Below are 185,539 nucleotides of genomic sequence, written 5' to 3'. Positions count from 1 at the left end.
CTTCCTCGGTCTGGGAGCGCAACCGCCGCAGGCCGACCTCGGCTCCATGCTTGGCGAGGGACGAAAAATACTGTTCACCGCACCACATGTCTCCATCATTCCCGGACTGATGATCTTCGTACTTGTAATGAGCATCAACCTTCTGGGCGATGGAGTACGCGACGTACTGGATCCGAGGTTGAAGTCAGGGGCGCTGACGCGGCCCGTGGCGCGCACGACTGTCGAGCGGAAGGAAATTCCAGAGGAACGCAAGCATCCAGACAGTACTCTGGAGGTCTCCGATCTCAAGACCGAGTTCCACATTGGCAGCGACATCTATCGCGCCGTGGGCGGCATCGATCTCCACCTCAATCCGGGAGAATGCCTGGGCATCGTGGGGGAATCGGGTTCCGGCAAATCGGTAACGGCCATGTCGTTGATGGGATTGGTGCCGACACCGCCAGGACGCATCTCCGGCGGTGCTGCGTGGCTTGAGGACGAAGACCTTTTTGCCGCCAGTGACGAGCGCATTCGACAATTGCGCGGCGCCGATGTCGCGCATGTCTTCCAAGACCCGCTCTCCACCCTGCATCCGCTCTTTACGATTGGCGATCAGCTCATCGAGGCCTTGATGGCACACCGGCCAATGAAGCGAGCGGAAGCGAATGCGCGTGCCGCGGAACTGTTGCGACTGGTACGTATCACCAATCCCGCCGAGCGGCTGAAGTCCTATCCGCACGAATTGTCGGGCGGCATGCGTCAGCGGGTATGCATCGCAATGGCGCTCGCCAATGACGCGAAGGTGATTATCGCCGACGAACCAACCACCGCCCTCGATGTGACGGTGCAGGCGCAGATTCTATCGCTGATGGATGCGCTGCGACGCGAAAGCAGTGCGGCAATCCTCTTCATCACCCATGATTTCGGCGTCGTTTCCGCCATCTGCGATCGGGTAGCGGTGATGTATGCGGGACGCATCGTGGAGACGGGCACAACGCGGGAGGTCCTGGAAGCACCTGCTCATCCATATACGCGCAAGCTGATCGATTGCGTCCCGGTTCTGGGAGCGCCTGACCGGCGCCTCGACGCCATCGAAGGGCGCCCGCCGGTGGTCAACAATTTGCCCGACGGCTGCGCCTTCGCCGCACGTTGCCCCCGCGTAAGATCTGATTGCGGCACTGGAACGATCCCGCTCTCTCCGCTTGGCGGCGGGCATGGCGTGCGGTGCCTTTATCCCTTGAACCCGGATACAAGATCATGACCGAACCGGCACTACTGAAAATCGAAAATGCGGAGCGGGTGTTTGGCGGCGGGCATACGCTGTTCGGCAGACAACTGCCGGCTGTTCATGCGGTTCAGGGCATCTCGCTCAATGTACGCAAAGGTGAGACGCTAGGCATTGTAGGGGAGTCCGGCTGCGGGAAATCGACTCTGGCGCGGCTGATCGTCGGCCTCGACACGCCAACTGGCGGATCGATCACCTTTGACGGCATCGACCTTGTCGCCGAGGCGAAGCGCGATCCGCGGAAGCTCGCTCGACGGGTGCAATATGTCTTCCAGGATCCGGTGGCTTCACTCAATCCACGCAAGACCATCCGTACCATTCTTGAGACGCCATTGCGGCATCTCCTCGGTCTCGACAGAGAGACCCGAGAAGAGCGCCTGAAGGAATTGATGGACGCGGTCAATCTCGCACCCGAATTCCTCGACCGCTTTCCGCATGAGTTTTCTGGCGGACAGGCACAGCGTATCGGCATCGCTCGAGCCCTTGCTGCCGATCCGGAAGTGATTGTGCTCGATGAGCCTGTATCAGCACTCGATGTATCCGTGCAGGCGCAGGTGCTCAACATTCTTGATGATCTGAGGCAGAGATTCGGTCTTACCTACGTGTTCATCAGCCACGACCTCTCGGTTGTCGAAAGTGTCAGTGACCGGGTGGCCGTGTTGTATTTCGGTCGTCTAGCCGAACTGGGCACCGCGCAGCGCATCTTCGCCGCACCACGCCATCCATATACGCATCTTCTGTTGAAATCGGCTCCGGTCCCCGGAAAGCGCTCGCTCATTCCCGAGGATGCAAATACTGAACTGCCGGATCCTTATAATCCACCACCGGGTTGCGCGTTCTTCGCGCGTTGCCCGCGCGGAACCGATATCTGCACGAATGCACAACCGCCGCTCAGTGCGGCGGCAGGCCACCCTGAGCATCAGGCAGCCTGCTACCACCCCGTGGAAGAAAACGAGGATGCCTGAAACAGCGAGACCATCCCCCGCATCCGGCTTCTCCCAGCTTTGCATGGAATTGAAGAGGCGCAAGAGGCCAGACATCATCGCTGATCGGATTCGGGAGCAGATCATCGATAACGATCTTATGCCCGGCGACCGCATCCCACAGGCTTGGCTTTTGCCTGAAACCCACAATGCCTCGCGCGGGACATTGCGCGAGGCGCTGAAGATCCTTGAATTTCAGGGCCTGACCACCAGCAAGACGGGACCAGGCGGAGGCGTGTTCGTTGCCGGCGTCGACACTGAACAGGCGATCAAGATGGTCGATAATCTGTTCCTGTTCCACCCGCCATCGATCCCTGACATCTACGCCATGCGCAAGGTCCTTGAGCCTCAACTGGCAGCCAGCGTTGCGGGAAGGCTGTCACCGGAAGCCTTCGCGACCCTGCAGGACAAGATCAGGCTCTATGAGGAGGAGCCAAAGACCGCAGAAGCCGAATACGGACAGCGCCTCGCGGAGCTGGATTTTCATATCGCTTTGGCACGCCATGCGGAGAACATGCTGCTCGGTTTCACATGCATATTCCTGGTCAGCCTCCTGCGAGACATGACTGCCTGCCGGGCCATCTACAAGGAGCCCAACCCTGCACTAAGGGAAGCCGGACTGCACTATCAGATTGCGTTACTGAGAGCGATCAGGACGGGAGACAGCGAACGCGCCGCGACCATCATGCGCGAACACATGGAAGCCGCTGAGCGCTACATGTTGGAGCGTGCGGAAATTCGCCGTCGGCGATCAGGTGATGCATACACCTAAGAGCTATACTTCACCGAGCGTTCGCAGAACGCAAAGTGTAGTCGCAACCTTTATATCTAAGAAGTATTTGTGGTGCAGCCTGAGCGCTGCTTGGTACCAGCGGACTGCGCCGTGAAGGGGGGGGGCAGCCTGCTCCTGAATGAGCGAAACCGCTTTTCGCATCCGACCATGTTGTTTTGCCGTTGTTTCCGGGTCACAAGGGTGGTACACAAGACGAGTTTTAACGGTTGATAAGTCCTTGTTTTTCAGGCTCTTTTGGCGCAGACATGGGGAATCCCTTCCTCTCCGCCAGGAAGAACGACACGGCTTTCTCCTTGCTACGCGTGCATGACAGGGGCCTCGGTTTCCTTCACCGGGAAACCGCACCTGCAGGAAACACTGCCGCTCGCCGACAGATGTTTGTCTCTCAGGGCCTTGTCGATGGCGGTGAGAACCGCATCCTTGCAATCCACGTCTTCAGCAAAGCTTGGAACCCAGAAGCGCACCGTGTAGCGGATGCCTTCGGGATCATAGGCGGAGACCTTCACATCCGGCTCGGGCGAGGTGAGCACGTTGGGCGGCACGGCGGCTGCGCTTGCAAGCACTTCCTTTGCCACCGCGACCGGGTGATGCATATCCAGGCGAAATCTGGCCCGCGTTGGCAAAACTGGTCTCTCGTGCGGGGCCTTCTCAATCTCATATGGATTACCCCCCCGTTGCTGAAGGCGGGCGGAATGTCTCGGCAGGTTTTAGAATAGGGCTCGATTTATACGCGAATGTGCGTCCGGCCCGTAGTCGAGAGTTCATTCCGAACAAGGCACCCGGAATGGACTTGGTAATTATGCGCGAAGCCACCGAGGGCTTCTATCCGGATCGGAACATGCACAAGGGCGTGGGCGAAATGATGCCTGACCCTGATATGGCGCTTTCCGTGCGCAAGATTACGCGAACTGGCAGCACTCGCATTTGCAGGGAGGCTTTCAAGCTTGCCATGCAGCGGCGCAAGAAAGTCGCGGCGATACATAAAGCTAACTCCCTTCCTCATGACCGATGGACTCTTTCTGGAATGCTTCAGGCAAGTTGCCAAGGACTTCCCAGTGGTAGAAACCGAAGAGATCATCGTGGATGCCTTCGCGGCCCTGCTGGTGCGAAAGCCCGAAGCTTATGACGTTGTAGTCGCTACAAATTTCTATGGTGACATCCTCTCGGATCTCGCCTCGGAACTTTCCGGTTCGCTCGGATTGGCAGGATCGATCAATGCCAACGCTGAAACGGGTCTGTGCTGCGCTCAGGCTCAACATGGTTCAGCGCCTGACATAGCGGGCAAGAACATCGCTAATCCGACATCTCTCATTCTCTCTGCGGCAATGATGCTAAGCTGGCTAGGTGAGCATCGCCGTGATGAGAAACTGAACCGCGCGGGCGCGTGCATCGCGAAGACCATCGACGATGTTCTTGACGACCCCGCCAACCGCACCCGCGACCTTGGAGGCCGGATGAACACGGACGCGTTCGGGCATCTCGTAGCGCAGACAATAGCAAATGAGACGGTGACAGCGTGAATTGCGGCTACCTCACAATCCGCCTGCTCTCCTCGCAGATCAACAGGCACCGCCATGGATAGACAACCGCGAATAGCTCTGATCCATCAACCCGGGTCGCGATAGAACCGATCGAGACCGCTGCAGCCAGGCTGTGGCCGGCTGCGGAGGTTGTATCAATCCTAGAAGAAGGGCTGTCCCTAGATCGCGCGAAGACCCGAGACCTCACGCCCTTATTGTTCCAGCGAATTGCCGACCTAACTCGCTATGCAGTCGCAACACAGGCAGATGGCGTGCTTTATACCTGCTCTGCCTTCGGAGAAGCCATCCAACGCGCTGCCCGAGAACAGGAAGTGCCAGTCATGCGCCCGAACGAGGCTATGTTCGATGCGGCACTCGAACATGGCACAGACGTTGCAATGCTGTACACCTTCCCTCCTGCAATTGCCGGGATGGAACTGGAACTCACGGAACAGGCCAAATTACATGGGGTGGATGTGCGCATTTCGTCCATATTCTGCGCTGGTGCACTTGAAGCAAAACGTGCCGGAGACACAGCAACGCATGATGCGATTGTGGCTGACTGCGCTAGCCGCGTAAAAGGCGCAGATGTAGTCATTTTGGCTCAGTTCTCGATGGCATCCGCTGCACCTGCTGCGCGACAGCGTTGCGATATGCCCGTGCTTACGAGTCCCGAGTCGGCGATAATCGAGATGCGACGGCGCGTGTCGACTCCGATTGCCAACAAGTGAAGCGCTCCAACTAGAACCTATGTAAGGATCCCATGAAAACTGCTGACCTCATCGACAGCCACGCGAAAGATCTGTCACTCGTTCATCTTCCATGGCGAAGCTTCGGGAAACGCCAATCTTTCGCTGCTCCAATTCAAACCGTGAAGTGCTTCGAAGACAATTCTGAAGTCAGGGCCCAGCTCGAAACTCCAGGAAAAGGTCGTGTCCTTGCAATCGACGGCGGCGGCTCAACGCGTATCGCGCTACTGGGTGACATTCTAGTGAACTTGGCGATGCAAAATGACTGGCGAGGTATCGTTCTTAACGGGGCGCTCCGCGACAGCGCCGAGATAGAAGACATGGACATCCTGGTTTTTGCGCTGGGAACTTCGCCAGTCAAAAGCGCAAAAGAAGGGTGGGGCAAATCCGGATGCGAAATGTCTTTTGGCGATGTAAACTTTTCGCCGGGCGACTGGCTCTACGCGGACGGAGACGGTGTACTGCACAGCTCGAAGAAGCTGATCTGACATTGAAGCTATCGCGGGAGCAGAAAAGCTTAGCCATAGACTCAGTGCAGGCGTTCGCGACTACGTTCGCCCAAAATTCCCGTCTCTTGCTTCCTCATCATATCCTGACCAACAAACTGAGTTGATCGAGCGTCGCCAGCCATACCGATCAGGTCCGGCTGGTTCGCCGGCGCATAGAAACTGCTGAAGGCATCGCACTTGATCCGGGAGTGCAACGGCCGTACAAGCCTACATGTCTCGTCCGCGAGGGTATCGAGATATCGCTTTGAAACAGCGACTGAAACCACGGTCTGAGGTTAAAATCCCTCCTTCGCTCTCCCGTCGATGGCATCGTCAACAAGCGCTACATCAACACGCGCGGCGGAGTATTGGCGCCCGGCGAAAAGATCATGGAGATCGTGCCAATTGGCGACCGCCAGACCATCGAGGCCGAAATCGACCCGAAGGATGTCGCCTTTCTTTCCACCGGCCAGCCCGCAAGCGTCAAGCTGACCGCTTATGACTACACGATCTACGGGATGCTCGAAGGGGAGCTTGTCCATATCAGCCCGGACACGATCCTCGACCAGACGCGCCCGGACGCACAACCATTCTATGCAGTGCGCATCCGCACCGACGGCAAGGGCCTTGAGGACGCAAACGGAGAGCCCCTGCCGATCATCCCCGGCATGATCGCGGAGGTTAATATCCAGACCGGCAATCGCCGCGTCATCACCTCGCTGCTCAAACCCCTCCTGCGCGGCACGGAGGCCTTCAGCCAGCGCTAGACGCTGTCCAGTATCGATGAAGTCTCTGGAGCAATCCGCGTCCGGGAATCCGGTGGTCTTGTCCGGGCCGCGCTGCTAAGCCAGCGGGCACGATCAGACCATCTCTTCTGGAGTCCTTGATGTCGCAGAATTCCGACACCCGCCTTGAAGCCCTGCGCGCCCGCATGGGTGAGACCGGAACCGACCTCGTTGCCATCGGTCCGTCCAGCCACATGATGTGGCTTGCTGGCCTTGACCCGCATGGCGACGAGCGCCCGGTCATGCTTTTGGTCAGCGCCAACTATGCGGGTTTCCTGATGCCTGCACTCAATGCCGACAGCGCGCGACAGAAAACCGACCTGCCCTTCCATCCCTGGGCCGACGACAACGGACCTGATGCAGCACTGGGTGAACTTCTCGAGATGCTGAAGCTGCCCGCAGACGGCATTTCAATCGCAATCGACGAGACGATGCGCGCCGATTTCGCGCTCATGCTCCTCGACCGTCTGGACGTGAAGAACCGCGCCTTCACGCTTGATACGCTGGGCCATTTGCGCGCGCGCAAGGACGATGCGGAATACAAGCTCCTGAAGGCAAGCGCGGTTCTGAATGACCGCGCCATGCAGGCCGGCTTCGACGCATTGCGCGAGGGCATCACCGAACGCGAGATCGCAACCGTCATTCGCGATGTCTACAAGGCCGAAGGGGCCACACCCGAATTCACCAGTGTTTGCTTTGCCGGCAATGGCGCATTCCCGCATCACCACACAGGCGCGACGCAGTTGAGACAGGGCGACGCTGTTCTCATCGATACCGGTGGGAGGCTCAACGGCTACCCGTCCGACATGACACGAGTGGGCTATTTCGGCGAGCCAGACGAGGACTTCCGCAAGATCCACGAAATCGTCAACCGCGCCGTGGAGGCGGCCCTTGCCGCATGCCGCCCGGGCGTTGTCGCACGCGACATCGACCGCGCCGCCCGCTCGGTCATCGAGGAAGCAGGTTACGGCGACCGTTTCCTGCACCGCACCGGCCACGGCCTCGGCGTCGACATCCACGAACCGCCCTATATAACCGCCACTTCCGACGCCGTTCTGGACGAAGGCATGGTCTTCTCCATCGAACCGGGCATCTATCTGCCCGGCAAGTTCGGCCTGCGTCTGGAAGAAATCGTCATCATGCGCGCTGACGGCGCGGAAATTTTGTCCGACATGCCGCGTGATGCGGTGGTGAGGTAGGCGCCCGTCTCAGCCTGCGCCCGTCACACCCCCCTCTGTCCTGCCGGACATCTCCCCCTCAAGGGGGGAGATTAGTCGTTGAAGCCTTGCCACTTCCTGCGGAAGGTTAGGCGAGGCTGTGATGAAGGCTAATCTCCCCCCTTGAGGGGGAGATGCCTGGCAAGGCAGAGGGGGGTGCGAAGGGGCGCAAACATTTCCACAGCCGAACCTGAAAGAAACTGGAAAGATATAGCCGACCTATTTCGCTTTCGATCCACTCAGGACGTGGGCTCTTGAATCGGGAGTGCTTTACGGTCCGTCCGCTTGGGGTTGCCACGCACCACCGCCCCTCGCGCCTCAAACGCCTAAAAACCGCTCCTGCACATCCGCATCGAGCGCCTGCGGTTCACCGCTCCACACCGTGCGCCCTTTCTCCAGAACAACACAGCGATCAGCAATCGGCAGCAGCTCGCTCAGTGTCTTGTCGACGATCAGGATCGACTGCCCCTCGTCCTTCAGCGTCTTCACCGCCGCCCAGATATCTTGCCGGATCACGGGCGCGAGACCTTCGGTGGCTTCGTCGAGAATGATGAGTTTGGGATTGGTCGCAAGCGCGCGTGCAATCGCGAGCATTTGCTGTTCGCCACCCGACAGTGTTGCCGCCATCTGGTTGCGGCGGTCGGCAAGGCGGGGAAAAAGCGTGTTGACGGTGGCAAGCGTCCAGTGGCCGGGCCGGGCCGCGGCCTTGATGTTTTCTTCCACCGTCAGATTGGGAAAGCACCGCCGCCCTTCGGGCACCAGCCCGATCCCGAGCCTTGCGACCTGATGTGGACGCATCCGACCTGTATCGCGTCCGGCAAAGGCAATCTCCCCTGCCCGCGGTGGGGTGAGCCGACAAATGGCGCGAATGGTCGTGGTCTTGCCCATGCCGTTGCGCCCCATCAGCGCCACGACCTCCCCCTCGCGCACGTCAAGACTGACATCGAACAGCGCCTGCGACGCGCCATAGAAGCTGGTGATGTTCTTCACGGAAAGAAGCGTCATGCGCCCTCCCCCAGATAGGCTTCGCGCACGGCGGAATCGCGGCGGATTTCCTCAACGGTACCGCTCGCGATGATGCGGCCATAGACCAGCACCGACACGCGGTCGGCAAGAGCGAAGACGGCATCCATGTCATGCTCGACAAGCAGGATCGGCGCTTCATGCCGCAATCCGTCGAGAAAGCGTGTCAGCGCCTTGCTGCCTTCAGGTCCCATGCCCGCCATGGGTTCGTCCAGCAGAAAGGCCTTCGCACCGAGCGCGAGCGCGATGGCAATTTCAAGCTGGCGCCGTTCGCCATGGGAAAGTTCGGCCGCCGGCACATCGGCACGGTGTTCAAGCCCCACGCGCGCAAGCGCATCCATCGCCGGATCGACAAGGCTGCGGTCGGACATAACAGGCTTGAAGAAGCGGAAGCTCGATCCTTGCCGCGACTGCACGGCGAGCATGACATTGCGCAGGGCGGAGAACTCACCCGCAAGCGAGGAGACCTGGAATGTTCGCCCCATGCCAAGCCGCGCACGGGCGGCCATTCCCAGTTCGCTCACATCTTCGCCGGCAAAGTATACGCGCCCGCTGTCCGGCTGCAACGCGCCGCTGATCTGGTTGATGAGCGTTGACTTGCCCGCACCATTGGGTCCGATAAGCGCGTGAATCTCGCCCGGGTAAAGCTCAAGGCTGACATTGTCACTCGCCTTCAGCGCTCCAAAGCTCTTGTTCAGTCCTTCCAGGCGCAGGATCGGCTCAGCCATGATGCGCCCTCCCCGCCAGCAATCCGATCACGCCGCCACGTGCGAAGAGCACGACGCCAAGCAGAACAAGACCGAGAAAGAGCTGCCAGTGCTCCGTCATGCCGCCGAGGAGAAATTCGAAGAGCACATAGACACATGCGCCCGCAAGCGGACCGGCAAGCCTTCCCGTGCCACCCAGAATGATGAGCACGATCAGTTCACCCGACATGTGCCAGGACAGCATCGCCGGGCTGACAAAGCGGTTGAGGTCGGCAAACAGCGCGCCGGCGATTGCCGTCATCATCGCCGAGATGACGAATGCGGCGAGCCGAATGCGGAATGGCGCAATGCCGACCGCGGCAAGTCGCGTCTCGTTCTGGCGGCCCGCCTGCAATGCCGCACCGAAACGCGAATTCTTCAGAACAGCAAAGAAGACAAGGCCCACAATAAGCACGGCGAAACAGAGTAGAAAGAAGCTCAGCGGCTGGAGCGTGTTCACGCCGGGAAAACCGTTGCGCACGAAGATCGAGAGCCCGTCCTCGCCGCCATAAGCAGGCCAGGAGATGGCGAAATAATAGATCATCTGCGCGAAGGCGAGTGTGATCATGATGAAATAGACGCCCGAGGTGCGCAGCGCGATCAGGCCGGTTGCGGCTGCGACAACTGCCGCCGAGACGGCCCCGACCAGCCAGATGATGAGCATGTTTTTCGTGCCCGAAAGCCCGAAGATCAGTGGCTCCCCATTGAAGGCGTGTGTGGCAAGAATGCCTGCAGCATAGCCGCCAATGCCAAAGAATGCGGCATGGCCGAAGGAGACCAATCCTCCAAGGCCGAGCGCCAGATTGAGCCCCGTCGCAGCAAGCGCGAGAATGGCAATCCGCGTTGCGAGCGTCACATAGAAGGTTTCATCAAGCGCCACCGCCACAAGCGGTCCCACAAGCAGAGCGGCCAGCAGGACCAGCGTAATGAGGTTTTCGCGGGTGATGAGGTTGCGCGTCATCGCTTCACCCATTTGCCGCGAAAAGGCCCTGCGGCCGGAAGGCAAGGATCAGCGCCATGAGAATGTAGATCAGCATGGAAGCGATCGCCGCACCGATGGATGCGGCAGCCGATGGCTCCATGAAGAGGCCCAATCCGTGCGGCAGGAGCACACGACCGAGCGTCTCCGTCAGCCCGACAAGAATTGAACCGAACAGCGCGCCACGGATGGAGCCGATGCCGCCGATGACGATCACGACAAAGGCCAGGATCAGAACCGGCTCACCCATCCCAACCTGCACCGATTGCAGCGCCCCCACCATGGCACCGGCAAGACCTGCCAATGCCGCCCCGAGCGCGAAGACAAGCGTGTAGAGCGTGGTGATGTCGACGCCGAGCGCTGCGATCATCTCGCGGTCGGATTCGCCGGCGCGAATGCGCATGCCAAGCCGCGTGCGCGAGATGAGCAGGGACAGGCCGACAGCGACGGCAATGCCAACCCCGATCACGGCCAGACGATAGACCGGATAGGGCGCCCCGCCCGGCAGGCTGACTGCTCCCGACAGAAGCGGCGGAATATCGAGATAAAGTGGAAAGGACCCGAAGAGCCAGCGTGTGCCTTCCGAAAAGATCAGGATCAGCGCGAATGTCGCCAGCACCTGGTCAAGATGATCCCGGTCATAGAGCCTGCGGATGACCAGAAGCTCGATCACCGCACCTGCTGCAGCCGCAGCAGCCAGACTTGCGGCAAGCCCCGCCCAGAAGGAGCCTGTCCACGCCGCCACTGAAGCGCAGGCGAAGGCGCCCACCATGAAAAGCGCGCCATGGGCCAGATTGATGAGCCCCATCACCCCAAAAATCAGCGTCAGCCCGGCCGCCATCAAAAACAGCATCACGCCGAACTGAAGCCCGTTCAGGATCTGCTCTATGAGAAGGGTCAGGGACACGGGAATATTATTTCAGGAAACCGGGTTTCAGGGGATGGCGCATCAGGTGCCCGCTTATGTCATCCCGGAAGAAGGTCAGGCTTGTCCGGGACCCATTAGACCATCGTGGAGCAATGCCCCGCTCCGATCCACACACGAAAGCACGCGCAATGCGGCCGCGTCTCTCAACGGGTCCCGGCTCTCCCTGATGGTCGGCCGGGATGGCGTTGCGTGTCGTTACATCTTGCACTCGGCGGCATAGGCATCGCCGTGATCGGTGAAGGCCGTGCTGACAATAGTGTTGGTGAGTACGCCATCCTTTTCCACGACCTCACGCACATAGAAGTCCTGGATCGGGTGGTTGTTGGTGTTGAATTTGAACTTTCCGCGCACCGACTGGAAGTCGGCTTCCTTCAATGCCGCGCGGAAGGCTTCGCGATCGGAAACATCCGCCTTTTCGGCAGCCGAGAGGATCAGGTTTGCGGTGTCGAAGGCCTGCGCGGCATAGACCGATGGCAGGCGGTCATACTTCTCCTTGAAGGCCGAAACGAAAGCCTTGTTGGTCTCATTGTCGAGATCGGGCGCCCAGGAGGCGGTGTTCTTCACGCCAAGTGCGGCTTCACCGATAGCCGGCAGCACGTCCTGGCTGAAGGAGAAGGCCGGGCCCATGAGCGGAATGTCCACGCCGGACTGTGCGAACTGCTTGGTGAAGGCCACGCCCATGCCGCCGGGCAGGAAGATGAAGACCGAATCCGCACCTGAAGCACGGATTTGCGCGATCTCGGCTGCATAATCCGTCTGGCCGAGCTTGGTGTAGACCTCACCGGCAAGCTCGCCCTTGTAGAAGCGCTTGAAGCCGGTCAGCGAATCCTTACCCGCCGGATAGTTCGGCGCCATGATGAAGGTCTTGGAGAAGTCCTCATTGGCCGCCTCGCCCATGGCCTCGTGGAAATTGTCGTTCTGATAGGCGACATTGAAATAGTTCGGGTGGCAATTGGCACCGGCAAGGGCGGAAGGTCCGGCATTGGGTGACAGATAGATTACGTCCTGCGCAGTGACCGAGGGTACGACCGCCATGGCAAGGTTCGACCAGATGATGCCGGTCATGAGATCGACCTTGTCGCTCTGCACCATCTTGTCTGCGATCTGAACGGCAAGCTCGGGCTTGCGTGCATCATCCTCGATGACAACTTCAATCTCGTCATTGCCGGCCTGCTCGATCGCCAGCATGAAGCCGTCGCGCGCATCAACGCCAAGGCTTGCACCACCGCCCGAAAGGGTCGTGATAAGGCCGATTTTCACCGGCTCGGCCTGCGCCATGCCGCCCATGGCGAAACTGAGTGCCAGTAGGCTGGCTGCGAGTGCTTTCTTCATGAAACTGTCCCCCGAGGTCCTGTTCTTCTTCCAGGCATTGAGCGCGCCCGATTCCGCGCGAAGTCTTTCATATCCAAGGATCAGTGCAAATAGCAATCTGGCCATTGGCAGTACGCGCCGGGTACCGGGCCATTTCCGCCGGGCCAAAAGCGCTGTAGAAAAGGCTCACATATCGGAGGGGCCATGTTTTACCGCGAAATCACCGATTGGGATGATGCCTACGCCAATCCGCCCAATATTCCGCGCGCCGAGCGGTGGCCGGGAGCATGGGTCGAGGCGGCACAGAGTTATCGCCAGCAGATGCTGGATGAGGGCCGTGCAAAGCTCGATGAAGCCTATGGACCGGGCGAGCGCAACCGCCACGACCTCTTCCTGCCGAAGACGAAGCCGCGCGGGCTCGTCATATTCGTGCATGGCGGCTATTGGCGGCGCTTCGACAAGAACTACTGGTCTCATCTGGCAAAAGGGGCGAATGAAAGGGGCTTCGCCGTTGCCATTCCCTCCTACACGCTTTGCCCGCAAATCCGCATCGGCGGGATCGTCGAGGAAATGGCCAACGCCGTCACGCATCTGGGCGGCACTATGGAAGGCCCCATCCATCTGGCTGGCCACTCCGCCGGCGGACATCTGGTCACGCGGCTGGTCTCGCACCCCTCCCCTCTCCCAGAGGCCGTGCGCGAACGCATCGCCCATGTGCTTTCCATATCCGGCGTGCATGATCTGCGCCCGCTCATGGGTCTGGAGCTCAATGGCGAGTTGCAGATCGATGAGGCAGAGGCCCAGGCGCATTCGCCAGCACTTCTGCCTCCCCTCCCCCGGCAGAAGCTGACCTGCTGGGTCGGTGCGGCCGAACGTGCTGAATTTGTTCGCCAGAATGCCCTGCTGGCGAATATCTGGACCGGCCTTGGCGCACGCACGGCTGTGGTGGAGGAACCCGACCGCCACCATTTCGATGTAGTGGACGGGCTTTGCACCCCCGACAGCGCCATGATGGACTGCCTGCTCGCCCCCTGAAGCGTCGCGTCAGGGAGCAGGTGTTAACCTTCTGTTAACCAAAAACTTCTTGACGACTCAGCTCCTCCCTGTCTGAGTTGGATACGGATTTCAGGCGTTATTTCCCCTTTCGGCGTAACAGCGCGATCTGGCCGAAACAGCGCTTGGAACATGTCTTTGTATGCGGCTTCGCGCAGGGCGTCTGTCCCGCGCATATCGAGCCGTTGGCGTAGGTGCATGGTGTTTCACCGGCGAATCGGCTTAGGCTGAGGTCGGGAAGAAGATGCCGACTTGATTGTCGGCGGAGCTGTTGATGCTTGTCAGCGGCTGGTCATGCGCATGTGCAATTTGAATTCGAGCGGGGGCTCACCAGAGGAGAATATGTTGGACAGCGCCACCCAGACGGCAGAAGCCAGTGCAGCAGACGAGCGCATTGCTGCCGATGCCGCCCTTCTTTCCGACCAGCTTCGCGTGCTGCGCGAACGGCTCTTTGCACCTGCCGAAAGCAAGGTCCTGCGTACCTTCTCCTCGGGCGAAGCCGCCAAGCTTATCGGCGTGTCGGATGGCTATCTGCGCCAGCTTTCAATCGCCGGCGAAGGTCCCCAGCCCGAAACGGGCGCGGGGGGCCGCCGCTACTATTCCCTTCAGGACATCAATGCGCTGCGCCAGCATCTGGCCAATCAGGCGCTCGTCAAGGGCAATATTGCCAAGGCCCGCTCTTATGTGAAATGGCGCGACCCGGAGCATGAACATCTGCAGGTCATTGCCGTCACCAATTTCAAGGGTGGCTCCGGCAAGACGACGACCAGCACCCATCTCGCCCAGCATCTGGCGCTTGAAGGCTACCGGGTTCTGGCGGTCGATCTCGATCCGCAGGCCTCCATGTCGGCCCTGCTCGGCTATCAGCCGGAAGTGGATCTGACCGGCAATGACACACTTTATGGCGCGATCCGCTATGACGAGGAGCGCCGTCCGCTCTCCGAGATCATCCGCAAGACCTATTTCGACGGGCTGGACTTCGTGCCGGGCAATCTGGAACTTCACGAATTCGAGCACACGACGCCGCGCATGCTGGCGACCCGGCAGGATGACACGGAGGGCTTTTTCTTCGCCCGTATCCAGGCCGCGCTCCAGTCGGTGGCCGATGATTACGACATTGTCGTCATCGACTGTCCGCCGCAGCTCGGCTTTCTGACGCTCTCGGCACTTTGTGCGGCGACTTCGGTCATCGTGACCGTTCATCCCCAGATGCTCGATGTCGCATCGATGAGCCAGTTTCTCTACATGACCGCCGATCTTCTGTCGGTGGTACGCTCGGCGGGCGGCACGCTCAATTTCGATTTCCTGCGCTATCTCATCACGCGCTACGAGCCGAATGACGGGCCGCAAACGCAGATCGTCGGCTTCCTGCGCTCCCAGTTCGGCGAGCGGGTTCTGACCGCGCCCATGGTGAAGTCGACCGCGATTTCCGATGCGGGTCTCACCAAGCAGACGCTCTACGAGGTTGGCCGGGACAATTTCACCCGCTCGACCTATGACCGCGCGATGGAAGCGTTGACAGCTGTCAACCAGGAGATCGAGCAGCTTGTCCGCGAAGCCTGGGGACGGGGGGAATAAAGCATGAGCAAGCGCAAGGACCACCTGAAAGCCTTGTTCGGCAGCGGACCGCTTCCCGGTGAAGCCCCCTCGCCTGCCCGTGCGCCCGAAACCAAGTCGATGCCGCAGGACAAGGCGGATCATGCGCCGGCTGCAAAATCGGCGGCACCTTCTGCTCCCGCACCCGGCCGCACCTCCTCCGGCGCCATCAAGGCCATAGGCCTGTCGCTCAACTCGGTCAATCAGGAACTGCAGGAAGCCCGCGCCTTGAAGGAAAGCCTGGCGCGCGGTGAGCAGGTGGTGGAGATCGACCCGGCAAGGATTGATCCCTCGCTCGTCCGCGACCGGCTGTCCCATGAAGATCAGGGCGACGAGGCTTTCATTGCCCTTGTCGAAAGCATGCGCGAGAGCGGGCAACAGGTGCCGGTTCTCCTGCGCCCTCACCCGACCGCGCAAGGGCGCTACCAGGTTGCCTATGGCCATCGCCGCGTACGCGCCTGCATGCGGCTGGAGCGGCCCGTGCGTGCCATTGTCCGCGAGCTTTCCGACGACGAACTCGTGTTGGCGCAGGGCAAGGAGAACACAGAGCGACGCAATCTCTCATTCATCGAGAAGGCGTTTTTTGCTCATGGGCTGATTGCGCATGGTTTCGACCGCGGCATCGTCCAGAATGCGCTGTCGCTTCACAAGGCTGAGATGACGCGCCTTCTGGCCGTGGCCGGTGCTGTTCCCGCGGATATAGCCCGCGCCATCGGGCCAGCGCCGAAAGCAGGTCGTCCACGCTGGTTGAGCCTTGCGGAGAAGCTGAAAAGCGAGGCGGCACTGGAAGCGGCAGAACGGATCATCGCGAGCGAAGCCTTTCAGGCGGCAGGCTCGGACGAGCGTTTCAAGCTGCTCTTTGCGCAACTGTCCAAGAAACCGCCGCAGCCGCGTCATGGACGACCACGCGACGTGACAGACGGGCAGGGCAAAGTGATTGCCCGCTACATTCCCGGCCCCAAGCCGCGGCTTGAGATCAATGAAGAAGCCGAACCCGGCTTTGCGGAATTTCTGCTGAAGCGCATGCCAGGGCTGATCGCTCAGGCGCAGCAGGCAAAGCGGGAAGGCAGATGAGTTTCCGGGGAAGGTGAGGCGGATTTATCCCCGCCCTTCATCCCCGCGGTAGAGTGTAACCCACGCGTAGAAAATGAACTGAGAACGAGGAAAATCGGACAAGAAAAAAGGCCCCCAGAACGTCGCCATTCCGGAAGCCCCTTTTCGATGTAGCAATCTGAAAGAATCACTTCCGACCGCTAAAGTCAAGCATCGGTGCGATCCGGTGGCCGTATTTTTCTTGCCTGAAGAAGGGTGAGAGGATGACGGAGACATTTGCCGTCTCGCCATTTGGCGGGCGGGGGATGGCCCATGCGCAGATTTCTGCTCAAAGAGCCATTGCAAGAGCCGCTTCAGGCGCGAAACCCCGTAGCGAAAGCGGGGATAAAAAAACTGTCGACAAGTGGAAACTCATCCGCGCGGTAACGGAAGCCAAGCAGCATCTTGGTCTGTCTGATCGCACCATCTGTGTTCTCGAAGCGCTGTTGAGTTTTCTGCCAGAGCGTGAGCTGAAGGCTTCCACGCGCCTGATTGTCTTTCCGTCCAATGCAGAGCTGTCCGTGCGTGCCCGCGGCATGGCATCGGCAACACTGCGTCGCCACCTGGCGTCGCTGGTGAGTGCCGGGCTCGTCATGCGCCGCGATAGTGCCAATGGCAAACGCTATGCGCGCCGCAACGAAGACGGCGAGGTGGAGCAGGCCTTCGGCTTCGACCTTTCGCAGCTTGTTCTGCGTTCCGACGAGATCTTCGCCGAGGCCAGCCGCGTGCGCCGTGTCGCTACGGAGATGAAGGCGCTGCGCTCGGAGGTCACGATCCATATGCGCGACATACGCGCCATGCTGAACGCTCTTGGCGAAGAGGGGCATAAGGCCGTGAGGGAAATGGAAGATGTCTTTGCGGCGGTGAGCGGACGTCTTGGCCGTCGCACGTCACGCGAGGAGCTGGAGGCCCGCTTTGCAAAGCTCGTCGCCCTGAGGCTGCGGCTCGAAGTCTGTCTTGGTCTTGGGCATCAAGACGCGGGTGAGGGTGTCGAGGCGGATATGGCTCCCGTATCAGTCACGCCACAAACAGATTACGAAACCGAAGCTGATGACCAGGAGAACCGGGTTCAGGAGAAGGTCGAAGCGCGGACCGCTGAGGCCTTCAAATCACGAAAAGTGAGCGCCAATGTCCGCCAAAATGAGCGCCACATAAAGAAGCCCGAGTCAGAATCCCTTCTTGAAGAAAAACAAGAAGAATTGGGTGTGAGAGATGCGCCCCATCAACTGAGACCGCCCAAGGTTGACAGCTGTCAACGCGGGGAACGGGCCGCAGTTTCATCAGCACAAAATCTGACGCTTACCCGTATCCTGAAATCCTGTCCGTCGATCAGCGATTACGCTTCGGCGGGCATCCAGTCCTGGCAGGATATGTTCAAGGCGAGTGATGTGGTGCGGCGGATGTTGGGGGTGAGTGATCACGGCTGGTTCACGGCCTGTACCGCTCTGGGGCAGGCAGGCGCTGCCATTGCCATGGCCGTCATACTGCAGCGGGCAGAACGGATTGCCTCACCGGGTGGCTATCTGCGCTCGCTCGTTGCCAAGGCTCAACGCGGTGCGCTGGATCTGCGAGTGCTGGTCGACCAGGAATTGCGCAATCAGGCCGGAGCGGTGACGCCGGGCATGGGCCATGCGTGAGGCATCGCTGCTATTCCGCGCGATAGCCGCGGGCAAGCTTCGAGCGGCCAAGACGGGCCTGAGCTTCCAAAGCCTGTTCGGTGGACGAGTAGAGGTCAATGCGCACACGGCCGACTTTCCCGATACGGCCCCATTGGCGCACAAGGGCAGCGCCGCCGAAGAGATCAGGCTCCACGGAAAGCGCGTAGAAACGCGCCATGTTGCGGCTGCGGTCGATGCGACGGAGGAACTGGGACAGCGGTGGTTTCTTCATGCAGGGCAGAATGAGTCTGCGCGGTTGCGCCGTCCAACGCATTTCATGAATCTTTTCGAGCGGATCGATTCAGGAAACTGATGGATCAGCTCCTATGGTGAAGGAGAAGTTAAATCCCGACTGGCGGAAGCTAAGCAAAGAATAGGTTCCGTTATTGAACTGGCCGTTCGGCTGGAAAGTAGCGTGAGGGCGGCAGCTGCGCGGCACCAGAGCGCTCGAGCATTCCCGCCATAGGCGGCACCTGATTTCAGTAGAACCGGCCCATCCGGCTAGCTGGCCTCACAAGACAAACAAGCAGGAGGCCAAGCATGAACATTCAACCCAATCCCGCAGAAAACAAAGCTTCACCCGCGCCAGCAGGCGCAAGGGAGGCGGAAGATACCGCGGCCGAAATCGCGCGCTTGCATGATGCCCTGGGCAAGGCCGTGCTGCTGATGTTCGGACAGCAACGCTACCGCTGGCTGGGCATGGGAGAGCTGGAACGGGTGCTTATCAATCCGCTGGCTCGAAACCGCGTGGCCATTGTCGCGCAAGGGGCAGGGGAGGGGCGCCCGCCGCGTCTTGCCGGAATGGCGATATGGGCGAATGTTTCGGAGAAGGTGGACGCGGCGATCTGTGACCAGATCAACGCCAATGTCTTTCCGCTGAACCTGAAACCGGGTGACTGGGACAGCGGCAATGTGAACTGGATACTCGACATCATCGCGCCCGACCATGCCGCAGCCAAGCAGGTGGCATTCGCCGTGCGCGACATGATGCCCGCCGGCGACATTCGCATTCACCCGGCTGCGGCCCGCGCGATCGGAGAAGAAGGCCTCAAGGAAATCACGCAAGCACCTCAGACCGAGGCTGCTGAGTGACGAACTTCGGGGCCAGTTGACAGCTGTCAAAAGCCTGCCCGTGGAAAATGTCTGTTCCTGATTTTTTGATACAGCTTGGGCTTTGGATCAAATACCGCTTGTCCGGCTCAGACTGTAAGGTCGCAAAAGCATCAGGAGAGACCACATGTATGATTGGGCTGTGCTTTGGGACTGGATAGGCTTTGCCGTCAGATGGCTTCACGTCATCACGGCCATCGCCTGGATCGGCTCGAGCTTTTATTTCGTCGCACTTGATCTTGGCTTGAGAAAAGCACCCGATCTGCCTGTCGGGGCCCATGGCGAGGAGTGGCAGGTTCACGGCGGCGGGTTCTACCACATCCGCAAATATCTCGTGGCGCCCGAGCAGATGCCCGAGCATCTGACCTGGTTCAAATGGGAAAGCTATTCCACCTGGCTTTCCGGTGCAGCCCTCCTGATGATCGTCTATTGGGTCGGGGCGGAGCTTTACCTGATCGATCCCGCCAAGGCCGATCTTTCCGTCTGGCAGGCAATCCTGATTTCCGCCGCTTCGCTCAGCATCGGCTGGATCATCTATGACCTGTTGTGCAAGTCGGGGCTGGGCGAGAAGCCCACGCTTCTGATGCTCCTGCTCTTCGCGCTGCTCGTCGCCATGTCCTGGGGTTACAACCAGATATTCACCGGCCGCGCGGCACTTTTACATCTGGGTGCCTTCACCGCGACGGTGATGACGGCCAATGTGTTCTTCATCATCATTCCCAATCAGCGTATCGTGGTCGCGGACCTCAAGGCCGGGCGCAAGCCGGACCCGAAATATGGCAAGATTGCCAAGCTGCGCTCGACCCATAACAACTATCTGACGCTGCCCGTCGTCTTCCTGATGCTGTCGAACCATTATCCGCTGGCTTTCGCCACGGAACATAGCTGGCTTATCGCAAGCCTCGTCTTCCTGATGGGCGTCACCATTCGCCACTGGTTCAACACCCGCCATGCGCGTGCGGGCAGCCCGACATGGACCTGGCTCGCAACCGCCCTCATCTTCCTTGCTATCGCGTGGCTTTCCACCGCGCCCATGTGGCAGGCTGCAGAAGGGGAGGGGACGCGTCCGGCAACAGCCTATGAGCAACGCTTCATGAAGGCAGAGGGTTTTGAGGAAGCGCGCGACATCGTCTCCGCGCGCTGCTCCATGTGCCATGCGGCAGAACCGGCCTGGCCTGGCATCAACTGGGCGCCCAAGGGGGTGGTCCTGGAAAGCGAAGCGGAGATCGCCCGCCATGCCCGCGCGATCTATCTCCAGTCAGGCGTGACCCACGCCATGCCACCGGCCAACCGGACGGGCATGAGCGATGAGGACCGGCAGACGCTTGTGCGCTGGTATCGTGCGGCGACGGAAAAAAGCGGCAGCTAGGAACAGCGGCCATCAACGCCCCGGAACCAGGGCGACGCCTTTCACCTGCGCATAGACATGCATGCCCGGCTTGAGCCGCAACCGCTCGCAGGAATGGCGCGAGATGCGCGCAAGCAGTCGGGCAGAGGGCAAGTCTGCAATCTCCTCCCCCGCAAGGCGCAGCACGATGATTTCCTCCGAGTCAGAAACCGCGCGCCGGCTTTCGATATAAGCCGGCAAAATGTTGAGTATGGTGGTGTCGGCCGCGCTGTGCAGCGCTATCGACACGTCACCGGCGGCAATCCGCAGACGCACCTGACCCATGGGCGGCTCGCTTTCCGCGGGGAGATGAAAGACACCGCCTGCAACGCTGAAAGCCTGCAGATTGCCCGTATGGTCAAAGCCTGACGGGGTGGCATCCAGCGTCACGGCTGCATCACGCGCAGCGGCAAGCGGCAGGCTTGCGTCACCCTGCAGGTGTTGAAGCGGGCCGGACGCAGTCACGCGACCTTCGTCCACCAGCACCAGATGGTCTGCCAGCCGCTCCACCTCACGCATGTCGTGGCTGACATAGAAGATCGGCAGTTCAAGTTCGCCATGCAGGCGTTCGAGAAAGGGCAGGATCTCGTCGCGGGCTGCCGGATCGAGCGCCGACAGCGGCTCGTCCATCAGGAGAAGGCGCGGCTGCGAAAAGAGTGCACGGCCAATGGCAACGCGCTGGCGTTCACCGCCCGACAATGTCGCCGGATCGCGGGAGAGAAGCGGCATGAGCCCCAGCAGACGCAGGATCTCGTCTTCATTGTCCGGCCGCTGACCACGCTTCAGGGAAAAGCGCAGATTGTCTTCCACGTCCAGATGAGGAAACAGACTCGGCTCCTGAAACACATATCCGACGGCGCGTCGGTGCGGGGCGAGAAAATGTCCCTCGTCCTGCCAGCTTTCTCCACCGACATGGCAGTGGCCCTGCAGTCTGACCAGACCGGCGATGGCGCGCAGCAATGTCGTCTTGCCGCATCCCGACGGGCCGTAGAGGGCAGTCACGCCATGGGCGGGCGCCTCGAAGGTGAAACCGAGCGGGAGCGTGCCCACCTTGCCGCGAAGTGCGATGCTGATCCGGTCAGGTGAAGCCATCATCCGCGCATCCGCCGCATGCGCTTTTCCGCAAGGATCATGGCCAGGATCACGAGGAAGGAGAAAACGACCAGCCCGGCACTCAACAGGTTCGCCTCGCGCCAGCGCATGGTCTCGACAAGATCGAAAATGGCAACGGAAAGCACGCGGGTTTCGCCGGGGATATTGCCGCCGATCATCAGGACGACGCCGAACTCGCCGATCGTATGGGCAAAGCCGAGTACGGCACCGGCGAGAAAGCCGGGCCGCGCGAGCGGTAAGGCCACCCGCCAGAAAGCGGTGGCGGGCGAGGCGCGCAAGGTTGCGGCCACCTCCATCGGGCGATCACCCATGGCCTGAAACGCATTGCGGATTGGCTGCACGACAAAGGGCAGGGAATAGATGACCGAGCCGATCACCAGCCCTTCGAAGGAGAAGGCAAGGGTGCGTGCATCCCATAGACCGGCCAGTGCGCCGCCCGGCCCCTGCGGACCGAGCGCGATGAGAAGGTAGAAACCGAGCACCGTGGGCGGCAGCACCAGCGGCAGGGCCACAAGCGCTGCAACGGCCTCCTTCCATCTCCTTTGAGAGCGGGCAAGCCACCAGGCAAGCGGCGTTGCCACCACCAGAAGAATGAGCGTTGTAATGAGGGCTAGCGCAAGGGTTAGCCGGACAGCTATCCAGATATCCGGACCAAGCCCGCCCATCAGACCCCGCCTCCGATGTCGTAGCCGAAGCCGGTGATGATGGCCCGTGCCTCGGCCGATTTCAGGAAGGTGAGGAAGGCGAGGGCTGCGGCATTGTCGGCCGCACGCGCGAGCAGAACGGCATCCTGTATGATCGGATCATGCAACGCCGCGGGAACGGGCCAATAGGAGGCGCGAGGCTGGTCATGAAGTTGCGCAAGGGCGACGATCCCAGCACCCGCATTGCCGCTTGCGATGAACTGGAAGGTCTGCGCCACGGAATTGCCCTTCACGAGTCTCGAGCTCAGCAGGTCGGCAAGCTTCAGCTTTTCCAGGCTTTGCAGGGCCGCGCGGCCGTAAGGCGCTGTTTCGGGATTGGCGATTGCAAAACTCTGAGGTGGATTGGCACGGAGCATCTCCGGCGAGATCGGGGTGCCGCCGGCCCACAAGGCTAGCCGACCACGTGCATAGGTGAAGCGCGTTGCCTTCAGGGCAAGTTCCTGCCCGATCAGCTTGGCGGGATGCTCGTCATCAGCCGCGAGCAGCACGTCATAGGGTGCGCCCTGCATGATCTGGGCAGTAAGCTGTCCGGTGGATGCAAAGCTGATCGTGTAGCGATGCTCGCTGGACGCTTCCAGCCGCTTCACGAGATTTCGCGCAGGCTCGATGAAGTTTGCAGCAACGGCGATATGTGCCTTTTCCGCTGCGGCTGCCTGTAAGCCAAGAGCCGTCATGATCGGCAGCGAGAAAAGAATGGAGAGGAGAAGACTGAGGCGCGGCTGCATCCACTGTTCCTGAAGGAAAATGCACTGTCGAGTTAGGCGCTTGTTTGCCCATGCGTCAAGCGGTTGGCCTTACGGAACGAAAAAGCCTGTTCGCTTCTGCAATGGCCTTCGCCTATAGTTTGCCGAAACCGAGCAAGGGGACGGGATTGGGCGGCATCGGCCACGACATGCTGACGCGGATCATGCGTGCTGAGGATGCGCTTGCGCGTCTGGACGAGCGGATCGCCGCCTGTTCCTTTGCTGACGGTTTCCGCGCGCGACAGCATTTTCATGAGGCGGCAGCCACCCTGTGGCTGGAAGGCGAGCTGGTGCATGAGGAAGAACTCGTGCTGCACGATGCGCGCATGGATATCCGCCCGCCGAGCCACGAGCTGACGCGCGCCCATGAGGTGCTGCGCACGCGCAGGCGCATTGCGAGCGCTCCGGCGGGTTGGGCCGCGAGCCGCGAAGGCGTGAACCATCTGGCCAGGCGCGAAGCAGCGACCGGGGTGAAGGTGGAAGCGGCAACCGCGATATCTGAACAGGATGCGCTTGCGCGCGAATTGGCAGAAATGGACGCGCTTCTGGAGCGAACCGAGCAGGTTCTTCAGGGGGAAGTGCCTCCAGGTGGGACGCTTCGAAGATCTTCTCCAGACCCGGCATTGCATGATCCGCAATGGGGGGAGGGGGAACGCGTTGCGCGATGGCTGGAGGTGGTGGAGCGGGCAGCAGACGAAGCCGGTGCTCCGGTACTGGCGGCGGCCTTGGTTTGGGACGCATGGGAAGTGGCGACGCCGCTGCAAAACCAGCACTGGCTCGGGCTCCAGCTTGCTGCGTCCTATCTGCGCCGCGCGAAAAAGGCGCGCGCCCATCTCCCTGCCCTTGCGCTGGGGCTGAAAACTATATCCCGCGAACGCCGGCGCTCAAGTGACCGGGACATGCGGCTTACAGCCCTCATCGAGGCGGTGGAGCTTTACGCCGAGCGCGGCATGAAGGAGTTGCAGCGCCTGACCCTTGCGCATGCCCGCATCATGCGCAAGCTCGAAGGGCGCAGGACAAGCTCCAGCCTGCCCGCACTCGTGGATCTGGTGATGGCGCGCCCGGTCGTATCGGCGGCCTTGATCGCGGGCGAACTGAACGTGACCCAACGCGCAGCCCTCAACCTCGTTGCCGAACTGGGCCTGCGCGAAGTTACCGGCCGCGGTCGTTTCAGGGCCTGGGGTGTGCTGTAGCATTGGCACGGTTCGCCCGCATTTGTGCAAGAGTTGTCACCGCCACGCCGACGCCCAGGATCGCAGCGCCGGTCCAGGTGAGCAGCACGTAATTTTCCCCGAGCCACAGGATGCCGATAACAAGGCCGACAGCAGAGCCGACATATCCGATCTGGCTGAGATAGACGGGCCCGCCAACGGATTGTAGCCGGAAGAAAAGTGCGAACATGGCCGACGCTGCTGCAATCTGCAGGAACACGATCATGGGGATCGAGGGGAGCAGGGTGAAAGCTGACATCTGCCCCGCAATGACAATGCCGATCAAAAGCTGGATGGCTGCAGCCAGATGACTGCCTGCGGCAAGTTCAAGTGGCCCCGCTTCGTCTGGCCAGCGGGCGGTGCGATAGATGTTTCCGGCCGCGAGCGATACGGGAATGGCAAGTCCGAGCAAGACCCAGATCATCTCGGCCGGTGCTCCCGCCTCGCCCCGCGTCAGGGCAACGGTCACGGCGCCGACGAAGCCGATCAGAATGCCTGCCAGGCCGAGGCCACTTGGTCGTCTGACGCCAAGGACAATGGATAGCGCGAGGGTGAATACCGGCGACAGCGTGAACATGATGCCCGTATAGCCTGCGCCCAGATGCGGCACGACCGAGAAGATGAGGATATTCGGAATCGCGTAGGAGATCGCGGCCGTCACCGACAGATAGGTGAGCGTAGCGCGGTCGAGCCTGATCTGTGCGCCGCGTGCGAGCACAACAGCGAGCAGGACCAGGCCAGCCCCAGCCGATATGACAAAGGCCCAGACCATTGGTGGCAAGCCTGCCGCACTCGCCAGTTTCCCAAGCGGAGGGGTGAGGCCCAGAAGGGCCCCATTGGCTACAAGCAGCGCGAGTGCGGAATTCCAGAGCGTTTTCACCTTCGGTCTCCGAAAATTGCAGGCTGGCGTCATCCCGTGATGGTGCGTGACGACGCAGGATCTCAGGCGGCCATGGCCCGTGCCTTCTCTCCGATGAACTGGCTGAAGCGGTGAATGAAAGATTTCAGGAACTCAGCCGTGTTCTCGTTGGAAAGACGTCCACCCTCATCGAAGAGAGTGGCGGAATTTCCGATATAGGCTTCAGGCTGACCGAGTGTCGGCATGTCGAGGGAGGCCAATGACTGGCGCAGGTGATGATTTGCACCAAAGCCGCCAATGGCACCAAGTGAGGTGGAAATGATGGCGGCAGGCTTGCCGATCAACGCACCTTTTCCATATGGGCGCGAGCCGATGTCGATTGCGTTCTTCAGGACGCCGGGAACGGAACGCACATATTCCGGGGTGATGAACAGAACGGCCTCGCTCGCGGTGATGCGCTTGCGAAATGCCGTCCAGCTCTCCGGCGGCGATGCTTCCAGATCTTCGGAGAAGAATGACAGTTCGTCGATCGGGACAATGTCGAACTGATGTTCGGGGGCCAGCTCCGGCAAAGCCTCCGCGATCTTGCGGCTGTAGGAACCTTCACGGATGCTGCCAATGATAACGGCGATCTTGCTCATCTCAATTTCCTTCGATGTGTGATTACCCATCTTTCAAGGAGGTGGGTTCGCGGCTAAAATAGTGGTAAGAATCTTAACGTCAAGATACTTTAGGGGGAGAAATATGGGTCGCGCATTATTTGCGGTCGAGCAATGGAGGAAGGAAAAGCCTGATCTCGATCTTCTGCCGATGGAGGTGATCGGGCTTCTTTCGGAAGCATCATCAATGGTGACGCGGAACGGCCTTGCTCCCTTTTTCAAGCGCTGTTGCCTGCAGCCGGGCGAATTTGACGTGCTGGCGACATTGCGCCGCGCGGGCAAACCCCATGCCTTGACGCCCACGGAGCTTTACGAGGCGACAATGGTCACGTCGGGGGCGATGACCAATCGCATCGACCGGTTGGAACAGGCGGGGCTCGTCGCGCGCAAGGCCAATCCCCAGGACAGGCGGGGGGTGGTGGTCGAGCTCACGCAGAAAGGCTTCGAACTCATCGACAAGGCAATCGTGGATCACGTGGAGAACGAACGACGGCTGCTTTCCGGTCTCACCGAGACGGAGCAAAGGCAGTTGGCCGGCCTTCTTTGCAAGCTTGTGAGAAGCGAGGCTCTTCAGGACGGCGAGTGATGCCCCCGTCTCAGGCTCGCGCAGCCGCTGCCGTCTTGCTGCCCATGCGCCGCGCCAGTCGCGCTTCAAGCTGCACCAATGCGTCATAGATGAGGACGGCGAAGAGCCCGACGATCAGGCCGCCTTGCAAGACATAGGCGGTGTTGTTGGTGAGCAGGCCTGCGATGATGACTTCGCCGAGCGTGCGCGCGGCAACGGTAGAGCCTATCGTGGCGGTGCCGAGCGCGATGACGACCGACAGGCGGATGCCCGTGAGGATGACGGGGAGCGCAAGCGGCAGTTCCACCTGGATGAGGCGCTGGCGGCGGTTGAGGCCTATGCCGCGTGCGGCCTCCATCGTGGCGGGGGGAAGGGTTGCAAGACCGGTCACCGCGTTTTCGAAGATGGGCAGCATGCCGTAGAGAAAGAGCGCGATGAGCGTCGGCCCGGCACCAAAGCCGAGCATGGGCACTGCAAGCGCCAGAACGGCGACCGGCGGAAAGGTCTGGCCGAGATTGGCAAGCGTGCGCGAGAGCGGGAGAAAGGCGGCACCTGCAGGCCGCGTGACCAGTATTGCAAGCGTGACGGCCACGAGCGTTGCAGCACCGGATGCAAGCGCGACAAGCCCCAGATGGCTGAGCGACAGATAGAGGAAGGAGGCCCGGTCATAGATCACCGGACCGTTTTCCGGTGCGAAGGGCGCAAAGAGCGGCGTGAACCATTCCGGCCAGAAGACAAGCGCCAGAAGCAGGACGATCAGAGCCAGGCGAAGAAGCGCTGCGACATTCATTGCAGGCTTTCCGCACGCGCGCGGATGGCATCAAGCGTCACCCGGCCGATCACCTGACCGTCGCGACTGACAGGGACGGCCTCGCGCCCCGACCACAGACAGGCTGAAAGCGCGTCGCGAAGGCTGGTCTTTTCCGGCAGCGCCTCTCCTGATGCGGGGCCATCCTCAACAAGCTCCGAAAGGGGAAAGAGCGACAGAAGGCGCAAGGGACGGTCAACGCCGCCGACCATTTCGGCAACAAAGTCCGTCGCCGGGCGGGCGATGATCTCCGCTGGCGTGGCATATTGCACAAGCCGCCCGGCATCCATCACCGCCACGCGGTCGCCCAGATGAATGGCCTCTTCCATGTCGTGGGTCACGAGCAGGATCGTGGAGCCAAGGGTGCGCTGGATGCGCTTCAGGTCCGCCTGTGCACGGGTGCGGATGATGGGGTCGAGCGCACCGAACGGCTCGTCCATCAGAAGCAGGTCGGGACGTGAGGCAAGCGCGCGCGCCACGCCCACACGCTGTTGCTGACCGCCTGAAAGTTCTGCGGGAAAGCGGTTGCGAAATTCGTCCGGCGGCATGGAGAAGAGGTCGAGCAATTCGTCCACCCGATTGCGTATCTTTTCCTTCGACCAGCCGAGAAGGCGCGGCACCGCGCCGATATTGCACGCGACCGTGTGGTGGGGAAAAAGCCCATGTCCCTGGATCGCATAACCGATGCGTCGGCGCAAAATATGCTTGGCAAGGCCGGTTGTCGGCTCGCCATTGATGCTCACGCTGCCGGAACTCGGCTCCACCAGCCGGTTGATCATGCGCAACAGCGTGCTCTTGCCCGAACCGGAAGTGCCGACAATGGCCGTAATGGTGCCGGTCTCGACCGTCATCGACACGGCATCCACGGCAGCCCGTCCGTCATACAGCTTGGTGATCTTGTCGATCTCGATCATCTTTGGCTCCCGGATTGCGGGCTCGACAGCTCGACGAGAATGTCCATCACGATGGCCGAGACGAGGGCCAGCAGCACCGTGGGCAATGCGCCGAGCAGGATGAGGTCGGTGGCGGTCTGGTTGAGACCCTGGAAAACGAAGGTGCCAAAGCCGCCGCCGCCGATAAGGCCCGCAATGACAGCAAGGCCGATATTCTGCACCAGAACGATGCGCAGCCCGGCGAGGATGACAGGCAGGCCGAGCGGCAGTTCCACGCGCAGGAGGCGCTGCAATTCCGTCATGCCCATGCCGCGCGCAGCCTCGAAGGCGGCTGGTGGCGTCGCATCAAGCCCCGCCACCGTGTTGGCAACGACCGGCAGCAGCGAATAGAGAACGAGTGCGAGAAAGGCGGGCATGAAGCCGATGCCCGCAACACCCATTTCGCGCGCGCCGGGCACGGTGGCCGCGACCCAGGCGAGAATGGGGATCATGATGCCGAACATGGCAAGCGACGGGATCGTCTGCAGAAAGCTCAAGACCGGCAAAAGCGAGCGGCGCAGACGGTCGCTGCGATGGCTCAATATGCCGAGGGGAAAGCCGATCAGTGCTGCCGCACCCAGTGAGCCGAAGGCGAGCCACAGATGTCGCACGCCCGCATTCCAGAAGGAAGCGGCCCGGCTTTCATATTCCTGCATGATGGAAAGATCGGCGAGTGCGCCCGAGGTCAGGATCGCGGCAAGTGCGGCGAGTGCGGTAAGCAGAACGCCAAGCCGGGTGAGGGGTCCCGGCGAAAGATTGGTCAGCGCATCGGCCAGCAACAGCGAGAGCACGACGAGCAGGCACCAGAAGCCCGCCCCGGGCGAGACGCGTGCGAATTCGCCTGCTTCGCCAAGCAGGGAGGATGTGCCGGCAACAAGCAGCCAGATGAGCCCTGCAAAACCGATGAAGGCACCGCCAAGGCGCAAGGCGGGCCGCCCTGCGGGAAGCCCGAGAGCAAGCCCCCCGATCAATGCCGCAAGCCCACCCAGGGTCGTGCCGGGCGAACCGAGAGACCAGGCGGGCACACCTTCACCCGCGACAATGCGATTTGCCGCGAGCGTCATGTAAGGGGCCAGCAGACTGGCCAGCCCCAGAACGGCAAACAGGACGCCCGGTGGCGAGAGGGCGGGCTGGCTGCGCTGCGACATGGGTGGAAAGATCAGTCCAGAACGCCGGTCTGGGTGAGATATTCACGCGCAACGGCTTCCGCCGGCTCGCCACCCACCTGGATGCGGCCATTGAGCTTCTGCAGCGTCGCCATGTCGAGGCCGGAGAAGATGGGGTTCAGCACCTCTGCGATGGCCGGATATTCGTCGAGCACTTCCTTGCGGACCACCGGTGCGGGCTCATAGACCGGCTGCACGCCCTTGTCGTCCTCCATCACCACAAGACCTGCCGCGCCGACGCCGCCATCCGTGCCATAGGCCATGGCCGCGTTGACACCGGAGGTGCCGCGCGCGGCTGCCTGGATGGTCGCCGCCGTGTCGCCGCCCGAAAGCACGACAGTCTGATCGGATGAGAGTTCGAAACCGTAAGCCTCCTGCATGGCAGGCAGGACGGCAGGGGAGGAGACAAATTCGGTCGAGGCGGCAAGCTTCACCTCACCACCTTCCGACACCCATTTGCCGAAATCCGACATGGTCTTCAGCCCATGTTCCTCGGCGAGCGCACCGGTGACCGCGATGGCCCAGGTGTTGTTGGCGGGGGCGGATTCAAGCCAGATGACGTTATTGGCCTCGGCATCCAGTTCAGCGGCGCGCTTGTAGGCGGCTTCGGCGTCCTTCCAGATCTCGCTGTCCGCCTCGTTGAAGAAGAAAGCCGCATTGCCGGTATATTCCGGATAGATGTCGATCTGTCCGGCCAGAATGGCCTCGCGCACCACCTGCGTTCCGCCAAGCTGCAGTCGGCGCTCAACGGGTAGGCCTGCATCTTCCAGCGCCAGCGCGATCATGTTGCCGAGCAGGCCGCCTTCCGTGTCGATCTTTGAGGAAACAACAATGTCGGCCTGGGCGGTGGTTGCAAATGCTGCCGAGAGCCCCAGTGCGGCGAGTGCGATACGCAGTTTCATGGAAGTGTGCTCCTAAACGAGATCAGTGAACGCTGTCTGGAAGATGATCTAGGGCTGCACTGGCAGCTTGGCGACGGGATGGGCGAAAATTTGCTGACAATGGTGTCAGGAACCGGGCAGTCCGGCAAATAAGTGTTTTGTGATTGGCCGCATTTGGCAGTTGTCAGTTCATCGCAGCAACGGGGCGGCTGCGCAGCGCGGCAAACCAGAAACCGGCGCAAAAGATGAGCGAGCCGATAAAGATGGCAATAAGCACGGGCGCGTAGCTGCCCGATGCCTGCCACAAGAGGGCAGCACCCAGTGGCGCCAAGGCCTGCATCACGGTCATGGGGGCGACGATGGAACCGTTGACCGCGCCATAGGCATTGCGGGTGACCATCTCGGGAATGGCCGCGCCGCGCACGATGGTGGTCATGCCATTGGCAGCACCATAGCCCGCCGCGATGCAGGCGATCAGAAACATGTCGGGTGGCGCATAGGCAAAGCCGATTACTGTCAGCGGAAAGACAATGACGATGGCTGAGCCAAGCTGGCGCACGGAAAGATCGTGTGCGAGCGCGCGCACGGCGATGCGTCCGGCAACTTGTGCGGGGCCTATTACTGTCAGCACCATCACGGTTGCAGCAGCATCAAGACCCCGTTCCAGAAGCAGCGGATAGAAGTGATAGGTGAGGGCAGAGAAGGTGCCGACATAGGAAATCCAAGCAACCATGAGGCCCCAATAGGCAGGCAGGCGCATGGCCGCGCGCACCGCTGCACGTCCGGCAAGAGGTGCTTCATCACTTGTGTCGGGAATCGTGGCCGCGTCGCGACGCGGGTCGATCGCCAGGATGTAGAGGCCACCGCAGATGAAAATGTTCACGCCAGCCATGGCGAGCAGCGCGCCGCGCCAGCCCTGGGCGTCGATGAGATATTGGATGAGCGGTATGAAAACGGTACTGGCAAAGCCGCCCCAGAGCGTGAGTGCGGTGATCGCTCCGCGCGCCCTTGTCGGGCCGACCCTGCGGGTGACAACTGCAAAAGCCGGCTCATAGAGCACCGCGGCCTGCGTACAGCCGAGAAGGGCAAGCACGGGGTAGTAGAGCCAAAGCGTGTCCACTTGTGACCAGAGCGCCAGAAGCAGGCCGGCAGCAATGGATGCCCCTGCCATGACCTTTCGGCCTTGGCCACGGTCAATGGCAGCACCTACCGGATAGGCGGCAAGACTGGCAAGGAGCATGCCGAGAGTGGCTGCGGCATAGATCTCGGTCTTGGTCCAGCCGAGATCACTACGCATGGCTTCTGCAATGAGCGGGAAGCCGTACCAGATTGTGCCCCATGAGCAGATCTGCGCTGCGCCAAGCATGTTGATGAAGCGGCGTTCGCCGCGCGGGGCAGAGGAGGCGGTCATGATGCCGATCAGCCGCAGCCGGGGAGTGGGGCGGTGACTGATCGCGGAAGAGACCCTTCCGTGCAGCACTCGTCCACCAGGAAGCCGAGCAGCGCGTTCATCGTCTTGTAGTTGGCGCGGCAGATCAGTGTGGTCGCGCGGCGTTCACGCGTGATCAGCCTGGTCTCGTCCAGCCGCTTTATGTGATGGGAAAGCGTGGAGGCGGGAATGTCCAGCTTCTCCTGGATCGTGCCGACGGCCAGACCCTCGTCACCGGCGCGAACAAGGGCGCGGTAAAGCTTGAGGCGGATCGGATTTCCCAGTGCCTCAAGCTGCATGGCTGCGGTGTCGAGTTCCATGGCCGTTCTCTCAGATCGAGCGCTGATTGACGCGTCGGGAGACTTCCTCCGCTGTTTCCACGCGCTCGGAATAGCGGTCGACAAGGTAGTCGGAACGCTCGCGAAGCAGAAGCGTGAACTTCACCAGTTCCTCCATCACATCCACGATGCGGTTGTAATAGGGCGACGGCTTCATCCGGCCGTTTGCGTCAAATTCGTTGAAGGCCTTGGCGACGGAAGACTGGTTGGGAATGGTGAACATGCGCATCCAGCGGCCGAGTATGCGAAGCTGGTTCACCGCATTGAAGGATTGGGAGCCGCCGCAGACCTGCATGACAGCAAGCGTGCGGCCCTGGGTCGGGCGCACTCCGCCAAGCGACAGCGGCAGCCAGTCGATCTGCGCCTTCATGATGCCGGTCATGGAACCGTGGCGCTCCGGCGAGCACCAGACCTGTCCCTCCGACCACATGGAAAGTTCGCGCAGCTCCTTCACCTTCGGATGATCGGGTGTCTCGGCATCGGGAAGCGGCAGTCCGCTCGGATTGAAGATGCGCACCTCCGCACCTAGCCGGCGAAGAATGCGCGCCGCCTCTTCCGTAGCGAAGCGCGAATAGGAGCGTTCGCGAAGCGACCCATAGAGTATGAGGATGCGCGGTGCATGGCGCATGCGCGGCGGGTTGAACAGCCGGTCCTCGTCAACGGGCGGGAAAAGCTCGCTTTCCAGATTGGGAAGGTCGGAAAGGGACGAGGGGCTGTTGGACATTCGGCATGCTCTGATTATTTCGAATGTAATCGAAATACAGACGAAAGGCCTCACGGTCAACCGCTTGTTCCAAGAAAGTCGAAATACGTTCTACGGAGGTGGTGCGCGACAAGGGAAATCGCGCTTGGATTGCATTTGCGACAGTTCGCAGTCGTTTTCGCATGTCGGCGCGCAGAAAAATGTTCCGAATGATCTGTCGCTCAAGTCTTTGATATTGCAGGCTGCTGCCGATTGGATTCGCTGACGCGGACCCGGCCGAACCTATCTCGCCGAAAATTTGGTATTCCAAAATTCCAAAATGCCGATTAGGGTCCTCTCGAAGTCGGGGGGACGAGCGTGAATTACGAATTGCGATACAAGGGCGCGGCACCAGTTTTGGTCTGCCTTGCGGGAGCAGGGGGCTTTGGCCGCAGCTTTCTGGTGCAGAGCCGTTCCATGCCGTTGATCTCGGTTCGCATCGTGGTGGAGCGCGATGCTTCCGTCGCTGTGGCCACGCTCAAGGCTGTCGGTTTTGAGGAAAGCGAAATCGCACTTTGCGCCTCTCCTGCCGAGGCCGAGGCGGCATGGACGCGGGGTGCCATTGTCGTTGTGGACGACATGGCCCATGCGGCTGAACTCCCCTATCAGGTGCTGGTTGAAGCCACGGGCCATCCGGAAGCCGGAGCGCGCCACGCAGATATGGCGGTGTCCGCAGGAAGACACGTGGCCGTGGTATCGAAGGAAGTCGACAGTGTTGTCGGTCCGGGCCTTGCCGCGATGGCAGAGGCAAAGGGATGCGTGGCAACCCCCGTGGACGGCGACCAGCCGAGTCTGCTGATCAGCCTCATCACCTGGGCACGCGTCCTGGGACTTGAGATCATCGGCGCGGGCAAATCCAGCGAATATGACTTTGTCTATGATCCCGATGCAAAAGAGCTGACTTGCAATGGCCGCGTGATTTCACTGCCCGGTATGGCAGAGCTGATGAGCGGTCCGGATGAGACGCTGCTCGACCGCGTTGCCCGCCGCGCGCAAGTCGCTTCCATGATCAATCAGCGTGCGGTGCCGGATCTTTGCGAGTTGTCGGTGGTCGCCAATGCGACGGGCCTCACACCCGACCGTGCCGATCTTCATGCACCCATCGCCCGCATTCAGGAAGTGCCGTCGCTGTTCCGCCCCGCGGAAGAAGGTGGACTGTTTGCAAATGGCGGTGTGCTGGACGTCTTCCACTGCCTGCGGCTGCCAAGAGAGTTGAGCCTTGCCGGTGGTGTCTTCATCGTCGTGCGCTGCAATGACGCCGAGACATGGCAGATGCTGGGCGAGAAGGGGCACATTCTCGCGCCCGACGGCAGGACGGCGATGATCGCCACGCCCCGCCATCTGCTGGGGGTGGAGGCAGCGACCACCATTCTCGATGCCGCAATTCTGAACGAGACCAATGGCGGCGTGAAGCCGGCTCATCATGTGGATCTGGTGGCTTGTGCCACTGCAGATCTGCCCGCGGGGACCGTGCTTTCCATGGGCGGTCATCACCACACGATCGACAATGTCGCCGCGCGTATTCTGCCAGCCCGTGCGCTCGATGAGGATGCGCCGGCACCCTTTTATCTCGCGGCCAACCGCCGGCTGAGACACGCCGTTCGCGCCGGCACGCATATCACCATGCAGGATCTGGAAATTCCCGAGGAGGACGAACTGCTGAAGCTCCGGCGCTGGCAGGACGCTCACTTCTTCGGGTTGAGCGATGCCCCCGCTGTGAAAGAGGGCGTGGAAGTTCGAAATCCAAGGGAGGAGAAGGTTTGATGAAACAGATGTTCAAGGCAGCGGTTGCTGTCGCAGCAGTCGCTGCAGCCATGCCGGCCATGGCGCAGGACGAATATCCCAACAAGACGGTCGAAGTGATCACCCATGCGGGTGCCGGTGGCGGTACGGATGTCACGACGCGCATGATGATGATCCGTGGGCGTCGCCTGCTTGGCCAGGACATGGTCGTGGTCAACAAGAGCGGCGGTGCCGGTGTCGTTGCCATGAATTATTTCAAGGACAATATCGACAACGACCACATGCTCATGACCTTTACCAGCGGTCATGCCATTCAGATGGCTGCGGGCAAGACCGGCCTGACCCTGGACGATATGCGCCCCATCGCCCGCGGCACCGACGATCCGCAGATCTTCATGACGCGCTGCGACAGCGAGTTCAACTCGCCGCAGAAGCTCGTCGACGCGATGAAGGACAATGCCATCAAGTTCGGCACCGCCAATCTCGGCGATATCGACCAGATTTCCACTTATGTCTTTGCCAAGGAAGCAGGCCTGACCCAGCCGACCATCGTGCCGTTCTCCGGCGGTGGCGAAGTGGCAACGCAGCTTGTTGCAGGTTCGGTGGATGTTGGCGTGCTCAACCTTGCCGAAGCCGCAGCCCAGATCGAGGCAGGCGACATCTGCCCGCAGATCATCCTTGCCGAAGAAGGCATGTCGGTGATCCCCGATGCGGTAACGTCCTACTCGCTGGAAATCCCCGTTTCATTCTCGACCATCCGCGGTTTCGTGGCACCTGCCACCATCACGGACGAACAGGCCGCGATCCTCGAAGAGAAGCTGGTCGAAGCGATGAATCACTCCGTCTACCAGGGCTACCTGACCTCGGTCGGTCTTGATGGAAAATCCGTGGTCGGTTCGGAAGCCTGGGGCAAGCAGATGTCCAACATGGTGAAAGCCATGGGACCTGCGCTCGAAGAACTCGGCCTGAAATAAGCGGAGCGGTCCGGCATGTCACACCTGGAAGAACTGCAGTCAGACCTGCCGGACCGCGAGACCGGCACGAGGGAGAAACCGGCGCTTGCCGATCTCCTGGTGCCGGTCTTCATCTTCGTCTTTGCCGCTGTCGTGGTGGGTCTCGCACTCACCTTCGACCGAGCACCGGCGGCATTTGTTGGTTTCGGCATGCAGCCGCGTGCCTTTCCAATCTTTCTGATGGGTGCGGTGATCATTCTCAACCTCTTCCTCATTCGGGAAACCATCAAGAACCCGCCGGAGAGGCGCGAGCCCCTGGACGGCATGGTCTGGATCACCATCGCACTGATGGGCGTGTTCGCGCTCGTCACCACGTTCGCGGACATGATGCTGGCGCTGGCGATCACGATCTTTGCCAAGTCGCTTCTGTGGGGCGAGAGGCGCGTCTGGGTGGCGCTGGCACTGGCGATCCTGACGCCGCTGACGATCCTTCTGTTTTTCGACCTCGTGCTTGAAGTCCGCTTTCCCCGCGGCTTGCTGACCAACATCTATTACGGCTGAGGAGAAGCAGGATGTATGACGCGATTGCCGCCATGGGATCGGTGTTTCTCGATCCCTATCTGATCTTCCTCGTGGCCGTAACGACCGTGGGCGGCGTGATCATCGGAGCGCTGCCCGGCCTGGGTGCGACGACGGGTGCGGCCCTGCTGCTCTCCTTCACGCTGACCATGGAGCCGATCCACGCGATCACGGTCCTGACGACGATCTATGTCTCCGCGACCTTTGCGGGGTCGATTACAGCAATCCTGATCAACACCCCGGGAACGTCCTCTTCCGCCGTGACCTGTCTGGACGGCTATCCGCTGGCGCAGCGCGGGGAGGCGGGGCGTGCGCTCGGCGTGGCGGTGGTTTCCTCGACCATAGGCGGCATCTTCTCGGTCTTCGCCCTTGCGATTGCGGCGCCCATGATGGCAAGCGTTGCCTATGAATTCCGACCGCCGGAATATTTCGCCCTGACACTGTTCGGCCTCTCCATGCTCGCAACCATCTCGGGCGGCGGCGCGGTCAAGAACCTGATCGGTGGCGTCTTTGGCGTCTGGCTGGCAACCATCGGTGCCGACAAGTCCACCTCCATCGAACGCTTCATGTTTGGCCAGTACGAGCTTTATGAAGGGCTCGATTTCATCTCCGTCATGATCGGCCTCTTCGCCATGTCGGAACTGCTGGTGCAGGCGGGGGCACTGAAGAATTCGGCCGCCGTGGTCCGCATGAAGGCCATCACGCTGCCTTCAATGGCAGACTACCGCAAGATCTGGCGGGCGGTCCTGCGCTCCTGCGGCATCGGCACCTTTGTGGGCATCCTGCCGGCGGAAGGCGCCACCGTCGCCTCCATGATCGGTTATTCGGAAGCGCGCCGCTGGTCGAAGAACCCGGAAGAGTTCGGCAAGGGCTCGATAGAGGGGATTGCCGGTGCGGAGGCCGCAAACAATGCGGCAACCGGTGGTGCGATGGTGCCGACAATGGTGCTGGGCATTCCCGGCTCCGGCACGGCCGCCGTCATCCTGGTCGGGCTCCTGGTACACGGACTGCGCCCCGGTCCCTATCTCTTCACCGAGCAGGTGGACACGGTCTACGCGATCTTCGGTGCGATGCTGCTTGCCAATCTGATGTTCCTGGTGATCGGCCTGTTCTTTGCAAAGCAGTTTGCCCGCGTCTCGCTCATCCCCATCCCGATCCTGTGGCCGATCGTCTTTGCGCTTTCGATCATCGGTGCCTATGCGCTCAACCAGTCCATGCTGGATGTGTGGCTCGTGCTCATCTTCGGCGTCATCGGCTTCTTCATGCGCCGCTTCGGCTTCGATGTGGCACCGGTCGCTATCGGCCTGATCCTCGGCCACATGGTGGAAACCAATCTGCAGAACTCGCTGAAGATCTTCGATGGCGCGTGGTGGATGATCCTCACCCAGCCTTTGGCCCTCATTTTCATCGTGCTTTCCGCAATCACGCTTTTCGGTCCGGCTTTGCTTGCGCGCTTCAGGCGCCGGGCAGCCTGACCGCAGTTACGAGGAGTATTTCATGACCAAGATAAAATCCGTTCGCACCCGTGTCTGGACCTGGAAGGGTCCGACCGTTCCGCCGACCGGCAATTTCTGCACAAATGCATCGGATGCGCTGCGCATCGAAGGCGATGCCATGGCATCCTTCCGCTTTCACCAGTGGTTGACCTGCGAGGTCGAGGCCGAGGACGGGACGATCGGCATCGGCAATGCGGCGCTGGCGCCGACCGTGGTCAAGCAGGCCATTGATGAATGGTATGCACCGCTGGTCATCGGCGAGGACCCGTTCGACTATGCCTATATCTGGGAGAAGATGTATCGGCGCAGCCATGCCTGGGGCCGCAAGGGCATCGGCATGACAGCAATCTCCGCAGTAGATATCGCCATCTGGGACCTGATGGGCAAGCTGGTCGGTAAGCCGGTCTTCAAGCTTCTGGGCGGACGGACCAAGGACAAGATCCCGGTCTACTACTCCAAGCTCTATGCAGGGCCGATCGAAAGCATGCAGCGCGAGGCCGAGGAAGCCATGAAGAATGGCTACAAGGGCTACAAGTCCCGCTTCGGCTTTGGTCCCAAGGACGGCATGCCCGGCATGCGCGAGAATTTGAAGCGTGTCGAGGCCGTGCGTGAGGTCATTGGTTACGACAACGACCTGATGCTTGAATGCTATATGGGCTGGAACCTCGACTACGCAAAGCGCATGCTGCCCAAGCTGGAAAAATACGAGCCGCGCTGGGTCGAGGAGCCGGTCATTGCCGACGACGTGGAAGGCTATGCAGAGCTCAACGCAATGGGCAGTGTCCCGATCTCCGGCGGCGAGCACGAATTTTCCGTCATTGGCTGTGCCGAGCTGATCCGCCGCAAGGCCGTCAGCGTCTTGCAATATGACACCAATCGCGTCGGCGGCATCACTGCGGCGCAGAAGATCAACGCCATTGCCGAAGCTGCGCAGATACCGGTCATTCCCCATGCCGGTCAGGCCCACAACTACCACCTGACCATGTCGAACGTGAATTGTCCGATCGCCGAGTATTTCCCGGTGCATGATGTCGAAGTCGGCAACGAGCTGTTCTATTATATCTTCGAGGGCGACCCGGAGGCCGTGGACGGTTTCCTTCAGCTCGACGATGACAAGCCGGGTCTTGGCATCACCATCACCGACAAGCATCTGAGCAATTTCGAGATCATTGAATGACAAGCTATAGCGGTATCTGGCCGGTTGCGCCGACCCCCTTCAACGAGGATGGCAGCGTCGACTACGAGGGCATGAAGCGGGTGATCGACTGCATGGTCGATCAGGGCAATGACGGCATCTGCATCCTCGCCAATTTCTCCGAGCAGTTCCTGATTTCGGACGAGGAGAGGCGCAAGCTGACGGAGCTGTCGCTCAAGCATCTGGCGGGGCGCTTGCCGTGTATCGTCACGATCAGCCACTACGCCACGGATATTGCCGTGGAGCGCGCGGCACATGCCAAGGCAAATGGCGCTGATATCGTGATGATGATGCCGCCTTATCACGGCGCGCTTTTGAAGGGCACGCCCGAGCAGACCTTCGAGCAGTTTGCCCGCGTCGGCGAGGTGGGCATCCCGATCATGGTACAGGATGCACCGCTATCGGGCGTCGAACTCTCCGTGCCGCTTCTGGTGAGGATGGCGCGCGAGATCGAAATGGTGAAGCTCTTCAAGATCGAATGCCCGCAGGCCGCAGCCAAGCTGCGCTCGCTCATTGCCGAGGGTGGCGAGGCCATTGAAGGACCGTTCGACGGCGAGGAAGCAATCACGCTTCTGGCAGACCTGGAGGCTGGTGCCACGGGAACCATGACATCGGCCATGATCCCCGATCAGATCAAGCCGGTTCTAGAACGCCACGTCGCCGGGGACCGGGACGGAATGATCGCGGCCTATGAACGGGTGGCTCTCGCAATCAATCACGAGAACCGCCAATGCGGTTTCCGTTCGGCCAAGGCCGCGATGGTGGAAGGCGGCGTGATCCGCTCGGACTTCTGCCGCCATCCGATACCGCCGCTGCACCCGCAGACGCGGGACCTTCTGCTGCGGCTCATCCGGCCACTGGATCCGGTGGTTCTGAACTGGGGGAAATGATCGTGGTCACGAATTCCGCATTGTCCGATCTTCAGGAAAGCGATCTCGAATTGCAGCGCCCGCGCGCGACACTGGTCGAGATCGCCGCTGACAAGCTGCGCGAATTCATTCTCCTGGAAAAGCTTCCGCCCGGCGCCACGATTTCCGAACGTGACGTGGCTGCTGCACTGGGGATCAGCCGAACCCCGCTGCGTGGTGCGCTGACACTTCTGGAGCAGGATGGGCTGGTGGAATACTCGGTCACGCGCCGCCCACGCGTGGCGGACCCCTCACTTGAGGAGGTCGCGGAAAATCTTGTCGTCATGGGGGCTCTGGAAGCGCTTGGCGGCGAGTTGGCCTGTGTGAATGCAACGGATTCGGAAGTGAAGAACATCGTCAGTCTTCAGCAGAAAATGGCTGCCGGTGCCGACACGCTGGAGCCGCTCGACTTTTTCCGCACCGATATGACCATGCACCAGTCGATCATCAAGGCGAGCGGCAACCGGGCGCTGATCGAAACGCATGCCCGCTACAATGCACGTCTGTGGCGTGCACGCTTCGTCTCATCGCGCCGCAGCGACGGGCGCGAGCAGACACTCGCCGAACATGCAGCCATCGTCGATGCGCTGAGCCGCCGCGATGCGAAGGCCACCGCAGGTGCCTTGCGTGAACATCTCAGATCAGCCGTGACGAATATCTCCGTAGCGCTCGAAGAACGGCGCGCGGCACAGCAAAAGGAATAGAACATGCGTCCCAAGATTGGCCTCATCCCCGGCGATCCGAGCGGTATCGGGCCTGAACTCTGCGCAAGGCTGCTCGCCGAAGATGTGGTCTCGGATGCGGATATTCTCCTGATTGGCGACCGCCACGTTTTCGAACTCGGGCAAAAGCAGGCCGGTCTCACCCACCTGATGGTGGAAGTGGATGCGGCGAACGAGGACTGGACGAAAACGCCTCACTTTGCCTTCCATCCGATGCAGACCATTGTGCCGGACGAGGTCGAGATCGCGAAGAACACGGAAGCGTCCGGTCGTTCCACCCTCAAGGTTCTCGATCAGGCGCTAAAATTCGTGCAGGCGGGCGTGATCGATGCCATATGCTTTGCGCCCTTCAACAAGGCGTCCATGCACCTGGCCGGGATAGGCCATGCGGACGAGCTGCATTACATGGCGGAGAAGCTTGGAGCCACCGGCTATATCTCGGAGCTCAACACGCTTGACGGCATGTGGACGAGCCGCGTGACGAGCCATATCGCGCTGCGCGAGGTTGCCGATGTAATCGACGGCGAGCGCATCAAGGAAGCCACGCATCTCATTCATGATGTCTTGCGCCGCGCGGGCTATGACCGCCCGCGTATCGCGGTCGCAGCGCTCAATCCCCATGCAGGCGACAATGGGAATTTCGGCCGCGAGGAAATCGACGTGATCGAGCCTGCGGTGCGCGAGCTGGCCGAAAGCCAGATGGCGGTCGAAGGGCCGACGCCATCCGACACGGTCTTCCTGAAGGTCACGCGAGGCGAGCTGGACGCGGTGGTGACCATGTATCACGACCAGGGCCAGATCGCGCTGAAGCTGCTCGGCTTTGACCGCGGCGTGACGGTGCAGGGTGGGCTGCCGGTTCCTGTCACTACGCCGGCCCACGGTACCGCTTTCGACATTGCCGGCGAGGGCAAGGCGGATGTCGGAGCCATGAAGGCAGCGTTCCAGATTGCCTGCAACATGGTGGTCAACTGGGACCGCGCATCGGCGGAAGAGTTGAGGGCTGCCGCAGCCGAATAATCCCTGAAGCGCGAGTGTTCCGTTCTCCCACGGCAGAAACAGCGCCAACTCGAAGCCCCGCCGACTTATCCGTCCGCGGGGCCTTTTTTCTTCTGTGATCTGGTGGCTAGAGCGCCAGATATTCGTTACGCAGTTCGGCGTTTTCCAGAACCGAGGCTGCCGTGCCGTCATAGACGATCTGACCCATGTCGAGGATCAGCGCGCGGTTGGCGAGTTCGAGGGCGGCGACGGCGTTCTGCTCGACGATGATCGTGGTAATGCCGAGATCCTTGATCTGGCGCACGATCTTCTCGATCTCCTGCACGATGACAGGCGCGAGGCCCTCATAGGGTTCGTCGAGGAGAAGAAGCTTGATGTCGCGGGCGAGTGCCCGGGCAACCGCCAGCATCTGCTGCTCGCCACCTGAAAGCGTGACGCCTTCCTGCTTGCGCCGCTCGGCCAGACGCGGGAAGTGGTCATAGATCTTTTCGAGCGACCAGCCCTTCGGCTCGGCGATCTGCGCAAGCTGCAGATTTTCCTCCACGGTGAGGCCGGGGATGATGCGCCGGTCTTCCTGCACGAACTGGATGCCGGCATTGGAAGCCTGGAAGTCCTTGAGCTTGTGGATCGCCGTGTCGCCCAGCCAGATTTCGCCGCCCTTCAGTTCCGGGTCGGTCGCGCGGGCAAGGGTGCGCAGCGTCGAGGTCTTGCCGGCACCGTTTCGGCCCAGAAGCGCGACGATATCGCCTTCGTTTATCTCGAAGCTCACGCCCTGGACGATATAGCTTTCGCCGTAATAGGCATGGATGTCGCGCACCGAGAAAAAGGGCGTGCGTGTGGCCGTTTCAGTGTCAGGCATTGTCATTGCGTTCATCAATGCGCTCCTCCCAGATAGGCTTCCTGCACGACCGGGTTCCCACGCACCTCCTCCGGTTTCCCATCGGCGATGATACGCCCTTGGGCCAGAACCGTCACGCGGTCGGCGAGCGAAAAGACGACATGCATGTCGTGTTCGATGATGACCTTGGTCATGCCGCGCTCCTTGAACTTCTTCAGAAGATCGACGGTCGAGTTGGTGTCGTGGCGTGACATGCCTGCCGTCGGCTCATCGAGTAGCAACAGGCGCGGATGCTGGACGAGGCCCATTGCAAGCTCGAGCCGGCGCTTGTCGCCGCGCGACAGGCTTGCCGCGATAGTGTCGCGCTGGGCATCCAGGCCCACATCGGCAAGCCAGTGTTCGGCCTCCTCGCGGATTTCAGCCTGGTTGTTGGCGCTCTGGAAGGCGTTGATGGTGAAGGCACCGTCGCGCTTGGCGAAGGCCGGGACCATCACATTCTGCAGCAGGGTCAGGTCGGGGAAGATTTCCGGTGTCTGGAAGACACGCACGATTCCCATCTGGTTGATCTCGTGCGGTTTCTTGCCGGTGATGACCTTGCCGTCAAAGACGACCGCGCCGGAACTTGGCGGAATGCGCCCGATACACACATTGAGAAGGGTCGATTTTCCGGCCCCGTTGGGGCCGATAATCGCGTGGGTGGTGCCTTCCTCGACCTGCAGATCGATATCGGAGAGGGCATGAAGGCCGCCGAAATTCTTGTGCACATCGGCAACGTGAAGCACTGCGTTTGCTGGCATGGACCTGTTCCTATTCCGCAGGTGCGAGCTGTTCGGAGCGGGCCGCAGTGGGCGGCTTTCCTCCGGAGAATTTCGCCTTGATGCGACGTGCACCTTCCATCAGCCCGCCGGGCAGGAAGATCACGATCGCCATGAAGATGAGACCAAGCGTCAGATGCCATCCTTCGCCGACAAAGGGTGCGGTGATGGTGACGACGAAGTCTCTCAGGCCGTCGGGCAGGAAGGAGAAGATGGCGTTCAGCTTCATTTCGTGGAAGGCGGAGAAGATGTTCTCGAAATATTTGATGACGACCGCACCGATGAAGGGACCGACAAGCGTGCCCACCCCGCCGAGAATGGTCATCAGAACCACCTCGCCCGAAGCCGTCCACTGCATGCGTTCCGCACCGGCAAGCGGGTCTGTGACCGCAAGCAGGCCCCCGGCAAGACCGGCATACATGCCCGAAATGACAAACGCAGTCAGCGCATAGGGCCGCGTGTTGAAGCCCGTATACATCATGCGCGTCTGGTTCGACTTGATGGCGCGCAGCATCAACCCGAAGGGCGAGCGGTCGATGCGAAGCGCGATGAAGAAGCAGACGATGAGAATGATGGCGCAGAAATAGAAGCCTTCCATGCCGGTGAAGCCGTCACCGAAGAGACCCGGTGAGGGGATGCCCGGACCTTGTGCGGCAAGTGCACGGTCGATCACGCGCGGATCACTGATGGCAAGCTGCAAGCCCGTCTCGCCATTGGTGATCGGGGTGAGCACCGAATAGGCCAGATTGTAGGACATCTGCGCGAAGGCAAGCGTGAGGATCGAGAAATAGATGCCCGAGCGGCGCAGGCTGATGAAGCCGATGGCCGCGGCGAAAAGGCCCGAGACCAGCACCGCCAGAAAGAGCGCGGGGATCGCGTTCATGGTCAGAAGCTTGAAGGACCAGACGGCGGCATAGGAGCCGACGCCGAGGAATGCGGCATGGCCGAAGGACAGATAGCCGGTCATGCCGAACAGGATGTTGAAGCCGATGGCGAAGATGCCGTAGATCGCGAATTTCTGCATCAGGTCCGGATAGCTGGCGCCAAAAGGCGCAAGCCAGAGCGGCATGGTGAGAACAACGAGCGCGAAAAGGGCGACGAAGACGTAGTCGTTGCGGATTGCGGCCATGTCAGTTCTCCATGACGCCTTTGCGTCCCATCAGACCGCGCGGCAGAACCAGCAGCACGACGACGGCGACGAGATAGATGATGACCTGGTCGATGCCGGGCAGGATGCTCTTCACCTCGTTCATGGAGGCGAAAGACTGCAGTATGCCAAGCAGGAAGCCGGCGAAGACGGCACCGGGCACCGAGCCCATGCCCCCGACCACGACGACGACGAAGGAGAGCACCAGGAAGTCCATGCCGATATGGTAGTTCGGCGGGACGATTGGCGTGTACATGACACCCGCAAGACCCGCCACGACAGCGGCGATGCCGAAGACAACCGTGAAGCGCTTCTGGATGTCGATGCCAAGGAAGCCGACGGTCTGACGGTCTTCCATGCCGGCGCGCACGACCATGCCGTAGGTGGTGAAGCGCAGAAAGGCCATGACACCTCCGACAAGCACGAAGGCAAAAGCGAGATAAACGAGCCGCCACCAGGGATAATAGATGCCGGGGAAGCCGAGCCAGGCACCCACATCGGCACTGCCGGCAAGGGCGGAAGGCGCACTCATGGGAATGGGATTGGCACCAAAATTGGCCTTGACGAGTTCCTGCAGGACGATGGCCAGGCCGAAGGTCACAAGGATCTGTTCGGCATGGGGCCTGCGGTAGAAGAAGCGGATAAGACCGCGCTCCATCGCGATGCCGATCAGAAGCATCACGGGAATGGCGATCAGGATGGACAGCGGCACCGACCACTGCACCAGAAAGGCACCGAAGTCGCCGAGCCAGGCCTGCACCAGCGGGGTGCGGATTTCCATGGGCGATCCCCATGGCGTCAGCTTTTCGGGGTCGATGGTCACGGTCTCGAGCTGGATGAGACGGCTGAAAACCACCGCGCAGAAAGCGCCGATCATGAAGAGTGCGCCATGGGCGAAATTGACGACGCCAAGCGTGCCGAAAACGAGGGTGAGGCCGAGCGCGATCAGCGCATAGGCACCGCCCTTGTCGAGGCCGTTGAGCAATTGCAGGACGAGCTGGTCCATCTTCTTCTACATGTCCATTTGCAGGGGGAGCGGCGGGCGGATCTTCTCCGCCCGACCGCCCGTTTCACTATCGGCGGTTCAGCACTGGGAGGAGACAGGGCCCAGTTCGCCACCGAAGATGGACGGGTCGTAGGTCACGACATCCGTGTCGACCTGCTTGACCACCTGCAGGAGATCATATTTGTCGCGCGGGTTCTCCTTGCCCTGCACCACAAGCACCGGCTTGAAGCACTGATGGTCTTCCGCACGGTAGGTCGTTGGACCATTGCCGAGGCCGTCAAACTCCAGACCTTCAAGCGCCTGAATGACGCCTTCGGGATGGAAGGTGCCGGCAGTTTCGCAGGCATGGGCATAAAGCAGCGCCTGCACATAGCCGGTATGGGCGGCCTGTGAGGGCGGAGTGCCATATTCCTCGCCGAACGACTTGGTGAAGGCCTTGGTGCCTTCATTGTCGAGCTGCCAGTCCCAGTTGGCCGTGCCGAAAATGCCCTTGATTGCATCGCCTGCACCCTGCGCCATGAGCTCGGAGAAGAGCGGGACGACGATCTCGAAATTCTTGCCGTTGACTTGCTTTTCGCGAAGTCCGAACTGCACGGCCTGACGCAGCGAGTTCACCATGTCATTGCCGTAGTGGTTGAGGATGAGAACATCCGCACCGGAATTGAGCACCGGTGTCAGATATTGCGAGAAGTCGGCTGCACCAAGCGGGGTGCGAACGGCCTCGACGGTCTCCCAGCCAAGAGCCTCGGTCGCCTGCTTGATCGATTCTTCCTGCGTCCAGCCCCAGTTGTAGTCGGCCGTCAGGTGATAGGCGCGGCGGTCCTTGCCGTAGTTTTCGGCCAGCACCGGCGCAATGGCCTGACCGGACATATAGGCGTTGAAGAAATGGCGGAAGCCGTTCTTCTTCTTGTCCTTGCCGGTCGTGTCGTTGGAGTGGGTGAGGCCTGCCATGAAGATGACGCCCATATCCTGGCAAAGCGACTGCACGGCCACGGCCACGCCCGAGGACGAACCGCCGGAAATCATGATCGCGCCGTCGCGCTCGATCATGCGGTTGGCCGATGCACGTGCGGCGTCGGACTTGGTCTGGGTGTCGCCGGTCACATATTCGACCTTCTTGCCCAGAATGCCGTTGCCTTTGAGCGCGGAGCCCTTGAAGGTGTTGAGCATGCCGCCGTCACCTTCGCCATTCAGATGCTTCACGGCAAGCTGATATGCCTTCAACTGGTCCTTGCCCTCCTCTGCATAAGGACCGGTCTGTGGGCAGTTGAAGCCGAGAACCACGCTGGAACCCGTCGGATTGTTACAGAAATCCTGCGCCTTGGACTGGCTGGTGAAAATCGTCGGCATGGCCAGGCCAGCACCGATAATGCCGGTGCTTCTCAAGAAGACGCGCCGGTTGATCCTGTCGAATTTCATATCTCTCCTCCCATTGAGACCTTCTGGCATGAGGCCAGCACGGTTCATGGCATTGCTGCCGGGATGAGATGTTCGCGGATTCTGGGCTTCACGCAATAAGACCATGGTTTAATGCGTGTGAGGGGGGGGATGTAGGCGCCAAGGCGCACCCCCCTCTGCCTTGCCAGGCATCTCCCCCACAAGGGGGGAGATTAGTCGTGGAGAGGTTCACGGCTTCATTGGAAGAGTGGCAGCTACATTAAACGCAGCTAATCTCCCCCCTTGTGGGGGAGATGTCCGGCAGGACAGAGGGGGGCGCGAAAGGGCGCCATGCCCCACAAATTCCCCCACAACTACCCCCGCAACTCCCGCATCACCTCTGCCGCGATCTCGAAGCTGCGCAGTCTTGCGGCGTGGTCGTGGATCTGGCCGGTGATGATGACTTCGTCCGGCGCGTAAAGGTCGATCAGCTTCTGGATTTCACCGCGCACCGTTTCTTTCTCACCCGTGGCCGAAACACTCAGCGCCTCTTCCACGGCGGCGAGAATGGACGCGTCGTAATGGGCGTTGATGTCGTCAAGCGGCGCGGGGAAGGGCCCTGGGCGGCCGGAGCGCAGATTGATGAAGGCCTGCTGCATGGAGCTTTTGAGACGCACGGCCTCCTCATCGCTGTCGGCGGCAAAGACGTTCATGGCCATCATGAAACGCGGCTTGTCGAGGAACTTCGATGGCTGGAAGCTCTGGCGATAAACAGAGGCTGCCTGTTCGAGTGCTGCTGGCGCGAAGTGGGAGGCGAAGGCGTAGGGCAGGCCGAGATGTGCGGCAAGCTGGGCGCCGTAGAGGCTGGAACCAAGGATCCACAGCGGCACATTCGTGCCTTCGCCGGGAATGGCGCGCACCTGCGGCGTCGGCTCCACGCGTTCGAAATACTGCAGAAGCTCGACCACATCGCCGGGGAAGCCGTCGGCATGGTCGCGCCCGCGCCGCAGCGCGCGCATGGTCGCCATATCGGTGCCGGGCGCACGGCCAAGGCCGAGATCAATGCGATCCGGATAGAGTGTTGCGAGCGTGCCGAATTGCTCCGCGATGACGAGCGGCGCATGGTTGGGCAGCATGATGCCGCCTGCGCCCACCCGCATATGTTTGGTGACGGCTGCCACCTGGCCAATCAGCACGGCAGTCGCGGCGCTTGCGATACCCGGCATGTTGTGGTGTTCGGCCAGCCAATAGCGGTGATAGCCCCAGTCTTCCGCATGACGCGCCAGATCGAGTGTGTTGTTGAGCGCATCGGCAACGGTAAAGCCGGCGGGCACGGGTGCGAGGTCGAGCAGGGAATAGGGGATCATGCGGTGGGCCTTCAGTCTTCGTTGACGGCCATATGGGAATTGTTCAGGACCATCCCAACCCCTTCGCGCTCAAATGCGGTGCCGCGACGTTCTCACGGCTTCGGACGGCGACTGATCTCGGAAAACAGCTCCACCACCTGATCCTGGGCTTCGACGATGTGAAAACGCACGGCTGCGGCCAGCTTGTCGGCATCGCGCTCGCGCAAGGCGTCGAGTACCGGTTCGTGCGTTTCGGCAAGGCGGTGGGCGCTGTCGAACAGACGGCCGATGAGCGCTATTCCGCATCGCATCTCTGTAGCCAGTTCGTCATAGACCTTGAGCAGCCGGCGATTTCCGCTGGCCGCGCACAAGAGCCGGTGGAATGTGAAATCCTCCATGATCTGCTGTTCAAGCGAGCCCTCGTCGGCAAGCGCATACATCTTTTCGATCTGGCGCTGCAGACGGTCGATTTCATGTTCGGTGATGCGATCGACGGCGAGAAGGGCTGCATGCACTTCCAGACCGATGCGCAATTCGTAGATGTCGTGCAGATCCTGCGGTTCTAGCGTGCGCACAAAGAAACCGCGGCGTGGGCTGGAGACCACAAGCCCCTGGCTTTCAAGCAAACGGGCGGCCTCCCGCACGGGCGCCCGGCTGGTGCCGAATTCCCGCGAAAGCTGAAGCTCGGTGAGGCGTGAACCGGGGCGCAAGTTCCCGGACACGATGGCTTCCGTGATCTGGCGGGCGATCTGGGTGACGAGATCGGTCGAGGAAATAGTGTGGAAGACACCGGTCGCGGGTTCATCATCCCCATTGGCCGCGGCCATCTCCGGGTGATCTGCCTGCTTGTCCATTCGCTCATTCCCCTTTGCACGTCGCGAAGGTTGGCGCCCCTGCAGTCTTGCCTTTCGACTTGAGGTGGCAGGGGCAACGTCCTGCGCGCGTTTTTCACGATGCTCGCATCATTTTTGCAAATTGTCGACAATTGACACTGCTGTCAGCCTGTGTTTGCCTGACGCACGAAACAACAAGCCGCGGCTGAACAAAAAGAAGAAAAAAGCCGCGGTCATCTCAGGAAGAGGGGTTCCATGAGCACGCACCGGCTCGAATCGGCGAATGAATCCGTTGCACCCGGCTCCACACAGCCGCGCGAGCGGATCGAACTGGCGGCAGCGTATCGGCTGATCGCGCATTACCAGCTCGACGACAGCATCTTCACGCATATCTCCAGCCGCGCACCCGCAGAGGAGGGCGAGCATGCCTTTCTCATCAATCCCTTCGGCCTGCGTTTCGACGAGGTGACGGCGTCAAGCCTCGTGACCGTCGATGTCAATGGAGACATCCTGCGCGACGAATATGGCGCGGGCATCAACAAGGCAGGCTTCACGATCCACTCCGCTGTCCATGCCGCACGGCCGGACGTCCATTGCGTTCTCCACACGCACACGGTCGCCGGTGTCGCGATTTCCTCGATGGAAGAGGGCATCCTGCCGTTGAACCAGTGGTCGCTGCAATTCTACAACCGCATGGCCTATCACGACTATGAGGGTATTGCCCTTGATCTGGGCGAACGCGAGAGGCTGGTTGCCGATCTTGGCGACCGCAATGTCATGATCCTGCGCAATCACGGCCTTCTCACCTGCGGGCGTACCGTTGGCGAGGCTTTTGCGCTCATGTTCAACATGGAGCGCGCATGCCGCGCGCAACTCGCCATCATGTCTTCCGGCGGTACGCAGCGGCGAATTGATCCCGAACTCGCCGAGAAGACAGCCAAGCAATACGAAGGTTGGGACAGCCATCACACGGGCAACAAGCCCGATCCGCAATGGGATGCATTCCAGCGCCTTGCCATCAAGCACTATCCTGATCTTGTGAACTGAAAATCCGCGTCGAACCGAAAGCCATCAGCCGGGTGACAGAGGCAAAAAAAGCCCGCACCGGCCAAAACCCAGGGGAACGAACAACCATGCTGAAACGACTGACAACTCTCGCCGCCGCCCTTCTGGTGTCGACGGCGCTGCACGCCGAGCCCGTCTCTGGGGGACGCGCCAATGTGGTGATCCAGCCTGAGCCGCCAAGCCTGATGGTCGGTCTCGTGCAAAACGGCCCGACCCAGATGGTCGCCGGCAATATCTATGAGGGCCTGCTTCGCTACGACACCGAACTCAACCCCATGCCCCAGCTTGCGAAGGAATGGGAAGTTTCCGAAGACGGCCTGACCTATACGTTCAAGCTGCATGAGAATGTGAAATGGCATGACGGTGAGCCCTTCACCTCTGCAGATGTGGTCTTTTCCGCCGACCAGTTCCTGCGCGAAACCCATGCCCGACTGCGCACCTCGCTCGAGCATGTGGAATCGATCACCGCACCCGATGATTACACCGTCGTCTTCAAGCTGAAGCAGCCCTTCGGGCCGTTCCTCGGCATCTTCGAGGTCGGCACCATGCCGATGATCCCGAAACACATTTATGAAGGCACCGACTACAAGACAAACGAGGCGAACAACACGCCGATCGGCACCGGCCCCTTCAAGTTCAAGGAATGGGTAAAGGGCTCGCACATTCTTCTGACGAAGAACGAGGACTACTATGAGGAAGGCAAGCCCTATCTCGACGAGATCTACTGGCATGTGATCCCCGATGCCGCGTCACGTGCGGTCGCCTATGAGACGGGCGTGGTCGACATTCTTCCCGGTGGCTCCATCGAGAATTTCGATGTGCCGCGCATCACGGCGATGGACAATACCTGCGTCACCGACAAGGGTTGGGAATATTTCGGTCCGCTGTCCTGGATGTGGCTGAACAACCGTGAAGGTCCGACGGCCGACAAGCGTTTCCGCCAGGCGGTGATGTATGCGATGGACCGCGAATTCGCCAAGTCCGCGCTCTGGAACGATCTGGGCAAGGTTGCGACCGGTCCGGTCTCCTCCTCCACGCGCTTCTACACCGATGACGTGAACACCTACGAGTACAATCCGGACAAGGCGAAGGAGCTGCTCGAGGAAATGGGCTATGACGGCGAGACCGTCCGCCTGCTGCCGCTTCCCTATGGCGAGACCTGGCAGCGCTGGGCGGAAGCCGTGAAGCAGAATCTCGGTGAAGTCGGCATCAATGTCGAGATCGTTTCCACCGATGTCGCCGGCTGGAACCAGAAGCTGGCCGAGTGGGACTACGACATGGCCTTCACCTATCTCTACCAGTATGGTGATCCCGCACTTGGCGTGGCGCGTACCTATATCTCGTCCAACATTGCCAAGGGTTCCCAGTGGAACAATGTCGAAGGCTATGAGAACGAGAAGGTGGACGAGCTCTTCGCCAAGGCCGCTGTCGCGGTAACGGCGGAGGAACGTCAGGAAATCTACACCGAGCTGCAGAAGATCCTGACCGATGACGTGCCGGTCGCATGGCTCCTCGAACTCGGCTTCCCGACGATCTATCGCTGCAACGTCAAGGACCTCGTCACCACCGCCATCGGTGTGAACGACGGCTTCAAGGACGCGTATATCGAGAAGTGAGTGGGAGCCAAACGCCGGAGTTCGCTTTCTTCACGCCCCCCTCTGGCCTGCCGGCCATCTCCCCCACAAGGGGGGAGAATAGCCTTCAGACAGGTGAGGCGCGACAATGATGAAGCGATAATCTCCCCCCTTGTGGGGGAGATGCCTGGCAAGGCAGAGGGGGGTGACTGCGCGCATCCCCCGATCATTAGACGACCAGCCAGTTCCGAGACCCGATGCTACGCTTTATCCTGATGCGACTGGGAAAGGCGGTGATCATATTGATCGCCATCCTGATCCTGAATTTCTTCCTCATCCATGCAGCACCCGGTGACCCGGCTGCGGTGATGGCAGGTGAGGCCGGTGCGGCGGATGAGAAATTCATCGCCGATCTGCGTGAGCAGTTCGGGCTCGATAAGCCGCTTCTGACGCAGCTGGGCATCTATCTCGGCGGCGTGCTGCAGCTTGACCTGGGCTTTTCCTACCGCCAGCAGATGCCGGTGGCGGACCTGATCTTCGACCGGTTGCCCGCAACGCTCATCCTGACTTTGACCGCATTCGTCATCGCATTGACGCTCGGCACGATCGCAGGTGTTCTGGCCTCTGCCCGTGTCGGCAAATGGTCCGACACCTTCATCTCCACGCTGGCGCTCCTGTTTTACGCCACGCCGCTATATTGGGCCGCGCTGATGGCGGTGCTGGTGTTCTCCGTCTATCTCAACTGGCTGCCGGGCTTCGGATACGAGACGGTCGGTGCCAATCATGAGGGTTTCGCGCGGCTCCTCGACATTGCCAAACATCTGATCCTGCCGGCAACCACGCTCGGCCTCTTCTTCATGGCGGTCTATATGCGCATGACGCGTGCTTCCATGCTGGAGGTGAGCCAGCTTGATTTCGTCAAGACCGCGCGTGCCAAAGGCCTGAAGCCCGGCATCATCCAGCGCAGGCACATCTTCCGCAACGCCATGTTGCCGGTCGTCACCCTTGCGGGCCTGCAGGCGGGCCAGCTCGTGGGTGGTGCGGTGCTGACCGAGACGGTCTTTGCCTGGCCGGGCATCGGACGGCTGATGTTCGAGGCGCTCGCGCAGCGCGATTACAACGTGCTTTTGGGCGTCTTCTTCGTTTCCGCCGCCATGGTGCTTCTGTTCAACCTGATCACGGACATTCTCTATCGGTTCGTCGATCCGCGCATCCGGGTGGGCTGAGCCATGAAGGATTTCTGGAAACGCTACTCCCGCAATCGCGGCGCCGTTATCGGCCTCGTCATCCTCGCCATCGTGGTGGTGGTCGCAATCCTCGCGCCACTCGTCTTTCCGCAGTCGCCATGGCGCATGGTGCAGCGGCCATTCCTGCCGCCGCTTTCCATGGACCAGTATCCGCTGGGCACCGACGCGCTTGGCCGCGACGTGATGGCGGGGCTTGCCTATGGCGCACAGGTTTCGCTGCTTGTCGGCCTGGTCTCGACCGTCGCGGCCCTTCTGATCGGCATACCGATCGGCGCGCTTGCCGGCTATTTCGGCGGCTGGGCCGATGATGCGCTGATGCGCTTCACCGAGTTCTTCCAGACCGTGCCGAGTTTCGCGCTGGCCATCGTGCTTGTCGCGATCTTCCAGCCGAGCATCTATTCCATCATTGCGGCCATCGCCATTGTCAGCTGGCCGCCCGTGGCGCGTCTGGTGCGCGGCGAGGTTCTGTCGCTGCGCTCGCGCGAATATGTCGAGGCGGCGATCCTTTCGGGCCAGAAAAGCGGCACCATCATCATGCGGCAGGTGCTGCCCAACACGATCTCGCCGATCATCGTTCTGGCCTCGCTGATGGTGGCAACCGCGATCCTGCTGGAATCGTCACTGTCCTTTCTGGGTCTGGGCGATCCCAACATGATGTCCTGGGGCTACATGATCGGTGCGGCGCGCACCGTTATCCGGCAGGCCTGGTGGCTGTCCTTCTTCCCCGGCGTGGCAATCCTGCTCACAGTTCTGGCGCTCAATCTCATCGGCGAAGGCCTGAATGACGCGCTCAATCCGCGCCTTGCACGGAAAGGAAAGTGATGATGAGCAATCCCGTCCTTTCCATCCGCAATCTGCGCATCGCGCTGCCTGAAGGTGCCGATCGCGAATTTGCCGTCGACGATGTGAGCTATGATCTCAACAAGGGCGAGATCCTGTGCATCGTGGGCGAATCCGGCTCCGGCAAATCCATGTCCGCCAATGCGATGATGGGGCTTTTGCCCGATCTGGTGCGGCCGGTGGGCGGCGAAATCATGTTTGACGGGATCGACCTCCTGACGCTTTCGGAAAACCAGCTCATGGATCTGCGCGGACGGCGCATCGCCATGATCTTCCAGGAGCCGATGTCCGCGCTCAATCCGCTGATGCGGATCGAGGACCAGATCGCCGAGGTCTTCGAGGCGCATAATCTGCTTTCACCGAAGGAGCGGTCCGCCCGGGCGCTGGAGCTTTTGAAGGAAGTCGGAATTCCCGATCCCGAAAAGGCCATGCGGGCCTATCCGTTCCAGCTTTCCGGCGGTCAGCGCCAGCGCGTGATGATCGCCATGGCCCTGGCGCTCGAACCGGAAATTCTGATCGCCGACGAGCCAACCACGGCGCTCGACGTGACGACCCAGGCGCAGATCCTCGAACTCATTCGGGAGCTGCAGAAGAAGCACGGCATGGCGGTGATGTTCATCACCCATGATTTCGGTGTCGTGGCGGAAATCGCCGACCGTGTGGCGGTCATGCAATATGGCCGCATCGTCGAAGCCGGAACGGCGGACGAGGTGCTCGACAATCCCAGCCACGACTACACGAAGAAGCTTATTGCCGCGATCCCGACGCTGGCAACCGACCAGGCAGTGGCAGGCATCGACAAGGCGCCGGTGCTGGAGGTGGAAGGCCTTTGCAAGACCTATGTGACGGGCGGCGGTTTTCTCGGTCGCAATCCGCGGGTGGTGAAGGCGGTGCAGAACGTTTCCTTCACGCTCGCCGAAGGCGAAACGCTTGGCATTGTGGGTGAATCCGGTTCCGGCAAGTCAAGCGTCGGGCGCTGCCTCGTCCGCCTGATGGAGCCGGACGAGGGCATGGTGCGCCTTGGCGGCCACGACATGGCTAAGCTGAAGGGCGAGGCGCTGCGCGAGGCGCGCAAATCGATCCAGATGATCTTCCAGGACCCTTATGCCTCGCTCAATCCGCGCTCAAAGATCGGTCGCATCATTGCCGAAGGGCCGATGGCCCATGGTGTTTCGAAGGGGGAAGCCTATGCCAATGCCGAGCGGCTTCTCGAACTCGTCGGCCTCGACGCCTCAGCAATTGATCGCTACCCGCACGAGTTTTCCGGCGGTCAGCGCCAGCGCATCGGCATCGCCCGCGCACTTGCTCTGGAGCCGCGGGTGATCATCGCGGACGAGGCGGTCTCCGCGCTCGACGTTTCCATTCAGGCGCAGGTGCTTGATCTGCTTGCCGAGCTGAAGGAGCGGCTGAACCTCGCCCTCATCTTCATCACCCACGACCTGCGCGTCGCTGCCCAGATCTGCGACCGCATCGCGGTGATGCAGAAGGGCGAGGTGGTGGAGCTTGGGCCGGCATATGACATCTTCAACAACCCCAAGAGTGGCTATACCCGGTCCTTGATCGAGGCCATTCCCGGCCGCGAGAAGGATCTGGCGGCCGTGACTGTGGGGTGAGGGAAAGTGTTTTTGCGTTTGCGCGTGGGAGCCCCCCCTCTGCCCTGCCGGCCATCTCCCCCCCAAGGGGGGAGATCAATCGCTGAAATCTCACCACCCTATGCGGATGGGGAATTGCACTCAAAGCAACCAATCTCCCCCCTTGTGGGGGAGATGGCCGGCAGGCCAGAGGGGGGTGCTGCGACGCGCCCAACATCAACCACGGACAAGCCGCAATGAACCAGGAACTCGCCCAACAGATCCTCGCATCCGTCGAGGAAGGTTTTGAAGAGCAGATCAGCTTCACCGAAGACCTGATCCGCTTCCCCTCGCTGCGGGGCAAGGAGAAGCCGGCGCAGGATTTCGTGCACAAGGCGCTGGAAACGCGCGGCTATGACGTGACGACGTTCCGGATCGATGAAGAAAAGATCAAGGATCATCCGGGGTTCTCGCCTGTCGCAGTCGATTACTCCGAAGCGGTGAATGTCGTAGCCACGCATGAGCCGCGCGAGGCGAAGGGGCGCTCGCTGATCCTCAACGGGCATATGGATGTGGTGCCGGAAGGCCCGCATGACATGTGGGAGGTGTCACCACCCTATGAGCCCAAACGCGTCGGCGACTGGCTCTATGGCCGCGGCGGCGGTGACATGAAGGCTGGCATTGCCGCCAACATCTTCGCGCTGGACGCATTGCGGCGCCTGGGCCTGCAGCCGGCGGCAAAGGTGCATGTTCAGTCCGTCGTCGAAGAGGAGTGCACCGGCAATGGCGCCCTTGCCTGCCTGGTGGAGGGCTATACGGCCGATGCCGCGATCATTCCCGAGCCGGAAGACGAAATGCTGGTGCGCGCCAATTGCGGCGTGCTCTGGTTTGATGTGGAAGTGTCCGGCCATCCCGTTCATGTGCGTGAGGCAGGCAGCGGCGCGAATGCCATTGAGGCGACCTATCGCGTGATCGAAAGCCTGAAGCGGCTCACCGAGGAGTGGAACGCGCAGAAGGCGAATTATCCCCACTTCGAGGATCTGGAACACCCGATCAATTTCAATGTCGGCAAGATCGAGGGCGGCGACTGGGCGTCGAGCGTCCCGGCCTGGTGCCGCATCTCCTGCCGCATCGCGATCTATCCCGGCGACGAGCCGAAGGAGCGTGCGGCAGAGATCGAGGCGCATCTGGCGCGCGAACTAGCAAGCGACGCATTCCTGGGCAACCGCCCGCCCAAGATTACCTGGAACGGCTTCTTCGCACGCGGCTATGTGCTGGACGAGGGATCGGATGCGGAGGCTGCCCTTGCTGAAGCGCACCGCCGCGCAACCTCGTCCGAACTGCAGAGCTTTGTCACGCCCGGCTATCTCGACGCCCGCGTCTTCGTGATCTATGCGGACATGCCCTGCCTCGTCTACGGGCCCATCACCGAGAATATTCACGGCTTTGACGAGCGGGTAAGCCTTTCGTCCATCAAACGCGTCACCGGCGCAATTGCGCTTTTCATCGCCGACTGGTGCGGCGTGGAACCGATCGAGGCGGAGGGCGCGAATGGGTGAGGTGATCGAAGGCGTCTATCTGTCCACGACGCTGGATCTTGAAGCAATGTATGCGCCTTATTTTGCAGCTCATGCGGACAAGGTGCGGCTGCGCAAGCCCGAGGACATTGACGATCCGGAAGAGGTGCGTTTCGCGCTCGCCTGGTTGCCAGCTGCCAACGCCTTTGCGCCCTATCCCAATCTCAGGCTCGCATCTTCGATCGCGGCAGGCGTGGACTCCATCGTCAACTGTCCAAGCCTGCCGAAAGACGCTGTCGTGGCGCGTATTCGCGACGAGAACCAGGCGGATTTCATGGCCGGGTTCGCCGCGTGGCATGTGGTCTGGCACCATCGCAACATGGCGCATCACATCAGGCACGAAGCCCGGCAGGAATGGTCGCGGCTGGGCATCGACGCTTTCATCCCGCCGCGCGAATGCACGGTCGGCATCCTGGGCTTCGGGATGATGGGTCAGGCCATTGCACGCGCGGTCATGGGCATGGGCTTCCAGGTCGCGGCAGGCGTGCGCTCGATGCCGGACCATCCGGTTGCCGGTGTTGAATATCACGCAGGCGAACACTCGGCCTACGATGTCGCTGCGGTGTCCGACATTCTCATCAATGTGCTGCCGCTCACCCGCCAGACACGCGGCCTGCTCGACGCGCGATTCTTTGCGGCGATGAAGAAGGGGGCGGCGCTGATCCAGCTTGGGCGGGGCGAACATCTGGTGGAACGTGATCTGGTGGCGGCTCTCGATGCCGGTCATATCCGCAGTGCCTCGCTGGACGTGTTCGAGCGCGAACCACTGCCGCCCGAACACCGGTTCTGGCGCGATGAACGCGTGCTCGTCACGCCGCATCAGGCTTGCGAATGCTCACCCACAAAAACGGCCGAACAGGTGAGCGAGGCTGCACTTGCTGTGGTCAGAGGCGAAACCCCGCGCACGGCTGTCGACCGCGCAAGCGGCTATTGAATTTTCGAGGAGGCACAAGGTCCATGAAGGCCATTTTTGACGAGCGTCAGCTCAAGCACAATCCGGAGCGCTATTTCCGGCGCGGGGCCTATATTCCCCATCCCGAACAGCCACAGCGCGCCATCCTGATCCGCGACATGCTGAAGAAGAACGGCTTCCCGATCGAGACACCGCGCGATTTCGGCGAAGCTCCGATCAAGGCGGTGCATGATGGTGCTTACGTCGATTTCTGGAAGGATGCCTATCAGCGCTGGAGGGCGGAAGCCGGCGACCAGGAGCCAATCCCGAACTGCCATCCGGGCAGACGGGTAGGCCGTCCTTCCGCCTCCATCTTCGGTCAGCTTGGCTGGTATGCGACCGACACCTCCGTGCCGCTGACGGAAGGCACCTGGGAAGCCATCTACTGGTCAGCCCAAACGGCCATCGAGACGGCGGAACGGGTGAAGGCTGGCGAGCGCGCCGTCTATGGTCTCTGCCGCCCTCCCGGTCACCATGCGCTGTCGGATGCTTCCAACGGTTTCTGCGCCTTCAACAATGCAGCCATTGCCGCGCAGGTGCTGCGCGGGAAATTCTCCAAGGTCGCGGTGCTCGATATCGACACCCATACCGGCAATGGCACGCTCGACATCTTCTACGAGCGCGGCGACGTGTTTGTCTGTTCGCTGCACACCGACCCGACCAACTACCCGACATACTATCTGGGCTATGAGGATGAGCGTGGTGAGGGGGAAGGCAAGGGCGCAACGCTCAATCTCTGCCTGCAACCCGGCGCCGATGTGGAGACCATTCTTGGCCGTTTCCGCGAGGGGCTGCAGGCGATCCGTGTCTTCGGCGCCGAGGCGATCGTCATATCGCTGGGCTTCGACATGGCGGATGATGATCCGCTTTCCGAAGTGAAGATGACGGGTCAGGGCTTTGCCACAATGGCGCGGGAAATCGTGGCTCTTGGCCTGCCCACCGCACTCATTCAGGAAGGTGGCTATCTGGGGCCGTCGCTGACGGACAATGCGGAAATTTACCTGACGGCCACGCGCGAAGCGTTGGCTGCAACGCCCGAAGAGGTGTAATGCCATGAACAAGCCACTGCCCAATTCCATCGAGGCACGTGACGTCGCCTATCACCTGCATTCCTACACCGATGCCCGCAAGCATGAGGAGGCTGGTCCGCTTATCGTCGAGAAGGGCGAGGGCATCTATGTCGAGGACAATAACGGAAAGCGCTATATCGAAGGCATGGCGGGCCTGTGGAGCGTGGCGCTCGGCTTTGGCGAGCAGCGCCTGATCGATGCGGCAACGCGCCAGATGCAGAAGCTGCCCTATTATCACACCTTCACCCACAAGGGGCACGGACCCTCTGCCGAGCTGGCCGAAAAGCTCGTCAACATGGCTCCGGTGCCGATGTCCAAGGCCTATTTCACCAATTCCGGTTCCGAGGCCAACGACACGGCGATCAAGCTGATCTGGTACCGCTCCAATGCGCTCGGCCAGCCGGAGCGCAAGAAGATCATCTCGCGGGTGAAAGGCTATCATGGCGTCACGCTGGCTGCCGCCAGCCTTACGGGCCTTCCCAACAATCACCGCTCCTTCGATCTGCCAATCGAGGGCGTGCTGCACACCACCTGCCCGCATTACCGCACCATGAAGAAGGAGGGCGAGAGCGAGCAGGATTTCGCAAAGCGCTGTGCGGTCGACCTGGAAGAGCTGATCCTGAAGGAGGGGCCGGAAACCATCGCCGCCTTCTTCGCCGAGCCCGTTATGGGTGCCGGCGGCGTGATCGTGCCGCCCGACGGCTATTGGGAAGCGGTGCAGCCGGTCCTGAAGAAATACGACATTCTTTTCGTGGCCGATGAGGTGATTTGCGGATTCGGGCGCACAGGCAACATGTTTGGCACCGAAACCTACAATCTGCAGCCAGACATCATGACGCTGTCGAAGCAGCTTTCCTCGTCCTACATGCCGGTCTCCGCCCTTCTGGTGAACGAGAAGGTTTATGGCCCGGTTGCCGACGAGTCCCACAAGATCGGGGTCTGGGGCCACGGCTACACGGGCAGCGGCCATCCGGTCGGCGCAGCGGTGGCGCTCGAAAATCTCAAGATCATCGAGGAGCGTGATCTGATCTCCCATGTGAAGGAGATCAGCCCGCAATTCATGAAGCGCCTGAAGCAGCTTGGCGAGCAGGACATGGCCGTGGAAGCGCGCGGCATTGGCCTGATCGGCGCGGTGGAATTCGCCCATGAGAAGGCGCCGGATGTCGGTGCTGTCGGCGGACGCATCAACCGCGCCATGCAGGAGCGTGGTCTCATCTCGCGTAATATGGGCGACGCGCTCGCCTTCTGCCCGCCGCTCATCATTTCCGAAGCCCAGGTCAACGAGATGTTCGACATTGCGGAAGCCGCGGTGGCTGACGTTGCCAAAGATCTTGGCTGAACAGCAGCACGACTGACTTTTGACCCCGGCAGCCTGTCTGCCGGGTTCTTTTTTACCCGGGGAGGAAGCCATGAAGGACGCGATCGAGACTGATATCCTCGTCATTGGCGGCGGCATGGCCGGTATCGGCTTTGCGGCAGCCCTTGGTGAAGGGCGTAAGGTGCTTGTGCTCGAACAGGAGCGCGACCTTGCTTATCACTCGACGGGGCGCTCCGCAGCCATCTATATCCGCAATTATGGCAATGGCCCGATCCGCGCGCTCAACGAGGCGAGCGGGCCCATGTTCAAGGCTGAGAGCGAATATTTCCCGCATCCGCTGCTCACCCCGCGCGGCATTCTCTATATCGCTGACGGCGCACGTGCGCATGAGATCGGCAAGCTGGCGGCGACCTCCGTTGGCGTCGAGGAGATCTCGGCGGATGCGGCGATTGCCAAGGTGCCGCTTCTTTCGCCCGATTACGTGAAGGCTGCGGCATTCGAGGCAGATGCGCAGGACATCGATGTCCACGCGCTGCATCAGGGTTGGCTGAAAAAGGCGAAGGGGCAGGGCGCCTCCGTTCTGACCGGACAGGAGGTACTGCGGGCCGAACATGCGAATGGCTGCTGGAAGGTTGAGACGAAGGATCACCAGATCACCGCGAATCTCATCGTCAATGCAGCCGGTGCATGGGCGGACGAAATCGCGCGGCGGTGCAACGTCGCGCCTGTCGGCCTGCAGCCACTGCGTCGGTCCATGGCTGTTCTGCCCGTGCCGGAAGGTTACGACGCGGCGCACTGGCCGCTGGTCGACGAGGTGACCGAAGATTTCTACTTCAAGCCCGATGGCGGGCGGCTTTTCGTGTCGCCCTGCGATGAAGACCCCGTGAACCCGCATGATGCCTTTGCCGATGACATGGTGCTGGCCGAAGGTCTTCATCGTTTCGAGCAGGCGATGAACATGGAAGTTACCCGCGTCGAGCGGAGTTGGGCGGGCCTGCGCACCTTCGCGCCAGACCGCTCGCCCGTGGTCGGGTTCGACGGAGGGACGGAAGGTTTCTTCTGGCTTGCCGGTCAGGGTGGCTATGGCATCCAGACAGCGCCTGCCCTTTCGAAATTTGCAGCCGAACTTGCCGAAAATCGCACACCCGAGCTCCACCATCTGGTAGAGCCGCTTTCACCAACACGCTTCAACGAGGGAAAATGACCATGAGCGTAGAACGTCATCACAAGGGCCCGCGCATGAGCCAGATCGTCATTCATGGCGATACGGTCTATCTGGCCGGCCAGGTCGGCGAAGGCAAGACGGTGAAGGAGCAGACGGAAGACATGCTTGCCTCCGTCGACAAGCTGCTTGCCGAGGCCGGAACGTCGAAGTCCAAGATCCTTCAGGCGATCATCTGGCTTGCCGACATGAAGGACTTTGCCGAGATGAATGCGGTCTGGGATGCCTGGGTCGATCCGGACAACACGCCCGCACGGGCCTGCGGCGAAGCAAAGCTTGCAACGCCGGACTACAAGGTGGAAGTCATCATCACGGCCGCGAAGTAACGCCAAGCCAGCTGGCAGGGAAATTCGATTTTCTTGCCAACTGGCATTCGATGTTCTATATTCCTCTGTACCGCACAGGAGGTGCAGATGGTTCTGCTACAGCCGATAGACACGAAAGCTGCCGAATTCGTTCCCGCCCCCATCACGGATGCGGAAGGGGCGGCGATGTTTCGTGCCGTGGTGAATCTCTTCGCCCGCTGGAAACTGACCGAGGAGCAGGCCGCCACGCTACTCGACATGACGCAGCGCAGCTATGCGCGCTGGAAGACTGATGGGCCGGGCCGCATGGACCGGGACATGAAGGCGCGGCTGTCCAACCTGATCGGCATTCACAAGGCATTGCGTATCATCTTCCGCGAGCCGCAACGCGCCTATGAGTGGGTGAGCCGCGCGAACGAGGCCTTTGGCGGACGTACCGCACTTGATGTCATGCTGGGCGGTGAGCTGACCGACCTCATGCGCGTGCGCCGTTATCTCGATGCCGAGCGGGGCGGCTGGTGACGCCGGAAGCCTCCGACATTCCCGAAAGCCAAATTGTCTGGAAAGGCGCGGTGCGCATCATCCGCAGCCTTTATCCGCCGATCGATCTGTTCGAGGATATCGCGGACCCCTCCGACTGGCCGCTTCTGATTTCGGCGGAGCAGAAGACCAATCCGCGCCTGATGGAGACCATCGGCAATCTCGATCTCGTGCCGCCTGATCGCCGTGTGTCCGGTCCCGGTGCGACATGGCTGATGGCGCCTTTCACCCATGTCAGCCCCGACCGCCGGAGCCGTTTCAGCGCAGGCCAGTTCGGCGTGCTTTATGTCGGCGACCGCTTTGAGGTCGCGCTGTTTGAAACCATCCACCACCATGCCCGCTTCATGGCGGCAACCAGGGAGCCTGCTGGCTGGACCTCGCAATTCCGCGAGATCGTGCTCGATGTGGATGCCATGCTGCATGATCTGCGCGGTGAAGAGGGTACGGCGTGTTTGCACGAAAGTGATTACGCTGCGCCTCAGAGGCTCGGTCTCGAACTCTACAAGTCAGGCTCGAACGGCGTTGTCTATCCAAGCGTACGCTGCCCGGAAGGCACCTGCGCTGGCCTGTTCTATCCCGATTGCGCGGCCAACCCCGTGCAGGGGCGTCATCTCGACTATCATTGGGACGGCAGCCGCGTGGACCTTGTGCGCGAGATTCGCGGCGATGGGCCGGAGGGGCAGGTGTTTCGAGTGGCAGACAGCGACTAGCCGCTCATCCGCTGAAGCCAGTTTCGCAAATCGCGCTCGGCACTTTCCAGACTTTCCGCATTGATTGCGCGCAAGCTGAGCGCACGGGTGAAGGCGCGCGTGCGCTTGTTGATCGGCAGGTCGTCCGGCGCTTCCTCCAGATCATCCACGCCAAGCTTGTCATAGAGCGAGAGCAGCCGGTTCTGCACCGTGCGCAGCGACATGTTCTGCCGCTTGGCGATCCATTTGTCCGGCAGACCGAGCGACATGTCGATCAGCACCGCATATTCACTGTCGGTGAGTGTGGCATGGGTGCGGGTCTGGCGTTGCTGCACGGAATGGATTTCGCGATCCACGACGATCTGGCTTTCCACCAGCACCGAACGCAGCGCCAGATGCAGCCGCTCGCGCGAGGCGGTTTTCAGCACATATCCATAGGAGGTCTCGGCAGGCACGATGCGGGCGATCCCGCGCATATAGGCTTCGTCCGAATAGTTGGACCAGAAGAGAATGCGCGTCGCGGGCCGCTCTGACCAGATGGTGCGCGCGGCGTCAATGCCGTTGCGCTCCTTCATCTGCAGGTCCATGACGATGGCTTCGACCTGATGCTCCCGCGCTTCTTCCTCCCCCTCGCGACCGTTGAGCGCGTGCAGAATTTCTTCGGCTTCGGGAATCGCCTGGCTGACGGCCTCACGCAAATAACTCAGGTGGAACTTGTCGTCTTCGACGAGCAATATCTTCATGCGTCTTGCCTTGCCGGGCGGGGGTGGGGCGATGCCGGGTTGCCCAGCACAACCTCAACCACCGTGCCCTTGTCGGTGTGGATGTGGAATGCTGCGTCGATGAGGCGGGCGCGCGTGCGCATATGTGAAAGGCCGCCTGCGGCCTTGGTGTCCTCGAAGCGCGGTACCCCGTTGTCGCGGATGGAAAGTTTCAGGCCCTTTCCGTGGGGTGCGACCAGAACCTCGATCCGGTCTCCGCCGGAATGCCTTGCGGCATTGTTGATGGCCTCTTGCGCGATGCGGAAAAGCGCGATGCGCGTTGTTGCATCCAGCCGGTCAATCAGCCCGTGTGTTTCGTCATGAACCGCGATTTCCACCTCGCCCTCGTCACCAACCGCACGCTCCAGATGAATGCGCAATGCATGAACGAAGCCGAACATCTGCAACAGGGTCGGCACGGCGGTGTCGATGATCTGGCGCAGATCCTGAATGCAGTCCTGCAAGCGGTTGGAGATCGCCGCGCGCTCCTGCACGGTCTCCGCCCGCTCAAGGTCGCGCATGATGCGGGTGAGATCGGCAAGCGTCTGGTCGTGAAGATCCATCCCGATGCGCTGGCGTTCCTGCTCCAGCGCGCGCGTGAGTTCGAGCGCACCCTGGCGCAGACCTTCCTCGCGCGCCTGCGCCTCAGCCCGGGTGATCGCCGCCTGTTTCGCCTGCTCGTTTGCGCGCAGCGAATAGAAATAGGGTGCCAGCACATCGGCCACATGGCGCATGCGCTCCACATCCGCCTCGCTGTAATGATCGGGTTTGTTGGAGGAACAGTTGAGTGCGCCGATTGTGCGGCCGAGCACCTTCATCGCCACATTGATGCGGCTTCTAAGCTGGTGGCGCAGGATCGGCTCGGAGATTGCGCCGGGAAACATGTAGCGCGGGTCTTCCATTGCATTGCCGGTCAGCATGTAGTCCGTCTCGCCATAGAGGATCGAGCGCACCGGCGAGATGTGCACCGAGGTTCGCCGCAGGCTCCAGCGCGTGTGAAGGCCGACCTCATAGCTCGTGTTCCACCGCACCTCGTCATCGATCAGGCAGACATCCAGATGGTCGATCGGCAGCAGGTTCTCGATCTCCGCCTTTACCGCGCGCAGGGCCGATTTGATCTCCACCTGCCCGGCGAGATGGCTTGATATGCGCAGGAGCGAGAGAAGCGGGTTCGGCTCCTCCTCGCGCGCAAGCGCAGGTTCCTGTGCCATGTGACAAGCTCCTCCCGCTTATCCCGTTGTTTGCAGATTTTGCGGCAGCGTGCCTCACGCGGCAAGCAAACTGTGGGATCAGGTCCGCATCTCAGTTGCGGGTTCCCGCAATCAAGCTGCGCATGAAGCACTATTCCACATGGTCCGCCCTGCATAGGCTTCATCCCGGCGCATGGGAGAAAAGGATGCGTCGGGAAAAAGGCGCGCTGCGCCAGGGAGGAATTATGACCTTGAGGAACAAGCTCATGGGCGCGGTTGCGCTCGTGGCCATTTGCGTGCCTGCTTTGGCGCAGGCCGACACATCCGACAAGCGCATTGCGCTTTCCAACAATTATGCCGGCAATTCCTGGCGCCAGGCCATGCTTGAGAGCTGGAAGAAGGTCGGCGACCAGGCCGTCTCCGATGGCGTGATCGCTGCCGCCGACGCATTCACCACATCGGAAAACCAGGCGACCGAACAGGCCGCGCAGATCCAGAACATGATCCTGCAGGGCTATGACGCGATCGTCGTTAATGCCGCTTCGCCGACGGCGCTCAACGGTGCGGTCAAGGAAGCATGCGACGCCGGTATCACCGTTGTCTCCTTCGATGGTATCGTGACCGAGCCCTGCGCATGGCGCATCGCGGTCGATTTCCAGGAAATGGGCCGTCAGCAGGTGGAATATCTTGCCGGTCGTCTGCCGGATGGCGGCAACCTTTTGGAGATCCGCGGCCTTGCCGGTGTCTTCGTCGATGACGAGATTCATGCGGGCATCGAGGCTGGCGTCGAGGAACATGACAAGTTCAAGATCGTCGGCGCGGTGCATGGCGACTGGGCGCAGGACGTGGCGCAGAAGGCCGTAGCCGGCATCCTGCCAAGTCTTCCCGACATTCAAGGCGTGGTTACCCAGGGTGGTGACGGCTATGGCGCTGCACAGGCCATTGCGGCTGCCGGCCGCGACACGCCGATCATCGTCATGGGCAACCGCCAGGACGAGATGAAGTGGTGGGCCGAGCAGCGCGATGCCAATGGCTATGAGACGCTGTCGCTATCCATCGCGCCAGGTGTTTCCACGCTCGCTTTGTGGGTCGCACAGCAGGTTCTGGACGGTGCGGAAGTGCCCAAGGACCTGACCGTGCCATTCCTGAAGGTGACGCAGGACACGCTCGACGAAGCGCTAGAGACAACACCTGAAGGCTCCGTGGCCAATGTCGAATACAGCCTTGAAGACGCCAAGGCCGTGATCGCCGACGCCAACTGAAAAGGGAGCACAGCTTGAAGCCGGATAGCCCAAGCGGCAGTCCGGCTCCTGCCCCACTGGTTTCACTCTCCGACGTGCGCATGCAGTTTGGTGCGGTGCGCGCGCTGGATGGGGTGAGCCTGACCATCAGCCCCGGCGAATGTGTCGGGCTGATCGGGCATAACGGAGCCGGCAAGTCGACCGCAGTCAATGTCATCAATGGCGGCCTCACACCGACCGGAGGCACGGTCGAATATCGCCTTGCCGATGGCAGCAGCGCCACCGGCGCGGCAGGAGCAAGGGCAGCCGGCATCAGAAGCGTTTTCCAGGAGCTTTCGCTCTGCCCGAACCTGACTGTCGCGGAAAATCTGCGCATTCCCCAGCATGACCTGAAAGGCTGGGGCTGGCGCAAGCGGGCGGCCAGGCGCATTGCACAGGCGCTCGACCAGATATTTCCCGGCCACCGCATCGAGCCGGGCATGGTGGTGGGCGATCTGACACTGGCCGAACGGCAGATGGTGGAGATCGCCACCGGTTTTGCCGAGGCAAGCGCGCCTGCAAAACTCGTCATTCTTGACGAGCCGACATCCTCGCTCGACGCCTCCATCGCCCGTCAGCTACTCGACCATGTGCGCGGTTTCTGCGCGAGCGGCGGCGCGGTTATCTTCATTTCGCACATGCTTGGCGAGGTGTTCGAGGTCGCAACCCGCATCGACGTGATGAAGGATGGCCGCATCATTGATTCACGGCCCACATCAGGCTTTACCCAGCAAAGCCTCATCGACGCCATGGGCCATGTTGCTTCGCAGGAAGCGGTGACGGCTGTGCGCGAGAATGCTGATGAACGTATGGGCGAACAGGTACTGAGCACTCCGGAAGGCCTCTCCGCGCGCCAAGGCGAAATCGTCGGGCTCGCCGGCCTTGCAGGCCATGGACAGGCGGAAGCACTGTCGCGCTTCTTCATGTCGCGCTCTGGAACCATGCGCCAGGCCTCCACGCCGGAAGTGGTTTTCGTGGCTGGCGACCGTGGCCGCGACGGCGTCATGCCGCTCTGGTCCATCCTGAAGAACCTGACGCTGACGCATCTGCCGTCCCTTACGCAAAAGTCGCTGGTCGACAGTATCGCGGAAAAGACACTTGGCGCGGACTGGAAGGCGCGGATCGGCATTCGAACCGGTGACATGAACAATCCAATCCTTTCGCTCTCGGGCGGCAATCAGCAGAAAGTGCTCTTCGCCCGCGCGCTTGCCTCCACCGCACCAATCGTCGTCATGGACGACCCGATGCGCGGCGTGGATGTCGGTACCAAGCGCGAAGCCTATGAAATGATCCGCCGCGAGGCGGCCTCGGGCCGCACGTTCCTGTGGTATTCGACCGAGACGGAAGAGGTCTGCCAGTGCGACCGGGTCTTCGTCTATCGCAATGGTGAGATCTCGGCCGAACTAACCGGCGACCAGATCAATGAGGAGAACATCCTCGCAGCCTCCTTCGAAATGCAGGAGCACGCTGCATGAACGGAAAATTCCGCATTCTTCTGCCCGTGATCTCGCTGGGCGTGCTTCTGGCTGCGGTGTTTTACCTGCAGCCGCGCGCCATGAGCTATTTCGGGCTCAATCTCCTGTTCAATCTGGCCGTGCCGATCGCGCTGGCAACGATTGCGCAGATGATGATCATCATGGTCAACGACATCGATCTGTCGGTCGGCACATTTGTCAGCTTCGTGGCCTGCGTGACGGCGACCTTCCTGAATGATGCACCGTTGATCGGGGTCCTCATCCTCGGTGCTTCTATCCTTGCCTATGCAGCACTTGGTGCGCTGATCCATCTGCGCCAGTTGCCGGCCATAGTTGTCACGCTCGGCATGTCTTTCGTCTGGGGCGGACTTGCGGTGCTCATCCTGCCCTCGCCGGGCGGAGCCGCACCGGGCTGGATACGCACGCTCATGACGGTCAAACCGCCTCTCGTTCCCATGGCCATCGTGGCAAGCGTGCTGATTGCAGCACTTACGCATCTGCTCATCATGCGCTCGGCGACCGGCACGCTGCTGCGCGGCGTGGGCGGCAACACCAAGGCCGTCGCACGCTCGGGCTGGGAAATCGCCAAGCTGAAGGCGGGGGCATACGGGCTTGCCGGCTTCTTCGGCGTGCTTTCGGGCGTTTGCCTCGTGGGACTGACAACCTCGGCAGACGCCAATATCGCGCTGCGCTATACGCTCTTGTCCATTGCAGGTGTCATTCTGGGCGGCGGTGAGTTTACCGGCGGGCGCGTGTCTCCGGTCGGTGCCGTGCTTGGTGCGCTGACACTGGCGCTTGCGGGCAGCTTCCTCTCCTTCATGCGGCTGTCGCCGGATTGGCAGATCGGTGCGCAAGGCGCGATCCTGATCCTCGTTCTGGCGGTTCGCCTCATCTTTTCGCGCAAGACAAGCGGACAGGGAGGCGCGGCATGAACACGCTTTCGCAAAGCCTCTCCACCACATGGCGCAGGCCCTGGTTCTGGGCCTATGTGGCAAGCACGGCTGCCTTTGCCGCAACCCTGCTGCTCACCGAAGGGCGGGGCGGGGGCGAGCTGCTTTCCGCGGCCTTCACCTTTGCGGCCTTCTCCGCGATTGTCGGTATCGGGCAGATGTTCATCATCACGCTCGGACCCGGCAATGTGGACCTGTCGATTCCCGCGACCATGACCCTTGCTGGAACCTTATCGCTGAAATTCATGGGCGGGGACGCAAGCCTCATCCTGCCAGGGCTGGCGGTGGCGCTTGGCGTCGGTTTCGGTGCGGGCGTCTTCAACTATCTGCTGATCCGCCTATTGCGGATTCCGCCGATCATCGCGACGCTTTCGGCCTCCTTCATCTACCAGTCTATCGCAATCTGGTCGAACCGGGGCTTGCGCATCAAGCCGCCGCAGGCGCTTAGCGATTTCGCGACCGGCGCGACGCTCGGCGTGCCCAATGTCGCGCTTGTCGGCATCGCGATTGCGATTGTCGCCTGGTTCATCCTTGAACGCTCGCTCTATGGCCGCTGGATTTCGGCCATCGGCCAGAACATGCGCGCCGCGCGCCTGAGCGGAATACCGGTGCAGCTCATGTTCGCTTCCACTTTCATCGGTGCAGCCGTTCTTGCGGGGCTGACGGGCTATCTGCTCGCCAGCTTCTCCGGTGGGGCAGCACTGAACATGGGTGCGGAATATCTTCTGATCTCGATTGCGGTCGTCGTTATTGGCGGCTCCTCCATCGCGGGCGGCAATTCCAATGTGCCGGGCATCTGGGGCGGCGCGCTCCTGATGTTCCTGATCGTCTCCATGCTCAACTCCTACGGATTGGGTGCGGGCGTCAGGCTCATCATGACAGGCGTCATCATCATCACCATCGTGGCCGCAGCGGCCGGAAAGGAGGGCTCGCGATGAGCCAGGCAAATCCGTATCAGATCATCGATCCGCGTTTCCGCCCGCTGATCCAGCCCAATGCGCATCTGCACCAGGTGGCGAGCGGCTTCGAGTGGACGGAAGGGCCGGTCTGGTTTGCCGACATGCAGGTGCTTCTGTTTTCCGACATTCCCGCCGAACGCATGATGCGGCTGACGCCTGACGGCCAGGTGTCGGTCTTCCGCCAGCCGTCCAACTATTCCAACGGCAATACGCGCGACCGGCAGGGCAGGCTCGTGACATGCGAGCATGGCAGCCGTTCAGTAACCCGCACCGAACACGATGGCAGCCGCACGGTGCTGGCGGACAGTTTCGAAGGCAAGCGGCTGAATTCCCCGAATGATGTCGTCGTGCAGTCCAATGGCGCGATCTGGTTCACCGATCCCACTTACGGCATCCTTTCGGACTACGAGGGTTATGAGGCCGAGCCGGAACAGGCGAGCCACAATGTCTACCGCATCGACCCGCAAAGCGGGCAAATGAGCGCCGTCATCACGGATTTCGTGCAGCCGAACGGCCTTGCCTTCTCGGTGGATGAAAGCGTGCTCTACGTGGCCGAGTCTGGTGCGAGCCATGATGACACGGTGCCAACCATCATCCGCTCCTTCGATGTCGGTGCGGATGGGACGGTCTCTGGCGGCAGTGTCTTTGCCGAAATCGACTGCGGCATACCCGACGGCCTGCGTGTCGATCATCTTGGCAATGTCTGGACCTCTGCCGGTGACGGTGTGCATTGTTTCGCACCTGACGGCACGCTTCTGGGCAAGATACTGGTGCCGGAAGTTGTCGCCAATCTGTGCTTTGGCGGACCGAGGGGCAACCGCATGTTCATTACCGCCACGACATCAGTCTACAGCGTCGGGCTTAATGTGCGCTCGGCGGTTTAGCCGCTAGTCGCCCGTCTTGCCGCGCCGCCAATAGGCGGTGATCTGGTGGCGTTCGCGGGGAAGCTTCAGGGTGGTTTTGGCAAATTTGCGCAAGGCGGAGGCCGCCTTGTGCTCGCAGCCGACCCAGAGAAAAGCGCCGTCCCGCAGGCCGGTCAGAATGCACTCGCCGCGCACCCCACTTTCCAGAAGATTGGTCGTGCCTGCCGGACGTTCATTGCGCGACAGCCAGTGGATGAGGAAATTGCCGCGCGAGACGAGCTGCTGACGCTCGCGATCATTTGCGATCTCGATATAGACGGTGCCGGAAGCACCCTCCGACATCTCCTCAAGCATACGGGAAATCGCGGGAATGGCGGTTTCGTCACCGGCGAGAAGGAAGCGATCACCAGCAGGAAGACCGCCGCCGCCCGGGCCCATCATGCCGACAATGTCGCCGGGACGTGCCGATGCAGCGAAACCTGCACCAGGCACGTCGTCGCCTTCGTGCAGCACGAAATCCACATCGATCAGACCGGCTTCCACATCTATGCGGCGGATCGTGTAGACGCGAAGAAGCGGGCGTTCGCCTTCGGGCCATGCCTGTCGCCCGTCACTTCCCATGACCGGCCATACCGGGATCACGCCGGGGCGCGGAGAAAACAGCAGGCGTATGTGATGGCCGCCGACCGCGAAGCGGGCGAGGTCTTCACCCCGCAGCGTGATGCGTCGCATTTTCGGGCTGATCTGGCGCGTGGCATGAACCACCATTTCGCGGAAATAGGGCAGCGGACTGCCTGCTTCGATGCCGCCCAGCCAGTGGATCGCGGGGCATTCGCCGACGGAAAGTTCCTGCAGATGCTCCGCCACGCTCCATTGCAGGAAGGAAAGCGATGTGGCGTCTCCCGCTTCCACGGTAAAGGCGAGGCCATCGGGCTCGAGCCGCGCTTCGGCGATGCCAAGCTCCAGCATAACCCGCCAGCAGCCTTCATTGCCGGTGACCACGCCGTGCTCACCCATATGCTCGCGCAGGCGGGCGAGAAGGCCCCGCGGATCGGCAAGCGTAACGCGTGTTTCGGCTTTGAAACCTGTCATCGCATTCACTGGCCTTCTCCGGCGGTGGTGATGATGACCAGAAGCGGGATGGCGATGACGGCCACGCTGCCTGCCAGCGCAAAGAAGACGCCATAACCGAAATGAGCAGACAGGAAGCCGGAGGCGAGACCGCCCACCATGCTGAGCGCTGCATCCGTCGACTGGAACAGCGTGAAGTCCACACCACCCTGGCGCGGGTCGGACCAGGCCATGAATTGCGCATAGAGCGCGACGAAGCCGAAGGCCATGATCGCGGAACCGGAGAGCACGGCAACGCCTGCCAGTGCCCATGTCGGCAGTGTGCCGAGGAGATCGAAGGCAGAGAAGAAAAAGAGGGCGGCCGCCTGCATCACCAATGCGGTGAGCATGACCATGCGGGCGCCCCAAAGACGTACCGATGCGCCACCGGCGAGCGCGGCAGCACTGCCGATGAAAAGGCTGCTGACGCCGTTGATTATGCCGATTGTCGAGATCGAAAGTCCGGCATCGACCAGGAATGGCCCGAGCAACAGCATGCCGCCTTTCTGTGCGATGACGAAAATGGCAGCGACCAGAAGACCACGTCGTATTTCAGGTCGGGCAAGTGCGAATTTCAGCGATGGCGTGTGGCTGCGTTCGGCTGCGGGGAAGGAGAGGCGGGTGACGAAGGGCAGACCGAGAAGCAGGATAAGCCCTACCATCAACCATACGCCAACCTGCCAGCCGAGCCACGACACGAAGACGAGGAAAAGACCGCCGCCGATGGCCGAACCAAGATAGGCTCCGCCCACCTGCGCGGCATTGCCCCAGCCATGTTGCGTGCGCGGCAGGGTCTCGACGGCATAGCCGTCGGTTGCGATATCCACGGTGGCCGCCGCGCAGGCGATGACCGTCAGGATGGCGAGAACGGCGGGCAGGTGGCCAAGCCCGAGCAGGCCCACCAGAGCCAAGCCGAGAGCGGAAACTCCCCCGCCGATCAGCACCACGCGGCGCGAACGGTTGCGACCGCTTGCCGGAAGGCGGTAGCGGTCGATGGCGGGCGCCCAGAGGAATTTCAACGCCCAGGGAAGCGCGATGAGTGAAAGAAGGCCGAGTTGATCCAAAGGCAGCCCGCGCTCGCGCATGACGGCGGGTAGACCCGTCCAGGTGATGCCACCCACCACGCTTTGCGCCACATAGAGCCCGCCAATGGCGAGCACTATGAGTGGTGTGGAAGGCGTGCCTTCTCTCGACCGGTACATGTTCAGAACCTGTAACGCAGGCTGCCGAAGATCGAGCGGCCCTCATCGACATAGCAATTGCCCGCCGTGCAGGTGCTCTTGCGCGTATCGAGCAGGTTCTTGGCATTCACCTGAAGGCTCACGCCGTCCCAATCCGGGTGCTGCGCCCCAAAATCATAGGACAGCGAAGCGTCGAGAAAGGCGCGGTCATCGTTCTTGATCGAGTTCTGGTCGTCGCCAAAGCTTTCGCCCACATAACGAACACCTGCGCCCAGGCTAAGCCCCGCGAGAGTGCCGTCAGAGAAAGTGTAGTGTCCCCAGAGCGAGGCCATGTGGTTGGGCGTGTTGGACAACTCGTTGCCGACGGTGCCGGTGAGGCCCTTTTCAATCTCCATGCGCATATAGGTGTAGGAGGCGAGAAGGCTGAAGCCATTGCCGAGAGAAGCCTGTGCTTCCAGCTCGATACCGCGCGAGTTGAAATCGAGCTGACGCTGGCGTTGATTGCCAGCACTGTCGAATGTGCCGTCATAGATGACACCATCGGTCTGATCGATGTTGAAGAAGGCGGCGCTGACCACGGCATCGTAGCCGGGGATCTCGTATTTCACGCCCGCCTCGATCTGGCGCGCGGTGGTCGGTTTGGCGACCGAGCGGCTGTTGGTCGCATAGTCATAGACAAAGCCGAGATTGGGCGAGAACGAGGTGGAATAATTCGCATAGGGGATCAGACCCCAATCCGTGCGGTAGGATAGCCCGATGCGGCCGGAAAAGGCGCTGTCGGTCTGTCCATGCTCGACATGGCTCGACGACAGGCTGTCGGATTTTACCCAGTCATGACGACCACTGGCAAACAGCGTCCAGTTGTTCCACTCCATCTGGTCATGGAGATAGACACCCGTCTGATGCTGCTCCTGGCTTCCCGAAAATGTGAAGGGCAAGGCTTCCACATCGGAGATGCCGACATAGGAGATGCGGTTGGCCGCCGAGTAGTCCGACCAGCTGTAATCGATGCCCGCGACGGCGGTGTGCTCGATCTCGCCCGTCGCGAATTCGAACTGCGCCATGTTGTCGACGACAAAGTTCTTCGCCTGCTCCTGATAGTGCCCCCAGTAGCGATAGAGCGGTGGTGCGTAGCCATCCGGCGCGATGGAATAGAGGCCGCTATATTTCAGATCAGCGTCTACTGCATGGAAGCGCAGATTCTGGCGCAACGTGACACTGTCGTTGAGACTGTGCTCGAACTCGTAGCCGATGCGTCCCTGTTTCTGGGTGAAGTCGTTCCAGTCCGGATCACCATTGTAGATGTCGGAGGACTGGCCATAGGCGGAATTGTAGTTCCACGCCGTGGCACCCGTCACCGCCTGCGAAAGCTCGCCCAGAATGGTCAGCTTCGTGTCCGCGTGCGGCTGGATGGTGAAGGCCGGTGCGATATAGAATTTGTCGTCGGAATAGCCAGGCAGATGCGTGTTCGACACGCGGCCAAGGCCGGTCAGGCGGAAGAGCAGGGTGCCTGCGTCATTGGCAGGGCCCGACATGTCGACACCGACCTGCGCGCGGTCGTTCGAACCGCCGGAAATCTCGACCTCGCGGAAGAACTCGTCCTTCGGGCGCTTGGTTATGATGTTGACGATACCGCCCGGGCCGCTGACACCGTAGAGTGAGGAAGCCGGGCCCTTCAGAACAGTAACACCCTCGATGCCATAGGGCTCGGTGCGCAGCCATGCCGAGGGTCCGTTATACTGGCGCAACCCGTCGCGGAAGGTACCGGTCGAATAGGCGGGGAAACCGCGCAGCGTGAAGGCGTCGTATCGGCTGTCGAAGCCAAACTGGTTCGGATTGGCGCTTGCCGTGTAACCCAGCGTTTCGTTGAGCGTGCGCGGCTTCTGATCCTCGATCTGGTCCTGCGTTATGACCGAGATCGACTGCGGGATCTGAACGATGGGAGTGTCGGTCTTGGTGCCGGTGCGGCTTTCCTGAGCGATATAGCCGTCCTGCAGCAGGATGTCGTCGCTTTCCGCCTCGACGGTCAGGCGATCGAGCGTGGTGGCTTCCTGTGCATGGGCGAGCGGCGAGGCAACAAGCACCCCGGATGCGATCATCAATGCCAGATGGCTGATGGGACTGTGGTGATTCAAGCGCATGGCGGCCCCCTGTCGTGAATGGGAGGTGGCTCGTCCAATGACTGGCTTCCTCTGTTGGAGGCTCTGCTATTTTAACATGAGTATAAGAGTCAAGAATAAAATGTGGCGGATAGGTCGCTATTTCACCCAAAAAAGCACACAATTCCGCAAGTAGGGGTCTCGACTCGTTATGCAACCTGTATAATAGTGCTTAAACGCTTAACCTAGCTTCGAGCTCTTCGTTCATGCCAACACGGCCCAACCTCTCCGACATTGCACGGCAACTAGGAGTATCAGTCGCCACAGTCTCAAACGCGCTATCCGGCAAGGGGCGCGTGTCGCGGGAGCTTGGCGAGGCCATCCGCAACAAGGCAGAGGAGCTGGGCTATATCCCAAGCGTTGCCGGGCGGGCGCTGAGTACCGGGCGCAGCAATGTGCTGGGGCTTGTGCTGGCGGATATCAACCAGCCGCTCTTTCCCCAGTTCGCACTCAATATCGAAGAGGCGGCAGGCGAGCTCGGCTTGGGCGTACTCATCGGCAACAGCCGCGGCGATCCGGAAGAGCAGGAGCGCGCGATCCGTCGCCTGATCGAGCGTGGAGCGGACGGGATCATCGTCGTGCCCCGCTACGGGACGAGGGTGACAGGTCATCGCTGGCCCATTGCCGTGATCGATTCGCCATCCTCGCCTGACAACACGATCTCCGCCGATCATTTTGGGGGCGGGGTCGCGATCGGTCGCCATCTGCGCGAACTCGGTCACGACCGGGTTGTCGTCGTGGGCCTCTATTCCGGATCGCATGTGCAGACGGATCGACTGGCAGGCATCAAGGCGGCATTCGATGGTCAGGAGTTGCCGACGATCTGGATTCAGGATCTGGAGCGTGAGCGGGGACCGAACTGTCCGCTCGGACTTGTCGACTTCGTCAAGGAGGGTGCAACGGCTTTCGCCTGTGTTTCCGACCTTCATGCATTGCGTGCGGTGACGGAATTGCAGCATGCGGGCCTTGCGGTGCCGGGCGATGTCAGCGTCACGGGTTTCGATGATCTGGGATGGGCGAGCGTCGTGGCACCGGCCATCACCACCATGCGCATGGACATGAAACGCATCGCGCGGCTGGCCATCAAGCATATCCTGTCGCAACTCGACGACAGCAAATTTGAGGCGCCCGATCTGGCTGAGCTGGCCGATGGCGTGCCCATGGAACTCATTATTCGCCAGTCCAGTGGTCCAGCACCGCGGACAAGAAGCAGCACGGATCAGGCGGCGGTCCCCGTCCGGTCCGAATGACACAACAAACAGGGCCCCGCTTGGAAGACCTCCCAGAGAAGGAAAGATCGAAATGTTGAAAACATTCCTCGCTTCAACCGTCGCCTTGGCGGCGCTGACCGGCGCTGCCGCCGCGCAGGACAAGAAGCTTGTCATCTCCGTCTATGGCTTTGCCCAGGACGAGTTCAAGGAGATCGTCTACGACCCGTTCGAGGCGCAGTGTGGCTGCGATCTCGTCGTCGAGACCGGCAATTCCGTCGAGCGTCTGGCCAAGCTGGAAGCGCGCAAGGACGACCCGGAAATCGACATGGCCGTCATGTCCACCCATGACGCGCTTGCCGCGGCACGTGCCGGCATCACGCAGAAGATCGATGTCAGCCGCCTTTCCAACTATGACAAGCTTTATGACATCGCCAAGGACCCGGTCGGCGACAATATGGGCGTGGGCTACACCTTCTATGCCACCTCCATCGCCTATCGCGCTGACGAAGTGACGATCGAAAGCTGGGAAGACCTTTTCCAGGACAAGCTGAAAGGCCGCGTGGCGTTCCCGAATGTCACCACCAATCAGGGCCCGCCCGCGCTTTACATGCTCGGTCAGGCCATTGGCGACGACGCGGCGAGCCTTGAGGCGCCGATCAACAAGGTTGCTGAAAACAAGGACGACATCGTCACCTTCTATGTGCGCTCCTCCCAGGTCGCGCAGCTCATGCAGCAGGAAGAAATCCTGGCTGCCCCGATCGGCCGCTTTGCCTGGGGCGCCTATTCCAAGATGGGTCTCGACATGGCCTGGGCCGAGCCCAAGGAAGGGCAGACCGGTGGCATGAATGTCATGATTCTGACCAAGGGGGCGAAGAACGAAGACCTCGCCTACGACTTCATGGATTTCTGGCTCTCCACCGAGATCCAGACCAAGCTTGCCGAAGCACTGGTGGACAGCCCCGCCAATGCGGAAGTGGAAGTTGCAGACGAGATCGCCGAGAACCTTACCTATGGTGCGGAGACGGTGAAGAACCTCAAGCTTCTGCCGCCGGATGTCATTCTCGACAATCGCGACCAGTGGCTTGACCTCTGGAACGAAAAGGTCGGCCAGTAAGCCGATACAGTCACGGGGGCCGCAAGGAGCGGCCCCCGCATTTCAAGCAAGGTTTTCGACCTCATGTTTCAAAACCGGATGGAAGCGCTGGCGCTGGCATTGCCTGCAGCCCTTTTTGCGGCCTTCGTCTTTCTCGTGCCCGTCTTCATCCTGCTGTCGGAAGGTTTCCGCGCTGAAGGAGCATGGACGCTGGCGCCTTACGTGGATTTTTTCGACAGCGAGCTTAACCGCACCGTCTTCTGGCGCACATTGAAGCTTGGCGCCATCGTGACCGCGGTGTCGGCCGTGATCGGCTACGCGACCGCCTGGTCCATCGTCACGCTGCCGCCCACCGCGCGCGGACGCATGATCGGCCTCGTTGTCATGCCGCTGATGATCTCGCCCGTGGCGCGCACCTATGCCTGGATCGTGATCCTGGGCCGCACCGGCTTCGTCAACCAGACGCTTGTGGGGCTTGGCATTGCCGACAGCCCGATCCGGTTTCTCTTCACCGAGACGGCCGTGTTCATCGGCCTGTTGCAGCTTTTCCTGCCGCTGATGATCCTGTCGCTTATCTCCGCACTCGAGAATATGCCGAAGGACGCCGTACCGGCAGCCCGCGTGCTCGGCGCGAACTGGCTGCAGGTCTTCTTCAAGGTCATCCTGCCTTTGACCAAGGAAGGGCTCGTCATCGGTGGCACGCTGGTCTTCACCGGTTCGCTGACGGCCTATATTACGCCGGCCATTCTCGGCGGCTCGAAGGTCTTGATGCTGGAGACCCTGCTCTATCAGCGTGTGACAGTCGCCAATGACTTCGCGTCGGCCTCCATCATCGCCATGATCCTGATGGTCATGAGCTTCTCCGCCAATCTGCTGCTCAAGCGGCTTGCAACCGCGAGGAACAAGCGATGAGCTCGCGCATCTTCTCCTATGCGACGCTGAGCGTCGTCCTGCTCTTCCTGCTCGGACCCTTCGTCATCATCGTGGCGGCGGCATTGTCGGCGGGCGAGACACTGGCTTTCCCGCCACAGGGGCTGTCGCTCAAATGGGTGATCAAGGTCTTCGAGGTGGAAAGCTTCCGGGCAAGCTTCGCGCTTTCCATGTTCCTGGCGATCTTCGGCACGCTAGCAGCACTGGTGCTGGGTGTACCGGTGGCCTATGCGGCCTCGCGCTACAAACTGCCCTTCGGCGAAACGATCCGCACCATCGTTTCGGCACCCATCATTGTGCCCGGCATTATCGTCGGTTTGGCGCTTCTGCGCTATCTCGTGCTGCCGCTTGATGTGAGCGTGGGTCTGGCACTCTTCATTGCCCACACGGCGCTTATTCTGCCCTATGCGGTGCGCGTGGTTTCGGCTTCGCTCGACAATCTGCGCTCGGATATCGAGGAGGCGGCGGTGCTTTTGGGCTCGTCGCGGATTGCCACCTTCTTCCGCATTGTTCTGCCGAACATCCAGAACGGCATTCTTGCCGCCTTCATCTTAGGCTTCGTCACCAGCTTCAACCAGGTGCCGGTCTCGCTGTTTCTGTCGGGGCCGGGCGTGCGCACGCTGCCGATCGACATGATCTGGTACATGGAGATCACCTACGATCCTTCCGTTGCCGCACTCGCCGCGCTGCTTGCCTTCCTGTCCATTTCAATCGTGTTCCTTGCCGAACGTTTCCTCGGATTCTCCCGCTATGTCTGATGCAAATTACCTCGAACTGAGCGACCTCACCCTTGCCTATGGCAAGACGGTGGCCGTGGACCGGCTGAACCTGACAATCCGGCGCGGCGAGCTGATCGCGCTGCTCGGCCCGTCGGGCTGCGGCAAGACGACGACCATGCGCGCAATCACCGGGCTTCTGCGGCCTGCGGGCGGCAGGATCACGCTCGATGGTCGCGACATCACCTATCTGCCCGCCAACAAGCGCCAGCTTGGTCTGGTTTTCCAGTCCTATGCGCTGTTCCCGCATCTCAATGTGTGGGAGAATGTGGCCTTCGGGCTCAAGCTGAAAAAGCTTTCTTCGAGCGAGATCGAGAAGAAGGTGAAGGCAGGGCTTTCCATGGTCGGCCTCGACCAGTTCCATACGCGCAAACCGGCCGAGCTTTCGGGCGGCCAGCAGCAGCGCGTGGCGCTTGCCCGTTCGCTCGTCATGGAGCCGAAGGTGCTGCTGCTCGACGAGCCGCTCTCCAATCTCGACGCAAGATTGCGTCTGGAGATGCGCACCGAATTGCAGCGCGTGCAGCGCGAAAGCGGTGTGACCATGGTCTTCGTCACTCATGATCAGGACGAGGCGCTGGCTCTGGCCGACCGTATTGTTGTCATGAAGGATGGCGTGATCGAGCAGCTTGGTACGCCGGAGGAAGTTTACAACACCCCGTCTTCGCGTTTCGTGGCAGACTTCGTGGGCTTCGAGAACATCTTCGCGCTCGAACAGGGCAAGCTCAAAACCGATGACGGGCTGAAACCCCTTTCCGGCACCGCTTCGCCGGAAGCTGCCGGCCTTGCATGGCGGCCCAATGCGGTTTCACTCGGGGCAGGGCAGTTCAAGGGCGAGGTCCGCGGCGTCGCATTTGCGGGCGGCACGCGCGAATATCTTATCCAGTCGCCGCTCGGAGCCATCAAGGCGGAAATGGATGCATCTGCGCCCATTTTCCAGGCGGGAAGCGAAATCGCCTTTGACCTGCCGCCCGAGCGCGCAGCCATTCTCCAGCGCATGTGAGGTGAACATGGTCTGGATTGACACCGATATGGGCTTTGACGACATTCAGGCGATCCTGATGGTCGATCACTCGCGCTTCGACATTGCCGGTGTCTCGCTGGTTTTCGGCAATGCGCCCATGGCACAGGTGCGCCGCAATGCTGCGCGTGCCAAAGCCTGTTTTGGGTGGAATTTCCCTATATTCGCCGGAGCGCATCAATCGATACTTGGCACGGTGGAAACGCCCATCCATGTACTGGGCCCGACGGGCATGCCGACGCGCGGCCGCCATCTGCCTGAAGCGCCGGAGCTTGACCTTGGCCCGGCCTTGCCTGCTCTGGCCGAATGGCTTGAGGGGTTGGATGAGCCGGGGCGCATTCTGGCTCTCGGACCGCTGACCAATCTGGCCATCCTCGTCCTTTCGCGGCCGGACCTGATCGGCAAGATTGGCGAAATCACCTGGATGGGCGGCGGGGCCACGCGCGGCAACCACACACCGTCTGCCGAATTCAACGCCTTTGCCGATCCGGAGGCACTGGCGATCCTTCTGGCAAACAATCTGCCGCTTCGCGTCGCTGATCTCGATCTGTGCCGGCAGGTGCAGGTTACACCGCAGGATGTTGAGGATCTGGCAGCAGCGGATACCGAGCGCGCGCGTCTTCTTTCCGATCTTCTCGGCGGCTTCCTCGATATTGCCTTGTCACGCGGGCGGCCTTCCATGTCGCTCTACGATCCAACGGCTGCGGCAGCCTTCATCGCGCCGAACGCCTTCGAGTTCAAAACCGCTTTCGTAACGGTGGAACTTGCCGGCGACCAGACAAGGGGACGCACGGTTGTCGATCAGCGGCCGGGCGTGGAGCCGAACGCCCATTGGGGCATGCGGGCGGATGCCGAGCGCGTGCGCGCGCTTGCGCTCGAAGCCCTCGCAGAGGCCTGCTTCGAATGAAACCGGGCGATGATCTGAACGATTGCCGCCTGCGCGACCGGGCGGTGGCCGCAGCACGCGGTGATGAAGCCTTCGACCTTCTCGTAAAGGGCGCAACGCTTCTCGATGCGGTGACGGGCGAGCAGCGCAAGGCTGATATCGGCATCACCGGACCGATGATTGCAAGCGTACACGAAAGCGGCAAACGCGACGATGCGGGCGCGGTGATCGAAGCTGAGGGGCTATTTGCGACACCCGGCCTGATCGACATGCACATGCATGTGGAAAGCTCGATGGTGACGCCCGCGACTTATGCGCAGGCCGTCGTGCCGCGCGGTGTGACCACCGTCGTCTGGGACCCCCATGAATTTGCAAATGTCCACGGGCTTGAGGGGGTGAGATGGGCGCTAGAGGCGGTCCGCGATCTGCCGCTTCGCGTCATTATGCTCGCGCCCTCCTGCGTACCGGCAGCACCGGGGCTGGAACTGTCGGGAGCGGATTTCAGCAGCGATGACCTGGCCGAGCTTCTGGCCATGCCCGGGATCGGCGGCATTGCCGAAGTCATGAACATGCAGGGCGTGATCGACCGTGATCCACGCATGTCCGGCATTTTGCAGGCGGGGCTGGCAAGCGGAAAGCTTATCTGCGGGCATGCACGTGGGCTGACCGGTGCGGACCTCAATGCATTTGCCACCGCCGGTATCGGCTCCGACCACGAACTGACTTGCGCTGACGATCTGATGGAGAAGCTGCGCGCGGGCTTCACGATTGAGCTGCGCGGTTCGCATGATCATCTCCTGCCGGAAATCGTCGAGCGGCTGAACAAGCTTGGTCATCTGCCTTCCACGCTGACGCTCTGCACTGACGATGTCTTCCCCGACGATCTCCATAATGCTGGGGGCCTTGATGATGTGGTGCGCCGCCTGGTGCGCTATGGCATGCCGCCAGAATGGGCGGTGCGTGCGGCTACACTCAATGCCAGCCACCGTTTGCAGCGGCCTGATCTGGGCCTGGTTGCACCGGGACGGCGTGCCGACATCGTTCTGTTCTCCGACCTCAGCGCCTTTGAGGCCGAGGTGGTCATTGCAGATGGCACATGCGTGTCGCGTGCGGGCAAGTTGCTGTCGCCACCGGCTTCGCATGACGTATCGCCTTTGCGCGGCTCGGTTAAGGCGGCTCCGCTTGTTGCGGATGACTTTCGTGTGGCCTCCGGCGGCAACAAGGTGCGCGTGGCAACGATTGACCGACCGCGCTTTACCCGGTGGGGTGAGGCTGAAACTTCCGTCGAAAACGGCTTCATCGTGCCGCCTGAAGGATCGACACTTGTCAGCGTTATTCACCGCCACGGAAAGGCGCCTCCCAAACCGCGCACCGGCTATCTGCGCGAATGGGGTGAATGGCGCGGCGCCTTCTGCACCACCGTTTCCCATGACAGCCACAATGTGACGGTCTTCGGCGGGAATGAGGAAGACATGGCGCTGACGGCAAACTGGGTCATCGACGCCGGTGGAGGCATGGCCGTTGCGAGCCGGGGCGAACTACTCGCCACGCTCGCGCTGCCGCTGTCAGGCCTCGTCTCTGATGCTTCACTCGCAGAAGTGGCCGGAGAGTTTCAGGCCATCCGCAAGGCGATGGAAAAGGTTGTCGATTGGCAACCGCCCTATCTCGTTTTCAAGGCTTGCTTTGGCGCAACACTTGCCTGCAATGCAGGCCCGCACCAAACCGATATGGGCATCGCCGATACGGCGAGACCTCAGGTGCTTGAGACGCCGGTACTGGACATTCTCGAGTAGAAAAACCCGGCGGCTTTGGCCGCCGGGTTCCTGTTTGACGCATCAGATCCTCGGCTTGCCGAGATCCTGCTGCCTGGCTTCAGACTTTGCCTTGTCGGAGATACGCTTGGCAGCGTCTTCAAGACTGTCCTTGGCAGCACTGGCAGCGGATTTATCGCCTGGTGCGGCACTGTCTGCCTTGGCTTTTTCTTCCTTCGCGATGTCACGTGCCTCGGAAGCGGCGGCCTTGGCGACGCTTTTTGCCTTCTCGGCCTCCTCACGGAAGATGCGTTCGGCGTCTTCGAAAAGCTGATCGCTATAGCTGCCCATGGCGTCATCTTCGGCGCGTGTGCGCGGCAGGGCGGCGCCCACTGCGGCACCAACTGCGACAGCCAATGCGCCGGCGACGAGAGGCTGATCATTGAAGAAATCGACGATCTCCTTCTTGCCGCGCGAGGCGGCCTCTTCCGCACGTCGCTGTGCCTGGTAGGCTGCTTCACGAGCCTTGACCACACGGTCGCGGGCAGCGGCACTCATGTTCTCCGTGCCCTCATGCAGACGGCGACGCATGTCTTCGGCGGAAGCGCGCGTGCGGCGACCAAGATGATCGACCTGGTCACTCATGCGGTCCCAGCGGTCCGATGCGGCAGAACCCATGCTGCTCATCGCGCTCGAGGCTGAACTGGTGGCGCTGCTTGCACCGCCCTTGATCGTGCCTGAAGCATGTTTGAGGCTGTCGGTCGCGGAGGATGTGGAGCCGGTATGAGAGACCGTGCCATTTGATGAATTGCGACGGGAATCGCCATACATCATCCATGCCAGTCCGATGCCGGTCAGCGCTAGAGCGATGGGATTTTCCTTCGCCGAACGGCCGACCGACTGCGCCACGTCGCCGCCATGGCGGCTGACCTGATCGACGAACTGACGTGCGATGCCTTCGACAGAAAACTTCTCCTGCAAGGCGTTGAGCGACTGGCTCAGGGCAGCGCGTTCCTGCTCGATGTCGCGTTCGATTTCTGCAGCGCTGCGGGTATCATGACTCATTGTAGCTCTCCTTGACTGCAGCGGCATCGCGGCGGACATTGCGGCTGGTGCGGGTTGGGGCGAGGCTCGACAGCTTCAGATCGCCCATGCCCTTGCGCGCCAGGATGTAGGCAATCAGCGCCAGCACGACGCCCACGATGAGCGCGGACCATCCGGCGGGGATGCCCGCCTCGGTCAAGGCCGTCACGAGGGCGGCGGCAAGGATGTTGAGGGCGGTGAGAGCAATCACGACGCCGCCAATGATCATGCCAATGGCCGCGACAGCGTGCTTCAGATTGTCGTTGATCTCGGTGCGTGCGAGATCAAACTCGCCGCGGATGAGATTGGTCGCATGGGTCAGCACATCGCCGAAAACGCTGCGAGTGCTGGTCTTGTGGGTATGTTCGCTCATAGCTTGCTCCCCGACATTGTTGTTCCGGTTGTGCTGGACACGGCTGGACTTGCAGGTGCTGCAGGGGTCACCGTCGATGCCGGTGCAGGTGTTGATGCCTGCGTTGGAGTTGTGCTCTGAGCGTCATTCTTCTGCGAGGCGACTGCAAAGCGGCTTGCAACAAAGCCGAGGGCGGCGGCACCACCAAGGAAGGCGGCCGGATTGTTTCGCGCAAAGCTGTTCAGATTGTTCAGCATCTCGCCAAAACTTTTGCCGCGCAGCGAATCCGATGTGCCTGAAAGACCGTCGGCAATCTGCTGAAAGGTCTTGGCCTGCATGGAATCCGAACCAAACTCGTTGGAAGCGTTCTTGAGTGCGGAAGCGATGCCCGCGATCTCGTCGGCGAGCGAAGATTTCGCACCTTCCGCGCGCTTCTCGACTTCGGCTTGAGCAGCGCCGACCGTCTGCGACGCTTTCGTTTTCAGTTCTTCTGTAGTTCTGGTTGAATCGACCATCGGGAACCTCCTTTAGGCGATGAGGCTGAGGACGAAGAGCACCACAACCACGAGCCCGATCGTGTAGAAAATACTGTGCATGACTCTCTCCTGTTGTCGTTCTCACAATCTGCGGAGAGGGCTTTTGTTCCTTGCACGATCCGGGAAGCGGGAAGGCGGGTCGTGGCTGTCGGCAAATGCGCACTGCTCGCGGCATGAAAGCCGACGGCAGCCGCAAGCGCGCAGCAAGCGGTCACTTGCCACGCATTGTGCAGCTGATTGTCGGTCTGGAAAAAAAGCCGAAAGCGGAAGCAGTCGCTCAGGCAGCCAGTTCCTGCTCCACCAGAGTGGTCCAGAAATTTACGCCCGTCGGGATGGCGTTGTCGTTGAAGTCGTAGCCCGTATTGTGGTGCAGTGCGCCATCGACTGCCGGGCCGTTGCCAAGCCACACATAGCAGCCCGGTACCTCGCCTGCGAAATAGGCGAAGTCGTCGCCCGCCGTTGAGGGTGGGAAGCTGGTGCGCACCTTCTCGCCGCAGACCGTTTGTGCCGCACGAAGGGCGCGCGTGGTCGTGTCGGCATCATTGACCACCGGCGGAATGCGACGGATGAATTCATAACTGGCCTTGATGCCGAACATGTTGGCCACACCGTGGGCCAGGCGGCCGATCTCTTCTTCCAACTGGTCGCGAACTTCGGGCGTATAGGCGCGCGCCGTGCCTGCAATGTCGATGAAATCGGGAATGACGTTCAGCGCCTTCGGGTCGCCTGCCTGCACCGAACAGGCGCTGACGACGGCGGGTTGCAGCGGGTCGACCACGCGTCCAACGATCGATTGCAGGCTGGAGATGAACTGGCCTGCCGCGGTGATCGGATCCCGGCCCAGATGCGGCTTTGCGCCATGGGTGCCGACACCGGTCAGCCGCACTTTCCAGCTGTCGGAGGAGGCGAGCTGCGGTCCTTCCACCACCGCCATCTCGTCGATCGCAAGCCCCGGCATATTGTGCAGGCCATAGACCGCATCGCAGGGAAAAAGCTCGAACAACCCGTCCTCGACCATGCGCTTCGCACCGCCGCGGCCTTCTTCCGCAGGCTGGAAAATGAAATGGACAGTGCCGTTGAAGCTGCGGCGTTTGGCAAGCAAGCGTGCCGCGCCGAGCAGCAAGGTGGTGTGCCCGTCATGGCCGCAGGCATGCATCTTGCCAGGCACGGTGGACTTGTAGGGACGCTCGGCCGTCTCCGGCATGGCGAGCGCATCCATGTCGGCGCGCAGGCCGATCGAGTGCGGGCCATTGCCAACTGTCAACGTGCCGACAACGCCCGTGCCGCCCAGCCCGCGATGCACTTTCAGGCCGGCCTCCTCCAGATGCCTTGCAACAATGGCGCTTGTGCGCTTTTCCTCGAATCCGAGTTCGGGATGGGCGTGAAGATCACGGCGCAGCGCGACCAGAAATTCCAGATCCTGTTCAAGATCAGACTTATTCATCCCGCGCCCTTTTCATTGCCGCTTGCCTCTGGGTAAAAGAACAGAACGCATGGTCACGATGGCTATGCCACCTGTTCTTTTCGAACCATAAATCCATTGGAAACAGCTGCTTTTAACGCGGGGCGTGACTTCTCACAATGATGCAGAGTGACCTTGAGGCCCGTCCACAGGACTTTTGGCAGGAACTTCACGCGCCGGATCGCTTCGAGACCGAACCGGTAGGGGGACATCGCACGGCCTATCCGGCGACACTGCCCGATGGGCGCCAGCTTCTGCTTCCGATCCGCGTGCGTGACGAAGGCCGCAGTGCACTTGCCTCGCTGATCCTGAACCAGGCGAGCTTCGAAGTGGTGGACGCGCTTTCGCAAGCCTTGGCCGAAAAGGTGAGGGCGCATGCGCCGGATGTCGTGGTGGGGCTGCCAACTCTCGGCCTTACACTTGCTGCAGGTCTTGCACGCGCGCTCGGCCACAGTCGCTACGTGCCGCTCGGAACATCCCGCAAGTTCTGGTATGACGAGAGCCGCTCGGTGCCGATGCGCTCGGTCACGAGCCCCGACCAGCAGAAGCGCCTTTATGTCGATCCGCGCATGATGCCGCTGATCGAAGGCCGCCGCGTGCTGCTCGTCGATGACGTCATCAGCTCCGGCACGTCCATTGTGGCGGGCCTGCGCCTGATGAAACTCTGCGGCATCAAACCCGTCGCAATCGCCGCCGCCATGCTCCAGACGGACCGCTGGAAGCCTGCGCTTGAGGAAGAAGAGACGGGCGCGACGGACAAAGTTGTCGGCGTGTTCAAGACGCCACTGCTGCGCCCCAACGCGGCGGGGGGCTGGGTCGAAGAGGCCGCATAGCCGAGCCCAGGCCCGCCATGCACTGAAAACAAAAGCACCAACGGCCTGCTCCTGCAGCTTGGTACTTGTCAAAGCCATTCTCTGCAAATATACCATAGGGGAGTATAGTAGGACGTCCAACAATGCCCAACCGCCCCGAAGACAAGAAGCGCATCCTGACACGTGTTCGCCGCATCAAGGGCCAGTGCGAAGCTCTGGAACGGGCGCTGGAGGAGGGCGCGCCATGCGGGGGCATTCTTCAGCAGATCGCGGCGGTGCGCGGGGGCATGAACGGACTGATGGCGGAAGTGCTCGAAGCACATATCCGCGACGAGTTCGGTGGCGAGAGCGCTGACGCGCACGAAAAGATCCAGGACCTGATGGCGTTGGTTCGCAGCTACCTGAAATGAAAGCGTTCCGCTCCGTTGGGAGTGGTGGCCTGTTGAACAGCAAGGAATTTTAGAGATGAAGTCACGCGCCGCAGTCGCATTCGCGCCGGGGAAGCCACTCGAGATCGTCGAGATTGACGTCGCGCCGCCGAAGAAGGGCGAGGTCCTCGTCAAGATCACCGATACCGGTGTATGTCACACGGATGCCTTCACGCTCTCCGGGGAAGATCCCGAGGGGCTTTTCCCGGTGGTTCTGGGCCATGAGGGAGCCGGTGTCGTGGTCGAGGTGGGTGAGGGTGTGACCTCGGTGAAGCCCGGCGACCACGTTATCCCGCTCTACACTGCCGAATGCGGAGAATGCGAATTCTGCACCTCCGGCAAGACCAATCTGTGCATCTCGGTGCGTGCGACGCAGGGCAAGGGCGTGATGCCCGACGGCACGTCGCGCTTCTCCTATCAGGGTCAGCCGCTCTATCACTATATGGGCTGCTCGACCTTCTCCGAATATACGGTGGTCGCGGAGGTCTCGCTCGCCAAGATCAATCCGGAAGCCAATCACGAGCATGTCTGCCTGCTTGGCTGCGGTGTGACGACCGGCATCGGCGCGGTTCACAATACAGCGAAGGTGCAGGAAGGCGATTCCGTGGCCGTGTTCGGTCTGGGCGGTATCGGCCTGGCGGTCATTCAGGGCGCACGTCAGGCCGAGGCCGGGCGCATCATTGCCGTCGACACCAATCCCGCCAAATTCGACCTGGCGCGGGAATTCGGCGCGACCGATTTCGTCAATCCGAAGGATCACGACAAGCCGATCCAGCAGGTCATCATCGAGATGACGGGTTGGGGCGTTGACCACTCATTCGAGTGTATCGGCAACGTGAACGTAATGCGCGCCGCGCTCGAATGCGCCCATCGCGGATGGGGCCAGTCGGTGGTGATCGGCGTTGCCGGTGCGGGGCAGGAGATATCCACCCGTCCGTTCCAGCTTGTGACCGGGCGCAAGTGGATGGGCACCGCCTTTGGCGGCGTGAAAGGCCGCACGCAGCTTCCCGGAATGGTGGAGGACGCAATGCGCGGCGACATCGATCTGGCACCTTTCGTCACCCACACAATGCCACTGGAGGAGATCAACAGCGCCTTCGATCTCATGCATGAGGGCAAGTCGATCCGCTCGGTCATCAAATACTGATCGCGCCCGAGGGAGATATCGTCGATGAAACAGATCGAGAGCCACAGGATTTCAGGCGGCAATCAGGGCGTCTGGCGCCACCAGTCGAACGTTCTTGGCTGCGAAATGAATGTCGCCGTTTTCGTGCCGGAGCATGAGGAGGGAGTCAGACTGCCGGTCATCTACTGGCTTTCCGGTCTGACCTGCAGCGAGCAGAACTTCATCACCAAGGCCGGCGCCCAACGTTACGCGGCTGAACATGGCGTGATCCTTGTTGCGCCCGACACAAGCCCGCGCGGTGAGGATGTTGCCGATGATCCGGCCTATGATCTGGGGCAGGGCGCAGGCTTCTACCTCAACGCCACCCAGGCGCCATGGGCGAAACATTTTCGCATGTATGACTATGTGCTCGAGGAACTGCCCGCACTTATCGAGGCGCATTTTCCTGCAAGTGACAGGCGTTCGATCATGGGCCATTCCATGGGCGGACACGGTGCATTGATCATGGCACTGAAAAATCCAGGCCGCTTTGCAGCCGTATCGGCTTTCTCGCCAATCGTTGCACCTTCGCAGGTGCCCTGGGGCCGGAAGGCATTCTCCACCTATCTGGGAGAAGACGAGGCGGAATGGCGCGACTGGGATGCAACCGCTCTCCTGTCAAAGGCGCAGGAGCGTCTGCCTATCCTGATCGACCAAGGCGAAGCGGACGACTTTCTGGAGCCGCAACTGAAACCGTGGGTCTTCGCGCAAGAAGCAGACCGCCTCGGCCACCCGCTCACCCTGCGCCGACATCAAGGCTACGACCACAGCTACTACTTCATCGCGAGTTTCATCGGTGAGCATGTCGCCTGGCATGCAAAAGCCCTGATGGCGTGAAACCTCCCTGCGCGAAATGGCAGGGCGATGGTGAAAATACTCCTTGCTCCTGTAGCATCCATCGGACCTAATCCTTCCTGATTTCTCGCGAAAGGACATGAAGTGAGGATTCCTCCACTTGCCTTGCTGGCGCTATGCGCAGCCCTGGCCGCTGCTCTTGCCGGCTTTCTTCCCGTCATGCATCTTGATGTGCCGGGCTGGGTGGTGCTCCTGGTGGCGGGGGCGGGAGCGCTTTTCCTTCTGCCTGCCGTGACCAGCTTCGTAAGGCACAAGACAACGGTCTCTCCGCTGACGCCGAGTGCTGCCACGACCCTAGTTCGATCCGGAGTTTTCGCCGTAACGCGCAATCCGATGTATTTGGGCATGCTGATCGTGTTGCTGGCAGTGGTTCTGTATCTGGGCGCACTCAGTGGCTTCGCCGCGCTCGTGCTGTTCTTCGTCCTCATCGATCGATTTCAGATCAGGTTCGAGGAAAAGCAACTTCTGGAGACCTTCGGGGCCGCCTATCGTGACTACGCCCGGGATATCCCGCGTTGGCTGTTCTTCGGTCGCGGGCTCGGGGAAGAGTGATCGGTGCAAGTGCGGGCTTTCAAGATCACGTCTCTCACGCGCTCTCGGTACCGCATCAAACAGTTCCATAATGCAGATTATCTGACTGGATGTTCTCCTACACTGGGCGTCCGTCCGCCGCTAATCTTCACAACGGCTCGAGTTGCGCCATTCTCTGCTCCAGAAATCGTCGGCTCGCCTCGTGTGGTGCGCTTCTCAGCGCAGCCTCATAGGCGCAGCGCGCCTCCTGCCTGCGGTTGAGCCGCGCCAGAAATTCGGCGCGGGCGGCATGAAAGGGCTGGAACGCGGCGAGCGGTTCGTGCAGCATTTCGAGCCGTTGCAGCGCTTCCTCAACCCGTCCGCACTCGGCCACCGCGACGCACCAGTTGAGCATGATGACCGGTGTCGGTTCATGCTGCCAAAGCTGGTGATAGAGTAGCGCGATCTGTTTCCAGTCCGCACCACCTTCCTGCATCTGGGCCGCTGCGATTGCGGCCTTGAGCTGGAAAGGGCCAGGCGTGTTGGCTTCGAGTGCACCAGTGAGCAGACGTTCTCCCTCCTCGATCTCGGCGATCTGCCACAGCTTCCTGTCCTGTTCGCCAATCGGGACCGAAGCGCCTGCCTTGTTGATGCGGGCTTTTCTGCGCGCGTGGGTGAAGAGCATCAGTGCGAGTGCGCCTTCGATCTCCGCATCAGCCGGATGCAACTCCTGCACAAGGCGCATCAGGAACAGCGCCTCGAGGCATAGGTCGCGGGTCGAACAATCCTCGTTCACATAGCCAGCGGTGAAGATCAGATAGATGCTGGAAAGAACGGCTGGAAGCCGGTCGGGCCATGCCTGCCGGTCAGGCACGTCAAAGGTGATGCCCTTGGCCTTTATCTTTTGCTTGGTGCGGGAAATGCGCTGACCGACTGCTGCTTCCGGATCAAGAAAGACGGCCGCAATTTCGCGGGTGGTCAGTCCACAGACCACGCGCAGTGTCAGAGCGATGCGCGATTTCTCTTCCAACGCCGGATGACAGCAGGCGAAAATGAGGCGCAGGCGCTCGTCGGGAATTTCCGCTGCCTCGTCAAAGATGTCCTGATCCTCGCGCAGCTGTGCGAAGGCATCGGTCTTATAGCCCTCGCGCGCGCGTGCCCTGAAGCGGTCTATGCTCTTGTTGATTGCAGCACGCATCAACCAGGCCTCGGGTGAGGCCGGTATGCCGCTGCGACCCCAGTGAGCGAGCGCGGAGACGCTCGCCTCCTGCAGCACATCCTCGGCAAACGCGAGATCGCCAAGTCTGGTCGAAAGGCTAGCCAGAAGTTTGGCCTGCGAGCGGCGAAGCACCGCATCCAATGCGTTGGAGACGGCAATGGTACGCGGTGCAATGCCGGTCACTTTCAGCCGCCCGGATTGTAGTCCATGAGCGGGCGCAGTTCGACCGTGCCGAAATGCGCCGAGGGCACAAGCTCGGCATATTTCAGCGCCTCATCAAGTCCCGGCACGTCGATGACATAGTAGCCGCCAAGATGCTCTCGCGTTTCGGCGAAGGGTCCATCCATGGTTTCCACCTTGCCGCCGCGAACGCGCAGTGACGTGGCAGTCTCGACCCCCTTCAGGCCCTCGCCATCCAGCAGAACGCCTTCCGCCTTCATCTGCTCGTTTGCATCCATGAAGCCTTTCATCATCTCGTCGAAGGCTGCAGTGCCAAATTCCGGTTCCCTGGCGGGATCGTTGTAGATCAGAAGCATGTATTTCATTGTTCTTGTTCCCCTCAGAAGCCGGCGAGATTGGCGGCAATGCAGATCATTGCAGTGAGTGCTGCCAGAATGTTCGTGCCATTGCCCACATAACGCAGGACATGGCCGGCATTGTCGGCCTTGAGGCCGAACGGATGAGTTATGCGCCCAACCAGGAGCAGCGCGCCCGTCAGGTGCAGGTAGAGATCAGGTGCATCCATGCCCTCGGCAAGCAGCATCAGGATGAGGATGAAGGTCGACCACTCCGCGCAGTTGCCGTGCTGACGGATACGCAGAAGCAGGTCCCGGTTCTCCCCGTCACCGATGGAGATACCCCCCCCGCCCCGCATGGCGGTGACGCGAAACCAGAGGATGAGATAGATCACGCTGACGCCCAGCGCATAAATGGGTGTGACTGTAAAAATCATGGTTGCATGCCCTACAAGTGTGAGTTGACACTTGCATGACGTCTGCCGCCAGCGTTTTTTCGCTTAGGTGCCGAAAAAAATGTCAGCCCAGCACATGCATCGCCTTCACCGCGGCAGAGGCGCGGTTTTCGACGGCGAGCTTGATGTAGATCTGCTCCAGATGCTTGTTCACCGTGCGCGGGCTCAGTTCCAGGAGTTCGGCGATGTCACGATTGGCCTTGCCGCGCGCGATCCAGAACAGGACTTCCGCCTCCCGCGGTGTCAGATCGAAATGCTGGCGCAATGTCTCCTGCTGGCCGCTGCTGGTTTCGAAGATCAGGCGGAAGAGATATTCACCCTCGGCAACATGGCCCAGATAGATGAGCTGGAATTCCGGCAGTCTTTCGGGCAGCGGCAGGATTGTCGCGCCTGCGGCCAGTGTGGCGCGCTCGATGCGGGTGCGGATGGTTTCGGTAATCGCCGCTTCGAGTGTTTGGCGGTTGGGAGCATTGGCGAGCAATTTTTCCGCCTGCGGTGTCATCCAGCGCCTTTCACCGGCGGTATCGAGCGCAAGCAGATGCCGGCCTGCCGCGTCGAGCGCCACCTGTGCGCTCTGCGCGCGCCGTGCGTTGGCCAGATGCACCCGCATTCTTGCGCGCAGTTCTTCAAGATCGATGGGCTTGGTAAGAAAATCCACGCCACCGCTTTCCAGCGCATGCACCACGTGCTCGGTCTCGCTGAGTGCGGTCATGAAGATCACTGGCACATGAGCCAGATGCGAAAGCGCCTTTAGTCTTTTGCAGGTCTCAAAACCGTCGAGACCGGGCATGACGCCGTCCATCAGGATGACGTCCGGCGTAACCTCCTTCACGACATTGAGCGCGGCATCGCCGCTGGTTGCCACGAGAACGGTGACGCCTGCCTCTTCCAGCGCGCGGGTGAGAAAGCCCAGTGCTTCCGGCGAGTCGTCGACGACAAGAACGATATCGCCTGTCGGTGCTGCTTCACTCATCACCACGGACACTCTCCAGAAGTTTCGCATAGCCCTCGAAGTCGTAGACATCCATATGCGCGCGCAACCGCTCGACCAGAACCTGGTTGTCCGGCTCCTGGCTGAGCTCGGTCAGCTTGCGGTCTATGCCGCGCACATGGCCAATGCGTCCAAGCCGCAGAAGCTCGGCAACATGGTTGGAGCCGGGTGAGGAGAGCAAGGTTGTGGCTTGCGCGGCGGCAGATGACCTTTCCGCGCCCTCCCCTTCTTCCGTCCATTCCAGTTTCAGCTGTGCCCCCATCACCTGCAGAAGCTGGCGCAGGTCGAAAGGCTTGGCCATCACGGCGTCATGGCCCGCATCGCGCGCGGGCTTGCCCACACCGTCGCCGATATTGGCGGAAAGCATGACGATGGGCGCGGCAAGTCCGCGTTCGCGCAGGCGCTCGACCAGCGTCCAACCACTCATGCCGGGCATCTGGATGTCCACGAAAAACAGATCCGGCTTTGCCGTGGTGGTGAGCGCGAGACATTCCGCACCGTCCGCGGCGGTCAGCATCGTGAAGCCCAGCGGCTGCAGCATCTGGCGCATCATATCGCGGTGGTCGGCATTGTCATCCACCACCATCACCACGCGCCGTTCGCCGCGATAGCCTGTGACATGTCTGTTGGCCGTGCCAAGCGCTGCCGGCCGGTCGATCTTTGCAAGCATTAGCCGGACAGTGAACAGAGCGCCCTCGCCGGGTTTGGACTCGACACGAATTTCCCCGCCCAGGGTCTCGGTGAGAAGCCGGGTGATGGTGAGACCTAGGCCCAGACCCGGGGTCAGTCGCTCGCGCTCTGCCGCTCCCCGCGCAAAGGGCTCGAATATGCGTTCAAGATCGTCGGGGGCGATGCCGGGTCCGGTATCGCGTATGCTGAAAGTCGCAACTTCCGACCGGTAGCTGACGGTGAAGCTTATGCCGCCCTCGCCCGTATATTTGATGGCGTTGGAAAGCAGATTGACGAGGATCTGGCGCAGGCGCTTTTCATCCGTGCGAACATAGTTCGGCAGTGCCGGGTCACGCGCGTGGTGAAAGGTAAGCCCCTTCGCCTCTGCCTGCAGCCGGAACATGTCGACAAGCTGGTCGAGAAAATCCGGCAGGCTGATCTCGTTGGAATAGACCTGCAGGCGCCCGGCCTCGATCTTCGAGATGTCCAGCAGACCGTCGATGAGGCCGGACAGGTGATCGGCGCTGCGGCGGATGACACTGACAGCACTTTTCTGGTCCTTCGGCAGCTCGCGGTCGCGCTCCAGTATCTGCGCATAGCCCAGCACGGCATTGAGCGGGGTGCGAAGCTCGTGGCTGAGGCCGACGACATAGCGGCTTTTCGCCTGGTTCGCCGCCTCGGCCTTCTCCTTGGCTTCCTGCAGCGCGGCGTCGGTTTTACGGTGGGCCGCGATCTCGCGCATCAGGGCCCGGTTCTGGCGCGCGCTTTCCTCTTCCGCCATGTGACGGCTGTCATTGGCCAGAACCAGGAACCAGCAGACGACCCCGGCCACGACGCAAAGCACGAAGAAGACGACGAGAATGGTACCGCCCACCACATCCGCCGTCTGCGGTGCGGCGGCAATGGCAAAGACATGGACTAGCGCTAGAATTGCGGCAAGCAGCAGCACTGCAAAGCTCATCGTCAGGCCGAAGCGTCCAAGCCTTGTTTGAAGTTGAACCACGAACCGCTTGGGCAGGAGGCGGGTTGCAAGCGCAAATGTCTGCGCCCGCGCGCTTGCCTTCGGCTTGCACAGATCATGGCAACGCGCATCCAGAGAACAGCAAAGCGAGCAGATCGGTGCGGCATAGGCCGGGCACCATGCCATGTCCTCCGGCTCGAAGGGGTTTTCGCAGATGGAGCAGGTAATGGAATGCTCATGCGCCCAGTCGGCGCGCTGCCGACGCGCGATATAGTAGCGGCCGCCCGTCTTCCACGCGATGAGTGGAGCGAAGACGAAGGCGCATATGAGGGCGACAAAAGGGGCAAGGGCTGCGGCCTGCGGCCCGAAGGCACCGAAGTGAGCGGCAAGCGCAATCACGGTAGACAAGACCATCGACCCCGTGCCGACCGGGTTCACGTCGAACAGATGCGCGCGCTTGAACTCGATACCGGGCGGAGCGAGGCCGAGCGGTTTGTTGACGAACAGATCCGCCGAGATGGTGCAGAGCCACGCCATCGCGATGATGGAGAAGATCGCCAGCGTCTGTTCAAGCAGCTGATAGATGCCAAGCTCCATCAGGAGCAGCGCGATGGCGACATTGAAGACGAGCCACACCACCCGGCCGGGATGGCTGTGCGTCAGGCGCGAGAAGAAATTTGACCAGGCGAGCGAACCCGCATAGGCGTTCATCACATTGATCTTGAGCTGGCTCACCACCACGAAGACCGCCATCAGGAGGAGCGCAAGCTGCTCATCGGGGATCATGTAGCCGAAGGCGGCTGCATACATTTCGGCAGGCTCCGCGGCATGTTCCGGTATCACGCCGAGCGACAATACGAGCACGGCAAGAAACGAGCCCGCGGCAAGCTTCGGCGCGCCGAGCAGCACCCAGCCGGGACCTGCCAGAAAGACGCCAAGGCGATGGCGTCGTCCGCCTTTCTTTTCGGGCGGCAGAAAGCGCAGGAAATCCACCTGCTCTCCGATCTGCGTCATCAGCGCAAGGATGACAGCACTGGCCGCGCCGATCTGCACAAGCTGCAATCCACCTGCATCGGCATGGATGCCGGGGAAGGAAAGCCAGAGATCGATCTTTTCCCAATCGAGCCATGCGATGAAGAAGAAGGGCAGGATGTTGAGCACGATCCATACCGGCTGGGTGAGGATCTGGAAGCGGGAGATGAGCCGCACGCCATGGGTTACAAGCGGGATTACCGCCACCGCACTCACGATATAACCGATCCACAGCGGCAGGCCGAAGGCAAGCTTCAGCGCGCTGGACATGATCGAGGCTTCGATGGCGAAGAGGATGAAGGTGAAGGCTGCATAGATGAGCGAGGTCACCGTCGAGCCGATATAGCCGAAGCCTGCCCCGCGCGTCAGCAGGTCGATGTCGAGCCCGTGGCGCGCGGCGTAGCGTGCAATGGGTATGCCAACGGCAAGAATGACGATGCTCGCGGCCACGATGGCGACAAGGGCGTTCTTCGTTCCATGGGAGAGCGTGATCGCGCCGCCTATCGCCTCCAGTGCGAGGAAGGAAATGGCACCGATTGCCGTCTGCGAGATGCGCTGACTGGAATAGCGGCGCGCGCTCTTGGCGGTAAACCGCAGCGCGTAATCCTCAAGGGTCTCGTTGGCGACCCACCGGTTATATTCCCGCCGGATCGGCAGGATTCGCTGTCGCGCCATCGGCTCTGCGTGCCGCCTTCTTCCCTGTGACAGCACTTAATTGACTACTTTTTGAACATAAAATCAAATTGCCTATAAATTATGCATATTGCCTGTAATTGCGGCAGGCTGAACCTACGCAATTTGACGTATAGGCCCCGCGGCTGAACTGGCTGCACAGTTCCCCCCGGCCCTGCTCCTCCCGGACTTGCCAAGGCCCAACCTAACAGAGGGGAACACTTAGATGACCAGCACTTTCACCCGCCGCGGCGTGCTTGCAACGGCTCTAGCCGGCGCAATCAGCCTGTCGGCCAATATCTCTTATGCGCAGGAAGAGACGATCAAGGTCGGCGTTCTGCACTCGCTTTCCGGAACCATGGCGATTTCGGAAACCACGCTTAAAGACACGATGCTCTTCCTCATCGACGAGCAGAACAAGAAGGGCGGACTTCTGGGCAAGAAGCTCGAAGCTGTCGTCGTCGATCCGGCCTCCGACTGGCCGCTTTTTGCCGAGAAGGCACGCGAGCTGATCTCGGCGAACAAGGTCGCTGCCGTATTCGGCTGCTGGACTTCGGTCAGCCGCAAATCCGTTCTGCCGGTCTTCGAGGAACTCAACTCGATCCTGTTCTACCCCGTCCAGTATGAGGGCGAGGAAAGCCAGCGCAATGTCTTCTACACCGGCGCTGCTCCCAACCAGCAGGCCATTCCCGCTGTCGACTACCTGATGAACGAGGAAGGCGTGGAGCGCTGGGTGCTCGCCGGCACCGACTATGTCTATCCGCGCACGACCAACAAGATCCTCGAGCAGTATCTCAAGGACAAGGGCGTTGCCGCCGAAGACATCATGATCAACTATACGCCTTTCGGTCATTCCGACTGGCAGACCATCGTCTCCGACATCAAGTCCTTCGGCTCTGCAGGCAAGAAGACGGCAGTTGTTTCCACCATCAATGGTGATGCCAATGTTCCCTTCTACAAGGAGCTTGGCAACCAGGGCATTTCGGCCACCGACATTCCTGTCGTCGCCTTCTCCGTGGGTGAAGAGGAACTGGCCGGCATCGATACCGAGCCGCTCGTCGGGCACCTTGCCGCCTGGAACTATTTCCAGTCTGTCGACACGGAAGAGAATGCGGAATTTATCGCCAAGTGGCGCGAATTCATCGGTGATGAGGAGCGTGTGACCAATGATCCGATGGAAGCACATGTGATCGGCTTCAATCTCTGGGTTCAGGCGGTCGAAAAGGCCGGAACCACGGACACGGATGCGGTTCTCGACGCCATCATCGGTCTTGAGACGCCGAACCTGACCGGCGGCATCGCCAAGATGCTCCCCAACCACCACATCACCAAGCCGGTTCTGATTGGCGAGATCCAGGATGATGGCCAGTTCGAGGTGGTCTACGAAACCGAAGGCACGGTGCCGGGTGATGCGTGGTCCGACTTCCTGCCCGAATCCAAGATGATCGAGGCCGACTGGACCGCGCCGATCAATTGCGGGAACTACAACACGCAGACCGAGAGCTGCGGCGGCGCAAGCTGATCCCTCGGGGCGCGGGCCTCCGGTCTGCGCCCCTGTCACCCCCCTCTGCCCTGCCGGGCATCTCCCCCACAAGGGGGGAGATCAATCGTTGATGTGACGGCAGAACAGAGGGGGTGATCCTGGCCTCAACCTCCAACCAGATCGCTCAAGGCCCATGTCTCCCACTCGCACTCTGCGCATCATCCTTCTGGCGCTCCTCCTGCCCTTTGCCACGTCGAGCCTCGCTCAAAGTGTCGAAGCGCTTGTGAAGGCCCTGCCCGATGGCGGCTATTCCGAACGCGAACAGGTGATCTTCGATCTTGCCGCCACGGGTGATCCACGCGTGGCAGGTCTGCTCGAGACGCTAGGCGAAGGTGATCTTTATCTTCACGAGGAAACCGGCACGGTTGTCGCAGCAACCCGCGAGGGCAAGACCTACCGGCTGAGCGACCCGATTTCGGGTGATGATCTCGGCACGGCGGCAAAAGGCGTCCTGGACAAGATCCGCGTCAACAATCGCCTGCGCCGCGCCATTGATGGCGCAATCGGCCAGTTGACGCTGATGAGCGACGACCCGGCGGTGCGGCAGTCGGCGGCAAGGAATGTGCTTGCCACTGCAGATCCCGATGCCCTTCCCCTGATTGACGAGGCGCTGGCGCAGGAAGATGTCGCATCTATTCGTCAGACGCTGGAAATCGCGCGCGCTGCAATCATTCTGAAAACGGAAGCTTCGGCGGAAGAAAAGGAAGCGGCTGTTGCGACCATTGCCGCCAAGGGCGACCGCGAGGCCCTGACCATGCTCACCGGCGCGCGGGCTGTCGCTTCGCAGGAGCTTCTTCCCGCCATCGAAAACGGCATACGCAAGATTGAGCGCAGCCTTGCCATGTGGAGCGCGGGCCAGAACATCTGGTACGGGCTTTCGCTCGGTTCGGTCCTGCTGCTTGCTGCCATCGGCCTTGCCATCACCTTCGGCGTCATGGGCGTCATCAACATGGCGCATGGCGAGATCGTGATGCTGGGCGCCTACACCACATTCGTGGTGCAGGAAGTCATTCGTACGAGCTTTCCCGGCCTCTTCGATTATTCGCTTGCTATCGCCCTGCCGCTTGCCTTCCTCGTCGCAGGTGGCGTGGGTGTTGCCATGGAGCGCGGCATCATTCGCTGGCTCTATGGTCGACCGCTGGAAACGCTGCTTGCCACATGGGGTGTCAGCCTCATCCTGCAGCAGCTTGTCCGCACCATTTTCGGGCCCAACAACCGCGAGGTCGGCAATCCGTCCTGGATGTCCGGCGCGTTCGAGCTTGGTGGTCTGGCCATCACCTGGAACAGGCTCTGGATCGTCTTTTTCGCGATGGCCGTCTTCGCGATCCTGTTACTCGTACTCAACCGCACCCCGCTCGGCCTTCAGATGCGCGCGGTGACGCAGAACCGCCGTATGGCGTCTTCCATGGGCATTCGCACGCCATGGGTGGACGCGCTTACCTTCGGCCTTGGTTCGGGCATTGCGGGCATCGCCGGGGTGGCGCTGAGCCAGATCGACAATGTCTCACCCAATCTCGGCCAGGGCTACATCATCGACAGCTTCATGGTCGTGGTCTTTGGCGGTGTGGGCAATCTGTGGGGCACGCTTGTCGGCGCGCTGACACTGGGTGTCGCGAACAAGTTTCTCGAACCCTATGCGGGCGCGGTTCTCGGCAAGATCCTCATCCTCGTCTTCATCATTCTCTTCATTCAAAGGCGGCCGCGCGGGCTCTTCGCGCTCAAGGGCCGGGCGGTGGACGCATGATCACAGCAACTCTCATCCGCGCACTCGACAGGAAGGCGATCTTTGTGGTGATGGCGCTGGTGCTGCTTGCAATTGCAGTGCCTGCCTCCAACCTGCTCCTGTCTCCCGATCACCCGCTTCACGTGCCGGGACATTCGGTGCCGCTGTTCGGCAAGTATCTTACCTATGCGATGCTTGCGCTGGCGCTGGATCTGGTGTGGGGATATTGCGGCATCCTCTCGCTTGGCCATGGCGCATTCTTCGCGCTCGGCGGCTATGCGATGGGCATGTATCTGATGCGCCAGATCGGCGACCGGGGCGTCTATGCCAATCCGATCCTGCCCGATTTCATGGTCTTCCTGAACTACAAAGAATTGCCCTGGTTCTGGTACGGCTTCGACATGTTCTGGTTCGCCGCCCTCATGGTGGTGGTGGTGCCGGCCGTGCTTGCCTTCGTCTTCGGCTGGTTTGCCTTCAGAAGCCGCGTGACCGGTGTCTATCTCTCCATCATAACGCAGGCCATGACCTATGCGCTCCTTCTGGCCTTCTTCCGCAATGATATGGGTTTTGGCGGCAATAACGGGCTGACCGATTTCAAGGATATTCTGGGCTTCTCGCTGCAGGCACCGGGAACGCGCGCGAGCCTGTTTGCCGCTTCGGCCATTGCGCTCGCCCTGTCCTTCCTCGTCTGCTCGGCCATCGTGCGCTCCAAGCTTGGCAAGGTACTGGTCGCCGTTCGTGACGCAGAAAGCCGCACGCGCTTTCTGGGTTACCGGGTGGACCGCTACAAGCTCTTCGCCTTCACCGCCTCGGCCATCATTGCGGGCATTGCGGGCGCGCTTTACGTGCCGCAGGTCGGCATCATCAATCCGGGCGAATTCGCGCCGGCCAACTCCATCGAAATCGTCATCTGGACGGCAGTGGGCGGGCGCGGAACGCTGATCGGCCCGATCATCGGCGCGGTGCTCGTCAATGCGGGCAAGTCATGGTTTACCGGCGTTTTCCCCGAATTCTGGCTGTTTGCGCTCGGTGGGCTGTTCGTCGCCGTCACCATCTTCCTGCCCAAGGGCATTGTCGGCGCCTTCACCAGCGGCTGGAGCGCCCTGCAAGCGCGGCGCATTTCTGCCCGCGCGGAACAAGGCGCAGGCCCTCGGCCCGGCAAACCACAATCGGCGGCCGCTCCGGCCAATCTCGAAACAGCCCCGGCGGAGTGAGAGCATGATGCACAACCAAATCCACATCAGCGTCATCCCGGAATTGCGCAGCAATATCCGGGACCCATTGGCCGCCAACCATGGAGCAAGGCCCGGCCCTCGCCCGGGCGCGCGTCAGCAAGGTCGATCATCACCATTCAAACCGGCCGCGCCTCTCAATGGGTCCCGGCTCTCGCTTCGCTCGGCCGGGATGACGGTGGGGGTGACGGCATGACAAAAAACAAGGCGCTTCTCTATCTTGACGGCGTTTCCGTCTCCTTTGACGGCTTCAGGGCCATCAACAATCTGTCGCTGATCGTTGGCCATAACGAGCTGCAGGCGATCATCGGGCCGAATGGTGCGGGCAAGACGACGATGATGGACATCATCACAGGCAAGACGAGGCCGGATGAAGGTGATGTCTATTTCGGCGGCGAAGCCGACCTGACAACCATGGACGAGGCCGAGATCGCCGAACTTGGCATCGGACGGAAATTCCAGAAGCCGACGGTCTTCGAAAGCCACACGGTGCGCGACAATCTGGAGCTTGCGCTGAAAAAGCCGCGCGGGGTCTTCTCCGCCTGGTTCTATCATGCCGACGCCGACGACGAGGCGCGCATTGACGAGATCCTCGAAACGGTTCGCCTAACCGAGCGGGCCGACGAGCTGGCCGCCAATCTGAGCCATGGCCAGAAGCAATGGCTGGAGATTGGCATGCTCCTTGCACAGGATCCAAAGCTGCTCCTGGTTGATGAGCCGGTGGCGGGCATGACGGATGCTGAAACGGTGGAAACGGCGATCTTGCTGAAGAAAATTGCTCAGACACGGTCGGTGGTGGTGGTGGAGCACGACATGAGCTTCATCCGCGATCTTGCTGCGCGGGTGACGGTTCTGGCGGAAGGCTCGGTCCTCGCACAAGGCAGCCTCGACCATGTCAGCGCCGATCCGCGGGTCATCGAGAGCTATCTCGGGAGGTGAAATTATGGGCACTTCGCTCAATATAGAGGCAATCGACCTGCATTATGGTGCCGCACAGGCGCTGCGCGGCGTCAGTGTTTGCGCCCATCCGGCAAAGATCACCGCGGTTCTCGGCCGCAACGGTGTCGGCAAATCCTCCCTTCTTCGCGCGATCGCCGGTGTGCATCCTGTGTCCCGCGGGGAAATCCGTGTCGGCGATGCGGCATTCGGCAAGACTCCCCCCTATGCCCGTGCGCGCCACGGGCTTGGCTATGTGCCGCAGGGACGCGACATCTTTCCGCTTCTGAGTGTGAAGGAAAATCTGCAGACGGGTTTCGCGCCGCTGAAGGCATCCGAACGCACCATTCCCGACACGGTGTTCGAGCTTTTCCCGGTGCTGAAAGACATGTTGATGCGCCGTGGTGGCGATCTTTCCGGCGGACAGCAGCAGCAGCTTGCCATTGGCCGCGCATTGGTCACGCGCCCCAGGGTGCTCATTCTGGATGAGCCGACCGAAGGCATCCAGCCGTCCATCATCAAGGATATCGGCCGCGCGCTTCAGTTCCTGCGCGACGAGCTTGGCATGACGATCCTGATCGTCGAACAATATCTCGATTTCTGCCGCGAGATTGCCGATCACATCTACATCATGGATCGCGGGGAGATCATGCATGAGGGTCCGGCAAGTGATCTCGACCTTCCCGAGGTCAAGCGGCACCTGATGGTCTGATCCCCGAATGAATGTTGCCGCCTCCATAGCCGATTTTGAGACGCTGCCGCGCATGCAGCGCGCGCGGGGTGTGGGGCGGATTGCGGTCGGACAGGTGGCAGGTCGTACGAGACTGCGCACGCTCTTTCAGGAGGGTTGCGCGAAGATCCGCCTGCCGCGCCCGACAGGAACTGCGGTAGAGGCGGTTCTCATCAACACGTCCGGCGGGTTGACCGGCGGCGATTTGATGGAATGGCAGGCCGAGGCACAAGCCGGAAGCCGGCTCTCGATCACGACCCAGGCCTGCGAACGCATATACAAGTCGTCCGGCGGTGCGGCGCAAGTGACCACAAAGCTGCGGGTTGCTGCAGGCGCGCATCTCGACTGGCTGCCGCAGGAAACCATCTTCTTTGGCCAAAGCCGCCTGAAGCGGTCGCTCGACATCGAACTTGAAGGTGACGCAACGCTTACAGCCCTCGAAGCCATTCTTATCGGGCGTGAGGCCATGGGCGAGGCTGCGCGTGACGCCTGCCTTTCCGATAATTGGCGCATCCGTCGCGACGGCAGGCTGATCCATGCCGAGGCAACGCGGCTGACAGGTGCAGACATCGAGCGCGACGCCTCGTCCCTGCTTGCCGGCTGCAGCGCATTCGCAACACTGGTCGCAATCGCACCGGAGGCCGAGGCGCGGCTGGAAAAGCTGCGCCCGCTTCTGGCCACGCTGCCCCATGCGGGCGTAAGCGCGATGGGCGAGCGCCTCGTGCTGCGCTTCCTCGCGCCGTCCGGCATCGCCCTTCGTCGCTCGCTACAACCGGCCATTGCCGCCCTTTCAGGTGCAGGCCCCGTGCCGCGCCTTTGGAATATCTGATGGAGTTCTTCAAGACATGAACCTGACCCCGCGCGAAAAGGACAAGCTGCTTGTCGCCATGGCCGCAATGGTCGCCCGTCGCAGGCTGGAACGCGGCGTCAAGCTGAACCACCCGGAAGCAATCGCGCTGATTACCGACCATGTTGTCGAAGGCGCACGCGATGGGCGCTCGGTCGCCGACCTCATGGAGGAAGGCGCCCATGTCATCACCCGCGATCAGGTGATGGAGGGCGTGGCCGAGATGATCCACGACATACAGGTCGAAGCGACCTTTCCCGACGGCACCAAGCTGGTGACCGTTCACGAACCGATCCGCTAGGAGGAAATCTCGATGAAGTATCTGAGCCTTTGCGCCTTCGCATTTTTCGCATCCCCTGCTTTTGCGCATGACCTTCCTGCAAGCCAGCACCATCACGGCGGTCTGGTGCTGTTCGACCTGTCACCGGCCGTCACCATTCTGGCCGCCATTGCACTGATCGGCGGGGGCGCATTGCTTGGCCGCTACATCGCCGGAAAGCGCAAGCCATGATCCCCGGTGAAGTGCTGACTGTGGATGGCGAGATCGAGCTCAATGCCGAGCTTGAAAGCCTTGTAGTTGAAGTCGCCAATACCGGCGACCGGCCCATTCAGGTCGGCTCGCACTACCACTTCTTCGAGACCAACAATGCGCTGAGCTTCGACCGGGACAAGGCGCGCGGCATGCGGCTTGATATTGCCGCAGGCACCGCCATCCGCTTCGAGCCAGGGCAGACGCGCGAGGTGCGGCTTGTGCCCCTTGGCGGCGCGCGCAAGGTGTTCGGATTTCAGCAGAAGATCATGGGGGCGCTCTAGATGCCGACACGGATCAGCCGCGCCGCATATGCGGACATGTATGGCCCAACCACGGGCGACCGTGTGCGTCTCGCCGACACGGAACTCTTCATCGAGGTGGAGAAGGATCTCACATCTTACGGCGAGGAAGTGAAATTCGGCGGCGGCAAGGTCATTCGTGATGGCATGGGCCAGTCGCAGGCAACGCGCGCGGAAGGCGCGGTCGATACCGTCATCACCAATGCGCTGATCGTGGATCACACTGGCATCTACAAGGCCGATATCGGCTTGAAGAACGGCGTCATCTCGGCGATCGGCAAGGCGGGCAATCCCGACACGCAGAGCGGCGTCGACATCATCATCGGCCCATCGACCGAAGCCATTGCCGCGGAAGGCAAGATCATCACCGCCGGCGGTTTTGATGCTCATATCCATTTCATCTGCCCGCAGCAGATCGACGAGGCGCTGTCTTCGGGTGTGACGACCATGCTTGGCGGCGGCTCCGGGCCTGCCCACGGCACGCTTGCCACCACCTGTACCGGTGCATGGCATATCGGGCGGATGATCCAGAGCTTCGATGCCTTCCCGATGAATATCGGCCTGGCCGGCAAGGGCAATGCATCGGTTCCAGCGCCGCTGGAAGAGATGGTGCGTGCGGGTGCCTGCGCGCTGAAACTGCATGAGGACTGGGGCACGACACCGGCGGCCATCGACAATTGTCTGTCGGTCGCCGACGAGCATGACGTGCAGGTTATGATCCACACCGACACGCTCAACGAAAGCGGCTTTGTGGAAGACACGGTTGCAGCCATCAAGGGCCGCACGATCCACGCCTACCACACGGAAGGTGCAGGCGGCGGGCACGCGCCCGACATCATCAAGGTGGCGGGGCTGTCCAATGTCATCCCCTCTTCCACCAACCCCACGCGGCCCTATACCGGCAACACGATTGCCGAGCATCTCGACATGCTGATGGTCTGCCACCATCTCGACACCGCCATTCCCGAAGATGTGGCCTTTGCGGAAAGCCGTATCCGCAAGGAGACGATTGCGGCTGAAGACATTCTTCACGACATGGGCGCCTTCTCCGTCATCTCGTCGGACAGCCAGGCCATGGGCCGTGTCGGTGAGGTGATCATCCGCACCTGGCAGACAGCGCACAAGATGAAGGTGCAGCGCGGCGCATTGCCGGAGGAGACGGGCGACAACGACAATTTCCGCGTGAGGCGCTATATCGCCAAATACACGATCAACCCGGCCATCGCCCACGGCATTTCGCGCCATATCGGCTCGGTCGAAGTGGGCAAGCGGGCCGATCTCGTGATGTGGAGCCCCGCCTTTTTTGGCGTGAAGCCGGATATGGTGCTGATGGGCGGCACGATTGTTGCCGCGCCCATGGGCGACCCGAATGCATCCATCCCCACACCCCAGCCCATGCATTACCGCCCGATGTTCGGCGCCTTCGGCAAGTCGGTCACCGCCTCAAGCGTCACCTTCACATCCGCAGCCGCGATTGGGGAAGATGTGCGAGGCAGGCTTGGCGTGGAGAAGCAGTTGCTGGCGGTGGAGAACACACGCGGCGGCATCGGCAAGCACTCCATGATCCACAACAGTGCGACACCGGAAATCGAGGTCGATCCGGAGACCTATGAAGTGCGTGCCAATGGCGAGCTTTTGACCTGCGAGCCGGCGGAAAGCCTGCCGATGGCGCAGCGCTATTTCCTGTTTTGAGAGGCATCACCATGATCCGCGCCGCAACCGTCACCCGCGTCTTCGAACAGGCTATAGACACGATCACGCTCGACGAGACCGAGCGTCACCGCCGGCGCATGGCGATGCGGTCCGACGGTGGCATCGACTTCTTGCTCGACCTTTCCGAAGCGAAATTGCTGTCTGACGGGGATGGGCTCGAACTGGAAGACGGGCGTGTGATTGCCGTGCGCGAGAAAGCCGAGGCGCTTTATGAGGTGCGCTCGCGGGATGCGAAACATCTGCTGGTTCTGGCCTGGCAGATCGGCAACCGCCATCTGCCCGCGGAGGTGCATGAGGACCGCATTTATATCCGCCGCGACCATGTGATCCGCGACATGCTGATCGGCCTTGGCGCGACCGTCCTTGATGTAGAACGTGCGTTCGTGCCGGAAAAAGGCGCCTATCACTCCGGAATGCCCGGCGGGCACGCGCATCATCACCATCGTCATCACGGTCACACGCACCACCATGACTGATCGCCTCGCCCTGCAGCGCCTCATCATCTGGGCGTCACCCGCTTTTCCCACCGGAGCCTTCGGATATTCGGCAGGGCTTGAGACCGCGATTGCCGACGGGCGGGTCCGCAACCGGATACAGGTGCAGGAATGGGTGCGCGGCAGCCTGCTGGCCGGTTCCATGCGCAATGATGCGATCATCCTGGGAAGCGCGTTGGGTGAGCACGAAGATGCACGCGCGATACAGGGGCTGGCCGATCTCGTTGAAGCCCTGCAATGCGCCTCCCAACGCCTGAAAGAGCTTCACGTGACCGGCAACGCCTTCGTGGCGGCTGCGCGCGCATGGAAGCTGGAGCTGGTGGAGGATCTGCCCTCCCCCTCCCCCTACCCGGTTGCCTTTGGTGCGGTTTGTGGCAGGTCGGGCATCGGCGCCTGCGACGCAATCGCAGCCTATCTCACCGCGCTAGTGCAAACGCAGGTCTCCGTGGCCGTGCGCCTCGTGCCCATCGGCCAGACGCAGGCGCTGGAAATCCAATCCGCGCTGGAAGGCGAGATTTCGCGGCTCGCCGAAGAATATGCCGCGCTCGATCTTGATAATCTGGGCGCAATCTCGATCGCCGCCGATATCGCCGCACAGCGACATGAAACACTGGAAACGAGGATCTTCCGCTCATGATTTCTCCCAACGGACCCTTGCGCATCGGCATTGGCGGACCTGTCGGTTCCGGCAAGACCACGCTTTGCGAGATGCTTCTGAAGGCGATGCGTGAGCGCTATTCCATGGCGGTTGTCACAAACGACATCTACACCAAGGAAGACGCGCTCATTCTTGCGCGACTACAGGCGATTTCGGAAGACCGGATCGTGGGTGTCGAAACCGGCGGTTGTCCCCATACGGCCATTCGCGAGGATGCCTCGCTGAACCTTGCAGCCATTGCCGATCTAAACCAGCGCTTTCCCGATCTCGACGTGGTGCTGATCGAAAGCGGCGGCGACAATCTGGCGGCCACCTTTTCACCGGACCTTGCCGATCTGACGCTCTATGTCATCTCGGTCGCGCAGGGTGAGAAGATTCCGCGCAAGGGTGGACCCGCCATCACGCGCTCCGATCTCCTCATCATCAACAAGACCGATCTCGCACCCCATGTGGGGGCCAATCTCGACGTGATGCAATCGGATGCCGAACGCGTGCGCGAGGGGCGGCCCTTCGTCATGAGCGATCTGTTACGGCGTAACGGCCTCGACGAGATCATCGCTTTCATCGAAACGGCGGGTGGGCTGTCCTCCTCACAGGACGAACGGCTGGCGAGCTGACGCGGCAACGGGCGATTATGGGACACTAAGCGCGCATCTCTGGCATCACCGATCAAGCTCTGATCCGGAGATGTGCCCCATGACCATACCGCCCGACTGGATGCCCGATGTTCCCATGGAGCGGATCATCTGCCACTGGACCGGCGGCACGCATCACGCCTGTGAGGCGGACTGCCGATGCTACCACATCCTGATCGAGGGCGATGGCAAGCTGGTGCGCGGCAAGGCTTCCATCGAGCGCAATTCCGGCGAGGCAAAGAGGGGTTACGCGGCGCATACGCGCAACTGCAATTCGGGCTCCATCGGTGTGGCCTTGTGCGGCATGAAGGGCGCGCGCCAACAGCCTTTTCGTTCCGGCCGCTATCCCCTGAAACAGGCACAGTGGAACAAGCTGGTCAGGGTCTGCGCAGAGCTTTCGCAGCGCTACCGCATTCCAATCTCGCCTGAGACTCTGCTCACTCATGCGGAAGTGCAGGGCAATCTTGGCATCGCCCAGAAAGGCAAATGGGATATCTCCCGCCTGCCCTTCGACAAGAGCGTGAAAGGAGCCGGCGCTTGCGGGGAGCGGCTGCGCGAGGAAGTACAGGCACTGCTGGATCGTGGCGGTGTGTTGATCGACCCGGTTTCCCGCGAAAGCCCGATCGCGCTTTATGCGCGCAAGATCGGCGAGGCCATGGGCAAGGCATTGGCAGCAGGGCTGAAGACTGCGCTGCGCGAGATCATGAAGCGGATCACGTGAGGTTCAGGCCAGCGGCTTGGCGTGCTTCCACTTGCCCTTGAACAAGCGCAGATGAAAGGGGACGAACTTCACGAATTCCTCGAAGAGGAGCAGCGAGAAAACCCAGGTCACCGACATGTCCAGCCAGACAACCATGATCCAGGTTGCCGGTATGCGAAAGGCCCATTGGGACCAGAGGAAGATATGCATCACATAGACCGTCTCGCCCGCAGCCCTGAGCGTGTTGCCGCAGATGGCGTTCGAGCCCTTGGGAAAGGGCAGGAGGATCAGAACCGGCAAGAAGCTCATCAGGGCGGCGACGGTCGCGGCTTCGAGACCGGTGTAAATATGTTCGGCTGACAGGATGGCGCCGACATAGACGATCGCGACGAGTGCGGCAGCGACGAATGCCCCGCGCCATGCGGTTGCCAGAAATCGGTCCAGTGCGGTGCTGGAACGTCCCTGCCCCAGTAGCTGGCCCACCAAAATTCCGGTCGACTGCGCCCAGGCCATGCCAAAGGTTCCTACCACCTGAACCCAGGGTTTGATGAGTGTCATCGCCGCGAAGTCGTTCACGCTCATGGAGGCATAGATGAAGGTTGCGACACTGGCACCAAGATGGGTGGAGATGAATGTCGTCGCGATTGGCAAAGCGAAGAGGAAATGTTTGACGAAAGAGGCTGCGAGCGTGCCATGCAACCAGCCAGAAATGTCGAGATAGAAGCGGCTTTCACGCCAGATGGCCCAGATGAGGAATCCTGCACGCAAGGCAGCCGACACCGCACTGCCAACCGCAGCGCCCGTGACACCCATTGCAGGCAGACCGAACAGGCCGTGGATGAGGACGTAGCTGACACCAATATTGACGGGCAGCGCGATCAGATAGGAGTAGAATGGCAGCCGCGTCTCGCCGCAGCCGTTGAAGTGTCCTGAAAGCGCCTGCCCGAACACCTCCGCGATGATGACCACCGCGAAGACCGCAAGGTAACTGCGCGCCTCCGCAGCGATTTCGGGAGAGTGGGCGAAGCCGTCCATCAGCCCGCCGGCGAAAATCCACATGCCGCCAAGGCACAGCAGGGCGGCGGCGGCGTTGATGAAGAGCCCGCTGTAGAACGCCGTTTTCAGCGAGACGGGCTTTCCCGATCCGTATGCCTGCGCGACCAGGATCTGCGTCGCAGTTGAAAAGGAATGAAGCACCCCAAGCATCAGGCTGCTGACCGCTGTCGCAAGCCCCATGGCCGCGATGGCACCTTCACCAAGCACGGCAACCAGATAAGCGTCGATCACCACGATTCCGTGCAGCATCATCGCGCGCAGCATCATGGGCCATGCCATCTGGAAAATGGCCGAATTGTCTGGGAGGGCGGCGTGCTTGGCGGAAGTCATGTCTGGTACCGAACAGATGCCATCAAGGCGCTGACCGGACCGCAAGTCGCGTCTGAAGGGTGTCGTCTTGGTTCTTCTTGCATTTGCAGCGCGGTCCGCACTGCCGTCAGAGTCGGGCCGCGCCAGGAAGGAGAGGCGCGGCCCGTTGGCGATTTCTTCCTACGAGAAGAGAATGCCGCCATTGATGTCGTAATTGGCGCCGGTGATGAAGGAGGCTTCGTCACTGGCCAGGAAGACGGCGAGATTGGCCACTTCTTCCGAGGTGCCTTCACGCTTCAGCGGCGTGTTTCCGGCTACCATCTTGCGCACTTCCGGCTTGGTGAAGATGTTGTGGAAGTCCGTGTCGATGAGACCCGGGCAGAGCGCGTTGACGCGGATATTCTTCGGCGCAAGCTCCTTGGCCATGCCGCGGGTCATGGTTACGACCGCGCCCTTGGCCGCGCCATAGGCAAGCGCACCGCCGCCGCCGCCGTCACGGCCGGCCTGGGACGCCATGTTCACGATCGCGCCGCCTTCGGTCATGTGCGGCAGGGCGGCCTGCACCAGAAGCAGTGCGGAAGTGACATTGAGGTCCATCACCGCCTGCCAATGTTCCAGCGTGATTTCCGGGATCGTCTTGCGGGCAACGAGGCCACCGGTAACCGGCATAAGCACGTGGATCGTGCCAAATTCCTTGGCCGTGCGCTCCACAAGCGCTTTTACCTCGTCCGGCTTGGTCATGTCGCCCTGCATGGCAAATGCGCGACCGCCAGCAGCTTCAATCTCCTTGACCGCGCTCTCCGCACCATCGGCACTCTTGTAGTAGTTGATCGCGACATTGGCGCCGGCCTTGGCCAGACGCATCGCGCAGGCGCGGCCGATGTCACGACCCCCGCCGGTAACAATGGCGGTTTTGCCTTCGAGATTCATGTTCTTCTCCAGTTTCATGCGATGGTGGTTCTTGCGAGCTTCTTGACCACGACCTTGAACGAACGCTCCTGTGCGTCCGTGAAGTAGAGGTCGCAGTCATATCCCTGGTCGTCCAGGAAGTGGAAAATCCGTTTCGGCTCCTCAAGGCTGTAAGGCACCAGAAGCGTGACGATGCGGTGCCGGGTGGCGGCAGGATAGGTGGCGGTCAAGCAGGTACTGACCGGCAGACCTTCATACTCCTTCGGGTCCACACCGGGAAAGCCCGTCTCCTGCGTGATCCGTGCGTCACCTGCTTCCGACCAGACGATCTGGCCGTAAAAACCTGCCTTTTCTCCGGTATTGCGGAAGGCGCCCTTTCCGATCTCGAAGGGATTGTTGGCGTGCAGGAGCCATTGCAACTCCACGGGCTCGTCCGCATCGACGCTGTCGACGATGACGAAGAACTCGTCATTGACGAAATAGACCTCGCGTTCGACCAGTGAAACCTCGGGCGAATTGATGCGGTAGGCCGCTGTCGCATCGCCCTTGATATAGACGTGGTCGCCGCGATCCTCGGCGCTGACGATGCGGCCGGCAGAGGCCATGGCCTTTGCCTTGTCGCGGTCGGCATACTGGCCCTTGCCATTGATGAGGATCGCGTTTTTCGACTTCGTCTGTCGCCGCCAGGCCTGATGCATGGTGGAATTGAAGGCCACATAGTGACCTGACTGGATCGCCAGATCCTCGCCATAGGCGGCCAGACAGAACGCGTTCTGGTCACCGTGGCTGTGGCTGATCGAGCCAAAAGGCGAGGACTTCATGACGAAGTGAACGTGGCGCTTCGGGTCGTCCATATGCGTCTGTATCGCAGCCCAGCCGATGCCCTTGAACCAGCGCAGGCGATCTTCGTGGGCAGGCGGGGCGGCTTCCAGCAGCGGGTAATCGTGGCGGTACATCAGTTCGTCGAAATTCAGGTCCCACCACCCGTAATTGTAAAACGCCATCTCCGTGCCCGGATCATTGCGCTTCACTTCCTCGAAGTACCACTGATAGGCCGGATTTCCCGTCACGCCCGCGAACTGGCGCAGATTGTAGCCGACCTTCAGGCATACGAGATCGCCCATGGTCGAGTCGTCGCCGAATGTGGCGCGGCGCGTGTCCGGTGCCTTGGTGTAGAGCGGAAAATCTCCCGTCTTCTGGAAGAATGGGCGCTGATAGAGATCAAGCCCCGTGAAGTTCTTCAAAAGATTGGCGGCCTCCGTCAGATAGGCCATGCCCGTCATCCAGTAATGCGGACCTTCGGCCCACCCACCATCACTGTCACCCCAGGGCGAATAGACGGTGAAGAGGAACTCGATGGAATAGTTGAGCCACTCGCGGGCCTCGTCTTCCTCGCCCAGAAGCGCGATGCAGCATGGAATGAGAACGGCCGAGACCGAGCGCACCGCATGGCTGTCATAGGGGAAGAGATGGATGTTGGCGTGACGGATGACATGATGCGCCACTTCGCGAGTGCGCACCAGAAGCGCTTCGCGCACCTTTGCGCGCTCTTCATCGTCCAGACGGTCGTGGAGCCAGTCATAACCCCAGGCAAGCGCCACGGCCACGCGGAACGCCCACTCGTCCGTATAGGAACGTGACGTTGTTCCGGCCGGGTCCCATTCCGCGACCGAAAGCAGCCACTCCTTGCCGCGCGCCAGCATTTTCTCGTCATCGAGAACCTTGCCAGCAATCGCAAGATGGCGGATCGCGTAGATCAGTTCCTGACAGTCGATATAGGTCTGGCGCCAGATATGAGCGACGCGTGTGTTGTTGGGATAGGGCGCCGGTTCCGGCGTGATGTCGCGATCAAGCCACGGCTTCACCGATTTTTCGAAGAAGGCATCCCAGCCGCAATGGGTCGGGTCTTTCCGCAGATCGGCCGCGAATTTCTTCAGCTCCTTCGGTCCAAGCCACAGGCGCGGATGACCCATGTCGCTGGCAGAATATCGGGTGTCGCGGGAGGCAAGGGGCACCTCCGGTACATCTGCGGGAATTTCGAAGCTTCGCTCGCTGCTCCAATTGGTGGCCACTGCTCCGGCTTCGCTGTCCCAGACGGCGTAGTCCCAGAGATACTGGCCTGCCGGGAGCGCTTCTGGTGGCGTGAAGAAATTCAGCGGAAGGTCCGTGTAGATCCATTCGCGTTCCGCGTCGTTTTCATCACGCACGCGCACCACATAGCGCGCATCATCCTCGATGACCGGAAGCCAGGAGAAACGTGGCGGATTCTCCGTCAGCACCTCACCATTGGCAGGTGCATAGGAGATATTGAGACGGCCCGCCGGGGGCTCATCCAGCCGCGCGGGCTTGGCTGTGGTCGCAGAACTGACAGACATGAAACTGCCTTCCCGTAGCAAGTATTCTGGAAGAAGTGGTCAGGGGTGCCGCCCGCCTGCAAAGACAAGGCGGGCGGCATTGGGAGGAATTATTCCCCGTACTGGCGGTCATAGGCGGTGTTCATCACCTCCATGACCTTGTCGTAGCCAAGACGCTCGAGCTGGGCGTTGTAGCTGTCCCATTCGGCCTCGACATCGCCGGAACCGAGGATCCATGCCTGCTGCTTTTCCAGCATGTAGGTCAGGATCGAGCTCCAGTAGCGATCATAGACTTCCTGCTCTTCGGGCGTCATCGACACGCCGAGGAACTCAGGGATCAGCAGGTCTTCGCTCTCATAAAGCTTGATGCCTTCAAGTGCGATTTCGTTTGTCCACTGCTCCTCGTAGGAGTAATCCATGAAGAAGCCGCGCGGGATCTGTGCGCCGATGGCCCAGAGCTGCGCATTGACGGGGCTGTCGGAGTTCAGGACCTCGTCCTTGAACTGGGGCTTTCCGTCCACGAGATCGTACTGCTCGCCCTCCAGTCCGAAATTGGCGAGCCTGCGACCTTCCTCGGTAAACCAGAAGTCGAAATACTTGATCGTCTCAATCGGGTTCTCATTGGTGTGGCCGATTGCCCATCCATCAGGCTTCAGAAGCGTGCGGCGGTTTTCCTCGATGCGCTTGCCCGATACGCTCTTTGGCGGAAGGAACGCGCGGAAGTCGATGCCTGGCACTTCATCGGCGAGCGAGACATTGTAGCCCGATGTCGAGGCGAACCAGTCGTGGGTCATGCCGCCGACATTGTTGCCGAGAAGCTCTTCGCGCGTGCGCGCTCCGCGGGTGAAGACCTCGGGATCGATCAGGCCTTCCTTGTACCATTTGGCGATGTTGGAGATGCCGATCTTGTAGTTCTCACCCGTATAAGGGTGCTTGACCTCACCATCTTCGACATAGAAGCCGTGGGCGGCATCGGTGCCGGTGGAGCGGCCGTCCCACAGGACGAGCAGACGCAGGAGTTCCGGCCACTGGCGGGCGAAATATGGAATCTCGTCCTTCTTGCCATTGCCGTTCGGGTCCTGATTGCGGAAGGCTGTCAGAACCTCATAAAGCTCGTCGACATTGTCGGGTGCTTCAAGCCCCAGCTTGTCGAGCCAATCCTGGCGAACGAACCATGCGCGAGCAAACTTCCCGTCCGGCAGATAGGGGATATAGTAGAGGTTGCCGTCAGCCGCCTGAGCCGCTTTCAGAAGATCCGGATTCTCGTCAAAGAATGCCTTGATGTTCGGCGCATGCTCCTCGATCAGCTCGTTCAGCGGCAGAAAGGCGCCCTGCGGACCGTAGAGATTGAACTTGTCCTTCAGGCTGTCGCCGCCGACGATATCCGGGATGTCACCGGATGCGATCAACAGGTTGAAGGCTTCCTGGCTGCTGGTGGAAGCAAGTGAAGCGACATTGTTGAGGCTGACGCCCGTCAGCTCTGCCGCCCGCTTCTCGACCGGCCAGTTGTTGTCATAGACAACGCGGTCACGGAAGTGGAAGTGGATGTCGAGCGTCAGCGGCTCGTCGGTCACCTTCAGATGTTCGTCGGCAAAGACCGGGGTGGTGAAAGCCACCGTGGCGGCCAGAAGTGCCGATATGCTACGCAGATTTCGCATGTTCTCCTCCATGATGATGCGAATTCTCATTCCTTGACGCCGCCCAGAAGGATGCCCTTGTTGAAGTATTTCTGGACGAAGGGGTAAATCAGCAGGACCGGGATGATCGAGCAGATCATGATCGCCGCGCTCACCGTCTCGAACGAGTAGTCGGCATTGAGCAGGGTGACGGCGAACTCGTCGTCGGCGGTCAGTTCGATGATGGTTTGGCGCAGATAGACCTGCAGCGGGATCTTGTCTTCCGAGCGTAAGAGAACCATGGCCCAGAAGTAGCCGTTCCAGCGTGAGACGATGCAGAACAGCGTGATTGTTGCGAGCGCGGGCTTGGATAGCGGGATGAACACCTTCCACAGCACCTGGAACTCGTTCGCCCCGTCCATGCGCGCGGCTTCCTCGAAGGACTTGGGAATGCTCTCGAAGAAGTTGCGCAACAGGATGATGTTGAAGCCATTCACCGCGAAGGCGATGATGATGCCGAAATAGCTGTCGAGAAGGCCAAGATCGCGCATGTTCAGGAAGAACGGGATCAGGCCGGCATTGAACCACATGGTGAAGGCCACGAAGAGGTTCCAGAACCGGCGGCCGATCAGCTGCGGCCGCGACAGCGCATAGGCACCCGGTACAATCAGAAGCAGGCTCATCAGCGTGCCGCCGAAAGTGTAGATGAAGGTGTTGCCGTAGGAGGTCCAGAACATGGGCTCCGAAAGCACCTTCTCATAAGCCGCCAGCGTCAGCTGCACCGGATAGAGAAAGACCTGTCCGGACGTCACCGCAAAGCCCGATGAAAACGACACCGCAAGGATGTAGAGAAACGGGTAGAGCGTGGAGATGGTGAAGAGGCCCACCAGAACCATGTTTGCTATGACGAACAGACGGTCGCCGCGCGAATACAGATTGGTCATGACGCCCTCCTCACCACAGCGACGTTTTCGAGACACGGCGGCTGATCGTGTTGGCCGCCATCACCAGGATGAAGGCAACAACCGCGTTGAAGAGACCGGCAGCGGCGGCGAGATCGTATTGCGCCCCCTGCAGGCCCTGCCTGTAGATGAAGGAATTGATCACATCACCCGTCTGGTAGGTCGCCGGCTGGTAGAGCAGGATGATGAGCTCGAAACCCACTTCCAGCAGATTGCCGATGCGGATGATCAGCATGATGATGATGGTTGGCAGAATGGATGGAAGCGTGATCTTCCACATCATCTGCCAGCGGCTGGCGCCATCGACCACGGCACTTTCATAGAGTGACGGGTTAACGCCGGCGATTGCTGCCAGATAGACGATCGACTGGAAGCCTGCCTCCTGCCAGATGCCGGTGCCGATGAAGATCGGCCTGAACCATTCCGGTCTCGTCAGGAAGTAGATCGGCTCGAAGCCAAGCTTTTGAAGCGCCAGATTGATCACGCCCGTGGATGGCGAGAACACCGAAATGACGATACCGGCGATGATCACGAGCGAAATGAAGTGCGGCAGGTAGACGATGGTCTGCGCAGTGCGCTTGTAGCGCTCATTGCGTATCTCGTTGAACATCAGCGCCAGGATGATCGGCACGGGAAAGCCCACCAGCAGGCTGAGGCTGGAAATGATGAAGGTATTCTTGATCGCGCGCAGGAACTGGTCGTTTCCAAACAGCGTCTGGAAATGCTCGAAGCCGATCCAGGGGCTGCCTGCGACGCCGCGGAAAATGGAGTAGTCCTTGAAGGCGATCTGCAGGCCGTACATCGGTTTGTAGAGAAATACCACGAACCAGATCAGGACCGGCAGCAGCATCAGATAGATCTGCCATTCGCGGCGCATGTGGTCGCCAAGCCAGACCGCGCGACGGCGGAAACGATCACGTTGGGATTCCTTGGCCTCTGCGACGAGCTCCTCTGTCGCAGGACCGACAGTCTCGCGCATGCTCATGCCGCCATCTCCGTGAGCTGCGACTGCAGAATGCGTCCGCTTTCCAGGTCGAAGATCTTGATGTCGCGCGGCATGACATAGACGGTCTCGACCGACTGAAGGTGATCCGTGCGTCCGCCCGTCTCGGTCTTCACGACGAATGGGGTGTCGCCAACCGTCGTATGCAGAAGCGCTTCCGATCCCAGTGTTTCGACAAGGTCGAGTTCGACGGGGATCGCGGTTGCGCCTTCAACGGGTTTCACCGAGGTGTGTTCTGGACGGATACCGACAATGATCCGACGTCCGCTATGGCCAAGAAGCTCCTTGGCGGCAGGAAGGCGGATGCGCGCATTCTGCGTGATGGCGACCATGCCGCCATCTTCCGCGGCGATTTCCGCCTCGAACTGGTTCATGGGCGGGGAGCCGATGAAGCCGGCAACAAAGGTGTTCACCGGATTGTTGAACAGGTCCATCGGCGCGCCGATCTGTTCGATCCGACCATCCCTCATCACCACGATACGGTCGGCCAAGGTCATGGCTTCCACCTGGTCGTGGGTCACGTAGATCGAGGTCACGCCAAGGCGCTTGTGAAGCCGCTTGATCTCCGAGCGCATCTGCGTGCGCAGCTTGGCATCGAGGTTGGACAGCGGCTCATCGAAAAGGAAGACCTTGGGATGACGCACGATGGCGCGACCCATGGCAACGCGCTGGCGCTGACCGCCGGAAAGGTCGGACGGCTTGCGGTCGAGATATTCCGTCAGGCCGAGGATCTTGGCGACTTCCTCAACGGACTGCGCGATTTCCTGCTTTGGAACGCGGCGAATGCGAAGACCAAACGCAATATTGTCGGCCACATTGAGGTGGGGATAGAGCGCGTAGTTCTGGAACACCATCGCCACATCGCGATCCTTTGGCGCCACGCGATTGACCACGCGGTCACCGATGGAAAGCGTGCCGGAGGTGATCTCCTCAAGGCCTGCTATCATGCGCAGGGTCGTCGACTTCCCGCAGCCCGAAGGCCCGACCAGCACAACGAATTCCTGCGGATTTACCTGCAGATCAATTCCGTGGACGACTTCAAGCGAGCCGTAATTCTTTACAATCCTGTTCAGATTGACGCCTGACATTCCATCCTCCCGGCGAAGCCGCTTGCGCGGTACTCAATCTCCCATGCCGCGTTGTTCTGCGGCAGGTGGAAAGGGATATGCCATATCTGCACAAATTACAATACAAATATTGACAACTTTGCGACGGGATTGCACAACTGCCGCCCAAGGGAGGATTTTGGATGCAGATACAATCAGTGCGCGTTACGCCGATCGCTGTGCCGGATGTGCCGATCCGGAATTTGAAAGGCACGCATCAGCAGGTATTCCTGCGATCAATCATAGAGGTCGAGTGTTCGGATGGCAGCGTGGGTCTTTCCGAAACATACGGCGCGAAGCGCACACTTTCCGGCCTTCAAAAGGTAGCGTCAAGCCTTGTTGGCTTAGACATCTTCGACCTCAATCGCCTGGCCCGCATCATTCGTGAAGCCCTGCCTGCGACTGCAGGTGTCAACGCGCCGACAGCCCTCGCCGACCACAAACTCTCAGATGTGGTCTATAGCGCCTATGAAGTTGCGCTTCTCGACCTGCAGGGGAAATATTTAAAGCGCCCGGTCTGCGATCTGCTCGGTGGTGCGGTCCGCGACCGCGTGCCGTTCGGCGGATACCTGTTTTACAAATTTGCGAAGCCGGAAGAACAAGTTGGCACGGATTTGTTCGGGGAGGTGCTGACTCCCGATGCTCTTGTCGAACAGGCGCAGCATTTCGTGGATGAACACGGCTTCAAGTCGCTCAAGCTCAAGGGTGGAGTATTGGAGCCGGAGCTGGAAGTCGAGACCCTGTTGAAACTCAAGGAGCGCTTTCCCGGTCACCCGCTGCGCATCGACCCGATGGGCGCGTGGACGCCGGAGACAGCCCTGAAGCTGGCCAATCGGCTTGAACATGTGCTCGAATATCTGGAGGACCCCTCCCCCGGTATGGACGGCATGGCCGCGGTCGGACCGAAATGCCCGATCCCGCTGGCGACCAATCTGGTCGTGGTCGAATATCCGCAAATATTCGAGGCCGTGCAGCGCAATGCGGTCCAGATCATCCTGTCCGACCATCATTACTGGCGAGGCATGACAGGCGCCATTACCCTCGGACGGATCTGTGATGCAGCCGGTCTCGGCGTCGCCATGCACTCCAATTCGCACCTCGGCATCTCGCTTGCCGCGATGGTTCATGTGGCCGCTGCAACGCCTAACCTCACCTATGACTGCGACACGCATTATCCGTGGGTGCAGGATGAGGTGATCAAGGGTGGCACGTGGAAGTTCAAGGATGGCAGCCTGCCCGTTCCAACCGCGCCCGGTCTGGGCGTCGAGTTGGACCATGAGGCGCTTTCGCGCCTGCATGCGCTTTATCAGGAATGCGGTGTCGATGATCGCGACGACCTCGCGGAGATCCGCAAATATATCCCGGATTTCGAGCGGCTTGTGCCGCGTTGGTGAGCTACGAAGAGGAGTAGAGAAATGGATGTAAGAAAGGACGCGCCGGAGGAGTGGCGTGTATCGGGACCGGGCGCAAAGCGGCGGATCCTGTGCCAGAACCCGGAACTGATGATGGTTGCATTTCACTTCGAAAAGGGTGGCGAAGGCCTGCCGCACAGCCATCCGCATGTGCAGACCACCTATGTGACTTCCGGAAGATTTCGCTTCACTGTCTCCGGAGATACGCAGGATCTGGGGCCGGGTGACGCGATGCTGATCCCCTCCAATGCAGAGCACTCCTGTCTCTGCCTGGAGGAAGGCGAACTGATCGATGCCTTCACCCCGCGCAGGGATGACTTCATGGAAGCGCACGAACTGCCGCTTTGAAGTGGCACGTTCAAGCAGCCAAGAGCGCCGGCACCGTTGCCGGCGCCTTTTGCGTCAGTCGCCCTGGAAGACGCGATGGCGCGCATTCTCGATATGACGACGCATGGCGGTGCGGGCGGCGTCCGGCTTCTTTTCCTGGATCGCGGAAAAGATCACGTCATGCTCTGCCTGCACCAGCGCCAGCCGCTCTTGTGACTTTGTCAGCGAGAGATTGCGCGTCAGATTGAGGCCCATCAGAATATTGGCCTGCATCGAGGATCGGGCGGCGACGAAATAGTGGTTGTCCGAAGCTGCACAGACCAGCGCGTGAAAGGTCTCGTCCGCATCCACGCCAAGCTCACCCTCGGCCACGCAGCGTGCCAGTTCGTCCAAAGCGGCCTGAAGCTGGGAGAGCTGCTTTTCCGTGCGTCGTTCGGCTGCCAGATATGCGGCCTCACCTTCAATCGCTGCACGGAACTCGAAGGTGCGCTGAATATCTGCAATGGAGCCGATGGGAGCGAAATCGAGAACTGCCGTATCCGGCTTGCGCGTGACATAGGACCCCGAGCCCTGCCGCGAGACGATGACCTGATCCTCCCGAAGCTGGCGCAGGGCCTGGCGGAGAACGGGGCGCGAGACCCCGAACTCGTCACATAATTCATGCTCGGTCGGAAGTTTTCCGCCCACAGGTATCTCGCCATTGACGATCTTGGCGAGCACCCGCTCATAAACCGAGTCTGCAAGTGTACGGTCTCCGGACGCTTCCGGAGTGCCGATGATGGCCAAGTGGGTTATCCCGCTAGCGCCTGGCTTCCGTTTGCTACTCTCCATGCGTTGTATTTCTCTTTCGTCAGCGGATCCGTCGGCGGGTAGAGACCGAATGTCGAGGCGCCTTCCTGGACCATTTCGAGGACGAAATCCTCAAAGTCCGTCATGGATACGGCTTCGTCGGCCACGTCATCGGCTATCTCCCGCGGAATACATACAACACCCTCATTGTCGCCGACAATCACGTCACCGGGGAAAACGGAGATGCCGCCGCACGCAATCGGCTCGTTGATGCCCACGGCATGGTGTTTTGTCAGATTGGTCGGGGCGCTGGGACGCGTGTGGTAAGCCGGCATCTCAAGTTCCGCGATTTCCGGCGTGTCGCGAAAACCGCCATCAGTCACGATACCCGCGCAGCCAAGGCGCATGAGGCGGGTGGCGAGAATGCAGCCGGCGGATGCAGCCGTGGCATCCCCCCGGGAATCAATCACGAAGACCGCGCCATCAGGGCACTCCTCGACACCTTTGCGCTGCGCGTTTTCGCGGTCTGCAAAAGACTCCAGAACGTCGATATCTTCGCGAGCTGGAATATAGCGCAGCGTATAGGCAAAGCCGACCATGTTGGCGCCCTTGTTGATGCGCTGCGGCCCCTGCATGAACTGGTTGCGGAAACCCCGCTTGAAAAGCGCAGTGGTCAGCGTGGCCGTGCTGACCTTCGACAATTTGCGCTTCGTTTCGGGATTAAGAGGGGTCATGACAGCGCTCCAGGCGGTTCAACGTGAATTTGTCATGATAATGACCGGCTCGATCCAGCTTGTCAATATTTGTAATTTTTTGTCACGACAAATTACGGTTGGCCCGGAGTACCCTCTTGTGCTCTCAGGATGCGCAAGGCTGCACATGCTGCCCCGAAACCATTGTCGATATTGACGACACTCAGACCCGCCGCACAGCTTGCCAGCATGGACGACAAAGCTGTCTCGCCGCCGCGCGCAACGCCGTAACCCGTGGATGTGGGGACTCCGATTACCGGTCGCGAGACTTGGCCGGCAACAACGCTCGCAAGCGCGGCATCCATGCCTGCAACCGCGATGACCACCTTGTGACGCTCGATTTCTTCCAGCCTTGCCAGCAAGCGGTGAAGGCCTGCAACGCCGACATCGAAGATCATGCTCGCGTCATGGCCATGAAATGCCAGTGTCCGTTGCGCCTCCCAGGCGGCTGGCGCATCGGACGTGCCCGCCGTGACAATGGCAACCGTTCCCGTTTCACGCTTGGAAGGGAGCGACCCGATCACACCGGTCCGTGAGGGCGCGTGATATTCCATCCCGGGAAGCTTGGCCGCCAGATCGGGATCGAGCCGCGTAAAGAGCACCGAGGCATCGCGTTCGATTGCGGATGCGGCAATGGCGGCAAGCTGTTCGAAGGACTTGCCTTTGGCCAGAACGGCTTCGCCGATGCCGATGCGTTGGCGCCGACCCCAGTCGAAGTTCACTTCATCGCCGATCGTGCTCACTTGGCACCCCGCAGAAAGGCGCTGCCACGTTTGTAGGCTGCAAGCTGCACCGTTTCATCGGCGAGCACACTGGCTTCGGCTGCCAGTTCCAATCGTTGCGAGGCAGTGAGGCTGTCGAGGCGATCCGGGTCGATTTCAAGTACGAAGCCTCCGGCACGCTTGCGGCAGCGCAGGGTGTGATAGCCGTGGCGACGGCGCAATTCGCTTTCGACACGGTCTATGCGCTGCAGCGTGGCCGGATCGATGGTGATGCCGGTCTCAACGCGACTTGATAGGCAAGGCGAAGCCGGCAACTCCGACAATGCCTGCAAACCCATTCCGGAAGCCAGCGCCCTCACATCCTGCTTGGCGAAACTGGCTTCGACGAACGGATGGCGGACGCCATGTTGTCTGGCGGCCTCAAGGCCCGGGCGCCAGTCGTCCAGATCATCCAGATTGGTGCCGGAAAGAAGCGTGCCTCCGACAGCTTGTGCCATGGTGCCATAAAGGTTCGTCTTGCAGAAAAAGCAGCGATTGGCCGGATTGGCGATGTAATCGGGATCTGCGAATTCCCGAGCATCAATGATTTTCAGATCCCAACCTTCAGCTTCAGCGAGCGTTTTCACGCGCGTTGTCGCTTCGGCCGGCACAGCCGGGGAAACGGCGTGAACCATCGTGCAAGCGATGCCATGACGGTGAGTGACAGCCGCGAGGGTCATCGAGTCCACGCCGCCGCTGACCGCGATTGCAGGAGTTGTAATGCTTCTTAATATCTCTGCGAGTGTGCGCGGGTCAGCCATCATCGCCTTCCAGCCTGCGTCGCAGCGCCTCGCGCTCGGCACGCGTTTGCGCATGCTGCTTCAGGTCATCGAACTCTGCCTTGGCCGTAGTGGCGGTGGGGCGCGTGACCTTTTTCACCCGCACATCGTCGCGCACTATCTCGTCGCGCGGCAAGATGTGGCGCTTCACATGGGCTTCACGAATTCCAAGGGTGGAAGTCTGCTCGAAAATGACCGCGACGACTTCATCAACCTTTCCCGCCTCGCAAAGCACACGTACCGAGGCCGCCATGCGGCCCTTCTTGCCGACAACCGCATATTGCAGCACATCGCGCACCGCCGCGTGCGCGCGGATGATGTCGAGGGCGTGCGCAAGATCTTCGCCCGTCTGATCGTCGACCTCGAAAGACAATTCCACGAGGCTGTCTCTGCGATTGTTCGCGGCTTTCTCCTCAACCGCAATTTCCAGCGCGCGCAGCATGTTGGGGCGGCCCGGCAATACTCGTGAACCAAAACCGGCTCCGCTGCGCGCCAGGGTTCCTTGCGGGGCTACCTTGACGATTACGGGCTGGAGATAAGCCAGAATGGCCGCGCCGGTGGGTGTTACCCGCTCTCCCTCAATGCCGTCATCATGCACCGCAAAGCCGTGCAACAGATGCGTAGTGGCGGGCGCTGGCACTGGCATCATGCCGTGTTCTGTCCTGACCGTGCTTCCTCCCAACGGAAGCGCCCCAATGCTGATGCTATCCGGTTTCAGCCGATCAAGCAGAAAGCCTGCCAAGCCTATGTCGATGATGGAATCCACCGCACCGACTTCATGGAAATGAACCTTTTCCACACTCGTTCCGTGAACGGCGGCTTCCGCTTCGGCAAGTTTCGAGAAGATGCCGCAGGCAATATGGGAGGCATTTGGGGAAAGCAGTGGCGAGGCCGTGATGATCTCGACCACATCCTTCAGATGCCGGTGGTGATGCTGATGCGCGCAGGCGATGTGAAGGCGCAAGCCGGCGAAGCCGCCAAAGGGGCCGCGTTCAAGCGTGACATCTGCCTGTCCCGGCAAGAGCGACGTCGCCATAGCGATTGTCTCCTCCTGCAACTCGGGCGCAAGATGCAGGAGCGCGGCTGCGAACATGTCGCCGGCAATGCCGCCAACCGGATCAAGATGCAGGTGACGCGGCATCAGGCAGCCTTGTGGAAGGGCACCACATAGGGGCCTTCGGGTATAACCGCGATCTCGCGCGCACCCGTCTCGACAAGCACCTCGCGCAGCGCCTCATTGACATCGTCGCGACATGTCACGCCGGTGACGGCACGGTCTTCCTCGCTCAAGGCCGGCGCGACCAGAACGATACGTCCAACCCGCATGGGCTTGAGCTGCATCTCGGTCTGCCACTCGTCGATATCGGCGAAATCCTTCTTCAGCAGCGTTTGCAGGAACGCCTCCGGCCCCAACTCCACAAGACGTTTCTGGGCTTCGCGAAATTCTGCCGAGCCGATCCCCTCCCCGCATTCGGAGACGATTATAAGCGTGCCGTCATCGCCGAGAATATCTATCGGCGTCACCATGCCCTTGACTGTCTGGTAATAGGTCCGATCGAGCGGGTAGCCCGCCGCACTCGTCACGACCACGGGGAATTTGCGCCCGACCTTCACCTCGATGGAATCGCGCACGAATTCCACAGCTGCAGCGTGGCTTTCGATGATCTCGCCAAAGCTGGTGAAGATCAGGTTGCGCTCTTCGTCGAGGACGGTGTTGAGACCATAGATCGTGCCACCCAGCATGCGCACGATCTCAAGCTGGGCCTCGTGCAGCGGATTGCCCTGCAGATTGCAGCTTGTCGCCAGCGGGTCTTCCATGAACCGCGCGGAATGGAATGTGCGGATGGTGGTGTGATGGGCAACACCTGGCGCGATGACCTTGCGCCCGCCCGAATAGCCGGCCATGAAATGCGGCTCGACCAGTCCGGTGGCAATGCGGATATCCGCTTCCACAAAACGGCGATCGATGCCGACGGGCACCTTGCGCGTGGGCGTTTCGCCCAGCATCACATGGTCCTCGTCATTCAGCGCATAGTGGTTGACGCAGGCGACGTTTTTCAGAACCCACGGATCGCCGACAAGTTCGGCAAGCTCCTCGCCCAGATTGGGGCGGTGGAGGCCGGTTGCGACAAGGACGGTGATGCCCGAAAGCGGCACACCCGCACCCGACAGACGCTCGATGATCGGACGCAGGAAAAGGTGGTTGGGCACCGGCCGCGTGATGTCGCATATGAGGATGCAGGCCGACTTCGCTGTCTTCGCAGCCTCTTCCAGGGAAGGCGCTGCAATCGGCGCGTTCAGCGCATTCTCGATTACCTGCGCCGGGTTTCCCGGCACAGGCAGGCTTTCCTTGCGAACAATGGTGGCGCTGACTGTTTCGGGAACCGAAAGCTCAAGACCTGTGCGGCCATAGGCGAGTTCGATCTTCATTTTAACCTCCGGTTCCCGTTTTCGGATCAGCTGTCGGCGATCACGTCCTGGCGCTGGGAGCCAAGACCTTCGATGCCAAGCTCCACGACATCACCAGCTTTCAGATATTGCTGCGGCTTCATGCCCATGCCGACGCCCGGAGGCGTACCGGTGGAGATGATATCGCCTGGATGCAGCGTGAAGAACTGGCTGAGATAGGAGACGACATGTGCGACCCCGTAGACCATCGTATTGGTGGAGCCGTCCTGCATGCGCTTTCCATTGACGTCGAGCCACATGCCAAGATCTTGCGGGTCGGCTACCTCGTCACGGGTCACGAGCCACGGACCGGTCTGGCCGAAATTGTCGCAGGACTTGCCCTTGGTCCACTGGCCTGCACGTTCAGCCTGGAACGCGCGTTCGGACACGTCATTGATGACGCAGTAGCCGGCCACATGGTTGAGCGCATCGGCCTCGGATACATATTTCGCCGACTTGCCGATTACGACGCCGAGCTCGACCTCCCAGTCGGTCTTTTCTGACCCACGCGGAATGATGATCGGGTCATTGGGGCCGCAGATGGCACTGGTGGCCTTCATGAAAATCACAGGCTCCGGCGGCACTTCCGCGCCGGTCTCCGCAGCGTGATCGGAATAGTTGAGGCCGATGCAGATGAACTTGCCCGTGCGGCCAACGCATGCGCCGAGGCGCGGATTGCCGTCAACCACCGGCAGGTCATCCACCTTGATGTCGAGGCTGTCGAGACGGGTCAGAACGTCGCCTGCAATATCATCAACAACGCCGGAAAGGTCACGGATCTTGCCGTCCGCATCCAGAACGCCAGGCTTCTCCGCGCCACGCTCTCCAAAACGTACAAATTTCATGGAAACAAACTCCTTCTACGCGAAAATCAGGTGGTCCAGCCGCCATCGATGGCGTGCAACTGACCAGTTGTGAAGCCAGCCTCGTCGCTGGCGAGGTAGGTGGCGAGTGCCGCGATCTCTTCGGGCTTGCCAAGCCGACCCATGGGCTGGCGTGCAAGGAACGCCTTGCGTGCTGCCTCATAGTCGCCGCCCGCCCGCATGCGATCATCCAGCGAGGGGCTTTCGACCGTGCCGGGGCAGATCGCGTTGCAGCGAATGCCCTTGGCCACGAAATCGGCGGCGACAGACTTTGTAAGGCCCGCAACGGCAGCCTTGGTGGCCGAATAGATGAAGCGGTTCTGCGGTCCGGTGATCGCACCGGCGACCGAAGAAATGTTCACGATCGAACCTGCACCCTTTTCCAGCATGCCCGGCAGCACGGCCTGGATGGTGTGGAACATGGATGTGACATTGAGATCGAAGGCGAAATTCCACTCTTCGTCAGTCGCATCGAGAATGGTGCCGCCATGTACGAAGCCTGCGCAGTTGAACAGCACATCCACCTGACCGATCTCCGCGACAAGCGCCTTGATCGCGCCATTGTCGCGGACGTCGAGACGGCGGCAGGTGATGTTCTCGTGGGAAAGCTCGCCCAGCACCTTCTCGTTAACATCGGTCGCGAAAACCTTTGCGCCTTCCTCAGCCATGCGCAGCGCCGTGGCACGGCCAATACCTTGAGCACTTGCAGTCGCAAGCACCACTTTTCCTTCAAGCCTCTTCATGAACTCTCCCTCAAAAACACCCGTCTCCCAAACCGCTCTGGCCGTGCCGCGAAGTGACAGCACGCAGCGGCGATTGTCGAAAGGACAGACGGATTCAAAAACTCCCGCAACGACACGGACCCCATTTTCGGCTCCGCTTCAAGGTCATCCGGGCCCCAAACCGTACGCTACGGTACGGTAAATGATGGTCCAGACAGACACGCGCCAAATCCAACACCTCACCGATAGAACTGGGTGGGCAGATAAAGTGAGAATGCAGGCACGAATGTTACCAGCAAAAGCACCAGTATGAGCGGCACCAGGAAGGGTGCCGTCGCCTTGAGGCAGCGCTCGAAGCTCACGCCGGAAACCTGCGCCAGCACGTAGAGAACCATCCCGACCGGCGGTGTCAAAAGACCGAGCATCAGGTTCAGGACCACGACAATCCCCAGATGCACCGGATCGATGCCCACTTGCTGTGCGATGGGAAGCAGCACCGGCACGAGGATGGTGATTGCTGCTATCGTCTCCATGAAAAGCCCGAGCGCGAGCACGATCAGCGTGATGAATATCAATATGACCTGCGGGTTCTGCGAGATGGACAGCAGGAATTCGCCCAAACCATTGGCCACCTGGTTTGCGGTCAGTATCCACGCGAAAATCGTGGCTGCCGCGACGATCAGAAGAATCGCGGCAGATGTTTCAATCGTATCGATCGACACACGCAGAATGTGCCGCCATGTCAGCGACCGGTAGACGAATAGGCCGAGGCAAAGCGCATATGCCGCTGCAGCGACCGCAGCTTCGGTAGGTGTGAACAGGCCCGAAACGATGCCACCAACAATGATGACCGGCGTGAGCAACGGCAGGAAGGCTTGCAGAAAGGAGGCAAGCACCAGCGCCGGGCGGAAGACCAGGTCGCGCGGATAGTCGCGCCGCCAAGCATACCACGCCACCATGATCATCAGCGCCACCGCCATCATAAGCCCGGGCACAAGGCCCGCGGCAAAGAGTTCGCCGATGGAGGCGGAGGCCATGACGCCATAGATGACGAGCGGAAGCGAGGGTGGGATGATCGGACCGATGGTCGAACTGGCGGCGGTCACGCCAACTGCGAAATCCGTGTCATAGCCCGCATCACGCATCGCCTTGATCTCGATGGTGCCAAGGCCACCGGCATCGGCAACAGCAGCACCCGACATGCCTGCGAAGATGACCGAGGCGCCTACATTGACATGCCCGAGCCCGCCGGGCGCCCACCCCACCAGCGCACGCGCGAAAGTGAAGATGCGTTCGGTAATGCCGGCCGAATTCATCAGATGGCCAGCAAGAATGAAGAAGGGTATCGCCAATAGAGGAAAGCTGTCGACGCCATTGATCATGTTGTGGACCACCACGACGTTCGGCAGCCCTTCCAGAATGATATAGACGGCGGACGCACTTGCGAGAGACAGCGCAACCGGCATGCCCAGCACGAGGAGCAGGGCGAGCAGAACAAACATTACAAGGAGCGACATCGGGTCAGATCTCGACGGTTGCGGTTGAGTTGACCTCATCCGCCACCTCTTGCGCGCTGCGGGTGAGCGTGCGCCAGAGCTGTTGGAGGCTGATGATGGTCATGATGAAGAGCGACGCTGCAACGAGGCTGTAGAGATAGGCCTTGGAGATGTTGAGCGAGATCATCTTCTGGTGGCTCGTGCGCTGCGCAAGCTCTACGGTGAACCAGGCGGCATAGCCAAGAAAGAGCGATGAACCGGCGTGAACGACGCTTAGCGCCGCCTTCACCTTCGGTGGAGACATACGCTGATGAAGAAAGGTCAGGGCGATGTGGCTGCCTTTTCTCAGGCCCGTGATTGCGCCGACAAAGCAAAGCACCACGAGGAAATAGCGGGCCGCCTCTTCGGTCCAGCCAAGAGAATTGTTCAGAACATAGCGTGTGAAGAACTGGGCCAGCACGATTGCGAATAGCGCCCAGAAGATCAGGAGCGCGGGAATGTCGGCCTTACTGATGTCGCTGATGTCGTCGGACATTTCCGCTTCCGCGAAATCATCCTTCAGCCGTTCGGTGTCGAGGGTCATGAAGTGCCGCCTCAATTGATGGGCGCCGGGCCGCAAGTATGCGGCCCGGGCTGCTGATCACTCTGCGTCCGGGATCGCCTGAAGGCGCTCATAGATGGACGGTTCCCAAGGCATGTCGTCGCCCACCAGTGCCGGTTCGACCATTTCCTGGAAGGGCTTGCGATCAACCTCGTGAACGTTCAGGCCTTCGCCGCGGAACCAGTCTGCAAGGCTTTCTTCCTGGGACAGGATTTCCTGCGACGCCCAATCGGCAGCGTCCTGCAGCACTTCAGTCAGCGTGGCGAGATCTTCTTCAGCAAGGCTTGCCATTCGCATACCCGAGATGACGGTAACCAGCGAATTCACCACATGACCGGTGAGGCTGATATCGGACTGAACCTCGTAGAATTTCTTGAATTTGATTGTTGGCAGCGGGTTTTCCTGAGCATCGACAACACCCTGCTGCAGTGCCAGGTAGACTTCCGAGAAAGCCATCGGCGTCGGGTTCGCACCCGTTGCCTGGGGGAAGAGCATATAGGCCGGTGCGTTGGGAACGCGGATTTTCAGACCCTTCATGTCTTCCGGTGTCTTGATGGCCTTGTTGGCGGTCACGTGGCGCGCACCGTAATAGGTGAGTGCGACGATGGAATTGCCTGAGGCGTTCTTGTAGCCCTCGGAGAGCTCCTTGAAGAGATCGCTCTGGCCATAGGCTTTCCAGTGGGCATAGCCGCGCAGCGTGAAGGGAAAGTCGGAAATGGCCAGAGGGCCATAAACCGCCGATGCAAAGCCTGCGCCGGTGTAGATGATGTCCACCGTGCCCAACGACAGCCCTTCATTCAGCGCATCTTCCTTTCCGAGAGAAGAGGCGGGAAAGACCTCGATCTGATAGCGTCCGTCAGTGCGTTCTTCGAACGCTTCGGCGGCCTTCAAGGCAGCTTCATGATAGGGTGTGCCTACCTCGTAGACATGAGCATATTTGAGCTTTTCGGCCGCATTGGCGCCGAATGCCACGAGTGTCACGGCCACAGTCGCGGCTAGTCGAGTGAAAGATTTCATCTTGCTCCTCCGGTTTCAAATTCGATCTTTTCGGGATCAGGATGCAACGCGGCAGCGGGCATGCCTTGCCCGCTTTCTCGGTGCCACATGACGCATGTTTCCTCCCGCGCCACGTGCTTTGCGCAGTGGCGGCTGAATGTTGCACCGAGTGCGCAGAAGTCCATGCATTCGCGTGCCTGAAAATTGCATTTCTGTGCTATCGCAGCGCGCAAGAGCGCCCCGGTCCCGATCTGCGCCAGTCATTCCTGTTGCTCCTCAAGCCGCCATGCGGTGCGCGGCATCAAGCTTGATCCAATCGAAAGTCACACCGATGCCTGGTGCATCGGGCGCCACGGCGAGACCTTCTTCCAGCACAAGCGGGCGCGTGGTGTATTCGTCGATGGGGAAGGAATGGATTTCGATATAGCCCGCATTTGACTGGGCTGAGACGAGGCTGACATGCAGCTCCTGCATGCCGTGGCTGCAAACGGGAAGCCCATGTTTGCGCGAGAGTTCCGCTACGCGCATGAACCCCGTTACACCGCCGCAATTCGAAGCATCGGGCTGGATGAAGGACAGACCGGCGTCAGCGAAGGCATATTCGAATTCGTGGATCGTGTGCAGGTTCTCGCCCATGGCGAGCGGCACATCGGTCTCCCGCGCTATCCGCGCATATGACTTGTAGTCATCGGGGATGATCGGCTCTTCGAACCAGGTGATGTCATAGGGCTTGAAGGCTTTGGCTGCGGCAATCGCCTCATCGACGCTCATGGAATAATTGGCGTCCACCATGAATTTGACATCGGGTCCGATCAATTCGCGCACGGCCTTCACGCGCGCCACATCATCTGCAAGGTCCGGCTGACCGACCTTGATCTTTACCGCTTTCGCACCACGGGCGAGGTAGGAGCGGATGCTGTCGAGAAGCTTGGGCAGCGGGAAATTGAGATCGATGCCGCCGCAATAGGCACGGCAGCGGTCGGAAGCGCCACCGGCCATCTTCCACAAAGGCAGTCCTTCACGCTTTCCCCGCGCGTCCCAAAGCGCGATATCGACTGCCGAAATGGCGAAGGACGCGATACCGCCCCGGCCGACATAGTGGATATGCCACTGCATCTCGTCATATAGCGCGTCAATATCAGTGCCATCCCGCCCGATAAGCATAGGCTTCAGGTCATGCTCGATCATGGCCAGGATCGAATGGCCACCCTTGCCACCGGTATAGGTATAGCCCGTGCCTTCGCTTCCATCCGAGAACCGCAGCGTCACGGTAATCAACTCGAAATGCGTATGATCGCCATGTTTGGCATCGGTCAGGACTTCAGCCAGAGGCACAGCGAAACGCTGCGCTTCAAGCGACTTGATCTTGGCCATTTCAGTTTTCCTTGGGAGATGCCACAGGACCGCTCATGCGTGACTGCAGCAGAATGACGATGAAGAGGAAGGCGCCGCGGATGACCATCTGCCAGTAGGCGCTGAGGCTGATCGTGCCGCGTCCGTTCTCGAAATTGAGGATGTTGAAGACAAGGCCAAGCAGCAGCGCTCCGGCAATGGTCGCGGGGACCGAGCCAAGGCCGCCGGTCAGAAGCGTGCCGCCAACCACTACCGATGCGATGGCCGAAAGCTCCCAGCCGATCCCTTCCAAAGGCTGCCCCGCTCCGAAACCGGAGGCGAGAAACACACCGGCCAGGCCCGCACAGCCGCCGCTCAGGACATAGACGAAGAACTTGGCGCGGTTGACATTGAGCCCCATCAGTTTCGATGCGTCCTCCGAACCGCCAATGGCAAGCACCGTGCGGCCAAGCGAAGTGTGTTCGAGCACCACCCACAAAATGACGGCCACCAATGCCACGATCACGATGGCCCAAGGGAAGATGCCAAAGGCTTTCTCCATGCCCAGCTTTGTAAAGTTGGACGTCCAGTCGATGGAGACGGTCTGTGCGCCGGAGATGATCAGTGCCCCGCCCTTGGCACCCAGCATGGTGGCAAGGGTTGCGATAAAGGGAGGGATGCGCATGGCGACCACGAAGAAGCCGTTCAGTAGGCCGATCGCGGCACCGGCCAGAATGCCGCCGGGAAGAGCAACTTCGATGCCATAGGGCGAGAGATAGGCCGCAACCACCGAGGTAAAGGCTGCAACAGAACCCACCGACAGGTCGATCCCGCCTGTCATGATGACAAAGCACATGCCGATGGAAATGAGGATGAACATCGCATTGTAATTGAGGAAGGACGCGATGTTGTAGGCGCTGCCGAAATTCTCGTAGCGCAGCAGGCCGAACAGTATGAGCGCGATCAGCGCGACAAAGACGCCCGTGGTCTGGGCATTGCCGGTGAGATAGCGGCGCAGGTCGAAAGCGGATTGGTCGAGCATGATCTATTCCTTCCGGCCCTGCTGCAGATAGACGGCGGCAATGATGATGCCGGCCTTGGCGACGAGTGCCACCTCGTCGGCCACGCCATTGGCTAGCAGCGTGTATTTGACGAGCTGGATGATGACCGCGCCGAGGATCGCACCGAAGATCGGCGCGCGTCCGCCCTGGAGCAGCGCACCGCCCACGACGGCCGCGGCGATCGCATCAAGCTCCATGAGATTGCCGATGCGCGCGGCATCGGAAGCGGAATTGATGGCGACGACGATGAGGCCAGCAATGCCTGCAAGCCCGGCGCAAAGCACATAGGCGCCGATTTTCACCCGCCGGACCGGAGCACCGGCAAGGCGCGCAGCCGTCTCATTCCCGCCAATGGCAAGCAGGTAGCGCCCGAAAAGCGAGCGATGGACGAGCCACCAGATCACGCAGGCAATGGCAATCACCAGCCAACCCTGGAAGGGCAGACCGAGGATCTTGCCCGTGCCCAGATAGCTGAAGCCCTTGTGCGAGAAGGTCTGCAGGTTTCCGTTGGTCAGAACCTGTGCGATGCCGCGACCGGAGATGAACAGGATCAATGTTGCAATGATCGGCTGCACATTGAGGAAGCTGACGAGCGAACCGTTGAACAATCCGCAAAGCAGCGCCACCAGCACCGGCACCACGAAGGCGGCGGCCAGACCGAGCATCGGATAGGCTTCCGCAAAGGATGAAGTGAAGATCAGCGGCGCCAATGCACCGGCCAGCGCCATGACCGCGCCAACGGACAGGTCGATGCCGCCGGTGGCAATGACAAGCGTCATGCCAACCGCCACGACCGCGATGGTCGCGACCTGGCTGATATTCACGAAAAAGGTCTGCGGATGCAGGAAGTTCGGCGTGAAGGCGATGTTGAACAGGATGATGGCGATGAGCGCGATCAGTCCGCCATTGCGTTTAGCGAATCCCATAAGGCTCTCGATCTGCAGAACACCCTTTTCGGCAGGGCTTGCTTCCGTGGCGCTCATGCTGGCCCCCTTTCCTCGTGATGCGCCATGGCGGCGACAAGGGCGTCTTCGGTGATGCCGGGATTGGTGAGCTCTGCCACAGAACGTCCGTCCTGAAGCACGGTGATGCGGTCGGCCCCCTCGACCAGTTCCTCGAACTCCGAGCTGATGAGCAGCACGGCTCCGCCTTCGGCCACGTAATCGCGAATGATGGTCTGGATCTCGAGCTTCGCGCCCACATCGACACCGCGGGTCGGCTCGTCGAGAATGAGAAGTTCAGGTTCGTTGGCGAGCCAACGTGCAAGCAAGACCTTTTGCTGATTGCCGCCCGACAGCTCCTTGATCGGCTGCTCCATCGAGGCGGTCTTGATGCCGAGCGCCTTGATGTAGCGGGCGACGATCTCCCGCTCACGCTTGCGATCAATGCCACCGCCTTTGCGAAGCCGGGGCAGCAAGGCCAGCGTGAGGTTTTCGCGCACGGACATGTCGGGCACGATCCCTTCGGCCTTGCGGTCTTCGGTGAGAAAGCCGATCCCGCCCTTGATCGCATCTGCCGCCGATGCGGGAGCCTTGGCGGACCTGGCGAACCGGATCTCGCCCTTGTCGAGCTTGTCGAGGCCGAAAATCGCGCGCGCGGTTTCGGTTCGCCCTGAGCCCAGAAGCCCGCCCAGCCCGACGATTTCGCCCCGTCTGATTTCCAGTGAAACGTCACGCAGCGCGCGGCCAGAGCCAATCGAATTGGCAACAAGAAGCGCTTCGCCCGGCGCGCGGCTTTCGCCACCAAGGCCGGTCATGCCTGCTGATGCAATTTCATCTGCATTGCGGCCGAGCATGTCTGCGATCAGGCCGAGCTTGGTGCTGTCGGCGATATTTCGAACTGCCACCGTCTGCCCGTCACGCATGACGGTGGCGCGGTCACAGATGGCAAAGAGCTCGTCGAGAAAGTGGGAAATGTAGAGAACGGCAACGCCCTCACGCTTCAATGCGCGCACCACCTCGAAAAGGGTCGCAACTTCGCGGTCATCGAGCGATGATGTCGGCTCGTCCATGATGACAAGGCGCGCATCAAGCGACACCGCACGGGCGATGGCCACAAGCTGCTGGATCGCGGTAGAATAGGAACCAAGCGGCTGCCGGACGTCGATATCGACACCGAAGCGCTGCAGAATTTCGCGTGTGCGGGCATGGGCCTTCGGCCAGTCGATCAGCCCGCCAAAGCGGCGTGGCTCATAGCCCATAACGACATTTTCGGTGACGGAGCGCAACGGGACCAGATTCAATTCCTGATAGATGGTAGCGATGCCTGCGTCCTGGGCCTCGCGCGGACTTCCGGCCGCAAGGTCCTTGCCATCAAACATCACTGTGCCCGCATCGCGGCGATAGACCCCGGTCAGGATCTTCACCAGTGTCGACTTGCCGGCACCATTCTGGCCGATGATCGCGTGGACCTCGCCCGGCTCGATCTCAAGCCCTGCGCCTTTGAGCGCCGCGACACCGGCGAAGGATTTCGAAATGCCGCGCATGCTGACGAGCGGTGTCATCGCTTTTCCCCGACTGGAAGTAAAAAAGGCCCGGGAAGCCGGGAGGGACTGTCCCGGGCCAGCGGAGGATCAGTACGCTTCGTCGATGTGATCGGCGGCGTTGTCCTTGGTGAAGATGCGGTCTTCCACCTGCACCCAATGCTCGATCTCTTCACCCGCGGCGTAGCGCTTCATGACTTCGCAGGCGAGCGGGCCGAAGAAGGGGGAACTCTCGACCGTTACGCCCATCTTGCCGTCGATGATGGCCTGAAGGGCATCCCGCGTGCCGTCGATGGAAACAACCAGAACATCTTCGCCCGGCTTGCGGCCGGCAAGCTCCAGCGCCTGGATTGCGCCGATGGCCATCTCGTCATTGTGGGCATAGACAATGTTCACGTCCGGATGGGCCTGAAGCAGCGTTTCCATGACCTGACGGCCTTGATCGCGCGCAAAGTCACCGGACTGCGAAGCAACGATTTCAAAGCGCTCATCCTGCAGGATGCGGTCGTCGAAGCCCTTCTTGCGATCATTTGCTGGAGAAGAACCCGTGGTGCCTTCGAGTTCAACGATGACGCCCTTGTCGCCGTCGAAATTCTCGATCACCCATTCGGCCACGCGCTTGCCCTGGTCAATGAAGTCGGAGCCAAGGAAGGCAACAAAGTGATCGCCCGGTTTTGCAACGGCCGGATCAACCGAGCGGTCCACGAGGAAGGTCGGGATGCCGGCGGCCTTGGCCTTCATCACTGCCGGAATGAGCGGCTTTTCCTCGCGCGGCGGCAGAAAGAGAACGTCGATGCCCTGTGCGATCATGGAATCCACGTCAGCGACCTGCTTGGCCGCAGAACCGGCAGCATCCGTGGCAACGAGGTCCCAGTTGCAGGATTCGGCCGTGTCGTGGAACGACTTGGTCTCGGCAATGCGCCAGGGATTGTTGCTCTCCATCTGCGCAAAGCCGACCTTGTAGCGCTCTTTCTGTTCAAGCGGCGGTGGCTCCGCACTTGCAGCGCCAAGGCCCAGGAATATCCCGGCAATGGCTGCCGAGCACATGAGAATCCGTCGGTTCATCGTCATTTCCTCCTCCACAAGATGCGGCTCCTTCGCCGCAATAGAGAACCGGGATCAGCCCCAGTTCAGATAGGTTGTCTGCTTGCGCAAATAGCCGTCGAAACCGTATTTCCCGTCCTCACCGCCCAGACCCGACTGGCCCCAGCCGGAATGGAAGGCCTGAACCTGCTCGCCATTTGAACGGTTGAGATAGAGCTCGCCGAATTTGAGCGCGTAGGGGCTCTTCATCAGGCGGCGATGGTCGCGGGTGAAGACGTAAGCCGACAGCCCATAGACCGTGTCATTGGCAAGTCGTGCCGCTTCCTCGAAGCTGTCGACGCGCAATGCGGGTGCGACCGGACCGAACACCTCTTCCTGGATCAGCGGAGAGGTGTTTTCCGTGACTTCCAGAACCGTTGGCGAATACCAGTGTCCCTTGGCAAAATTGCCCTCGCGCAGCGGCCCGCCTTCCAGAAGAAGCTCAGCGCCCGCGCGACGTGCACGGCCGACCATCTCTTCGATCTTGGCAACTTCAACGCCGCTGACCTTCGGCCCCATATCGGGATCGTCCATCGGATTGCCGATGGAGATGGCGCGGGATCGGGCGACGAATTTCTCCAGAAACTCGTCCGCAATGGCACGATGCAGATACATGCGTTCGTTGCAGGTGCAGATCTGGCCGCAATTAGTGTAGCGCGCAGTGACCGCCGCATCGACCGCGCGGTCTATATCGGCGTCATCCATCACGATGAAGGGAGCCTTGCCGCCAAGTTCCAGCCGGAGAACCTTCAACGTGTCGGCAGCGGCTGCATAGATCTGCTTGCCGGCGCGCGTGCTGCCGGTCATGGTCACGAGGCCGGTGTCGCGGCTTTCCACCAGAGCCTGTCCAACCACCGGACCGCGACCGGTGACAACATTGAAGACCCCGTCAGGCAGCCCCGTCTCTTTTGCCAGATGGGCAAGGAAAAGGCCGGAAATTGGCGTGATCTCGTGGGAGAGCAGAACGAATGTGTTGCCTGCCACCAAGGCAGGCGCCAGCTTGCGTGCGGCAAGGGCTGCCGGATAGTTCCACGCCGTCAGGCCAACCACCACGCCATAGGGATGGCGGCGGATATGGATTTCCTCATCCACATTGTCCGACGAAATGATGTCGCCTTCGATGCGGCGCGCAGCACCTGCATGGTGGCGCAGGAACATCAGAACCGCGCCGACTTCGCCGCGCGCCTGACTGATCGGCTTGCCCTGCTCCAGCGTTAGGATACGTGCGAGCGCCTCGGCATGCTCCTCGACCTTGTCTGCAAGTGCCAGTACCGCCTCACCGCGCTTGATCGCAGGCAATGCCGCCCAGGACGGCTGCGCCCGTTTTGCCGCAGCAAGTGCGGCATGTGCGTCCTCTGCGCCGCCCTCGGGAATGGTGGCAATCACCTCCTCGGTCGCGGGGTTCTCGACCGTAATCACAGCCTGTGCGGAACCGGAGGTCCACTGACCGCCGATGAACATGGCGCCACGGATCACACTGCCACTGTCCAGATCAAACCGCAAAGCCCGCTCCTTTTGTCGTACCAAACTTGAGCGCAAAATAGATTTGATGATTTTACAGAGTCAAGCGAAAATCGCTAAAAATGGCGCACTCTGTCGTTTGACTTATGTATTCCGGGCAAGAAACCGGTTGATTTCGCCCGTCAAAACACCGAATATTATGACAGATGGTTCGACCAAAAGGCTGTGTTTGATGGATCAAATTGAGGCGGCACGCCCTGCTTCGGGCGGCAGAGCGGCGGACTGGGTGGTGTCGCAGATCGAGGATGACATCCTCTCTGGTGTGCTGGAAAACGGCACGCCCCTGCCGGCGGAACGCGAATTGATGGAGCGCTTCAAGACCTCCCGCACCGTCGTGCGCGAGGCGATCACCACGCTTTCCAGTCGCGGGCTGATCGACGCGAAGCCCCGCTTTCGGCCCGTCGTGCGCAAGCCCGGCTTTGATACCGCGCTGTCGTCAGTGGGCAGCATCGTGAAGCTTCTGCTTGCAGAGACGCGTGGCGTGAAGACGCTCTACGAAAGCCGCGTTTTCGTGGAGCGCGCGCTGGTGCGTGATGCGGCCCGTGCCGCCACGCGTAAGGACATCGACGACCTGCGCGAAGCGCTCGCGGCGAACCAGAACAGCATCTCCGACTCCGAGGAATTCTATCGCACCGACACTGCCTTTCACGGCGTGCTCTACCGCGTGCCACGCAATCCGATATTCCCGGCAGTCCATGAAGCCTACACCTCGTGGCTCGCGCCGCATTGGGAGCGCATGCCGCGCTCGCCCGAGCGCAACCGCGTGAACTTCATGAGCCACAAGGCCATCTTCGACGCCATTGTTGAACGGGATGCAGATGCCGCAGAGGAGGCTCTCGAAACCCATCTCAAGGCGGCATGGGAATATGTCCGCGTCACCTTCGAGCTTGAGGAATAGGCGGCAGCAACGGATGAGTTACGATTTCATAGTTGTCGGAGGCGGTGCCTCCGGTTGCGTGGCGGCTGCGCGGCTGGCGCGAAGCGGTGCGCGCACCCTTCTTCTGGAGGCTGGGCCCTCCCATCGCCATCCGCTTCTCGACATGCCGCCGGGCATCTTCAAGATGATCAATGGCTGCAAGTTCATGCGCTATCACAAGACGGTGCCGCAGGCGCATCTTGGCGGGCGTTCGCACGAAATCGCGCAGGGGCATGTTCTGGGCGGCGGTTCCTCCGTCAATGCGCAGGTCTATATGCGCGGCCGCCCGTCCGACTATGACGAGTGGCAGCAGCTTCTGGGCAGCAGCAATGACAATCCCGGCTGGGGCTGGAAAGATGTCCTGCCGCATTTCACCGGCATGGAAGCCAACAACCGGCTGGCGAATGATCTTCACGGCACCGACGGCCCCCTGTTGGTGTCCGATCCAGGCCATATCGACCAGACTTCACGCTGGTTCGTGCAGGCTGTCCAGAATGCAGGCGAACCTTTCAATCCGGACTTCAACGGCCCCACCCAACGCGGCGTCGGCTTCTACCAGTTCATGAACCGCAATGGCCGGCGCTCCTCGGCGGCCTATGCCTTCATCGAGCCGGAGCGCAACAATCCGAACCTTGAAGTTCGACTCGGCTGCGAAGCGCTTGAGGTGCTGTTCGAGGGTGACCGCGCGACCGGCGTCGCCTATCGCGATGCGAAGGGGATGCGGCGGGAAGCGCGCTGCAGTGGCGAAGTCGTCCTGGCATCCGGTGCACTCGTGACGCCGAAGCTTCTCATGCTTTCGGGCATTGGCCCGGAATTTCATCTGAAGGAGCACGGCATCGTCACTCGCTGCAATCTGCGCGGCGTTGGCCAGAACCTTATCGATCATCCGGAAGTGCCGGTGACTGCGCGGCTGAAGGGTCCGTACGGATATTATCGTCAGGGGGAAGGCTGGCGCATGATCCGCAACGGGCTTCAGTTCAAACTGTTCGGCTCCGGACCTGTCACTTCAGCAGGCGTCGAGGCAGGTGCATTTGTCAATCCAACCGACCCCGACGGCGTTCCGACAGTTCAGGCGTTCTGCGTGCCGATCGTCTATGTCGACCGCGACAGGCGCGAGTTGGTGGAAGACGGTCACGGCCTCACCGTGACAACGGTGGTCGTGAAACCGCGCTCGCGGGGCGAGGTGCGGCTTGCATCCGCCAATCCGCTCGACATGCCCTCTGTCTCTCCCAATCTCCTGAAGGAGGAGGCTGACATGCGGGAGATGATCGAGGGCGTGCGCTTCTTCATTGAAGCCATGCAGAAGAGCCCGCTTGGAAACAAGATCCAGAAATTTGCCCTGCCCGCCTCGACCGACCTTTCCGATGAAGCGCTGCGCGAGCACTGCAAGGCCTTTGTGAAGACGAATTACCATCCGGCTGGCACGGCAAGAATGGGCGCGGAAGGTGATGAGAACGCGGTTCTGGATGCGCGCATGCGTGTGCGCGGCATTCGTTCCTTGCGCGTCTGCGACATGTCGGCCGTGCCAAACATCAATGCAGGAAACACCAACGCGCCTGCCATGATGCTGGGCGACCGCTGCGCTTCGTTCGTGCTTGAAGAGCATGGGGTTTCGCTGCCGGCAAATGAACGCCTCGAAGCGGCCAGATGAAGGCATGTCTGCCCTTGGCATCCACGGTTCAAATGGCTAAATGGGGCGGGTGAGGACGACCTCCCCCGAATTAGGGACTGGCAGTCGGGACGGCCCGGATCAGCAGCAGGAGATCATCATGCGCCGTCCGGCAGACCGTGTGCGCCACGCAGTAAGCTTCGAGGTTATCGGCCTTTCCATCATTACACCGCTCGCCGCCTGGGTTTTCGACAAGCCCATGAGTGATATCGGTGTCATAGCCATTGTCGGTGCCACCATCGCGACGGTTTGGAACTATCTCTACAATCTTGGCTTCGACCACCTGATGGTCTGGCTGCGCGGCAGCGTGCACAAGACGGTAGGCATTCGCGTGGCGCATGCCATCATCTTCGAGGCAGGGCTGCTCATGATGCTTCTGCCCTTCATTGCCTGGCAATTGGAGATCGGGTTCCTGGAAGCGCTGATAATGGATATTTCCTTCGCGCTTTTCTATCTCGTCTACACCTTCGTCTTCAATTGGCTCTACGATGTCATCTTTCCGATCGAGGAGAGAAGTACGGACGAAGCCAGCGAGGATGGTGAGCGCGAAGGGGTTCGCTAAGCTGGTCCAATGGACGGCTAGTAGCCGCCTTCCAGGACCTTGAGCTGCGCGTAAAGCTGCTCGCCCGCCCCGCTGACATGGCGCTTGATGGTGGCAACCGCACGTTCGGTATCATTGTCGCGGAAGGCCGCGATCAATTCGCGATGCTCCGCGATGATGACCCTGTGGCGCGCCTGCGAAATGGGGACATTGAGCGCCAGCGCATTCAGGATGCGCCGCTGAAGCTCCCAGATGGCGAAGGCCCGCCTGTTGTAATGCTTGCGCGCAATATATTCGTGGAAACGCTTGTCGCATTCGCCGAACGGCCCCTTGTCTTCAACGGGAAGCCGTTCAAGCTCCTCCTGGATCGCCTCCAGCTCCGCGATGTCCTTTGACGTGCAGGTCTTGGCGAAGGTCTCGACAAAATACGGCTCCATCAACTGCAAAAGCTCGAAAATCTCCAGCAATGCGCTGGAATTGAGTTCAGCAACGGCAGCGCCCTTGTTCGGGGTGATGGTGACGATGCCCTCACCCTGCAGCATGCGCAGGGCCTCACGTACCGGAATGATCGACGTGCCGTAGCGATTTGCCAGATCCTGCACCTTCAACCGCGTGCCGCTGGGAAAGACCCCCCGGCCAATATCGGCCAGGATGCGGGAATAACATGACTTTTCGTCTATCTGTTTGCCTTCCACCGTCACCATCCGAAGCAAATTCGACGGCGTCTCACGCGCTGTCATCACCTTGGAAACATATATTAAGCGCCCAATTATCGTTTGACAAATAATGATATAATATATTTTCCTTGGTTAGTCCTATACAAATGCTGATCGATGGAGGAGTGGATGAGCATGCGAAAGACCATATTGGGAGCCACCGCACTGGCCATGGCCTTGCCCGCAGCGGCAATGGCGCAATCCGTGACGCTGGACGTGACAGCCTGGAAAGGCAACGAAACGGAACCGGCGGGCCTTCCCGAACTGATCGAGAAGTTCGAAGCCGAGCATCCCGATATCGATGTGGAGCTTTCCTATATAAGCCGGTTGGACACCGATGTCGTCCTTCCTCCGCGTCTGCAGGGCAACAACGCGCCAGACGTGATGATGACGGATATGCCGCTCGTGGCCGTCTGGGGTCGCGCAGGGCTTCTTCACGACTATGGAACGGACGCCGAATGGTATGGTCGCGTTGATCCGATCGTGCAGAAGGCCATCACCACCGGCGAGGCGGTCAATATCATGCCGCTCGAGATCATCGGCATGGGCAATTTCGTCAATATGGGCCTTTTGAAAAAGGTTGGTATCGACAAGGCTCCGACCACAATCGAGGAGCTTAAAGCCGCTTGTACTGCGCTTGATGCTCAAGGCATCAAACCGATGGTCTTTACGGGAGGCTTCTCCGCCCCGCTTTTCGTTGTGGCTAACGGCCTGCAGCGAGCTGATGTCGCCGCCGCTGAGTTTGGCTCTGGCGATGTGACCTTTGAAGGCAATGAAGCGTTCTCGACAACGCTCGACACTGTTCGCGAACTGGTGGAAGCCAAGTGCTTCGACCCGAAGGCTCAGGCCGGTCTTGATCCGTGGTCGACGGCTCTGACCGAGTTCAAGGCAGGCAATTTCGCGATGATGCCGCAGGGCGCGTGGAACATTGCGGATTTCAAGAAGGTGGAGGGCCTGGACTTTGTCTTTGCTCCGATCCCTGCTCTGAATGAAGGTGGCGTGGCGCTTGATCTATTTGGCATCGGCTGGTCGATCAGTGCCAACAGCGAGCATAAGGAAGCAGCACAGAAATTCGTCGATTTCTTCACCCGAGACGAGAACCTGAACGTGATGCTGACAGCCGAAGCCGCCTACAGTCCGTTTTCGGACGGCACGGCGGGCACGCCGGAACTGGCAGCTCCCTATGACGCAGCCAGACCTGACAACGTCATCATGTTTCCCTTCGCCACGCTGGCATGGCCAAAGCCACTCGAAATGGAGCTGTGGGACAGCCTGACCTCCTTCCTGCTCGACATCGATCAGGACAATGACGCGATCCTTTCGCGCTGGGACGAGACCGTGGAAGACAGTCTCTAGTCGCTCCCAAGACTAGAACCGGCGCCGGCCTGCAACCCTCCACGCGGGCCGGCGCGACCAATCCAGTGAGAATGACATGGGCAGCTCGAAGCGCATCTATCTGTTCACCCTGCCGGCGATCTTCATAATCGGCTGCTTTTTCGTCTATCCCATTTTGCTGTCGGCGCGTCTGAGCTTCACGGACTTCTCCGGCGTGGGACTGGCGGAATGGGTGGGCTGGAAGAACTATGACCGCTTCTTCTCGCGCACGCGCTATCTCTACAGCGTCTGGATCACGATCAAGTTCACGCTTGTCGTGGTGATTGCACAGACACTGATCGGTCTCATCTTTGCGACCATCCTGCACCGGATGCCGGCCATCCGAAATCTCTGCCGCGCGGTGCTCTTCACCCCCGCCATGATGTCATTCGTCATCGTGGGTTATGTGTGGCAGTTCATCTACTCTCCCTATTCCGGTGGCCTCAACGCCCTGTTGGGCATGATCGGGCTGGAAGAGTGGCAACGCGGTTGGCTGGGCGAGCCTTCAACAGCACTCTATGCATTGGCCGCCGCTCATGTCTGGATGTTCATCGGCTACACGACGGCAATCTTCCTGGTGGGATACGCAAATATTCCCCGCGACATCGAGGAGGCCGGACGCCTGGATGGCGCAAGCTCCTGGCAGCGCTTCCGTCACCTCGAACTGCCGCTTCTGGCGCCGAGCTTCACCGTGAACATCATCCTGTCGACGGTCGGCACGCTGAAGACATTCGAGCTGCCCTTCATCATGACCCGCGGCGGGCCTGATCGCGCAACCCAGACGCTTAGCCTCGAGATCGTGAACCAGCTTTTCGGCAGCTACAAATTCGGCTTCGCCAGCGCACTGTCGATCATCATGCTGATCATCGTCATCACTGTCGCCGTGGTTCAGAATGTATGGCTGCGCGGAAGGGAGAACAATCAGTGACCCAGATGCTGCACAAAGTCTTGCGCTATCTTGGCCACGGCGTGGTCGTCATCATAACTTTCGCCATGCTGGCGCCGGTGGTTTACATGGTGGCGATGTCCTTCCGCACGACGCAGGAGATCACCCAGGCTCCGCTCGCCTTGCCGGAGACATTGTATCTCGGCAACTACGCCAATGCGCTGTCGCAGATGAACTATCTGCAAAGTGTGTTGAATTCGCTCGGCATTACCCTGTCAGTCACGGTGATAGTGTCCCTTGTCGGCTCGATGGCGGCCTATCCGCTGGCGCGCCGCACGAACACCTTCACACGCATCATCGTGATGCTCGCAGCACTTGGCCTTGCGACGCCCAATTTCGTGACCATCACCCCGATCTATGTGATCTTCCGCAATCTGGGTCTCCTCGACACCTATGTCGGCATCATCATTGCCTTCTCCGCGCTCAATCTGCCGCTCGCCGTCTTCTTCTACACTAGCTTCATCAGTGCCATTCCGAAGGAGCTGGAAGAGGCAGCAAGGCTCGACAATTGCGGGGACTGGGCGGTGTTCTGGCACGTCATCCGGCCACTCTTGGGACCGGCCACGGCAACGCTCTCACTCTTTGTCATGCTGATGGTGTGGAACGACTTCACCTACCCGCTTCTGCTTCTGACCGATCCAGACAAATACACCGTCATGATCAGCGTCTACCGCTTTGTGGGAAATCTGAACGTAAAGCCGGAAATGCTCTTCCCCGCCGCGGTTCTCGGATCGCTGCCGCTTCTCGTTCTTTTCATCATCTTCCAGCGCCGGATCGTGGCCGGCGTGACAGCCGGAGCCGTGAAATGACAACACTTCTTGATGGCAAGACGGTCGTCGTGACCGGCGCAGGCGCAGGCATTGGCCTTGGCATATTGCGCCAGTGCATCAAGGCTGGTGCGAATACCATTGGCATCGAGCGGGACGAGAGCCGCCTTGCTCGCATCGAAGCCGAGGGGGCGACGGCCGTGCGAGGGGACGTAGGCGATGCAGAGGCATTCCCCGCACTTCTACGCAAGTTATGGGAGACCAACGGCCCCATAAACGGCCTCGTCAACAATGCTGGCATTACCATCGAGAAACCGCTGGAAGAAATGACGCTGGAGGAGATGGAGTTGCTGTGGCGTGTGAACCAGCGCTCCGTGCTCCTGAGCGTACAGGCACTCGCGCCGCTGATGAGCGGCAATGGCGGGGGGGCGGTGGTGAATATCGCCTCGAACCACGCCCGCGCTTCTGGCACGGGCTATGAGGCCTATGCCGGCACCAAGGGGGCCATCGTGGCGATGAGCCGTGCCATGGCCTGGAGCTATGGCAAACAAGCTATCCGCGTGAATGCGCTGTGCCCCGGCCTGACCATGACCGAGACCGTTGCCGACGCCGCACGCGACCCCGCCCTGGCGGCACGCTTCAGGGAGTGGCACGCCAATCATCGCGTCAATACCGTGGACGAGATCGGACAGGCCGCTGCCTTCCTGCTCAGCGATGCTGCAAGCGCCTTTACCGGAGCAGATCTCGTCGCCGACCAGGGCATGTCATCGCGGCTGGGAGACATCTGAACCATGAACACGAACTGCGAATATCAGGTGGCAGCATGGCTGACGTAAAGCTTCAGGACGTACGCAAGAATTTCAGCGGGCTTGAGGTCATCCACGGCGTTGATCTTCAGGTAGAAAGCGGCGAGTTCTGCGTCTTTGTCGGCCCCTCTGGCTGCGGCAAGTCCACGCTGTTGCGCATGATTGCAGGCCTTGAGGAAACGAGCTCCGGGCGCATCAGCATCGGCGCCCGTGATGTCACCAATGTCGATCCGGCAAAGCGCGGTGTGGCGATGGTTTTCCAGTCCTACGCGCTTTATCCGCACATGACCGTGCGCGACAATATGGGCTTCGGCCTGAAAATGGGCGGCACGCCAAAGGATGAGGTCAAGCGCAAGGTCGACGAGGCTGCCCGCATTCTCAAGCTTGACGCCCTGATGGACCGCAAGCCCAAGGCTCTCTCGGGTGGGCAGCGTCAGCGCGTGGCGATCGGCCGGGCGATCGTGCGCGGGCCGGACGTGTTTCTGTTCGATGAGCCGCTGTCCAATCTGGACGCAGAGCTGCGCGTGGAAATGCGCATCGAGCTTGCACGCCTGCACCGCGATATCGGCGCGACGATGATCTATGTCACCCATGATCAGGTCGAGGCGATGACATTGGCGGACAAGATCGTCGTGCTGCGTTCCGGCCGTGTCGAGCAGGTCGGCGCGCCCATGGAGCTCTATGAGAATCCGGCAAATCGCTTTGTAGCCGGGTTCATCGGCAGCCCGGCCATGAATTTCATGAAGGCGGATGGCACGGCTGGTGATCGTGTTCGCGTGGCCGCACTTCAAGAAGAGATCACCCTGCCGCTGGAGACCGACCTGATGGATCGCGCCACCACCCTGGGCATTCGGCCGGAACATCTTCAACTGGTGCCCTCGCCCGAAGGCTTCGCGATCGACATGGTCGAAGCCCTCGGGGGTGTTTCCTATGCCTATATCCGAGGAGCGGACGGGACACAGATCGTGGCCGAGATGCGCGGTGCCGAGCGGCTGAAAAGCGGTGATCGGGTGAAGATCGTGCTCGATCCAAACAGGCTCTACGCCTTCGACCAGAAAACAGAAGCACGCATTCGTTGAGAAATTTCATGAACAAGCAGAATTTGCCGGAAGCAGGTGCCACCGTAAGCGACATTCACCCTATCAAGTCGATCCGTCCCTTCATTGTGTGGAGCGGTGGACGCAACCAGCTCATCGTCAAAGTCGAATGCGAGACCGGCCTCTATGGCTGGGGCGAAAGCGGTCTTTCGGGCCGTGAAAAGGCTGTGGCGGGTGCTTTGGAGCATTTCGAGCACACGATCCGCGGGCAGGATGCCATGCAGATCTCCGCGATCTGGCAGCAAATCTATCGCAGCCAATATTTCGAGGGCGGTCGTGTGCTGCAGGCAGCCCTTTCCGCGCTGGACCTTGCACTGCACGACATCAAGGGCAAGGCACTCGGCGTTCCGGTTCATTCGCTGCTGGGCGGTCGCCATCGCGAGCGGGTGCCAACCTTTGCCAGCACAGGATCGGCGGGTTTTCATGAGGCAGCCGAACGTGCCGAGGCTTTGAAGGCCGCCGGGTGGAACTGCATCCGTCTCTTTCCCGATTATTCCAGCCAGACCATCTTTGAGCCTCGCGAGCATATCGCGCCGACTGCAAGGCTGTGCCGCGAAGTGCGTGAGGCTTTGGGCGAAGATATCGTTCTCGGCATCGACTGGCACCATCGGCTAAGCGTCGCCGAGGCGGCATCCTTCTGCCAGAAGATGCCAAGCGGCACGCTCGACTTTCTTGAAGAACCCATCCGCGACGAAACGCCGGAAGCCTATGAAGCGCTGCGCCGCCTGACCGATGTGCCCTTCGCGATCGGCGAGGAATTTGCCAGCAAGTGGCAGTTCCTTCCCTATATCGAGCGGGACATTACCCAGTTTGCGCGCATCGACATCTGCAATGTCGGCGGGCTGACCGAGGCGATGAAGGTCGCGGGGCATTGCGAGGCGCATTATATCGACATGATGCCGCACAATCCGCTCGGCCCCATCTGCACCGCCGCCAGCATTCATTTTGCGGCTGCCGTTGCGAATTTCGCCTGGCTTGAAGTTCAAACTGCCAAGGATGGCCCTTACGGCACTGATCCCGACGACAAGCTCTTCCTGCGCCAGCCGCGGCTCAACGGCGTCGTTTATGACGTGGATAATACACCGGGCCTGGGTGTCGAGGTTGATGAGGAAGAAGCTGCCTCGCGGAGCTTCAACTTCTGGCATCCGCCCACATTGCGTCGTCGTGACGGTTCGATCACCAACTGGTGAGACCGCACTGCTCCCCCTTGGTGGAACTCGGGGTCGTCGCACCCTGTTAGTTCCACAAGTCAGCGGAGACAGTGAAATGAGGAAAAATGAATTACTCGCTCTCGTGACCACGGCAGCCGTGATGGCACTCGTGCTTGTCGGTTTCCTGGCACTAAACATGGATCTGGGGCAGGAGCCGGCGCAGGAAGACCTGCGGCCTGAGCAACACGCATTGCAGGAAGGCGCTGCGACCGACACGCCGTAAGGTGCGAGCGGCTAAAGGCTATACTAGAAGCGGCTGATGGCGCGTGCCGCCTCCACCGCCAGAGGGGCAAAGCGGCGAGTAAATTCCTCTGCCTCCCACTCCCCCAATGAGCCGGCCACATGGACGGCGGCCTGAGGGCGGCCATCCGGGCCGCGGATCGCCACGCCCAGAGCCACTTCGCCCGGCAAGACTTCCTCGACCGCGACTGCGTAGCCGGCTTCGCGCGCCTCAAGTACCTTTTCACGGATGGCTGCCGGCTCGATCAGTGTCTTCGCGGTGAAAGGTCTGCGGTCGGATTTTGCGATGATCTCCTCCACCTCCTCGTCACTCATGGCCGCCATAATGGCACGGCCACCCGATGTGCAGAAAACCGGCACGCTGTGACCGACAAGGGTGGCAAAGAAGGTTTCGCGCTTGCTTTGCATGCGCGCGGCATAGACAAGGCGCAATCCGTCGAGCAGGCTCAGATCGATACGCTCCCGGACATTGCGTCTAAGCTCCAGAAGGACCGGTGAGGCTCGCGCCACGAGAGGATTGAGCCTGAGATAGTCAAGTGTATGGTCCAGAAGACGGATGCCAGGGACGTAACCGTTATCATCCGGATCGCGCTCCACATAGCCAAGATGACGCAAGGTGGCCACTACCCTCTGGGTTGCAGATTTGCCTACCCCGCTTGCCGCCGCAATCTCGTTCAGAGACATGGGCTTGGACGCCGTGTGAAAGGCTGACAAAACCTGCACGGTACGCGCCACGGCTTGCACGAAAAGCGGGTCCTGTTCCGCTTCCTCGGATGGCTGTCGAACCCCGTCTTGCGCGTGCAGAATACTTCTCAAACCAGCCTCCCCAAGCCTTCGCAGGACGATTGACACCCCGCGATTTTCCGCCCTAAGCTAATTCCAATACATCTGTATCGCCTAGCGATATAGACCGATAATTACAACCGGTTTTTCCGGACAGGGGACGGTCGAAGATGCAGATTGAGATGGTGGTCGACGGCTGGAATCCGTGCCTTGCCTGCGGAGGCTGCAGCGCATGGTGAAGCGGGTCGCGCTTGCAGGTTTCCTGCACGAAACGAACACTTTTGCGCCCAGCAAGGCGACTTTGGCTCATTTCGAACAGGGGGGCGGCTATCTCCCGCTTTCCCGCGGACCTGAAATCCCCGCACGCTGCCCTGGCGTCAATCTCGGAATATCCGGAGCGCTGAAGCGCGCAGAGGAATCCGGTTGGGAAATCCTGCCAGTGCTGTGGTGCGGCGCCATCCCTTCCGCCCATGTCGAACGCGAGGCCTACGAGGCCATTGTCGGCGAAATTGTCGATGGTATCGCCAAGGCCGGACCACTCGATGGCGTCTGTCTTGATCTCCATGGCGCGATGGTAGCCGAGCATCTGGATGACGGCGAAGGCGAATTGATTGCTCGCATCCGCAAGGTGATTGGTCCAGATGTGCCCATCACCGTCAGTCTGGACCTTCACGGGAACATCACTGAACAGATGTTTCAGCAGGCCGATGTTCTGGTCGGTTTCCGCACCTATCCGCATGTGGACATGGCCGAGACAGGCTACCGTGCGGCCGTTCAGCTCGACCGCTTGATGGAGCGCGGACGTCCCTTTGCAAAGGCGATGCGCCGCCTGCCCTACCTCATCCCGATTGCCTGGCAATGCACCTCCATGCAGCCAGCGAAAGGTATCTATGAGGAGGTTGCTGCACTTGAAGGCGGTCCGGTCTCCAGCACCTCATTTTTCACCGGTTTCCCCGCGGCCGATTTTGCCGAATGTGCACCGAGCGTTTTCGCCTATGCGGACACCCAAACTGATGCGGAGGGTGCAGCAGACCGGATGAGGGACCTGGTTCTCGCATCCGAGAGTTCTTTTGCAGGCCGCGCCTATGAGCCGGATGAAGGCGTGCGCGAGGCCATGCGGATTGCTGCGGCGGCATCAAAGCCGGTCGTCATTGCGGACACGCAGGACAATCCCGGTGCTGGCGGCGATTCCAACACCACCGGCATGTTGCGCGCATTGGTGAATGCCGACGCCCGGGATGCGGCGCTTGGCCTGATGGTGGATGCCGCTGCCGCTCGCGCCGCTCATGAGGCGGGCGAGGGTGCCGAGATCGAGATCGCCTTGGGTGGCACCTCCGGGATCAAGGGCGATGCGCCGTTTGAAGGCCGCTTCCTGGTGGAAAAACTCTCCAATGGCGATCTTCATGCGACCGGCCCCTATTATGGCGGCACGCACATGAATGTTGGCCCCTCCGCCTGCCTGCGGATTGGCGGCGTGCGCATTGCGGTCTCAAGCCACAAAGCGCAGATGGCAGACCAGGCCATGTACCGCTTCGTCGGCATCGAGCCGACGGAAATGAAGATACTCGTCAACAAGAGCTCGGTGCATTTCCGCGCCGATTTCGAGCCGATTGCCGAGGCCATTCTGGTCTGCACGGCACCCGGCCCGATGCCGCTCAGTCCGGCGGACCTGCCGTTCACACGGCTGGCCGATGGCATGCGCCTTTCACCGGGCGGGCCGGTTTTCCACCGCAGAAGAGAGCCTCAAACAATGGAGGCTTGAAGCTGCAAGGCTGCCAGTGACGGAAGGGAGAACCCGGAGCCGGCAGTTACCCAGACAACGCTCGATAACCTGAAGGGGAACATAGCGATGTTGCACGAAGGAATGCTGAAATTCAGGAGCCGCGCCCGCGGCGCCATTACCGGTGCCATGGCAGCCATGCTGCTGGCCGGCACCGGCCTCACGACCGAGGCACTGGCACAGGAGAAGACCATTACGGCAGTGATGCACTCCGGTCTTCGCGTGCTCGATCCGATTATCACCACCGCGCATATCTCGCGCAATCATGGCTACATGATCTATGACGTGCTGGTGGCCGTGGATGAGAATTTCCAGCCACAGCCGCAGATGGCCGACTGGACGATTTCGGACGACAAGCTGACCTACACCTTCACCCTGCGCGATGGCCTCAAGTTCCACGACGGCGCGCCGGTGACCTCGAAGGATGTTGTTGCCTCGCTGAACCGTTGGGCCAAGCGCGATTCCGGCGGCCAGCTCATCATGGACGTGACCGAGAGCCTGGAAGCCACCGACGACAAGACAATTGTCTGGAAGCTGACGGACCCCTTCCCCGCCCTGCTCGACACGATCGGCAAGCAGTCGGCCATCCCGCCCTTCATCATGCCCGAGCGCGTGGCTTCCGGTTCGGCTGACGAGGCCGTCACGGAATATATCGGCTCCGGCCCGTTTGTCTTCGTCGAGGAAGAATATCAGCCAGGCGTCTCCGTCACCTATCGCAAGTTCGAGGACTATGTCCCGCGCGAAGGCGAGCCGAGCTGGATGGCCGGCGGCAAGGAAGTGAAGGTCGATGAGGTGAAGTGGGTGACGATGCCCGACGCCCAGACCGCCATCAACGCGCTTCTTTCCGGCGAAATCGACTATATCGAGCAGGTCCAGATCGACCTTCTGCCGCTTCTGGAGGCGAGCGAGGACGTGGTCGTCGAGACCCGCGACGAGCTTGGCTACCAGACCATCGGCCGCATGAACTTCAAGCATCCGCCCTTCGACAACAAGAAGGTGCGTCAGGCTGCCATGATGGCACTGAGCCAGGAAGACGTTCTGGCCACGCTGATCGGCAATCCCGACTACTACAAGGTCTGCGGGGCAATCTTCGGCTGCGGCACGCCGCTGGCAGACGATACCGGTTCGGAAACGCTGACCTCCGGTGGCGACATCGAAGGCGCGAAGAAGCTGCTGGAAGAATCCGGCTATGACGGCACGCCAATCGTGCTGATGCAGCCGACCGACGTCGTCAGCCTCACCGCGCAGCCGGTTGTCGCTGCCCAGGCCATGCGCAATGCCGGCTTCAATGTCGACATGCAGGCAATGGACTGGCAGACACTGGTCACCCGCCGTGCTAGCCAGTCCAAGCCGGAAGATGGCGGCTGGAACATCTTCTTCACCAACTGGATGGTTCCGGAAGTCAACAATCCGCTGATCAGCCCCATGCTGAACGGCCGTGGTGACAACGCATGGTTCGGCTGGCCGGAAGACGAGAAGGTGGAAGAGCTTCGCGCAGAGTTCATCGCTGCCGACACGCCTGAGAAGCAGAAGGAAGTCGCCAAGAAGATCCAGGAGCACAACATGGAAGAGGTGCTCTACATCCCGCTTGGCCAGTACATCATGCCTCAGGCGCGCTCGACCAAACTCGTCAACATGATCGAGTCCCCGGTTCCTGTCTTCTGGAACGTCGACAAGGAACAGTAAGCCGCTCTCGGCGGGGGTTGTTTCCCCGCCACCTTCAAGCGCGCCCACCCTCGTGCGCGCTCCTGGTCCGCCGCATCCCATCCGTTTGCGGCGGGCCGGGAAAGCACGACGAGCGCTTACCGCCAAGATCAGGGCAATTGAAGCATGTTTGGTTACATCATTCGGCGCGTCCTTGCGGTCATCCCAGTCATGACCATCGTCGCCATCTTCGTCTTCCTGTTGTTGCGGCTCACGCCCGGTGATCCGGCTGCGATCATCGCCGGCGACATGGCCACGCCCGCACAGCTTGAGCGCATCCGCACAAATCTGGGGCTGAATGACCCGCTGCATGTGCAGTTCGTCACTTGGATTGGATTGCTCGTTCAGGGCGATTTCGGCACCTCGCTCATTTCCAACACACCCGTTTCCAGCATGATCGGTCAGCGCATCTGGCCGACCTTCAACATTGCCGTGCTTACCATTCTTCTTTCCGTTCTGATCGCCGTCCCGATGGGTGTTCTCGCTGCCTGGCGTCACCGGACATGGGCTGACTATGCTGTTATGGCCTTCTCCGTTCTGGGCTTCTCCATACCGGTTTTCGTGATCGGCTATATCTTCATCCAGGTCTTCTCGATCGAACTCAAATGGCTGCCCGTGCAGGGCTACAAGGCACCTTCGGAAGGTTTCTGGGCGTTCCTGTCCCGTGCCATTCTGCCCTGCCTGACGCTTGCCACCATCTATGTCGCGCTGATCGCCCGCATGACGCGCGCCTCCATGCTGGAGGTGCTGGGCGAGGACTATATCCGCACCGCACGCGCCAAGGGCGTGACCGAGAAGATCGTGCTCTTCCGTCACGCTCTTTCCAATGCCGCCGTTCCGATCATGACGATCATCGGCACCGGCTTTGCGCTTCTGATCGGTGGCGTGGTGGTGACTGAAAGCGTCTTCAACATTCCAGGCATCGGCCGCCTGACCGTGGATGCGGTTCTGGCCCGCGACTATCCCGTCATCCAGGCCATGATCCTGCTCACAAGCGCGATCTACGTCTTCATCAATCTCGTGATCGACCTGTCCTACACCTTCTTTGACCCGAGGATCCGCTACTGATGGCCGCGACACCCGAACCCGCCGCCCGTATGCAATGGCTCTTCGGAGCGGTTGCGCTGCCCAAGAGCTGGCGCATGGGCACCGGCCCGATGCTGGCAGCTATCGTGCTGACGATCATCGTGCTTGCCGCAATCTTCGCGCCGCTATTCGTGCCGCACGATCCCATGCAGATGAACGCGATCCAGCGCCTCAAGGGACCGAGTGACACCTATCCGCTGGGGACCGACGCCTATGGCCGCGACCTCTACTCCCGCGTGATAACCGGCGCGCGTGTTTCCCTTTTCATCGGCGTGGGTGCGGCTCTCGTATCCGTCATGATCGGGCTGGTGATCGGCCTCGTCTCCGGCTTCTTCCGGCTGGCTGACGCCATCATCATGCGCATCATGGACAGCCTCATGGCAATCCCGTCGATCCTGCTGGCCATCGCGCTCGTGGCACTGAACGGCCCGAGCATCTGGTCGGTGATCTTCGCGATCACCATCCCCGAGATACCGCGCGTCGTGCGACTTGTGCGCTCGGTCGTGCTGTCGGTGCGCGAGGAGCCCTATGTGGAAGCGGCCATCGCGCTTGGCTCCTCCATGCCGAAGATCCTGTGGCAGCATGTTATGCCCAACACGCTGGCGCCGCTGACGGTGCAGGCAACCTATATCTGCGCCTCCGCCATTCTGACCGAAGCGATCTTGTCCTTCCTGGGAGCCGGTGTTTCGACCGAAATTCCGACCTGGGGCAACATCATGGCCGAGGGGCGCATCTACTTCCAGATCAAGCCATCGCTGATCTTCTGGCCCGGGCTGATGCTTTCGCTGTGCATCCTGTCGATCAACCTGCTCGGCGACACCGCCCGCGATCTTCTCGATCCGCGGCTGAAGAAGAGGGAGGGGTGATGATGAGGTCGAGCCAAGTTACCCCCCTCTGCCCTGCCGGGCATCTCCCCCACAAGGGGGGAGATTGGCTGCAGCACTGCTACCGCCCCTCATCTACTGAAAGAAGATTGCACAGACCTCGCCACCGCGTGATCTCCCCCCTTGTGGGGGAGATGGCCGGCAGGCCAGAGGGGGGCGCCTCGCGCCAGCATTTCAAAGTTACCGCGGAGCACGGAGCATGAAATTCAAGACCCGCAATTTCGACCAGGCGGAAACCGTCGTCTCCATCCGCGAACTCTCGGTCCGTCTTGCAGGAAACGAGACAGCTGCGCCGGTTCTCGACCATATCTCGCTCGACATCCGGGCCGGTGAAACGGCCTGTCTCGTGGGCGAATCCGGCTCCGGCAAGTCCGTTACATCGCTCTCGGTCATGGGCCTTCTGCCCAAGGGCGCGCTGGAAGTGTGCGGCGGGCGCATCGAGATGGACGGTCAGAACCTGCTCGATCTATCACCGCAGGCCATGCGCCAGATGCGCGCAAGCCGCATTTCCATGATCTTCCAGGAGCCGATGACGGCGCTCAATCCGGTCATGCGCGTCGGCGACCAGATCGAGGAAGTGCTCGAGACGCATGGGCGTTATTCGGCTTCCGACAAGAAACGCCGCGTGCTCGACATCATGAACCAGGTGCATCTGCCGGATGTGGAACGTATCTACCGTTCCTACCCCCACCAGCTCTCAGGCGGACAGCGCCAGCGCATCATGATCGCCATGGCGCTGATCCTGGAGCCAAAGCTTCTCATTGCAGATGAGCCGACAACCGCGCTTGATGTCACCACCCAGCAGCAGATCCTGAGCCTCATCTCCGAGCTTCAGGAAAAACACGGCACCGCGGTACTCTTCATCACCCATGATATGGGCGTGGTAGCCGAAATCGCTGACACCGTGCATGTGATGAAGCTCGGCAAGATCGTGGAGCAGGCACCCGTGGAGCAGCTTCTGCGTCAGCCGCGGCAGGACTACACGAAGAAGCTCCTCCAGGCCGTGCCAAGTCTCGTTCCCCGTCCCCACCGCGCAGCGGATGGTCAGGAGACAGTGCTCACGGTCAACGGCCTTCAGAAGATCTATGGCAATTTTTCCATCTTCTCGCGCCGCGAGCCGACCAAGGCTGCGTCAGATGTCGCATTCTCGATCGCGCGCGGTCGCACGCTTGGCATCGTTGGCGAATCCGGTTCGGGCAAATCCACCGTGGCGCGCTGCATCATGCGACTGGTTGATCCGACCGCGGGCGAAGTGCGGGTGGCGGGGCACGAAGTCGCCAATCTCTCGCGCAGTCAACTGCGCCCCTTGCGCAAACACATCCAGATCGTCTTTCAGGACCCTTTCCGCTCGCTCAACCCGCGCTGGACCATCGGGCAAAGCCTGATCGAGGGACCGTTGAATCTTGGGCAGGACAGGAAAAAGGCGCTGGCACGTGCCCGCGAACTGCTGACGCTTGTGGGACTGCCTGAAGACGCCATCAGCCGCTATCCCCACCAGTTCTCAGGTGGTCAGCGGCAGCGCGTGGCGATTGCCCGCGCGATTGCCATGGAACCGGATGTGCTGGTGGCGGACGAGGCCGTCTCCGCACTTGACGTTTCGGTCCAGGCACAGGTGCTGGAGCTTCTGGCGGACCTACAGAAGAAGCTCGGCATCGCCATTCTGTTCATCACTCACGACCTGCGCGTCGCAGCCCAGATCTGCGACGAGGTCGTGGTGATGCAGCATGGTCGAATTGTCGAACATGACACGGCGGAAAAGGTGCTTTCCGATCCGCAGCACGCCTACACCAAAACCCTGATCGAGGCGGCCCCGGGCCGCTTCTGGGACTTCGCCAATTTCCGGGAATTGCCAGCAGCCTGACTTTCCAGCGCCACAGATTTTTCGAGGAGTACCATTCATGCCCGTATTGCCGAAAATTGCCGAATATGCAGATGAGCTGACGGCAATCCGCCGGGATTTCCACCAGCACCCGGAAATCGGTTTCGAAGAAGTTCGCACCTCCGGCATCGTTGCCGAGAAACTCAAGGGATGGGGCATCGAAGTCCATACAGGACTTGCCGGGACCGGCGTCGTGGGCGTGCTCAAAGGCAAGGGGGAAGGATCGAAAACGGTCGGCCTGCGCGCCGATATGGACGCACTTCCCATGGATGAGCAGACCAACCTGCCCTATGCCTCGAAGAACCCCGGCCGCTTCCATGGTTGCGGTCACGACAGCCACACGACCATGCTCCTGGGAGCTGCGCGCTATCTCGCGGAAACGCGCGATTTTTCCGGCACTGCCATCTTCATCTTCCAGCCTGCCGAGGAAGGCCTTGGCGGTGCGCGGACCATGCTGAAGGACGGGCTTTTCGACAAGTTCCCCTGTGACGAAATCTACGGCATGCACAACAACCCGTTGGCCGAACCGAACAAGGTGGGCGTGAAACCGGGTGCAGCCATGGCAGGCGCCTCCTTCTTCGACATCACGATCAATGGCGTGGGCAGCCATGGCGCAATGCCGCACCACTCGAAGGACCCCATCGTCATTGCCTCCGCACTCGTTCAGAGCCTGCAATCGGTGGTCAGCCGCAACGTGCCTGCGGTCGACACGGCCGTGCTCTCGGTCACGCAGGTTCATTCCGGCTCGGCCTACAATGTCGTTCCGGACAAGGCGGTGATCTCCGGCACGATCCGCTATTTCAAGGATGAGGTGATGGAGCTCATCCACCATCGCGTCCGCTCGCTGTGCAATGGCATGGCACAGGCATACGAAATTTCCATCGATGTGGATCTGCGCAACATCTTCGATGTGTTGATGAACGATCCCGCCCTCTCCGACGCCTATATGGATGCGGCACGCGAGATCGTGGGCGAGGAAAATGTCGAGGAAACCAGGGATGTCGTCACGGGGAGCGAGGATTTTGCAGACATGCTGAAGGTCGTGCCCGGTGCTTATTGCACGCTGGGGCACAAGGGCACGGTCCCGGTGCACAACCCCGGTTTCATTCTCGACGACGACATGCTTCCCGTGGGTGCCAGCATCATGGCGCGTATCGTCGAGAAACGCCTCGCCAGCTGACCGCCCTCACCCCCCTTCAAAAACCGGATATCTGAACCATGGACCATATGAGCCTGCCCTTCGACACGGATGAGATGCTGAAGGGACTGAAGCCCTGGATCGAGTGCGAAAGCCCGACATTTGATGCCGCTGCCGTCGATCGCATGATGGACCTTGCGGCCTACGATCTGGCCGCAGCCGGTGCCGAGATCGAACGCATTCCCGGGCGCATGGGCTTTGGCGGATCTGTTCGCGCGCGCTTTCCGCACAAGGATTTCGGCAAGCCGGGCATCCTGATCTCCGGCCATCTCGACACGGTTCACCCAGTGGGGACGCTGGAGGTGAACCCCTGGCGCATCGAGGGCAACAAGGTCTATGGCCCCGGTATCCAGGATATGAAGGGCGGCAACTATGTCTCTGTCGAGGCGATCCGCCAGATCGCGCTGGCAGGCCTTGAGACGCCGCTTCCGGTGACGGTTCTTTTCACGCCCGATGAGGAAGTCGGAACGCCCTCCACCCGTGAGCTGATCGAGATGGAGGCGCGCAAGAACAAATATGTTCTGGTGCCCGAACCCGCCAAGCCGGATGGCGGTGCGGTGACCGGCCGCTATGCCATCGCCCGTTTCAACGTGAGCACCAAAGGTCGTCCGAGCCACGCAGGTTGGGCACTGAAGGATGGCCGCTCGGCCATTGCCGCGATGGCGCGCAAGATCCTTGAAATCGAGGCGATGACCACGGAAGACTGCACCTTCTCCGTGGGCGTGGTCCATGCGGGCACCTGGGTCAATTGTGTCTCCTCATCCTGCGAGGCAGAAGTGCTTTCCATGGCCAAGCGCCAGGAAGACCTCGACAAGGGTGTGGAAGCCATGCTCGCACTGAACGGCGAGGAAAACGACGTTATCGTGGAAGTTACCCGGGGCGTTACTCGACCCGTCTGGGAGCCCGATGACGGTGTCATCGCCATGTACGAGCTCGCCCGCGACATCGGCAAGGATATCGGTTTCGATCTCACCCACGGTTCAGCCGGCGGTGGCTCCGACGGCAATTTCACCGGCGCGATGGGCATACCAACACTTGATTCCATCGGCGTACGTGGAGCAGGTCTGCATACGCTGGGCGAGCATATCGAGATCGACAGTCTGGAAGAACGCGCCCGGTTGATCGCGGGCATGCTGCTGAAGCTGAAATAGGTCGTTCAACTTTCCGAATTTTTACAAGGCCCCTTCTCAAAGGGGCTTTGTTGCTTGCGGCTTACCCCGTTGACCGGTACTTTGCTTGTCGCGCGTAAAGTTCGCGCTGCTAGCGCAAAGGCCCGTCAATGTCTCCGTCCCGCATCCGGAATATGGAAGAATTTGCAAGCGTCAGCGGTATTTCACGGCCGACGGTTTCGAAATATTTCAACGATCCCGACAGTGTGCGGGCCTCCACAAGGGCACGGATCGAGGCGGCGCTGGAGCAGTATGATTATCGGCCGAACATCTATGCCATCAACCAGAACCGGCGGCTGACGAAGAATATCGGCGTGGTCGTGCCTTATCTCGCCGACCCTTTCTTCGCCGAGATCGCGCGCAATATCGAGGAGCGCTGCATTGCGGCAGGATTTTCGCCGACACTCTTCAGCGCGCATGGCCAGCCGGATCTTGAGCGCGATATTCTCGATACTTTGCGCTCCCTCAAACCTGCAGGCGTGCTCTTCGCCCCGTTGGGGCGCAGCTCCGATCGTGGAGCGATCGAGAAATTCAGTCGGGATATCCCGACCGTGCTTTTCGACAGCAATATCGAGGGTGTGGGTGAAGCCTTTATCGGGTCGAACAATTTCCAGTCCGTGCCGATGATGGTGGACTATCTCTGCCGCACGGGCGAGGCGCCCTGCTTCTTCGAGATGACGCCGCTGAACCCGAACGCCAACAAGCGCCACAACGCCTATGTGGAAGCGATGGAGCAGCGTGGCCTGGAGCCGAATGTCGTTCGTGTCGAAGGCGACAGCTGGAATTTCGAAGATATCGGTTTTGCCGAGGGCAAGAAGGCATTCGAGCAGAAGCGCTTCAATTCCGACACGATCTTCTGCAGCAATGACCGTCTGGCCATAGGCCTCCTCGCCGCTGCCTATGAAAAGGGCTACCGGGTGGGCAATGGCGCGGGCTGTGCCGTGCGGATCGCCGGACATGACGACCACCCCTTCTCGCGCTTCACCTCGCCAACCCTGACCACGGTCGCGCAGGATTATGCATCCATTGCGCAGACAAGCGTCGAGACGCTGTTCAAGCTGATCGAGAGCGGGGAACGCGCCGAAGAGCGCCGCGAAACCGTGTATGAGGGCAAGCTCGTCCTGCGTGCATCTGCCTGATCATGTTCAGGAATTTTACGCGCGTAAAATATATGTTGACGCGGGTTAAACTTTGCGCTTCACTTGATCCTGGGTAGTTCATCTTACCAGGGAGGAAAGTGATGAACCTGAAGACCGCATTGGGTGCGGCGACCGCGCTTACGCTCATTTCCGGAGCCGCCTTCGCACAAACCACCGTGACAATCGCAACCGTGAACAACGGCGACATGATCCGCATGCAGGGTCTGACCGAGGATTTCACGTCCAAGAACCCCGACATCAAGCTGGAATGGGTTACGCTGGAGGAAAACGTTCTGCGTCAGCGCGTCACCCAGGACATCGCCACCAATGGCGGCCAGTTCGACGTCATGACCATCGGCACCTATGAGGTTCCGATCTGGGCCAAGAACGACTGGCTCGTTTCGCTCAACGATCTGCCGGCCGAGTGGGATGCCGATGACATTCTGCCCGCCATCCGCAACGGCCTGACCGTTGACGGCGAACTCTACGCCGCCCCCTTCTATGGCGAATCCTCCATGGTCATGTACCGCAAGGACCTGATGGAGAAGGCCGGTCTTGAAATGCCTGAGGCTCCGACCTGGGAGTTCATCAAGCAGGCCGCCGAAGCCATGACCGACAAGGAAAACGAAGTTTACGGCATCTGCCTTCGCGGCAAGGCCGGCTGGGGCGAGAACATGGCCTTTCTGACCGCCATGTCCAACTCCTTCGGCGCACGCTGGTTCGACGAGAACTGGCAGGCCCAGTTCGACAGCGAAGAGTGGAAGAACACGCTGAACTTCTACATGGACCTGATGACCAATTACGGTCCGCCCGGAGCCTCCACCAACGGCTTCAATGAAAACCTGTCGCTGTTCCAGCAGGGCAAGTGCGGCATGTGGATCGACGCCACGGTTGCAGCATCCTTCGTGACAAACCCGAATGACTCCACCGTCGCCGATCAGGTCGGCTTCGCTCTCGCCCCTGACAATGGCATGGGCAAGCGCGGCAACTGGCTGTGGGCATGGTCGCTGGCAATTCCGGCAGGCTCGGATGCAACCGACGCGGCAAAGAAATTCGTCGCATGGGCAACGTCCAAGGAATACACCGCGCTCGTAGCCGAGAAGGAAGGCTGGGCCAATGTCCCGCCCGGCACCCGCACCTCGCTCTATGAGAACGAGGAATACAAGAAGGTGCCCTTCGCCGAAATGACGCTGCGTTCCATCAACGAGGCTGACCCGACCGCGCCAACCGTCGATCCGGTGCCTTACACGGGCGTGCAGTTTGTCGCGATCCCGGAATTTGCAGGCATCGCAACGCAGGTCGGTCAGGAATTCTCCGCCGCACTTGCTGGCCAGCAGTCGGTTGACGAGGCGCTTGAGAAGGCTCAGGCCCTGACCACCGACGAAATGGAAGCCGCAGGCTACTAAGTCCGCTCCTCCCGGACGGGGGCAGCTAGCGCTGCCCCCAAGGCGGGGAACCACCCAACTCACTTATTGTGGCATATTCGACGCAGAAGAAATTCTGCGGGGAGAACCGTCATGGCTACTCAAAGCTCCAGAACAGCAGCCCGTTTCATGATGGCACCGGCTGTGGTGCTGCTCCTGGGCTGGATGCTCGTACCGCTGGTCATGACGCTTTATTTCTCCTTCAAACGCTATCTGCCGCTGCGCGGCGGCGACCAGGGCTGGGTCGGTTTCGAGAACTATGTGCGCTTCGTAACCTCCAGCGCCTTCTGGCCCTCCGTCCAGGCAACGCTCATCATAGTCGGCGGCGTTCTGGCCATCACGGTCGTGCTCGGCGTGTTGCTCGCCATGCTGCTCGACCAACCCATCTGGGGTCAGGGCGTGGTGCGCATTCTCGTCATTGCACCGTTCTTCGTCATGCCGACGGTTTCCGCGCTGGTGTGGAAGAACATGTTCATGGACCCGGTGAACGGCCTATTTGCGCATTTGTGGCGCTTTTTCGGGGCCGAACCGGTGTCGTGGCTTTCCGAAGCCTCGCTCTTCTCGATCATCCTGATCGTATCCTGGCAGTGGCTGCCATTCGCAACGCTGATCCTGCTTACGGCCATCCAGTCGCTCGACAGCGAGCAGCTTGAAGCAGCCGAGATGGACGGCGCGCCGCCGCTCTCGCGCTTTACCGAAATCATTCTGCCGCATCTGGCGCGCGCCATCACCATCGTGGTGCTGATCCAGACGATTTTCCTTCTGTCGATCTTCGCGGAAATATTCGTCACCACCCAGGGCTCCTTCGGCACCCGCACGCTTACCTATCTGATCTTCCAGCGTGTGCTTGAAAGCCAGAATGTGGGTCTTGGCTCGGCCGGCGGCATCTATGCGGTCATCCTTGCCAATATCGTCGCCATCTTCCTGATGCGCATTGTCGGCAAGAACCTGGACGCCTGAGGAGGGAGAACGATCATGGCACGTGCTGTCACCACCCGCCGCAAGGCACTCAACACCGCTCTGGCCTGGGGTGTGGGTCTTCTGATCTTCTTCCCCATTCTCTGGACGATCCTGACGAGCTTCAAGACGGAAGCCACGGCCATCGCCGATCCGCCCGTCTTCCTGTTCTTCGACTGGACGCTGGAGAATTACGCGGTCGTGCAGGAGCGCTCCGACTATATGCGCTTCCTGTGGAACTCGATCTTCATTGCCGGCGGCTCGACGCTCCTGGGCGTGATCATCGGCGTGCCGGCTGCATGGTCCATGGCTTTCGTGCCCTCGAAGCGCACCAAGGACATCCTGCTATGGATGCTCTCGACCAAGATGCTCCCGGCCGTGGGCGTGCTCTATCCGATCTATCTGATCTTCATCAAGCTTGGCTTGCTCGACACGCGTATCGGTCTGACGGTCGTCTTGATGCTGATCAACCTGCCGATCATCGTGTGGATGCTTTACACCTATTTCCGCGAGATCCCCGGCGAGATCCTTGAGGCAGCACGGATGGATGGCGCTTCACTGCGCGAAGAGATCCTTTATGTGCTCACACCCATGGCCGTGCCGGGCATCGCATCAACCATTCTGCTCAATTTCATTCTCGCCTGGAACGAAGCGTTCTGGACACTCAACCTCACGGCAGCGCAAGCCGCACCGCTGACGGCCTTCATTGCAAGTTATTCCAGCCCCGAAGGCCTCTTCTACGCAAAGCTTTCCGCCGCCTCGACCATGGCCATTGCACCGATCCTCATTCTTGGCTGGTTCAGCCAGAAGCAGCTCGTGCGCGGTCTCACCTTCGGCGCGGTCAAGTAAGGACGAAACTCATGGGAAAGATCACGCTTCAAAAGGTGGTAAAGACCTTCGGCAATGTGCAGGTCATTCCACCACTGGACCTGACCATCGAAGATGGGGAGTTCACCGTCTTTGTCGGCCCCTCCGGCTGCGGCAAGTCCACGCTGTTGCGCCTCATTGCCGGCCTTGAGGATGTGACCAGCGGAACGATCCTGATCGATGGTCAGGATGCAACCGCCGTTCCGCCGGCAAAGCGGGGTCTGGCCATGGTGTTCCAGTCCTATGCGCTTTATCCGCATATGAGCGTGCGCAAGAACATCGCCTTCCCGCTGCGCATGGCAAAGCTGCCGAAGGAGGAGCAGGACAGGCGCGTGGAACAGGCAGCCTCGGTCCTGAACCTCACCGACTATCTTGACCGCAGGCCCGGCCAGCTTTCCGGCGGTCAGCGTCAGCGCGTTGCAATTGGCCGAGCCATTGTGCGCGAGCCTTCGGCCTTCCTCTTCGACGAGCCGCTCTCCAATCTCGATGCGGCGTTGCGTGTGGGCATGCGTCTTGAAATCAGCGAGCTGCACAAGCGCCTTGCCACCACCATGATCTATGTGACCCACGATCAGGTGGAAGCCATGACCATGGCTGACAAGATTGTCGTGCTGCAGGCCGGCAATATCGAGCAGGTCGGTTCGCCGCTGGACCTTTATCACCAGCCCCGGAATGTTTTCGTGGCAGGCTTCATCGGCTCTCCCAAGATGAACCTGATCGAGGGGGCTGAGGCGCAAAAGCACGGCGCGCACACGATTGGCGTCAGGCCCGAACATATCGACGTGGTCGAACAGGGTGCCGTCTGGCAAGGTACGGTCGGTGTCGCCGAGCATCTGGGTTCGGACACCTTCTTCCACGTCCACGGTACGGGCATTGCGGAAACCCTGACGGTGCGGGCCCATGGCGAGATCAGCCTGCGCCACGGCGATCGCATCGGCCTCACCCCGCGCCCGGACATGATCCATCGCTTCGACGCCAAGGGACTGCGCATCGCATGAGACGCCTGGAAGGAAAAACGGCGCTCATAACAGGGGCGGCAAGAGGCATCGGACGCGCCTTTGCAGAGGCTTATGTGCGCGAAGGAGCACATGTGGCGATTGCCGATATCGACATCGCCCGCGCCGAGGCAACGGCAGCCGAAATTGGCGATGCGGCGATTGCGGTGAAGATGGATGTCACCGATCAGGCAAGCATCGACAATGCCGTTGCGCATGTCGCAAGAAGCTTCGACGGTATCGACATTCTCATCAACAATGCAGCACTATTCACTGCGGCTCCCATTGTCGAGATCAAGCGCGCGGATTTCGACCGTGTCTTCAACATCAATGTCGCCGGTACGCTTTTCACCATGCAGGCGGTGGCCCGCCACATGATCGAGCGTGGCAAGGGTGGAAAGATCATCAATATGGCAAGCCAGGCCGGTCGGCGCGGCGAGCCGCTGGTCGCGGTCTATTGCGCATCCAAGGCAGCCGTTATCAGCCTCACCCAGTCCGCGGGTCTGAACCTAATCAGCCATGGCATTAACGTGAACGCCATCGCGCCCGGTGTCGTTGATGGCGAGCACTGGGACGGGGTGGATGCCTTCTTCGCCAAATATGAAGGCAAGGCACCGGGGCAGAAGAAGAAGGAAGTCGGCGAGGCCGTGCCCTATGGGCGCATGGGAACGCCGCAAGACCTGACTGGCATGGCGATATTCCTCGCCAGTGAAGAAGCAAATTATGTGGTGGCCCAATGCTACAATGTGGATGGCGGTCAATGGATGAGCTGACGCCGCTCTCCGATGCCGCACTTGAAACGCTCGCAAATCGCGTGCGCATTCCCCGCTATGATCGAACCCGGCTGACGCCCGGCATGGTTCATATCGGGCTTGGCAACTTTCATCGCGCGCACCAGGCCTGGTATCTCCACCGCCTGATGGATATGGGCCTCGCCCATGACTGGGCGATCATCGGCGCCGGCGTGCGTCCGGCGGATGCTGCACAGCGCGACCGGCTGAAGGCGCAGGACTGCCTGACAACGCTCATAGAGCTTCAGCCGGACGCGGTTTCGGCAGAAATCACCGGCTCCATGATCGACTTTCTTCCGGTCGAGCCGAACAATGCCGCCCTGATCGCGCAGATGGCCGATCCGGCAATCCGGATCGTCTCGTTGACAGTGACGGAAGGCGGCTACTACCGCAACGCCGCTGGCGGGTTCGACGAGAACCACCCCGACATCGTTCATGATGCGGCCCATCCCGACAAGCCGCGTACAGCCTTTGGGGCGATGATCGCGGCCTTGCGCAAGCGGCGGGAGGCTGGAACAGGGCCCTTCACCGGCCTGAGCTGCGACAACCTTCAGGGCAACGGCGCCATTCTGCGGGACACGGTGGTCTCATTGGCGCGCATGGTGGATGCAGAATTTGCATCCTGGATTGACGCCAACTGCACCTTCCCGAACTCCATGGTCGACTGCATCGTGCCTGCGACGGGCGAAAAGGAACTGGCGCTTGCGCACAGTTTCGGCATAGCCGACCGCGCACCGGTGACGCATGAGCATTTCCGTCAGTGGGTGATCGAAGACCGGTTCTGCCGCGGCCGCCCGGACTGGGACCGCGTCGGCGCCACCTTCTCCGATCATGTTCATGCCTATGAAACCATGAAGATCCGCCTCCTCAATGGAGGCCATCAGCTCCTGGCCAATGCAGGCGAACTTCTGTCGATCGAGACCATTGCGGACTGCATGGCCGATCCGGCAATCCAGGGCTTCTTCCGCAAGGTGGAAGAGGAAGAGATCGCCCCTCATGTCTCGGCAGTGCCGGGCATGTCACCGGCTGCTTATGTCGAGTTGATCGAGCGGCGCTTCGCAAATCCGGCCATTGTCGACACGGCACGCCGGGTGGCTTTTGATGGCTCGTCGCGTCATCCCGGTTTCTTGCATCCGGTGCTGCGAGAGCGGCTTGATGCCGAGAAATCCGTTCGCGGGCTTGCGCTTGCCGAAGCACTTTGGGCCCGCATGTGTTCTGGCCGCCGGGATGATGGAACTGAAATTGCGCCCAACGATCCCAATTGGGAGGCACTCAAAAGCGCCGCAGCAAAGGCCGACCAGCGCCCGCGGGCGTGGATCGAACAGGAGCAGTTTTACGGCGATCTGGCCAAGGCGGAGACCTTTGCCTTCGCTTTTGAGCACTGGTTCGTGATGCTGCAGAAAATAGGCACCCGCCGCACCCTTGAAACCTTTCTGAAAGGCACGATTTAGGAGTTCTTCCCTTGCAGGTGAGTGCTCCTCGATGTCCAGGAAAACAATTCTCATAACAGGTGCCACGGATGGCATAGGTCTGGCTGCCGCCAAGGCGCTGGCCGCAGACGGTCATCACATGCTTCTTCACGGTCGCAACCAGGACAAGCTGGAAGCGACCCGGGAGGAGGTATCCGCCGATGCTGAGACCTATCTCGCCGACCTGTCGAACATGACGGAAGTCAACGCGCTCGCCGACAAGGCGGCTGCGCGGTCTGGCAAGATCGACGTGCTCATCAACAATGCCGGTGTTTTCAAGACGACGGAGCCCGTCACGCCGGAAGGGCTCGATATCCGTTTCGCCGTCAACACCCTTGCTCCCTACCTGCTGACACGCCTGCTCCTGCCCTCGATCCCGAAGGATGGCCGCGTCGTCTCTCTGTCTTCGGCGGCACAGGAGCCCGTTGATATCCGTGCACTGAAAGGCAACCAACAGCTTGGCGACATGGATGCCTATGCGCAGAGCAAGCTGGCCCTGATCATCTGGACGAAGGCTCTGGCCGCAGAACATCCCGACGGCCCCACCTTCATCGCCCTCAACCCCGGCTCACTTCTCGCTACAAAGATGGTACGCGACGGCTTCGGCATCGATGGAAGCGACGTGAATATCGGAAGCGACATCATCACCAAGGCCGCCCTGTCAGACGAATTCGCGGATCGCTCAGGCGAATATTACGACAATGACGGCAACGGTTTCTCCGATCCGCATCCCGCCGCCCTCGATGTGGAAGCAAGTGCGCAGGTGATGGAAACCATCAAGGAATTGGTGGGCCTGGGCTAGGCGGAAGCCACGACGTTCCACGCCATCCGCCAAGCTGTCTTGGCCGGCCCTCCCTATAGGCTGCGCCCGCAGGTCTACAACTTTTCCTTCGAATACGTTCACGGATTTTTCAGCCGAACGTCGACCCAGTCGCGCGTGACCGGCTCATCGCGACCTCATCTGGCTAAGATTTCTATGCGGATCTGTTGACATCTTAGCTTTGATGTTTAGCATCTCAGCGAAAGAGGGCAGCTATGTACGATCCTTCATCACCCTTCACCAGCGCCACGCCGTTCAAGCCTTCGCAGAAGGCGGAGTTCGCGGAGGAGCGTCTGCGGACAGCCATCCAGTGGTGTGAGTTGTTGCCCGGTGAAATGGTGGGCGAGCAGGATCTGGTCGACCGGTTTGGTTTGGGGCGTGCCGGTGTGCGCGCGGCGCTTGCGCGGCTAGCCGTTTCCGGCATGGTCGAGGCGGTGCCGCGCGCAGGCTGGCGCATTCAGCCGGTCACCGGCGCCCTGATCGGCAATGTGATCGATGCCCGGCGTCTTGTCGAACCGGCCATGGCAAGAGTGGAACCCTCTCCGGCTCAAATGGCGCGCGTCCGCGAGATGACAGGCATTATCTCCGCTCTCGTCCAGTCAGGCGATCACGGAAACGCGCAAGCCGCCTCTCGGGAATATGGGCGCGAAGTGCTCGAACTCGTCCGCGGTGGTGTCAATCCGCTGGTCGGCAACCTCCTTGGCGAGCTTTGGGACCAAAGCGAACGCATCGCCCGCTTCATGGAGATGAAGGGCGGAAAGCCCTTCGTATTGGTCGATGCGCCCGCACTTCTCGACGCATTGATCGCAGGCGAGGCCGATGCCATTCACGCGCAGCGCCTCAGCGATATCGACCGTTTTGAAAATTATGTAACCGCCTGCCTGCTCCGGGATGACACGGCAATCGCGGCATCTGCATCAAAAGAAAAAAGCAAGCCGGCAACAAATGCCGAGCCCAAGCAAAATAAGACTGGGAACATGAAGGATAAATGGGAGACCGGAGATGATAGTTACTTCGAGTAATCGTATCCTTGGCGCCTTTGCGCTCGCGCTTTCACTGAGCACCGCCCTGCCCGGCATCGTAGAGGCCAAGGAGGTTCTGACGATCGATCTCGTCAACGAACCTGCCACGCTTGACCCGCACAAGCAGTGGAATCCCGACAGCTACTACGTATATCGCAACATCTTCGACAATCTCGTCACCCGCGATGATGCCGGTGAGATCCGGCCGCAGATCGCGACGGATTGGGAACAGATCTCCGACACGGAAGTCGTCTTCACCATTCGCGATGATGTTATGTTTCACGATGGTGAAAAGCTGACGCCTGAAGACGTGGTCTTCACGGTCAAGCGCATCACCGATCCTGCATTTGCCAGCCCGCAGCTCGGCCAGTTCGACAAGATTGTCGGGGCAGAGGTCATGGATGGCAACAAGGTCAAGCTCACGACCGACGGCCCCTACCCTGCGCTGCTCGCGCAGCTCGTGAAACTTTCCATCGTGCCCGAACACGTGGTGACGGAGGTTGGCGACGACGCATTTAATGCCGAACCGGTCGGCAGCGGCCCCTACAAATTCGCAAGCTGGAATCGCGGCGTTGATGTGAAGCTTGAGCGCAACGATGATTATTGGGGTGAGAAAGGCGTCTTCGAAAGCGCGGTGTTCCGCGGCGTGCCGGATGCTTCCACGCGTCTTGCCAATCTGCAGGCAGGAACTGCCGATCTTGTCGTGACGCTGAATGCCGATCTCGCGCAGCAGCTTGAGGCAAGCGGCCGCGGGAAGGTCCTCACGGTCAATACGGAGCGCGTTGCCTATTTCGCGATGAACAGCGCACTTGAGCCGCTGGACAATACGGAGCTGCGCAAGGCGATCGGCTTTGCCATCGACCGCGAAGGCATCGTCGAAGGTCTTCTTGGTGGCTATCCCAAGGTGGTGGACGAGCTGGTCTCGCCTGCGCATTTCGGCTGGGTCGAAGGCGTAGAAGGCTTCAGCTATGACCCCGACCAGGCGAAGGAGATCATCTCCAGTCTGGGCGAGGATGCCAAGCAGACCATGAAGCTTGCGACTTCGCCAGTCTTCGATCAGCGCGTGGTCCAGGCCATTCAGCAGATGCTGACCGATGTCGGCCTGAGCGTCGAGATCGAGAACACCGACATGGCCACCTGGCTGAAAGACCAGCAGACCACGCCGGACCAGGCGCCGATGCTCACTTTCAGCCGCTGGTCCTGCGCCTGTCAGGATGCCGATGGCATCATGTATCCGCTGCTTCATTCTTCCAGCGCATGGTCGCGCTTCAATGATGGCGAGATCGACAAGCTGCTCGACGAGGCGCGCAGTGAGCTCGATGTGGAAAAGCGTCAGCAGCTTTATGCCGATCTTCACGACCTCGTCATCGACAAGGTTGCGATCCTGCCCCTATACCAGGCGGCAATCATCTATGGTGGTGCGGAAGCGCTTGAATGGCAGCCCACCTCCAATGAGAGCCTTTTTCTCAATCGCATGGGCTGGGCGGAATAATCTACCACGCCTGAACATCTTGCGTGTGCCATCAAACCGGCCCGCGCAATGCACCGAAGGAGTTTGACTATGCGTATCCGTACCGCTTTGCTGGCCGCTACCTGTGCGATGGTTCTTGCACAGCCGTTGGCTGCCAAGGAGCTTCTGACGATCGATCTCGTCAATGAGCCGACCACGCTTGACCCGCACATGCAGTGGAATCCGGACAGCTACTATGTCTACCGGAACATTTTCGACAACATCGTCACGCGTGACAATGACGGCAAGATCGTGCCGCAGGTGGCCGAGAGCTGGGAGCAGATCTCCGATACCGAACTCGCTCTGACGATCCGCGAAGGTATCAAGTTCCACGACGGTTCGGACCTGACCGCTGAGGATGTGGCCTTCTCGGTCAAGCGCATCATCGACCCGGAATTCGCAAGCCCGCAGCTTGGCCAGTTCAACAAGATCACCGATGCCCGCGTTGAAGGTGACAACAAGGTCGTCCTCGTCACCGATGGGCCCTACCCGGCACTGCTCGCCCAGCTTGTGAAGCTGTCGGTGGTCCCCAAGGCCATTGTCGAGGAAGTCGGCAAAGATGGCTTCAATGCCAATCCGATTGGCAGCGGCCCCTACAAGTTCGGCGAACAGCAGCGCGGCGTCTCCGTCACGCTTGTGCGCAACGATGACTACTGGGGCGAGAAGGGCGAGTTCGAGGAAGCCGTCTTCCGCGCTGTTCCAGATGCCGCAACCCGCGTTGCCAATCTGAAGGCCGGTACGTCAGACCTCGTCGTCAGCCTTGATTCCGATCTGGCGCTACAGCTTGAAAACGACCCGCAGGTTCAGCTTCTGACCGCTCTTACAGAACGCGTCGGCTTCATGGGTATCAACACCACCCGCGAGCCGCTGGACGATCCGGAGCTTCGCAAGGCGCTCGCCATGGCGATCGACCGGGAAGGCATCGTGGAAGGCATTCTGGGCGGCGGCGAGAAGGTCGTCTCCCAGATGGCGACCTCGGCGCATTTCGGATATGTCGAAGGTATCGAGCCGATCCCTTACGATCCCGAGCAGGCAAAACAGATTGTCGAGGCCGCGGGTGATGCGGCCAAGACCAAGATGGAGTTTGCCACAGCACCTGTCTTCGACCAGCGTATCGTTCAGGCCATCCAGCAGATGCTCAATGATGTCGGCTTCAATGTCGAGATCAGCATGTCTGACATGGCCACCTATCTGAAGACGGTGCAGCAGCCTGAACAGGGAAGCCGCCCCTACCTCTCCTTCGGTCGCTGGTCCTGCGCCTGCCAGGATGTGGACGGCGTGCTCTTCCCGCTTCTGCATTCCGGTTCCAACTGGTCGCGCGTCTCCAACGAGACGATCGACGAGGCACTTGAGACCGGCCGTTCATCGCTTGATGAGCAGGAGCGCCTGGACGCTTACAAGACCGTGCATCAGCTGGTTCATGACGAGACGCTCATCCTGCCGCTTTACCAGGCAGCCGCACTTTACGGTGGTGCTGCGGAACTGGAATGGGAGCCGACGGCCAATGAAAGCCTCTTCCTCAACCGCATGAGCTGGAAAGAACAGGAATAAGGCGTGGCCGTCTTCCTAGCAAAAAGAGCGGGCCAGGCACTGGTCGCGATTTTCGGGGTCATGACGCTGGTGTTCTTCATCCAGCGTCTGACCGGCGATCCGACCTATCTTCTGGTGCCTGAAACCGCCACCCAGGCAGACATCGAGGCCATGCGTCAGTCGCTTGGCCTCGACCGTCCCCTGCTGGTTCAGTATCTGTCTTTCCTGGCTGATATCGTCCGCTTCGATCTCGGGCGCTCCTTCATCCAGAACATCCCCGTCACGGAAATCATCGCCTCGCGTCTGCCCTATACGCTGCAGCTTGCAGGAGGTGCGCTCTTCGTTGCCTTCATGATCGGGCTGCCGATCGGCCTCATCCTGGCGCTGGCGCGCAAATACAAGAGCTCCAACATCCTGATGGGTGTCGTGCTTGCCGCCCAAAGTCTGCCGACCTTCTGGAGCGGCATATTGATGATCATGGTGTTCGGCGTCTGGCTCGGCTGGCTTCCGCCGTCCGGTTCGGGAAGCTTCGCGCATCTCATCATGCCTTCCATAGCGCTCGGCCTCCTGTCCATGGCGACCTATGCACGCATAGCGCGCTCTTCCATTCTGGATGAACTTTCCAAGGATTATGTGCGCTCGGCACGTGCCCGCGGCGTGCCGCAGGGGCGCCTCGTGCGCCGTCACCTCCTGCGCAATTCTATCATCCCCGTCATCTCCATAACGGCATTGGAAATCTCGCAACTTCTCGCAGGCGCGGTAATCGTGGAGACGGTATTTGCCTGGCCGGGGCTTGGACTGCTCACCGTGCAATCCGTCGTCGCGCGCGACTTCGTGGTCGTTCAGGGCGTGGTGCTTCTGGGCGCCTTCGTCACCATCGCGGTGAATTTCATCGCTGACATTCTCTACAGCGTGGTTGATCCGCGCATCAGGCTGGACGGAGCGGGCCAATGACGACGCTCATCAACCGCATTCGCCCAATCTTCTTGTCGTCAGGCAGCGGCGTACCAACCGGCTTTTTCATCGGCATTGTCGCGCTGATGGTGATCGTGGCCGTTTTCGCCCCCTGGATCGCTCCTTATGATCCCAATGCGCAGAACCTGCTTGGCCGCCTGAAGGCACCGGGCACCGAGGCACGCAATGTGCTCTATGTGCTTGGCTCGGATGAGCTCGGCCGCGATCTGTTAAGCCGGCTCATCTATGGCGCGCGCATCTCGCTTTCCGTTGCGTTTCTCTCGGTGATCCTTTCCGGCTGTGTGGGCATACTGCTCGGCATGCTGGCCGGTTATCGCCGCGGCTGGGTCGAAACCGTCATCATGCGTCTGGTCGACATCTTTTTGTCGGTTCCGGCGATCCTGCTGGCGATCATCACGGTCGCGGTTCTGGGACCGGGCTTCATCAATGTGATCCTCGTGCTCGCACTGACCCGTTGGCCGCGTTATGCCCGTGTTGCCTACGGCCAGACCCTGTCGGTTGCCGGCCAACCCTATGTGCGTCTCGCGCGCGCCATGGGTGCGAGTTGGGGCCGCATTCTGCTTCTGCACATCCTGCCGAATATCATTGCCCCACTGTCGGTCGTCGCGACGCTGGAATTCGGCCTGATGGTGCTTTTCGAAGCGGGCTTGTCCTTCCTGGGCCTCGGTGTACAACCGCCAACCGCAAGCTGGGGCGCGATGCTGTCCGTGGGGCGCAACTACGTCTCCAATGCCTGGTGGATCGCCACCTTCCCCGGCCTTTGTCTCTTCATGCTTGTGCTTTCGGTCAACCTGATCGGTGACCGGCTGAGCGAATATCTCAACCCGAAATCACGGTGATGCGTATGGAATTCGGCAATCAATTCGAGGGCCGCCGCGTGGTCCTGACCGGTGCTGCAGGTCTTTTCGGCAGCGGTCTTGCCAAGGTCTTTGCCGCACATGGTGCCAGGCTCTGCCTGACCGACCGCAACCAACATGAGGTCGAGAAGGTACTCGGCGAGATCGACGCTCCGGAAGGAAGCTTCGCCCATGCGGCTGAATTGACCGAGAAGGGCTCCATGCAGGCTCTTGTCGATGCAGTCGGCGAAAAATGGGGTGCCGCCGATATCGTCATCAACAATGCCGCGATCTACCCCTCCGGCTTCATGCTCGATATCGAACTGGAAGACTGGGACCGCATGCAGGACATCAATGTCCGCGCCCCCTATTTCCTCATCCGCCAGTTTGCACGGCAGATGATCGACAAGGGCGTGAAGGGCAACTTCATCAATATCGGGTCGGGTGCCTCGCGCAAGATGCGGCTGACGGCAGCGCCCTATTGCATCTCCAAATCATCCCTCGACCGGCTGACCAAGGCATGGGCGCAGGAACTCGCCCAGTTCGGCATCCGCGTGAACATTCTGGAGCCCGGCTTTTCTGCAGGCAGCGCGGTCAGCCACCTGCCAGAGGAGCATGTACGCAAGGTGACCGCCGCGATCCCACTCGGCCGCGCCTCAACGGTCGATGACATCGGGCCTGCCGCCCTTTATCTCGCTTCCGATGCCGCGGCCTATGTCACCGGCACGACCCTTACCGTTGATGGCGGCAACTCGCTTGGCTCGCTTGAAGTGTTTCAGGACAAGAAGAGGCCGCTTTGACGATGAAGATGCCAGCTCCCTACAAGTGGCCCGAGGGCAAGAAGGCGGCGTTCTGCTTCAGTGTCGACGTGGACGCCCATTCGCCCTGGATGTGGAACAACCGCAACGACCAGCCACAGCTCCTCTCCCATCTCGAGCAGCGCCATTTCGGCCCGCGCGTCGGCCTGCCGCGCATTGTCCAGATGCTGGACAGGCTCGGCATCAAGGGCAGCTTTTACGTGCCCGCGGCTGTCGCCGAGAAATATCCCGACATGCTGCCCTCGCTCGTCGAAGGCGGCCATGAGATCGGCCTGCACGGCTATTTCCACGAGCTCGTAAATCAGACGAGCGACGAGGAATTCACCCGAATGCTCGAAGCCTCCATCGCGCTGTTCCAGAAACAGGTCGGCTTCAAGCCCAAGGGCTTCCGTTCTCCCGCCTGGGAGATGACGCCCCACATGGTGGCCGAGATCAAAAAGCACGGCTTCTATGACAGCTCGCTCATGGGTTACGACACGCCCTACCAGATGGATGGCGTGACGGAAGTTCCGGTCAACTGGAGCACGGATGACGCCATCTTCTTCAAATTTCTGGGCGGTGCGGGCTTCGACATGGGGCCACCGGTCGGCACCGACCGTGTTCTGGCGGCATGGCAGGATGAGCTCGACGCGCTGCACGATGCAGGCGCGCTTTTCATGCTGACCATCCACGACTGGATATCCGGCCGCGCGCCGCGTGCCGTGATGGTCGAAAAACTGCTTCACGACGTGCTTTCGCGCTCAGATCTCTGGGTCGCGACGGTCGGTGAAGTGGCAGCCCATTACGAAGCCGAGAACAAGGGCGCGAATGCGGTCGGCATCGACATTCCGGCCCCCATGTTCGACCACCCAGCCTGGAAAGGTGAATGATGCAGACCTGGCAGATCAAGAAGGGCCAGCTTTCCAGCGACAAGGGTGTTGTCGCAGCCCAGCATTTCGAGGCAGCCCGTGCGGCAGCCGACGTGCTTTCCCGCGGGGGCAACGCGATGGACGCGGCTGTCACCTGCGCGCTCGCGCTTTCCGTGGTCGAGCCCTGGCTGAGCGGTGTCGGCGGTGGCGGCTTCCTGCTTTATGGCGATGGAGAGACGGGTGAAGTCGACACGCTCGACTTCAACGTCCGTGCGTCACGCAATATCGATCCGGCACGCTATCCCCTTATTGAAGGCAATGACGGCGAGTGGTTCAACTGGCCGGCCGTGAAGGAAGACCGCAACATTATCGGCTACGAATCCATCTGCATTCCCGGTGCTGTGGATGGCCTTGCGCAGGCACTTGAGAAATACGGCACGATCAGCTTTGCCGAAGCCGTCCAGCCTGCCATAGAACTGGCCGAACGCGGCATGATCGTCGACTGGTTCACCGCGCTTTGCTTTGCCATCGACGCACGCGGCCTCGCGCAATTCGAACATTCGGCCGAGCTTTTCCTTGAAGACGGTATGCCCATCCGCACCCCGGCAAGCGGTGGCGCGGAATATCTGCCGATGCCCGCCAAGGCGAAGATGCTCAAGAGACTTGCCGAAGCAGGTCCGCGCGACTTCTATGAGGGTCATGTCGCGAAGCAGGTCGTGGAAGACCTGAACGCCGGCGGCAATGTGATCGACGCTGAGGACCTTGCCGGTTTCGCCGCGCGCTGGGCCAAGCCTGCAACCGCCAATTACCGCGATACCGAAATCAACGTGATCGCTGAACTCTCCGGCGGTCCGAGCTTCATCCACGCCATGGCGGAAGTGGAAGCCAAGCTCGACGTGGCGAAGCGCCCGGATGCTGCCGCATCCAGGCTCTATGCGCAGGCGATCCGACGCGCCTACGAATACCGCCTGCAGAATATGGGGCACGCCGCCAGGCGCGAGGACTGCACCAGCCATATGTCCGTGGTGGATTCCAAGGGAAACATGGTCTCGCTGACCAATACGCTGCTCTCGCGCTTCGGCTCCAAGGTGACGCTTCCGCAGACGGGCATGCTGATGAACAATGGCATGATGTGGTTTGACCCGCGCCCGGGTGCGGCCAATGCAATAGCTCCCGCAGCACAGCCTTTGGCGAATATGTGCCCCGTTCTTTTCCGCAAGAACGGCAAGCCTTATCTGGCTATCGGTGCAGCCGGCGGACGACAGATCTTCCCCGCCCTTGTGCAGCTCTCATCCTATGTCATCGACTATGGCATGAGCCTTGAAGGCGCCTTCCACGAGCCGCGCATCGATGCCAGTACGCCGACCATTCTCGTTGACCGTATGGCACAGCCCGATGTGGCGGCAACCATCGCCGAAGACTTCCCCGTGAAGATCGTGTCCAACACGCTTCATCCGGTGAATTTCGCAATTCCTTCGGCGGTTTTGCGCGACACGGACGGCATGCATCACGGCATGAGCCACCCAAGCAATCCATGGGCCGGTGTGGCCGGGGAGGGCGAAGATGGAAGCAGCGGCTGAGCGCTCCACAGCAGCCGCCCTTCAGGTCGAAGACCTCAAGGTCTCAATCGGCGGCAAGATGGTGGTCGATGGCGTCGATCTGGAAGTCGGACAGAGCGAGATCGTCGCCCTTGTCGGCGAAAGCGGCTCGGGCAAGAGCCTGAGTGCGCTTTCGATCATGGGGCTTCTGGGTGGAAAGCTTGAACGCTCGGCCAGATCGATCCGGCTTGGCGACGAAGCCATCGAGGGATATGGCGACGCACAGATGCGCCATCTTCGCGGCGACGCCATGTCGATGATCTTCCAGGAACCTGTCGCCTCCCTCAATCCGCTCATGAGCGTGGGCGAACAGGTGTCTGAAAGCCTGATCGTGCATGGTCATGCCTCGCGTAGCGAGGCTTGGGACAAGGCGGTGAAGATGCTGGCGGATGTCGGCATCCCCGAGCCAGAGCGTCGCGCCCGCCAGTTCCCTGCCGAGCTTTCCGGCGGCATGTGCCAGCGCGTCATGATTGCTTCCGCACTGATTGCCCGGCCTCGCCTTTTGATTGCCGATGAGCCGACAACTGCACTGGACGTCACCATTCAGGCGCAGATCCTCGAACTGATGAAGCGCCTGCGCGACGAGACGGGTACCTCCGTCCTCATCATCACGCACGATATGGGTGTTGTTGCCGCCCTCGCCGACAAGGTCTGCGTCATGTATGGCGGGCGCATCGTGGAACAGGCGGAAGTCTTTGAGATCTTCCGCAATCCGTCGCATCCCTACACGAAGCTCCTGCTTTCGACGATCCCGAAGCTTGGCGGCACGCGCAAGGAAGCATTGTTTTCCATCAAGGGCACCGTGCCCGACCTCAATTCCTGGCCTGAAGGCTGCCGCTTTCGCACGCGCTGTCCGCTGGCGGACGAGAAATGCGCCGAGCGCCCGCCATTCATTTCCGTGGACGGCGAAGGTGATCACCGATCCGCCTGCTGGCACATGGACAGGCTGGAGGAACTGGCATGAGCCGCGAAACCATTCTCTCCGTCCGCGACCTGAAAGTGCATTTTCCCGTCAAGGGCGGCATCAACCGTCCCTCCGGTACGGTGAAGGCGGTCGATGGCGTCAGCTTTGATGTTGTCGCTGGCGAAACGGTGGCTGTTGTGGGCGAATCCGGTTGTGGGAAGTCAACCACCGGCAATGCGATCCTGAGCCTTGCACCCATCACCGCAGGCGAAGTGCATTTCAACGGGCAGGACATTGCCCGCATGAAACCTGCCGAACGAAAGACGCTCTGGCGCGATCTTCAGGTTGTCTTTCAAGATCCCGTCTCCGCGCTCAATCCGAAACGGACCATCGCCCAATCCATCGCAGAACCGCTGGCGATCAACGGCTATAGCCGGCAGGAGCAGGACACGCGGGTGGACGAACTGGTGGCGCTCGTTGGCCTGAACCAGAGCCAGCGCGACCGCTATCCCAACGAGCTTTCCGGCGGTCAGCGTCAACGCGTCGTCATTGCCCGGGCACTCGCACTCAATCCCAAGCTTGTCATCTGCGACGAGCCGGTTTCCGCGCTCGACGTTTCGATCCAGTCACAGATCCTCAATCTGTTGATGGAGCTTCAGGAGCGGCTTGGGCTCTCCTACCTCTTCATCTCGCACGACCTGTCGGTGGTCCGCCATCTCGCCGACCGCGTGATCGTGATGTATCTGGGAACAATCGTCGAGGAAGCGCAAACCGACGAGCTTTTCGCAAATCCGCGCCATCCCTATACGCGCGCACTGCTGAGCGCCATTCCGGAGCCAGACCCGATTGTCCAGCGCGCAAAGAAGCCGATACCGCTGCAGGGTGAACTGCCAAGCCCGCTCAATCCGCCTGCCGGATGTCCCTTTGTTACCCGCTGTCCGCTGCGCGAAGAGGCTTGCAGCACGATCAGGCCCGAACTGACGCCGGATCCGGCTTCACCCGAACATCACTTCGCTTGTCTTGTCGAAGCGCGCGCGGTGCCCGTCACCTTCTAGCATCCGGCAGCAGCACCCAGAACTCCTACAGGAGGCCAGACACATGGATCTCGCAGCAATCGTCAATGACGCCCGCCAGTGGCGCCGCCACCTGCATCAGATGCCCGAACTGCAATTCGTCGAGCACAAGACCGCTGACTTCGTCGCGGAGAAACTGTCCTCCTTCGGTCTTGAAGTTCACCGCGGCATGGGCGGCACCGGCGTCGTCGCCGTCATCAAGGGCAATGGAACGGGCCGAAACATCGCGCTGCGCTGCGAGCTCGATGCGCTGCCGATCGAGGAACAGACCAATGTCGAATATTCCTCCCGCAATGAAGGCGCGATGCATGCCTGTGGTCATGACGGGCACATGTCCATGTTGCTTGGAGCGGCGCGCAGTCTGAGCGAGAACCGCGACTTTGGCGGGACCGTCACGGTCATCTTCCAGCCGGCCGAGGAGTTCGGCGGTGGCGGCAACAAGATGATCGAGGACGGCCTGTTCGAGAAGTTCCCGGTCGACGAAGTCTACGCCATTCACAATATGCCCGGCATGAAGGCAGGTCAGATCGCTGCCCTTGCAGGCCCGGTCATGGCGGCCGCGCGCAGCTGGGATCTCATCATTCGCGGTAAGGGCGCTCATGCGGGCTGGCCGCATACGGGCATTGACGGCATCGCCATAGCCCATGACTTCACCAGCGGCTGCAACACCATCGTCGCACGCGAGACCGATCCTGTCGAAGCGGTTGTCATCTCGCCAACGCAGATCCATGCCGGCACGAATTACAATGTGGTTCCCGAAGTGGTGAAGGTCGGCGGCACGATCCGCACACTCAGTGACGATGCCATGGGCATGGTGATGGACAAGATGCGCCAGCTCGCAAAGGGCCTTGCCGTTGCCAAGGGTTGCGAGATTGAGCTGGACATTCATGAAGGCTATCCCGTCACGGTCAATCATGCGGCACAGGTAAATGCGGCATTGCAGATCGCGCGCGAGACATTCGGGGCGGATGCGGTCGACAGGGAAGTCGCGCCCAAAATGGGAACGGAAGATTTCAGCTACATGCTCGCGAAGAAGCCCGGCGCCTACATCTTCCTGGGTTCAGGCGACACTGCACCGCTGCACAATCCGAAATACGACTTCAACGATGACATCCTCGAACGCGGCATCGGACTGCTTGTGGCAATAGCGCGAAGGCGGTCTGCGGCTTGATCTGAAGGGGCTTCGAGCTTTTTCAAGCAGAAGACAGGCGTGCTTCACCCAGTGCGGCTGCCAGACGCTCTGCCAGCATTTTCACGCGGCGCGGCTGCGTGCGGCCCGGCGGGAAAAGAAGCTGCAGTGGTGCGGGTGGGGCTGCAAAATCAGGAAGCAGTTCAACGAGCCGACCCTGTATTATGTCCTCTGCAACATCAAGATCCGCCTTCCAGACAATTCCGTGTCCGGCGAGAGCCCATTGACGCACGATCGCGCCGTCATTGGCAACGCGATTGCCGCTGACCGTCACCACCTGCTTGGTCGTGCCGTCCCCCAGCTCCCAGATATTGTCAAGCGTGTTCCCGAACCGCATCAAAAGGCAGTTGTGCCGCTTGAGATCGGAAGGCTGAAGCGGTTCCCCGTACCGTGCGATATAATCCGGTGAGGCACAGATAACGCGGCGCGTGGGTTTCACCTGGCGCACGCGAAGCGTGCTATCGAGGAGCGTGCCAAAGCGTACTGCCAGGTCCATTCGCTGTCCCACGATGTCCACATAGCCGTCGGAAAGATGAAGCTCGATGGAGATGTCGGGGTGATCGCTGATGAAGTTATCCAGCGCGCGCGTGATGATGTGACGGCCAAGATCGCTGGGCACGCTGAGGCGGATCGTGCCTGACAGGTGCTCCGCGCCAAAGCGGATGCGGTTTTCCAGCTCCTCCACCTCGTCGAGAACACTCGGCGCCTGCTCGACCAGCAACCTGCCCTCCTCTGTAATGCTGATCGCGCGGGTGGTGCGGTTGAGGAGTATGGCCCCGAAATGAGCTTCGAGGGCTGCCAGCCTCTCGGAGACTGTCGTTGCCGACAAACCGGCTTCACGTGCGGCTGCCGCAAGGCTTCCCTTTTCAACGATCAGCAGGAACAGGCGGATATTGTCCAAGAGCATTAAACGGTTTCTCCGGATTGTGATCCCGGTTTTAGACCATTTATCCGGAAGGTGCGAGCGACTAGCTGTGATGCAGCTGCTCAGGCAGCAAAGAGAGATCATGAAATGAGCAAGCTGACTGTAATCGCCAACATCCATGCCAAATCCGGTTCGACGGAGCTTGTTCGGGATGAGCTCCTCAAGCTGATTGCACCCACCCGCAAGGAAGAGGGCTGCATCACCTATGAGCTGCATCAGGACAACAAGGACCCGGCCCACTTCACATTTGTCGAGATGTGGGAGAGCCGCGAGCTCTGGCAGGCCCATATGAAGGCGCCGCATCTGGCCGGTTACATGGCGGCCACCGAAGGTGCCATCGCCGAATTCACCTTGAGTGAAATGTCGCTGATCGGCTGACGCCGCCAGCAATCCATCCCCCAACATCCACCACAGCCGCTTTCGTTCGGGCAGAACGGAAATGGCGGAGCTTTGTCCAAAGGAAGTCACGATGACGATTCACATCACCGATATCGCCCGCAAGCGTCACACCGCCAAGGCCTATGTTCCGGACCGTCGCATCTCAGACGAGGACATGAAGAAGGTGCGTGAACTGCTGCGTTTCAGCCCGTCCTCCACCAATATCCAGCCCTGGCACTTTGTCATCGCTTCCAGCGAGGAGGGGAAGGAGCGTGTGGCGAAGTCTGCCGTCGATCGCTTCACCTTCAATGCCGGGAATATTCGACAGGCATCGCATGTCATCGTCTTCGCGTCCCTGATCGACGCTGATGAGGACTATCTTCTGAAAGTTCTGGCACAGGAAGAGGCGGATGGCCGTTTTGCCGGCAGCCCAGATTTCAAGCCGGCCATGCATGCTGGCCGCTCCATGTTCCTCGGCATCCATCAGAACGAGGTCGGTGACGCGGAAGAGTGGCTGGCGCGTCAGGTTTATCTCAATCTTGGCCAGTTCCTGCTCGGCCTGCGTGCGCTTGGTATCGACGCAACACCGATGGAAGGTGTCGACACGGCGATACTTGATCGTGGATTCGGCCTGCGCGAAAAAGGCTACAAGAGCCTCTTCGTCGTTCCAATCGGCTACTCGGATCCGGTCAATGATTACAATGCGGCGCTTCCGAAGTCCCGCCTTGTGGAAGCAGAGATCATTACCGAAGTCTGAGATCGTCTCATTTGCAAATTGGTCGTTTCCTACACCCGGGCCTCAGTCGCCCGGGTGTTTTCGTTTGGTGAAATTGTCAAATATTACCAAAAATTGTCGTGAGCTAATAAGGAGCCTAAACCTCTGCGATTCCACGCATAAAGCGAATTTTCAAGGGTCGTGCTGCCTCCAATCCGAACCATATCTGGTAGATTTGTCTATTGTCGTTCACATCACATGTCGGTATATGACAAATTATAACAAGTTGGGTTCTAACTGGGAGGAGATCCATATGACCCTTTTCACCACCATCCGTAACCTGTCGGCCGGCTGCGTCATCAGCACAGCGCTTCTGGCGTCCACGCTCGGCGCAAGTGCGCTCGAAATGCGCGGCTGGAACATTCATGTGGAAGACTATCCCGTCTCCATCGCCATGGAATCCTTCCTTAAGGAAGTCAGCGAGCGCACCAATGGCGAAATCACCGGCAAGGTCTATCACAATGGCGTCCTTGGCGATCAGCCCGATGCTATCGAACAGGTTCGCCTTGGCGTGATCGATTTCGGCGAGTTCAATCTCGGACCGATGGGCCAGGCCGTGCCTGAGGCCAATGTCACCGCCCTGCCCTTCATCTTCAGGGATGTGCCGCAGATGTATCGCCTCATGGATGGCGAAGTCGGCGAGGCGATCGGCGAAGGCATGAAGAAGAAGGGCATCGTGCCGCTTGGCTGGTATGCAGCCGGTGCGCGCTCCTTCTATAACTCCACCCGCCCGATCAACGCACCGTCCGATGTAGAGGGTCTCAAGCTGCGCGTCATGAGCAATGACCTCTTTGTGCAGATGGTCGAGGCCATGGACGGCAATGCAACCCCGATGGCCTTCGGCGAGGTCTACCAGTCCATCAAGACCGGTGTCGTGGATGGCGCGGAAAACAATCCGCCTTCCTACGAATCCACCAATCACTACGAAGTCGCGAAATATTACTCGCTGAGCGAACACCTCATCATTCCCGAGTGCCTGTGCATGAGCCAGAAGACCTGGGAAAAGCTTACCCCGGAACAGCAGGAAATCGTCATGGATGCCGGCCGCAAGAGCGCCGAATATCAGCGCGAACTGTGGGCGGAGCGTGAGGCTGCGAGCCTTGAAAAGGTGAAAGCCGGCGGCACCGAGGTGAACTTGGTCGAAAACAAGTCTCCGTTTCAGGAGGCAATGGCTCCGGTCTACGCTTCCTTCATCGAAGCCAATCCGGGCCTTGAGGATCTGGTCAACATGATCCGCAACGCCGACTGACCTGGCAGGGGAGAGCGGCGCATGCCAACCGGGGTTCTCCGTTGCTCCGGGCTCCGTTCTCCCCTCCCGCTCCCTGATTGAGCACGCACATGATCGACACCTTTCTGGAATGGCTGCGCCGGGCTTGCTTGTTTGCTGCCTCTGCGGCACTCGTGTTTCTCGTCATTTCCTTCGGATGGCTCGTTTTCGGCCGCTATGTGCTGAACGCCACGCCGACCTGGGTGGAACAATCCGCCCTGCTTCTCATCTGTTACATCGTCTTTCTGGGGGCTGCCGTCGGCGTGCGTGAGGAGACGCATATCGGCGTCACGCTCTTCCGTGATGTCATGCCCTCGACCATACAGAAAGTGCTGATCATCTTCATCGACTTCGCCCTGGCAGCATTCGGCGCGGCCATGCTGACCGCGGGCATTATGCTGATGCAGTTCGGCTGGGACACGAAACTTCCCATGCTCAACATTCCCGAAAGTTTCCGCACGCTCGCCATCACATCCTGTGGCGGCCTGATCTTCCTTTTTGCAGGCGCGCGCGGGCTTTCTCGACTTCTGCGTTTCAAGAGTTACGTACCCGAAATCCTTCAGGAGGATGTGTAACATGGGTCTGGCCATCCTCCTCGGCACCTTTGGTCTAGGCATCATCATCGGCGCGCCGGTGGCCTTCGCCATGGGCATCGCTGCAGCAGCAGCCTTCTTCTATGAAGGCTTTCCCGCCCTCATCACCTTTCAGCGCGCGACGGCGGGTGTCTCGGTCTTCTCGCTTCTGGCAATTCCCTTCTTCGTCTTCGCCGGCGAGATCATGCTGCATGGCGGAATCGCCAAACGCCTGGTGCGGCTGGCCTCAGCCCTGGTCGGACATCTGAAGGGTGGCCTTGCCATGGTCAATATCTTCTCCAGCATGTTGTTTGGCGGTATTTCGGGTTCTGCGGTCGCAGACATTTCCGCCCTCGGCTCGCTGCTCGTACCGGTGATGAAGGAGCGCGGCTACCGCCCCGATTTCGCGGTGAATGTCACTGTGACCTCCTCGATTGCCGGTATCGTCATCCCGCCAAGCCACAACATGATCATCTTTGCGGTGGCGGCCGGCGGAGGCATTTCGGTATCGAAGCTCTTCCTGGCCGGTGTCGTTCCCGGCATCCTGATGTGCGTCAGCCTGGCAATTGCCGCCTGGATCATCTCGATCCGACACAACTATCCCGCCGAACCCTTCCCCGGCTGGCGGGTAGTAGGTCAGGCCGCGATGGATGCCATCCCGGGTTTCTTCACGGCGGTCATCATTGTCGGCGGAACGCTGTCCGGCGTCTTCACGGTGACCGAGTCCGGCGCATTCGGCGCCCTTTATGCAGTGCTGCTCACCCTGTTCTACTATCGCAGCCTCAGCCTTGACGGCTTCACCCGCGCCGTGGTCGGCACCGTTCGTACCACGGCCATGGTGATGATCCTGATCGCCTTTGCGAGCTCCTTTGCCTATCTGCTCGCGCTCTATCAGGTACCGGCGAAACTCTCCGACCTGCTTCTGACCATCTCCGAAAACCCGATCATCATTCTCCTGATGATCAATGTGATCCTGCTGATCCTCGGCATGATCATGGACATGGCAGCGCTCATCCTGATCTGCACGCCGATCTTCCTGCCGATCGCCAAGAATCTCGGTATGGACCCCACCCAGTTCGGCATCATGATGCTGATCAATCTGGGGCTTGGCCTGTGCACGCCGCCGGTGGGCACCTGCCTGTTCGTCGGCTGCGCTGTCGGCAAGATCAAGCTTGAGCAGGCGCTCAAATCGATCTGGCCCTTCTACCTGGCCATACTCGCCGCGCTGATCCTGGTCACCTATGTGCCCGGCATCTCGCTCTGGCTGCCCTCGCTTTACGAATAGGCCGTAAGCCGCTGTCCACTTCAGGGCAGCGGCTCCTCCCCTTCATTGAGGGATGAAAGCACCTGCGCGATTTCCTCGCGCATGAAACGGTGGGCCGGATTGGCTGAAGAGCGCCTATGCCACGCACTTATGATCAGCGGCGGATCGATGGGCATGGGCGGGAGGTAGATCGATAGCCCGAGTTGATCGGAAACGTGTTCGGCAAGCTGGCGCGGCACGAGTGCGATCAGGTCGCTGACGCTCACCGCCCGGCATACGCCGGAAAAGACAGGCATTGTCATGACGACCCGTCTCTGGCGTCCAACACGCGCCAGGGCCGCATCCCCCATCGCGCTCGTTTTGCCCTCCGGCGAGAACAATACGTGCCCGAGATCGCAGAAGAGATCCATCGGTAGCATTTCACCGGCCTCGATCCCCGCCGCTGCGATCTGCGGATTGTCCCTTGCCGCGATTGCAACGAAACTCGAGCGGAAGAGCGCAGAGCGCTCAACCCAGTCGGGCAGTTGCGTGTCCGGCAACAGGACGAGATCGGCCTCGTAGCGTTCCAGCGTCTCGACATAGCTGTAGGGAACGAGATCAACAAGCTGAACCCTTATTCCCGGCGCCTTGCGGCGCAGCCGGGTTGCCAGTCGAGGCATCAGCATTTCGGCGAAGAAGTCGCTGCCAGCAATCTTGAACGACAGCTCTGCATCTTCAGGAACGAAGTGCGTACCGCCACGAAGCAATTCCTCCAGGCGGTCCAGTTCCACCCGCAAGGGCGTTGCGAGCGACGCGGCATAGTCTGTTGCCCGCAGGCCTTGCCCGTGGCGCACGAAGAGCGGATCACCAAGCGCGTGACGCAGACGCGCCAGTGCGCCTGAAACTGCCGACTGCGACATGCCCAGTCGTTCACCGGCTTTCACGGTGGAGCCTTCATGAAGCAGTGCATCAAGCACTCGCAGAAGATTGAGATCAAGCGTCGCGAAATTCATGATGGCGATAGCTTATATCAAAACTAGCAATTTTCCATATATGGGCACCTGCGCTACCATTCCTTCCACGAAAGCGCTTTCGTTTCCCTTGGTTTCAGCCCCGGAGGAGGCGACGATGGACCAGATGCTCAATGATGCGAAATCGCACCATTGGAACGGAGTGATCTACAGGACATTGCTCGATGGCGCGGGCAGCGGCGGTGCAATGTCCATCGTGGACAGCGTTTCGCCGCCCAATTCGGGTCCGCCCCGGCATGTGCATGACGCCGAAGACGAGGCCTTCGTCATCCTCACGGGTCGCTGCCTGTTCTGGCTCGAGGGAGAAACCTTCGAACGCGGCCCCGGCACGGCCGTTTTCGTCCCGCGCGGCAAGGAGCACACCTTTCAGGTGATCGGAGATGAGCCCTCGCGTCATCTGGTCATCCTGACACCGCCGGGCTTCGAGAACTTCTTCTGCGAAATGGCAGCAGGTGGCTTTCTCATCCCGCAGGACATGGACGCCATAGAGGAATCCGCCGCAAGGCACAGCCTGCGTTTCACCGGCCCTCCACTTGGAGCAGAACAAGGCGCATGATGGAAAAGCCGACCGTATATCACATCCCCGTCTGCCCCTTCTCCCAGCGGCTTGAAATCCTTCTGGAGCTGAAGGGGCAGCGTGATGCGGTATCCTTTCAGGTGGTGGACATAACCCGCCCACGTGATCCCGAACTACTGGAAAAGACGCGCGGCACCACGGCCCTGCCCGTACTCGAAACACCTGAAGGGCGGATCATCAAGGAAAGCCTCGTCATCCTGAACTATCTGGACGAAGCGCTTCCGGGACCGCTCCTGCGCCGTTCCGATCCGCTGGAACATGCGGTGGAAAACATGCTGGTCGGGAAGGAAGGTTCCTTCACCACGGCAGGCTATCTTCTGGTGATGAACCAGGTCCAAAAACAGCGCGGAAAGATGACGGACAAGCTCATCGCGCTATATGCCGAGCTTGAC

At 60.6% G+C, this 185,539-nt stretch carries 181 protein-coding genes and 1 pseudogene (1 of these 182 only partly in view); 114 read left to right on the top strand and 68 right to left on the bottom strand.

Going from position 1 to position 185,539, the window contains the following annotated elements; genetic code table 11:
• The 3 genes from WA367_RS18075 to WA367_RS18065 all read left to right on the top strand — a co-directional run.
• Positions 1–1,240 (top strand): oligopeptide/dipeptide ABC transporter ATP-binding protein (locus WA367_RS18075; RefSeq protein ID WP_336058160.1); only part of this gene is annotated, 1,240 nt, incomplete at its 5' end.
• Positions 1,237–2,229, top strand: coding sequence for an ABC transporter ATP-binding protein (locus WA367_RS18070; protein WP_336058159.1), 993 nt, complete (start codon positions 1,237–1,239; stop codon positions 2,227–2,229). The genes WA367_RS18075 and WA367_RS18070, both read left to right, overlap by 4 nt.
• On the top strand, positions 2,222–3,019 hold the full coding sequence (locus WA367_RS18065; RefSeq protein WP_336058158.1) for a FadR/GntR family transcriptional regulator: 798 nt from the start codon (positions 2,222–2,224) through the stop codon (positions 3,017–3,019). The genes WA367_RS18070 and WA367_RS18065 overlap by 8 nt, the downstream gene beginning before the upstream one ends.
• A 317-nt stretch (positions 3,020–3,336) precedes the next feature.
• Here WA367_RS18065 and WA367_RS18060 read toward each other — a convergent pair whose 3' ends face one another.
• Positions 3,337–3,633 (bottom strand): hypothetical protein, encoded by a 297-nt coding sequence (locus WA367_RS18060; RefSeq protein WP_336058157.1) that lies wholly within the window; start codon positions 3,631–3,633, stop codon positions 3,337–3,339.
• Positions 3,634–3,698: 65 nt separating this feature from the next.
• On the opposite strand from WA367_RS18060, the gene WA367_RS18055 reads away from it, so the two are divergent.
• The 6 genes from WA367_RS18055 (at position 3,699) to WA367_RS18030 (ending at position 7,781) form a co-directional block, all read left to right on the top strand.
• Positions 3,699–4,166, top strand: coding sequence for an isocitrate/isopropylmalate family dehydrogenase (locus tag WA367_RS18055; RefSeq protein WP_336058179.1), 468 nt, complete (start codon positions 3,699–3,701; stop codon positions 4,164–4,166).
• Positions 4,096–4,560 (top strand): isocitrate/isopropylmalate family dehydrogenase, encoded by a 465-nt coding sequence (locus WA367_RS18050; RefSeq protein ID WP_336058156.1) that lies wholly within the window; start codon positions 4,096–4,098, stop codon positions 4,558–4,560. The genes WA367_RS18055 and WA367_RS18050 overlap by 71 nt, the downstream gene beginning before the upstream one ends.
• 215 nt (positions 4,561–4,775) lie before the next feature.
• The gene (locus tag WA367_RS18045) at positions 4,776–5,291 is read left to right on the top strand and encodes an aspartate/glutamate racemase family protein (RefSeq protein ID WP_336058155.1); all 516 of its coding nucleotides are present in this window, start codon (positions 4,776–4,778) and stop codon (positions 5,289–5,291) included.
• 32 nt (positions 5,292–5,323) lie between these two features.
• Positions 5,324–5,797, top strand: coding sequence for a ribonuclease E activity regulator RraA (gene rraA / locus WA367_RS18040; RefSeq protein WP_336058154.1), 474 nt, complete (start codon positions 5,324–5,326; stop codon positions 5,795–5,797).
• Between the two features lie 290 nt (positions 5,798–6,087).
• Entirely contained in the window at positions 6,088–6,564 is a 477-nt protein-coding gene (locus WA367_RS18035; protein WP_336058178.1) for an HlyD family efflux transporter periplasmic adaptor subunit, read from the top strand.
• 119 nt (positions 6,565–6,683) lie between these two features.
• Entirely contained in the window at positions 6,684–7,781 is a 1,098-nt protein-coding gene (locus WA367_RS18030) for a Xaa-Pro peptidase family protein (protein WP_336058153.1), read from the top strand.
• A gap of 336 nt (positions 7,782–8,117) precedes the next feature.
• On the opposite strand, the gene WA367_RS18025 is transcribed toward WA367_RS18030, so the two are convergent.
• From WA367_RS18025 to WA367_RS18005, 5 genes are all read right to left on the bottom strand, one after another.
• Entirely contained in the window at positions 8,118–8,804 is a 687-nt protein-coding gene (locus WA367_RS18025) for an ABC transporter ATP-binding protein (protein WP_336058152.1), read from the bottom strand.
• Complete coding sequence (locus WA367_RS18020) at positions 8,801–9,550, bottom strand: ABC transporter ATP-binding protein (protein ID WP_336058151.1); 750 nt, start codon at positions 9,548–9,550, stop codon at positions 8,801–8,803. The genes WA367_RS18025 and WA367_RS18020 overlap by 4 nt, the downstream gene beginning before the upstream one ends.
• The gene (locus WA367_RS18015) at positions 9,543–10,529 is read right to left on the bottom strand and encodes a branched-chain amino acid ABC transporter permease (protein ID WP_336058150.1); all 987 of its coding nucleotides are present in this window, start codon (positions 10,527–10,529) and stop codon (positions 9,543–9,545) included. The genes WA367_RS18020 and WA367_RS18015 overlap by 8 nt, the downstream gene beginning before the upstream one ends.
• Positions 10,530–10,533: 4 nt before the next feature.
• Positions 10,534–11,454: a branched-chain amino acid ABC transporter permease gene (locus tag WA367_RS18010; RefSeq protein ID WP_336058149.1), complete on the bottom strand. Its 921-nt coding sequence runs from the start codon at positions 11,452–11,454 to the stop codon at positions 10,534–10,536.
• A 216-nt stretch (positions 11,455–11,670) separates the two neighbouring features.
• Positions 11,671–12,807, bottom strand: coding sequence for an ABC transporter substrate-binding protein (locus WA367_RS18005; protein ID WP_336058148.1), 1,137 nt, complete (start codon positions 12,805–12,807; stop codon positions 11,671–11,673).
• A gap of 183 nt (positions 12,808–12,990) precedes the next feature.
• Between WA367_RS18005 and WA367_RS18000 the strand changes: the two genes are divergently transcribed.
• The 4 genes from WA367_RS18000 (at position 12,991) to repC (ending at position 18,164) form a co-directional block, all read left to right on the top strand.
• Positions 12,991–13,821: an alpha/beta hydrolase gene (locus WA367_RS18000; RefSeq protein ID WP_336058147.1), complete on the top strand. Its 831-nt coding sequence runs from the start codon at positions 12,991–12,993 to the stop codon at positions 13,819–13,821.
• Positions 13,822–14,181: 360 nt separating this feature from the next.
• Positions 14,182–15,417, top strand: coding sequence for a plasmid partitioning protein RepA (gene repA / locus WA367_RS17995; protein WP_336058146.1), 1,236 nt, complete (start codon positions 14,182–14,184; stop codon positions 15,415–15,417).
• Positions 15,418–15,420: 3 nt separating this feature from the next.
• Positions 15,421–16,509, top strand: a complete 1,089-nt coding sequence (gene repB / locus WA367_RS17990; RefSeq protein WP_336058145.1) for a plasmid partitioning protein RepB — start codon at positions 15,421–15,423, stop codon at positions 16,507–16,509.
• A gap of 242 nt (positions 16,510–16,751) precedes the next feature.
• Complete coding sequence (gene repC / locus WA367_RS17985) at positions 16,752–18,164, top strand: plasmid replication protein RepC (RefSeq protein ID WP_336058144.1); 1,413 nt, start codon at positions 16,752–16,754, stop codon at positions 18,162–18,164.
• Positions 18,165–18,174: 10 nt separating this feature from the next.
• On the opposite strand, the gene WA367_RS17980 is transcribed toward repC, so the two are convergent.
• Entirely contained in the window at positions 18,175–18,417 is a 243-nt protein-coding gene (locus WA367_RS17980; protein WP_336058143.1) for a WGR domain-containing protein, read from the bottom strand.
• Between the two features lie 308 nt (positions 18,418–18,725).
• Here WA367_RS17980 and WA367_RS17975 point away from each other — a divergent pair, with 308 nt between their 5' ends.
• Positions 18,726–19,277 (top strand): toxin-activating lysine-acyltransferase, encoded by a 552-nt coding sequence (locus WA367_RS17975; RefSeq protein WP_336058142.1) that lies wholly within the window; start codon positions 18,726–18,728, stop codon positions 19,275–19,277.
• Between the two features lie 145 nt (positions 19,278–19,422).
• The gene (locus WA367_RS17970) at positions 19,423–20,664 is read left to right on the top strand and encodes a urate hydroxylase PuuD (RefSeq protein WP_336058141.1); all 1,242 of its coding nucleotides are present in this window, start codon (positions 19,423–19,425) and stop codon (positions 20,662–20,664) included.
• A gap of 12 nt (positions 20,665–20,676) precedes the next feature.
• Here WA367_RS17970 and modC read toward each other — a convergent pair whose 3' ends face one another.
• From modC to modA, 3 genes are read right to left on the bottom strand one after another with little or no spacing between them, the layout of a single operon-like run.
• Positions 20,677–21,774 carry a molybdenum ABC transporter ATP-binding protein gene (modC, locus tag WA367_RS17965; RefSeq protein WP_442935604.1) on the bottom strand — a complete coding sequence of 366 codons (1,098 nt, stop codon included), beginning with the start codon at positions 21,772–21,774 and terminating at the stop codon, positions 20,677–20,679.
• Positions 21,774–22,460 (bottom strand): molybdate ABC transporter permease subunit, encoded by a 687-nt coding sequence (gene modB, locus WA367_RS17960; protein WP_336058139.1) that lies wholly within the window; start codon positions 22,458–22,460, stop codon positions 21,774–21,776. Before modB ends, modC begins: the two co-directional genes overlap by 1 nt.
• A complete protein-coding gene (modA, locus tag WA367_RS17955; RefSeq protein WP_336058138.1) occupies positions 22,460–23,224 on the bottom strand; it encodes a molybdate ABC transporter substrate-binding protein in 765 nt (254 codons plus the stop codon). Before modA ends, modB begins: the two co-directional genes overlap by 1 nt.
• 50 nt (positions 23,225–23,274) lie before the next feature.
• Here modA and WA367_RS17950 point away from each other — a divergent pair, with 50 nt between their 5' ends.
• Positions 23,275–24,435: an RHE_PE00001 family protein gene (locus WA367_RS17950; RefSeq protein WP_336058137.1), complete on the top strand. Its 1,161-nt coding sequence runs from the start codon at positions 23,275–23,277 to the stop codon at positions 24,433–24,435.
• On the opposite strand, the gene WA367_RS17945 is transcribed toward WA367_RS17950, so the two are convergent.
• Both WA367_RS17945 and WA367_RS17940 read right to left on the bottom strand, forming a co-directional pair.
• Positions 24,413–25,333 (bottom strand): DMT family transporter, encoded by a 921-nt coding sequence (locus tag WA367_RS17945; protein WP_336058136.1) that lies wholly within the window; start codon positions 25,331–25,333, stop codon positions 24,413–24,415. The two genes, WA367_RS17950 and WA367_RS17945, sit on opposite strands and share 23 nt — an antisense overlap.
• A 62-nt stretch (positions 25,334–25,395) precedes the next feature.
• A complete protein-coding gene (locus WA367_RS17940) occupies positions 25,396–25,953 on the bottom strand; it encodes an NADPH-dependent FMN reductase (RefSeq protein ID WP_336058135.1) in 558 nt (185 codons plus the stop codon).
• 103 nt (positions 25,954–26,056) lie between these two features.
• On the opposite strand from WA367_RS17940, the gene WA367_RS17935 reads away from it, so the two are divergent.
• On the top strand, positions 26,057–26,557 hold the full coding sequence (locus WA367_RS17935; protein ID WP_336058134.1) for a MarR family winged helix-turn-helix transcriptional regulator: 501 nt from the start codon (positions 26,057–26,059) through the stop codon (positions 26,555–26,557).
• 10 nt (positions 26,558–26,567) lie between these two features.
• Here WA367_RS17935 and WA367_RS17930 read toward each other — a convergent pair whose 3' ends face one another.
• The 7 genes from WA367_RS17930 to arsH form a co-directional block, all read right to left on the bottom strand.
• Positions 26,568–27,326 (bottom strand): ABC transporter permease, encoded by a 759-nt coding sequence (locus tag WA367_RS17930; protein ID WP_336058133.1) that lies wholly within the window; start codon positions 27,324–27,326, stop codon positions 26,568–26,570.
• A complete protein-coding gene (locus WA367_RS17925) occupies positions 27,323–28,258 on the bottom strand; it encodes an ABC transporter ATP-binding protein (protein WP_336058132.1) in 936 nt (311 codons plus the stop codon). Before WA367_RS17925 ends, WA367_RS17930 begins: the two co-directional genes overlap by 4 nt.
• Positions 28,255–29,424 (bottom strand): ABC transporter permease, encoded by a 1,170-nt coding sequence (locus WA367_RS17920; protein ID WP_336058131.1) that lies wholly within the window; start codon positions 29,422–29,424, stop codon positions 28,255–28,257. The genes WA367_RS17925 and WA367_RS17920 overlap by 4 nt, the downstream gene beginning before the upstream one ends.
• Positions 29,425–29,435: 11 nt before the next feature.
• Positions 29,436–30,344: a glycine betaine ABC transporter substrate-binding protein OsmF gene (osmF, locus tag WA367_RS17915; RefSeq protein WP_336058130.1), complete on the bottom strand. Its 909-nt coding sequence runs from the start codon at positions 30,342–30,344 to the stop codon at positions 29,436–29,438.
• A gap of 163 nt (positions 30,345–30,507) precedes the next feature.
• Positions 30,508–31,734, bottom strand: coding sequence for an MFS transporter (locus tag WA367_RS17910; protein ID WP_336058129.1), 1,227 nt, complete (start codon positions 31,732–31,734; stop codon positions 30,508–30,510).
• An 8-nt stretch (positions 31,735–31,742) separates the two neighbouring features.
• Positions 31,743–32,072, bottom strand: a complete 330-nt coding sequence (locus WA367_RS17905) for an ArsR/SmtB family transcription factor (RefSeq protein WP_336058128.1) — start codon at positions 32,070–32,072, stop codon at positions 31,743–31,745.
• Positions 32,073–32,082: 10 nt separating this feature from the next.
• Positions 32,083–32,814, bottom strand: a complete 732-nt coding sequence (gene arsH / locus WA367_RS17900) for an arsenical resistance protein ArsH (RefSeq protein WP_336058127.1) — start codon at positions 32,812–32,814, stop codon at positions 32,083–32,085.
• A gap of 336 nt (positions 32,815–33,150) precedes the next feature.
• Here arsH and WA367_RS17895 point away from each other — a divergent pair, with 336 nt between their 5' ends.
• Genes WA367_RS17895 through WA367_RS17860 form a run of 8 tightly spaced genes read left to right on the top strand, consistent with a single transcriptional unit; the run spans position 33,151 to position 41,445 of the window.
• Positions 33,151–34,596 (top strand): NAD(P)H-dependent oxidoreductase, encoded by a 1,446-nt coding sequence (locus WA367_RS17895; RefSeq protein ID WP_336058126.1) that lies wholly within the window; start codon positions 33,151–33,153, stop codon positions 34,594–34,596.
• Positions 34,596–35,549 (top strand): Bug family tripartite tricarboxylate transporter substrate binding protein, encoded by a 954-nt coding sequence (locus WA367_RS17890; RefSeq protein ID WP_336058125.1) that lies wholly within the window; start codon positions 34,596–34,598, stop codon positions 35,547–35,549. The genes WA367_RS17895 and WA367_RS17890 overlap by 1 nt, the downstream gene beginning before the upstream one ends.
• Before the next feature lie 15 nt (positions 35,550–35,564).
• A complete protein-coding gene (locus WA367_RS17885) occupies positions 35,565–36,089 on the top strand; it encodes a tripartite tricarboxylate transporter TctB family protein (RefSeq protein WP_336058124.1) in 525 nt (174 codons plus the stop codon).
• A gap of 11 nt (positions 36,090–36,100) precedes the next feature.
• On the top strand, positions 36,101–37,582 hold the full coding sequence (locus tag WA367_RS17880; protein ID WP_336058123.1) for a tripartite tricarboxylate transporter permease: 1,482 nt from the start codon (positions 36,101–36,103) through the stop codon (positions 37,580–37,582).
• Positions 37,583–37,604: 22 nt separating this feature from the next.
• Positions 37,605–38,780 carry an L-rhamnonate dehydratase gene (locus WA367_RS17875; protein ID WP_336058122.1) on the top strand — a complete coding sequence of 392 codons (1,176 nt, stop codon included), beginning with the start codon at positions 37,605–37,607 and terminating at the stop codon, positions 38,778–38,780.
• Positions 38,777–39,688 carry a dihydrodipicolinate synthase family protein gene (locus WA367_RS17870; RefSeq protein WP_336058121.1) on the top strand — a complete coding sequence of 304 codons (912 nt, stop codon included), beginning with the start codon at positions 38,777–38,779 and terminating at the stop codon, positions 39,686–39,688. The genes WA367_RS17875 and WA367_RS17870 overlap by 4 nt, the downstream gene beginning before the upstream one ends.
• Before the next feature lie 2 nt (positions 39,689–39,690).
• Positions 39,691–40,410, top strand: a complete 720-nt coding sequence (locus tag WA367_RS17865) for a GntR family transcriptional regulator (protein WP_336058120.1) — start codon at positions 39,691–39,693, stop codon at positions 40,408–40,410.
• 3 nt (positions 40,411–40,413) lie between these two features.
• Positions 40,414–41,445 (top strand): 4-hydroxythreonine-4-phosphate dehydrogenase PdxA, encoded by a 1,032-nt coding sequence (locus WA367_RS17860; protein ID WP_336058119.1) that lies wholly within the window; start codon positions 40,414–40,416, stop codon positions 41,443–41,445.
• Between the two features lie 106 nt (positions 41,446–41,551).
• On the opposite strand, the gene WA367_RS17855 is transcribed toward WA367_RS17860, so the two are convergent.
• The 7 genes from WA367_RS17855 to WA367_RS17825 all read right to left on the bottom strand — a co-directional run bounded on the left by WA367_RS17855 (position 41,552) and on the right by WA367_RS17825 (position 48,807).
• Positions 41,552–42,298, bottom strand: coding sequence for an ABC transporter ATP-binding protein (locus WA367_RS17855; protein ID WP_036486978.1), 747 nt, complete (start codon positions 42,296–42,298; stop codon positions 41,552–41,554).
• The gene (locus tag WA367_RS17850; protein WP_336058118.1) at positions 42,298–43,059 is read right to left on the bottom strand and encodes an ABC transporter ATP-binding protein; all 762 of its coding nucleotides are present in this window, start codon (positions 43,057–43,059) and stop codon (positions 42,298–42,300) included. Before WA367_RS17850 ends, WA367_RS17855 begins: the two co-directional genes overlap by 1 nt.
• Positions 43,060–43,069: 10 nt before the next feature.
• Complete coding sequence (locus WA367_RS17845) at positions 43,070–44,206, bottom strand: branched-chain amino acid ABC transporter permease (RefSeq protein ID WP_442935601.1); 1,137 nt, start codon at positions 44,204–44,206, stop codon at positions 43,070–43,072.
• Position 44,207: 1 nt separating this feature from the next.
• Complete coding sequence (locus WA367_RS17840; protein ID WP_336058117.1) at positions 44,208–45,230, bottom strand: branched-chain amino acid ABC transporter permease; 1,023 nt, start codon at positions 45,228–45,230, stop codon at positions 44,208–44,210.
• 78 nt (positions 45,231–45,308) lie between these two features.
• Positions 45,309–46,649, bottom strand: coding sequence for a substrate-binding protein (locus WA367_RS17835; RefSeq protein ID WP_336058116.1), 1,341 nt, complete (start codon positions 46,647–46,649; stop codon positions 45,309–45,311).
• Between the two features lie 332 nt (positions 46,650–46,981).
• Positions 46,982–47,974, bottom strand: coding sequence for an LLM class flavin-dependent oxidoreductase (locus WA367_RS17830; RefSeq protein WP_336058115.1), 993 nt, complete (start codon positions 47,972–47,974; stop codon positions 46,982–46,984).
• 92 nt (positions 47,975–48,066) lie between these two features.
• Entirely contained in the window at positions 48,067–48,807 is a 741-nt protein-coding gene (locus WA367_RS17825; RefSeq protein WP_336058114.1) for a GntR family transcriptional regulator, read from the bottom strand.
• A gap of 234 nt (positions 48,808–49,041) precedes the next feature.
• Between WA367_RS17825 and WA367_RS17820 the strand changes: the two genes are divergently transcribed.
• The 13 genes from WA367_RS17820 to WA367_RS17760 all read left to right on the top strand — a co-directional run bounded on the left by WA367_RS17820 (position 49,042) and on the right by WA367_RS17760 (position 62,777).
• A complete protein-coding gene (locus WA367_RS17820; protein WP_336058113.1) occupies positions 49,042–49,833 on the top strand; it encodes a class II aldolase/adducin family protein in 792 nt (263 codons plus the stop codon).
• A gap of 86 nt (positions 49,834–49,919) precedes the next feature.
• Entirely contained in the window at positions 49,920–51,467 is a 1,548-nt protein-coding gene (locus tag WA367_RS17815) for an ABC transporter substrate-binding protein (protein ID WP_336058112.1), read from the top strand.
• A 215-nt stretch (positions 51,468–51,682) separates the two neighbouring features.
• Positions 51,683–52,651, top strand: coding sequence for an ABC transporter permease (locus WA367_RS17810; protein ID WP_336058111.1), 969 nt, complete (start codon positions 51,683–51,685; stop codon positions 52,649–52,651).
• 3 nt (positions 52,652–52,654) lie between these two features.
• Positions 52,655–53,494 (top strand): ABC transporter permease, encoded by an 840-nt coding sequence (locus WA367_RS17805; protein ID WP_336058110.1) that lies wholly within the window; start codon positions 52,655–52,657, stop codon positions 53,492–53,494.
• Positions 53,495–53,496: 2 nt separating this feature from the next.
• A complete protein-coding gene (locus WA367_RS17800; protein ID WP_336058109.1) occupies positions 53,497–55,125 on the top strand; it encodes an ABC transporter ATP-binding protein in 1,629 nt (542 codons plus the stop codon).
• A gap of 215 nt (positions 55,126–55,340) precedes the next feature.
• Entirely contained in the window at positions 55,341–56,642 is a 1,302-nt protein-coding gene (locus WA367_RS17795; RefSeq protein ID WP_336058108.1) for an ArgE/DapE family deacylase, read from the top strand.
• Positions 56,635–57,594 (top strand): NAD(P)-dependent oxidoreductase, encoded by a 960-nt coding sequence (locus WA367_RS17790; RefSeq protein ID WP_336058107.1) that lies wholly within the window; start codon positions 56,635–56,637, stop codon positions 57,592–57,594. The genes WA367_RS17795 and WA367_RS17790 overlap by 8 nt, the downstream gene beginning before the upstream one ends.
• 23 nt (positions 57,595–57,617) lie before the next feature.
• Positions 57,618–58,661, top strand: coding sequence for a histone deacetylase family protein (locus WA367_RS17785; RefSeq protein ID WP_336058106.1), 1,044 nt, complete (start codon positions 57,618–57,620; stop codon positions 58,659–58,661).
• 4 nt (positions 58,662–58,665) lie between these two features.
• A complete protein-coding gene (locus tag WA367_RS17780) occupies positions 58,666–60,021 on the top strand; it encodes an aspartate aminotransferase family protein (RefSeq protein WP_336058105.1) in 1,356 nt (451 codons plus the stop codon).
• Between the two features lie 70 nt (positions 60,022–60,091).
• Entirely contained in the window at positions 60,092–61,204 is a 1,113-nt protein-coding gene (locus WA367_RS17775; RefSeq protein ID WP_336058104.1) for an NAD(P)/FAD-dependent oxidoreductase, read from the top strand.
• Between the two features lie 2 nt (positions 61,205–61,206).
• Positions 61,207–61,548, top strand: a complete 342-nt coding sequence (locus WA367_RS17770) for a RidA family protein (protein WP_036487007.1) — start codon at positions 61,207–61,209, stop codon at positions 61,546–61,548.
• Between the two features lie 87 nt (positions 61,549–61,635).
• Positions 61,636–62,049 (top strand): MbcA/ParS/Xre antitoxin family protein, encoded by a 414-nt coding sequence (locus WA367_RS17765; RefSeq protein WP_336058103.1) that lies wholly within the window; start codon positions 61,636–61,638, stop codon positions 62,047–62,049.
• Positions 62,046–62,777, top strand: coding sequence for an RES family NAD+ phosphorylase (locus tag WA367_RS17760; protein WP_336058102.1), 732 nt, complete (start codon positions 62,046–62,048; stop codon positions 62,775–62,777). Before WA367_RS17765 ends, WA367_RS17760 begins: the two co-directional genes overlap by 4 nt.
• Here the strand turns inward: WA367_RS17760 and WA367_RS17755 are convergent.
• Together WA367_RS17755 and WA367_RS17750 are read right to left on the bottom strand one after the other, a co-directional pair.
• Positions 62,774–63,499, bottom strand: coding sequence for a DNA-binding response regulator (locus WA367_RS17755; RefSeq protein WP_336058101.1), 726 nt, complete (start codon positions 63,497–63,499; stop codon positions 62,774–62,776). The two genes, WA367_RS17760 and WA367_RS17755, sit on opposite strands and share 4 nt — an antisense overlap.
• Positions 63,496–64,728, bottom strand: coding sequence for a GAF domain-containing sensor histidine kinase (locus WA367_RS17750; RefSeq protein WP_336058100.1), 1,233 nt, complete (start codon positions 64,726–64,728; stop codon positions 63,496–63,498). Before WA367_RS17750 ends, WA367_RS17755 begins: the two co-directional genes overlap by 4 nt.
• A 224-nt stretch (positions 64,729–64,952) precedes the next feature.
• On the opposite strand from WA367_RS17750, the gene WA367_RS17745 reads away from it, so the two are divergent.
• The 5 genes and pseudogenes from WA367_RS17745 (at position 64,953) to WA367_RS17725 (ending at position 70,255) form a co-directional block, all read left to right on the top strand.
• Positions 64,953–65,969, top strand: a complete 1,017-nt coding sequence (locus tag WA367_RS17745; RefSeq protein WP_336058099.1) for an ABC transporter substrate-binding protein — start codon at positions 64,953–64,955, stop codon at positions 65,967–65,969.
• Between the two features lie 80 nt (positions 65,970–66,049).
• Positions 66,050–67,462: a sugar ABC transporter ATP-binding protein gene (locus WA367_RS17740; RefSeq protein ID WP_336058176.1), complete on the top strand. Its 1,413-nt coding sequence runs from the start codon at positions 66,050–66,052 to the stop codon at positions 67,460–67,462.
• Positions 67,459–68,387 (top strand): annotated as a pseudogene (locus tag WA367_RS17735) (ABC transporter permease); the annotation flags it as partial. The gene WA367_RS17740 and the pseudogene WA367_RS17735, both read left to right, overlap by 4 nt.
• 3 nt (positions 68,388–68,390) lie before the next feature.
• Positions 68,391–69,350, top strand: a complete 960-nt coding sequence (locus WA367_RS17730) for an ABC transporter permease (protein WP_336058097.1) — start codon at positions 68,391–68,393, stop codon at positions 69,348–69,350.
• The gene (locus tag WA367_RS17725; RefSeq protein ID WP_336058096.1) at positions 69,347–70,255 is read left to right on the top strand and encodes an SMP-30/gluconolactonase/LRE family protein; all 909 of its coding nucleotides are present in this window, start codon (positions 69,347–69,349) and stop codon (positions 70,253–70,255) included. Before WA367_RS17730 ends, WA367_RS17725 begins: the two co-directional genes overlap by 4 nt.
• Before the next feature lie 3 nt (positions 70,256–70,258).
• On the opposite strand, the gene WA367_RS17720 is transcribed toward WA367_RS17725, so the two are convergent.
• Genes WA367_RS17720 through WA367_RS17710 form a run of 3 tightly spaced genes read right to left on the bottom strand, consistent with a single transcriptional unit; the run spans position 70,259 to position 74,666 of the window.
• Complete coding sequence (locus tag WA367_RS17720) at positions 70,259–71,326, bottom strand: siderophore-interacting protein (RefSeq protein ID WP_336058175.1); 1,068 nt, start codon at positions 71,324–71,326, stop codon at positions 70,259–70,261.
• Positions 71,327–71,331: 5 nt separating this feature from the next.
• The gene (locus tag WA367_RS17715) at positions 71,332–72,546 is read right to left on the bottom strand and encodes an MFS transporter (protein WP_336058095.1); all 1,215 of its coding nucleotides are present in this window, start codon (positions 72,544–72,546) and stop codon (positions 71,332–71,334) included.
• Positions 72,547–72,548: 2 nt separating this feature from the next.
• Positions 72,549–74,666: a TonB-dependent siderophore receptor gene (locus WA367_RS17710; protein ID WP_336058094.1), complete on the bottom strand. Its 2,118-nt coding sequence runs from the start codon at positions 74,664–74,666 to the stop codon at positions 72,549–72,551.
• A 224-nt stretch (positions 74,667–74,890) separates the two neighbouring features.
• Here WA367_RS17710 and WA367_RS17705 point away from each other — a divergent pair, with 224 nt between their 5' ends.
• The 7 genes from WA367_RS17705 (at position 74,891) to WA367_RS17675 (ending at position 82,391) form a co-directional block, all read left to right on the top strand.
• Complete coding sequence (locus WA367_RS17705; protein ID WP_336058093.1) at positions 74,891–75,934, top strand: LacI family DNA-binding transcriptional regulator; 1,044 nt, start codon at positions 74,891–74,893, stop codon at positions 75,932–75,934.
• A 52-nt stretch (positions 75,935–75,986) separates the two neighbouring features.
• A complete protein-coding gene (locus WA367_RS17700) occupies positions 75,987–77,009 on the top strand; it encodes an ABC transporter substrate-binding protein (protein ID WP_336058092.1) in 1,023 nt (340 codons plus the stop codon).
• Positions 77,010–77,072: 63 nt separating this feature from the next.
• Positions 77,073–77,900, top strand: a complete 828-nt coding sequence (locus tag WA367_RS17695) for an ABC transporter permease (RefSeq protein ID WP_036487045.1) — start codon at positions 77,073–77,075, stop codon at positions 77,898–77,900.
• Positions 77,897–78,676 (top strand): ABC transporter permease, encoded by a 780-nt coding sequence (locus WA367_RS17690; protein ID WP_336058091.1) that lies wholly within the window; start codon positions 77,897–77,899, stop codon positions 78,674–78,676. The genes WA367_RS17695 and WA367_RS17690 overlap by 4 nt, the downstream gene beginning before the upstream one ends.
• Positions 78,669–79,694, top strand: coding sequence for an ABC transporter ATP-binding protein (locus WA367_RS17685; RefSeq protein WP_336058090.1), 1,026 nt, complete (start codon positions 78,669–78,671; stop codon positions 79,692–79,694). Before WA367_RS17690 ends, WA367_RS17685 begins: the two co-directional genes overlap by 8 nt.
• Positions 79,695–79,701: 7 nt before the next feature.
• On the top strand, positions 79,702–80,619 hold the full coding sequence (locus tag WA367_RS17680; protein ID WP_336058089.1) for a nucleoside hydrolase: 918 nt from the start codon (positions 79,702–79,704) through the stop codon (positions 80,617–80,619).
• Positions 80,616–82,391 (top strand): adenine deaminase, encoded by a 1,776-nt coding sequence (locus tag WA367_RS17675; RefSeq protein ID WP_336058088.1) that lies wholly within the window; start codon positions 80,616–80,618, stop codon positions 82,389–82,391. The genes WA367_RS17680 and WA367_RS17675 overlap by 4 nt, the downstream gene beginning before the upstream one ends.
• 42 nt (positions 82,392–82,433) lie before the next feature.
• Here the strand turns inward: WA367_RS17675 and WA367_RS17670 are convergent, their stop codons facing one another.
• The 4 genes from WA367_RS17670 to WA367_RS17655 form a co-directional block, all read right to left on the bottom strand.
• Positions 82,434–83,414 carry a DUF3618 domain-containing protein gene (locus WA367_RS17670; RefSeq protein ID WP_336058087.1) on the bottom strand — a complete coding sequence of 327 codons (981 nt, stop codon included), beginning with the start codon at positions 83,412–83,414 and terminating at the stop codon, positions 82,434–82,436.
• The gene (locus WA367_RS17665) at positions 83,404–83,805 is read right to left on the bottom strand and encodes a phage holin family protein (protein WP_336058086.1); all 402 of its coding nucleotides are present in this window, start codon (positions 83,803–83,805) and stop codon (positions 83,404–83,406) included. The genes WA367_RS17670 and WA367_RS17665 overlap by 11 nt, the downstream gene beginning before the upstream one ends.
• Positions 83,802–84,299: a hypothetical protein gene (locus WA367_RS17660; protein ID WP_336058085.1), complete on the bottom strand. Its 498-nt coding sequence runs from the start codon at positions 84,297–84,299 to the stop codon at positions 83,802–83,804. Before WA367_RS17660 ends, WA367_RS17665 begins: the two co-directional genes overlap by 4 nt.
• A 298-nt stretch (positions 84,300–84,597) precedes the next feature.
• The gene (locus WA367_RS17655; RefSeq protein ID WP_336058084.1) at positions 84,598–85,764 is read right to left on the bottom strand and encodes a M20 aminoacylase family protein; all 1,167 of its coding nucleotides are present in this window, start codon (positions 85,762–85,764) and stop codon (positions 84,598–84,600) included.
• A 140-nt stretch (positions 85,765–85,904) separates the two neighbouring features.
• Between WA367_RS17655 and WA367_RS17650 the strand changes: the two genes are divergently transcribed.
• From WA367_RS17650 to WA367_RS17630, 5 genes are all read left to right on the top strand, one after another.
• On the top strand, positions 85,905–86,615 hold the full coding sequence (locus WA367_RS17650; protein ID WP_336058174.1) for a phosphoribosyltransferase: 711 nt from the start codon (positions 85,905–85,907) through the stop codon (positions 86,613–86,615).
• Positions 86,616–86,737: 122 nt separating this feature from the next.
• Positions 86,738–87,004, top strand: a complete 267-nt coding sequence (locus WA367_RS17645; protein ID WP_336058083.1) for a metal/formaldehyde-sensitive transcriptional repressor — start codon at positions 86,738–86,740, stop codon at positions 87,002–87,004.
• Between the two features lie 55 nt (positions 87,005–87,059).
• On the top strand, positions 87,060–88,169 hold the full coding sequence (locus WA367_RS17640; protein ID WP_336058082.1) for an S-(hydroxymethyl)glutathione dehydrogenase/class III alcohol dehydrogenase: 1,110 nt from the start codon (positions 87,060–87,062) through the stop codon (positions 88,167–88,169).
• 24 nt (positions 88,170–88,193) lie between these two features.
• The gene (gene fghA / locus WA367_RS17635; protein ID WP_336058081.1) at positions 88,194–89,024 is read left to right on the top strand and encodes an S-formylglutathione hydrolase; all 831 of its coding nucleotides are present in this window, start codon (positions 88,194–88,196) and stop codon (positions 89,022–89,024) included.
• Positions 89,025–89,126: 102 nt separating this feature from the next.
• A complete protein-coding gene (locus WA367_RS17630) occupies positions 89,127–89,594 on the top strand; it encodes a methyltransferase family protein (protein WP_336058080.1) in 468 nt (155 codons plus the stop codon).
• Between the two features lie 127 nt (positions 89,595–89,721).
• On the opposite strand, the gene WA367_RS17625 is transcribed toward WA367_RS17630, so the two are convergent.
• The 5 genes from WA367_RS17625 to WA367_RS17605 form a co-directional block, all read right to left on the bottom strand.
• Positions 89,722–90,954, bottom strand: a complete 1,233-nt coding sequence (locus tag WA367_RS17625) for an RNA polymerase sigma factor (protein ID WP_336058079.1) — start codon at positions 90,952–90,954, stop codon at positions 89,722–89,724.
• 2 nt (positions 90,955–90,956) lie between these two features.
• Positions 90,957–91,316 (bottom strand): YciI family protein, encoded by a 360-nt coding sequence (locus tag WA367_RS17620; protein WP_336058078.1) that lies wholly within the window; start codon positions 91,314–91,316, stop codon positions 90,957–90,959.
• 14 nt (positions 91,317–91,330) lie between these two features.
• A complete protein-coding gene (locus tag WA367_RS17615) occupies positions 91,331–91,723 on the bottom strand; it encodes an MAPEG family protein (RefSeq protein ID WP_336058077.1) in 393 nt (130 codons plus the stop codon).
• 82 nt (positions 91,724–91,805) lie between these two features.
• Complete coding sequence (locus tag WA367_RS17610) at positions 91,806–92,714, bottom strand: DNA-binding response regulator (protein WP_336058076.1); 909 nt, start codon at positions 92,712–92,714, stop codon at positions 91,806–91,808.
• Positions 92,707–96,069: a hybrid sensor histidine kinase/response regulator gene (locus WA367_RS17605; protein WP_336058075.1), complete on the bottom strand. Its 3,363-nt coding sequence runs from the start codon at positions 96,067–96,069 to the stop codon at positions 92,707–92,709. Before WA367_RS17605 ends, WA367_RS17610 begins: the two co-directional genes overlap by 8 nt.
• A gap of 223 nt (positions 96,070–96,292) precedes the next feature.
• Between WA367_RS17605 and urtA the strand changes: the two genes are divergently transcribed.
• From urtA to WA367_RS17535, 14 genes are all read left to right on the top strand, one after another.
• On the top strand, positions 96,293–97,588 hold the full coding sequence (urtA, locus tag WA367_RS17600; protein WP_336058074.1) for an urea ABC transporter substrate-binding protein: 1,296 nt from the start codon (positions 96,293–96,295) through the stop codon (positions 97,586–97,588).
• A gap of 154 nt (positions 97,589–97,742) precedes the next feature.
• Positions 97,743–99,353: an urea ABC transporter permease subunit UrtB gene (gene urtB, locus WA367_RS17595; RefSeq protein WP_336058073.1), complete on the top strand. Its 1,611-nt coding sequence runs from the start codon at positions 97,743–97,745 to the stop codon at positions 99,351–99,353.
• Positions 99,350–100,546: an urea ABC transporter permease subunit UrtC gene (gene urtC, locus WA367_RS17590; protein WP_336058072.1), complete on the top strand. Its 1,197-nt coding sequence runs from the start codon at positions 99,350–99,352 to the stop codon at positions 100,544–100,546. The genes urtB and urtC overlap by 4 nt, the downstream gene beginning before the upstream one ends.
• A 210-nt stretch (positions 100,547–100,756) precedes the next feature.
• On the top strand, positions 100,757–101,503 hold the full coding sequence (gene urtD, locus WA367_RS17585; protein ID WP_336058071.1) for an urea ABC transporter ATP-binding protein UrtD: 747 nt from the start codon (positions 100,757–100,759) through the stop codon (positions 101,501–101,503).
• Positions 101,504–101,507: 4 nt separating this feature from the next.
• Complete coding sequence (gene urtE / locus WA367_RS17580) at positions 101,508–102,212, top strand: urea ABC transporter ATP-binding subunit UrtE (protein ID WP_336058070.1); 705 nt, start codon at positions 101,508–101,510, stop codon at positions 102,210–102,212.
• A 7-nt stretch (positions 102,213–102,219) separates the two neighbouring features.
• Positions 102,220–103,059: an urease accessory protein UreD gene (locus WA367_RS17575; RefSeq protein ID WP_336058069.1), complete on the top strand. Its 840-nt coding sequence runs from the start codon at positions 102,220–102,222 to the stop codon at positions 103,057–103,059.
• Between the two features lie 16 nt (positions 103,060–103,075).
• On the top strand, positions 103,076–103,378 hold the full coding sequence (locus WA367_RS17570) for an urease subunit gamma (RefSeq protein WP_336058068.1): 303 nt from the start codon (positions 103,076–103,078) through the stop codon (positions 103,376–103,378).
• 12 nt (positions 103,379–103,390) lie between these two features.
• Entirely contained in the window at positions 103,391–103,588 is a 198-nt protein-coding gene (locus WA367_RS17565; RefSeq protein WP_336058067.1) for a hypothetical protein, read from the top strand.
• The gene (locus tag WA367_RS17560; RefSeq protein WP_336058066.1) at positions 103,585–103,890 is read left to right on the top strand and encodes an urease subunit beta; all 306 of its coding nucleotides are present in this window, start codon (positions 103,585–103,587) and stop codon (positions 103,888–103,890) included. The genes WA367_RS17565 and WA367_RS17560 overlap by 4 nt, the downstream gene beginning before the upstream one ends.
• The gene (gene ureC, locus WA367_RS17555; protein ID WP_336058065.1) at positions 103,891–105,600 is read left to right on the top strand and encodes an urease subunit alpha; all 1,710 of its coding nucleotides are present in this window, start codon (positions 103,891–103,893) and stop codon (positions 105,598–105,600) included.
• A gap of 11 nt (positions 105,601–105,611) precedes the next feature.
• Positions 105,612–106,097, top strand: coding sequence for an urease accessory protein UreE (locus WA367_RS17550; RefSeq protein WP_336058064.1), 486 nt, complete (start codon positions 105,612–105,614; stop codon positions 106,095–106,097).
• Positions 106,090–106,752 (top strand): urease accessory protein UreF, encoded by a 663-nt coding sequence (locus tag WA367_RS17545; RefSeq protein ID WP_336058063.1) that lies wholly within the window; start codon positions 106,090–106,092, stop codon positions 106,750–106,752. The genes WA367_RS17550 and WA367_RS17545 overlap by 8 nt, the downstream gene beginning before the upstream one ends.
• The gene (gene ureG / locus WA367_RS17540; protein WP_336058062.1) at positions 106,749–107,390 is read left to right on the top strand and encodes an urease accessory protein UreG; all 642 of its coding nucleotides are present in this window, start codon (positions 106,749–106,751) and stop codon (positions 107,388–107,390) included. Before WA367_RS17545 ends, ureG begins: the two co-directional genes overlap by 4 nt.
• A 79-nt stretch (positions 107,391–107,469) precedes the next feature.
• The gene (locus tag WA367_RS17535) at positions 107,470–108,129 is read left to right on the top strand and encodes a peptidoglycan recognition protein family protein (protein WP_336058061.1); all 660 of its coding nucleotides are present in this window, start codon (positions 107,470–107,472) and stop codon (positions 108,127–108,129) included.
• A 3-nt stretch (positions 108,130–108,132) separates the two neighbouring features.
• Here the strand turns inward: WA367_RS17535 and WA367_RS17530 are convergent, their stop codons facing one another.
• The 7 genes from WA367_RS17530 to WA367_RS17500 all read right to left on the bottom strand — a co-directional run bounded on the left by WA367_RS17530 (position 108,133) and on the right by WA367_RS17500 (position 117,405).
• Positions 108,133–109,494, bottom strand: a complete 1,362-nt coding sequence (locus tag WA367_RS17530; RefSeq protein ID WP_336058060.1) for an MATE family efflux transporter — start codon at positions 109,492–109,494, stop codon at positions 108,133–108,135.
• A 159-nt stretch (positions 109,495–109,653) separates the two neighbouring features.
• Positions 109,654–110,403 (bottom strand): SDR family NAD(P)-dependent oxidoreductase, encoded by a 750-nt coding sequence (locus tag WA367_RS17525; protein WP_336058059.1) that lies wholly within the window; start codon positions 110,401–110,403, stop codon positions 109,654–109,656.
• Positions 110,404–110,417: 14 nt separating this feature from the next.
• Positions 110,418–112,757 (bottom strand): DUF4962 domain-containing protein, encoded by a 2,340-nt coding sequence (locus tag WA367_RS17520; protein WP_336058058.1) that lies wholly within the window; start codon positions 112,755–112,757, stop codon positions 110,418–110,420.
• 89 nt (positions 112,758–112,846) lie between these two features.
• Complete coding sequence (locus WA367_RS17515; RefSeq protein ID WP_336058173.1) at positions 112,847–114,394, bottom strand: extracellular solute-binding protein; 1,548 nt, start codon at positions 114,392–114,394, stop codon at positions 112,847–112,849.
• A 26-nt stretch (positions 114,395–114,420) separates the two neighbouring features.
• Positions 114,421–115,296: a carbohydrate ABC transporter permease gene (locus WA367_RS17510; protein ID WP_336058057.1), complete on the bottom strand. Its 876-nt coding sequence runs from the start codon at positions 115,294–115,296 to the stop codon at positions 114,421–114,423.
• A 10-nt stretch (positions 115,297–115,306) separates the two neighbouring features.
• On the bottom strand, positions 115,307–116,191 hold the full coding sequence (locus WA367_RS17505) for an ABC transporter permease (RefSeq protein WP_336058172.1): 885 nt from the start codon (positions 116,189–116,191) through the stop codon (positions 115,307–115,309).
• A 104-nt stretch (positions 116,192–116,295) separates the two neighbouring features.
• Positions 116,296–117,405, bottom strand: coding sequence for an ABC transporter ATP-binding protein (locus WA367_RS17500; RefSeq protein ID WP_336058056.1), 1,110 nt, complete (start codon positions 117,403–117,405; stop codon positions 116,296–116,298).
• 161 nt (positions 117,406–117,566) lie between these two features.
• Here WA367_RS17500 and WA367_RS17495 point away from each other — a divergent pair, with 161 nt between their 5' ends.
• Together WA367_RS17495 and WA367_RS17490 are read left to right on the top strand one after the other, a co-directional pair.
• Entirely contained in the window at positions 117,567–118,817 is a 1,251-nt protein-coding gene (locus tag WA367_RS17495; RefSeq protein WP_336058055.1) for an enolase C-terminal domain-like protein, read from the top strand.
• A 21-nt stretch (positions 118,818–118,838) separates the two neighbouring features.
• Positions 118,839–119,183, top strand: coding sequence for a cupin domain-containing protein (locus WA367_RS17490; protein ID WP_336058054.1), 345 nt, complete (start codon positions 118,839–118,841; stop codon positions 119,181–119,183).
• 54 nt (positions 119,184–119,237) lie between these two features.
• On the opposite strand, the gene WA367_RS17485 is transcribed toward WA367_RS17490, so the two are convergent.
• The 17 genes from WA367_RS17485 to WA367_RS17405 all read right to left on the bottom strand — a co-directional run bounded on the left by WA367_RS17485 (position 119,238) and on the right by WA367_RS17405 (position 136,830).
• Complete coding sequence (locus WA367_RS17485; protein ID WP_336058053.1) at positions 119,238–119,948, bottom strand: FadR/GntR family transcriptional regulator; 711 nt, start codon at positions 119,946–119,948, stop codon at positions 119,238–119,240.
• Between the two features lie 5 nt (positions 119,949–119,953).
• The gene (locus WA367_RS17480) at positions 119,954–120,685 is read right to left on the bottom strand and encodes a ribonuclease activity regulator RraA (protein ID WP_336058052.1); all 732 of its coding nucleotides are present in this window, start codon (positions 120,683–120,685) and stop codon (positions 119,954–119,956) included.
• Between the two features lie 92 nt (positions 120,686–120,777).
• Positions 120,778–121,446: a nickel pincer cofactor biosynthesis protein LarB gene (gene larB / locus WA367_RS17475; protein ID WP_336058051.1), complete on the bottom strand. Its 669-nt coding sequence runs from the start codon at positions 121,444–121,446 to the stop codon at positions 120,778–120,780.
• Positions 121,443–122,225 (bottom strand): adenine nucleotide alpha hydrolase, encoded by a 783-nt coding sequence (locus WA367_RS17470; protein ID WP_336058050.1) that lies wholly within the window; start codon positions 122,223–122,225, stop codon positions 121,443–121,445. Before WA367_RS17470 ends, larB begins: the two co-directional genes overlap by 4 nt.
• Positions 122,218–123,384, bottom strand: a complete 1,167-nt coding sequence (locus tag WA367_RS17465; RefSeq protein WP_336058049.1) for a LarC family nickel insertion protein — start codon at positions 123,382–123,384, stop codon at positions 122,218–122,220. The genes WA367_RS17470 and WA367_RS17465 overlap by 8 nt, the downstream gene beginning before the upstream one ends.
• Entirely contained in the window at positions 123,384–124,673 is a 1,290-nt protein-coding gene (gene larA / locus WA367_RS17460; protein WP_336058048.1) for a nickel-dependent lactate racemase, read from the bottom strand. The genes WA367_RS17465 and larA overlap by 1 nt, the downstream gene beginning before the upstream one ends.
• Before the next feature lie 26 nt (positions 124,674–124,699).
• On the bottom strand, positions 124,700–125,536 hold the full coding sequence (locus WA367_RS17455; protein ID WP_336058047.1) for a fumarylacetoacetate hydrolase family protein: 837 nt from the start codon (positions 125,534–125,536) through the stop codon (positions 124,700–124,702).
• A 26-nt stretch (positions 125,537–125,562) separates the two neighbouring features.
• Positions 125,563–126,297: an SDR family oxidoreductase gene (locus WA367_RS17450; RefSeq protein WP_336058046.1), complete on the bottom strand. Its 735-nt coding sequence runs from the start codon at positions 126,295–126,297 to the stop codon at positions 125,563–125,565.
• A 218-nt stretch (positions 126,298–126,515) separates the two neighbouring features.
• Positions 126,516–127,793 carry a TRAP transporter large permease gene (locus tag WA367_RS17445; RefSeq protein ID WP_336058045.1) on the bottom strand — a complete coding sequence of 426 codons (1,278 nt, stop codon included), beginning with the start codon at positions 127,791–127,793 and terminating at the stop codon, positions 126,516–126,518.
• A 4-nt stretch (positions 127,794–127,797) separates the two neighbouring features.
• Complete coding sequence (locus WA367_RS17440) at positions 127,798–128,355, bottom strand: TRAP transporter small permease (RefSeq protein WP_336058044.1); 558 nt, start codon at positions 128,353–128,355, stop codon at positions 127,798–127,800.
• Positions 128,356–128,412: 57 nt separating this feature from the next.
• Complete coding sequence (locus WA367_RS17435; RefSeq protein ID WP_336058043.1) at positions 128,413–129,390, bottom strand: sialic acid TRAP transporter substrate-binding protein SiaP; 978 nt, start codon at positions 129,388–129,390, stop codon at positions 128,413–128,415.
• 255 nt (positions 129,391–129,645) lie between these two features.
• Complete coding sequence (locus tag WA367_RS17430) at positions 129,646–130,743, bottom strand: mandelate racemase/muconate lactonizing enzyme family protein (RefSeq protein WP_336058042.1); 1,098 nt, start codon at positions 130,741–130,743, stop codon at positions 129,646–129,648.
• A 1-nt stretch (position 130,744) separates the two neighbouring features.
• Positions 130,745–131,743, bottom strand: a complete 999-nt coding sequence (locus WA367_RS17425; protein ID WP_036483384.1) for an ABC transporter permease — start codon at positions 131,741–131,743, stop codon at positions 130,745–130,747.
• Positions 131,744–131,746: 3 nt separating this feature from the next.
• Complete coding sequence (locus tag WA367_RS17420; protein WP_336058041.1) at positions 131,747–132,745, bottom strand: ABC transporter permease; 999 nt, start codon at positions 132,743–132,745, stop codon at positions 131,747–131,749.
• The gene (locus WA367_RS17415; RefSeq protein ID WP_336058040.1) at positions 132,742–134,265 is read right to left on the bottom strand and encodes a sugar ABC transporter ATP-binding protein; all 1,524 of its coding nucleotides are present in this window, start codon (positions 134,263–134,265) and stop codon (positions 132,742–132,744) included. Before WA367_RS17415 ends, WA367_RS17420 begins: the two co-directional genes overlap by 4 nt.
• Positions 134,266–134,334: 69 nt before the next feature.
• Complete coding sequence (locus WA367_RS17410; protein WP_442935600.1) at positions 134,335–135,315, bottom strand: ABC transporter substrate-binding protein; 981 nt, start codon at positions 135,313–135,315, stop codon at positions 134,335–134,337.
• 48 nt (positions 135,316–135,363) lie between these two features.
• Positions 135,364–136,830: an aldehyde dehydrogenase family protein gene (locus WA367_RS17405; RefSeq protein ID WP_336058039.1), complete on the bottom strand. Its 1,467-nt coding sequence runs from the start codon at positions 136,828–136,830 to the stop codon at positions 135,364–135,366.
• A 190-nt stretch (positions 136,831–137,020) separates the two neighbouring features.
• Here WA367_RS17405 and WA367_RS17400 point away from each other — a divergent pair, with 190 nt between their 5' ends.
• From WA367_RS17400 to WA367_RS17390, 3 genes are all read left to right on the top strand, one after another.
• Positions 137,021–137,746 (top strand): FCD domain-containing protein, encoded by a 726-nt coding sequence (locus WA367_RS17400; RefSeq protein WP_051914224.1) that lies wholly within the window; start codon positions 137,021–137,023, stop codon positions 137,744–137,746.
• 13 nt (positions 137,747–137,759) lie between these two features.
• Positions 137,760–139,415: a GMC family oxidoreductase gene (locus WA367_RS17395; RefSeq protein ID WP_336058038.1), complete on the top strand. Its 1,656-nt coding sequence runs from the start codon at positions 137,760–137,762 to the stop codon at positions 139,413–139,415.
• Positions 139,416–139,533: 118 nt separating this feature from the next.
• On the top strand, positions 139,534–139,995 hold the full coding sequence (locus WA367_RS17390; protein WP_336058037.1) for a PACE efflux transporter: 462 nt from the start codon (positions 139,534–139,536) through the stop codon (positions 139,993–139,995).
• Positions 139,996–140,012: 17 nt separating this feature from the next.
• Here the strand turns inward: WA367_RS17390 and WA367_RS17385 are convergent, their stop codons facing one another.
• Positions 140,013–140,669, bottom strand: coding sequence for a GntR family transcriptional regulator (locus tag WA367_RS17385; RefSeq protein ID WP_336058036.1), 657 nt, complete (start codon positions 140,667–140,669; stop codon positions 140,013–140,015).
• Between the two features lie 150 nt (positions 140,670–140,819).
• On the opposite strand from WA367_RS17385, the gene WA367_RS17380 reads away from it, so the two are divergent.
• The 7 genes from WA367_RS17380 (at position 140,820) to WA367_RS17350 (ending at position 147,114) form a co-directional block, all read left to right on the top strand.
• Positions 140,820–142,046: an ABC transporter substrate-binding protein gene (locus tag WA367_RS17380; RefSeq protein ID WP_336058035.1), complete on the top strand. Its 1,227-nt coding sequence runs from the start codon at positions 140,820–140,822 to the stop codon at positions 142,044–142,046.
• Between the two features lie 76 nt (positions 142,047–142,122).
• Positions 142,123–142,992 (top strand): carbohydrate ABC transporter permease, encoded by an 870-nt coding sequence (locus WA367_RS17375; protein ID WP_336058034.1) that lies wholly within the window; start codon positions 142,123–142,125, stop codon positions 142,990–142,992.
• Positions 142,993–142,997: 5 nt separating this feature from the next.
• Positions 142,998–143,819: a carbohydrate ABC transporter permease gene (locus tag WA367_RS17370; RefSeq protein ID WP_336058170.1), complete on the top strand. Its 822-nt coding sequence runs from the start codon at positions 142,998–143,000 to the stop codon at positions 143,817–143,819.
• Positions 143,816–144,565, top strand: a complete 750-nt coding sequence (locus WA367_RS17365) for an SDR family NAD(P)-dependent oxidoreductase (RefSeq protein WP_336058033.1) — start codon at positions 143,816–143,818, stop codon at positions 144,563–144,565. The genes WA367_RS17370 and WA367_RS17365 overlap by 4 nt, the downstream gene beginning before the upstream one ends.
• 35 nt (positions 144,566–144,600) lie before the next feature.
• Positions 144,601–145,662: an ABC transporter ATP-binding protein gene (locus tag WA367_RS17360; RefSeq protein ID WP_336058032.1), complete on the top strand. Its 1,062-nt coding sequence runs from the start codon at positions 144,601–144,603 to the stop codon at positions 145,660–145,662.
• An 8-nt stretch (positions 145,663–145,670) separates the two neighbouring features.
• Positions 145,671–146,870, top strand: a complete 1,200-nt coding sequence (locus WA367_RS17355; RefSeq protein ID WP_336058031.1) for a mandelate racemase/muconate lactonizing enzyme family protein — start codon at positions 145,671–145,673, stop codon at positions 146,868–146,870.
• A gap of 76 nt (positions 146,871–146,946) precedes the next feature.
• Positions 146,947–147,114 carry a hypothetical protein gene (locus WA367_RS17350; protein WP_336058030.1) on the top strand — a complete coding sequence of 56 codons (168 nt, stop codon included), beginning with the start codon at positions 146,947–146,949 and terminating at the stop codon, positions 147,112–147,114.
• Between the two features lie 23 nt (positions 147,115–147,137).
• On the opposite strand, the gene WA367_RS17345 is transcribed toward WA367_RS17350, so the two are convergent.
• Positions 147,138–147,947, bottom strand: a complete 810-nt coding sequence (locus WA367_RS17345) for an IclR family transcriptional regulator (protein ID WP_336058029.1) — start codon at positions 147,945–147,947, stop codon at positions 147,138–147,140.
• Between the two features lie 199 nt (positions 147,948–148,146).
• Between WA367_RS17345 and WA367_RS17340 the strand changes: the two genes are divergently transcribed.
• The 26 genes from WA367_RS17340 (at position 148,147) to WA367_RS17215 (ending at position 178,361) form a co-directional block, all read left to right on the top strand.
• The gene (locus WA367_RS17340) at positions 148,147–149,676 is read left to right on the top strand and encodes a M81 family metallopeptidase (protein ID WP_336058028.1); all 1,530 of its coding nucleotides are present in this window, start codon (positions 148,147–148,149) and stop codon (positions 149,674–149,676) included.
• Positions 149,677–149,778: 102 nt separating this feature from the next.
• The gene (locus WA367_RS17335) at positions 149,779–151,380 is read left to right on the top strand and encodes an ABC transporter substrate-binding protein (protein WP_336058169.1); all 1,602 of its coding nucleotides are present in this window, start codon (positions 149,779–149,781) and stop codon (positions 151,378–151,380) included.
• Positions 151,381–151,524: 144 nt separating this feature from the next.
• Positions 151,525–152,466: an ABC transporter permease gene (locus WA367_RS17330; RefSeq protein ID WP_336058027.1), complete on the top strand. Its 942-nt coding sequence runs from the start codon at positions 151,525–151,527 to the stop codon at positions 152,464–152,466.
• A gap of 74 nt (positions 152,467–152,540) precedes the next feature.
• A complete protein-coding gene (locus WA367_RS17325) occupies positions 152,541–153,350 on the top strand; it encodes an ABC transporter permease (protein ID WP_336058168.1) in 810 nt (269 codons plus the stop codon).
• A gap of 217 nt (positions 153,351–153,567) precedes the next feature.
• Positions 153,568–155,229 (top strand): ABC transporter ATP-binding protein, encoded by a 1,662-nt coding sequence (locus WA367_RS17320; protein WP_336058026.1) that lies wholly within the window; start codon positions 153,568–153,570, stop codon positions 155,227–155,229.
• Between the two features lie 37 nt (positions 155,230–155,266).
• Positions 155,267–156,427, top strand: coding sequence for a M20 aminoacylase family protein (locus WA367_RS17315; protein WP_336058025.1), 1,161 nt, complete (start codon positions 155,267–155,269; stop codon positions 156,425–156,427).
• A gap of 38 nt (positions 156,428–156,465) precedes the next feature.
• Positions 156,466–157,596: a M20/M25/M40 family metallo-hydrolase gene (locus tag WA367_RS17310; protein ID WP_336058024.1), complete on the top strand. Its 1,131-nt coding sequence runs from the start codon at positions 156,466–156,468 to the stop codon at positions 157,594–157,596.
• A 152-nt stretch (positions 157,597–157,748) separates the two neighbouring features.
• Positions 157,749–158,753, top strand: coding sequence for a LacI family DNA-binding transcriptional regulator (locus WA367_RS17305; RefSeq protein WP_336058023.1), 1,005 nt, complete (start codon positions 157,749–157,751; stop codon positions 158,751–158,753).
• A gap of 101 nt (positions 158,754–158,854) precedes the next feature.
• On the top strand, positions 158,855–160,159 hold the full coding sequence (locus tag WA367_RS17300; RefSeq protein ID WP_336058022.1) for an ABC transporter substrate-binding protein: 1,305 nt from the start codon (positions 158,855–158,857) through the stop codon (positions 160,157–160,159).
• 111 nt (positions 160,160–160,270) lie between these two features.
• Positions 160,271–161,137, top strand: coding sequence for a carbohydrate ABC transporter permease (locus tag WA367_RS17295; protein WP_036486706.1), 867 nt, complete (start codon positions 160,271–160,273; stop codon positions 161,135–161,137).
• A 15-nt stretch (positions 161,138–161,152) separates the two neighbouring features.
• A complete protein-coding gene (locus WA367_RS17290) occupies positions 161,153–161,983 on the top strand; it encodes a carbohydrate ABC transporter permease (protein WP_336058021.1) in 831 nt (276 codons plus the stop codon).
• An 11-nt stretch (positions 161,984–161,994) separates the two neighbouring features.
• Positions 161,995–162,999 carry an ABC transporter ATP-binding protein gene (locus WA367_RS17285; RefSeq protein ID WP_336058020.1) on the top strand — a complete coding sequence of 335 codons (1,005 nt, stop codon included), beginning with the start codon at positions 161,995–161,997 and terminating at the stop codon, positions 162,997–162,999.
• Positions 162,996–163,769 carry an L-iditol 2-dehydrogenase gene (locus WA367_RS17280; protein WP_336058019.1) on the top strand — a complete coding sequence of 258 codons (774 nt, stop codon included), beginning with the start codon at positions 162,996–162,998 and terminating at the stop codon, positions 163,767–163,769. The genes WA367_RS17285 and WA367_RS17280 overlap by 4 nt, the downstream gene beginning before the upstream one ends.
• Positions 163,757–165,238: a mannitol dehydrogenase family protein gene (locus WA367_RS17275; protein WP_336058018.1), complete on the top strand. Its 1,482-nt coding sequence runs from the start codon at positions 163,757–163,759 to the stop codon at positions 165,236–165,238. Before WA367_RS17280 ends, WA367_RS17275 begins: the two co-directional genes overlap by 13 nt.
• Before the next feature lie 31 nt (positions 165,239–165,269).
• Positions 165,270–166,058, top strand: coding sequence for an SDR family NAD(P)-dependent oxidoreductase (locus tag WA367_RS17270; RefSeq protein ID WP_336058017.1), 789 nt, complete (start codon positions 165,270–165,272; stop codon positions 166,056–166,058).
• 233 nt (positions 166,059–166,291) lie between these two features.
• The gene (locus tag WA367_RS17265) at positions 166,292–167,098 is read left to right on the top strand and encodes a GntR family transcriptional regulator (RefSeq protein ID WP_336058016.1); all 807 of its coding nucleotides are present in this window, start codon (positions 166,292–166,294) and stop codon (positions 167,096–167,098) included.
• Positions 167,079–168,590 carry an ABC transporter substrate-binding protein gene (locus tag WA367_RS17260; protein WP_336058015.1) on the top strand — a complete coding sequence of 504 codons (1,512 nt, stop codon included), beginning with the start codon at positions 167,079–167,081 and terminating at the stop codon, positions 168,588–168,590. Before WA367_RS17265 ends, WA367_RS17260 begins: the two co-directional genes overlap by 20 nt.
• A gap of 69 nt (positions 168,591–168,659) precedes the next feature.
• Positions 168,660–170,159 carry an ABC transporter substrate-binding protein gene (locus tag WA367_RS17255; protein ID WP_336058014.1) on the top strand — a complete coding sequence of 500 codons (1,500 nt, stop codon included), beginning with the start codon at positions 168,660–168,662 and terminating at the stop codon, positions 170,157–170,159.
• A gap of 3 nt (positions 170,160–170,162) precedes the next feature.
• Positions 170,163–171,092, top strand: a complete 930-nt coding sequence (locus WA367_RS17250; RefSeq protein WP_336058013.1) for an ABC transporter permease — start codon at positions 170,163–170,165, stop codon at positions 171,090–171,092.
• Entirely contained in the window at positions 171,089–171,952 is an 864-nt protein-coding gene (locus tag WA367_RS17245; RefSeq protein WP_336058012.1) for an ABC transporter permease, read from the top strand. The genes WA367_RS17250 and WA367_RS17245 overlap by 4 nt, the downstream gene beginning before the upstream one ends.
• Positions 171,952–172,749, top strand: a complete 798-nt coding sequence (locus WA367_RS17240; protein ID WP_336058011.1) for an SDR family NAD(P)-dependent oxidoreductase — start codon at positions 171,952–171,954, stop codon at positions 172,747–172,749. The genes WA367_RS17245 and WA367_RS17240 overlap by 1 nt, the downstream gene beginning before the upstream one ends.
• 2 nt (positions 172,750–172,751) lie before the next feature.
• On the top strand, positions 172,752–173,636 hold the full coding sequence (locus tag WA367_RS17235; protein WP_336058010.1) for a polysaccharide deacetylase family protein: 885 nt from the start codon (positions 172,752–172,754) through the stop codon (positions 173,634–173,636).
• On the top strand, positions 173,633–175,195 hold the full coding sequence (locus WA367_RS17230) for a gamma-glutamyltransferase family protein (protein ID WP_336058009.1): 1,563 nt from the start codon (positions 173,633–173,635) through the stop codon (positions 175,193–175,195). Before WA367_RS17235 ends, WA367_RS17230 begins: the two co-directional genes overlap by 4 nt.
• Positions 175,179–176,177, top strand: coding sequence for an ABC transporter ATP-binding protein (locus WA367_RS17225; protein ID WP_336058008.1), 999 nt, complete (start codon positions 175,179–175,181; stop codon positions 176,175–176,177). Before WA367_RS17230 ends, WA367_RS17225 begins: the two co-directional genes overlap by 17 nt.
• The gene (locus WA367_RS17220; RefSeq protein WP_336058007.1) at positions 176,174–177,172 is read left to right on the top strand and encodes an ABC transporter ATP-binding protein; all 999 of its coding nucleotides are present in this window, start codon (positions 176,174–176,176) and stop codon (positions 177,170–177,172) included. Before WA367_RS17225 ends, WA367_RS17220 begins: the two co-directional genes overlap by 4 nt.
• A 43-nt stretch (positions 177,173–177,215) precedes the next feature.
• Positions 177,216–178,361 carry a M20 aminoacylase family protein gene (locus WA367_RS17215; RefSeq protein ID WP_336058006.1) on the top strand — a complete coding sequence of 382 codons (1,146 nt, stop codon included), beginning with the start codon at positions 177,216–177,218 and terminating at the stop codon, positions 178,359–178,361.
• 22 nt (positions 178,362–178,383) lie between these two features.
• Here WA367_RS17215 and WA367_RS17210 read toward each other — a convergent pair whose 3' ends face one another.
• Positions 178,384–179,286, bottom strand: a complete 903-nt coding sequence (locus WA367_RS17210; protein ID WP_336058005.1) for a LysR family transcriptional regulator — start codon at positions 179,284–179,286, stop codon at positions 178,384–178,386.
• Between the two features lie 105 nt (positions 179,287–179,391).
• Here WA367_RS17210 and WA367_RS17205 point away from each other — a divergent pair, with 105 nt between their 5' ends.
• The 5 genes from WA367_RS17205 to WA367_RS17185 all read left to right on the top strand — a co-directional run bounded on the left by WA367_RS17205 (position 179,392) and on the right by WA367_RS17185 (position 183,581).
• On the top strand, positions 179,392–179,682 hold the full coding sequence (locus WA367_RS17205) for a putative quinol monooxygenase (protein ID WP_336058004.1): 291 nt from the start codon (positions 179,392–179,394) through the stop codon (positions 179,680–179,682).
• Between the two features lie 91 nt (positions 179,683–179,773).
• Positions 179,774–180,439: an oxygen-insensitive NAD(P)H nitroreductase gene (gene nfsB / locus WA367_RS17200; RefSeq protein WP_336058003.1), complete on the top strand. Its 666-nt coding sequence runs from the start codon at positions 179,774–179,776 to the stop codon at positions 180,437–180,439.
• A 271-nt stretch (positions 180,440–180,710) separates the two neighbouring features.
• A complete protein-coding gene (locus WA367_RS17195; RefSeq protein WP_336058002.1) occupies positions 180,711–181,706 on the top strand; it encodes a TRAP transporter substrate-binding protein in 996 nt (331 codons plus the stop codon).
• 89 nt (positions 181,707–181,795) lie between these two features.
• A complete protein-coding gene (locus WA367_RS17190) occupies positions 181,796–182,299 on the top strand; it encodes a TRAP transporter small permease (RefSeq protein ID WP_336058001.1) in 504 nt (167 codons plus the stop codon).
• Between the two features lies 1 nt (position 182,300).
• Positions 182,301–183,581: a TRAP transporter large permease gene (locus WA367_RS17185; RefSeq protein ID WP_336058000.1), complete on the top strand. Its 1,281-nt coding sequence runs from the start codon at positions 182,301–182,303 to the stop codon at positions 183,579–183,581.
• Between the two features lie 20 nt (positions 183,582–183,601).
• Here the strand turns inward: WA367_RS17185 and WA367_RS17180 are convergent, their stop codons facing one another.
• The gene (locus WA367_RS17180; RefSeq protein ID WP_336057999.1) at positions 183,602–184,552 is read right to left on the bottom strand and encodes a LysR family transcriptional regulator; all 951 of its coding nucleotides are present in this window, start codon (positions 184,550–184,552) and stop codon (positions 183,602–183,604) included.
• A gap of 115 nt (positions 184,553–184,667) precedes the next feature.
• Between WA367_RS17180 and WA367_RS17175 the strand changes: the two genes are divergently transcribed.
• Complete coding sequence (locus WA367_RS17175) at positions 184,668–185,126, top strand: cupin domain-containing protein (protein ID WP_336057998.1); 459 nt, start codon at positions 184,668–184,670, stop codon at positions 185,124–185,126.
• Positions 185,123–185,539 carry the 5' portion of a glutathione S-transferase family protein gene (locus WA367_RS17170; RefSeq protein ID WP_336057997.1) on the top strand. It continues 381 nt past the right edge of the window, so only the first 417 of its 798 coding nucleotides appear in the window; the start codon lies at positions 185,123–185,125; its stop codon lies beyond the right edge, outside the window. Before WA367_RS17175 ends, WA367_RS17170 begins: the two co-directional genes overlap by 4 nt.

Origin of the sequence: Nitratireductor sp. CH_MIT9313-5 (genome assembly GCF_037029545.1) — a bacterium.
In the GTDB taxonomy this organism is placed as follows: domain Bacteria; phylum Pseudomonadota; class Alphaproteobacteria; order Rhizobiales; family Rhizobiaceae; genus Chelativorans.
Note: the sequence above shows the minus strand (reverse complement) of the source record. Positions and strands in the feature narration are given on the sequence as shown.

Excerpts from the sequence above, each read along its gene's own strand:
- WA367_RS18070 (WP_336058159.1), top strand. The coding sequence starts at position 1,237 with ATGACCGAACCGGCACTACTGAAAATCGAAAATGCGGAGCGGGTGTTT.
- WA367_RS18065 (WP_336058158.1), top strand. The coding sequence starts at position 2,222 with ATGCCTGAAACAGCGAGACCATCCCCCGCATCCGGCTTCTCCCAGCTT.
- WA367_RS18060 (WP_336058157.1), bottom strand. The coding sequence starts at position 3,633 with ATGCATCACCCGGTCGCGGTGGCAAAGGAAGTGCTTGCAAGCGCAGCC.
- WA367_RS18055 (WP_336058179.1), top strand. The coding sequence starts at position 3,699 with ATGGATTACCCCCCCGTTGCTGAAGGCGGGCGGAATGTCTCGGCAGGT.
- rraA (WP_336058154.1), top strand. The coding sequence starts at position 5,324 with ATGAAAACTGCTGACCTCATCGACAGCCACGCGAAAGATCTGTCACTC.
- WA367_RS18030 (WP_336058153.1), top strand. The coding sequence starts at position 6,684 with ATGTCGCAGAATTCCGACACCCGCCTTGAAGCCCTGCGCGCCCGCATG.
- WA367_RS18025 (WP_336058152.1), bottom strand. The coding sequence starts at position 8,804 with ATGACGCTTCTTTCCGTGAAGAACATCACCAGCTTCTATGGCGCGTCG.
- WA367_RS18020 (WP_336058151.1), bottom strand. The coding sequence starts at position 9,550 with ATGGCTGAGCCGATCCTGCGCCTGGAAGGACTGAACAAGAGCTTTGGA.
- WA367_RS18015 (WP_336058150.1), bottom strand. The coding sequence starts at position 10,529 with ATGACGCGCAACCTCATCACCCGCGAAAACCTCATTACGCTGGTCCTG.
- WA367_RS18005 (WP_336058148.1), bottom strand. The coding sequence starts at position 12,807 with ATGAAGAAAGCACTCGCAGCCAGCCTACTGGCACTCAGTTTCGCCATG.
- WA367_RS18000 (WP_336058147.1), top strand. The coding sequence starts at position 12,991 with ATGTTTTACCGCGAAATCACCGATTGGGATGATGCCTACGCCAATCCG.
- repA (WP_336058146.1), top strand. The coding sequence starts at position 14,182 with ATGTTGGACAGCGCCACCCAGACGGCAGAAGCCAGTGCAGCAGACGAG.
- repB (WP_336058145.1), top strand. The coding sequence starts at position 15,421 with ATGAGCAAGCGCAAGGACCACCTGAAAGCCTTGTTCGGCAGCGGACCG.
- repC (WP_336058144.1), top strand. The coding sequence starts at position 16,752 with ATGACGGAGACATTTGCCGTCTCGCCATTTGGCGGGCGGGGGATGGCC.
- WA367_RS17980 (WP_336058143.1), bottom strand. The coding sequence starts at position 18,417 with ATGAAGAAACCACCGCTGTCCCAGTTCCTCCGTCGCATCGACCGCAGC.
- WA367_RS17975 (WP_336058142.1), top strand. The coding sequence starts at position 18,726 with ATGAACATTCAACCCAATCCCGCAGAAAACAAAGCTTCACCCGCGCCA.
- WA367_RS17970 (WP_336058141.1), top strand. The coding sequence starts at position 19,423 with ATGTATGATTGGGCTGTGCTTTGGGACTGGATAGGCTTTGCCGTCAGA.
- modC (WP_442935604.1), bottom strand. The coding sequence starts at position 21,774 with ATGGCTTCACCTGACCGGATCAGCATCGCACTTCGCGGCAAGGTGGGC.
- modB (WP_336058139.1), bottom strand. The coding sequence starts at position 22,460 with ATGGGCGGGCTTGGTCCGGATATCTGGATAGCTGTCCGGCTAACCCTT.
- modA (WP_336058138.1), bottom strand. The coding sequence starts at position 23,224 with ATGCAGCCGCGCCTCAGTCTTCTCCTCTCCATTCTTTTCTCGCTGCCG.
- WA367_RS17950 (WP_336058137.1), top strand. The coding sequence starts at position 23,275 with ATGCGTCAAGCGGTTGGCCTTACGGAACGAAAAAGCCTGTTCGCTTCT.
- WA367_RS17940 (WP_336058135.1), bottom strand. The coding sequence starts at position 25,953 with ATGAGCAAGATCGCCGTTATCATTGGCAGCATCCGTGAAGGTTCCTAC.
- WA367_RS17935 (WP_336058134.1), top strand. The coding sequence starts at position 26,057 with ATGGGTCGCGCATTATTTGCGGTCGAGCAATGGAGGAAGGAAAAGCCT.
- WA367_RS17930 (WP_336058133.1), bottom strand. The coding sequence starts at position 27,326 with ATGAATGTCGCAGCGCTTCTTCGCCTGGCTCTGATCGTCCTGCTTCTG.
- WA367_RS17925 (WP_336058132.1), bottom strand. The coding sequence starts at position 28,258 with ATGATCGAGATCGACAAGATCACCAAGCTGTATGACGGACGGGCTGCC.
- WA367_RS17920 (WP_336058131.1), bottom strand. The coding sequence starts at position 29,424 with ATGTCGCAGCGCAGCCAGCCCGCCCTCTCGCCACCGGGCGTCCTGTTT.
- osmF (WP_336058130.1), bottom strand. The coding sequence starts at position 30,344 with ATGAAACTGCGTATCGCACTCGCCGCACTGGGGCTCTCGGCAGCATTT.
- WA367_RS17910 (WP_336058129.1), bottom strand. The coding sequence starts at position 31,734 with ATGACCGCCTCCTCTGCCCCGCGCGGCGAACGCCGCTTCATCAACATG.
- WA367_RS17905 (WP_336058128.1), bottom strand. The coding sequence starts at position 32,072 with ATGGAACTCGACACCGCAGCCATGCAGCTTGAGGCACTGGGAAATCCG.
- arsH (WP_336058127.1), bottom strand. The coding sequence starts at position 32,814 with ATGTCCAACAGCCCCTCGTCCCTTTCCGACCTTCCCAATCTGGAAAGC.
- WA367_RS17890 (WP_336058125.1), top strand. The coding sequence starts at position 34,596 with ATGAAACAGATGTTCAAGGCAGCGGTTGCTGTCGCAGCAGTCGCTGCA.
- WA367_RS17885 (WP_336058124.1), top strand. The coding sequence starts at position 35,565 with ATGTCACACCTGGAAGAACTGCAGTCAGACCTGCCGGACCGCGAGACC.
- WA367_RS17880 (WP_336058123.1), top strand. The coding sequence starts at position 36,101 with ATGTATGACGCGATTGCCGCCATGGGATCGGTGTTTCTCGATCCCTAT.
- WA367_RS17875 (WP_336058122.1), top strand. The coding sequence starts at position 37,605 with ATGACCAAGATAAAATCCGTTCGCACCCGTGTCTGGACCTGGAAGGGT.
- WA367_RS17870 (WP_336058121.1), top strand. The coding sequence starts at position 38,777 with ATGACAAGCTATAGCGGTATCTGGCCGGTTGCGCCGACCCCCTTCAAC.
- WA367_RS17860 (WP_336058119.1), top strand. The coding sequence starts at position 40,414 with ATGCGTCCCAAGATTGGCCTCATCCCCGGCGATCCGAGCGGTATCGGG.
- WA367_RS17855 (WP_036486978.1), bottom strand. The coding sequence starts at position 42,298 with ATGAACGCAATGACAATGCCTGACACTGAAACGGCCACACGCACGCCC.
- WA367_RS17850 (WP_336058118.1), bottom strand. The coding sequence starts at position 43,059 with ATGCCAGCAAACGCAGTGCTTCACGTTGCCGATGTGCACAAGAATTTC.
- WA367_RS17845 (WP_442935601.1), bottom strand. The coding sequence starts at position 44,206 with ATGGCCGCAATCCGCAACGACTACGTCTTCGTCGCCCTTTTCGCGCTC.
- WA367_RS17840 (WP_336058117.1), bottom strand. The coding sequence starts at position 45,230 with ATGGACCAGCTCGTCCTGCAATTGCTCAACGGCCTCGACAAGGGCGGT.
- WA367_RS17835 (WP_336058116.1), bottom strand. The coding sequence starts at position 46,649 with ATGAAATTCGACAGGATCAACCGGCGCGTCTTCTTGAGAAGCACCGGC.
- WA367_RS17830 (WP_336058115.1), bottom strand. The coding sequence starts at position 47,974 with ATGATCCCCTATTCCCTGCTCGACCTCGCACCCGTGCCCGCCGGCTTT.
- WA367_RS17825 (WP_336058114.1), bottom strand. The coding sequence starts at position 48,807 with ATGGACAAGCAGGCAGATCACCCGGAGATGGCCGCGGCCAATGGGGAT.
- WA367_RS17820 (WP_336058113.1), top strand. The coding sequence starts at position 49,042 with ATGAGCACGCACCGGCTCGAATCGGCGAATGAATCCGTTGCACCCGGC.
- WA367_RS17815 (WP_336058112.1), top strand. The coding sequence starts at position 49,920 with ATGCTGAAACGACTGACAACTCTCGCCGCCGCCCTTCTGGTGTCGACG.
- WA367_RS17810 (WP_336058111.1), top strand. The coding sequence starts at position 51,683 with ATGCTACGCTTTATCCTGATGCGACTGGGAAAGGCGGTGATCATATTG.
- WA367_RS17805 (WP_336058110.1), top strand. The coding sequence starts at position 52,655 with ATGAAGGATTTCTGGAAACGCTACTCCCGCAATCGCGGCGCCGTTATC.
- WA367_RS17800 (WP_336058109.1), top strand. The coding sequence starts at position 53,497 with ATGAGCAATCCCGTCCTTTCCATCCGCAATCTGCGCATCGCGCTGCCT.
- WA367_RS17795 (WP_336058108.1), top strand. The coding sequence starts at position 55,341 with ATGAACCAGGAACTCGCCCAACAGATCCTCGCATCCGTCGAGGAAGGT.
- WA367_RS17790 (WP_336058107.1), top strand. The coding sequence starts at position 56,635 with ATGGGTGAGGTGATCGAAGGCGTCTATCTGTCCACGACGCTGGATCTT.
- WA367_RS17785 (WP_336058106.1), top strand. The coding sequence starts at position 57,618 with ATGAAGGCCATTTTTGACGAGCGTCAGCTCAAGCACAATCCGGAGCGC.
- WA367_RS17780 (WP_336058105.1), top strand. The coding sequence starts at position 58,666 with ATGAACAAGCCACTGCCCAATTCCATCGAGGCACGTGACGTCGCCTAT.
- WA367_RS17775 (WP_336058104.1), top strand. The coding sequence starts at position 60,092 with ATGAAGGACGCGATCGAGACTGATATCCTCGTCATTGGCGGCGGCATG.
- WA367_RS17770 (WP_036487007.1), top strand. The coding sequence starts at position 61,207 with ATGAGCGTAGAACGTCATCACAAGGGCCCGCGCATGAGCCAGATCGTC.
- WA367_RS17765 (WP_336058103.1), top strand. The coding sequence starts at position 61,636 with ATGGTTCTGCTACAGCCGATAGACACGAAAGCTGCCGAATTCGTTCCC.
- WA367_RS17755 (WP_336058101.1), bottom strand. The coding sequence starts at position 63,499 with ATGAAGATATTGCTCGTCGAAGACGACAAGTTCCACCTGAGTTATTTG.
- WA367_RS17750 (WP_336058100.1), bottom strand. The coding sequence starts at position 64,728 with ATGGCACAGGAACCTGCGCTTGCGCGCGAGGAGGAGCCGAACCCGCTT.
- WA367_RS17745 (WP_336058099.1), top strand. The coding sequence starts at position 64,953 with ATGACCTTGAGGAACAAGCTCATGGGCGCGGTTGCGCTCGTGGCCATT.
- WA367_RS17740 (WP_336058176.1), top strand. The coding sequence starts at position 66,050 with ATGCAGTTTGGTGCGGTGCGCGCGCTGGATGGGGTGAGCCTGACCATC.
- WA367_RS17730 (WP_336058097.1), top strand. The coding sequence starts at position 68,391 with ATGAACACGCTTTCGCAAAGCCTCTCCACCACATGGCGCAGGCCCTGG.
- WA367_RS17725 (WP_336058096.1), top strand. The coding sequence starts at position 69,347 with ATGAGCCAGGCAAATCCGTATCAGATCATCGATCCGCGTTTCCGCCCG.
- WA367_RS17720 (WP_336058175.1), bottom strand. The coding sequence starts at position 71,326 with ATGACAGGTTTCAAAGCCGAAACACGCGTTACGCTTGCCGATCCGCGG.
- WA367_RS17715 (WP_336058095.1), bottom strand. The coding sequence starts at position 72,546 with ATGTACCGGTCGAGAGAAGGCACGCCTTCCACACCACTCATAGTGCTC.
- WA367_RS17710 (WP_336058094.1), bottom strand. The coding sequence starts at position 74,666 with ATGCGCTTGAATCACCACAGTCCCATCAGCCATCTGGCATTGATGATC.
- WA367_RS17705 (WP_336058093.1), top strand. The coding sequence starts at position 74,891 with ATGCCAACACGGCCCAACCTCTCCGACATTGCACGGCAACTAGGAGTA.
- WA367_RS17700 (WP_336058092.1), top strand. The coding sequence starts at position 75,987 with ATGTTGAAAACATTCCTCGCTTCAACCGTCGCCTTGGCGGCGCTGACC.
- WA367_RS17695 (WP_036487045.1), top strand. The coding sequence starts at position 77,073 with ATGTTTCAAAACCGGATGGAAGCGCTGGCGCTGGCATTGCCTGCAGCC.
- WA367_RS17690 (WP_336058091.1), top strand. The coding sequence starts at position 77,897 with ATGAGCTCGCGCATCTTCTCCTATGCGACGCTGAGCGTCGTCCTGCTC.
- WA367_RS17685 (WP_336058090.1), top strand. The coding sequence starts at position 78,669 with ATGTCTGATGCAAATTACCTCGAACTGAGCGACCTCACCCTTGCCTAT.
- WA367_RS17680 (WP_336058089.1), top strand. The coding sequence starts at position 79,702 with ATGGTCTGGATTGACACCGATATGGGCTTTGACGACATTCAGGCGATC.
- WA367_RS17675 (WP_336058088.1), top strand. The coding sequence starts at position 80,616 with ATGAAACCGGGCGATGATCTGAACGATTGCCGCCTGCGCGACCGGGCG.
- WA367_RS17670 (WP_336058087.1), bottom strand. The coding sequence starts at position 83,414 with ATGAGTCATGATACCCGCAGCGCTGCAGAAATCGAACGCGACATCGAG.
- WA367_RS17665 (WP_336058086.1), bottom strand. The coding sequence starts at position 83,805 with ATGAGCGAACATACCCACAAGACCAGCACTCGCAGCGTTTTCGGCGAT.
- WA367_RS17660 (WP_336058085.1), bottom strand. The coding sequence starts at position 84,299 with ATGGTCGATTCAACCAGAACTACAGAAGAACTGAAAACGAAAGCGTCG.
- WA367_RS17655 (WP_336058084.1), bottom strand. The coding sequence starts at position 85,764 with ATGAATAAGTCTGATCTTGAACAGGATCTGGAATTTCTGGTCGCGCTG.
- WA367_RS17650 (WP_336058174.1), top strand. The coding sequence starts at position 85,905 with ATGCAGAGTGACCTTGAGGCCCGTCCACAGGACTTTTGGCAGGAACTT.
- WA367_RS17645 (WP_336058083.1), top strand. The coding sequence starts at position 86,738 with ATGCCCAACCGCCCCGAAGACAAGAAGCGCATCCTGACACGTGTTCGC.
- WA367_RS17640 (WP_336058082.1), top strand. The coding sequence starts at position 87,060 with ATGAAGTCACGCGCCGCAGTCGCATTCGCGCCGGGGAAGCCACTCGAG.
- fghA (WP_336058081.1), top strand. The coding sequence starts at position 88,194 with ATGAAACAGATCGAGAGCCACAGGATTTCAGGCGGCAATCAGGGCGTC.
- WA367_RS17620 (WP_336058078.1), bottom strand. The coding sequence starts at position 91,316 with ATGAAATACATGCTTCTGATCTACAACGATCCCGCCAGGGAACCGGAA.
- WA367_RS17615 (WP_336058077.1), bottom strand. The coding sequence starts at position 91,723 with ATGATTTTTACAGTCACACCCATTTATGCGCTGGGCGTCAGCGTGATC.
- WA367_RS17610 (WP_336058076.1), bottom strand. The coding sequence starts at position 92,714 with ATGAGTGAAGCAGCACCGACAGGCGATATCGTTCTTGTCGTCGACGAC.
- WA367_RS17605 (WP_336058075.1), bottom strand. The coding sequence starts at position 96,069 with ATGGCGCGACAGCGAATCCTGCCGATCCGGCGGGAATATAACCGGTGG.
- urtA (WP_336058074.1), top strand. The coding sequence starts at position 96,293 with ATGACCAGCACTTTCACCCGCCGCGGCGTGCTTGCAACGGCTCTAGCC.
- urtB (WP_336058073.1), top strand. The coding sequence starts at position 97,743 with ATGTCTCCCACTCGCACTCTGCGCATCATCCTTCTGGCGCTCCTCCTG.
- urtC (WP_336058072.1), top strand. The coding sequence starts at position 99,350 with ATGATCACAGCAACTCTCATCCGCGCACTCGACAGGAAGGCGATCTTT.
- urtD (WP_336058071.1), top strand. The coding sequence starts at position 100,757 with ATGACAAAAAACAAGGCGCTTCTCTATCTTGACGGCGTTTCCGTCTCC.
- urtE (WP_336058070.1), top strand. The coding sequence starts at position 101,508 with ATGGGCACTTCGCTCAATATAGAGGCAATCGACCTGCATTATGGTGCC.
- WA367_RS17575 (WP_336058069.1), top strand. The coding sequence starts at position 102,220 with ATGAATGTTGCCGCCTCCATAGCCGATTTTGAGACGCTGCCGCGCATG.
- WA367_RS17570 (WP_336058068.1), top strand. The coding sequence starts at position 103,076 with ATGAACCTGACCCCGCGCGAAAAGGACAAGCTGCTTGTCGCCATGGCC.
- WA367_RS17565 (WP_336058067.1), top strand. The coding sequence starts at position 103,391 with ATGAAGTATCTGAGCCTTTGCGCCTTCGCATTTTTCGCATCCCCTGCT.
- WA367_RS17560 (WP_336058066.1), top strand. The coding sequence starts at position 103,585 with ATGATCCCCGGTGAAGTGCTGACTGTGGATGGCGAGATCGAGCTCAAT.
- ureC (WP_336058065.1), top strand. The coding sequence starts at position 103,891 with ATGCCGACACGGATCAGCCGCGCCGCATATGCGGACATGTATGGCCCA.
- WA367_RS17550 (WP_336058064.1), top strand. The coding sequence starts at position 105,612 with ATGATCCGCGCCGCAACCGTCACCCGCGTCTTCGAACAGGCTATAGAC.
- WA367_RS17545 (WP_336058063.1), top strand. The coding sequence starts at position 106,090 with ATGACTGATCGCCTCGCCCTGCAGCGCCTCATCATCTGGGCGTCACCC.
- ureG (WP_336058062.1), top strand. The coding sequence starts at position 106,749 with ATGATTTCTCCCAACGGACCCTTGCGCATCGGCATTGGCGGACCTGTC.
- WA367_RS17535 (WP_336058061.1), top strand. The coding sequence starts at position 107,470 with ATGACCATACCGCCCGACTGGATGCCCGATGTTCCCATGGAGCGGATC.
- WA367_RS17530 (WP_336058060.1), bottom strand. The coding sequence starts at position 109,494 with ATGACTTCCGCCAAGCACGCCGCCCTCCCAGACAATTCGGCCATTTTC.
- WA367_RS17525 (WP_336058059.1), bottom strand. The coding sequence starts at position 110,403 with ATGAATCTCGAAGGCAAAACCGCCATTGTTACCGGCGGGGGTCGTGAC.
- WA367_RS17520 (WP_336058058.1), bottom strand. The coding sequence starts at position 112,757 with ATGTCTGTCAGTTCTGCGACCACAGCCAAGCCCGCGCGGCTGGATGAG.
- WA367_RS17515 (WP_336058173.1), bottom strand. The coding sequence starts at position 114,394 with ATGCGAAATCTGCGTAGCATATCGGCACTTCTGGCCGCCACGGTGGCT.
- WA367_RS17510 (WP_336058057.1), bottom strand. The coding sequence starts at position 115,296 with ATGACCAATCTGTATTCGCGCGGCGACCGTCTGTTCGTCATAGCAAAC.
- WA367_RS17505 (WP_336058172.1), bottom strand. The coding sequence starts at position 116,191 with ATGCGCCGCGAATGGCAGATCTATCTGATGCTGCTGCCGGTCCTGATC.
- WA367_RS17500 (WP_336058056.1), bottom strand. The coding sequence starts at position 117,405 with ATGTCAGGCGTCAATCTGAACAGGATTGTAAAGAATTACGGCTCGCTT.
- WA367_RS17495 (WP_336058055.1), top strand. The coding sequence starts at position 117,567 with ATGCAGATACAATCAGTGCGCGTTACGCCGATCGCTGTGCCGGATGTG.
- WA367_RS17490 (WP_336058054.1), top strand. The coding sequence starts at position 118,839 with ATGGATGTAAGAAAGGACGCGCCGGAGGAGTGGCGTGTATCGGGACCG.
- WA367_RS17480 (WP_336058052.1), bottom strand. The coding sequence starts at position 120,685 with ATGACCCCTCTTAATCCCGAAACGAAGCGCAAATTGTCGAAGGTCAGC.
- WA367_RS17470 (WP_336058050.1), bottom strand. The coding sequence starts at position 122,225 with ATGGCTGACCCGCGCACACTCGCAGAGATATTAAGAAGCATTACAACT.
- WA367_RS17465 (WP_336058049.1), bottom strand. The coding sequence starts at position 123,384 with ATGCCGCGTCACCTGCATCTTGATCCGGTTGGCGGCATTGCCGGCGAC.
- larA (WP_336058048.1), bottom strand. The coding sequence starts at position 124,673 with ATGAAGATCGAACTCGCCTATGGCCGCACAGGTCTTGAGCTTTCGGTT.
- WA367_RS17455 (WP_336058047.1), bottom strand. The coding sequence starts at position 125,536 with ATGAAATTTGTACGTTTTGGAGAGCGTGGCGCGGAGAAGCCTGGCGTT.
- WA367_RS17450 (WP_336058046.1), bottom strand. The coding sequence starts at position 126,297 with ATGAAGAGGCTTGAAGGAAAAGTGGTGCTTGCGACTGCAAGTGCTCAA.
- WA367_RS17445 (WP_336058045.1), bottom strand. The coding sequence starts at position 127,793 with ATGTCGCTCCTTGTAATGTTTGTTCTGCTCGCCCTGCTCCTCGTGCTG.
- WA367_RS17440 (WP_336058044.1), bottom strand. The coding sequence starts at position 128,355 with ATGACCCTCGACACCGAACGGCTGAAGGATGATTTCGCGGAAGCGGAA.
- WA367_RS17435 (WP_336058043.1), bottom strand. The coding sequence starts at position 129,390 with ATGAAATCTTTCACTCGACTAGCCGCGACTGTGGCCGTGACACTCGTG.
- WA367_RS17430 (WP_336058042.1), bottom strand. The coding sequence starts at position 130,743 with ATGGCCAAGATCAAGTCGCTTGAAGCGCAGCGTTTCGCTGTGCCTCTG.
- WA367_RS17425 (WP_036483384.1), bottom strand. The coding sequence starts at position 131,743 with ATGCTCGACCAATCCGCTTTCGACCTGCGCCGCTATCTCACCGGCAAT.
- WA367_RS17420 (WP_336058041.1), bottom strand. The coding sequence starts at position 132,745 with ATGAGCGCCACGGAAGCAAGCCCTGCCGAAAAGGGTGTTCTGCAGATC.
- WA367_RS17415 (WP_336058040.1), bottom strand. The coding sequence starts at position 134,265 with ATGACACCGCTCGTCAGCATGCGCGGCATTTCGAAATCCTTCGCCGGT.
- WA367_RS17410 (WP_442935600.1), bottom strand. The coding sequence starts at position 135,315 with ATGACGATGAACCGACGGATTCTCATGTGCTCGGCAGCCATTGCCGGG.
- WA367_RS17400 (WP_051914224.1), top strand. The coding sequence starts at position 137,021 with ATGGATCAAATTGAGGCGGCACGCCCTGCTTCGGGCGGCAGAGCGGCG.
- WA367_RS17395 (WP_336058038.1), top strand. The coding sequence starts at position 137,760 with ATGAGTTACGATTTCATAGTTGTCGGAGGCGGTGCCTCCGGTTGCGTG.
- WA367_RS17390 (WP_336058037.1), top strand. The coding sequence starts at position 139,534 with ATGCGCCGTCCGGCAGACCGTGTGCGCCACGCAGTAAGCTTCGAGGTT.
- WA367_RS17380 (WP_336058035.1), top strand. The coding sequence starts at position 140,820 with ATGAGCATGCGAAAGACCATATTGGGAGCCACCGCACTGGCCATGGCC.
- WA367_RS17375 (WP_336058034.1), top strand. The coding sequence starts at position 142,123 with ATGGGCAGCTCGAAGCGCATCTATCTGTTCACCCTGCCGGCGATCTTC.
- WA367_RS17370 (WP_336058170.1), top strand. The coding sequence starts at position 142,998 with ATGCTGCACAAAGTCTTGCGCTATCTTGGCCACGGCGTGGTCGTCATC.
- WA367_RS17365 (WP_336058033.1), top strand. The coding sequence starts at position 143,816 with ATGACAACACTTCTTGATGGCAAGACGGTCGTCGTGACCGGCGCAGGC.
- WA367_RS17360 (WP_336058032.1), top strand. The coding sequence starts at position 144,601 with ATGGCTGACGTAAAGCTTCAGGACGTACGCAAGAATTTCAGCGGGCTT.
- WA367_RS17355 (WP_336058031.1), top strand. The coding sequence starts at position 145,671 with ATGAACAAGCAGAATTTGCCGGAAGCAGGTGCCACCGTAAGCGACATT.
- WA367_RS17350 (WP_336058030.1), top strand. The coding sequence starts at position 146,947 with ATGAGGAAAAATGAATTACTCGCTCTCGTGACCACGGCAGCCGTGATG.
- WA367_RS17340 (WP_336058028.1), top strand. The coding sequence starts at position 148,147 with ATGGTGAAGCGGGTCGCGCTTGCAGGTTTCCTGCACGAAACGAACACT.
- WA367_RS17335 (WP_336058169.1), top strand. The coding sequence starts at position 149,779 with ATGCTGAAATTCAGGAGCCGCGCCCGCGGCGCCATTACCGGTGCCATG.
- WA367_RS17330 (WP_336058027.1), top strand. The coding sequence starts at position 151,525 with ATGTTTGGTTACATCATTCGGCGCGTCCTTGCGGTCATCCCAGTCATG.
- WA367_RS17325 (WP_336058168.1), top strand. The coding sequence starts at position 152,541 with ATGGGCACCGGCCCGATGCTGGCAGCTATCGTGCTGACGATCATCGTG.
- WA367_RS17320 (WP_336058026.1), top strand. The coding sequence starts at position 153,568 with ATGAAATTCAAGACCCGCAATTTCGACCAGGCGGAAACCGTCGTCTCC.
- WA367_RS17315 (WP_336058025.1), top strand. The coding sequence starts at position 155,267 with ATGCCCGTATTGCCGAAAATTGCCGAATATGCAGATGAGCTGACGGCA.
- WA367_RS17310 (WP_336058024.1), top strand. The coding sequence starts at position 156,466 with ATGGACCATATGAGCCTGCCCTTCGACACGGATGAGATGCTGAAGGGA.
- WA367_RS17305 (WP_336058023.1), top strand. The coding sequence starts at position 157,749 with ATGGAAGAATTTGCAAGCGTCAGCGGTATTTCACGGCCGACGGTTTCG.
- WA367_RS17300 (WP_336058022.1), top strand. The coding sequence starts at position 158,855 with ATGAACCTGAAGACCGCATTGGGTGCGGCGACCGCGCTTACGCTCATT.
- WA367_RS17295 (WP_036486706.1), top strand. The coding sequence starts at position 160,271 with ATGGCTACTCAAAGCTCCAGAACAGCAGCCCGTTTCATGATGGCACCG.
- WA367_RS17290 (WP_336058021.1), top strand. The coding sequence starts at position 161,153 with ATGGCACGTGCTGTCACCACCCGCCGCAAGGCACTCAACACCGCTCTG.
- WA367_RS17285 (WP_336058020.1), top strand. The coding sequence starts at position 161,995 with ATGGGAAAGATCACGCTTCAAAAGGTGGTAAAGACCTTCGGCAATGTG.
- WA367_RS17280 (WP_336058019.1), top strand. The coding sequence starts at position 162,996 with ATGAGACGCCTGGAAGGAAAAACGGCGCTCATAACAGGGGCGGCAAGA.
- WA367_RS17275 (WP_336058018.1), top strand. The coding sequence starts at position 163,757 with ATGGATGAGCTGACGCCGCTCTCCGATGCCGCACTTGAAACGCTCGCA.
- WA367_RS17270 (WP_336058017.1), top strand. The coding sequence starts at position 165,270 with ATGTCCAGGAAAACAATTCTCATAACAGGTGCCACGGATGGCATAGGT.
- WA367_RS17265 (WP_336058016.1), top strand. The coding sequence starts at position 166,292 with ATGTACGATCCTTCATCACCCTTCACCAGCGCCACGCCGTTCAAGCCT.
- WA367_RS17260 (WP_336058015.1), top strand. The coding sequence starts at position 167,079 with ATGATAGTTACTTCGAGTAATCGTATCCTTGGCGCCTTTGCGCTCGCG.
- WA367_RS17255 (WP_336058014.1), top strand. The coding sequence starts at position 168,660 with ATGCGTATCCGTACCGCTTTGCTGGCCGCTACCTGTGCGATGGTTCTT.
- WA367_RS17245 (WP_336058012.1), top strand. The coding sequence starts at position 171,089 with ATGACGACGCTCATCAACCGCATTCGCCCAATCTTCTTGTCGTCAGGC.
- WA367_RS17240 (WP_336058011.1), top strand. The coding sequence starts at position 171,952 with ATGCGTATGGAATTCGGCAATCAATTCGAGGGCCGCCGCGTGGTCCTG.
- WA367_RS17235 (WP_336058010.1), top strand. The coding sequence starts at position 172,752 with ATGAAGATGCCAGCTCCCTACAAGTGGCCCGAGGGCAAGAAGGCGGCG.
- WA367_RS17230 (WP_336058009.1), top strand. The coding sequence starts at position 173,633 with ATGATGCAGACCTGGCAGATCAAGAAGGGCCAGCTTTCCAGCGACAAG.
- WA367_RS17225 (WP_336058008.1), top strand. The coding sequence starts at position 175,179 with ATGGAAGCAGCGGCTGAGCGCTCCACAGCAGCCGCCCTTCAGGTCGAA.
- WA367_RS17220 (WP_336058007.1), top strand. The coding sequence starts at position 176,174 with ATGAGCCGCGAAACCATTCTCTCCGTCCGCGACCTGAAAGTGCATTTT.
- WA367_RS17215 (WP_336058006.1), top strand. The coding sequence starts at position 177,216 with ATGGATCTCGCAGCAATCGTCAATGACGCCCGCCAGTGGCGCCGCCAC.
- WA367_RS17210 (WP_336058005.1), bottom strand. The coding sequence starts at position 179,286 with ATGCTCTTGGACAATATCCGCCTGTTCCTGCTGATCGTTGAAAAGGGA.
- WA367_RS17205 (WP_336058004.1), top strand. The coding sequence starts at position 179,392 with ATGAGCAAGCTGACTGTAATCGCCAACATCCATGCCAAATCCGGTTCG.
- nfsB (WP_336058003.1), top strand. The coding sequence starts at position 179,774 with ATGACGATTCACATCACCGATATCGCCCGCAAGCGTCACACCGCCAAG.
- WA367_RS17195 (WP_336058002.1), top strand. The coding sequence starts at position 180,711 with ATGACCCTTTTCACCACCATCCGTAACCTGTCGGCCGGCTGCGTCATC.
- WA367_RS17190 (WP_336058001.1), top strand. The coding sequence starts at position 181,796 with ATGATCGACACCTTTCTGGAATGGCTGCGCCGGGCTTGCTTGTTTGCT.
- WA367_RS17185 (WP_336058000.1), top strand. The coding sequence starts at position 182,301 with ATGGGTCTGGCCATCCTCCTCGGCACCTTTGGTCTAGGCATCATCATC.
- WA367_RS17180 (WP_336057999.1), bottom strand. The coding sequence starts at position 184,552 with ATGAATTTCGCGACGCTTGATCTCAATCTTCTGCGAGTGCTTGATGCA.
- WA367_RS17175 (WP_336057998.1), top strand. The coding sequence starts at position 184,668 with ATGGACCAGATGCTCAATGATGCGAAATCGCACCATTGGAACGGAGTG.